The sequence below is a fragment of the Mesorhizobium sp. L-8-3 genome (genome assembly GCF_016756615.1).
Lineage (GTDB): Bacteria > Pseudomonadota > Alphaproteobacteria > Rhizobiales > Rhizobiaceae.
In genome coordinates, this window is the sequence record NZ_AP023262.1 from 2317560 (window position 1) to 2548245 (window position 230686).

The following is a 230686-nucleotide window of genomic DNA, read 5'->3' on the forward strand; positions in this document are numbered from 1 at the left end:
TCGGCCATAACCACGACCGGGTCTACGGTGATCACCGGTCTCGATGACAAGCCGCCGGGCGTGCTGCTCTGGCGATCCATCCTTCAATGGATGGGCGGACTCGGCGTGATAGCACTGGGGCTTTTTCTGCTGCCTTTTCTGAAGGTCGGCGGGGTCACCTATTTCAAGATCGAGTCGTCGGATATCGAGGACAAACCCTTCGAACGATTCGCAACCTTTGCAGCCAGCCTCCTTGGCATCTACGCAATGCTGACGGTTGCCTGCGCCATTTGCTACCTGCTTGCAGGAATGACCGGATTCGACGCGCTGAACCATGCCATGACAACGATGTCGACCGGCGGGATGTCGACCCACGATGCTTCGTTTGGGCAGTTCGCAAACTCCCCACACATACTGTGGATCGCTACCGTCTTCATGTTTGTCGGCGGGCTGCCGTTTTCGATTCTGATCCTGTTTGCTATTCGCGGGCGCTACGACGCTCTGCGTGACCCCCAGATTCGGGTCTTTGCCGGATACTGTATCGTGTTCGCCGTTGCCGTGGCCGTATATCTGCGCGTAACCGCCGAAAAGCCCTTCCTCGAGGCCCTCACGCATTCCGCGTTCAATTTCGTGTCGATCATCACCACGACTGGCTATGCCAGCAGCGACTATTCTGCATGGGGGCCGCTTGCCGTAGCCTGCTTCTTCGTGGCGACCTTTCTTGGCGGCTGTTCGGGATCCACCGCGGGCGGGATCAAGGCGTATCGTTTCCTGGTGCTTTTCGAACTGACAATGAACGGTCTGCGCAAACTGGTCTATCCCAATTCGGTAATTACGATCCGTTACGGGGACCGTGTCGTCGATGCCGACATGCAACGGGCAGTCGTACTGTTTATCTCGGCCTTCTTCGTGATCTGGGCGATAGTCGCAATCTTGCTCGGCGCGACAGGACTGGATCTCATCACAGCAGTTACGGGGTCGCTTACGGCCATGACCAATGTCGGTCCCGGTCTGGGTGATATCATCGGCCCCGCGGGCAATTTCGCGTCCTTGCCCGATTCGTCGAAGTGGTTCCTGTCGATGGCAATGCTTCTGGGCAGGCTCGAAATCCTCGTCGTGCTGGTGATTTTCACACCCACTTTCTGGAGCCGTTGAGCTTCGTTGCGCTTCTGCCGCGTCGGCTCCCGGAGCGGTGACGGCATCGATGGAATCTGTGCTGCCGCTCGATCCAGTCCAACCTTGCCAGGATATCCTCACAGAACGCCTTGTCCTGCGTAGCCTCGGCTACGAAGCGTCCTCCGCCAAGATGGCAAGGAATTCTCTACGCGAGAACCGGATCGTATAGCGATACTGCGACTGCGTATCATAGATGCCATCGGCACAAAACGACAGGGACACCCTATCGCCTTCGGATTCGATTCCGATTTGTCCGAGCGGCTGATCCAGGATGGTTCTCTCCCGACCTGGCCGCTTTGCCGGTCCAACACGAATTTGCATGGTAATTCTCCCGCCGCTGCCATGTCGCCCGGCTGCGGGAAACGCACAAGCAGCACCCACATGTACAGTCACATGAAAAGGCTCGTGCCGACGCCTCCGTTCGCATCAGGAACACAGACCCGGATGAATTTCATGGCGCGTTCGAAACGACGCCAACGTACATCTGAGATGAACCAGTGTTTTCGATCAAATAGTCTTTGTCAACAAATTCCGAAATTTCGTGAGATTTCTCTATCGATGCTCTCGAAGTGTTGTCATGGAATCTGTGAGAGTGCAGGTTGATGAAATATACAACCATACGGGGCAATGACGGAGTGTGTGAGCAACAGACTGCATCCGGCCTTCTGCGAATATCAGGTGCTCTTGGGATTGTTCTGGAGCAGGTCGGCAGGCTATCGGAGCAGGCACTGGCTGTTCCTGACGCCTGTCGTACTCGGCGGCGTTCCTTGTGGGGACGGACATCGCAAGGCGTGCTCGCGTCAGCGTCAGCGGAAGCCGCCCGGATAAACCTCAACCTTGACGTGGGCTATCGGTCGTGAGGAGCGCGCGCACGCCATCGGCAAAGGCTTGCCCAGCAAGCGTTTTCGCGAACGTGGTTAAGAAAGACGGTTAAGCCGGCCTTAACCTTTGCAACTCATTATCCAAAACCGGGTTGTAACCAACGGAGCCGGGGGACGGGTCCGTCTTCGCAAAGGTGAGAGCAATGTACAGATTTGCCAGACCAGGCCTTTTGGCCGCGCTGGTCGCCGGCATGGCGGGATCCGCATTCGCAGCAGACATCGGTGAGCCGCCGATCATCGAGGCGCCGCCGCCGGTCTATCAGGAAGTCGACTACGGCGGTTGGTACATACGTGGCGACCTCGACTATCATTGGTCGGATTTCAGCGGCGCGGACTACATTACCTATGGAAGTGTGGTGCCGGAGCCCGGGACAGGGAGTTTCGATACCGGCGACCTCAAGGGCGCCTTCTCGATCGGCGCGGGTGTCGGCTACCAGGTCAACCGATATTTCCGCACGGACCTGACGCTGGACTACTGGTTCTCGTCGGACTTCACCGGCAGTACGAGCGGCGTCTGCGGCGGCGTCGCCTGCGTTTCGACGGACAGCTCCGCCTACAGCGCGTGGCTGCTGCTTGCCAACGCCTATGTCGACCTCGGCACCTATTATGGGATCACACCCTATGTCGGCGCCGGTATAGGCGGCGCCCGGGTGCAGTGGGACGACCTGACAAACACGATCGATGGTACTACCGATATCCATTCCGGTGCGCAAAGCTGGCGTTTCGCCTACGCCCTTATGGCCGGTGCCTCCTATTGTCTGACCGACCGGCTCAAGCTCGACGCCGGATACCGCTTCAGCCACATCAACGGCGGGCGTATGTTCGAATATGCCACGCCTACGCTCGGCGGAATCGGGGCGGGGCCAGGTTACGACAACGGCTTCAACACACATGAGGTGCGCGCCGGTCTGCGTTACCAGTTCGGTGGACGCAACGAGTGCTCCGAACCGGTGGCCTACGTGCGGCCCGAGCCGGTCTATACCAAGTAGGTCTCTTTCGATCATGACCGCCCGGCCCCGGGCCCGGCGGTCCCTATCAATACGTCGTCCCGAGGACAATCAGCGCGACAGCCGTCGCCTGTTTGCCCGTACCTTTCTGCGATAGCCGCGTACCACGTCCTTGCCGCCGGCTCCGGCTGCGATCGCTCCTGCCGCCTGTGTGGCGGCGATCACTTTCTCGGTGACCATGCGCCTGGCTTCGCGTTCGCCGGCTTTGCCGCCGCGGGCCAGATGCAGCGCTCGCAGCCAGATGACCTGCTGGGCTTCCAGTCCAAGCATCATCGTGTCGAACCAAAGCCGATACATGATTGCGTCTCCCTTGTTCGGGCCGCCAGCCGCAGGCGGGTGCCCCTCCAAGAACAGTAGCGCGATTGTTCTTGTCAGGCGCGCGCCTTTTTTCGGCGAGCGCGGCCTCTCGGACCTGCGGCCGGGATGATGTCAGGGCGAACATCTTGTTTTCTAAAGACGATTTCTGGCATCAGGGTTAACCCGTACTTAACCTCTATGGTTAACAATGGCTCCATGGGCATCCGGGCGAAGCCGTCCGGTGGTATCGGGGAGTTCCTGCAGATGAGCCTCAAGACCTCTGTCGTTCTTGCCGCGGCGACGATTGCAATCCTGCCGGCGGGCTCTCTGCGGGCCGCCGACTATGAACCGCCCGTCTTCGTTGATCAGCCGGTGGAGGAATATGTGCCGGTCGAGATCGGGTCGGGCTGGTATCTGCGCGGCGACGTCGGCTACAATTTCAGTGTCAAGGCAGGTGACTTCGACTACCGAACCTTCGATGCGCTTACCGGAACCTACGATACCGCCCGGTTCGATACTGCCTCGCTCGGCAACAATGTCACGGGGGGTATCGGGTTCGGCTATAATCTTACCGACTATCTACGCGCCGACCTGACCTTCGACGTCTTCCGCACTTCGTTCGATGGAACGACGTCGGCGGCGCAGCCCTGCGCGCCATTGCTGGTGGGGACGAGCTGTCGGACTGCAGATTCGGCCGACGCAACGGCCTACAATCTCATGGCCAACGGCTATGTCGATCTCGGCACCTATGTCGGCTTCACCCCTTATGTCGGGGCGGGGCTCGGCATGACCTATGTCAATTGGGACCAGCTCAATAGCAGTGCCTATTGCGTGGGAGCTGATTGCCCGGCTGGTTTTGTCGGGTCGAGCGAATCGGACGGCGAGAAGAGCTGGCGCTTCTCCTGGGCCTTGATGGCGGGCATGGCTTACGACCTGACCAAGAACCTCAAGGTCGACCTGGGCTATCGCTACCGCAGCATCGAGGGCGGACCGATGTTCGCCTTCGACCGCGCGTCGCAACTTGCCGGAGCGTCCGGCACGCAGGGTGAGGACCCGGGCTTGCAGTCGCATGAAGTTCGCATCGGGCTGCGCTACTCGCTTTGGTAGACCAAGAGAGCGGCTCCGTCGCCCTCTTCAGTGGGCCGGGCATCGCACTTCTGGGCAAACCGAAGCTCGGATGCAGGTTCTCCTTCAGCGATCCGCCACTTCCCTGATCCGGTGCCAATGGCTGGGACCGACGAGCCGGCATCCTCCGCCTGCGCCGACAGCGCCGCCTCGATAGCCGCCAGCGCCGCAAGACGACGGGCCTGCTGGACATCGCTTACCCAGGCAGGCCGCGCCTTCACCCAACGCCGCATGGCAGCGGCCGCGCCCTCCACCGTGGCGTTCAAGCCGGAGGCGAACTCATACTGCACGACCGCGCGGAAGAGATCCGCGTCGGCTTCGTTGCGCTTGAGCTTTTCATCGAGAATATCGCGAAGAAAAAACGTCAAGCGCACCTCCCCGATGGCGTCGCACGATAGGCGTTTCCCTATCCGATAGTCAATAGGAAAATTCCTATATTATAGGAGAGACCCGCTGCCGCTGGCAGTGAACCCCTTCTGCGTTCCAGTGCGCGGGTAGATTTCCGATCCTTGATATCGCCCTTATGTTCTTGATTTGTGCCGTAGGCGGGGGTCAATGTCTTGCCGAAGCAACGGAGGGAACGAGTGCTCACCTACTTCGTCGTCCAGAGTTTCGAGCGCGGCAAGAAAGGGTCGCTCATCGCCGACCAACCTGTCGAGGCGCAGGGGCTCGATCATGCCATACGCATGGCGGAACGGCTGTCGCGGGTGAAGGCTGGGGTCGTGGCCTTTTCGAGGAGAGGCTCTCCGGCAACAGGCGACTATGAGGATGCTGTGATCGTGGCAATGTACGGCAGTTTTTGGAAGGCGAGCAGACGTTGCTGGCTGGTTAGTGCGAACCGGGCGTGCGGCTTCGCCGAACGCCCATGTTGCTGTTCTTTCCGGAGGGTCCGGCGGCCGCTCACTCCCGGGATCTCTCCGGGCCGACGGTCCGAAGCTGCTTCCCGTTTCCGATCGGGCAATCAGCGCGAGTTATATTTGCCGACGACCCGATGACAAACCGGCCAGTCGGCGCGGAACTCCTTGAAAATGTTGGCCGGCTGGTATTGCTGCAGCGTCCATTCGCGCTCGCTCATGCCGACAAGGCGCTTGATCATGGCTTCGTCCCCGCCCTTCGGCTCCGGTGGGGTATGATAGAGCACGACGTCGGTGTCGCGCTGTGCAGGGAGGCTTGGGTGGATCAGCGCAGTGTCGCCGGGCCAATAGGCGGGAACCATCGAGTCGCCCGTTATCAGCAGTCCGTATCCGCCCCTCACACTTTCCAGGATGGTCGGCATCTTCACATATTCGACCGGGTCGAAGGTGACGATGACATGGCCGTCGCCGCCGCGGGCGGCTGCATAGACCGGAAGCCGGCGGTCCCCCCTCACCAACTGCTCGCCAGGGACGAGGACCGGAGCGAAGCCTCTGCGCGGAGCGGGGCGGCTGCCAGCGCCGTCGATCACGCCCAAAATGGTCTCCACGTCGCGCTGCCGCAGTTCCTGTGGGGTGCCTCGCTCGACGAATTGCTGGACATAGGCATGGTTGCGACCGATCGCGGCCGACAGATCCTTGTAGGTCGTCAGCTTCGCATCGACCGCATCCCGGATGCGCTGGCGGATTTCGTCCATTGCCTATCAGTTCCAAAATCAATCCTATTTGTCAAATAGGAATTTTCCTCTTGCACAAGGACAAAATTCCTACTATCGATAGGGAATGTCGACGAAAGCAACACACAAGCCCGACGTCCCCGATCGTGTTGTCGGTGACGGACCACCCGGCGCGCTGGCCTGCGGAGCTCCAGGTTTGCCGAAGAGCGGTCTCGGTCCACGACAGGAAGAACTGCTGTCCTATCTGCAGGGCCTCGCGCCTGTCGGCGAGGGGTTTGTGCTCCGACGCGCCGAAGCGATGGGGGATCTGGGGTTCGCCACCCCCGTCGTCTTCCACAGGGCACTGCGCAAGCTCATCCACGCGGGATTTGTCTCGCGGGTCGAGGCTGGACGTTCGCATGTGAACGGGCGGCTCCGGGTACTGTGCCGCCTTGAAGCGTTCCATGCTGGTCGGCCCCACACGTGCCGACTGGCCGGCAGGGTCGACACGGTCCTCCGGCAGACGGCTCAGCGATCGGCAAGCGGCCGAAGCGCGGATGGCGCGACGCGCCGTCGCCAGCCGGTCGCGTGGGAGCCCGCGAGGCGAACTTCGACGTCGAGACCCGGGACACAGGAACGCGCCTGCCAGCAACGCTCGGCCGCGGAGGCGAACTCGGAACCAACATTCAACTCCATCGCATGACAAGGAAGAGACCAAGATGAAGGCCCGCAGCCAAGCCCAGAAACGTGCCGCAAGACGGGGACGGCCAACGAAGAACGTCCCGTTCCGCGAGCCGAATGGCCGTTCGTCGAGAGCCGAAGAGCCGATCGACAAGCTGGCGATGGCGATGCGCGCCAAGATGCTGGGTGTCTCCGAGGAGCGCGCCAGGGACCCGCGTGCCGGGTCGTTCCTCGGCTATCTCGCCATGCTGGGCCGCTCCGACGGGCTCTCGGGCACGCAGCATGAAGCCGCGCTGCGGTTCAAGGAGCTGCGCGACGAGTATCTCAAGGCGATCAAGGCCCCGAATGCCGTGGTCGACAATCAGTCATCCGGTCGACCAAGCGATGTCGTGACCGACGACTACATCCGATGGTGCGCCAATGCGACAGCCCGCTATGCAGCCGCGCGCAGGGCGATCCAGGAGGCGCAGGACTCCACGCGCTCGGAAAACCTGTGGGCCGCGCTCGATCTCGTTGTGGTCCAGGAGCAGCCGATCTTCAATCTGATCGGGGCGACACGCACGCTCTGCAATGCACTGGCGCTGCACTTCAAGCGGTGACCCCGTGATCGGTGCCCCGGGCATCGCAGCATCGGAGCCGGGCGATGCCGCCCGGCGCGCCTAAGGCTCTGTTCCCGGGGGGGGCAGTCTGAGTTCGTTCCCGGAGATCGCCAAAGAAAGATGTGGCTCAATGATGATTTGAAAGGCCGCGACCCGGCCCGATCAATTTTTGCCGCGAGCGGCTCTAGGAAAATCCGGGATCGCTCGCGATCTGCGGTTCCGAGGCACATGCGGCCGAGCCCTCATCACGGCTACGGCCGCACCTGGCCGGTAAGGCCGAGGGGTGAGGCCACCGTTCCTGCTCGCACGGTGACCTTTGTTGCAGCGATCTCTGGATAGAGCGACGCGACCGCTATCCGCGCCGCGAGTATTCTCCCATATTGTGAGCCGGATAAGTATTTTCGAGTGAGGAGACGGACAGACCATGATGTGCTGGTTCCGCACCCTGTTTCCCCGGGAACGGCGTTTTCCTCAATCTCTTAGCCAAGCATTCGACCCCGATCTCTGCTTCGTGTTATGCCCTGGTCCAACTGCTGTGGTGACAGCTCTGCGGCGTCCATGCGAATCGTTCGGCGGCAAATGAAGAAGAAAAAGGCGAAAGCCCAGGCGAAGAAAGGCAAGCAGATCAGGCAGGTAGCGGCGCTGCCCTTCCGGCGACGCCCGGAGGGAGGGGTGGAGTTCCTGCTGGTGACCTCGCGCGAGACGGGCCGGTTCATCGTGCCGAAAGGCTGGCCGATGAAGGGTAGATCCGACGCCAAGGCCGCAGCCGAAGAGGCGGAGCAGGAGGCCGGTGTGACGGGAAGGATCGGCGGTCGCCCGATTGGACACTACCGATACTGGAAGCGGCTCAAGGACGCTTTCGTGCCCATAACTGTGACCGTCTTCGCCCTCGAAGTAGAGGCGGAAGCCGAAGAGTTCCGTGAAAGCACGCAGCGTGTTCGCGGCTGGGTTGAGCCTGATCAGGCCGAGTTCCTGATCGATGAACCGGACCTGGGGACGCTCATTCGTGAGGCGCGCAAGACACTGGAGGGCGTGCGGGCAGAAGAGAGTGGCGGCTAGAGCGCGTCGCGATCCTTCAACTCGCTCTACGCTCTTTGGTTCCAAAACCGGCTCCCGCTTTCGAGGGGCGGCGCAAAGCGAAGCGATTATTTTCCGATGTCTCCTCAGGCGTTGAACCTCCGCGAACCTTGTACGTTCGGTTGATGTTGGAGCGTCAACAGTTTGCCACACCGGTCCTTCATCGAGTTGGTTCGACATTCTCGCGGAAGGCGTGCTCTTTTCTGTGGCGTGATCGCGAGAATCGCCTATCTCTGGGCTTTGCGCAGGATTGCTCATGAACATCGAACAACGGTCCAGAACCCTGCCGAAGTCACTGCTGGCCGCGCTGCAGAAGACGCCGGTCCGCTACTCGAAATCCGATGCGCGCGGCGCCTGCATGGCGGTCGCCTCCTACAACGTCCACAAATGCGTTGGCGTCGACAATCTGTTCGACCCGGAACGCGTCGCGTCCGTTATCCGCGAGATCGACGCCGACATCGTGGCCCTGCAGGAGGCCGACGAACGCTTTGGCCACCGAGCCGGGTTGTTGGACCTGCATCGTCTTCAGCGAGACACCGATCTCGTGCCTGTGCAGCCGCCCATGCACTCCAAGGGGCATGGCTGGCATGGAAACGTGCTTCTGGTCCGCGCGGCTGCCATACGCCATGTCGAGCATCTGAGACTGCCAGGTGTCGAGCCGCGCGGCGCGCTGGTGGTCGACGTCGAAAGGGAAGGGCTCGTCTTCCGTGTGATAGCGGCCCATCTGGGCCTGTTGCGCCGTTCGCGCGCGTTGCAGGCGGCACACCTGCTCGAACACGCCCTCGCGGGGCAGCGTCCGACCATATTGCTCGGCGATCTCAACGAATGGCGGGTCGGCCGGCGTTCCTCCCTGGAAACGCTGCTGCCGGATTTTGGGCCGATCGACGCGGCGATACCGAGCTTTCCGTCCAGGTTCCCCCTGCTTGCGCTCGATCGCATCCTGGCGAGCCCTCATGAACTGATCACCACGATAGAGATCCATGATACGCCGCTGGCGCGCATGGCATCCGATCATCTGCCGCTCAAGGCGCGGGTCGATCTCGCGCCGGCGCTGCAGCGCCTACCATGCTGATCCTTCTCACCGTCGCTGCATTCCTTATCCTCTTCGGTCTCGCCTCTCTCCTTGCCGCCTTTTCCTATGGGCTTTTCGCAGCCCACGCCAAGGGTGAGCCATCCAATGCCTTGCCTCCCGCCGAGGCCACCGAGATCGGCCGCGCCGCGATGCGGCTATCGGAGGGCAGGAAGGGCAGGACCGGCATGGCCATGCTGTCCGAGAATCTCGACGCGTTCACCGCAAGGGTGCTGACCGCGCGACATGCCGGGCAGAGCCTCGATCTGATGTACTACATCTGGCACAGCGATCTCACCGGGCGCCTCCTGGTGAACGAGGTGATCAAGGCGGCCGATCGCGGCGTGAGGGTGCGGCTTCTTCTTGACGACATCAACTCGCGCGGCAGCGACACGGCCTACCTGTCGCTCGACAGCCATCCCAACATCGCGGTGCGACTGTTCAATCCGAGCCGGGCAACAAGCGGAACATTGCGGCGTGGCCTCGAAATGACGCTGCGCGCCTTTTCAGCTACCCGGCGCATGCACAACAAGGCATGGATCGCTGACGGAACTGTGGCGATCGTGGGCGGCCGCAACATAGGCGACGAATATTTCGATGCCGCCGAGACCAATTTCCAGGACCTCGATCTCGCTCTTCTTGGACCCGCCGTACAAGAGACCGAGGCAGTCTTCGACGCGTTCTGGAACAGCGACGCGGCTATCCCGATCCGTGCGCTGGCCCGGCTGCGCAAACACAGGCTCCGCCGACTGCGGAAGTCGCTTGCACGGCTCTCCGCCGGCGATCGCGTGGCTCCCTATGCGGCGCGAGTCCACAAGCGCGCCTCGCTCAACGATATGTTCGACGGCCCGGATGTCATCCAATGGACGCAAGCCGTGGAGGTCGTATCGGATCCCCCTGAAAAGGCTGCCGGCGCCAAGAGGGAGAACTGGCTTCTGTCGCAGTTGATGCCTGCGATCACCTCCGCCGAGCACCGTGTCGAAGTCGTCTCCCCTATTTCATCCCGGGAGATGAAGGAACCGAACAACTGCTCGGCATGAGGTCACGCGGTGTCGCCGTGTCAGTGCTTACCAACTCCCTGGCGGCGACCGACGTGGCTGCGGTGCATGGCGCCTATTCCAGGTACCGGACGCGCCTGTTGGCGGGCGGCGTGCGCCTCTTTGAACTCAGGCCCCAGGTCAGCAATCTCGAGCTTCAGATGATCGGCTCAAAGGGCGCCAGCCTTCACACAAAGGCCTTCACCGTCGACGGCCGGCTGGGCTTCATCGGGTCTTTCAACTTCGACCCACGCTCGGCCTCGCTGAACACCGAGATGGGCGTGCTTTTCGAGCAATGCGACCTTGCTGCGAAGATGAGCAAAGAGTTCGACCGTCAGACCTCACCTGACGTGAGCTATCGTCTTATTCTCGACAGCGGCCGGCTGTGCTGGGTGGGTGGCGAGAACGAGTCGTTCCACCGTGATCCGGAAGCCGGGCAGGGCCGTCGCTTGCTCGCCTGGGCGATCGGACTGCTGCCCATCGAGTCGCAGTTATAGCAGCGCGATGGCGCTGTCTAAACCCGGCTGCTGCGTATGGCGGGGCCCTTTCGGTCGCGTCCAGCCGGCCCAATTGCCGGTCGACGCTCTGCATCGTGATCCCCGTTCCTTGATAGCCGGTCCTGTCTGACTTTCAGTCCCTCGGCGAGGCGATGCCGGCTTTCAATTTCTTCCACCGTGCCAGCGGCATTCTTGCCGCCTCGATTGACGAACGTCATCGGTCCATGCTGGTCACGCTCCGCCTGGTTCATGGGCGCACTCCTTCTTTCGGGGGAACCGGGCAATAAACGCATGAGCAGACGAGGTGTTCCGCTATGGGACACGGAAACTGCGACTCCACCATGGGTGTAGGCGGAGGGCTGCTTTCAGCAATCGCCATCCGTAAAAGGGACGACCCCCAGGAGAAAATAGCGACCAGCAGCCAGGCGCAGTAGGCTCGATCGGCATACAGGGCGAGCTCGGCGGCGCGGGAAACGACACCTATCGGGCCGACAATGCAGGCGATATCGTCGAGAGCGCAGCCGGCTCCGGCGGCATCGACACGGTGCGATCGTCGATCAGCTTCAGTCTCGCCAACACGATTTGGGTTAGGGGCGTGGTAAAGAACCTCACCTTGCTCGGCGCGTCGCCACTTGCCGCGACCGGCAACAGTCTTTCGAAATATGCTGATCGGCAGCGGCGGCGCCAACGTGCTGAGCGGCGCGGCGGGCAACGACACGCTGGATGGTGGCATCGGCGCAGATCGGCTGCTCGGCGGTGCGGGCTCCAACTGACCAACCTGGATTTCATCGTGATCTGAGCGCTCGGCTCCACCGCACGGCGGCCGCACCAACATGGCAGAGGACCCTGGGATTTGCGGTCGTCGATCCCCCCAGCGGTTCACATCTTGATGACCAAGTAGAACTATGATTGACTTCTCCGCGAGAACCCGATTTATTGACGGTCATTATCACTTTCGAAGAATTGTGTCCGACCCGCCCGAGAAGTTCGCGGCGGGTTTCTCCGTTGAGCGACAGGGGCGTGCGCGTCCTGTGGCAGGCGTGCATCGTCATTCTTCGAGCGACTGTCTTTGCAGGCGGATTGATCAGGGCGGAGGGGACCTGTCCGGGGCTGCGACCCGCCGGCTGATCGTGCCGGCAAATGCGGTATATGATCGTACTGGGTCGCTGGAGCGTTCACAAATTAATAACCAAGTAGAATATCGATTGACTTCTGCGGAACAATCCGATTTATTGACTACTATTCTCACTTTCGAAGAATTGTGTCTGGCCCGCCCGAACTGTTCGCGGCGGGTTATTGATTAAGCGATAGAGCCATCCGCGGCGAGATTGCGCTCGCCTTGTTTTCCCCGGGGCGACGGTCGTGTCGTCCTAGATCGACGCCGATCTCAGGCGCGGCGTTGCTGCTTCATCGACAGGAGGCCGGATGCCGGGCAGGAAGAAGACCATCGCAGGCATCGACCAAGGCCGAGAGGCACGGGCTGCAGTCGACACCGTAAGGTTGGTGAGGCGGCTGCAGCAATATGCCCTCGGCGATGCCGATGAAGACGGCGATCCCGTCGAACTGGATGCCTCGCAACTGAAGGTGATCGAGATGCTGCTCAAGAAGACGCTGCCGGATCTCGCCAATGTCTCCCTGGCCGCGCCGCCCGAGAAGGCGTTCGAGCACCCGGTGATCAAGATCGTCCGTGAAATCGTCGACCCACGGGACCCGATTTGAGGAGCGGGTGTTCGAAGGGATGGCGAGCAAGAAGGAAAGCCTGGCGCCAATTGTGTCTATCCGAAGGGCGGACGGCACGCTCTGGCTCAAGACGCAGAGAACGTTCCGGCCACTGTTGAAGCCGGCGCGCTACAACGGCGCCCATGGCGGACGCGGTTCGGGCAAGTCGCATTTCTTCGCCGGCTTACTGATCCAGGACAGCATCGCAGAGAAGGGGCTGCTGTCGCTGTGTATCCGAGAGGTGCAGAAGAGCCTACAACAGAGCGCCAAGCGCCTGCTCGAAAGGAAGCTCGCGGATTTCCGCCTTGGCGAGGCCGACGGATTCAAAGTGTTCCGGGAGGTGATCCAGACGCCGGGGGACGGGCTCGTCTCGTTCCAAGGCATGCAGGATTACACGGCCGAGTCGGTGAAGTCCTTTGAAGGTTTCAGGCGAGCCTGGGTCGAGGAGGCACAGACGTTGTCGATGACCTCGCTCAACCTTCTGCGCCCGACAATCCGGGCAGACGGTTCGGAGATCTGGGCCTCGTGGAATCCGCGACGCAAGACGGACCCGATCGATGCGTTGCTGCGTGGGCCCTCGCGGCCGACCGGCGCGATCGTGGTCAAGGCCGACTGGTCCGACAATCCATGGTTTCCGAGCGCGCTCCAACAGGAGCGACTCGATTGTCTGCGCGGCGCTCCCGACCAGTACGAACATATATGGGAGGGAGGATACGCGACCGTGCTTGCAGGCGCCTACTTCGCGGAACCGCTCGCCAACGCGCGGCAGGAAGGCCGGATCGGCGCCGTGGCGCGCGACCCGCTGATGCCGCTGAAGGCGTTCTGGGATATCGGCGTGCGGGACGCGACGTCGATCTGGGTGACCCAGTTCGTGGGGCGCGAGATGCGGATGCTGGATTATTACGAGGCAGCGGGCCAGCCGCTGGCCGCGCATCTGGAGTGGTTGCGATCGCGTGGATACGGCAATGCCCGGTGCATCCTGCCCCATGACGGCAATCGCGAAGATGCCGTGACCGCGATCCGGTTCGAGGACCATATCGCCGCGGCTGGCTTCGTGGTGGAGACCATTCCGAACCAGGGCAAGGGTGCGGCCCTGAAGAGGATAGAAGCCGCGCGTCGCCTTTTTCCGCAGATGTGGTTCAACGAGGTCACCTGTGCGGCGGGGCTCGATGCGCTTGGCTGGTACCATGAGAAGCAGGACGATGTCCGCAATATCGGCCTCGGGCCCGAACATGACTGGTCGTCGCATGCCGCCGACGCATTCGGCCTGATGTGCGTGGCCTATGAGGCGCCGCGCGACCTCAAGCTGCCGCCGCGCGACCGTCGCGGGATTCTCTAGGACTGGGCAAGGTCATGCGGCTCGGCTTTTCGAGCGCCTACCGCGTGTCCCGTGAAAAAGGATACACGCGACACGCCGCAGTGGGAGGGCACCACCGTCGACGATCTGTCCGTCGGTTGTGCGCAGAACGCCCCATCGGGTTGCAACGCGTTTCGGGAAAACATCGCATGGCTTCGAGGAATGAGCGAATGGACGACGCCCGACTGGCGGCTTTCGTGCGCAGCCAGATCAATGACGCGATCGGCTATGACCAGACCGAGCATTCTCTGCGTCGCGTGAGGGCGATCGAATACTATCGCGGCGAGCTGCGCGACCTCGACGCGAGAGACGGCTGGTCGAAGGTGACCACACGTGACTTGTCCGATCATGTCGGCTGGATACTTCCAAGCCTTATGCGCGTGTTCGCGTCCTCGGATCAGGTCGTCTGCTACGAGCCCCAGGGGCCGGAAGACGAGGGCGTGGACAAGCAGGCGTCGGACTATGTCAACTACGTCTTCTGGCGCGAGTGCAGCGGCTATCGTGTGCTTTGGGACGCCTTCCAGGATGCCCTCATGTTCGGCAATGGTGTCTTCAAATTCTGGTGGGATGCGTCGCCGAAACATGAGCTGCTGGACTATACCGGCCTCTCCGATGACGCATTCACACAACTGGTGAGCGACGACGAGGTGAGCGTTCTCCAGCATCGTCAGGAGATCAAGACGGAGAGGGTACCGGACCCGCAGACGGGCCAGCCGGTGGAGCAACCATACACCTGCCACGACGTGAAGATCCGCCGCGTTTCCGAAAGCGGCCGGCTGCGTATCATGTGTCTGGCGCCGGAGGAGTTCCTGATCGAGCGCGGCGCAACGTCGATCGAGGACGCGAAATTCGCCTGCCACCGTTCGCGAAGGACGCGGCAAAGCCTGATCGACGACGGCTACGATCGCGAGACCGTCCTGTCGATCGGCGCCGACTACGACCTGCAGTCGACCCCCGAAAGGGTCGCGCGGTGGAACCGGGTACTCTACGATCAGAACCATTTCCACTCCGACCCGCTCATGGTCGAGGTGGACGTGTTCGAGGCCTATCTGCGCGTCGACCATGACGGAGACGGCCATGCGGAATGGCGCAAGGTCGTCATCGCCGGGACGACGGGCGACGAGCGTCAGCTCCTGGCGAACGACGAATGGTCGGATGACCTGCCATTCGCCGATGTCGTCCCCAATCCGGATGCGCATATCTGGCGCGGCCGGTCCATGATGGACGAACTGGAGGACGTGCAGAAGATCAAGACGACGCTGCAGCGGCAGACGCTGGATAATCTCTACCTCTCCAACCTGCCGCAGCGCGAAGTGGTGCTTAAGAACGTCTCCAATCCGGACGAGGTGGTGAACCCGACGCCCGGCGGCGTGATCCAGGTCAGTCAGCTCGGGCAAATCCGCGAGGTGCAGACACCCTTCGTGGCGGCCGAGTCCTATCAGATGCTGGAATACCATGACATGGTGGCCGAGAAGCGGACAGGCGTCTCGCGACAGTCGATGGCGCTGGACCCCGAGGCACTGAGCAACCAGACGGCGACGGGCCAGATGCTGGCGCAGAGTGCGTCCTATTCGAAAATCGAGCTCTACGCCCGCAACATCGCCGAGATCGGGCTGAAGCGTCTGTTCCGTTGCGTATTGAAGCTGATCGTGCGCTACCAGGACCGCCCGAAGATGGTTCGGCTGCGCAACAACTGGGTGCAGATGGACCCCCGCGCCTGGAATGCGAACATGGACGCTACGGTGTCGGTGGGCCTTGGTTCCGGCTCCCGCGATCGCGACATGATGCTGCTCATGCAGATCGCCGGCAAGCAGGAGCAGATCATTGCGCAGGCCGGTCCGATGAATCCGATCTGCAACCTGGCTCAGTATGCGAACACGCTGCGCAAGATGGTGGAGGCATCGGGCCTGAAGGAACCCGACCAGTTCTTCAGTGAGGTGAGCTCCCGGACGGTTCAGCAATTCGTGCAGCAACAGGATCGGCAGGACCAGCCGCAGCCCGATCCGCGGGCCCAGGCCGAGATGGCGCGGATGCAGATCGAACAGCAGAAGTTGCAGCTCGAACAGCAAAGGGCCCAGGCCGGCGCCGAGCTGGACCGCCAGAAGGCACAGAGCCAGGTACAGGCGATGCGTGAGAAGGCCATGCTCGAATTGCAGCTCGCGCGGGAACGGTCGGCCGAAGAGATGAGGCTCGCGGAGGAGCGCGCGGAATTCGAACGCGAGCAGCGGAAGATGGACGCGATCCTCGATGCCCAGCTCCGGCGCGAGGAAATGCTGCTCGAGGCCGAACTTACCCGGGAAGCCAACCAGATGAACAGCGCAGTCACCGCACGGCCGGCCGATACCAACATCGACACTCCAGCCGAGACAGGGATGTGACATGACCTTCAGCGATATCGGGTCACATGTTGGGCCGGTTCGATCTCGCGCGTCAGGGCAGTGACGTGATGAAACCCAACGGTATTCCATCCTCCGAGCTGGAGTTTCTCGTCGGCAGCGAAGGACTGAAGTCCTCTTCGAGGAGATCGAGAGGGAGGCATTCGAGGAACTCCTGCGATTGCCCTGGTGGGCGAGCAGAAAACGCATGGCCGCGCTATTGGAGCGCGTTCGTGCCACAAGAGACGTGCAGGCCAGGATCCGGGCGTTGAAAGCCCTGCGCTCCCGCAATGCCGGGCAGCGGGCATAGGCACGACGGCGGTTTCGACCTGTGTGAAGCGGCGAGACTCGTTCGCTCAACATCGACAGGTGGATGCCGGCGTATCCACGCGATCTCAATCGCCGGTGCGGCTGTCGCGCCGACAGGTGCGGCGCGTAATCGCGCAGCCCGGCGGCCGACCTCACCGGTCGCCCTTATCATTTCAACGGCACTGGATGTCGACACATCCAGTGGGGGCGTGGGTGCTGGCGCATCCACGCGGCCTCAATCACCGGCGCGGCCACTCCGGACGCTTGGCCTTCGGCCAACGGGCGTGGGCCGCGCCGTCGCGCACTCCAACGGCCGATACCATCGACCGCTGGTACCACACAGAACCGCCTGATGGAGCATTGTCATGGAAGATGGAGTCAACCCGGACAGCGGGAACTCGGCTTTGAGCCTGGACCAGGGGGCTCATGAACTCACCACCCTTCTCGGCGGAGATCCGCTGGAGGACAGGAGCGGCACGGAGCGCGAGGCAGGCGAGCCACAGATGGCCAACGAAGCCCACGAACCGGACCATGTCCAGGAAGACGAGACAGTGGGCGATCCCTTCGGGGAAGGCCCGCCGGAAGAAGACGCAGCCCAGGAAGGCGACGGCACCGAGGAACCGACGAACGTCCGCCTCAAGGACGGAACCGAGGTCACTCTCGACGACGTCGAGGAATGGCGCAAAGGCAATTTGCGTGACGCCGACTACCGCCGGAAGACGATGGAGCTCGCAGCCACCCGCAAGGAGCTGGAGGCCAGGCTTTCGGAAATCCAGCAGAAGTCCCAGTTTTTCGACGAGAACCTCAATTTCGCCATCGAGCTTGCCGCGGCCCATCTGCCGCAAGCGCCCGATCCATCACTGCTGAACAGCGATCCCATCGGCTACATCCAGCAGAAGGTCGACTACGACACGAGGATCGACCAGTTGCGGCTACTGGCGGCTGCCAGGCAGCAGGCGGATCACGAGCGCCGCCACGAGAGCGAAGCCGTATTCGGGCAGTGGCTCCAGGGCGAGATGCACAATCTCGTCAAGGCGATGCCCGAATTGCGCGACCGCGCGAAATTGAACCAGTTCAACGCGGATCTGGCGAAAGGTATCGAAAGATACGGCTTCACCGCGCAGGATCTCGGGCAGGTCTACGACCATCGCCTGATCCTCCTGGCCAAGGACGCCATGGCCTATCAAAGGATCATGGCGAACCGGCCCAAGGCCCAGGCCAAGGCCAGGGAGGCGCTGCCGCTTCAAAGGCCCGGCCGCCGTGCCGGACCGGCGGAAGCGCAGGCCCGCGCATCCAAGGACAAATGGGACCAACTACGCCGTGACGGCTCCATCGAAAGCGGAGCCGCAGTCCTCCTCGATTTGGTCAAAGGATAATCAAATGGCCCAGATAGCCGGAACGTTTTCGTCCTACGACGCCGTAGGCAATCGTGAAGACCTGGAGAATGCGATTTATCGCATCACACCCCAGGAGACGCCGTTCATCACCATGATCGGCACGAGCAAGGTCGAGGCCGTCCGCCACGACTGGCAGACCGACGAGCTTGCAACGCCTGCGGCGAATGCGCAGATCGAAGGTGACGACTACACCTTCAGCGGCCGTGCGCCGACAAAGCGGGTCGCGAATTTCACGCAGATTTCGTGGAAGCCCATCATCGTCACCGAGACACAGGATGCGGTAAGGAAGGCGGGCCGCGACACCGAACTCGGCTACCAGCTCGCCAAGGCGAGCGTCGAACTCAAGAAAGACATCGAGTTCGCCTGTCTCGGCAATGTCGGCTCCGACGCCGGCAACGACGCCACCGCACGTGTCTCGGGAGGCTTCCCGGCATGGCTCGAGTCCAATGCGGATCGTGGTGCAGGCGGCGCCGATGGCGGCTTCAACTCGAATACGGGCCTGGTGGCTGCGGCGACCGAGGGCACCCAGCGGGCCTATACCAAGGCGCTGATGGACAACGTCATCCAGAGCACCTACCAGGCCGGCGGCAATCCGACGACCATCATGGTGTCGCCCTACAACAAGCGAACCTTCTCCACCTTCATGAGCGACGCCAATGTGGCGCCGTTCCGCCGCGAGGTGCCGGAGAAAAAGAAGCAAGGCATCATCCTTGCGGCGGCCGACGTCTACCAGTCGGATTTCGGCGAACTCGTGGTCGAGCCCAACCGTGTCATGTCGACGAGCGCGGCGCTCGCGCGCAACGTCTTCATCATCGACCCCGACAAGGTCTCGCGCGGCGTGCTTCGCCCTATGAAGCAGGACGAGCCGGCGAAGACAGGCGATGCCAACAAGCGCGTGATCAAGACGGAGTGGACGCTCGTCGTGCGCAACGAAGCCGCGCATGGCGTGATTGCCGACGTGTTCGGCCTCACCGCCGCTTCCTGATGACATCCGGCCGTCGCGAACTGCCGCGGCGGCCCGTGCCCGCAGCGGCGGATATGCGCCGCTGCCCGCCTGTGTTGTTCGCGCGCACCGGACCGAACCGTTTCTATTGCGGGTTCGTTGCCGCAGTCGAATGGAGATCATGATGGACAAGGGTTCCGAACCTGCCGGAGGCGGGCCAAGAAAGGCCAGGAAGTTTCCGGTGAAGCTGCTCACAGGCTATTGGCCGCTCGGCGGGGGCGAAAAAATGCCGGCCGGTTCGGAGGCCGAGCTTCCGGCGGACGAGGCGAAGGATCTCGTCAAACGCGGCCTGGCGGCCCGCAATGACCCCCTGTGACGTCTTCGACGGGGACTGGCGATTGTTCAGCCACGATCCGCAGACCGGCGTCACGAGCTGGTGGCTGGATCTCGGCAACGGCACGGCGGTCATCCGCACCGACACGCCCGTCGATGAACTGCTGGACGAGAACGCCGAGGCCTACAACGACAGCCTGGGCCGTCGCTTCGGCGATGGGAAGGTCGTGGCCTCCATCCCGCTCAACATCTACCACGACCAGCTTGCAGAGGCCCACCGGCAAGGTGATCGCAACTATGTCAAGCGATGGCTGAACGACGCCGATCACCAGAAATTCCGCAAGTTCAGAGGGAACGTCTAGATGGCCATCCAGACCCTTGGCGACCTCAAGGCAAGCATAGCCGACTGGATGTTCGACCGGCAGGATCTTGCCGCCGTCGCCGGCGATTTCGTCACGCTCTGCCAAGCGGATCTGAACCGGGTGCTGAGGACGCGCCGGCAGCTCACCAGCGCGACCTTGACGCTTGGCAGCGACGGAGAGGCGGACATTCCCGCCGACTATCTGCAGTTCCGCGAGGTCACGGCCATCCTCAATCCCCGCCGTGTCCTCGAATTCGTGGCACCTACCTATCGAGATTGGGCATACCCCTACAAGTTCGCCGATCTTCCCAATGTCTTCACGATCTCGGGTGCGAAACTGATCGTGCGGCCGAAGACGAGCGCCGACATCGGCTTCGAGTATTGGGCCAAGCTGCCCGAAATGGTCGACGAGACGGACAGCAACTGGCTGCTGCAGGAACATCCCGGCCTATATCTCTACGGCTGCCTGAAGCATGCCAGCATCTATATCGGCAACCAGGGGCGCGCGGACACGATGGCCAATGCGCAGGCCGGGCTTATCGATGTTCTGGTGGCTGACGACAGGCTGGGCGTGTATTCGCGCGCCAGCGCACGCATGTCGAGGCGCGGCCCATGATCCCCTTCGCCACCTACGCGCCGGATCGGTCGCCTTTCGATCCCGAGGCGACCGATTCCCTTGAAAACGTCCTGCCGATCCAGGGCGGCTATGGGCCGTTCCCGTCGTTTCGGGCGCTGTCGCAGCCTCTGCCCGAGCGTCCTCAGGGGTCGTACCTCGGCTATGTTAACAACGGCAACTACGTGCTTGTTGTCGGCACCAAGACCAAGCTTCTGATGTTCGACGGCACCACGCTGACGTGGACCGACGTTTCGAAGCCGGGCGGATATTCGACCGCCGACAGCGAGCGCTGGTCTTTCGCTCAGTATGGCTCGTGGCTGATCGCAACCAACAGCGTCGATCCGGTCCAGTACATCGACCTCAACAGTCCCGTTCAGTTCGCCGACCTGTCGGCCGATGCTCCGCGCGCAAAATTCGTCGGCACGATGGGCGATTTCGTCATGCTGTCCCACCTCAACACGAACCAGCGCATGGTGCAGTGGTCGGGGCTCAACCAGCCGCAGTTCTGGTCGCCGCGGCAGAGATCGTCGGACTTCCAGGCCTTCCCCGACGGCGGCGAGATCATGGGCTTTGCGGGCGGCGTCAATGGTTGCCTGATCTTCCACGCCGAAAGCGTCAGGGAAGGCAATCTGGCGCTGGAAACATCCATGGTCATGACCTTCAAGCAGACGCTGACCAACCACGGATGCATGGCGCCGAAATCCGTCGTGGCGACCGGCAGCGGCATCTACTACCTGTCCGATGACGGCTTCTATCGATACGGCATCCCGCCCGTCGGCATCGGGGTCGAGCGCGTCGACAACACCTTCATCGACGACATCTCCCGGCAGGAAATCTACAACGTCTACGGTTCGGAGGATCCGAACAGGAAGATCGTCTACTGGGCCTATCGCTCGATCGCGAACACCTTGGAGAACTCCTACGACAAGGTGCTGCTCTACCACTACGGCGTGGATCGATGGAGCCTGCTGAAGCCGAACAGGATCATGACCGGGCTGATCGACGCGACGACGCCTGGCTTCACGCTGGACAGCCTTTCGAGCCTCGGAATTCCGCTCGATCAGTTGCCCTATTCGCTCGACAGCCGCGCATGGAGCGGCGGCACGCCGACGATTGCTGCTTTCGATACGGACTGGCGGCTCGGCTTCTTCTCCGGCGATCCTCTGCAGGCTGTGCTGCAAACCGGGGATGTCGAGTTGACCAGCGGCAGCCGCACCATCGTGACCGGATTTCGGCCGCTCTGCGATGCTTCGTCGGTTTCCGGCCGTTCCGCTGCCAAAGACCGCGCTGGCAGCCCGCGAAACTGGAAAAATCCGGCGGACGTTTCGGCAAAGACCGGCCTCATCCCGGCGAGGACAAGCGGGCGTTTCCACCGTTTCGAGGTGACGGTGCAGGCCGATCAGCCATGGTCGGCCATCCACGGCGTTGACCCGGAGGGCCAGCCCGAGGGACAGCAATGATGTTTCGGAGAGTGAATGATGGCCGGTATTCTTGATCTTCTGAGCGAACCGATCGATGCGCCGATCGACTATTCGCCGCCCGGCAGGGCGCCTCGGAATTATGTGCCCGGTGTGTTGGAGGCATTGGCGGCGTCGCGCGGCAGAAATGCCGTTTTGAAGGCCTACGAGCCGACCAAGCGCGAGTGGATTGGAGACCGCGTCTTTGACGCCGCCAGGGCTGCGGGCTTCAGTTCTTCGAAAGCCCATGAAATGCGCAGCAACGTTGGCGCCGTGATCGATCTTGTTCCCGGAGCTGGCGCTCTATTGGCGGGCGAAGACGGCGGCCGTGCCTACAATTCCGGCGACTATCTGGGGATGGCAACGGCGGCAATCGGAGCCATACCCGGCGGCAAGCTTGTCGGCAAGCTTGCGAAGAAGGCTTCCCCGACCGTGGCCGCCAAAGTGACAAACGATGTCATCTCGGAACTGCCGATGGACGAAGCAAGCCGGATGGCGCGGGCCAAGGCCATGGGTTATTCCGACGATGTGTTCTGGCGAGGAGAGGCTAACGGGAAGCTGCCCAACGAATATCCGAGCGGCGCGCATTTCTCGCGGGACAGAGAATACGCCGCAGGGTTCGCGCAGAAGGGCGGCCAGCCTGACCCGCGTGAATTCAGGCTTGACCTCTCGAAGGCGTTCACGATCGGCAGGCCGATGACGGCGGGAGAGTACGGCCGGCTTGTCGAGAGTGCTATGGCGCATGACCCGCAACTTGCCGCGCAACTGGCCACACAGTTCGAGCGCTCGCCGGAATATATGGTCGGGTTCGGGAAGGCGAGGCCGGATCAGATGATTACAGATGCGCCGGGCGCTACCTTGACGCATGAACTTGTATCGAAAAGCCGCGCCCTTGAGAATGTGTTCAGGGACGCGGGCTTCAACGCGATCGATTCAGGCCGGGACGTTCGAAAGCTTAACGGGTTCGGGATCAGGTCTGCTCAGGCCGCTTTTGACCCCGGAAAGGCAGACAAGCGAGGAATTCTTCTATCTCTTGGGGCGTTAGCTCCAGGGCTTTTCGGGCTGGCGTCCCGCCCTGATCCCAATCAGGACTGACATCAGGCTCGAAGCCCCCCCCGTATCTTTCTGCATGTCGTTCGCAATAGTAGTCCCAGATCCATTGTGGGCCATATAGAGCGTCTTCCCGAGGACAGGTGGCCTTTTCTTCTTCCATGGCGTCAATCGCTTCCTGTAGTAGCCTCTTGTCCATCAAGAACGATGCGCGGTCTATATCGACCTTATTGCCGGAAGCCGCGAGGATGTAGGTGTGGAACACTATCTTTCTCCGAGCTGTTGCTCGCTGAAATCATATCAGATTCCGGTACAGAAAGCGATGCCAGAAACCGGCGCTACCGGACTGCTCGCGCAGCTTCTGCTGAACCAGCCAGCTCAAGACGACAGGTAGGCTCATGAGCGGCAATTTCGTCTCCTATGCCTGCCGGGCTGATCGGCGCGCATCTGACGACGACGGGCAACACGACCGTCTTCACCGCGGTCGGCTATGTGCAGGTGATCGGCATTCGTCTGGCCAATATCGCTGGATCGAACGCGGTCGCGACGGCGAGCCGGTTCAGTTCCGGGGTCAATGACCAGTATCATCTGCTGTTCCAACACGCCGTGCCGGCCAACGAACAGATGTGACTGCCGCTCGAGGCCATCGCACTCTACGAGAACGATCAAATCCGAGTGCAGGCCGAGACGAAGATCCTCTGCAAGCCGTGGTGCGACCGGGTATCGAGCTGACCAGTGGGACGCGGAGCGTCGTGACCGGGTTTCGGCCGCACCGGAGCTCGGGATCGTGCCGGCGGTCAAAGAAACTGGAAGCGGCCGCTTCCACCGCTTCGAGGTGACGATCCCGGCCGATCAGCCATGGTCGGCCATCCACGGCGTTGACCCTGAGGGCCAGCCCGAGGGGCAGCAATGATGTTTCGGAGAGTGAATGATGGCCGGTATTCTTGATCTGCTGTCCAAGCCGATCGATGCGCCGATAGACGTGTCGCCGCCCGGAAGGGCGCCTCGGAACTATGCGCCGGGCGTGCTGGAGGCATTGGCGGCGTCGCGCGGCAGAAATGCCGTTTTGAAGGCCTACGAGCCGACCAAGCGCGAGTGGATCGGAGATCGCGTCTTTGACGCCGCCAGGGCTGCGGGCTTCAGTTCTTCGAAAGCCCATGAAATGCGCAGCAACGTTGGCGCCGTGATCGATCTTGTTCCCGGAATTGGCGCTCTACTGGCGGGCGAAGACGGCGCCCGTGCCTACAATTCCGGTGATTATCCGGGCATGGCGATGGCGGTTGCCGGCGCGATACCCGGTGGAAAATTGTTCGGCGGGCTCGCGCAAAAGGCCGTCCCAGCCATGGCCGCCAAGGTGTCGAAGGACGTCATATCGGAACTGCCGATGGACGAAGCGAGCCGCATGGCGCGGGCCAAGGCCATGGGCTTCATGACCGGGCTGCCGGTATATCACGGCAGTTCGGCCAGCTTCAGCGCTTTCGATCCAGCGCAAAAAGCTCGTACGACTGGTGCAGCACCGGCACGTGAGGCAACCGCCTGGGTTGCTCTAGACCCAGAGACTGCCGGCGACTTCGCTCAGTTGGCGGAAAAAGCGAATCCAGGGTCATCCCAATAGATTTATCCCCTGCTTCATCGGGCGGATCGACCTGTGGCGGTTCAACTAGACGGAGATGAGACGAACCTGGAGGTTGCCGGGACATTGAGGGACCTTTTCGAGGCCGGTCATGACAGCGTGATGCTCAAAAACTTTACCACACCCAGTGGTGAAAAGGGAAAGAAAATCATCGCTGTACGAGATCCAAACCAACTTCGATCACGGTTCGCGAGGTTCGATCCCGCGAAGCGTTTCGTCCCCCGATCTGCTCGCCGGACTGAGCGGTTTCGGCGCCACCGGACTGCTCGGGCTCATGGTGAACCAGAACGCCCCGGTCGAAAGGCAGGAACAATGAGCGGCAATTTCGTCTCCTATGCCTGCCAGGCTGATCGACGCGCATCTGACGACGACGGGCAACGCGACCGTCTTCATCGCGGTCGGCTATGTCCAGGTGTGTGGCCAACATCGCTGGATCGGACGCGGTGGCGACGGCGAGCTGGTTCAGTTCCCGGGCCAATGACCAGCATCATCTGCTGTTCCAACACGCCGTACCGGTCAGCGAACAGATGTGACTGCCGCTCGAGGCCTTCGCACTCAACGAGAACGATCAAATCCGAGTGCAGGCCGAGACGAAGACCCTCTGCACGTGCAACCGGGATATCGAACTGACCAGTGGGACGCGGAGCGTCGTGACCGGGTTTCGGCCGCTCTGTGACGCTCCCGAGATTTTCGGCCGCACTGAAGTCCGGGATCGTGCCGGCGGTCAAAGAAACTGGAAGAACCCGGCCAACGTTTCGACAAAGACCGGCCTTCCCGGGCGGGGCAAGCGGGCGGTTTCCACCGCTTCGAGGTGACGGTGCCGGCCGATCAGCCAAGGTCGGCCATCCACGGTATCGAACCTGAGGGGGCAAGCGACGTCAAAACCCGGCGCTCCACAGGACTGCTTGCGCAGCTTCTGCTGAATCAGCCGGCTCAAGATGACAGGTAGAGTCCATGAGCGGTAACTTCGTCTCCAATGCCTGCCGGCTGATCGGCGCCCATCTGACGTCGACGGGCAACACGACCATCTTCACCGCGGTCGGCTATGTGCAGGTGATCGGCATTCGGCTGGCCAACGTCACCGGATCGAACGTGATCGCGACGGTGAACTGGTTCAATTCGGCGGCCAATGATCAGTTCAGGCTGCTGTTCCAGCACGCGGTACCGGTCAACGGCCAGGTGTGGTTGTCGTTGGAGGCATTCGCGCTCAACGAAAGCGATCAAATCCGGGTGCAGGCCGGAACGGCAAACGCACTCGACGTGATCCTGTCGATTTCCGAGATCCCTGGCCGCAGCGGGTGACCTGATGGCACTGACTATTCGTCTCTCCACGGACATGAGCGTCGCGGAGATGACACCTCTATGGCCGGATGTCATCGCTTGCCTGGAGCGTTACTGCCGCCGGTTCGGGACCTATGAGACCGTCTCGAACATCGTCCGGGAATGTGCCCAGGGCCGCCGGCAGCTCTGGCTGGTCTTCGACGAGGCGGGCCAGGTGATCCTCACGCCGATCACCGAGATCGTGACGATCGACGCGACGGGGAAGAAGCAACTGCTTCTGGCCGAGGTCGGAGGGCGGCGGTTGCGCGAATGCATGCCGCTGCTGAAGGAAATCGAGGAATGGGCCGCGCGTGAACACGGCACGACCGAATGCCAGTTGGTCGGCCGCAAGGGCTGGAAAAAACTGCTGGAGCCGCTGGGCTACGCCGAAGCGGCTGTGATCTGGCGAAAGGGACTTTGATGAGCAAAAGCACGACTTCGAAGCAGACGAACGAACCCCCGGTATGGGCGAGGCCACTGTTGGAGAAGGCCGCGTCGGAAGCAATGAACCTCTACAATTCGGGCGTCGGCCATAATGTCTACAACGGGCCGACCCAGGCGCCTCTGTCGAGCCAGACGCTGGGCGGCATGAATGCGCTGATGGCCGCCACTGGTGGAACCGGCAAGCCCATTACGAACGAATCCATCAATGCGCTGATCCCGAGCGCCGACATCAAGGCCCAGATCGAGGCCATGAAGCAGCGCAACAGCCAGCTTCCGATGTCGCTGCCCCGGCAGAATTCCGACTCGATCCCGGATTGGGTGCTGCTCGGGGCCAATTCCGACGATCTGGGCACCAGGCTCAGGGCGACCCAGTGGCTGCAGCACAACCGGCCAAAGATGGGCTACACCACCAGACAGGTCTACGGCGGCGGCAGGGGAGGTCGGTAAATGGGCAGCACCACTACGCAGGGCGGCAACAAGGGCACTGCCTCGAGCACCAACACCGGTTCCCCGGTATGGGCGCGAAGCATGGGAAAGCCGGTTCAGCCCGGTACGGCCGCCTACAACACCATGAACACGCAGCTTCAGGCCGGCCCTATTCAGGCCGCGAACGATGTCATAAGCAACCGCGGCATCGGCCAGACTGCGCAGAATGTCATCGGCGACGTCATGGGCGGTGTCGGCGCCAACAACTGGATGAACCAGGCTGCGGCTGTGTTCCAGAATCCCGGACAGATCGGGTCCGGCCAGTTCAACCAGATCTACAACAACGCGCAGAACGTCGGGCAGATCGGCACCGCCAACCTCGAGCGGTTCATGGGACAGGCCGGAAACGTGCGGCAGATCGGCCAGCAGAACCATCAGAACGTGTATGACCGCGCAGGCCAGCCGGGCGCGGCCGAGCAGTATCTGGGCGGGACGGCCGGAGGTCAGTATCTGGGCGGCTCGCCTTATCTCGACGACATCGTTGCCAAAGGCTCGCAGGATGTTGCCGACCAGACGAACCAGATGTTTGCGGCGGGCGGGCGTTATGGCTCGGCCGCGCATCAGGGTACGGTTGCAGATGCTGTCGCCAGCAACGCCAGCAACCTGCGCAACCAGAACTACCAGGCCGAGCGTGACCGGCAGGTGCAGGCGGGCGGCATGCTCGAAAATGCGCAGCAGGGCCGCCTTGGCATCCAGAGCGGCGCGGCCGGCGGCGTTGCGAACGTCCAGGATCGGAACGTCGGCAACCGGGTGCAGGGCACTCAGCTCGGGGCGAACATCGCCAACCAGATTGCCGGTGTCCAGGGCCAGAATATCGGCAACTGGCTCCAAGGCCAGAACCTCGGGCTCGGGGCGGCGCAGGGAGCGGCCAACACGCAGGGCCAGAACATCAGCAACAGGCTCAACGCGGCCGGGCAGCTCGGGGGCCTCGGCCAGCAGGCGATGGGCAACCAGTTCGACGCTGCCGGCCTCGAAAATCAGGGGATGAGCAACATGCTGAACATGATCGGCCAGTTGTCCGGCATCCAGAACAACAAGGTGTTCGATGCGAACCAGCAGATGGGCCTTGGCGGCGCGATCGACAACCGTACCCAGCAGGGCCTCAACGACCTGATCAACCAGTGGCAGCAGACCGATATGTCGCCCTGGGCGAGGATCGGGAGCCTGCTGACGACCGGCACGGGATCGGCCGGAAACTGGGGCACGCAGACATCGACACAAACCCAGCCGGTCAATTTTGGCGGCATCCTCGCGGCTTTGCTCGGCGCCATTCCGAAGGCCTCCGACCGCCGCCTGAAAGAGGATATCCGCCGGGTCGGCATGCTCGACAACGGCCTGCCGGTCTATGCCTATCGCTACAAGGGGCAGGCGACCACTGAAATCGGCCTCATGGCCGACGAGGTGGAAGAACGCCACCCCGAGGCCGTCGTCGATGCCGGCAGCGGCTTCAAGGCGGTACATTACGATCTGGCGGTGGGGTAAGTCCGCCGGCTCGCTCGATCCTGCTCGCGAACCCGATGCGCTGTTGGCTGAGCCGAGTGGCGGCAACCGGCGCACGAGCCCTCTGCGTTGTCGTGGCCGGCCCGGAGCGCGGTACGCGAAGCTTGGCGCGGCCAGAATCAACTCCACAGGCCCAGACCATGGTCCACCCGCCGCCGGACCGGCCGGCGCCACCGGTTTCCTCGGCCGGATGATGGTCGAGAAAGATGCTCGGAACCAACGATCGCAACTTCGACGAACGATGTGAGGGTGACCTCGATGCCTGATTTTCGTGACTTTCTTCCGGATCCGGGTCATCGCCCGGAACTTGTCGTGCCGCCAGTTGACGGATCAATCGGCGCGCAACCGCCCGACGCGGCCAGCGGACGGGTTGCGCAAGCCTTCGAGACGGCCCTCGGGGGCGACCTGGCCGGCCGTTTTGCACGCGATCGGGTGACCGCATTCGCGCAGAGCCTTGCGGAAGACCAGATGGCCCTGTCGCAGCCCTTGCAACCCGATCCATGGGGAGGGCTGCGCGATACGCCCGTAGCGCCGGAACACGGCGGTCCGACGCGTTTGGTGCCGGAGCAAGGCGAGGCAGCCCCGTCGCAGGATGGCGGCTGGGGATGGCGCGAACTCCTGGGAGCGTTGGCGCCGGCGATTGCGGCAGCGGATCCATGGGGACGCAACCAGGGCCTGGCGAGCACGCTCATGCAGCAACAGCAGGATCGCCGGCAGGACGTGATGGCCGCGCGAGGGCAGAACAAGACACGCGACTGGCTGATCGCCCAAGGCATGGACGCGGGAACGGCGGATCTGCTGGTGAGCGACCCGACATTGCTGCGCCAATGGTTCAGTGAGCGGCAAAGACGAGGCTAAGCAGGCTTCGGAAAAGTGTGCCACGGCTTTCCGACAAACAATTTGCGGCAAAGAGAAGCGACGACATCAGGTGATGTGCGGGCGAAGCCAAGTCGGCCGCACCTGAGGTCGTTCGCCGGGCCGCCGCACAGTCGACGCAGCGCCGTGGCCCGGATAGTCGCCCTCGAGTTCTGACCCCAACCCCTTGCCACTGTGATCTTCAGCGGCACCCATCGATCAGGAGCGCCGAATGGCTGGAAGCCTATATAGCTGGAGCCTGACGCCCGGCGACAACGACGACGCCGACGGCGATATCAATTGGCTGGAAAACCAGTTCCCCGACTCGGTGAACGACAGTGCCCGCCAGATGATGGGGCGCATCGCCGAATGGCGTGACGACATCGCCGGGGCGCTGTCAGCCGGCGGCACGGCCAATACCCGCACGCTCACCGCGCGGTCGGCCTTCGCGTCACTGGCGAACGGGCGAATGGTCACGTTCCGCTCCGGCCTCGCGAACACGGGTGCGACAACGCTCAACGTGAACGGTCTTGGCTCCAGGGCCATCCGCAAGATGGGGCTCACTGGCGATGTGGACCTGTCGGCAGGGGATCTGCTGGTCGGCGGTGTCTATGTGGCAATCTATTCGGCGTCGGCCAACAGCAATGCCGGCGGCTGGCTTCTGATGGCGCCCTACACCAACGATTTCGCGCAAATTTCGGCATCAGGCGCGACGATCGGCAACGCCGGATTCGGCAGCTATTCCGCCGCCCCGATTTCGTCATTGGTTCCGGGCACCACGTTGGGATCGCTGATCGAAGGCTGGAACGCCGGCCATCTGGTCCTAGGCATCCGGGACAACGACGCCAACGATAGCGTCTCCGTCGTCTCATTCAACGGCACCGGGAACTATTCGAAGCTGGTCGCGGCCTTCCGCGCGAACGGTGCTGCAATACTCGATGCCGTTGCCGCTTCCTCACTCGCCGTATCGGGCGCGACGACTTTCAACGGCGCCGCGACGTTCAATGCCGCGTCCACGCTTGGCGGCAACAAGGTCGATGCTTTTCCCGCTGGCACACGCATGCTGTTCCAGCAGACGGCGGCCCCTACGGGCTGGACCAAGGATACGACCTACAACGACCGCGCATTGCGCGTGGTGACCGGGTCGGTATCGGCCGGCGGCGCGGTTGCATTTTCGACCGTTTTTTCCAGCGCTCGTTCGACCACGAATGCCACGCAGAGCGGCACCGTCGGTAACACGACTCTGACCGCCGCGCAGATGCCGAATCACACCCATGGTCCGGGCACACTGACGGGCATGGCAGCTAACGCTGGCGCCCATACTCATGGGCCTGGGACGTTGGCGGGCGCGACCAACGTGGCGGGCGCCCACACTCACGATGATCTAGGGAACGGCTATTTGTTCAATACCGGAGTCGATCCCACCACCAGCACAGTTGCCGGAGCGAACACGTCGTTCGGCTCTATTCCTTCGGCCGGTGCGCACACTCACACCGTTAACGTCAGTGCCGGGACTACAGGCAGCGGCGGCGCTCACACCCACACTGTGGACATCAATTCGGGCACTACGAATTCTGCAGGTTCCGGTGGAAGCCACACCCACACCTTCACAGGCGATCCGCATTCGCACACGATGAACCTGCAGGTTCAATACGTCGATGTCATCATCTGCGAAAAGGCGGCTTGACCCATGCACCTTAGAGTCGGCGATTTCTGCCCCCTGATCGGCAAGGACTGCATCCAGCTCCAATGCAAGTTCTTCTGCAAAATCCAGGGCAAGGACATCAATACGGGCAAGGATGTGGAGGAGTGGAACTGCTCCATCGCCTTCCTGCCGCTCCTCCTGATCGAAAACAGTGGCCAGCAGCGCCAGACCGGGGCTGCCGTCGAGAGCTTCCGCAACGAGATGGTGAAGGCCAACGAGACGAGCCACCAGGTACTGCTGGCGCAGATGCGGTCCTCTACGCCAATGATCGAGGGCTAACCGATGCCCTCGATCTTCTCTGCTGACTGGCGGAACGAGGTCAATGCCGAACTGGCCGGCAAGCAGCCGCTCCTTGGGTCGAGCTCCTCTATGGCGATAGCGCAAGCCACGATCGGGACCGGAGCGTATGGCAGCTACAACGGCGCGCCCGTCTCGGCGCTGGTTCCCGGCTCGACATTTGGTGCTCTGATCGAAGGAGCAAGCGTTGGCCATCTCGTTCTTGGCATCCGGGATAATGATGTGAACGATAGCGTCTCGATCGTTTCCTGTGACGGGACCGGAGCCTATTCGCGACTGGTGGCTGCTTTCCGGGCGAGTGGTGTGGTGGTCGTTCCCAGTACTCTTATGGTCGGCACGGTGAGCACGACGGGCGCTAGCTACGGCAAGGACATTTCCGCAACTGCGATCCGCAGTTCGCGAACGGAAACTTCGACGGTCCAGCACGCGCAGTTCTACAATCCGAACGGCTTGGTCGGCAGCATCCACACCAACGCGTCTGCGACGGCCTACAATACGTCGTCGGACGATCGACTGAAGGACTTCCTGGGGACGTTCGATCCGGTCGAGGCTATGGCCGTCATCCGCGCTGATCCCACCTGCAAGTTCGCATGGAAGGTTGACGGCTCGGTTGCTGTCGGCTGGGGCGCTCAGTCGTCCTATACGATCTCACCAGACCTTGCATCGCCTGGCGTCGGAGATCCGGGCGACGACGACTACATCCCGTGGGGCATGGATCTGAGCAAACGCACCCCGTACCTCTGGGCGGTAATTCCGTGGCTGGCCGACAGACTTGAGGCCGCAGAGGCCAAGATTGCGGCCCTGGAAGCTCGAATTGCTGCCCTCGAAGCGGCCTGACCCTTGATCGCTATGCTGGAACGCGGCAGCGTCGGAGGCTCTCGTAAGCTGATCTCAGCCAACGCGTAGCCGGCCGCTCGACTAGACGATGGACGAAGACAGACGCAACGGTTGCGGCGCAAACCGTAGCCACCAGCAGAGGCCATGCCAGTGGGCCGGCATCGATGCCAGCACGACCAGCCGCCAACAAAAGCGTCCGGATGCATAGAGGATGGATGAGGTAGAGAGCGTAGGACGCGTCCCCCAGGGTGATGAACGTGTTCTGTCCAAGCCGGGGCTCAACCTTGCCGAGCGTCAGGCCGCCAACGACCATGGCCGCCGGGACCCCCCATACAAAGAGCCGGTTTTCATCGGTGATCGACGGCATGCCGGGGGAGAAGAACAACCATGCGCCAACCAGGGTGATGATAGCGCCTGCCCATTTCGGTACAGAAAACCCCGAGCGGGCAGCCATGCCGATGAGGACGCCCGCCAGGAATTCCATTATTATGGGCGTTGTCCAGAAGTGCAGTGGCGTGCCGAGATCGAATGTGTAATGCGTTAAGACGAACCCGACGAAGGCCACGGAGAGCAAGGCGAGAGCGCTGCCGCGGCTAACCAGTAGCGCTAGGGCGAACAGCACGTAGAAAAGCATTTCGTAATTGAGGCTCCACCCCTGCCCAACGATCGGTTGGACGTCCGGGCTGTCCGGCCGGACGGTGGGGATGAAGAAGAAGGATCGGGCAATATCGGCGGCGGAGTAGTTTGAAGCGAGCCCCGGCGAGACCTGTATGATGCCCAGATAGAGCGCCGTCACTAACCAATAGAGCGGCACAATTCGGATGAGGCGGCGAGCCATGAAGTCCGATGCAGCCCCGGGCTTGGCGGGAGTGTCGAAAATTTTGTGCGTGAGGCCATGATGATGGAAAGGAGAGAATCATCACATGGCTATCGAGAAAGAACTGCTGGATCAGCTGCTTGCCGGTCGTGATCCGAGGGATTTGTTTGCCAAGGACGGTCTGCTCGACGACCTGAAGAAGGCGCTTTCGGAGCGCATTCTGAACGCCGAGCTCGACGAGCACCTGGCGGACGAAGGTGCCGACGGCAACGCCAATCGCCGCAACGGGCATTCGAAGAAGACGGTGCTGACGGGGACGTCACAGATGACGCTGGCGATCCCGCGCGACCGGGCCGGCACCTTTGATCCGAAGCTGGTCGCCAAGTACCAGCGGCGGTTTCCCGACTTCGACGACAAGATCATCTCGATGTATGCGCGCGGCATGACGGTGCGCGAGATCCGCGGCCATCTGGAGGAGCTCTACGGCATCGAGGTCTCGCCGGACCTGATCTCGGCGGTCACCGACGCGGTGCTGGAGGAGGTCGCCGAATGGCAGAACCGGCCGCTGGACGCGGTCTATCCCGTCGTCTTCTTCGATGCCATTCGGGTCAAGATCCGCGACGAGGGCTTCGTGCGCAACAAGGCGGTCTACATCGCGCTCGGCATCCTGCCCGACGGCACCAAGGAGGTCATGGGCATCTGGATCGAACAGACCGAGGGCGCCAAGTTCTGGCTGCGCGTCATGAACGAGTTGAAGAACCGCGGCGTCGGCGACGTCCTGATCGCCGTCGTCGACGGGCTGAAGGGCTTTCCCGAGGCGATCAACGCCGTCTTTCCCCAGACCGTGGTGCAGACCTGCATTGTGCACCTGATCCGCCATTCCCTGGAGTTCGTGTCGTGGAAGGACCGCAAGGCGGTCGTGCCGGCGCTCAGGGCGATCTACCGGGCCATGGACGCCGAGGCCGGCCTGCAGGCCCTGGAGGCGTTCGAGGCCGGTCACTGGGGCCAGCGCTACCCGGCGATCGCCCAGAGCTGGCGGCGCAATTGGCAACAGGTCATTCCGTTCTTTGCTTTCCCTGAGGGCGTGCGCCGCATCATCTACACCACAAACGCCATCGAGGCGCTCAACTCCAAGCTGCGGCGCGCCGTCCGAACCCGGGGCCATTTCCCCAATGACGACGCCGCCATGAAGCTGCTATATCTGGTTCTGAACCACGCGGCCGAGGAATGGAAACGACCGCCGCGCGAGTGGTTCGAGGCCAAGACCCAATTCGCCATTGTCTTCGGCGAACGGTTCGTCGGTCGGTGACGAAAACGGGCCTCGCGCACAGAATTCCTGACAGTCCCGGCTTGGCGAAAGCATCGAACTGAGTCCATGCCATCACAAATCCGCTGATCACGAAGAACACGTCGACGCCGGCCGCGCCGACTACCAAGCTCGGTAGGCTGTCGCCGACCCCGAAATAGCGCTGTAAATCCTGCTGGCCATGGAAGGCGGCAACGGCGATCGCCGCCAGCGCGCGCAATTGCTGGACTGATACGATTGTCCGCTCGGGACCAGTCAAAATAGACCGATCCACGCGCCCGCGCCTCCGAAGGCCATGAGCAGCACCAGTGCCGCTACACTTGCTGCGAAAATCACAACCACCCTCTTCATTCTTGCCCTCATAAAGGAACGCAACATGGACCGCAATTTCGCGGAAGCGCTAAAACTCGTCCTGACGCACGAAGGCGGGTGGTCGGACCATCCAAAGGACCCCGGCGGCGCGACGATGAAGGGCATCGCGCTCGCGACCTTCAGGCGATATGTGAATCCCAAGGCCGGCAAGGATGATCTGCGCAACATCACCACCGTTCAGATTGCGGACATCTACCGGCGCCACTACTGGAACGCGGTGGCGGCCGACGATCTGCCCGATGGCGTCGACTATGCGGTGTTCGACTTCGCGGTGAACAGCGGTCCGGACCGGGCGGCAAAATATCTTCAGGCGGTCATCGATGTGCGGCAGGACGGCAAGATCGGTCCGCAGACACTGGCAGCAGTTGAAGCGGAGCCATCCGGCACGGTGATCCGAGAGCTGTGCGACAGGCGAATGAGCTTCCTGCGCAGTCTGAAAACGTGGCCCACATTCCGCAAGGGGTGGACAGCGCGCGTCGAAGGCGTGAGGGCCAAGGCGGTGGCGATGGCCAGGGCAGGAGGGCCGGCCGCGGAGGTCGCGTCGCCGATCCAGGAAGTGGCAACCCCCGACAGCCTGCGGTCGTCGCAACTCGAAACAATCGATATTGCCGAGCCCTCTTTGTCTCCGCGGCCCAAGGGCTGGCTATCCCTGATCCTCTCCCACTTCATATCGAAAGGAGCCTGACATGCAGACCAAGCGTTGGTGGCAGTCCGTCGCCGTGTGGGGCGGCGTGCTGTCGATTGCAACAGCCCTGGGCCTCGCCGGCATTACCTTCGACCCGGCAAGCGGCGACTTCTCGGGAAACATCTACACACTCTGGGGTTCGATCACGGCGTTTTCTGGCGGTGTCATGGCGATCGTCGGCCGGCTGCGGGCTGTCACGAGGATCGGCAAATGATCGGATTTACCGGCTATCTCTTTGCCGCCGGCGCAGCAATCGTCGCGCTGATCGGCGTTGTGGTGAAGTCGCGCATCGACGGTGCCAGGCTTGAGCGTGCCAAACACGCAGCCGAAGAACTGCGGGCCGCCGAGGATCGCCTTGAAATGGGGCGCGAAGCCACCGGCGAGGAACGCAAGGCGGCAGCCATGTCCGATGCGGAAGCCAGGCGGGAGGCTTTGAAATGGGCGCGGCACTGAAGCTGATCGCAGTTCCTCTGGTCGCGTCCTCGCTTGTCGTGGGCTGCTCCGCAACGACCAGGACGGCGAACCCCCGCGGAGTCTGGTGCGATCACAATGAGCCTCGGCGCGATGCGACGGTCGACACGCCTCGCATCGAACTCGACCAAATCAACAGCCACAATGCGAAGGGCACTCGCTGGTGCGGGTGGACACCATGAACCCGCTTGTCGACAAGACCACCACCGGCGTGGCGGCAGGAGCGGTATTCTCGCCATGGTGGCTCCCCTCATTGGCCGAGGTGTCCCATACAGCGGCGCAATTGTTGCCTATCGCAGGCCTGCTGTGGATCCTCGTGCAGTTCCTGGTGCTGATGCTGCGAAGGAAATGAGGCGCCCCAGACCTCGCCGGTCAAAACCGTCGGCTGCCCGAAAGGCTGTTTTGACGGACCGGAAAGCCCTCGGAGCATCATCTCCTCCACTAATCAGTGGATAAGTCCGGGCTTGTCTTGTCGCCGGGTAACGTTTTGCGGTGCTGCCGAGGAAAAAGTGATTCGGGGGGCTTGCAAAAGACACATTGGAAGCAGAACTTACGCCCGCTTAGGATTACTGAGGGGCAATCCGAATGCGTGATCAAATGTCGCCGGCAGATGCCGGCAGCGCGTTGGCGGATACAACGCTCATCGCAATGGAACTGCATGAGGCTCTCGGTTCGGTCGGTGCGCCGGCGCGGCTGATGTCGATCGTGGCAAGCTGGATGCTGACGCAGGACGATTCCGCAACACTGGAACTCCTGCGCCAGTTCAACGCATCCCTAACCCCGAAGCAGCCGGGCCCTTGGATCGGTCGAGCCTGAGCGTCGAAAGGGCAACGACGAGTTCACGGCGCGGCCGGGAAGCCGCAAGACAAGGATGACGAACTCGGCTATCGCAGTCGTTCAAGCGGTCGGCCGCAGATGACGTTTCGACCCTTCGTTCTTGCGTCGCTCCGATGTGCCGGGCGCTGATCGCGAGGCGACGAGCCACACGATGCAGTTCGGTGCCCTGGTGAGGCTTTCGAGGCTTCGCGTAGCTGGCAGGGTGCGCAATTCGCCTCCAACTCCGGGAGGACGAAAGCCGGATGGCCGGGTCGCCCGACCCCCGATCAGATGGGGTCAGGCGCTTGCGGACCGACGGGGATTGAAGACCGTGAAGCCCAGGGCGACACGATCCATCTTATGCGGAGCCTGAACCCGCGTCTTCTTGAAAGGCGAGCCACCGTCATTTCTTGGAATCGGATTTTCCCAAGGAAAAGAACGACCCCGACATTTCGGGTCGCTCCGGCCCGCGGCAACCCGATCGCGTCCTCCAAATGCGCCTGTTCCGCTTCTTGTCGAGCCGATCCGCCGGCGCGCCGGCCGAACCTACTCGACCAGAATGCGCGCTTCGCGCGCCGCTGCGGCAAAGGCCTCGCGCGCGATGTCGGCAGCCTTCGTACCATGCAACACGTCGAGGCAGGAATGGCGCGCCTCGACGTATTTTGCGGTGCCTTCGTCTGGCCAGTGGTGATCGAGAATGATCATCGCCTGCCTTGCGCTCGATACGTTTCTGATCTCGCCGGTAAACCCGACCGCAATGGATACCGGCTTGGCAAACCATCCTTCATTCATGACAGGACCCCGCCTCAAAGCTTGGCTCATGATGAACGCGTGTTGCGAAACGAGGTTGCATGCTCTCCCAAATGTGGCCTTGCGCAGGCCTCCTGAAGCGCTTAGCCCTTGAACAGACCCGGATGCCGGCTTGCCACGCGAAAGGCTGGCCGGATGGGAGGCGCAGCCCGAAGGAGCAGCCATGACAGTTGCGGCTCGATGTTTGCGTGGCGCGACAATGGTCGCCCTTACCCTGTTTTTGAGGCAAGGCGACGGCTTCGCCCAATCCACCGACAAAGGATGCCTGCTCGAAAGCGTTCCAGGGACATCCCGACGCGTTCTCCACTGCGATCGCGGCTTGACGATCACCGTGGAAGGCGGAGCCAGATACAGGCTGTTGGACCGAAATGGAGACGGCTCGACGGACGGTGTCGCCCTGAACCGCAAGGCAGTGTTGATCGACGCTCCGTCGAGTGCGGCCCTGCGCGGTTTCGAGGTGGTCACCCCGCAGGCCATCGCAGCGGTTCGCGGCACCCGATGGGCCGTCGATGTAGCGCGGGGCAAGACGTCGGTCTTTGTCGTGAGGGGGGCTGTCGCCGTGCGCAGGCCTTCTTCGGGAAACAGCGTCGTCCTCGGCCCGGGCGAGGGGGTCGATGTCGATACGGGAACAGTCCCTCTGGAGGTGCGGCGCTGGCCGGTTGCTCGCCGTGACGCCTTGCTCCGGCGGCTCGGCCAGTGATCGCCTGAGCGACGATAGCAGAATGGCCCGGCGGACAGTCCAGATACTGATCGCGCTGCTGCTGACCGGGCTGTGGGGTGCCGGACTCGGTTTTGTTCACTGGCGCGGTGACACATGGTTCCTGGAACGCGTCGAAGCGACGATGGCCGACTTGCGAACCTTGGCGCGCGGGAAGAAGACGCCGCCCGATCTCGTGACCATCGTGGCGATCGATGACGAGGCGGTACATCGCGAGGGCGGCTATCCGCTGGCGCGGGCTTCGCTCGCCAGGATTGTCACGGAGATTGCCCGTCACGAACCCAAGGTCATTGCCGTGGATCTGCTCCTGGTGGATGCAGGTCCCGCCGACGGCGACGAGGCGTTGGCCACCGCCCTGCGTCGCCAACCGAGCGTGATCGCCGCGGCAGCCATATTTCCATCGGTGAAACAGAGACTCACCGACAGTCGCGACGACCCTTTGGCCCGAGTCCCGATCGCCGAACGCTTCCTCTTGCCTCAGGAGAGATTCTCTAACGCGGCAGGCGTCGGCGTGGTCAACGTCGCCACGGACCGAAGCGGCACGCCCCGCGCGGTGCCCATGCTGTTCCGGGCCAGCGGTCAGGTGGAGGCTTCCTTGCCTCTGCGCGTCGCTGCCGCCGCGACCGGCGAAAGCCCCGTGATCGACACTGACAAGTTGTGGCTCGGCGACCGTGCCGTCAGAACCGACATAGGCCAGGTTCTGCCGATCGATTTCTATGGTCCGCGCGGCACGATCCGCACGGTGAGCGCAGCAACCCTGCTGGACGGGAACGTCGATCCCGAAGCGTTCAAGGACCGCATCGTGGTGATCGGAGCGACGGTCACCGGCGGCGGCGATGTGTTTCCCACGCCTTTCGACCCGATCATGCCCGGTGTCGAAATCATTTCGACGGCGATCGCGCAACTTCTCGACAGCGGAGGGATCGTTCGGGACCGCACAGTGCGGCTCGCCGATGCCGGTGTGGCAACGATCCTGCCCATGATTCTCGTCGCTTTGCTGGCCTGGCGAAGGAGTGTCATCGGGTTTGTCGCCATGCTGGGTGTCGTGCTGGTCTGGCTGGCGCTCAACTTTGCGGCCTTCTTCCACGGCACCTGGCTCAGCCTCGCTTTGCCGGCGGCCGCCGCACTGCCTCCGCTCATCCTTTTCGGGGCGGTCCAACTCTGGCTCGACCGACGTCGTGCGTCACGTTTCGCCGGACAGAGTCTGCTGCTCCAAAGGGTCCAAGGCGCCGGCCTGGAAAGATGGTTGGCGCAAGACGAAACCTTTCTCGCGGAGCCCCTTCATCTGGACGCCGCGGTCGTGTTCATCGACTTATCCGGCTTCACGGGGCTCAGCGAAACAACCGGGCCGAAGGCGACGAGCGATCTGCTCAACGGTTTTTATACGTTGGTCGACGAAGAGGCGGCACGACATCATGGCGTCGTCACCGGATTTTCCGGTGACGGCGCCATGATCGTGTTCGGCCTGCCGAAGCCGGGTATCGAGGACGCCGCATGGGCGGCCCGTTTCTGTGTCGCGTTGGCCAGCGCCATGAAGACTTGGCTAACCTTTCTGCCCGCAGCTGTCGCGGCCAGGATAAGCTTCAAGATCGGGGCGCATTTCGGGGCGATCGTGGCGTCGCGGCTCGGCGGTCAAAACCAGCAACATGTCGCGGTCACCGGCGACACGGCCAATGTCGCGAGCCGTCTGATGGAAGTCGCCGCGGCAGCCAAGGCTCAGGCGGCGCTGAGCGACGAACTGCTGCAGGCAGCCGGCCCTGAGTGTCTCGCACCGACCTCGCTCAGCGGCCCGCAGCCGACGCAGATCCGAGGTCGCAGCGGGTCGATCGACGTCTGGCTATGGCATGGAAGCGAATCTCAGGACGGTCCGCCGGCGTAGGAATGCCCCGAAGCTGCAGCGCGTAGGCTGGCGATCTGCTTCTGCCAACACCCGTAAATAGTACTTCGTTCTTCGGTCTCCTCCGGTCAAGCCGGGGCACGCTCCCAAAATCTCGATTCTGGCAGTTCGCCGGTCAGAAAGTTGCCGGCGGCCTGCCGTATCGTACGCCGTCCGGTGAGGTAACGAGACTGTCGAAGACCCCTTGTGCGCCAAGCGCGATCAGATAGCCCCAATCCTCGATTTCGACCTGGCATCGTCGGTCGCTTTCGCAGCCCTCCCGCGCCGATAGGACCGTCTCATCGGGCATGACGATCCAGACAGACATCTCAGCCGCCGAGACAGGTATCGCTGCCCAAAGGAGAGAGATCCATGTAACGAGCGCGCGCATTTCGACACCCATAGGTTGCATCTTCTTCAAGACACAGATCGAGGCGAAATAATGTCGGAAATAGTAAGGCGGTCGCTGCCGCCGATTGGCGGAAAGCCGGTGACGATGTCGGAGCGCGACGCACGAGAATATGCGAACGAGCTAGCTGTCGCCTCGGATGGCGGCGACGTGGCTATGGTGGAGGAGCCGGTAGAGGATGGCGGTCGCCACCACCGGATTCCCGAACGGGCTGCCCACTCGCCCACCGAGCGGGTCGAGGTGATCAGCATGGCTTCCCCGCTCGCAGCGACGGCTGACCAGCTGGAAGAAGAGATGCGCCGCATCAGGCTCGAACGGCAGATAGCCGAGCTCGTCGACGATCAGCAGCTTGGGTATGGACAAGTGCATGAGCCGTTCCTCCAGCCGCCCCTCGGCATGCGCCTTGGCGAGTTGGGCCACCAGCGCCGGCGCCGGCACGAACAGCACCGTATGGCCGGCCACGATCGCTTCGCGTCCGATCGCCACCGCGAGATGGGTCTTGCCCACCCCCGGCGGGCCGAGCAGCAGCAGCGCCTCGCCATGGGCGATGAAGCGGCCGGTCGCCAGTTCGCGGACCTGGCCCTTGTCGAGCGAGGAATGGGCTTCGAAGTCGAAGCCGGCGAGATCGCGCATGAAGGGGAACCGCGCCGGCCAGCATCAGGTCTCTCCTGCCAGTTCGGCGTCCAGCGCCGATGCCAGGTCGAAGAAGCGCCGGCGGACGTCATGGGCATGCGGGTTGGCGCGTTCGATGGCGTGGAAAACCTCTGCCGTATCGTGGCGGACCATGCCCACGGCCTCCATGATCAGGTCGAAGCTTCGCGTCGTCATCGCGGTCGGCAACGGCTCCATGCGCACCAGGACCTTGGCGATGAGATGGGTCAAACCCTGTGCCGCAGCGACTTCGCGGTCATGCGCCTCCGGGGTCGTGACGATGACGTCGAGGCGTAGCCGCCTTTTGAGAAAGGCGATCACGCGACGGCCTTGCCCGCCGCGGATCGGACAGACCGCGATCTTCAGCCCGGCTATGCCGTCGACAGCACTTTGAGGACCGAACAACGGGTGCGTGGCGACGACGTCGACATTATCAGGCAGGCCCTGCTTCATGATCCCGGCGGGCATCGACTTGACCGATCCGACGTCGAGAACGAGTGCGCCGGGCTGCATATGGGGCGCCATGGCCGCGACCGTTTCGCGGATGCGATCGACCGGCATGGCGAGCACGACGACCGGACTGCGTGCGACGGTCTCGAGGTCGGCGAAAGTGATATCCTCGAACCCCGCGACATCAGGGGCCGGCGGCGACGGATCATAGGCGCAGAGCCGGAAGTAGGGCCGAAGATGGCGCGCCATCAGCCGTCCGAAGGCGCCGAAACCGACGATGCCGAGGGTTGGACGTGCGTTGCTTTCCCGAAACATGCCTGACCTCTGCTGGGAGCGCGAAGCCAGGGACGGACTAAGGGAAACAACCGCTGGCGACGCAGCGGTTGAAAGATGACGAAACACCCCGCCGCTAAGGAAGCGGCGCGTAATACAGGCCCGAATGGTGGAGCGAGGTCGTCATGGCGAACTCGTAAGCCAATGCCCGCCCGGATGTCAACCGTGCTTGCTGGCGTCGATGGCAGTTGCTCCGCGTCAGGCTATTTCAGCTGCCATGCGGGAAATCAGCCGCCCGAGACGGGCGATGCCCTCGGCCGCCGCATGCTCGTCGGCGAGGGAGAAGCTCAGCCGGATGGTGTTGGCGCCCGAGCCGTCGGCGTGGAAGGCCTTGCCCGGCACGAAGGCGACCTTTTCGGTCTCGATCGCGCGGGCGAGCAGCGATGCGCCGTCCATGCCCTCGGGCAGCGTGACCCAGATGAACATGCCGCCTTCCGGTTTCGTCCAGCTCGTGCCCTGAGGCATATGCTGCGCCAGTGCGTCGAGCAGCAGGTCTCGGCGCCGGCGATAGGTGTCGCGCAACCGGGCGGTATGGGCATCATAGTGGCGTATGGCGACCTTGTGCATGACGAACTGGTTGATCGTCGGGCTGTGGAGATCGGATGCCTGCTTCATCAGCACCAGCTTGCGGATGACGGGTGCCGCAGCGCACACCCAGCCCACCCGCAGGCCGGGCGACAGGGTCTTGGAGAACGTGCCGCAATAGATGGTGCGGGTGTTGTCGATGCCGCGGCTGCGTTCGACGTCGAGCGCCAGGATGGGCGGCACCGGCTGGCCGTCGTAGCGCAGCGCCTGATAGGCTGCATCCTCGATCAGCGGTATGTCCAGGTCCGCCGTCAGGTCGAGCAGGCGCTCCCGCGCGGCGCGATCGATGGTCTCGCCCGTGGGGTTCGAGAATTCCGGTGTGAGATAGGCCAAGGCGACCCGGCCGCCGGCGTCCCTGGCGGCCTCGCGATAGGCATGCGGCGTCATGTTGTCGCCTTCGGGTGCCAGCCGGTCGTAGCGCGGCTCATAGGCGTTGAAGGCCTGGAGCGCGCCCAGATAGGTCGGTCGCGCGACGAGCGCGGTGTCGCCGGGCGAAAGGAACAGCTTGCCCAGATAGTCGAGCGCCTGCTGCGACCCGGAAACGATCAGGATGTTTTCCGGCGAGCAGGGCACGCCGAGAGCCGCCATATGGTCGACGAGCCATTCGCGCAGCGGCAGATAACCCTCGCTGACCGAATACTGCAGCGCAGCTCCCGCAGCGTCTCCGGAGAGCAGGTCTTCATATGCCTCGCTGAAGGCGCGGTTGGGAAAGAGCGTCGGGTCGGGAATGCCGCCAGCAAAGGAGATGATGTCGGGCTGGTCGAGCAGTTTCAGCAGTTCCCGGATCTCCGATGCACGCATCCGTTCGGCGCGCGCCGCGAATTTGTCTTCCCAGTTGGACACGATTTCCCTCTTTGCCTCTCAGGCGTGGTTTCCTCGCGCCGGACAGAACGCCCGGACAGGCGTTATGTCAATGATGCTGACCTAAAGAAGCGTTCCTCCAGCGCCGATCCTCATCGGCCGGCAAGCCGGGGCCCTCCCTGAAAACCGGGCAGGCGACTGGCAATCTGCCTGCCCGTGCCCCTGGTGCTTTGACCGCCATGGCCGAAGAGCGATCCAACATCCGGACCGGGATCGCGCCATTGCGGATACGCCGACGGAGTGCCGAGCAGGGGTCACTCAGCCGGTTAGGTGCATAGGTGCACATATAACCACCTGTTATTGCGAATGATTTCCAATTCCAAACATAACGTTTGCACCGGGGACGACGACCGCCTATGTCGGCCGCGTTGCTAGGCCCGCCCGGCATGGTCCGCCCAGAGTCACGAACCGGAGCGTGTGATGGACAAAGCTCTCAAGCTCGCGCTGGGCAGCATCGCCGTCGGCGGCCTCGTGCTCGGCCTGAAATATCTGGCCTATCGGCTGACGGGGAGTATCGCGCTCTACTCAGATGCGCTCGAAAGCACCGTCAATGTCGCCACCGCGGTCGCCGCCTTCTTCGCGGTGCGGCTGAGCGCGACGCCTCCGGACGCCAACCATCCCTACGGCCATCACAAGGTGGAATATCTGTCGGCCGTCGTGGAAGGCGTCCTGATCGTGATCGCGGCGTTGATGGTGCTGCGCGAGGCCTATTTCGGTCTTCTCGCCCCGAGGGAACTCCAGGCTCCGCTGAAAGGTCTGCTCGTGAATGCCGCGGCGAGCGTCATCAACGCGCTCTGGTGCTTCGTCCTGTTCCGCTTCGGGCGGCAATGGCGCTCACCGGCACTGATCGCCGACGCGCGCCATCTTTGGGCCGATGTGGTGACGTCGGTCGGCGTGGTGGTCGGCGTGGGGCTCGTCGTGGTGACGGGCTGGCAACAGCTCGATGCCGTGCTGGCCGCGCTCGTGGCCGTCAACATCCTCTGGTCCGGCTGGCGGCTGATGCGCGAATCGATCGGCGGCCTCATGGACGAAGCGGTTCCGGAAGAGACACTGACGCGCGTGAAGGAACTCATCTCGGCACATGCCGATGGCGCCATCGAGGCCCATGACCTGCGGACCCGGCAAGCCGGCCGTGTTACCTTCATCGAGTTCCATCTCGTCGTGCCGGGCACGATGAGTGTCTCGGATTCGCATGCGCTTTGCGACAGGATCGAGGCCGCCCTCCGCGGTGGCGTCGGTGGCGCCATGATCACCATCCATGTCGAGCCGGAGGAGAAAGCCAAGCATCCCGGCGGCATCCCGGTGGTCTGATACCGGCGGCACCGGATGTTGGCGCATTCAGGCCGCGCAACGCTGACGCATGCACGCGACCTCGGCGCGACCTCCCCGGGCCGCTCGACTTCGGCTACAGCGGCCGTTCGCATTCAAAACGGTTCATCGACCGTTTGGTACAAGCCCTGCCAACCGCCTCTGCGTCCCCTATTGCAGCGGCCAGACGGTGAGGAGGGCAGGGACAGCGACGATGATGACGATCAGGGAGAGCGGCAGGCCGAGCCGTGGATAGTCGGAGAACCGATAGCCGCCGGGGCCCATCACCAGCGTGTTGCACTGATGCCCGATCGGCGTCAGGAAATCGCAACCCGCGCCGATCGCCACCGCCATCAGGAAAGCCTCGGGCCGGTATCCCAGCGAGCCGGCGAAGCCCGCCGCGATGGGTGCCATCACCAGCACCGTCGCGGCGTTGTTGAGGAAGGGTGTGACGGCCATCGCCGCGACCAGGATAAGCGCCAGGGCGCCGTAGCCCGGCAATGTCGAACCGAGTTCGGCAAGCGCCGAAGCGATGATGTCGGTTGCGCCGGTCTGTCGCAAGGAATCGCTTACCGGGATCAGGGTGGCGAGCATGACGAGGATCGGCCCGTCGATCGAGGCATAGATCTCGCGGGCCGGGATGATCTTGAACAATATCATCATGGTCGCGGCGGCGAAGAAGGCGACCGACACCGGCACCAGCCCGAGGGCGGTCGTGCCCATCGCCGCGATCAGGATCAGCACCGGCAAGACGCCGCGGCGCGCGCTGCCGAGGAGCAGGGGCCTCTCCGCGAGCGGCAGAAGGCCGAAGTCGCGCAGGAATTCGGGCATGGCGGCCGGGTTGCCCTGCAGCACGACGACGTCGCCCAGTCGCAACGAGATCGCCCCCAGCCTCTGGTCCAGCCGCTCGCCCTTGCGGCTGACGGCCAGAAGGTTGACGTTGAAGCGCTCGCGCAGCAGCAGGTGCTTGGCGGACCAGCCGATGAGGCTCGAATGCTCGCCAATCACGGCTTCGATCGCGACGGGCTCGAAGCCTGCCTTGCCCTGCTCCGCCAACTCGCGGCCACCGGCGATGCTGAGCCTGGCCTGGGCGACGAGGCGATCCAGCGCCTCATGGTCCCCCTCGATCAGCAGGATGTCGTCGACCTGGAGCACGGCGTCGGGAAAAGGCGTGATCCGCACGTTGTTGGTACGCAGGATCGTGGTTATCACGGCCTCGCCGCCGGCGATCTTCAAAAGGTCGGCCACCGTCTTGCCGACGACGGTCGATCCCCGCACGACGGTTGCCTCGGCCGAATAATTGTCGATGGCGAGCGCTTCGTGGAGCGAACCGCCCTTTCGTTGGCGTTGCGGCAGGATCCAGTAAAACAGCGTGAGGAAGATGATGCCCGCTGCGGTCAGGGCGAGCCCGACCGGTGTGAAGTCGAACATGCTGAAGGCAGTGCCCGTGATTTCCGCGCGAATACGCGAGACCACGATGTTTGGCGAGGTGCCGATCTGGGTCATAAGGCCGCCGAGCAGCGAGGCGAAGGCCATCGGCATCAGAAATGTGGAGGCCGATATGCCTGAGCGCCGCGCGAACTGGAAGGCGATCGGTATCATGATCGCCAGCGCCCCGATGTTCTTGACGAAGGCCGACAGGACCGCGACCACGAAAACCAGGAGGAAAAGCTGGCCGCGCACCGACCTCAGGTTCGGCAGATGGCGCTGGATGAGCAGTTCCACGAAACCGCTGCGCGCCACGCCCGCGCTCACCAGCAGGGCGCTGCCCACGATGATGACGATGTCGTCGCTGAAGCCGGAAAATGCACGGTCGAGCGGCACGACACCAAGCGCGAGCGCCAGCAGCAGCGACAGGGCCGCGACGAGATCGTAGCGGAAGCGCCCCCAGATGAACGCCGCCATCATCAGCGCGATGACGGCGAAGGACAGGAATTGCGGGGATGTAAGCATGGGCGCCCGGTTCTGCCGTATCGGTCCGAAAATCATACTCCATTCTCGGGCCGATCGTTCAAGGTGTCGGAGCAACGCGGAAGGGAGGGATACGTTGCCTTGCCCATATCGCGTATCAGCCGGCCAGCATGACCTCAAGACGTTCCAGCAATGGGCGCTGGCCTGGAATGATCTTCAAAGTGGCGGCCGGCAGCGTAAACCATCCGGCGCGATCAACCTCGGGGAAAAGCTCCCGGCGCCCACTGCCGGGCGGCCACTCCATCTCGAAGCTGTTGCTTCGGACGGCATTCACGTCGAAAGCTCCTTCGACGGCATAGGCGACGACACGCTTCCCACCGGCCTGGACTGCCTCGCCGAGAGGAAATGGAGGGCCCGCCGGCGGCACGGCTCCGAGCTCTTCGGCGAATTCGCGAAACGCTGCTGCCTGCGCATCCTCGCCCGGACCATATTCCCCTTTCGGGATGGACCACGCCCCTTCATCACGCTTGCGCCAGAAAGGCCCTCCGGGATGGACGAGCAGCACTTCAGGGAAACCGGCTTCACGGCGAAAGACGAGCAGTCCGGCACTCGTCCTGGGCATCGGCTGTCTCCTGCAACCAGGGCCTATCCGCTCTCCGCGATCTGGCCGGACGATCGCTCGTAGAGCGTAGCGCCGGTATCGGCGTCGATGCCTGCGAGGCTCACGGTATAACCCCACAGATTGCGTATATGGCGCAATGTCGCGTCGCGGCCTTTCTCCTCCAGCATGATGTCATGCTTCACCTTGTGCTCGAGCCTCAGATGCCGGTCGCCGAGGAGATCGACGTCGACCACCTGTATGTCGGGGCGGGTTTCGCCGATATCGTAGCTCCTGGCAAGAGCGGCGCGGATCTTGCCGTAGCCGCGCTCATTGTGGATCGACGCCACTTCATAGTGCCTTTCCGACGCTACGTCGCCGAGCACGAACAAGCGCCATTTGCGGATGAGCGCCGGGCTCAGATACTGCAGGATGAAGGACTCGTCGCGATGGTTCGCCCAGGCGTCGAGCAGCGTCGCGCGCCAGTCGCCATTGCCGGCCATGTCGGGGAACCAGTCGCGATCTTCAGCCGTCGGTTCCATCGAGATGCGGCAGATATCCTGCATCATGTCGAAACCCAGCGCGTAGGGGTTGATGCGCGAATAGCGCGGATCGTCGAAGGATGGCTGGAAGACCACGTTCGAATGGTTCTGCAGCACCTCCAGCATGGCGCCGTCCCCGATCCTTCCCTGGTCGAAGAGGCTGTTCATGATCGTGTAATGCACGAAAGTGGCGCAGCCCTCGTTCATCACCTGGGTCTGCCGCTGCGGGTAGAAATATTGCGCGATCACCCGCACGATGCGCAGAATCTCGCGCTGCCAGGGCTCCAACACCAGGCTGTTCTTCTCCAGGAAATAGAGAAGGTTCTCCTCCGGCAGGTTCAGCTTCTTCTTGCGCTCCTGGGCGCTGCGCTCGATGGCGCTGGGTTCGTCCTCGTCCTTCTGTCGGGGAAGGGTGCGCCACAGGTCGCTGAAGGACCGCTCCTCATATTCCAGCCTCTCGCGGATTCCTTCGCGTTCCTTCTCGGAAGAGAGCCGCGGCGGGCGGCGGTAGCGGAAGACCGCCTGCTCCATCAACGCATGGGCCGCATCGAGGATGGCCTCGACCGCCGCAAGTCCATGCCGCTCCTCGCAGCGTGCGATGTAGCTCTTCGCGAAGTCCAGGTAGCTCAGGATCGATCCGGCGTCGGTCCATTGGCGGAACAGATAGTTGTTCTTGAAGAAATGATTGTGGCCGAAGGCGGCATGGGCAGTCACCACGGCCTGAAGCGCCATGGTGTTGCCTTCCATGAGATAGACGATGCACGGATTGGAGTTGATGACGATCTCGTAGGCCAGGCCGCGCAGGCCCTTGCGGTAGAGCTGCTCGTCGAACAGGAAATGCTTGCCGAAGGACCAGTGCCGGTACATCAGCGGCATGCCGACCGAGGAATAGGCGTCGAGCATCTGCTCGGCGGAGATGATCTCGAGCTGGTTCGGATAAGTGTCCAGGCCCAACTCGTCATGTGCGATCGACTTGATCGCGTCATAGGTGCGCGACAGCGTCGCGAAGTCCCAGTCGGACCCCGAAAACAGCAGGCGCGAGGAACTTGCACGCTTGTCCATTGCCCGCTCGTCCTCAGCCGCGCTTCGCCAGGCCGGCCTGCCTGGAGAAAAGTTCGTGGAACACGGGATAGATTTCGGACGGCCGTGCGATGCGGGTCATCTGGAAGTTCGGCCACTGCGCGTCGACCTTGCGATAGGCGCGCCACAGCGATGTGCCGTTGTCGGTCGAGCCGAAGATGTGGCTCTCGCGCTCGTCGATGATCTCGACATAGGCATAGTACTGACACAGCGGCATGACCTCCTTGTCGAGGAGCATGACGCAGCGCTCCGAATCATTGGCGAAATTGTCGCCGTCGGAGGCTTGGGCGGCATAGATGTTCCATTCCCGGCTGGGATAACGCTCCTCGACGATCCGGCGCATCTCCTCGAGTGCCGTCGAGACGACGGTGCCGCCGCTCTGCTGGCTGTAGAAGAACGTCTCTTCGTCCACTTCCTTGGCCTCGTGGGTGTGGCGGATGAAGACGATGTCGATGCGCTCGTAGCGCCGCTTGAGGAACAGGTGCAGCAGCACGAAGAACCGCTTCGCCAGATCCTTCTCCCGCTCGCCCATCGAGCCCGACACGTCCATGAGGCAGAACATGACAGCACTAGCATTGGGCACGGGCTGCGGGTCGAAGCGGTTGAAGCGGATGTCGACGGGGTCGACATAGGGGATCAGGCGGCGGCGGCGGCCCAGCCGGTCGAGTTCTTGTCTTATTTGCAGGATCCGCTCCAGCACGGCTGCCTTGGGGGCCGGTTCGGCCTCGAGCAAGGCGAGTTCGTCGGTCAAGGCGTCGAACTCCTCCTGCTTCGGCCGGTGGAGCGCGATGCGCCGCCCGTAGCTGTGGCGCATGGTGCGCCCGACATTGATGCTTGTGGGCGAGCCGGTCATGGCAAAACCGGCGCGACGCGGCTTGAAGGCGGCGATCTCCTTCAGATTGAGCTTCACCATGTCAGGGAGTTCGAGATCCTCGAAGAAGAGGTCCAGCACCTCCTCCCGCGACAGCACGAAGCGGAAATCGTCCTCGGTCTCCTGGGTCGTCGGTCCCGACGCGCCGCCGCCATCCTGCCCGCCCGGCTTGGGGATACGGTCGCCCGTCTGGAATTCCTTGTTGCCGGGCAGCACATGGTCGCGCCGTCCGCTGGCATTGGAGTTCTGGAAGGTCGGCTCGCTGGTGCCGCGCACCGGCATGGAAACCGTGTGCTGGGCATCCACGTCGGCGATCTTGCCCGTCTTGACCTGTTCCTTGATGGTGCGCTTCAACTCATCGCGCGCCCGCTTCAGGAAGCGTTGCCGGTTGCTCAGGCTCTTGTCCGGCGGATTCAACCGGCGATCGATAAAACTCGGCATGGATCGATCCGCGCCTTCCCGGCGGTCAACCCGCCTTGTTCACTCGCATGTACCAATCGACGAGGCGACGGACCTGGCGCTGCGTGTAACCGCGCTCGACCATGCGCTGCACGAACTCCGTGTGCTGCTTTTCGGTGACCGTATCCTTCTTGGAACCGAAGCTGATGACCGGAAGCAGGTCTTCGACCTGGCCGAACATGCGCTTCTCGATCACTTCGCGCAGCTTTTCGTAGCTCGTCCAGGACGGGTTGCGACCGCTGTTCTTGGCTCTGGCGCGCAGCGTGAACTTGACCACCTCGTTGCGGAAGTCCTTGGGATTGGCGATGCCGGCCGGCTTCTCGATCTGTGACAGCTCGGCGTCCAGGACCTCGCGGTTGAAAATCTGGCCGGTGTCGGGATCCTTGAAGTCCTGGTCCTCGACCCATGCATCCGCATAGGCGATATAGCGGTCGAACAGGTTCTGGCCGTATTCGCTGTAGGATTCCAGGTAAGCCTTCTGGATTTCGTGCCCGATGAACTCCGCATAGCGTGTGGCGAGCTCGGACTTGATGAAATCGAGATAGGCCGCCTCGATCTGCTTGGGGAACTGCTCCCGCCGGATCGCCTGCTCCAATATGTACATCAGATGCACCGGATCGGCCGCGACTTCCTTGGTGTCGTAGTTGAAGGTCTGCGACAGGATCTTGAAGGCGAAGCGCGTGCTCACCCCGGTCATGCCTTCGTCGACGCCGGCGGCGTCGCGATACTCCTGCACCGACTTTGCCTTCGGATCGATCTCCTTCAGGTTCTCGCCGTCATAGACGCGCATCTTGGTGTAGCGCGGCGAGTTCTCATGCTCGGCCAGGCGGGTGGAAACGGTGAAGCGGCTGAGGATCTCGAGCACCTCGGGGGCGCAGGGGTTCCTGGCCAGTTCGCTTTCCCGCAGGAGCTTTTCGTAGATCTGCTTCTCCTCGGTCACCCTCAGGCAATAGGGAACCTTGACGACGAGGATGCGGTCCAGGAACGCCTCATTGTTCTTGTTGTTCTTGAAATGCAGCCATTCCGACTCGTTGGAATGCGCCACGACAATGCCCTGATAGGGGAACGCGCCCAAATTCTCCGTGCCGTTGTAGCTGCCTTCCTGTGTCGCGGTGAGCAGGGGATGCAGTACCTTGATCGGCGCCTTGAACATCTCGACGAATTCGAGCAGGCCCTGCGTCGTACGGTTGAGGCCGCCGCTGTAGGAATAGGCGTCGGGATCGTGCTGGCTGAAATTCTCGAGCTGCCGGATGTCGACCTTGCCGACCAGGGCCGAGACGTCCTGGTTGTTCTCGTCGCCCGGCTCGGTCTTGGAGATGCCGATCTGGCGCAGCCGCGAAGGCATCAGCTTCGCTACGCTGAACTTCGAGATGTCGCCGTTGAGCTCGTCGAGGCGCTTCGCTGCCCAGGGCGATATCAGCCCATTGAGGCGCCGCCGCGCGATGCCGTATTTGTCTTCCAGAAGGTCGGCCATTCGTTCCGGATGGAAGAGGCCGAGCGGCGATTCGAATACCGGGCTGACCTGCCCGCCCACCTTGAGCGTGTAGATCGGTCGCTGCTCCATCAGCTTCTTGAGCCGCTCGGCAAGCGACGACTTGCCGCCGCCGACGGGCCCCAGCAGATAGAGGATCTGCTTGCGCTCCTCGAGGCCCTGCGAAGCGTAGCGGAAATAGCCCACGATCCGCTCGATCGTATCTTCCATACCGTAGAACTCGGCGAATGCCGGATAGATCTTGATGGTCCGGTTCGCGAATATCCGCCCGAGGCGCTCGTCGGCACTCGTGTCGATCAGCTTCGGCTCGCCGATCGCCTCGATCATCCGCTCAGGCGCCGTCGCGTAGAGAGATCGGTCGTCGCGACAGGCCAGCAGATATTCCTGGAGGCTCATCTCCTCCTGTGCCGTGCTGGTATATATCTCCGAAAACAGATCGAAGACGTCTGATTCTTTCCCGCCCATAATGCCCTCTTGCTTCAGGCCCGGGAACGCCGGGCTCGCTGTGAGTAAGCCCTGTCGAGAATCAACTATCTGATAGCTTTGTGGTTCCGTCGTGATCCCGCAATAGCTTCTTTTTACAAAGAAGTTTGCAGCCGATCACATTTAAGTGTGCGACCGCCCGGCGGGCAAGACCGGCCTTGCATCTGTGGATAAGTTCTGCACCGCCACTGCGATCTCACACGGCTGCTATCCAAACAGATGTGGCTACGGCGGTCGGTATCTGCAAGAGGGGGCGACAGGAAGTCAGGCGAGACCTCCATTCAGCACATCGCGCCAGGCCGGTCTGCTGGTGACAGCCATCAGCAAAACATCCGCCGCATGGAACTTTTCGCCTGACGGTTGTTTTCTCTGTGGACCGTTTCCTTTCCACGGTTCGAACCCGTCCAAGCGACAGTCCGCGCTTCCCCTCATGCGCGGGCTTTCGATTGAGGGACGGGCTTTGTCAGGAATTACCTGTTCGACTAAGTAAAGGAATTGATTCCTACATCCGTTGGATGTATGGTGATTCTAAATGCGCGTCGCGGCGTGGAGGGCAGTTGCATGGTGCGTGTGCTGGTGACGGCGATCATGTCGATACTCCTATACAATACGATTTCTTTTATCTACGTATTATTTAGCGACCCAAAGAGTTTGCATGAGTATTATATGAGTAGAGAGTTTCGCGAATTAAATGAAGAAATAAATTGGAGACTTTCATTGAAAAGGTCGGTGAATATTTCTGATATCTTCAATGATGCAGAAGAGGCCTGTTTAACCGATATCGACGTGGACCCGCTGGAGATCGTAGAAAAGAGAGGGATAAAAGACGTCGACTATTATTTCGGTGTCCTTGGGCCTTTTGGCTGGAATGACACGGCTACATACCTTACGGTCTTTAGAAAAGATAGTATAGCAACAATCATAGAACCTGAGTATTTTCACATAAACGATAGTTTTGGTGGATGTGCGGAGGGTAGTATAATTTTGATGGCGGACGATGAAGGGAAGTTGTACTTCTTGAATTCGGAATAAAGGGACGGATATATATGGATATGAAAGGAATTCTTGGTCACTTGGAAGCTAAATTAAGCGATGGCGTAAATGTCTCGAAAGAGTATCTGAGCAAGGGTGCGGATGTCACGAAACATGCGGCCCGCGAGCTTTCGGGCTTCAACCAAATGGCGAGAGAGGCAGATGAAATAACGCGATCGCTTGGGTTGGTGTATCGAGAGTAAAGCCCTCTACCATGGCCTAAGGATAAGAGTTATGGTGACGTACTTCCGGCGTCGAGCAATGCTATCGCCCATGCATATATGAGCGCCAAGCTCGCGCAGAAATATGGCGTGTCGCAAAGACCTTCGGTGATATGCGTGAATGGATTTTGTCTCCTGCTAAGGAGGATTTGGTCGACGATTCGTGGGATGTCTATAAGGACATGTGGAACAATGAAGTCGGCAGGCGCATAGGATTTTCTGCGGTCGATGATCAGGCTCTGATCGAGGCCATCAAGGATGCTTGGCGAAGGGGAGATTTGATTGCGATTAGGACAGATGGGAGAATTCCTAAGAACTATAGGAGTGCTTTTCTAAAGTTGGGGCGTCCCGCCCTTAGACGTTCTTCGCCCGTATGTGGCGGGCATCAGCGGCCCGTCGCCGCCGATCCGCGCAACTTTCTCCAGCCTATCGGCTCAGTTTCTGCTCACTTGCTCCCGATTTTGCCCTCGATTTCCTGATTTTGGACGCAGCCTTCCCCTCAGGCCGTGCCGGCCTTGACGAGAACGAGCGCCCGTTTGGCATTTATCGCGCAGGCGACAAGCTGCAGATGGCAGTGGTTGCGCGCCAGGCCGAGATAGCGAACCCGGGCCATGCCGTACCAGTTCTTCATCGTCGCGTTGGTCCGCTCGATGCCGGCCCGCACGCTGGCGGCGACCTTGTTCATCCACTTCTGCCAATTCGGCTGCTGCTTGCCCCGCTTGGCCTTGTAGGCAATCCGGTCCTTGATGCCTCGATCCGCCAGTTCGTCGCGCAGCGCCTGACTGTCATAGGCCTTGTCGGCGTAATAGGCCTCTTCGTCACCTTGAATGAGCACAGCGCCCATCTGGCTGTCATGCAGATCGGCCGAGCTCATCTCCGCCTGGCGTATCAGCCCGCTCTCCGCGTCGCCGGCGAGATGGGCCTTGTAGCCGAAATAGGTCTTGCCGTGCTTGTGCGTGAAGCCTGCATCCGGATCGCGCGCCGACACCTGGCCCTTCTCGTAGTCGGGCCTGGCCACCGCCGCCGAGATGATGGTGGCGTCAACCAGCGTGCCGCGCCTTACCAGAAGACCGCGCCCTTCCAACTGCCGGTTCAATTCGGCAAGCAGCTTATCTTGAAGCGCCAGTTCGACCAGCCTCTGGCGGAAGCGCCAGATCGACATGTGGTCCGGTGTCTTTTGATCGAGCGGAAACCCACAGAAGCGGCGGAACGACAGCCGGTCGGCCACCGCTTCTTCCGCCGCCGGATCGGACAGGCCGTACCATTGCTGCAAGAGCGCAATCTTGAACATTGCTATCGGCGGGTAGCCGGGCGCCCCCAGAGCATCGTTATGGATTTCCCGGAACAGCACCTCGAAAGCCGACCAATCGATCAACTTCTGCACTTCTTCCAGAAACTTGTTACCCCTGCTCACGTCACGCACCAATGCATCGGCGAGTGAAGGTTGCGCCAAGTTACGACGAGACATAGCCGAATCAATCCTAACTTTTCTCTATTGAATCATAGAGTTGGGACTTTTGAAAAGCGCTCTATAGATACACGCCGAATTCCATAAGCGAATTCGATACGAGGTCCGTCCGCATGAAATCGAGGCCCGATCCGCTAGAAAATTGGGATTTCAGGCCTCGTTGATGTGCTTCAAGCGCGCAGCAGCAACGATCGGGGGACAAATTTCGTTCCCCGACCGCTTGCACCCGAGGAAGCTTTCGCGTAATTGCCGCCGTGGGCTACCCCTCCCCACCGAGGGGCTTACTATCTGGAAGGATAGACCACGATGACCGCACTTGCGAAGCCGGACCTGCGTCCGGCCAATCCCAATTTTTCCTCAGGTCCTTGCGCAAAACGTCCCGGCTGGTCGCTTCAAGCGCTCGCTGCGGCCCCGCTCGGCCGTTCCCATCGCGCCAAGATCGGCAAGTCCAAACTCGAGCAGGCGATCGAGCTTACCCGCGAGGTTCTGCAGGTGCCGGCGGGTTACCGGATCGGCATCGTGCCGGCATCCGACACCGGCGCCGTCGAGATGGCGCTGTGGTCGCTGCTCGGCGCCCGCGGAGTCGACATGGTCGCCTGGGAGAGCTTCGGCGCTGGCTGGGTGACCGACGTCGTCAAGCAACTGAAGCTCGCCGACGTGCGCACCATCGATGCGCCTTATGGCAGGCTGCCCGATCTCTCGGCGATCGATTTCGACCGCGACGTCGTCTTCACCTGGAACGGCACCACATCGGGCGTGCGGGTTCCGCACGGCGATTTCATTCCGTCCGACCGCAAGGGCCTGACGATCTGCGACGCGACGTCGGCTGCCTTCGCCCAGCGTCTCGATTTCGAGAAGCTCGACGTAGTCACTTTCTCCTGGCAAAAGGTGCTCGGCGGCGAAGGCGCCCATGGCGTGCTCATCTTGTCGCCGCGCGCCGCCGAGCGGCTGGAGATCTACAAGCCGGCCTGGCCGCTGCCGAAGATCTTCCGCCTGACCTCGGGCGGCAAGCTCATCGAAGGGATCTTCAAGGGCGAGACCATCAACACGCCGTCCATGCTGTGCGTCGAGGACTATATCGATGCGCTGCTCTGGGCCAGGGAGATCGGTGGCCTCGACGCGCTCATCGCGCGTGCCGACCGGAACTTCGCCGTCATCGACGATTTCGTCGCGAAGTCGTCCTGGCTCGGCCACCTCGCGCTCGATCCCGCCACGCGCTCCAACACTTCGGTCTGTCTCTCGGTCGTCGATCCCGCGGTCACCGCGCTCGAAGCCGATGCCCAGGCCGCTTTCGCGAAAGCCATCGTCTCGGTGCTCGAAAAGGAAGGCGTCGCCTACGACATCGGCGCTTATCGCGACGCGCCGCCCGGCCTGCGCATCTGGGCCGGCGCCACGGTCGAAGCCGCCGACCTGGAACGGCTGATGCCCTGGCTCGACTGGGCCTTCGCAAAGGAACTGGCCACGCTGCAAGCTGCAGCCTGAGCCCCTTCCCGATCCGTCCGGCCGCCCTCCGCGTTCCGCGCCCGTCGAAAGGCGGGCGCCGGCAATCCGCCGGGGAGGGGCGGCCGCCACAACCGGTTGTTTTCCCAGAAGGACCACGCCCATGCCTCGTGTTCTCGTATCCGACAAGCTTTCCCCGACTGCCGTGCAGATCTTCAAGGATCGTGGCGTCGAGGTCGACTACCTGCCCGAACTCGGCGCCGACAAGGACAAGCTGCTCGAAGTCATCGGCGACTATGACGGCCTCGCCATCCGCTCCGCGACCAAGGTCACCGAGAAGCTGATCAACGCTGCCACCAGGCTGAAAGTGGTGGGCCGCGCCGGCATCGGCGTCGACAATGTCGACATCCCAGCCGCTTCGCGCAAGGGCATCATCGTGATGAACACGCCTTTCGGCAACTCCATCACCACGGCGGAGCATGCCGTCGCCATGATGTTCGCGCTCGCCCGCCAGCTTCCCGAGGCCAATGTGTCGACGCAGGCCGGAAAGTGGGAGAAGAACCGCTTCATGGGCGTCGAGATCACCAGCAAGACGCTGGGCGTCATCGGTTGCGGCAATATCGGCTCGATCGTGGCGACACGCGGCGTCGGGCTGAAGATGCATGTGGTCGCCTTCGACCCGTTCCTCTCGGAAGACCGCGCCATCGAGCTCGGCATCGAAAAAGTGGAACTCGACGAGCTCTTCGCCCGCGCCGACTTCATAACGCTGCATACGCCGCTCACCGAGAAGACCCGCAACATCATCAACGCCGATGCGATCGCCGCGATGAAGGACGGCGTGCGCATCATCAACTGCGCGCGCGGCGGTCTCATCGTCGAGGCCGATCTGGTCGCGGCGCTGAAGACCGGCAAGGTTGCCGGCGCCGGCATCGACGTGTTCGAGGTGGAACCGGCGAAGGAGAGCCTGTTCTTCGGTCTGGAGAACGTCGTGTGCACGCCGCATCTCGGCGCCTCGACCTCCGAGGCCCAGGAGAATGTCGCCCTGCAGGTCGCCGAGCAGATGTCGGACTATCTGATCAAGGGCGCGGTCTCCAACGCCGTCAACATGCCGTCGATCACGGCCGAGGAGGCGCCGAAGCTGCGTCCTTTCGTGAAGCTCGCCGAAGTGCTCGGGGCTTTCGTCGGCCAGGTAACCGAGGATCCGATCAAGGAGGTCGAGATCCTGTTCGACGGTGCTACCGCGACGATGAACACCAAGGCGTTGATCGCCGCCGCGCTTGCCGGGCTGATCCGGCCGCAGGTGGCCGACGTCAACATGGTGTCGGCGCCGATCATGGTGAAGGAGCGCGGCATCATCCTGTCCGAGGTCAAGCGCGACAAGTCAGGCGTCTTCGACGGCTACATCAAGCTGACGGTGACGACCGAACACATGAAGCGTTCCATCGCCGGCACCTGCTTTTCCGACCACAAGCCGCGCTTCATCCAGATCAAGGGTATCAATCTCGACGCCGAGGTCGGGCAGCATATGCTCTACACCACCAATGCCGATGCGCCCGGCATCATCGGCCTGCTGGGCACGCTCTGCGGCAACAATGGCGTCAACATCGCCAACTTCCAGCTCGGCCGCGACCGGCCGGGCGGCGATGCGATTGCGCTGCTCTATCTCGACGCGCCCTTCCCTGAGAAGGCGCTGGCAGAGCTTCGCGCCAATCCGAAGATCGACTCCGCCAAGCGGCTGCGCTTCGACGTCGCCGAGGCTTAAAGCATGTCTCCCGAACGCGGGTACCGGTTTCGGGACAAAGACATGCGTCAAATCAAAGAACCTGCAGCGTGTTGCGTGAATGCTTCTTCACGCAACGCGCTGCAGGGGCTCCGCTCTCCGTTCTGAAAGAACGATGCGGCTGGATTAGCCATTCCTGCCGCTTCGTTCACCATCTCAGACGATCCTGTAGACCTTGCCGGTGCCGGCGTCGCGATAGAGGTCCACGCGCGAGCCGTCCCAGTGATAGTCTAGGTGCCGGCCCTGGATGGGGTTTGCGGCGCAATCCGGATGGAACAACCCGACGCACTGACCGCCCTCGCGCCGGACGCTCGGATAGGCGATCCCGTTCGAACCCGCCTTGCGGAGTTGCGCGCCGAGCGCCTGGCCGGCCGCATAGTCGTTCGGATCGAGCGCCGCCCCATGGCCGCCGCCCCTGATGTCGTGCAGCCGGACATCCACGCTGAGCACGATCTCCCGGAACTGCGAGGTCCAGCCGGCGGGCTCGTTGGTCCGCGCCATGAAGCGTGCATGGTGATGGATCGTCTCGAACAGGGCGACCTCGAATTTGTCCGCCGCGTAGAGCACGCCGAAGGTCCCGTCGCTGAAGCGGCTCGGCCTGTCCGGGCTGACATGGGTGAACGGCGCCATCAGATAGCTGGCGCCAGGGCCGGCGACGCGCCGATCGGGGGGAACGAGATCGAGATTGCCGATCGTCTCCATCAGGCGCGGATTGGTCTTCATCTCCGCCGAGATGATCAGCGGCCAGTCGGCCGGATCGGCGATGTCTTCGAAGAGGTCGATTGGCGGAAAGCTGCTGCGGATGATCCGCGACGCGGCGGGCCACGCCACGTCGGATACGGGAATTGCCGATCTCACCAGGCGCCGCGCTCCGCGTCCAGATAGCGCCGCACCCGCATCAGATCGGTCAGTTCTCCGCCCAGCATGACCTCGCGCGCCGACCGTCCTGCAAAAGCCGAGTTCGGCGCGCCGATCCAGGCATAACCGCGCTGTGCTTCGCGGAAGACGATGCGAAGCGCCTTGTGGATGCCCATCAGGTTGGAAAGCCGCGCCTTGCCGTCCCGGTCGATCCGGCCGATTTCGCCTGCCTTCCAACGCCGATAGCTGCGGACCGGCAGGTCGAGCAGGGTCGCCGCTTCCTCGTCCGTCAGCTTCCACAGCCGGAACAGATTGACGGCGGCACGGAACATCGCCGCCGCTTCGTCATCCGTGATGGGGTGCGGCACGAAATCCCCGACGGTGGTGTTGACAGGTAGCAATTCGGCCATTAGTTCTCCGATTGGCATCATATAGGGGATTCGGTGCCATTTGGCAATGCCGGCGATTCGGAGGAGTGGAAGCTCAGTCGCCCTGCCGGATCGGTTCCATGCCTGCTTTCACCAATCCGTCCGATAGGTGAAGCCTGTCAGCCTCGCGCGCGTAGTGGAGCGTGGCCAGGACCTGCTCCAGGCCGAAACCGGGTTCCTGCGCCTCGATCAGAGCGAGATGCGCGGCCGCGGCTGTCCTGTCGCCGAGCCAGGCATAGGCGGCTGCGACGAAGGCATGCTGCATACAATCCATGGTCGACAGATGCATGAACGCCTCGATCGCGTCGCCATATTGTCGGGCAGCGAAACGGGCCTTGCCGAGGTGGCTCCAGAAACGCTCCGGGTGATGAGGGTTCAGTCGCATCGCCTTGCGGATCCAGTCCATTCCTTCTTCGGGTCTGCCAAGCCAGGTCAGCAGTTCGCCATATTGGACGACGACAAGGTCGTAGTTCGGATTGAGCGCTAGCGCTCGCTCCTGGTGATGGCGGGCCCGGGTCAGGTCGTTCCGGTTGATATTGATGGCGGCGAGAATCCGATGCACGTCGGCATCGTTGTCGTCGAGCGTCAAGGCCTTCTCCAGTTCGGCAATGACCTCGTTGAAAACGGCGTCCTTGTCGGCGCACCATCCATAGACCCAAGCCTGCCCGAGTATGCAGCCGCGCCATGCGTGCGCGTGAGCGTAGTCCGGGTCCAGTTCCAGCGCTCGCTCGATCAGCTTCTGAGCCTCCATATTCTCTTCGCGGCTGCTGCGATGATGTCGGCCCTTGGCGGCGAGCACGCATTCATAAGCAGCCATGTTGGCCGGCGTCTTGCGGATGAGCCGGTCCTGCTGGGCAGCCTCGACCCGGCCCGGCAACGTGGCGACAATGGCTGCCGTGACTTCATCCTGTATGGCGAAGACGTCGTCGAGTTGGCGATCGTATTTTTCGGCCCAGATATGCGCATCGTTGGCGGTGTCGATGAGCTGGACGGTGACGCGCAGCCGGTCGCCCGACTTGCGCACGCTGCCCTCGACCAGAAACTGGGCGCCGAGCTTGTGCGCCACTTCGCGCAGGTTGGCGGATTGGCCCTTGTACATGAAGGTGGACGTCCGCGAGATGACGAAGAGTTCGTGGCGTCGTGACAGCTCGGTTATGATGTCCTCGGTGAGGCCGTCGACGAAGAACTCCTGGGCCGGGTCGCCGCTCATATTGGCGAAGGGCAGAACCGCAATGGATGGTTTCGCGACGGCGCGAGCGGGGACGCCCTCGGACTTGTGGGCTTCAGCCTTCTTGGGCACCTCCGCGCGCCACACCCGTATCGGGCGCGTGATGTTCTTCAGCGTCTTCTCACCGAGATCCTCGAAGGCGATGTCCAGCCGCTCGCAGACTTGCTCGTAGACCGCCTGCGTCACGCAGAAGCCGCCGATATCAGCCAATTGCTCGAGCCTCGCGGCGATGTTGACGCCGTCACCGAAGATGTCGCCCTGGTCGAAGATGATGTCGCCCAGATTGATGCCGATGCGGAACTGGATACGTCGCTCCTCCGGAACATCGGCGTTGCGCCGTCGCATCCTTTCCTGGATTTCCGCGGCGCAGCGAACGGCGTCGGCGACGCTCTGGAATTCCACCAGCATGCCGTCGCCCGTTGTCTTGATGATGTGACCCTGGTTCTTCGCTATTGCGGGGTCGATCAGCTCGATGCGATGCGTTCGGAGCCGTGCCAGCGTTCCCTGCTCGTCTGCCTCCATCAAACGAGAATATCCGACCATGTCGGAGGCGAGCACCGCGGCAAGCTTGCGTTCCATAGGCTCTTCTCCCGTGCCGCATCTTAGCACATCCGGATAGGATGAAACGATCCTTCACCAGTCTTGCGGGATCGGATCACTTCATCTTGCGACCGCTGTGCTCCGCCAGCCAGATGCCGCCGAGCACCGCAACCAGGGCCAAGGCGTGATAGAGATGGAAGGTCTCGCCGAGGATGGCGATCGACAGCAGGGTACCGAAGATCGGCAGAAGGTTGATGAACAGGCCCGCACGGTTGGCGCCGATCAGCTCGACGCCCCTGATGTAGAAGACCTGAGCCAGGATCGACGGGAAGATCACGGTGTATGCGATGACGAGCCATCCCAAGGTATCGGGAAGGATCGCGGCGCCGAGCGCGAATTCTCCGGCGAGGAAGGGAAGCGAGCCGAGGAAGGCGGCCCCCGTCATGACGATCATCAGGCTTTGCCAGTGGACCAGCGGCTTGAAGCGCAGCGCGACCGTGTATCCGGCATAGACGATTACGGCAAGCAGCATCAGCGCGTCGCCGAAGTTCACGTCCAGTTCCAGCAGTCTCGTCAGGTCGCCGTGGCTCGCAGTGAGCGCGATGCCGACCATGGAGATGACGAGGCCGGCAAGCTGCGCTGCGGTGGCGCGCTGGCGGAACAGAACGAAATTGGCGAGGAAGATCAGCGCCGGCATGCCTGCCTGCTCGATGCTGACATTGATCGCGGAGGTGTAGACCACGGCCGAATAGAGCGCCACGTTGAAGACGGAGAAGCCCGCGGTGCCGAGCAACGCCAGGAAGACAAGGCGCTTGCGGATGATCGGCCAGTCGGCGTCCAGTTGCCGCCAGCACATGGCGACGAGCACGATGCAGGCCAGGCCCCACCGGGCGGTCGTGAGAAGCATGGGCGAGACGTGACCGACGGCGAGTTTGCCGGCGACCGCATTGCCGCCCCAGAAGAGCATGGTGGCCAGGAGCAGGACATAGGCGGGGCGGTGATGCATGAGGCGATCCGGCGGCGAGTCTCAGATATGCCGATCCCGTTCCGGGTTTACGACACGAGCCGGTCTAAAGTGCCCGGTGCCGCGCGTAAATGGGCTGCCCCGGCGACGACGGCAAGATCGTCGACTGGCTGTCGCAGAAGCAGGTCGCCTGCTCCATACGATCCAGCAATGAAGATCTCCGCTCAATCGAACATCGTTGCGCGCACCAGGTCTGGTACTAGCTGAACATTTTTCAAGGCAGTTCTGAGTTCGGCCTGTTCCTCGTCGGGGAGCGTCGAGATTTCGACGCGGTTAGAGACCGGAACGCCGGCAAGGATGTCGCGGCACTGTTGGCGCAGTATGTATTTTTGTATACGCGCATGCGCGCTGGCGACGCGCCTGAGTTCGGCAACCGGTCCTATTTTCTTCGCGGCCAGGCCGGCAAGGCGATCACGAGTCGAAAGCGCGACGATTTCATGACGGATGGACAATGCGCGCGCAAAGACAACGGCGGGAAACAGCCCGTGGCGCTTGAGGTCGATGCGGCCGTGCTCGACCCGGAAGCGGCCCAGCAACGAAAACGGATTGACTGGCGTCGCAGCGCGCTCGCCGAGGGCTTTTACGAAAGCGACCTGCCCGTGCGCGACCGCGAACGCATGCTCGTGGAGTTGCGCAGCGAGCGCGCGGTCGCCGTGAACCGCCTGCAAATCGAAGAAGATGTCGACATTGAGCAGGTCCTCGGGACGGGAGCGGCGGACCCAGCCGGCGATACGCTGTTTCCAGGTGTCAAGCGAGCCGCGCCACTCTGCATTTCTTGCCATGACGCCGCCGTTGCACAAAGCTATGCCTGAAGTGTCGAGCGTGGCAGCAATCCTCTCGCCGAGCTCTGCGAACCAGCAGTCCTCTTGGCCTTCCGGCTGCCCTTCGGCAAAGACAATCGCGTTGTCCTGGTCGGCAGCCAACAGGCTCTCGCCCCTTCCGCCGGACCCCAGAACGAGAACGGCATAGGCGCAGGGTGGCGCCCCCTTGCCGTCGGCGGCCATCGCCAGTTCCGCAAGGACTGTGGCGCGGTGCGTCATGGCGCGCAGCTCCTCGCTGATGACCTCGGCGATAAGCGGCGCTTCGACTTCTTCGGCAATCAGCGACTGAGCGACCCAGGGAAGTGAGGTCCAGGCTGCCGCCAGGTCGTCCGTCGAGGAAGCCTCTTCGATCGCATCACTCAGGTTAATTGCGGCGCTCGCCCTGAGTTTGAGCAGATCTCGAGCGGAAACCGCACCTACCAGGTGCCCTGCCTCGTCGCAAACGGCGAGATGGCGAATGTTTAGCCGCGCCATCCGGCCTATCGCGCGATAGGCGAACGCAGCCGCCCGGATGGAGATCAAGGGGCGTGATGCAATTTCTGCGACGGAAGCTGCGAATGCACTCCCCCCGCCCTCCGACAAGTGCCTCATGAGGTCGCGCTCGGTCACGATGCCATAATCTTCGCGAGCCGCACCGGGCATGCCGTTTTCGGACACGAACAATGAGCTGATGCGGCGCGACAACATCACCGCCATGGCCTCCCGCACGCTCGTCTGCGATCTTACGACCACGGGTGGCTGGCTCATCAGTTCGGAGACGTGATGACGGTAGGCATAGGGATCGACAGCGACGAACGATCTGAAGGTCTCGGGCCGCGAAGCCGGCTCCATCCAGCCGGAGCGAAGGTGGCTCTCCAATTGCCCGGTCTGGTCGAGGCATGCCCGTTCTGCTTCCGCCAGGGTGCCGATACCGCGGCGGGCCAGGTGCGGCAGCAGCGCCACAAAGATGTCAGCGGCGGCACGCGCGTCGGCCAGCGCCTGGTGCCGGACACCGATAGCTACACCAAGCCAGCTCGCGATCGTCTCCAACGAGTGGTCTGGCAGACGCGGATTGACTGCCGCTGCGAGCAATCGCACGCAGAGTGAGCGGGGCTTCCTCCAATCCAGGCCAGCGCGCGTCGCTTCACTCGCGATGATGGCGAGATCGAAGCCTATCGAGTAGCCGATCAGGATGCGGCCAGCGGCAAAACCGGCGAGCCGGCCCCAAGCGCCGACGAATGAAGGAGCATCCTCCACCATCGCATCGGTGATGTGGTGCACCGCAGTCGAGGCAGACGGGATCGGTACGCCGGGATTGACCAGTGATTCCAGGCTCATGTCCTGATCGACAGCGCCTCGCCGGATCGCAACTGCGCCGATCTGAACGATTCGATCCTTTGCCGGATCGAGCCCCGTCGTCTCGGTGTCGAATGCGATTGCGTCAAGCACTCTTAGCGGCGTCGCACCTGTTGTTATCACTAAGCACGTTCCTCCCCTGAGGTCCATGTGACCACAAAATGCGACGCCACTCCAGAAACGGAGCGAACAGGCCTCAGCCTACTACGCGCCCCTGTGGCGGCGCAGTATCTGCCATCGAGGCGGCAGGAATTTCTCCCTTCCGCTCTTCCTCGAACGCCTGTTCCCCATTCGCCAGAGCGTGCGGACCTGTAGGCCTTGAGCCTTTCGGCCATCCAGATGAGCGCGCCGAGGATGGTGGCGCGATCATCGCTGGTAGGCCCACGATGCCGGACTTGATGACAAGGCTACGGAGTTCAATGAGGCGCCCGCGGTGCTCGACGTGCCATCAGCGCAGGTCATGTCTTGCCCGCACCGCCTGGTGCCGGTTGCGCGCCGCACGGTTGCGTTTGACCGCTGCCAGTGTCGCGCTTCAGCAATACCGATCCCGTTCCGGGTTTACGACAGAGCCGACGGCAAAGTGCGCCCCGTCGCGAGTAGATGGACCGCCCCGTCGGAAATTATTGTGCCTGTGCTCGCAGTTGTAGGCAAAGAAAGGTCGCGCTCGCGAATCCTTGACGGTATAGAGGCCTGTCATTTCGGCGGCGCCGGCGCGTCGCGTCGTATGGAAGGAAGGCAAAATGGCCAATGTGGTGGTCGTCGGCTCCCAGTGGGGCGACGAAGGCAAGGGCAAGATCGTCGACTGGCTGTCGGAGCGGGCCGATGTCGTCGTGCGTTTCCAGGGCGGCCACAATGCCGGTCATACGCTGGTCGTCGACGGCAAGGTCTACAAGCTGTCGCTGCTTCCTTCCGGCGTCGTGCGCGAGGGCAAGCTTTCGATCATCGGCAATGGCGTCGTCTTCGATCCGCATGCCTTTGTGTCGGAACTGGGCAAGCTCAAGGCGCTTGGCGTCGGCATTTCGCCCGACAGCCTCAAGATTGCCGAGAACACGGCGCTTATCCTGTCCCTGCACCGCGAACTCGACGGCTTCCGCGAGGATGCCGCATCCAACTCCGGCACGAAGATCGGTACCACGCGCCGTGGGATCGGTCCGGCCTACGAGGACAAGGTCGGCCGCCGCGCGGTGAGGGTCATGGATCTGGCCGATCCGGAGACGCTGCCCGTCAAGGTCGAACGGCTCCTGACCCATCATAATGCGCTGCGCCGCGGCCTTGGCCACGCGGAGGCCGCGCATGCCGACATCATGAAGGAGCTGACGTCGGTGGCTTCCGAGATCCTTCCTTTCATGGACCGTACCTGGAAGGTCCTCGACGACAAGCGGCGCGCCGGCGCGCGAATCCTGTTCGAAGGTGCGCAGGGCACGCTGCTCGACATCGATCACGGCACCTATCCCTATGTGACGTCGTCGAACACCGTCGCCGGGCAGGCGGCGGCCGGTTCCGGCGTCGGCCCGGGCGCCATCGGCTATGTCCTGGGGATCACCAAGGCATACACCACGCGAGTGGGCGAAGGACCGTTCCCGACCGAGCAGGACAACGAGGTTGGCGAGTTCCTCGGTACGCGCGGCCATGAATTCGGCACAGTTACAGGGCGTAAGCGTCGTTGCGGGTGGTTCGATGCGGTGCTTGTTCGCCAGGCGGTGGCGGCGAACGGCATCAACGGCATCGCGCTGACCAAGCTCGACGTGCTAGACGGGCTCGACGAGATCAAGGTGTGCACGGCCTACCGGCTGGACGGGGAGATCATCGACTATCTCCCGGCGAGCCAGGGTGCGCAGGCAAGGGTCGAGCCGATCTACGAGACGTTGGAAGGCTGGAAAGGCACGACGCAAGGCGCGCGCAGCTGGAACGACCTCCCGGCACAGGCCGTGAAGTATGTGCGGCATGTCGAGGAACTGATCGGTGCGCCGGTGGCGCTGCTTTCCACCAGCCCCGAGCGGGACGACACGATACTTGTGACCGATCCGTTTCAAGACTAATTTTGCCCACCCCTAGTGCTTCGGTTTCCGCGGACCGGCGCGACAGGGTACAGGAAAGCAAGGCATGGCAGATTTCGTTGCGGTTCTGAGAAAGACGATCGACGGCCTGGGTGAGACTACGCCGGAGATGCGTCGCAGGGTCTACGAGAAGGCGCGGGCGACCGTCGCCAACAAGCTTGCGGCGTTGAACCCGCCGCCGCCGGCCGCTGTCGCGGAACGGCAGAAGAAGACCCTGGAGGATGCGATCGCAGAGATCGAGGCGAGCTTCTCTCCGCCGCCGCCTCGTGTGACCGAGCAGTCCGACCCGCTCGCCGAACTGGAGAATGTTTTCGCCTCGCTGAAGGCCAAGCCGGCCGAATCGCCGCCGCTGCCGTCGCCCAGGAAGGAACCCGACCCCAAGCCGTGGCCGATGACCACGCCCAAACCTGCTGCGGATGCACACAAACCGGCAGTCGAGCCGGCGAAGCCGGCGCCCGAAATGCCAAAGCCGTCCGCGGAGGGCACGGCGGCGGAGCCTGTCACGCCGATCGCCCAGAAGCCGACGGTCCAGACGCCGCACGCCGAGATCCCGCCGCTTGCCCGACAGGAGACCGCGCGTCCGCAGGCCGGAGAATTCGATACCGCCCCTGATGTGGACGACAGGAGCTTCGACGACGGCCAGGAGCCGGAAGACGGAGCGGAGCTGGAGGCGCCACGGCGTCGGCGCGGCTACGGCAAGCTCCTTGCCGCGGCCGTCGTGCTCACGGCACTTGCCGGCGGCGGATATGCCGCCTGGCTGAACAAGGACCGGCTCACGGATCTGGTCAAGTTCGGCCGTGACCAACTCGCTTCGACGGAGCCCGAATCCGAGCCCGGAGCGCCGCCCACGGGGACGCTGACACCGCCGGAGAAGCCGGCCTCGCAACCTTCCTCGCCATCATCGGCCGCGCCGGAAGCTCCGAAATTCACGCAGCGGCTCAATGCCGACGGCAGCGAGACCGATGCCGGTCCGGCTGGCGGCGAAGCCGGGGTCGGCGAAGGGACTTCGGTGGCGTCCGCGACGACGCCGCCTGCCGCGGGCCAGACCACCCTTGCTCCGCCTCCGGCGACGCCGGAGAACCAGGGGACGGCCGCCACCGATGACGCGATGCCGCCCGCCGGCGCGACGCCGGCGCCTGCGGATGGAGCCCAGGCGCCCGCCGATGCCGCGACCCCGCCCGTGGCCGGCGCGCCCGGCGCAACCGCGCCAGGTGCGGCCACGCCGCCGGTCGCCCAGGTGGCCGTCGGTCAGAAAGCCATCTTCTATGAGGAACGCACCAATTCCGCGCAAGGATCGGCTGAATCCGGCCAGGTCGTGTGGTCGGTGGTGCAGGAATCTCCCGGCAACGATCTCCCGCCGGAGCCGGCGATCCGGGGTGAAGCGACAATCCCGGGCAAGGACCTGCAGTTGCGCATGACGATCCGCCGCAATGCGGATCAGACCTTGCCGGCGAGCCACATTATCGAGCTGATCTTCCTGACGCCGGAAAATTTCGAAGGCGGTGGCATCGACAACATCCTGCGCTTCGCTCTCAAGGGCACGGAAGAGGCCGCCGGCAGCCCGCTGATCGGCATCCCGGCCAAGATCGCCGACGGCTTCTTCCTGGTGGCGCTCAATGATTCCAAGGCCGAGATGGACGCCAATCTCACGTTGCTGCGTCGGGAAAAGTGGATCGACGTTCCCGTCATCTACAAGTCGGGCCGCCGCGCATTGATCACCATGGAAAAGGGCATCCCCGGCGAGAAAGTGTTCGACGACGCCCTGAAGGCCTGGCAGACGGCCAGCGCTGGATAAGGGGTCATGGAAGGGTCGGATCGGCTTGGGATCCAGGCCGTTCCGCTCCGTCCGACACTCCTCGTGGACGCTCTCGAGTGCCGGCTCGAGCGGGCGCGCGGCAAGCGGTCAAGTTCAGCAGGAACTTTCAAATGAAGGCGGACGCGGGCACGTTCTCGGTGCCCCGGACCAGTCGATCCCGTCGAACGAGAACCGCGCGAAGGGCGAAAGTGTTGCTTCGTCCGAAGCTGCACCGGCTCGCGAGATGAACCGGGGACCGGATAGAATCTCCACAACTTGTACTTTCCGTCCTCGCAACCGTCGTGTTGACGCGGATGTGTTTTCAACCCTATCGTCTGCGCGGCTGGAGAACTGTCGTTGGGAGGCGAGAGGAGAGCTCCTCCCAGCAAGGTTGCCGGCGCATGGGAAGGAAACGCGATCCGGCACAGGCTTGCCGGGCTAGGGAGGACGGCAGTGCTTGACGACCTTATCGAGGAATCCAGAACACGTCGCGACATTTTCAAGGCGATCGGAGCGACCGCGCTCGCCGGTGCAATGCTGGGCGCGGCCGGTTTCGATCCGGCGATTGCGCAGGAACTGAAACCTTCGGGCAAGCCGCTCAAGGCGGCGATGGGCAATGCCGGGCTCCAGGCGACATGGTGCGCCCAGGGCAAACAGGCCGCGGAGGCCTGGGGCAAGCTGATGAATGTCGAGATCACCTGGTTCGACGGCGAATTGTCCGCCACCAAGCAGCGTGCGGCGGTGGACAACCTCGCGACCCAGAAGTGGGATTTCGTGGCGCTGCAGACCTTCGGTATCGGCACGCTCAACGATCCGATCAAGAAGGTCATCGACGCCGGAACGCCCGTCATCGCCATGGACACGATGATGGCGCCGGAAGGGCAACTCGCGCTGCACACATTCATCGCGCCCGACAATGTCATGATGGGCAGTGTCGTCACCGAGCAGATCATGAAGTCGATCGGCGGCAAGGGCACCATCGTCATGACGCAGGGCGCGCTTGGCCACACAGGCGCGCAAGGCCGGGCCAAGGGCTTCAAGCAGGTCGTCGCCAACTATCCCGACGTGAAGGTGCTGGACGAGCAGCCGGCCGACTGGGACGTGACCAAGGTCGCCCGCATCTGGGAATCGCTGCTGACCAAATATCCCGATATCACCGCCGGCTTCTTCCACAATGACGACATGGCGCTCGCCGCGCACAATGTGATGAAGGCGAAGAACCGGACCGGCATCGTGATCGGCGGTGTCGACGCCATGCCGCCGGCCGTGCATGCAGTCCTCGACGGCACCATGCTCGCGACCGTGCGTAACCCCTCCTGCCGCATTCACGGCTGGGCGGTAGCGGCGGGTGTGGCTGCCGTGGCGGGCGGCGACCAGGCCAAGGACACGCCGAAATACATGCTCGCCGACGGTCCGGTCATCACCAAGGACACAGCGCCGGGAAACCTCTGGCTGCAGAAGAACTTCCTGATGTGACCGGCAAGTTCCTTGTCTGAGACCATCCCGATCGAGGTCGAGGGCCCGGATGGGTCCTCGCCTTCCGCCACGGGCGCGCCGCTCCTCGAGATGATCGGCGTGTCCAAGACATTCGGCGGCGTGCATGCCTTGCGCGATGTCGACTTTTCGCTGGCCGAAGGCGAGATCCATGGGCTGGTCGGCGAGAACGGCGCCGGCAAGTCGACCATGATGAAGCTGATCGCCGGGGTCTATCACGGCTTCGAGGGCGAGATGCGCGTGGCAGGATCAACCGTGCATTTCCGCTCGCCGCGCGATGCTCTCGCCGCAGGCATCGGCATGGTCCATCAGGAACTGTCGATCGTTCCTGACCTGACGGTCGCCGAGAACGTGTTCCTCGGCGTGCAGCCATTGCTCGCCGGCAGTGTCGTCGACTGGGGGCGGATGAGGCGGGAAGCCAAGCGGCAGCTTGCCAGTCTCGGACTTGATATCGATCCGATGACCCGCATGGGCAGCCTGCCGGTCGGTATCCAGCAACTCATCGAACTGTCTCGCGTGCTGTTCTCCGGCGCGAAGGTGATCATCCTCGACGAGCCGACCTCGGCGCTGTCGCCGCCGGAGGTCTCGCGGCTGTTCGATGTGCTGCGGCGCCTCAGGGAGCAGGGTCGTACCATCGTCTTCATCTCGCATTTCCTCGACGACGTCCTGGCGATCTCCAACCGCGTTACCGTGTTCCGCAACGGCCGCAAGGTGATCACCGAGGAGACCGCCCGGCTGACCAAGGATGCCGTCATCTCGCATATGATCGGCCGCGGTTCGGCCGATATGCATATGGGCGAGCATGCCGAGCTCAGCGGCGACGACGCACGTCCCGTGGTACTGGAGGCCGTGGGGCTCAGCGACGGCGCGATGATCCGGGACGTCTCGCTGAAGCTGCGCGGCGGCGAGATCACCGGCATCTACGGTTTCATGGGTTGCGGCCAAGTCGAGCTGGCGCGCGTCCTGTTCGGCAAGGGGCGGCTCAGCGACGGACGGCTTGCGCTCGAGGGGCGTCCGGTCCAGTTCCGCAACACGGCCTCGGCGCGGCGCGCGGGCATCGCCTACCTGCCGGAGAACCGAAACATGATGCTGTTCCGCACGGAGCAGGTGTTCAAGAACGTCACCATCGCCATTCTGGGGCGCATCCACCGCATCCTTCTGCGCCCGCGCCGCGAACGCGTCATCACCGAAGGCCACATCAAGGACCTGCAGATCCGGCCGCCGCGCCCCGACATCGCTCTGGGAAATCTCTCGGGCGGTAACCAGCAGAAGGTCGCCCTGGCCAAGTGGCTGACCGAGTTGCCGAAGGTGCTGATCCTGTCGGAGCCGACACGCGGCATGGATGTTGGCGCCAAGGAGGACGTGATCCGCATCGTCAGATCGCTGCGCGACCGCGGCGTCGCCGTGCTGGTGCTGTCGACAGAGCCGGAGACCATCCTGACGCTGGCCGACCGCGTGACGGTGCTGAAGCGCGGCGTCGTCGCGCGCGAATTCACGCAAGGACGCATCGAAAAGGCGGATCTGCTCGATGCGGCATGATCGCTCAGCCTGGATTACTCACACTGGATGTGGCCTGCGCCGGCTCAAGAAGCCGACAGGGCAGGAGCCGTGCGACGCGCGATGCGGTGCCATCAGGCCAGCGCGGCGACGCACCCTGTCGGCTTCCCTCCGGGTTGCCTTTCGGCCGGCACCTACGGCGTCGGGAGGCTCGACCGTGTGTCTCTACACGCTGCTTCGCCCCCGGCGCCATATCTGCCTCACCGAAAAAGCAACGCAGGCTACATCGAGTGTGAGAAATTCAGGCTAGGGAGCATTGGATGAGCACGGTGACCGACACTGCCCGGCCCTTCGAGCTGAAGCGTTTCCTGGCGGAGCAGATGCGCAACATCGCGCCGGTCTTCACGCTGATCGTCCTGGTGATCTTCTTCTCGATCCAGGCGCCCAGCTTCCGCACCGTCGACAACATGATGAACATCCTGTCGCAGGCCTCGATCACCGGCATCATCGCGGTCGGTCTGACCTTCGTCATCCTGACCGCCGAGATCGACCTGTCCGTCGCCGCGATCGCCAATGCGATCGGCATCACGGTCGCCTATTTCACCCTGCAGCCGGACTATGTGAACATCGCCAATATCCCGCTCAACGGCGTGTTCGCCATCATCCTGACGCTGGCGAGTTGCCTTGCGCTCGGCCTGGTCAATGCATTCGGCGTGACGGCAGTGGGGATTCCCTCCTTCATCATGACGCTCGCCATGATGCAGATCGCCAACGGCATCTCGGCCATGCTGGTTCGCGGCCAGATCGCCTACAACTATCCCGACCTGATCACCACGCTGGGCTCGGGCACGATCTTCGGCATCAAATGGTCGATCGTGATCTGCCTGCTGTTCATGCTGGTGGCGCATCTGGTGCTGACCTACACGCGCTTCGGCCGTTACGTCTACATGGTTGGCGGCAACCGCGAGGCGGCGGAATATTCCGGCGTCAACGTCAAGATGATCATCGCCTCGGTGATGGTCATCTCCGCCATGTGCGCCGGCATCGCCGGGATGATCGGCGTCGCCTATTTCGGGTCGGCGCAGCAGAACCAGTTCGACACGTTCCTGCTCGACGCCATCGCTGCCGTCGTGGTGGGCGGCACCAGCCTGTTCGGCGGGCGCGGCGGCATCGGCAACACCATCATCGGCCTCCTGGTGCTCGGCGTGCTCAACAACGGGCTCGACCATATCGAGATCGACAGCTTCCTGAAGATCCTGATCCGCGGCCTCATCCTCTTGGCCGCGCTCGTCATCAATGTCTATGCGCAGAAACTGCGGGAAGGCGCGCGCGAGTAGAGGGGAGGAAACCCATCAGGAAGGTACTCTATGCCCCGCTCAGCCATGCGGAGGAGACGCTGAGGGGGGCCTGCCGTGGGATCGGCCGCGCGCGCATCTTCGCGGATTGCACCGTCGGCATGGACGACCCGGCATGGCTTCAAGGTGAGGGCGGGCCTTGAGCGCAAAAAGACCGCCGCTTGAAAGCGGCGGTCCGGAACACTCGACAGATATTGCCGGCTGCCGCCGGCGCTACGTGGCCGGCTGCGCCTCGATGGTGCGCAGCGCCTGGGCCTGCCGCTTGGCGGCGGCCTTCACCGCATCCTGCACCTTCTCGAACGCACGGACCTCGATCTGGCGAACACGCTCCCGGCTGATGTCGAACTCGGCCGACAGTTCCTCGAGCGTCATCGGCTCCTCGGCGAGGCGGCGCGCCTCGAAGATGCGCCGTTCGCGATCGTTGAGCACCGACATGGCGCCGGCCAGCATGGACCGGCGGTTTTCCAGTTCGTCCTGCTCGATCAGCATTTCTTCCTGGCTGTCGTGGTCGTCCACCAGCCAATCCTGCCACTCGCCTGACTCGCCCTCGGTCGCGCGGATCGGCGCATTGAGCGAGGCATCGCCCGAAAGGCGCCGGTTCATCGACACGACTTCCTCTTCGGTGACGTTGAGCCGGGTCGCGATCTCGGCGATCTGCTCGGGCTTCAGGTCGCCCTCGTCGAGCGCCTGGATCTTGCCCTTCACCTTGCGCAGGTTGAAGAACAGACGCTTCTGATTGGCGGTGGTGCCCATCTTCACGAGGCTCCACGAACGCAGGATGTATTCCTGGATCGAGGCCTTGATCCACCACATCGCATAGGTGGCCAGGCGGAAACCCCGCTCGGGCTCGAACTTCTTCACGGCCTGCATCAGTCCGACATTGCCTTCGGAGATGACCTCGCCGATCGGCAAGCCGTAGCCGCGATAACCCATCGCGATCTTGGCGACGAGCCGCAGATGGCTGGTGACCAGCTTGTGGGCCGCATTGGTGTCCTGATGCTCCTGATACCGCTTGGCGAGCATGTACTCTTCCTGCGGCTGGAGCATCGGAAAGCGGCGGATTTCCTCGAGATAGCGGGCGAGGCCGCCTTCACCGGAAACGATACTGGGCAATGACTGGGCCATAAAGCACCCTCCTTCCTCTGGGAGACTGCCCCCGAAAATCGGCGGGCATAAGGCGTGGCATGCAACGGGCATCGACCACGCCAACCGGTTCATACAGGAACAAAACGAGAAAATCCACCATTTTGTTCAACGCAAAACAGTGTGTCACGCCGAACTGAACGGTGCGAGTCAACTTTCTTCAACAAAAGTTCAGAGCTTTTGGAAGCCGGATATGAGCGCCTTGAAATCCCCTGGCAGCGGCGCCTCGAACCGCATCGTCATATGGGTTTTCGGATGCCGGAATTCAAGGAGCCAGGCATGAAGCGCCTGGCGCGGAAAGGCCTTGACCTCGCCCCGCAGCGGTTCCGGCAGGCGGTTCGCCTTGGTTCGGAAGGCCTGGCCATAGTCGCGGTCGCCGACAAGCGGATGGCCGATATGGGCCATATGCACCCGGATCTGGTGGGTGCGGCCTGTTTCCAGCCGGCATTCGACGAGAGAGGCGATCGGCTCGGGTTCCCTGCCGAAACGCTCCTTGACCTCGAAATGCGTGATCGCGTGGCGGGCACCGTCGCGGCCGGCCGGAACCACGGCGCGCCGCATTCTGTCGGCGGCGCGGCCGAGCGGCGCGTCGATCGTTCCCGTCATGCGCGCCGGAGCGCCCCAGACGAGAGCGACATAGGCGCGCTCGAGATCGCCGGTCACGCCGTGATCGGCGAAGGCTTCCGAAAGGGCACGGTGGGCCTGGTCGGTCTTGGCGGCCACCATGACGCCGGTCGTGTCCTTGTCGAGGCGGTGCACGATGCCGGGCCGCCTGACGCCGCCGATGCCCGAAAGGCTGTCGCCGCAATGGTGGATCAGCGCGTTGACGAGGGTGCCGGTCCAGTTGCCCGCGCCTGGATGGACGACAAGGCCCGCGGGCTTGCTTATGACGATGAGGGAATCGTCCTCGAAGAGAATGTCGAGCGGGATGTCCTCGGCCTGCGGTTCGGGCGCTTCCGGCTCCGGCAGGTCGATCACCACCCGCTCGCCGGCGGCGAGCTTTCGCTTCGGCTCCGTCACAAGCTTGCCGGCGACGCTGACGGCGCCTTCCCGGATCAGCGCCTGGACACGGTTTCGCGAGATGTCCGGGCCGAGCGCTGAGGCCAGCCACTGATCGAGCCGGGAAGCCGCCGCCTCCGGCCCGGTTTCCAGTACTTTCAATCGGCCGTCCTCTTCGTTATCAGGGTCTCGCATCTTTCATTTCCGGGCAAAGGGGATCATGGCCAGACCGGCATTCGACGACGAAAACGATGAGAAGCCGCTCGACCCGGCGGTCGAGCGCGTCAGGCGAAAGCTCATCCGCTTCGTCGGCATCAATCTCGGCCTGCTTTTCCTGGCCCTTATGGCGGTGGCGCTGGCGATTGTCTACAAATCGCGCACGTCAGGGCCTGCCGAGGAGGCACGGCAGCTTTCCGAGATCCCGGCGCCTGCCGGCGGCGCGGCGATCGAGGCCGACATCGTCCTTCCGGCCGGCACGAAAGTCGTGTCGCAGTCGCTCTTCGGCAACCGCATCACGCTGCTCACCGAACTGGCCGACGGCAGCCAGGCGATATTCCTCTTCGACCTCGCCGAGCGCCGCCTGATCGGCCGGCTGACGGTGAAGGCGCAGTGAACGCGGCGCCTTCACGTTCCGTCGCCACCGTTGCCGTGGTCGTGCGCGACTATGACGAGGCGATCGCCTGGTACTCGGACAAGCTGGGGTTCGTACTGGAACAGGACGTCGACCTCGGTGGCGGCAAGCGCTGGGTGACGGTGACGCCTGACGGCGCGAGCGGCGCCCGGCTTCTGCTGGCCGAGGCTGCAAACCAGCATCAGGCGTCGCGAATCGGCGATCAGACCGGCGGGCGCGTCTTCCTGTTCCTGGAGACGGACGATTTCCGCCGCGACCACCAGGCCATGCTGGCCAAGGGCGTCGCCTTCCGCGAGGAGCCTCGCGAGGAGGCCTATGGCACGGTCGCGGTTTTCCAGGATATTGCCGGCAATCTCTGGGATCTGATCGAGCCGCGGCGGTGACGGCGTCGCCGGATATCCCGGCCGCGCGACAAAGTTGCCGGAAGCCTGTTGCTTTTTGCGGAAGCCCAATCTATGAAGCGGCTCCCGCGCCCATCGTCTAGCGGTCAGGACGGCGCCCTCTCACGGCGCAAACAGGGGTTCGATTCCCCTTGGGCGTACCAATATCCTCAACAGTTACGCCGTCATAATCTCAAGTCGATCAAATTGTCGGCAAACCATCGCTACTGCGGGCTTCCGGTGAAGCCGCAATATTTCAGTAGCGGTGCGCTGAGAAATGCTGGGCCGCGATCCTAGGAAAGTGGTGCCGCCGCCAAGCCATTGCCGGGCTCGTTGCCTGACCCGCTGCAAGGAACAGCTTCGACGGCGGCACCTCGGTGGGCGGGACTTGTGCCTACCTCACCGACCTGTGTCTTTCAGATGATCTGGAAATCCGGGTAGGCCAGAGTCAGGTTCGGCGCGACAAATTGGCGATCTGCACCTGCTCGCCGGTGCAGTGCCGTCTTGCGTCAGCCAGCCGTTCCAACTCCGGAAACATGGATCTGTGTGTTACCTCAATAGTCGTTGGCCGTATTGCCGGTCACGAGGCGGCTGTCAGTCGGCTGGTGCGGAGTTGGGAAGTTCATTCCGGTCGGGATGTTCAAGCGAATATGTGCGTCGGCGAACGCCAAGATAGGCTCCTGTATTGCGACGCCGGGCCTTGCCAATGGTCAACTATCCAGTCAGTGCTGGTCTGTCTTGTTTGTACATGCCAAATAGTTGCGTTTGGCTGCCGCCAGTCGATAATAGTCTGAAACGGGGTCTGGAGGTTGAGGGGGCCGGTGACCGAGAAGGCCAAATCGCAACTCGAACGGCTGGCGGCCGCCCCGACCGCGATGGGCTTGGCCACCCGGCTGGGGGTAGACCATCTCCGACGGCTCGGGATCGATCCGGAACCCCTGCTTGATCGATGCGGCTTGTCTCGGTTCGACGTGGCTGGCGCCACGCGCATAGACGTCATCTCGCAGATGGAGTTCCTGGCGCAGGTGTCTCGCGCCACCAGGGATGACTGGGTCGGCCTCACGCTGGCTCGCGATTTTGATCTGCGTGAAGCAGGCATGCTGTACTATGTGGCGTCGTCGTCTCACCGACTCGGTGACGCACTGGCGCGGCTCCAACGATATTCTCGGATCGGCAACGAGGCGCTGGTCGTCCAGATTGAACGGGGTGTCGCCGGCTGCGTCCGCTTGTCGTACACCGGGGCCCCTCGGCATCGAGACAGCCATTTCATGGAGTTTGCGATCCTGGTGCTCCTGCGGCTGAGCCGGCACCTCGTCGGCCGAGAGCTCGTACCGACGGCCGCAAGTTTCATCCACCATCGGTCGGGCGACCTGCGTGGAACTCGGCGCGCACTGGGATGCGACGTGCAGTTTGGCGCATGTGCGGACGAGATCAGTTTCGACGCCGCGTCGTTTGACCTTCCGCTGGCAGGGGACGATCCGTTTCTGAACCGGCTCATGGTGACGATGTGCGAGGAAGCCATGGCGGCCCGCTCATCCAATCTCAGCCCCTTTCGGACAACCGTAGAGAACGCCATCGCCCCGCTTCTGCCGCATGCCGAAGCCGATTCGAAGACCGTCGCCGGCAAGGTAGGTTTGAGCGAACGGACCTTTGCTCGGCGCCTGGCTGCAGAAGGATTGAGCTTCCGTTCGATCCTGGATGACCTGAGGCGCGATCTTGCCTTGCGCTATCTCGGAGAAAACCTCCAAGCGTCGCAGATCGCATGGCTGCTGGGTTTTCATCAAGCCAGCTCTTTCAGCCATGCCTGCCGTCGATGGACCGGCAAGAGCCCATCCCAGCATCGGCGGGAAGCACGGGCCGCACCAGCCTGACCTTCTTCCCGCTGCTGGGGTTCATCGGCGTCCGCGCGTTTCCATTTGCTTTTGTGCGCCAAAGAGTTGCGCTTGGCCGCCACTGCCGTTGCCTCGGGGCATGTCACGTAAAAAGCATTCACGCGACCCGCTTTAGATACTTGATTTTGCGCATGTCCTTATCCCGAAACCGCGGCTCGCTTTTCGGGAGATATGCGTTGGACCGCGGAAGCCCCGGTCCATTGAGAACATCGAGACAGCCTGATCGTGCTCGGCCGCGGTTCGGCACGGCGGAATGCTCGATGCGACCGGCTGGCCAGGGAGATTGGAATGAGATCGCGCGATCGGGAGTACGGCCATGATGGTCGTGGTGAAGCCTGACATGGCCAAATTTACCTTCGATGCGAAGCTGAGTTCAGCTTTTTCGGTGGAAGCTCCCGACAGGTCGACAGCTGAAAAATGGCTGTACGGCGCGCTGGACGGTGCTTCGATCGAAATCCCCGGTGTGCAGAGCGGCGCTCCGATTGTTGGTGCAGTCTGTCTCGATGGAGAAATCGTATATGCCGGCGATGTCGAGGGTTGTCCTGGCCGCTGCGACCAGTTCCGTTAGAAAAGCACGGCCGGCTTCGGACAGGACCACCTTCGGCGGCCAGGCGCAAAGGCCGAAGTCGATCGGCTTCTCGCTCGTCTCACAGGCCCCGAATTAGGAGAGGGCTCGTCATGCAAATGGATGACGCGGCGGATCCGAAAGGCAAGCCACAATGTCCTGATTGAAATCGGGCAGGAGTGCAGGGTGACCGATAGCGGTCAACTTGCCAGGTCGCGCATGGCCGGGGGTTTTCATGGCCCGGCCAATCCCGGTTCGCTGCCCTGCATCGCCCAAAGATGGCTACTGCCGTTTGTCTTCCTGTGCTATCTTTCCGCCTTGTGCTTCCCTGCCAGAGGGAAAGAACAATGGAAGTTCTTGCAGCTCTCGCGCGAAATTGCAGCCTTGCAGTTCTATTTGGTTGTATCATCCTTTTACCTTCGGCTGCTGACGAGCCGGCCGACATTGCCACTGGAACACGGCTCGCGGACTTGCTCAGGTCTGCCCGAAGCGTCCTTTCAAATTACCAGTCGCTCATCAATGATCCTGCCATAGGGGACAAGCATCTCGACGGTGAGCGCTTCACGGCGGAGGCGATAACGCACTATGCCAAGGTCACCGGCCACGAACTGATGTCCGATGACCTGTCGGAACGAGACCGCAGGCTGGTTCAAGCGCAGATCGAGGCCATGCGTGAGGTCGTCGATCAGCAGCAGCAGGACATCAACCGCCCCGGCATTGGGTTCAAAGGTTTTGTCCCGGCCGTTTTCGCGCGGTTGATGAACGAGAAATTCGCCGAGAAAGTAGGGAATGAGGCTATCGTCCGTGTGACCGCGCCGGAGGTCCTGGTGCGCAACCGCAAGTCGCTCCCGGACGCGTGGGAGACACGTGTCATCGAGCAAGTGTTCACGGATCCGCAGCGACCGAAGGGAGATACCTACACGGAAACGACCGATGTGAATGGCCGCGCCGCGTTCCGGATGCTGTTTCCCGAATATTATACGGAGTCCTGCCTTTCCTGCCACGGCATGCCAAAGGGAGAAATCGACGTCACCGGCTATCCGAAAGAGGGGGGCAACGCGGGTGATCTGGGCGGTGCGATCAGCATCGTGTTGTTCGAATGAGCGCGCTCGACCGGCAGTTGCGGCCGATTGAGGCCGTTTCGGCGCCGGTCAGAAGGTTCGCCGGCCGTCTCGCAAATCTGCCGATCGCGGCACGTGTGGCAGCGCTGACCGCCGCGGGCTTGATCAGTCTTGTCCTGTCCTCCGTATTCCTCACCCAGGCGCTCTATCGCAGCGCCGACCGCATGGATGAAACCAGGGAGTTGTTCGACCGCGCCGCATCGGCAGCCGCGGCCCATGTTGCCTTCGGAGACCTGAGATACTGGCTGACGGATCTCTCCGTCAGCCTGCTGATGAATTCTCAGCGCAATGCCGGGCGGGCCCGCGAACGGCTGGAAACACAGCTTGAACACCTTGCCGAGCATTCGCCCGAGGCGGTCGAGAAGATCCGAAGAGAGGTCGACGCCTATGTCGAAACGGCGCTGCAGGCGACCGACAGCTATACCCAGGACAATCGCATCATAGGCAACACCTTGCTGGCAAGGGCACGCACCCACAGTGCCAATGTCGATGCCGATCTCAACAGGCTGGTCGAACTGGTGAAGGCTCGGGCCGAGGCTGCCCGAAACGAGGTTGTCGCGGAGACCCAGAGGACGGCCACGGCCGCAGCCGTCCTGGTAACCGCAGTGGTCTTGATCGGGTCGCTCCTGACCCTTCTCGTCCTCCACTCGATCATCGCTCCGCTGCGGCGCCTGAATCGGGTGATCGGAGAGCTGACGTCCGGCAGATACGATGTCGAGATCAATGAAGAGGGCGGCGACGAATTCGGGGCAATGGCCAGAACGCTCTCGCTCTTCAAACAGAGTGTGCTCGAAAAGAAAAGGCTCGAAGACGAAGCCGAGCGACAGAGACGCACGATCGCCGCTGCGCTCGAGGCGATATCCGACGGCTTCGTCCTCTATGATCGGGACGACAGAATCCTGATCGCCAACAGCAAATATTGCGAGATCTTCCCAAGCCGCAAGCAGGAAGCGCTGCACGGCAAGAGCTTCCGGGAGATCCTGGAGCAGGATGTGGCGAAAGGGCGGGTGGACCTCAACGGCAAATCACCGAAGGAATATATCCGCGAACGCCTGCGCCTCCACGCCGACCCCGCAGGCATGGCCGAAGAGAAGCAGTTTGGCGACAAATGGGTCCGCATCACCAAGCGCAAGCCCCCTGACGGGGGGACGGTCGCCGTCTACACCGACATTACGGAACTGAAGGAGAGGCAGGTCGAACTCGAGCAGGCCAAGAGCGACGCCGAATCCGCCAGCGCGGCCAAAAGCCGCTTCCTCGCCTCGATGAGCCACGAGTTGCGCACGCCACTCAACGCGATCATCGGATACAGCGAAATGCTGATCGAGGAGGCGCGCGACCAGGAAGATGACCAGCTTGTCCCCGATATCGAGAAGATAGCGTCCGCCGGACGGCATCTCCTGTCGCTCATCAACGACATCCTCGATCTCTCGAAGATTGAAGCGAACAAGATGGAGATCTTCCTCGAATCCTTCGACGTCGCCGAACTGCTCAGCGATGTGAAGCTCACCGTCTCGCCGCTGATGGCGAAGAACCGGAACGAGTTCGTGCAGGACCTTCAGGGTGACCTTGGGACGATGTATTCGGACCAGACCAAACTGCGCCAGAACTTGTTCAACCTGCTCAGCAATGCGGCCAAGTTCACCGAAAGCGGTCGGATAACCCTCGCGGTGCGCCGCGAAAGACGGGCGGATGGCGACTGGCTCGTCTTCCAGGTGGCCGACACGGGGATCGGCATGACGCCGGAGCAGCAGGACAGGCTTTTCAATGCCTTCACGCAGGCCGATGCTTCCACAACGCGGAACTATGGCGGGACCGGACTGGGCTTGAGCATCACCCGCAGCTTCTGCCGCATGATAGGCGGCGTCGTGACGGTCGAGAGTGAAGTCGGAAAAGGCTCGATCTTCACAATGGAAGTTCCTGCGGACGTTCCGGCGGAACGCAACGAGGAGACCGAAAACCTTCCTGCTGCCGCGCCGACGCCGATCATTCGGCCGGATCGTGCTGTCCTCATCATCGACGACGAGCCTGCCGCCCGCAGCATCATCGCGAAAGCCCTTGCGGAAGCGGGACTTGCCTCGATGGAGGCGGCAAGTGGAGCGGAGGGAATAGCTGCCGCCCGCACACATCGGCCGGCCGCGATCGTTCTCGACATCATCATGCCGCATCAGGACGGCTGGTCGGTGTTGCGAACGCTGAAGAGCGATCCCGAACTGTGCACCATTCCCGTGATCCTTGCGACGATCCTGGCCGATCGCGACCTCGGCCTCTCGCTCGGCGCGGTCGAATATCTGACCAAGCCCATTGACACCGACAAGCTGATCCGCACGATCGAGGCTTGCGGCGGAGGCAAGCGCGACGTGCTGGTCGTTGACGATGATCGCGCTTCCCGCGAGTTCCTTCGTCGCTTTCTGGTGAAGAGGAACTGGACGGTCCACGAGGCGGGCGACGGCGTGCGCGGCCTGGAACTGATGAAGCAGCTTCTTCCGCGCCTGGTCCTGCTCGATCTCCTCATGCCTGAAATGGATGGCTTCCAGACGCTCAGCCAGATACAGAGAACTCCGAAGCTGCGGAATATCCCGGTCGTGGTGGTCACGTCCAAGGATCTCTCGGCAAAAGAGCTGCGTTGGCTGCGCGATCGGGCCGTCGCCGTGGTGACGAAGGGCGCTAACAGCAGGTCCCAGCTGGTCGAAGCCCTCGAGCGCCAGATCACATCGCGTGAATCGGCCGAAGTGGCTGTCGCCGGGGACTGAAGGAATGACCGAAGGAAACCAGGAATGACGAAAATCCTTCTGGTGGAAGATAACGAGATGAACCGGGACATGCTTTCACGGCGATTGTCCCGTCGCGGCTTCGAAGTGCTGATTGCGGACAATGGAAAGGCCGGCGTGGAGCTTGCCATCTCCGAGAAGCCGGATCTGATCCTCATGGACATGAGCTTGCCTGTAATGGATGGTTGGGAAGCGACCCGGCGGATCAAGACCGATCCGGCTACATCAGCCATTCCGGTCGTCGCGCTCACCGCGCATGCGATGGCGAGCGATCGGGACATGGCGCTCGAAGCCGGTTGCGACGACTATGACAGCAAGCCGGTCGACTTGTCGCGGCTGGTCCAGAAGATCGAGCATCTGCTCGCCGCGGAACGCTGAGCGCAGCCGGGCCACAATGAGTGCCGGGAACGAATTCCAGCGCAATGCCATCGCCGCCCACGTGGCGCAGCGGCTGGCCGGCCCCGCGCGAGCAATCCTCGGGTTCCAGGAATTGCTCACCGAGCAGGCGCGGGATTTCGGTCTGACCCACATGCTGACCGACCTCGAGCGGATCGGGGAAGCTGCCAGGCAGCTGAACGGGCTTGTGGATCACTTGGTCGACGGCAAGGTCGAAAGGCAGGAGGGAGAGGGAGCCGAAGCGGAGGCGAGGATTCGGCACGATCTGCGCACGCCACTCAATGCCATCATCGGCTATTCGGAAATGATGCTCGAGGACGCGGGTGACCGGCACACGCTGAAGGAGGATCTCTGCGAGATGCTCGCGGCGGCCGCCGAGCTTCTGAAACATGTCGACGCCATCGCGGGACTCTCGCGAGGGGAGGCCATCGAGACGATTCAGCCCACAGATCAGACCAGGATAGATGCCGCGCAACTCGAACGGGTACTATTCAGGTCCGAGCACCAGGCTATGCCCGAACGGGGCGGCAGGATTCTGGTCGTCGATGACGTCGCCAGCAATCGGGATATTCTCTCCCGCCGGCTGCGGCGCGAAGGCCACCGGACCGCCACCGCAGATTCCGGCATCTCCGCGCTCGCGCGGCTGGCTGAGGACGAGTTCGACCTGATCCTGCTCGACATATTGATGCCCGACATCAACGGCATCGAACTGCTCTCGCGGCTCAAGGCGGACAGTCGATGGCGGCACATTCCGGTGATCATGATTTCGGGCCTGAGCGAGGTCGCGGCGGTGGCCCGCTGCATCGAGGCGGGGGCCGACGACTACCTGACGAAACCGTTCAATCCCGTCCTGCTTCGCGCCCGCATCAACTCCACCCTCGAAAAGAAGCGCTGGCTCGACCGCGAACGCCGCTACCTGCTGCAGATCGAAGCGGAGAAACGACGTGCCGACTTGCTTCTTCACGCGATCCTGCCAGGCCAGGTCGTCAGCCGCTTACAGGACGGCGAGGAGGTCATCGCCGATCGCTTCGAGGAGGTTTCGATCCTGTTTGCCGATATCGTAGGCTTCTCGGCCATCGCGGCGAGATTGCAACCATCCGAGCTGGTCGACCGCCTGGATGGCATGTTCAGCAAGTTTGACCTGCTCGCGCAGGAACATCGCGTGGAGAAGATCAAGACGATCGGGGATGCCTATATGGCCGCCTGCGGAGTCCCCGAGCCCGCATCGGACCACGCCGACAGGATCGTGGCACTTGGCAAATCCATGCTGGATTCGTTGCGGAACATGCCGCCCGATGTCGAACCTTTTCGGATCCGCGTCGGCATCCATTCGGGACCTGTCGTGGCGGGGCTGATCGGCCGGCATCGTTTCGTTTACGACGTGTGGGGAGAGACCGTGAATATTGCGAGCCGCCTCGAATCGCAGGGTGTCGCCGGTCGCATGCAGATCTCGGAATCGACCAGGCGCGCCCTTCAAAGCCCCTGGGCACTGGAGCCGCGGTGCTCGCTCGATCTGCGTGGCATCGGTGCGGTGGGGGCCTATCTTGTGCGATAGGGCGTCGTACCCCTGCGTCGGCAGGGCATGACGCCGGCCGCTCCCGCTACGGATGGGAGCACCCGTGCCGCTGCAGGGTCGCGCGACCATTCCTGCACGCAAAGGACACCCTAACGTTTCCGAAATCGATTCCGATTTCCGGGCCCATGCGCCAATGCCAGCACCCTGCTGCGAGCAATCGTGCATGCATTCCTTGGAGGGATCAGTCTGGAATCGGGGCGGTCGCGACCTTGTCCGAACTCGCTGCGGCTGGGAAGCTGGACACGTCCTGCGTCTCGCACGTGCCGCGACCAACCCTTCTCTGGTCTTGCCGAAGCCATTCTTGATGGGCGGCAGCCGCCGACGATGCAACTCCAACCGCTGATGCGCTGGCCTCCGGCAGAGTGGAGCTCCCAGGCCCGGCTCATTTGAACGGCGGCACCAGGATGCATGCGGGGCTAATGCACCGACTGATTCGAGGGACCCAGAGCTTGCGTGCGGGTATCTATCCGGGCCCTCCTTTGTCTGATCAGACCGAACCATTGACGTTCCCCGGTCTGATTTCCCACGGCCTCCGCTTCGTCGAGCCAGCGCGTAGCCGAGCGGATGTTGCCTTTCCTGACCTCGATATCTGACAGCTGCACGAGTTGCATGGTGCGGTGGATCATCACGCCCATGGCGTTGTATGCCTCGATGGACTTCAGGATTTTGTCTCGGCCTTCGTCGAATTTTCCTTTCTCAGCCAGCGCCGCGCCTTCGAAGATTTCGGCATAGGCCAGCCAAAAGGGAAAGCGGCGATCCTTTGAAATCGCTCGCAACGCTTCGGTGTGCTCGATCAGCCCCTCGAAGTCCGCGGTCAGGAGCTTCAGCCCGCCTGCCATGGAATGCGACAACGCCATGCTATAGGGATGTTTCATGTCATAGGCTCGTACCAGCCCGACCGCAACTTCAGAGGCACCTTCCTCTTTGCTGCCCTCCAGCCACATCGCGTAGCCGCCCAGGACGTGCGCGACCACACGCGGGCAGACTGCGAACCGGTCGGCAAGCTCCCTAGTATCCATATCCTGGGTAAGAGCCTTGACTTGCCCAAAGTGGTATCGGGTCCGTCCGAACTCTCCCATGATCCAACAACTGCTTCCCGCGCAGCGATGTGCCAAGATTCTCCTTTCGGGTGCCGAATCGTTTTCCGAAAGGTTGAGCATTTCCTCTGCAAAGCGCTGCGACAGATCCAGATAGCCCGCCATCCACCGGTGCCCCCAAAGCCCAAACAGCGCACGAAACCGGGCCTGATCGTCACCCAACTCGACCGAGATTTCTTCGGCCCTTTCGAAGGCCCGAATGGTCTCCCTGGATGTGTAGCCTTCAACAGAAATAAGCGGTGTACCGATGGCACTTTCTATCTCGAGCTCGAGCGCCAGAGCCTCCGGCGTCGCCATGTTCATCTTGCCGCGTGTCAGATCGCGGGCATGCTGGAGGTGTTTGAGTGCCTCGATATTCGCTGAGCGGTGGGTTGCCTTTACTCCTGCGTCTATCAGATAGCGGACTGCTTTCTCGATCCGTCGGCATTCCTCGCAATGGCGCGCCAGAACCTCGGGCAACTGATTGCAGGTTTCTTTGTAGTCGCGTTCGAGCGCCCCGACGATTTTCGCGTGAATATCACGACGATCCTTGCGCAGCAAAAGCTGATAGGCCACGTCCTGAATCAAAGCGTGGCCGAACACCAGAGGATCGTCTTTCGTCTCCGGAAAGGACCGGATCACGCGAGCCTGTGCCAGTTCGGAAACAGCGGCCTGGAATCTGTCCGGCGCATATCCCGAAACGCGTTGCAGCAAATCCTGCGGGACCTCGTGTCCGATGGCAGCGGCGATTTGCGCAAGGTGTTTTGCGCTTGGTAGGGCGTCGAGCCGCGCCGAAAGCGAATCCACCAGGCTGTCGGGAACGAGATGGTCGTCCTTGGTTGCCTCTTCAGACTCGAACTCGCGGCTGATCAGGCGTTCGACCACCGATTTGGTCAGTTCCTCAATGAATAGCGGAACGCCTTCTCCCCGCCGCGCGATCGTGCGCACCGTTTCAGGAGGTATCTCATACGGGTGCGCCACATTTCGTACCAGATCCATGACGACCGGATCAGGCAACCGGTCCAGCCGTATCTCGAGCGGCAAATCCAGCGGCGGCGGGCCATGCTCAGCGCCGGACCGAGACGTGGCAATCAGCATGACTGACTCGCCCGTCAATTTCTTGCGATACAGATCGACGAGGCGCAGAGTGGTTGGGTCAGCCCAATGCATGTCTTCAAACAGAAGCAGCAGCGGCCGCTGCTGCGCCATGGCAATTGAGTGGCTAACCAGCAGTAGAAGCGTCTCTTCCATCTGCTGACGTGGGGTCATGTCGAGTGTCACCGCCCGCTCTGCGGCGTCTATCGACAAGAGCGCGGTCAGGAGCGCCAGACCTTTCGCGTCCGGGTCTTCTTTGGGCCCGAGCCAAGCCGATGCTGCATCCAGCAAGCTCGGTTCACCAGTTGCAACCAGGGCCTCGAGTTCCCGGGTCAACCGCGTCACCACAGGGCGGAGCGGCGTTCCCGTGTGATGTGGGGAACACTGAAAGGTCAGGACGTCCTTACTTTCGGTCCGGATCGCATCGAGAAACGCGCTCGACAACCGCGACTTGCCAATTCCGGCAGGACCGGCAATCAGGATTGCCTGACCGGAGCCTGCCTTGGTCCGCGCCCAGCAGTCGAGCAGACGTTCAAGTTCGTCGCTCCGGCCTATCAGCGGTGCAAGTGATCTCCTGTTGCGCAACTCGAAGCGCGTCTTGGTCTTGATTTCTCGACGCACCCGGTACGGCGTAATCAGCTCGGGTATTCCCTTCAGGATACGTGGCTCCAGCGCCTCGTATTCAAACCGCTCTCCTGCAAGTTTTTGGATTTGAGGGCTGACGAGGATTTCGCCCGGAGCTGCCACCGATTGCAGCAGCTGTGCAATATTGGGAGCGTCGCCCACAATATCATTGCTACGCGTGCCGGCGTCGAGCGCGCCGACGACAGCCAGCCCGGAATGCAGGCCGATGCGGACTTGAACCTCGATTCGATCGCCCGTTTCCGTCCGGATCGGCGCGTTCCTGTTGGCCTTCAAGCAATCAAGGGCCGCCAGCACCGCGCGTTCGACGTCGTCTTCGTGTGCGCTTGGATAGCCGAACAGGGCGAGAACGCCGTCCCCCATGACCTTTGCGACATGACCTCCAAAGCGCTCGATCGCTGCCTTGGTCCGTAGGGTATACGCTCTAATGACATCGGCGAAATCCTCGGGATCGAGGCGCTTCGACAGCGCAGTAGATCCCACCATGTCACAGAACAGGATCGTCAGGTGCCGCCGTTCGGCTAGCAAGCCTTCAAAGTCCGACTGAAGGTAGCCGATGGCCGGTCCCGGGAGTTTGCTGGCAGCAAAAAGCAGCTTGCGCCGATCTCCGACCGGCAAGCCCAGCTCCTTTAGATCGCCTTCCGTCAGGAGGCCCAAGCTGTCCAGATCGACGCCGGTTTCCGAAAGCACTCCCGCGTGGCGATCCAATCGGTGCCGTTTGAGAAATGCCAGCAGGTCGCCTTTGCGTTTGGACAACTGCGGCGCCTCCCAGTTTGGTCCGCCGATTTTATGTCATGGGGCTCAAAGCGTCCAGAAGAGGATCCCCGCGCCGAGGGCGGAATTGGCGGCAATAGATTCCCCAATTGCGCATCGTTATGTTCGTTCCTCAATGCCCTTCGGCAGGTTGGCGCACGTTTCGCGATCTTTGCCAGACCGGCAGCGTGGCATTGCCCGATGCCGGGTGTCGGAAGAGAACGCTGCGGGTCAACGCGAAAATACGAGCACGGTCGCGCTTGTAGCCTCGCAGCTTCCGCGCAAGTGCCGACCGGGGGCCGGTTCGATCGATGAGGTCTTCCCAGCCGTGGGCGTTGTGGGCGCAAGCAATCTCTACTCGGGCGCGCGCGAAATCCCGAGGGCTGCCCGACAGATGGAGTTCTTCGGCCAGCAATCTTGACCGGCTAAATGCCGTGAAGCGCATCAACAATGCTCCGAGTTCGGCGGACGGTGCCTGGAGGTCGACGTTCTGAACGAATTCAGAGATATGACCGTGTCGGAGCGCAGCAGAAAGTCCGCCCGCATCGGCGATCGCATCACTCTGGCCCGACAGCCAAAGCCACTCGAAGAAGGCGGGCAGAATCGTGCCTGGGTCCATACCGTCCAGCGGATCCCAAGTGCGCTCACGGTCTTTCGAAATGGTTTCGAAAGGCCGGCTCCGGTCCTGCCTCGGTGCCGCCACGATTGCGCCAACACGGAGCTGCCGCGCTGCCCAACGACAGCAGGCAAGCGCATCCTCGCGTTTGACATCGCAGGACTTGAGCGAGGCAAGCTGGCTCCGCGAGAGCCGAACCCGTGCGCTTTCTGCGACCGTGGTCCAGTCACGGCGCTCATATGGCAAGAGCTCGGCTGCCTGTACCATCGCCTCCGCTTCGGTCCGGTCCAGGAGTCCGGAACGGCAGGCTCGGCGCAAGGCGAAGCGCATGTTGACGAGCGACTGGGAAAGCGCTGGATAGGGCGCCTCCGGCCGAAACATGACTGCCACCTCGTCCTCGGAAGTCAGCAGTCGGCGACGGAACATGCGGTAGACGCGCCCATGGCCTGCCGCGCCCGCCGGCCCACAATCGACGGCCCGCAGCGCCCCCATGCTTGAAGCGCCGATGACCGCCGCCCCGTCCTGCAGCACGTCCACCACTTCGCGCGGCGACACTGCCAACAGATTTGTAAACACCCCGTCCAGAATTACGAAAACTGAGAAATCGAGGAGCCGAAGCCGATACAAGTCGCCACGCCGCACTGGCGGAGCAATGACGGAGTCCGGCAGTACGGCGCAGATCAGATCGTGCGGGCAAGATGGACCGACAAAAACAACCGTTTGCAACCCCGCAGAAGGCATTGGTCAGATTACAGAATGTGGCGCATGCAGCGCCATCCGACCCGGCAACGGTCGACCATGAACATGGCAAGGCCGGGGACCCGGACCCGCACCACCGGCACACCCAGACTGGGATCCGACATGTCCACGACGACCGCCTGATCGACCCCCGTGGAGCGCAGACGGTCGACAATCAGTTCGACGTCTTCCGCGATGCTGTCGGACAAGCCGTCGGCAACGGTTAAAGTCTCCTCGGGCGCGTCCTTTAGAATGGTGCCTCGCATTTGCCGAGTGAAGTCCCGGTCACTGCCCTGGATCAGATTGAATGAATCACGCGTGCCCTGGATCGTGCCGATCCGCGATTGATGCGCCTCGGTCAGAGCACGGTTCAATGCGTGTTCGGGGCTCGGATCGCATCCCCAGCCGCCGAAAATCACCCGCGTTGTTCCTGTCGCGGCCGGATAGGCTGCGTCAATCAAATAACAGGCCATGACCGGGATGCCGATATCGGTGGTGATTTCCTCCAGGACGACACTGACACGGTCTGTTTCGACCCGGCTGACGAGTTCGGCGCAAGTCGTTGGCAACAGCCTGCGGCTGATCCGCTTTCGCGTTGGCCCGCACAGGTGGCCTGTCCCAAACAATTCGAAGAACAGCTGCTGACTGCTCGCATCCCGCTCGATCACCTCCAAAAGTGCGTGGCGGATCGCCTCGCCAAAACTTGCACCGGCTGCGAGGCCATTGGTGTCGACCTGGTCCAGGACACATTGACCGGGTGGCGAGACACATAGGTCGGTAGGAACCTGGATCTCGCATTTCCCGATCAGGTCCCAGCCCGATACCCAATCGATCGGCAGATCCGGGCGGTAGGCCGTCGTTGGCGGAAGGTCGAACCGCTCAGGATCGACGCATTTGAGCCCCTGTTCCATCAGTTGCGAATAGCTGGCGCGCCGAACATCGCCACGTACGGTTTCCGCTGAAATCCGTTCTATGGCTTCCATGATCGCACTGACACGGGCGGCACGTACGGTCAAACCTTTGCCCATATGCGTGGTCAAATCGCGGGCAAGGGGAGTAATCGCGGCCATCACCGGTGCCGGCGACAACTCCAGCCGAGAAATATCGGACACCCGTGTGACTGGAATCGCGTCGAGTAGTCTCCCCACACGCCGCTCGGTCTCCTCTAGCGCTGTGACGCGACCAGACGCCTCGCTGACCTTGACGAAGCATTCGCCGCGGGTCAGCGGACAATCGCTCAGGTACAACGTCGCAGAGGTCCGTTCAGAGTCCCATCGCGATAACGTTGTTGTTCGCGTCGTGCACGAACAGATGTGCCTTGGCTGTTTTTGCCAGTCTGACCAGCGTCTCCAATTCCGATGGGGTCAGATCGTTGATAGCCTGCTTGATACTGTCACCCAGGTGATCAGGATCCGTTTGAGGAATTGCACCTTGGTCGATTAAGAACTGGAGATTGCTTTGAAAATTCGGGAGATTGGCCATCTGCGCCCTCCATTACCCGTACACCGAGTTCGATGTAAGTAAGTATCACAATATAGGCTATCATTGGTCCGCGACCGAGTCCACGAAAGACCTATCCCGAACGGCGGCTGTGCATCTTTGATCGGTCTTGCGACCAGATGCAGCACGTTATTATCCTGCGGCGTAGAGATTTTCAGTCAGCGAGTCACTGCGGGAATTCGGTAATCCTGGTCAAAAATAATCGTCGCCGCAGAATTTGGGAGATCGTTCAATGACAGATCCCGCGGCACCCAGAGCGAGCGAGGTTCTGCGCGCAAGAATGACAATGTGCACAGGACCGCTGGATGCGGTCTTTTCCCGCTTATGGGTCAATGAAAACCCGAGGGAAATTGTTCCGGCATTTCTGATCATGCTGCATCAGATCATGCGCGCCTCAGTGCCGGTGATGGAGGCAGCGATCCGCCGACTGAATGAAATCGGGCCGGCCGATCCACTCGTACCGCCGCTGATCGAGTACTACAAACATCACCTCAAAGAAGAGCGGGACCACGACGTTTGGGCACTGGAGGACCTGGAGGCCGCTGGTTTCGATCCTGCGGCGGTTCTGCGACAGATGCCACCGCCGCCGGTGGCGCGGTTGGCCGGCGCCCAGCGCTACTGGGTCGAGCATTACCATCCGATCACTCTCCTCGGCTGCATCATGGTGCTCGAATCCTTCCCGCCGAGCACCGATGTTATTGACCGTATTCGCGACACATCGGGCTTGCCCGAAGTGGCGTTCCGGACTTTCCGGCTACACGGTCGGGTCGACCCCTACCACAGCGCGGAAGTCCGCGACGTCATAGATCGACTGCCGCTGACGCGGCCTGACGTGGAGACGATCGCTACGAGCTTGATGGCCTGTATGGAGTCGTTGACGGAGTGCATTTCAGAACTGCAACCGATTCGATTTGACCGAATAGCGGTTTTGGGTCCCGAACGCGACTTTGTCAGCTCCAAGAGACATTAGCATCTACGGATTGTGCTATTCTTTGGTTGGCGGAGCAACCTGTCCTCTCCGCCAGAGCCGGGCAGCAGGTGCTGGCGGGTCGTATTCGTCACGACCCCGTCACATTGAAGGAACCCGCTCGCGCGGGAGGGCGCGGCGTCGATGAGGCTTCAAGTGATCAGAGAGGTGACCGGCGGGCGTCTCCGAGCGTAAAGCGTCAACCTTCTGCTTGAGAGGAGTATCCGACGACAAGGTACCCTTCGCATCGGCCCGGCAGCACGCAGCCTGAGCGCATGATCGAAGCGGGCAATGTATGGATGTGCTGGCACCGCGTCGCTCCGACCGGGAATGCTGTCGCTTCGCCACACAAAAATGAGGCAGAATCCAATTTCAGCTGTCGGTGATGCCCTTGCTGTGAAGGCAGCGCTGAAACCTGATTTGTTTCAGCCGGACAGCGAACTGGCACTTTTTTTCCTTGAAGGCGCCCGCGTTGGCGGTGTGTCCAGTCCGACCTCGCGGATCGATGCCGACGATCGCTTCATCTACAAAGCGGGCTCCAGATCGCTCTACTGCGACCAGGACGGAAACGGCGCGGCGGCCAAGGCGTTGGTGGCGGCGCTCGACAAGCCCCATGCGCTTGCTGCTGCGGACATGATCCTCTTCTGAATGAAGAGCGTCTGCGCGCGGTGCGGGAACAAGATACGCGCTGCGCGCATATGGTTAGTCGATCGTTAATGCTTCTCCGGCAAATTCCTGCTCCGAACCAGGCTCGACCGATGGGGGCTCTGCCGGTGGCATTGCGGGATGGGCAAGGCGCGCTGGGCGACATGTCGTCCAGGCCCGCGTCCGGAGAAAATATCGTGCAGGACGGAGCCGTGCGCCTGGCCGGTGCCGACGGCTGTGCGTCGCGCGACATCGCCGTGGCGGAATTGGCGTCCCTGCTGGGGGCCGGCGGCGTCTGGTTCTGGGAAACCGACGCGGATCATCACTTCGCCTGGCTCTCGCGGGATCTGCAGCGGCTGACCGGCGTCGACGCGGCGGCATTGCGCGGCCGGTCGCTTTTCGACGTGATGGGCAGCGGAGCGGGGGAAGGCGTGGACCTGAGGGCCGACGTTTGCGCACGCCGCCCCTTCCGGGACTTCTGCTTCGAGCTGCGTGCCGCCGACGGACACTGCCGACGGGTGTCGATGTCCGGCGAGCCGCGATTCGATGCTTGTGGCCGGTTCCTCGGCTATCGCGGGATCGGTCGCGACATGGCGCCGCCGGCCGAAACCGAGGAGGGCGGCGGCGCTCTTCTCTCCGACCGTCAGCGCACGCTCGACGCCATGACGATGGGCATCGTCCTGATCGACAGGGACCTGACTGTCCGCATCATCAACAAGGCCTTCTACCGGCTCTGGAGGCTGACGCCGGGCGACGTCGATGTCGGCTCTCCGTTCCGGGCGCTGATGGATATCAACCGGCACAACGGCATCTACGACGTCGCCGACGAAGGTTGGGAGGACTACGTCACCTGGCGGATCGAGGAGATCAAGGCGGGCGACGTCCCGCCCCGCGAGTTCCAGCGCGCCGACGGCCGAACCATGATCTATTCGGTGACTGCCCTGACGGGTGGCAAACGGCTGGTCTGCTACTACGACATCTCCGACATCAAGGAGCGCGAGGCGCAACTGGCCGACGCCCTGGAAAAGGCCAGGCTTGCAGGAGCCGTCCTCGACGGCTTGCAGGAGCCGGTCTTCGTCAAGGACAGCGAACTGCGTTTCGTCATCGTAAACGCCGCCTTCGCGCGGATGTTCGGTCTCGAGCCCGAGGCCATGGTCGGCAGGAAGGACGAGGACTTCTTCTCCCCTGCGAAAGCCCACGCCTCCGCAAGCGTCGAGCGCGCCGTGCTGGCGACGGGCGAGGCGCAGGAATTCGAGGAGGATTCCGATTTTTCGGGACCCGGGCGAACGAGGTGGGTGCGCAAGGACAGGGTGCGCACCGAAAGCGGCAGGGACTACCTCGCCTGCTTCCTGTTCGACATCACCGATGTGAAACGCCGCAGCCGGGAGGCCGAGCAGGCTCGACAGCATCTGGCCGACGTGCTGGATTCGCTGCCGGCCGGCGTCATCATCTATGATCGCGACGACCGTTTCGTGCTCGCCAACAAGGAGGTTCGGCGCACGCTCCCCGATCTGGAACCGGTCTGGCAGCCCGGCAACTCGTTCCGGGAGGCGATCGAGTACGGCCGTTCGATCGGGTATTTCCGAGCCAGCGGCGACGCCGCCCTGGACGCTCTCTACGACACCGACCGGCAGGCCTGGCTGGACGGCTATATGACCCGGCATCGTTTGCCCCATGCGGCCTTCGAGCGCCAGAATGCCGACGGGCGCTGGTATCAGGTCTTCGACGGCTGGACCGACGAGGGCACCTTCGTGGGCGTACGGGTCGACATCACCGAGCTCAAGCAGCGCGAGCGCCAACTCCGGGAAAGCCTGCGCGCCAACGAGCTCTATCAGAGCCTCATCGACAACGTCCCCGTCTCGATCTATGCCAAGCGCCCGGATCTCCGGCTCGTCTATGTCAACAGGAGCTGGTGCGACCTGACCGGCCATTCCAGGCAGGAGGCGATCGGCCGGACCGACGTCGAGATCTTCGGGCTCGAGGGCGAGGCCTTCATGGAGGGCGATCGCGCGGTCCTGGCGACCGGCGAGAACCAGGAGGTTGAAGAGACCGTCACCGAGCCCGACGGCAGCTGTCGCTGGCAGATCGCCCGCAAGGGCACGATGGTCGCGTCGGACGGCTCGCTTTATCTGATCGGCTCGACCACCGACATCACCGAACTCAAGCGTCGCGAGCACGAGCTGCGCGAGGCTCAGCGCCGTGCCGTGCTGGCCGACCGCGCCAAGTCGGAATTCCTGGCCAATATGAGCCACGAGATCCGGACGCCGATGAATGGTGTGCTCGGCATGGCCGAGCTCCTCGCGAAATCCGATCTCGATGCCAAGCAGAGAACCTTCACCGACGTCATCGTGAAATCGGGCAATGCCCTGCTCACCATCATCAACGACATTCTCGACTTCTCCAAGATCGATGCCGGCCAGCTCGTGCTCGACCCCGCGCCCTTCAATCTCGCCGAGGCCGTCGAGGATGTCGCGACGCTGGTCGCGGCGCGCGCCAAGGAAAAGGACCTCGAGCTGATCGTCAGGATCGAGCCCAAGCTGCACGGCCTTTATGTCGGCGACGTCGGCCGCATCCGTCAGATCATCACCAATCTGGTCGGCAACGCCGTGAAGTTCACCGAGGCGGGGCACATATTGGTCGAGGTGACCGGCCGGAGCGTGGCCCGCGAGACCTGTCTGACGATCCGCGTCACCGATACAGGCATCGGCATCCCGCAGGACAAGCTCGACCTCGTCTTCGAGAAATTCAGCCAGGTCGACGGCTCTTCGACCCGGCGCCACGAGGGGACGGGCCTGGGCCTTGCGATCACCTCGCGTCTCGTCGCCCTGATGGAGGGCCGCATCGGCGTCGAGAGCACCGAAGGGGTCGGCTCGACCTTCTGGTTCACGCTGACCTTGCCGAACGGCGACAGGCAGGCGCCGACCCCGGTGACACCGGTCGATGTCACCGGCGCCCGCATCCTGATCGTCGACGACAATCAGGTGAACCGCGCCATCCTCAGCGAGCAGATGGTTTCGTGGGGGTTCGATTCCTGTGCGGCCGAGGACGGCCCCGAGGGGCTGAGGGTGCTCGACGCGGCGGCGCGTCTGGGCCTCGCCGTCGACTGCGTCATCCTCGATTATCAGATGCCTGTCATGTCGGGCGCCGAAGTCGCCCGTCTGATACGGTCGAAGCCCGTGGTCGCGGGAACTCCGATCATCCTGCTGACCTCGGTCGACCAGTCCCTGTCGAACGCTGCCTATCGCGATCTCGGCATCGACGCCCATCTGATCAAGCCCGCACGCTCTTCCATCCTGCTGGAGACGCTGGTGGGGATCATACAGAAGCGCCGGGCCGGCACGGTTTGCGGTAAGCAGGCAGTGCCGGCGCCTCCGCCGGCTCCGGTGGCCGCACCGGTCCCTGCGATCGACCCGGGAGATGCGCATGGCCTCGATATCCTCGTCGCCGAGGACAACGAGGTGAATCAACTGGTCTTCACCCAGATCCTGGCAGAGACAGGCATGAGCTTCGAGATCGTCGGCAACGGACGGCGCGCTGTAGAATTCTGGCGCGAAAAGAGCCCCCGCATGATCCTGATGGATGTCTCGATGCCCGAGATGAGCGGACTGCAAGCGACCGGTGCCATCCGCGAGGCGGAGGCGTCGGTTGGCGGACGCGTGCCGATCATCGGCGTCACCGCCCATGCGCTGAAGGGCGACCGCGAGCGTTGCCTGGAGGCCGGCATGGATGACTATCTCGCCAAGCCGATCAGCCCGCGCGCGCTGCTGGAGAAGATCGAGCACTGGTCCGTCCTGTCATCCCGAAAATCTTGTGCGAGCTAAAACATGTCGCCTGAAGGCATGCGGCGTTTTCGGGACAAAGACAGTGCGCCGCAGAAGCGCGATGCATGGGGTCGCAATCGCTGAGTTTCTTCGAGGGGTCCAGGCGGGGCGCATTGAAGCGCTTGCGCGCCCATGATCCCGATAGGCAAATAATCCCTTAGCCGGTTACGTTTCTGTCGCCCTGCGGGGTCGAAATATGGCCGGCGAAACACCTTCTGCGCGAGTCCCGGCAGGCTTTACCGCATCGACACAAATCTGTCATCGAACTGTTACACAGGGGCTTTAAGGCCATGCCGGACGCTCAAGACTGGCGTCAGCAAGAAATTCCGGACAGGAGTAGGCCAGATGAAGAAATTCCTCCTTACGGCGTCGGCAGGCGCGCTTGCGCTCGCCGCGTCCGCCGGTTACGCCGCCGCGCGCGACCAGATCCAGATCGTGGGGTCGTCCACCGTATTTCCGTTCACCACTGCCGTCGCCGAGAAGCTCGGCCAGACCGGCAAGTTCAAGACGCCCGTCGTGGAATCGACCGGCACCGGCGGCGGCATGAAGCTGTTCTGCGGCGGCGTCGGCGAGAATACGCCCGACTTCACCAATGCTTCGCGCGCCATCAAGGAAAAGGAGCTTGAGACCTGCAAGGCCAACGGCGTGACGCCGGTGGAGATCAAGGTCGGCTTCGACGGCATCGTGCTCGCCAACTCCAAGGCCGGCGCGACGGTTGACCTCACGAAGGAGCAGGTGTTCAAGGCGCTGGCCAAGAACGTCGCGGTCGACGGCAAGGTCGTCCCCAATCCCTACATGAACTGGTCGGACATCGATGCCTCGCTGCCGGCGACCAAGATCGAGGTGCTCGGCCCTCCGCCGACCTCCGGCACGCGCGACGCCTTCGTCGAACTGGTGATGGATGCGGCCTGTCAGGAAGAGGTCAAGGCTGCGAACGAGAAAGGCTGCGGCGAGCTCCGCGAGGACGGCGCCTATGTGGAAGCCGGCGAGAACGACAATCTGATCGTGCAGAAACTCGAAGCCAATCCGAACGCTTTCGGGATCTTCGGCTTCTCCTTCCTCGACCAGAACGCCGACAAGCTGCAGGGCCACAAGGTCGACGGCGTCGATCCGACCTTCGAGAACATCGCATCGGGCGACTACGGGGTGTCGCGTTCGCTCTTCATCTATGCCAAGAAGGAACATGTCGGCGTCATTCCCGGCATGGAAGAGTTCATCGCCGAATACACTTCCGAGGGCGCGTGGGGACCTGAAGGCTATCTCGCCGACAAAGGCCTGATCCCGCTGCCGGACGCGGATCGCGCCAAGCAGGCCGAGGATGCCAAGGCCCTCAAGGGCATGGGGTCCTGACCGTCGGTTCTTGACCATCCGGCCCGGGCTTAGACCTGCCTGGGCCGGATTCCTCCGCCTGTTGCGCGGGGAAGCCGGCATATGTCCGGCATGCGTTGCGCCAGGCTGTGCGTCCCGCGAAACAGTGGTCTGGATAATGGATCAGGGCTCCTGAACATGATCGGTTACCTCGTCTTTGCGCTCGCCGCTCTCTTCGTAATCGCATATTTCGCCGGACGATCCCGTGCCATTGCCGCCGTCGACGGTGACGTCGCACGGCTGCATTCTCTCCCCGGCCAGCACGGCATGTATCTGGCATTGGCAGCCGCCGGTCCGGCGCTTATTGCCATCATCCTTTGGGGCATCATCACGCCCGGCATCGAATCTTCGATCGTCAAGGCTCGTTTCGCCAGCGAGCTATCCGGCCTCGGCGTGCCGCAGACCGAAGCGTTCATCCGTGACGCCCGGGCGATCGCCTTCGGCGGCGTCGCCGGCTTCAGCGACGCGACCAAGGAGGCGGCGGCGGCGGTGTACAGGTCGGCCCATGCCACCAGCAGCTGGATCATCGTCGCGCTTTCGGTCCTGCTTGCGGCCGCAGGTTTCTTTCTTGCGTATTCCCGGATCGTGCCGGCTTTCCGCGCCCGGCACGTCGTGGAACGCGTTGTCCGTATCGCGCTGATCGCCTGTTCGGCTGTCGCAATCCTGACGACGATCGGGATCATTCTCTCCCTGATCTTCGAATCCTTCCGCTTCTTCGAGCAGGTGCCGTTCTACAAGTTCCTTTTTGGCACCCACTGGAGCCCGCAGAGCGCGTTCACCGGTGCCGGGGCGGAGGCAGGAGAGGCCAACGCCGAAATTTTCGGCATGGTTCCCCTGTTCGTCGGCACGCTGCTCATCACCTTCATCGCCATGCTGGTCGCGGCGCCCATCGGGCTGATGGCAGCGATCTATCTCTCCGACTATGCGTCGAAGCAAGTTCGTGCCGTCGCCAAGCCCGTCCTGGAAATCCTGGCGGGTATCCCGACCGTCGTCTACGGCTTCTTTGCAGCCTTGACGGTTGCGCCGTTCTTCCGCGGGCTAGGCGAAAGCATCGGCCTTGGCGTGGCCTCCGAATCGGCACTCGCCGCCGGTGTCGTCATGGGGATCATGATCATCCCCTTCGTTTCGTCGCTTTCGGACGACGTCATCAATGCGGTGCCCCAGTCGCTTCGCGACGGTTCGGCCGGGCTCGGCGCGACCAAGTCGGAGACGATCCGCAAGGTGGTGCTGCCGGCCGCGCTTCCCGGCATCGTCTCGGCCATGCTGCTCGCCGTAAGCCGTGCGATCGGCGAGACGATGATCGTGGTCATGGCCGCCGGTCTTGCTGCCAATCTCACCATCAATCCGCTCGAAGCCGTCACGACCGTCACCGTGCAGATCGTCACGCTCCTGGTCGGCGACCAGGAATTCGACAGCGCCAAGACGCTTGCCGCTTTCGCGCTCGGCCTTGTGCTGTTCTGCATCACGCTTGCCCTCAACATCGTCGCCCTCCGCGTCGTCCAAAAGTACCGAGAGCAATATGACTGATACGACCGTTTTACCCGGCGCCGTCGCCCGTCCGACCAGCATCCACACCGACGATGCGGCGAAGGCTCGTCTGAAGAGGCGTTACGCTACCGAGCAGCGCTTCAAGTGGATGGGCGCCGGCGCGGTAGGGCTCGCGGCTTTCTTTCTCGTCCTGCTTCTGTCGACGATCGTCATCCAGGCGCTCCCGGCGCTGCGGATGAATTATCTCGTCCTGCCGCTGGATCTGTCGGCGGCCAAGGTCGACCCTGCCAAGCTCGGCGAGGTCAACTACGACGGCATCATCCATGATGCGCTCGAAGCCAAGATCCCCGACGCGACAAGCCGCCAGGACCGCAGGCTGATGCGGGGCCTGGCCTCGACCGGCGCCGGAGTATTCCTGCGCCAGGACATTGCCGCCGATCCGTCGATGCTTGGCAAGACCGTCGACTTCGCCGTGCCGCTCGACGATTTCGCCGATCTCTATCTCAAGGGCCTGCTCGCCGCGAAGGGCAGCATCGACCCCTTGGCGGGTGACGTCACCCCGTCGGCCGACAGCGGCGACATCGACCTGGCGTTTTCGAGCGATGCCATCCTGTCGATCGCCCGCAGCGCCGGAGCGACCGAAGGAGAAGGCAACACGCTTCGACTGACCAGCGGCGCGTCGTCGCTGCTCGTCGGGCTCAATGGCGGCACTGTGAAGCTCGAGAGCCTCGCCAAGGGCGCGGCCGGCGGCGCCACCGCCAAGGGCCTGGTTCTGCGCAAGCTTTCCAGTACGGCGCCTGCGTCGAACGGCGCAGCGTCGCTTCGTGTCATCGACATGCCCGAAAGCTCCCGCAAGATCTCGGACAAGGAGATCGTCTGGCTCGACGCGCTGAAGGCCGAGAACCTCGTCGAAAGCCGGTTCAACTCCGTCTTCTTCTTCACCGGAGCCAGCCGCGAGCCTGAGCTTGCCGGCGTCTGGGGCGCGATCGTCGGCTCGTTTCTCACCATGGTGGTGACCCTGGCGATCTCGTTCCCGATCGGCGTCGCCGCGGCGATCTATCTGGAAGAATTCGCGCCGAAGAACCGCTGGACGCATTTCATCGAGGTCAACATCAACAATCTCGCCGCCGTGCCGTCGATCGTCTACGGTCTGCTCGGCCTCGCCGTGTTCCTGAATTTCTTCGGCCTCCCGCGTTCGGCGCCGCTGGTCGGCGGCATGGTGCTGGCTCTGATGACGCTGCCGATCATCATCATCGCCTCGCGCGCCTCGATCCGCGCCGTGCCACCGTCGATCCGCGAGGCGGCGCTCGGCATCGGCGCCTCCAAGGTCCAGACGGTTTTCCACCATGTGCTGCCGCTGGCGATGCCCGGCATCATGACCGGGACGATCCTCGGCATGGCGCATGCGCTCGGCGAGACAGCACCGCTCCTGATGATCGGCATGGTCGCTTTCATCGTCGACATCCCGGGCGGCTTCACCGATCCGGCGACGATCCTGCCCGTGCAGATCTTCATGTGGGCCGATTTCCCCGAGCCGGGTTTCCAGCAAAAAACCTCAGCCGCGATCCTGATCCTGCTGGGCTTCCTGGTTATCATGAACGCAGTGGCCGTGATCCTGCGCAAACGCTTCGAACGCCGCTGGTAAGGGAGTAGTGAGATGAACATCTTGACCGAGGCAGCCGTGGAAAAGAAGCTGACGCAGGGTGCCGATGCGCCCGCCGTGAAGATGAAGGGCGACAAGGTTTCCGTCCACTACGGCGAGAAACGGGCGCTCTTCGACGTGGATCTCGACATCCGCCGCAATGAGGTGACCGCTCTGATCGGGCCGTCGGGCTGCGGCAAGTCGACCTTCCTGCGCTGCCTCAACCGCATGAACGACACTATCCCCATCGCCCGCGTCAGCGGCAAGATCACGCTCGACGATGAGGACATCTACGATCCCAGGATCGACGTCGTCGAACTGCGGGCGCGGGTGGGCATGGTGTTCCAGAAGCCCAATCCGTTTCCGAAGTCGATCTACGAGAACGTCGCCTACGGACCGCGCATCCATGGTCTCGCCAAGAACAAGGCCGACCTCGACGGCATTGTCGAGCGGAGCCTGCAGAAGGCTGCGATCTGGAACGAGGTCAAGGACCGGCTCGGCGAGCCCGGAACCGGCCTTTCCGGCGGCCAGCAGCAGCGTCTGTGCATCGCGCGCGCCATAGCGGTGTCGCCCGAGGTGATCCTCATGGACGAGCCGTGCTCGGCGCTCGATCCGATCGCCACCGCCAAGGTGGAAGAGCTGATCGACGAACTGCGCGAGAACTATACGATCGTCATCGTCACGCACTCGATGCAGCAGGCCGCCCGCGTCTCGCAGCGCACGGCCATGTTCCATCTCGGCTATCTGGTCGAGGAGGGCCCCACCGACAAGATGTTCACCAACCCCGACGACAAGCGCACGCAAGACTACATCACCGGCCGCTTCGGGTAAGCGGCGGGCGGAAGGACAACGAGGACAGGATCATGGGTGAACATACCGTCACGTCTTTCGACGACGAACTCGATCATGTCGACCGGCTGATCCGCGACATGGGGGACCTTGCGGGGTCGATGGTGCAGGGCTCCACCAGGGCGCTGCTCAACTCCGACACGGCGCTGGCACAGCGTGTGATCTCCGACGACGCCGTGATGGACGCAAAGCAGCGTGAGCTCGACGATCGTGCCATCACGCTGATCGCCAAGCGCCAGCCCATGGCGCAGGACCTCCGTGCGGTGGTCGGCGCGATCCGCATGGCCGCCGACCTTGAACGCATCGGCGATCTCGCCAAGAACATCGCCAAGCGGGTGGGCGCAGTCGGCCAGAGCGTCGCGCCGCGCGGCCTGTCGCATTCGATCGAGGCTATGTCGGGCATGGTGTTGGGTCAGGTCAACGGTGTCGTCGACCACTATGTCGCCGACGACGCCCAGGCCTTGATGAAGCTGCGGGCAGACGACGAGAAGATCGACGTCCAGTACACTGCCGTGTTCCGCGAGCTCCTCACCTATATGATGGAAGATCCGCGCAACATCACGGCCTGCACGCATCTCCTGTTCTGCGCCAAGAACCTCGAGCGCATCGGCGACCATGTCACCAATATCGCCGAGAACGCCTATTTCGTCATGACGGGAGAGCAGCTTCCGGTGCAGCGGCCGAAACACGACGAAACCTCGACGACAGTCGCCGAATGAGAAAGGCTTGACCGCAAGAATACCGAGGAGATCCGACCCGCATGATTGCCCCCAAGATCATGGTCGTGGAAGACGAGGAGCCGCTATGCGTGCTCCTGCGCTACAACCTGGAAGCCGAAGGCTATCAGGTCGAGGTCATCAATCGCGGCGATGAAGCCGAGCTCCGGCTGCAGGAAAACGTACCCGACCTTCTGGTCCTCGACTGGATGATCCCCGCCGTGTCGGGCATCGAGCTCTGCCGGCGATTGAGGATGCGTCCGGAGACCGAGCGGTTGCCGATCATCATGCTGACGGCGCGCGGCGAGGAGAGCGACCGGGTGCGTGGCCTTTCGACCGGGGCCGACGACTATCTGGTGAAGCCGTTCTCGACGCCGGAATTCGTCGCCCGGGTTCGTGCTTTGCTGCGCAGGGCCAAGCCCGAAGTGCTGTCGACGGTGCTCAAGGTTGGCGACATCGTGCTCGACCGCGAAGCGCACCGGGTCTATCGCAAGAAGAGCGAGATCAAGCTCGGCCCGACCGAGTTCCGCCTGCTCGAGTTCATGATGCAGCATCCCGGGCGCGTCTTCTCGCGCAGCCAGTTGCTCGACAATGTCTGGGGCGAAACGATCTATATCGACGAGCGCACCGTCGACGTGCATGTCGGCCGCCTGCGCAAAGCGGTCAATACGGCCCGCATGCCCGATGTGATCCGCACCATCCGCGGCGCCGGCTACGCCATCAACGAGGCGTGACGTCCCCGCTGGAGCAATTGCAGCAAGAGTGCGCAGCGGTCTTGCGTCCGGAATTGCGTGACAACAATGAGTCAGGACGTCTCGGCTTTTCGAAGAAAGGCGGAAATGCTGCTCCAGCGCGGGCCGGCGATTGCCGTCGGGCCCGCGTCAGGGCGCCCCACCGGCCGGGCGTGACACCGAACGCCTTCTTGAACTGACGGTTCAGGTGGCTCTGGTCGGCAAAGCCGGTCCTGGCCGCGATATCGGCCAGGTTCTCTCCAGCCTGGATGAGGGCGGTTGCCCGCGCCAGCCGCCGCATCAGCAGGTAGCGGTGCGGGCTGGTCCCGAAAAAGGCGCGGAACTGCCGCGCCAGACTGAACCGGTCGAGTCCGGTCACGCCCTCCAGCGCGTCGGAGCGCACGACACGGTCGAGATTGGCTTCCAGATAGTCGCGTGCCATCTCCAGCCGGGGGACATCGAGGGTGATCCTGGAAGGGGCGGGTCCATCGGCATGGCGCGACAGGCCGTCCGCCAACTCGGTGACGAGTTGGACGACGGCCAATTCGTCGAGTTCGCCCTCGATATCGGAGAGGCAGGGCAGCAGCGTCTCGCGCAGCCGCCGATCGGTGACGACGGGGTCGCGGACGAAAGGCAGCGGGGCATAGCTCGCTGCCAGGCTTCGCCGCAACAGGGCGGGCTCGAGATAGAGTATGCGATAGTGAAGTCCGGCATCGGTCGCGGCGCCGCCGTCATGCATCTCGTCGGGATGCAGCACGATCACCTGGCCCGGCAGGCTGTTTCGGACCTCGCCCCGGTAGCGGAATGTCTGAACGCCGTGCAAGGTCACGCCGATCGCATAGGTGTCGTGGCGATGAGGCTCGAAGGCGTTGCCGAAGAACCTGGCGTCGATGCGCTCCAGGCCGGGGAAGGGCGGTGCCGGCACGATGCCGCCCTCGTCGGTGCGCCCGCACAAACGTTCAAGACCGGATTGTTCGTTCCAGCCTAGATCGGGAGACATCTTGCCATCTTCCCAGCGGTGATACGATCCATGTTCCAGACCAAAGTCGCCATCGTCCTGCGCAGTGACCTTGCCGTGTGGCAGAAGCTGAACGTCACGGCCTTCCTCACCAGCGGCCTTTCCTTCCGAGCTCCCGAGATGATCGGCGAGGAATATGTGGATCGCGATGGCAATCGCTACAACCCCATGTCCGTCCAGCCGGTTATCGTTCTGTCCGCCGATGCGGCGACCATGAGCCAGATCCACCGTCGTTCGCTGGAGCGGGGGATCACGACCTCCCTCTATGTCGACGCAATGTTCGCCACCGGCCACGATGCCGCCAACCGCGCCGTCTTTGCAACTTTCGGGCCCGACGATGCCAAGGTGGCAGGCATTGCCCTTCGCGCCGACAAGAAGATCGTCGACAAGATCACCAAGGGCGCAAGCATGCACGCCTAAGCCAGGCCGTTGCCTCGAATCCGCTCAAGTGCGCGGCAGCACCCGGAACATGGCGACGATGATGTTGCCGGCGCCAGGCACTGAGACCGGCACGATGAAACATAAAAGACTGCCGATGACATCATTGGGTTACAGTTCCGTTTTATGGTTCCGGTGATCTAAGCAGATGGAGCAGCACGATGCATCAGCGCGAGCCCACGCTCGACGAACTGCTCAACGAGCCGATCATTCGGCAGGTCATGATCGCCGACGGCCATGAGCCGGACGACATTCGCCTCCTCATGCGCAAGGTTGGCGGCGGCCTGGACCGCAGGGCTTCAGGTCAAGCGAAGCTGGCGGCGGGCATCATGCAGAGCCGCGGCATTTCAGGTGGCGCGGGCGGTTGTTGCGGGGCCGGAGCCTGACAGTCGTTCCTATGGCAACGGTCGATGATATCGACCGTTGAACCGCGTGGCCGCGCCCGCTTGGAGGGCCGCGCCAGCGATCGAGGTCAGGTGGATGCTGAGCATCCGCCGGGGATTGATGCGTGAGCGCCCAACCGGATGCGTCGACATCCAGTGCCGTTGGTATCAGTTCTCCGGTGGATACCAGTATCTGGCCGCATTCGCGCCACGGCCGACAATGACGAAATTGTTGGCGAAGACGCGGTATGGCGGGCTCCACTCGCCGTCCGGCCATTTGACGCGGATCTCGGCGCGCTCCGCAGCGCCGACCCCGACATGCAGGAAGCCGGCATGGCCCGATGCATGGCCTCCGCCGACCTGTACGCTGCGCGTCACCGTGCGCGTGCCATATTTCACATGGTCGAGCGCGCCGACTGCATTCTGGTTGGCGCCGGGTTGCGGCGAGGCGAACGTACCAGGCAATTGACCGAAGCTGACGTCGGGCATGGCGCGTCAGGGCCCTGCCGTGGGGCGCGGTACCACGCCTGTCTTTGCTCTTCCATCATCTCCTTCTCAGGCCTTTGTGACCAACGGTCTCGGCTTCGTTCGGCCCGAGCTGTGCATGATTCGATTATCCGGGCCGATTGGTGCTACAATGCATTGCCGACTGCGCGGCTGGCGGTGTCCGGGACCATGACCAAAGTAACCGCTCTACCTGACCAGACGGATATCGAGGTGGGCGCCGACGAGACCTTGCTCGAGGCGGCTCTCAGGTCGGGTGTGCCGTTTGCCCACGCGTGCGGCGGGCGCGCGAAATGCTCGACCTGCCGTGTATGGGTTCTCGATGGCCTCGAGGCTTGCCCGCACCGAAATGCAAATGAGACTTCGATGGCGGACCGCTTGAGACTGGCGGACGAGGTTCGGCTGGCCTGTCAGCTCAGGCCGCAAGGCGAGCTTCGCGTCCGGCGCCTGGTGCTGGACGAAACCGACCTGATGATGACCAGCCAGCTTTGCGATTCCGCCGCGACGCGATCCGGCGAGTCGAAACGTGTTGCGATCTTCTTCAGCGACATCGTCGGATTCACGTCGCTGTCGGAGCGGCTTTCGCCTTATGACGTGATGTATCTGCTCAATCGCTACTTCGCGCAGGTCGGCGAGATTATCGAGCAGAATGACGGTTTCATCGACAACTTCATCGGCGATGGGCTGATGGCGATATTCGGTGTCGACGACCAGCCCGACGCTCCGCTTCGCGCCGTGAATGCGGCTCTTCAAACCCTTGCGACGGTCGATCGTTTGAAGCCGTTCTTTGCCTCGATGTATGGCATCGATTTCGATATTCGCATCGGCCTCAACTATGGCGAAGCCGTCATCGGCACACTGGGTTTCGTCGGACACGAACGCCTGACGGCAATCGGTGACGTCGTGAACCTGGCCAGCCGTGTCGAAGCCGCAAACAAGGATGCCGGTACTCGACTGCTGATATCCGAGGCGCTTCACGACCAGATCGCCGACAAGGTCGAGGTCGCCGACTATGTCAGGGTACGCCTTCGGGGTACCGGCGAGCGCACGAGCCTGTTCGAAGTCATCGGGCTGAAGCCCGAAATCGACGCCGAGCTGAACGCCAGGCATCCCCGCGAGACCGTCCGTCATGCCGGTAGGAGGTGGGTTCGGGCATTTGCCGAAGACGAGCTTCAGCCGCACGAACGCCGGATTCTCACCTTTGAGGATTTCGACATTGTCGTCGTTCGCGGACCTGACACCTACTGCGCCTTCAACAATGCCTGCCCGCATCTTCATCTGCCGCTCTACGAACGCCGGAATCCCGCTGAGGTCGAAACGCTGAATCTCCCACACACCGGGAGCACCATCACCAGCGATCTGGGCCTGGTTTGCCGTTGGCATCAGAGCTGTTTTGACCTGCTTACGGGCGAAGTGAGGAACTGGGCCAAGTTGCAGCCGGATGGTACTTCGCCCGGCTTTGAGTTCGTGGGCGACATTTCGAAGAACCGCACCAGTTTGACCGTCTACCCTTGCCGAACACAGGACGGCTATGTGTGGATCGGGCTCGAGTGACAGCGACGGTCGGATATTTCCGTCGGCGTATTCGGCCAATATTCTGAAGATTGAGACTTCCGAAAGTTGAGAATTTGGCAAAGAACTTTTGATGTTGTGAACGACAAAGCAATTGTCCGCCTTCTCGCGAAGCACGCAGGATGGCTTCAAAAAGATGACTAGGCGCTCGAGCCTTTAGAAGGGACGATGGTTTGGTGCGCAACTTTAAGCGCCACGAATGTCCATCGTCTGCTCCTCACTGATCGCTCAACCCTCCGGCGGATACCAGTATTTTGCCGCCTTGGCGCCGCGTCCGACAATGACGAAATTGTTGGCGAAGACGCGGTAGGGCGGGCTCCACTCGCCGTCCGGCCATTTGACGCGGATCTCGGCGCGCTCCGCAGTGCCGACGCCGACATGCAGGAAGCCGGCATGGCCCGATGCATGGCCACCGCCGACCTGCACGCTGCGCGTCACCGTGCGCGTGCCGTATTTGACATAGACGAGCGCGCCGACCGCATTCTGGTTGGCGCCGGGTTGCTGCAACTCGATCTCGACGAAATTGCCCATCGGCCGTGACCCGTCGCCGGTGACGGCACCGCAGTTCCTGAACAGGCTCGCCTTCTGGCCGCGATTGACGACGAGCAGATCGAGCATGCCGTCCATGTTGAAGTCCTCCACGATCGCGCCGCGTCCCTTGGTCGGCAGCGCGATGCCGGCGATGTCGCCGCCCTCGGCAAAACCGCCGTCCCATTGGCCGACGAGGAGGTTGTCGGGGTCGAAGGCGGCGAAATCGGGCATCTGCTCGACATTGCCCTTGGCAACGTAGAGGTCCAGCAGGCCGTCATTGTTGAAGTCGGCGAATTCGGAGTGCCAGCCGGTCGAAGGCTTCAGGTCGCCGCCGGCATAGGGACGATGCGCGGTTGCGCCCTTCTCGAAGGCCACGTCGCTATAGATCGGCCGGTCCTCCTCGGCCTCGTCGTCGAGCTTCTGCAGCTTGGTGTCGCCCATCGAGGTCAGCGCATATTCCGGATAGCCGTCGCCTTCGAGGTCGCCTTCGGCGATACCCATGCCCCAGATGGTCAAATGCTGCCATCCGTCGGCGCGGCCATAGAGCCTCGGCGGCGCGCCGGGCTCCACCTTCCAGAGCTGCTCCTCGCCGCCGCGGTAATATTGCCGGTCGTTGGTGATGCGCAGCGCAGGAATGCCGGAACGGTTCCAGTCCGTGAACAGCATGGACAGCGCGCAGTGACCCGGCGACAGCCTTGTGACCTGCGAATAGTCTGGCTTCTCGCCGGGCTGCGGCCGGAACAGACCATTGTCCTCGCAGGTACCCCATGGCGAGCCGGGTGCGGTGCGGTCGACATAGTTGCCGAAGGCGAGCGTCGGATGTCTCTGGCCCTCTTCCCAGGTCGCGGCGAAGGCGGTCGTCCAGGCTTTGCCGCCGTCGAAGGAGAACTGCCGGTTGGCCTTCTCGAAGCTGCAGTCGGCTCCGCCGCGCAATATGATGTCCTCGCCGAGCCTCAGCAGCACGAGATCGCGATGGCCGTCGCCGTCGATGTCGAGCGCATAGGCGCCGAGCACCTTCTCCAGATCGCGCGGTTCCAGGCGGAGCGACTCCTCCCTGAACTTCAGCACGCCGCCGGCCGCGCTCTCATTGACGTAGAGCGTCGAGCGTCCCTTGCCCCCGGCCAGGAAGACGTCGGGCCTGCGGTCACCGTTGCAGTCGAGCGCGGCGCCGCCGCCGCCCACGAAGAACTCCCAGGGGCCGCCATAGTCGTGGTCGATCCCGGCGGCGAGCGCCTCCTCATGCATCCTGGGAACATCGTTGACCGGCTTGCGTGCCTCGCCGTCGGCGCTCCTCGATGTGGCGGTGGAAAGGAGGATCGCTGCAAGACAGGCGATGAAGCGGGTCATTTCGTCGCCTCGTCGGGTTCGATCACCAGCGTCTTGAGGAAGGCTATGATGTCGTCGCGCTCCGCGTCGGAAAGGGCGACATAGCGGTCGCGCGCCTCGCGTCCCTCGCCACCATGGGCCCGAATGACCGCGTCGAGCGTGGCGAGATCGTTGCGGTGGCCGTAGGGATCGGTCGAGCCGACGCCCCAGAGCTCCCCGGTCATGAAGACGTTGCGTTCGACGAAGCGCTGCGCCATCAGTTCGTTGCCCAGCGTGGCCACCTGCTGGTCTGCTATCGTATGGCGCTTGAGGTCGCCGTAAAGCGGCACCATCACCTCGCCCTTGTCGTTGCGGGGCAGTTTGCGCGCCCAGTCGTAGAGGGCGAGATCGTAGACCGCGGGCTCGGCGACTTCCGCGGCGCGCAGCGTTCCCGCCATGTCGGACGGCCCCGGATCGGAGAAGGCGAGGGATGCCAGGGGCAGCGCCGGCTTGTGGCAGGCCGTGCAGCCGACCGCGTCGAAACGTATCCGGCCGCGCGCCGCCGCCGCCTGCCATGCGGCGTCGTCCGGCTCCATCACCGTCGGCGGCGCCAGTGTCGCCTGCCATGCGACCATGGCGGACACGTCGCCTTCGACGATCTCGTCGTCATGCCGGTCGCCGTCATGGTCGCGCTCCCCCGTCCAGCGTACGCCGAAACGCTCGACGGGCTGCATGCCGTGATGATGGTTGAGCGCGTTCACCGTGAACTGGCGCAGCGACGTCATCACCCCCTTCTGGCTGAACCGGCGGATGACGAGGTCGGCGTCGACACCCTCGATGCCGGAAAGATCGAGCACGCCGTCGGGCTCTGCGGTGATCGTGCCGTATTCGACCCCCTTGGCCGAGAGTCTCGATGTCGCAGTCTGGCCGGTCCTGCGCGCTTCGGCGATCGTCGCCTTGCGGATCTCCTTCAGCTCGGCGGTCATCTCGCGCGCCAGCAGCTCGATGAGGCCGGCGCCGAACAGGTGGTTCGATCCGCGCTCGTTGGAGAATTGCGGGTCGAGGCTATCGAAATCCGCGCTCTCGAACCCTTCCGAAACGAAGACATTGGTGACGAAGTCGCCCGCCCCGCCAAGCCTAGGCTGATTATGACATCCAGAACAGGCATTCGCGTCGAGGCCGGCCGTGCGGAAGAAGCCGCTTTCGGGCGCGCGCTTGCGTTTGGTCGGGATGATGGCCTGGGTGGCGAACGGGCGGCCGACGCCGTCCAGTTCGGTGAAACGACCGTCGAACAGTTTTTCGCCCTTGTTGCGAAGCGCCTCCAGTGCCTCGAAGTCCAGCCGGCCGGTGAGGCTGGACTGGTCGACATGCTCGGTGACGACACGTTCGGACCAGGGATTGGCGAACGCCGCGACGGAAGCCGGCAGGCAAATGGCTGCCAGGGTCAGGGCAAGGCGACGAGATTTCATGCGACGTCCTTTCCTGCGGTCTGCGGCACTGGCCCCGGCGCGAAGACCTCCCGGTCGACGAAGGTCAGGGCGCGCATGGCGCAGCCCTCGCGGATCAGCGGCATCTCGTTGGGCTCAACGGCGAAGGAAATCGATCTGGAGTGCTGGCCGCCGGCAGTCTGTGCGATCGCCTCGCGCAACGGCGGCTCGACGAGGTCGAAGGCCAGCGCGCCGTGACCGACGATCGCCACAGGCGCGGGGTCGATCAGGGCGAACAGGCTGCCCAGCCCGTAGCCGATGGCGCGGCCGGCTTTGCGGAAGGCGTCCCGCTCGGGTCCGTCGCCGGCGCGTGCCGCCTCGGCGAGAGCAGCCATTTCCGCCTCTCCGATGTCGGCCGCTGGGGCGGCGTTCTCGTCGCCCTGGTGGACATTGCGCCAGATCGCGTAGCTTCCGGCATAGGCCTCCACGCAGCCGCGCCGTCCGCACCGGCAGAGCGCGCCGTCGGGCTGGTGGACCATATGGCCGAATTCCGCGCCGGAGGAGTGAGTCCCGGTAAACAGTTCACCCTTCAGCATCAGCCCCATGCCGATGCCATGAGAGAGCAGGATGGCGATGAAGTCGTCCCGGTAGCGTTCCGGATCGCGCCAGCGCAAGGCGACCGCGATCATGCTGCAGTCGTTCTCGATCGTCGCGGGGATGCCGATCGCGTTCTCGATCAGGTCGGCAAACGGGATGTCGCTGTGTATGGTGATGGGTGACCACAGCATCTCGCGTGCTGCCGCATCTGTCGTCCCCTGTACCGCCATAACGATGCGCAGCACCCGCCGTCCGGCCCGCCCCCGATGGGCGATGAGCCGGCGCACGATCGCCACCGTCTCGGCCAGCAGCGCCTCGCGGCTCATTGTGAGCGTTGGCAGCCGCCGGTGATCCTCGGCGATCACCGTGCCGGCATAGTCGATGAGTGCCGCGGTGAGCGAATTGAGCGACAGCACGACGGTGACCACCGTGGCCGCTCTGGCGTCGAGGCCGATGGCGACCTGAGGGCGGCCGCGCTTCATGGCAGGGGTCTCGCCGCCCTTGATCTCGGCAAGCACACCTTCGGCGATCAGGTCGGAGGAGATGGCCGATATCGTGGAGTGGCTGAGACCGGTGGTGCCGGCGATTTCGGTGCGCGAAGGCTGGCCCGCGCGGCGCACGGCGGCGATGACCAGCGCGCGATTACGCCCGCGCAGGTTGTCGTGACGGATTGCGGCCGACATCGCTTGCATTCCTCCCGACCTGTTCCCGCCCCTTTTTCTGCGGGGCCCTTGAAACATGTCGTGAAGGATATTGACACAGTTCATCTGGCGAGTCATTATTTTTTTCGAAGCTCGAAAAAAAGCTTCTATTGCCAGTCTGAAGCGTCATTCGGATCGCTCCAGCGGAGCGAAAGGGAGGAAATCATGAAGAGATTCACAGCCGCCATTCTGGCGGGCGTCGCCATGTCGTTCGCGCTCGGCACGGTCGCCGAAGCCAAGGACAAGATCATCGGCGTTTCCTGGTCGAATTTCCAGGAGGAGCGGTGGAAGACCGACGAGGCGGCGATGAAGGCCGCGATCGAGGCAGCCGGCGACAAATACATCTCAGCGGATGCGCAGTCCTCGGCGGCCAAGCAGCTCACCGATGTGGAGAGCCTGATCAGCCAGGGCGCCAATGCGCTCATCATCCTGTCGCAGGACGCCTCGGCGATCGGCCCGGCCGTCGAGAAGGCCCTCGCCGAGGGCATCCCGGTGGTCGGCTACGACCGCCTGATCGAGAACAAGGACGTCTTTTACCTGACCTTCGACAATAAGGAGGTCGGCCGCATGCAGGCGCGCGAGGTGTTCAAGGTCAAGCCGGAAGGCAATTACGCCTTCATCAAGGGTTCTTCGGCCGATCCGAACGCGGACTTCCTGTTCTCCGGGCAGATGGAGGTGCTCAAGGAAGCGGTCGACGCGGGCAAGATCAAGAATGTCGGCGAGGCCTATACGGATGGCTGGCTGCCGGCCAACGCCCAGAAGAACATGGAACAGATCCTGACCACCAACAGCAACAAGGTGGACGCGGTCGTGGCTTCAAATGACGGCACCGCCGGCGGTGCCATCGCCGCGCTCGCCGCGCAGGGCCTCGCCGGCTCGGTTCCGGTCTCCGGCCAGGACGGCGACCATGCGGCGCTCAACCGCGTCGCTCTCGGAACCCAGACCGTCTCGGTATGGAAGGATGCACGCGAGCTCGGCAAGGCCGCGGCCGAGATCGCCTCACAACTCGCCGACGGCAAGCAGATGAGCGAAATCTCAGGCGTCGTCGATTTCACCACTCCGGGCGGCAATATGACGAAGTCGGTGTTCCTCACGCCGATCCCGATCACCAAAGACAATCTGAACCTCGTCATCGATGCCGGCTGGGTCACGAAGGACGTGGTCTGCGCCGGGGTCGCGGCCGGCTCGGTCGAGGCCTGCAAATAACCCTGCACCCGAGCGCCGCGGCTTGACGAAGGCCGCGGCGCATTCCTGGAGCGTTGAGCGTCCGCTTGGACGCGCAAGGGACTCCCTGCCACAACCAAATGACGCATCGCGCCGTCCGAAAAACGAGTACGATTTTCGGGCCGATGCGTTAGGATGCAACTGTTCCGGCACCCGCGCCAGACGGAAGGCCGGCGGGAGGTATGCATGACCGACGCGACCACGAATGCGTCCGTCGACCGGGCGCGCGCCGCTGAGCTGGGTCCTGTCCAGCGCTTTCTGAAAGCGACCGAAATCGACACCCGCATGCTCGGCATGGTGGGGGCACTCCTCATCATCTGGATCGGCTTCCACATTCTGTCGAACGGCCTTTTTCTTACGCCGCGCAATCTGTGGAACCTGTCGGTACAGTCATCCTCGATCGCGGTGATGGCCACCGGCATGGTGCTCGTCATCGTCACCCGCAACATCGACCTGTCGGTCGGATCGCTGCTCGGCTTCGTCGGCATGATCATGGGCGTGACCCAGGCGGAGTTCCTGCCGAGGGTGATGGGCATACCGCTCGGCGATCCCTCGATCTGGGTGATCGCCCTCGCCGCCGGCCTTGTCGTCGGGGCCGCGATCGGCGCCTTCCAGGGCTTCCTGATAGCCTATCTGACCATCCCCGCCTTCATCGTAACGCTGGGCGGGCTGCTCGTCTGGCGCGGCGCGGCCTGGTGGGTGACGAGTGGCCGGACCGTGGCGCCGATGGATGCAACCTTCCGTCTGATGGGCGGCGGACCCGTGGGCTCGATCGGAGCGACGGCGAGCTGGGCCCTCGGCGTCGTCGCCTGCATCGCCGCCGTCCTGCTGCTCCTCAACGGCCGGCGCCAGCGCAAGCGTTTCAAGTTTCCCCTGCGGCCTGTCTGGGCGGAATACTTCCTGGGTATCGTCACCTCGGCGGCGATCCTCGGCGCCGTCTTGATCGCCAACTCCTATCCCTGGCCGGTTGGCATCGTGCGGAGATATTACGAGGACCGGGGCCTGCCCGTGCCTGAAGGGGCCTTCATCGCCCACGGCATCGCCATTCCCGTGCTGATCGCCATAGCGGCCGGCGTCGTCATGACCTTCGTCGCCACGCGCACCCGTTTCGGCCGCTATGTCTTCGCCATCGGCGGCAACCCCGAGGCCGCCGAGCTCGCCGGCATCAACACGCGCTGGGTTATCATGAAGATCTTCATGGTCATGGGTTTCCTCGCCGCGGTCAGTGCCGCCATCTCGACCGCGCGCCTCAATGCGGCGACCAACGCGCAAGGCACGCTCGATGAATTGCTGGTCATCGCCGCGGCCGTCATCGGCGGCACGTCGCTCGCCGGCGGCTCGGGGACGGTGGCGGGCGCGATGCTCGGCGCGCTGCTCATGCAGTCGCTGCAGTCGGGCATGGTGCTTCTCGGCGTTGACACGCCGCTCCAGAACATCGTGGTCGGCGTTGTGCTGGTCGTCGCGGTCTGGCTCGACACGCTCTACCGCAAGCGCATCCACTAGGAGACACGGCAATGGAACAGACGGATCGCGCGCCGCTCGTCGACATGAGGAACATTTCCATCGCCTTCGGCGGCATCCGCGCCGTCGACGATGCTTCCGTCGATCTCTTCCCGGGCGAGGTGGTGGCCCTGCTCGGCCACAACGGCGCCGGCAAGTCGACGCTTATCAAGATCCTGTCGGGCGCCTATAAGCGCGACGCCGGGACCATCCTGGTGAATGGCGAGGAAGCCTCGATCGGCAATCCGCGCGACGCCAAGAAGTACGGGATCGAAACGATCTATCAGACGCTCGCGCTGGCTGACAATGTCGACGCCGCGGCCAACCTCTTCCTGGGGCGCGAGCTGCGCACGCCGTGGGGTACGCTCGACGATGTCGCCATGGAAGCGGAAGCGCGCAAGGTGATGGGCAGGCTCAATCCGCGCTTCCAGCGATTCAAGGATCCGGTCATCAAGCTGTCCGGCGGCCAGAGGCAGTCGGTGGCGATCGCCCGTGCCATCCTGTTCAACGCCCGCATCCTGATCATGGACGAGCCGACCGCGGCGCTCGGCCCGCAGGAGACGGCACAGGTCGGCGAACTGGTGCGCCAGTTGAAAGCCGACGGCATAGGCATCTTCCTCATCAGCCACGATATCCATGACGTGTTCGATCTGGCGGATCGGGTCTGCGTCATGAAGAACGGCCAGGTGGTGGGCACCGCCCGCACAAGCGACGTCACCAAGGACGAAGTGCTGGGGATGATCATCCTCGGGAAATGTCCACCCGGTGCCATGCCGGGACCCGGCGCGGTCAAGATGGCCGCCTGAGACCACGGGCCCCGCCTATATCAGGCAGAACGCTGGCCGCGGCTCTTCGCCTTGGCCCTTTCCTCCGTCGACGCTTTCGATTGCATTGAATTGCATGGTCGCCGATAAGTGCGTGAAAGCAGATGCGGGATAGTGCCTTTTGAGACGGTTTCTCCCAGCCGCGGCGTTCCTTTCGGTCGCCCTGGCGAGCCTCGTGATGGCCGGCTACGCCTATTTTGCCGTCCACGAAGCGGCGCGGATCAAATTCGAGGGGACGGCGGACGAAGCCCTGAACCGCATCGAGGGACGTCTGGAAATCCATCTTGCGCTGCTCGATGCCACCCACGCCCTCTTCCAGGCACGTGACGGCCAGGTGTCGCGCATGGCCTTCAAGACGTTCTTCGACGCGCTCGATGTCGAGAAAAGTTTCACCGGCCTGCGCGGTATAGGCTTCCTGCGGCTCGTCAAGACGGGCGACGAGGCTGTCGTCGTGCGGGATATGGAGCGCGACCACGGCCGGATCCTGCCGATCCAGCCCGACACCGACCAGGCCTGGCGTACGCCGGTGACCCTGTTCCAACCTCGCGAGAATATCGCCGGTATCGGCTACGACATGTTCACCGATCCCGCGCGCCGCGCCGCGATCGAGAAGGCGATGGGCGACGAAGGCACGTGGGCGACAGGCCTCGTCCAGATCGGCGAGGCGATGGGCGGCCCGGGTGTCCCCGGCTTCCTGGTCTTCAAGCGGCTGAATGTCGGCAGCGCGCCGTCGGGCACGGCGCCGCCCGGGGCCGCGACCATCGGGCTGCTCTTCGCGTCCTTCCGCTCGGCCGAACTCTTCAACAGCGCACTCGGTCGTGCCCCGCTGCTTCCGGTCGCGGCGGAAATCTTTGTCGGGACACCCGAAGACGGAAATCTGCTGTTCCGCACGGAGGCGCCGCCCGGAACCGTACACGGTGCCGATCTCCCGGTGACACGTCAGACGGTCGTCGGCGGCCGGCAATGGACTGTCGTGTTCCGTCCGACATCGGCCTTCGAACCGCCGACGTCGCTTGCCGTCCCGCTTATGCTCGGCACCTTCGGCCTCTTGCTCGCGACGGCCATAGCCGCGGCCGCCCGGCTCCAGGCCAAGGCCTATGAGGCGGCCCGCGCCTTGCAGCAGGCCACTGAAAAGTCGCTCCTGGAAAAGGACATGATGCTCCAGGAGATGAAACATCGGATCAAGAACTCGATCACGCGGATCATGGCGATCGCGCGTCAGACGGCGGCTGGCGCGTCCGACATCGGCCAGTTCACCACGACGTTCGGCGCGCGGTTGCAGGCGATGGCCGCCTCGCAGGACGTCCTCACCCGAGCGCGGTGGCAGAAGGCCGATCTCGTCGATCTCCTTACGATCGAGCTCGGCCTGGCCTTCGGCAATGAACTGCCGCCCGGCCTGATGTCCGGCCCGTCGGTTCGGCTGGACGAGGCGACCACCCAGGCGCTCGGGCTGACGTTCCACGAACTCGCGACCAATACGTTGAAATATGCCGACGTATCGGGATTGAGAGTGACCTGGGAGGTATTGAGGAACGGCAGGAACCGGCATCTGCATCTGAGATGGTCGGAAAGCGGGGTCCCCGATGTGAGCGAGCCGGAAAGGACCGGCTTCGGCACGAAGCTCATCGACATGACCATCACGCGTGAACTCCACGGAACGATTCAGCGGCATTATCGCCCGGACGGCCTGCAGATCGAGATCGCCGTGCCGCTCGGTAAAGCCAAATCCTGAGCGTTGGACCTGCTGCATCGGGCGCAAATCCGCGTGGCCTGGCTTAAGGGCGAGCGACAGTCGCAGTCAGGTCGGGACGGGCAAGCCCAAGGATCGGCTCTGGCCAAGGGACGACGGGAGTCGGCGGGGATTGTTTCGGAACCCGGCATGAAACCTCCCGCCCCATGGCTTGCCACGGGGTCGGGAGCAAATAGAGAGAATCAGCACAGATCGACGTATTCGCGGCCGGTAGAGCGGTCGCGATAGCGGCAATAACCCGGACGGTCGGCAACCCGGCCAAGCAGATAACCACCCACGGCACCAGCCGCTGCGCCGACGGCGGCGCCCTCGATTGTGCCGCTCGCAATGCCGCCGATTGCCGCGCCTACGGCAGCGCCGCCGACTGCCGTCTTTTCGGCCGTCGTGCACCCGGCGAGGGCCGCCGCCGCAACGAGTGCGATAATCAATTTTTTCATATAACCGCTCCTAGCAAGGGGTGTCCCCGTATGAAAGCCGGGAACGGTCATCAACTGCCGTTTCAGTCCCGTCCGGCGTACCCTTGCTCCGTGCGATGCGAATTTGTCGCAACCATGACGCTGGTGCTTCCGATCGAGGCGATCAGTGTGCCGTCCGGCCGAACATCCCAGGTCAGTTCCGCATCCTCTTCTTCCATGGCGGGGTCCACGGGCAGGCATTTCGCGAAAATCTGCGGCTGGTTCCCGGTGAAGAGAGAAAGCGCGCCTGGTACTTCGCTTTCGCACTCCTCCACCGTCTCGAACACTGTGACCGGCGCCGGAAGTTCACTGCATTGCGCCAGATCGTCCGAGCAGCCGATGATGAGCAACAAGGCGGCAATGTGTTCCATCACAAAACTCCTCTTGCCCATAGTAACGGAGTTTCGCGGGGAGGAGTTCCATGCCTTTGGTATTGTATTTTTACTACGTTGGATTCCGGCTGCGCCCGACCTCCTGCACGAAGACGAGCCGATATCATCCCAATGTACGGGGCCTCGTCTCCGATCGTCGAGCGCCGGGCCTCCTTCGGATCCCTTTTCGCGGTTATTCGATCTCGAAGCTGCCTTCGGGCACCAGGAGGCTGTATTCCAGCACTTCGGGACCGACCTTGAGGCTGGCCATCCCATCGAGAGAGGCCGGCACCACGCGTTCGAGTGCGACGCTGCCGAAGCGCTTGTTCCTGAGATTGCCGCCATTGGGCGGAATGTCTTCGTTCCAGATCAGGGACAGCGCTCTGTCGCCGGGGAGGTCGTTTTCGTCGGCCGGCACGATCCGTGCCGTCAACGTCACCTGGCCGTCCGGGCGCGACAGCGCGCCGTAGCTCACTGAATTGACCGCCAGTTCGTGCAGGGCCAGGCCGATATGCAGCGCCGCATTCGGATTGAGGAAGGGATTGGCCCCTTTGATCCTAACACTGTTTTGCGGATCGGCCGTGTAGCGGCTCACCTGACCGGCGACCAGTTCATGCAGGTCGGCGCCGCGCCAGTTCGAGGAGGTGACGAGGTCCTGCGACGAGGCGAGCGACTGCAATCGTCCTCGAAACCGGGTCAGGAAGCCGTCGATCGTGCCGGAATAGCGGCCGGTCTGGGTCGCCACGCTCTGTATGATGGCGAGCAGGTTCTTCGACCGGTGGCTCACCTCCCGCAGCAAGGTGCGCAGCGTCTGCTCACGGCGCTTCTGTTCGGTGATATCGACTGCGGTCGTGACAACGCCGCCGACACGTCCGTCGTTGCGGTCTGCATCGATCCAGATGTTGAACCAGTTGGCGCCGCCGTCTGCCGGGACGCTGATCTCGAGGCTTTGCGGGTGACCCGATTCTAGCACCGCCTTTTTTGCCCCGATCAGGCGCTGCGCCTCGGAGGCGGGAAGGAACTGGTCGTCCGTCGCGCCGAACAGGTCGCCGGTCGACCATGACGGCGGAACGTTGCGCGCCCAAAGCACCCGGAGTTCCGGGTCCTGGTAGACGACGGATATGCCGGTGTTGTTGAGCGCGCGGAGCAGGCTTCGGCCCAGTTCGACGCTCGATTCGGGATGATGTACGTTCACGAACCCGCTCCCGCCCTGTTTTTTTCCTTCTTTTCCTCCGACTTCAGGGCTCATGCAAGTGCGGGCCTCAGTATCCCTCGAGCCTGTCCGTTGCAGGCGTCGGGCGAGGGTTGGTTCGACGAATGTCGAAATCCGTTGAGCGCGGACTCCGAAATCCCGTCGACAGCTGGATCACCCGGCTCGTCGGAACAGTCCCGCAATCAGGGAAAGCACGAGGAAAGCCAGGAAAATGAAGAACAGGATCTGCGCGATACCGGCGGAGGTGCCGGCTATGCCGCCGAAGCCCAGTGCGCCGGCGATAATGGCGACGACAAGGAAGACCAGGGCCCAGTATAGCATCGACCTTCTCCTATGTTGTTTCGTGACGGCAGAACGTGTCGCGTCGATATTCGTTCCGGTGTGAACAGTGGCGGGGGGCGATGCCGGTGCATTGCGCGGCCGCCATAGACCAGTGTGTTGTCAGGCCGCGGCCTTGGCTTGTCTGTCGAAGAACAGGGCCTGGCTGATCAGGGCTTTCACCATCTCGGGGTTGAACGGCTTGGTGACGAGGAAGGCCGGCTCGGGCCGCTCGCCGGTGAGCAGGCGCTCGGGAAAGGCGGTGATGAAGATCACGGGAACAGGTGTCGATGACAGGATTTCGTTGACTGCGTCTATGCCGGAGCTGCCGTCGGCCAGCTGGATGTCGGCGAGCACCATTTTCGGACTGGTCTTCTGGAACAGGGTGATGGCCTCGGAGTGGGTTCGCGCCGTGCCGACGACGCGGTGGCCCAGGCTCTCGACCATCTCCTCGATGTCCATGGCGATCAACGGCTCGTCCTCGATCACCAATATGTCGGTCGCGACCTGACGCGAGATTTCGTTGCTCGCCTGATTGATCAATGCGGTGAACTCGCGTTCCGACACGTCGAGGACTTCGGCCGCTTCCTTGTCCGAAAAACCTTCCACGGCGACGAGCAGAAAGGCCTGGCGCGGGCGTGGCGCCAGGGCCGCGAGATTGGTGACGGCGCGTTGCTCCCAGGCCGATGCCGGGGTCTCCTGCGGCACCTGGATGGAAATGGACGAAAACAGCCGAGTGAAGATCTTGTAGAGTGCGATCCGGTCGCTCGACGCTTCGGGGAAGATGCCGACATCGGCGATGATCGCCTCCAGCATCGCTGCGACCAGCGCGTCCCCACTGGTTTGCGATCCCGACACCGCGCGCGAGAAGCGGCGCAGAAATGGCAGATGTGGGGCGATCGTCGCTGACAACGTCATGATCGGTGGTCTCCCTCGGTGCCGTTGAGGCCGGTAGGAATTGTCGCTTTCTCGGGCTCGAATACGACGTGCTCAACGTCGGCCACAACAAAAAGTTCCAGGGCACAGGAACGAATCCACCGGCCGGACGTTGTCGCGGTCAGATCGGCGGCTTTCAACACAGGGCGCCGGCCGTTGGTTGTGCGCAATTCGGGGGGACGGGATATGACAAACCAGGGCGAATGGACGGCATGACAAAAGCAGCTGGCGCGCGGCAGACGAGGCCGAAACCGAATGGGCCCGAACATCTTCTGGGGGCGAATTCGGAAATAGCCCGGAAATTGGACGAATACTACAAGAGCCTTCTCTCAGACGAAGTGCCTGACCATCTCACCCAGCTGCTGGCTCGGCTGGAAAGGGCGGAATCCGAACAGAAGAAGGGTTGATCGCTCATGGCCGTATCGCAGGGATTCAAGGACGATCTGCTCGGCGCGATACCTAGCCTGCGCGCTTTCGCGGTCTCGTTGTCGCAGAATGTCGACCGGGCCGACGATCTGGTGCAGGAAACGTTGGTCAAGGCGTGGGACAAGCATATGAGCTTCCACCCCGGCACCAATATGAAGGCCTGGCTGTTCACCATCCTGCGCAACGAGTTCTATTCTCAGATGCGCAAGCGCGGTCGCGAGGTTCAGGACAGCGAGGGCGTCATGACCGGCCGCCTGGCGGTCCATCCCAGCCAGCATGGCGCGCTCGACCTGGAGGATTTCCGCTCCGCGCTCGCACAATTGCCGGAGGATCAGCGTGAATCGATCATCCTGATCGGCGCTTCGGGCTTCTCCTACGAGGAGGCCGCCGAGATCTGCGGCTGCGCGGTGGGAACGATCAAGAGCCGGGTCAGCCGGGCGCGCGCGAAGCTGCAGGAAATCCTCGAGATCTCCGGCGAGGCCGACTATGGTCCGGATGCGATTTCTGCGCAGGTCCTGGGATCAAATGCGGCGTGACCCGGCGAGCGCGGCGATGACAACGTCCATGAGGACGGTGCCGCTATAGGGCTTGCTGACGACGGGCGCCCCCGGAACGGCCTTGTGAAGCTCTTCCAGGTCGCCATATCCGGACGCGATCACGAACGGCACGCCGAGATGCAGAAGTTCCCGGGCGAAGCCGACAGTCGACTGGCCTTCGAGCATGAGGTCAAGGACCGCGACGTCGAAGCGTTTGGCAACAGCCTCGGCGCCCCCGGTCTCTTCGAGGCTTTTCAGGATCACGATGTCGTCCGCGCCGCATTCGCGGCACAACTGCTCGACATCCATGGCGATCAGGAACTCGTCTTCCAGCACCAGGATGCGCTTGCCCGAGAGCGCGTCTGCAGCCAAGTCTCCAACCTCCGGATCCGGCAAGCCGTTACAAAATGAACACATGGACGAGTTGCCACGGGGTGTCATTTAAAAAAGACATGACGGAACCGTTTCGTTTCGTGAGGCGTTGCCCGGCGCCGGTCCTATCGCGCGAGCCGCCGCGTCGCGCGATTGCGAAGCAGATCCGACACGAGGGAAGAAGATGGGACCGCAAGCCATTCCGACTCTTCAATATCCGTGTGAACACTGCCCTTTGCGTCCGCTGAAGGTTTTCAGGAATTTCGAAGAGCAGGAACTGGCCTTCGTCGCCACCTTCAAGAAGGGCGAACTGGCGGTGGAAAAGGGCGTTACGGTGCTGCTCGAAGGCAGTCACAGTGCTCATCTATACACCGTGCTGTCCGGTTGGGGCTTCCGCTACAAGCTGCTTTCCGACGGACGCCGGCAGATCCTCAACTACGTCATGCCCGGAGACCTGATCGGCCTCCAGGGCAGCCTCACGGGCGAGATGCAGCATTCCGTCGAGGCGTTGTCACCGATGCTGCTTTGCGTCTTCGAACGGGATCGACTGATGGAACTCTATCGCAACCATCCGGGCCTGGCCTACGACATCACCTGGATCGCCTCCAGGGAAGAGCAGATGCTCGATGAAAATCTTCTAAGCGTGGGCCGTCGGACGGCGCTCGAGCGGGCAGCCTACTTGATTGCCTTCCTCCTGGAGCGCGCCAGGGGCGTCAGCCTGATCAGCGCCGGATCGGCGGAGATCCCCATCACCCAGCAGCATGTCGCCGACACGCTCGGGCTGTCGCTCGTCCACACCAACAAGACGCTGCGAAAGTTGGCGAGCCGCAAGCTTATAGCGTGGAACGGGGGCTGCACGGTTCTCGACGGCGAGGGGTTGAAGAGGGTGGCGCGTTGGGAAGGGCTGTCGATGCAAGGTCGGCCGCTTGTATGATCGGGGCACTCGACCATGAGGAATGCGGACTGGACTTCCGCAGCGAAACCCATTTTCATGACCCAGCGGTTCCCCGACCGTGGAACATCGGTCCCGGCGGTGCGTTTGGCGTCGTGTAAACAAGGAGTTGAACCATGCCGAGTGCTGCAGAAAAAGGCGGGAAATCCGACAATGGATCTCGGGTGATCTCGCAGGATCTCGAAGCCGATATTGCCCAGCTGAAGAGCGATCTGGCGAAGCTCGCCAAACAGCTCCAGTCGACGGGCGGGCATTCCTATGGAGCGGCCCGGCGTGCTGCGTCCGAAGGCGTCGACCAGTTGAAGGCGCAAGGCGAAGCGGCGATCGAAAGGGTGCGCTCGGGCGCAAGCGACCTGGAGACGCGGCTCGAGGAGGCTATTCGCGAGAAGCCGCTGACCTCACTTGGCGTCGCGATTGGAGTGGGCTTCATGCTCGCATTGCTGACGCGCCGCTGAATGCTCGGCTCGGTCATCGCCGCATTCATTTCCGGTGAGGCTTCCAACATGGCGCGACGGGCTCGCCGCGCCATGATTGTTTATGTCCTGGCGGGTCTGGCCGGGCTCGTCGGGATCGGTTTTCTGGTGGCGGCGGGCTATATCGCCGCCGCCGAGCGCTTCGGCGCTATCGAAACGGCTGCGGGATTCGGCGTCGGTTTCCTGCTCGTCGCCGGGCTGATCATCGGAATATCCGGGTTGTCGGCCCGCCGCCGATCGCGAAGGGAGGCGGACCGCCGGTCGTTCGACATCGCCTCGATAGCGGCGGCGGCAGCCATATCCCTGCTGCCGTCGATGCTGCGGGGGCGGGCCGGAATTGCGGCCGTGGTCTGGCCGGTGCTTGCCCTGCTCGCTTATGCGATCTACCGCGAAAACACCACGCCGGACAAAGGAGACGAGCCGTCCGAGTGATCCTGGGTTCTTCCCTACGGCGTGGCCGCGAGCACCGGCCCATTCTGCCTTGCCCTTGAGGCAGGCCTTCCTCTCGTCGTCTCGATGGCCCCGGAACGTCGGACCGGCCGGCTGCCTCAGCAGCGGGCGAAAGCGATTCGAGCAATCCACGTCACGAAGAGTCGCGCCGCGCTCGCGAAAGAAATAGCTCTCCGTCCGCGCCCAGAGCCGGAACCGGTCACATTCCAGGCGATCGGCAGCGTTGTCATCCCTGGCGGGCAAATGTCCGTGAATGCAACCGGAACCGGACCGGAGTCACGACGTTTGGTGATTGTGACGCCGCGCCGGTTCTCCCTTGCGACAGATCGATCAGGCGCGGCGGTGCAAGACCTTTCGCACAAGGAGAATGTATCATGAACCGTCATCTTTTCGCTACGACCGCCGTCGCCGTCCTGCTTGCCACTGGCGCCTATGCCCAGGACGCGACCCAGCCAGCGCCGACCCAGGCGCCGGCCGAGATCCAACCGGCCGATCCTGCCATGCCCGCCGCCACGGTGAAGGCGGATGGCCAGATCGCGACCAATATCATCGGCGAGACCGTATATGACGGTACCGGCGACGACGCCCAGAATATCGGCGACGTGAACGATATCGTCATCGGCCAGGACGGGAAGGCCGAGGCAGTAGTGATCGGCGTGGGCGGCTTTCTGGGCATCGGCGAGAAAAACGTCGCCTGGGACTATTCGGACATGGATTGGGCCGAAAAGGACGGCGACCGCTGGATAGTGATCACGGCCACCAAGGAGGAACTGGAGGCTCTGCCGGCCTTCGACCGCAAGGCCTATGACCCGGCAGCGGCTCCGTCCACTGCGGGCGACACGACCGCACCGGCGGGCGACACGACCGCGATGGCGCCGTCCGCCGACGCGCCTTCGACGACAGCGCCGGCCGATGAGGCGATGAAGCCTGCGCCTGCTCAGGACGCGCAGGCTCCGTCGACGCAGACCGACATGACGACGACGGCTGCCGTCGACAAGTCGCAACTGAAGGAGGTGCAGCCCGGTGATCTGAGCGCCGAGAAGGACCTCGTGGGCACCACCGTCTACGGCGCCGAGGACGCCAATGTGGGCGAGATCGGTGACGTGGTGCTGACGCAGGACGGCAAGGTGGACGCCGTGATCGTCGATGTCGGAGGCTTCCTGGGTGTCGGAGAGAAGCCGGTGGCGATCGGCATGGACAATCTGGTGTTCATGACCGATGCCGACGGCAACAAATATCTCTACACCAATTTCACCGAGGAGCAGCTGAACGCGGCCCCTGCCTATGACGAGAGCACATGGGCCGAGAAGCGTGACGACCAGCGCATGACGGTCACCCGGTAACGGTGACGCTCGTCCGCAACGAGGAGCTCGTCGGTCGACGGGTTCCTCGAGCTTTCCATGGATATCGCCGGACATAGCGAGTGATCCATGCGGTGAACGATGTCTGTCAGATTGTTCATAAATTGAGAACGGTTCATCCTGAGAACGCTCTCTTTCATTTGCCGTTCCGCTCCCGACATAGTGCGGCATGAGACGACGCCGGAGCGTCGGACACGAAGGAGAGCAGGATGCTGAACCAGATCAAGGGCCTCCACCACGTCACGTCGATGGCGAAGGATGCAAGGCAGAACAACGAATTCTTCACCGGGAAGCTAGGCCTGCGCCGGGTCAAGAAGACGGTGAACTTCGACGCCCCTGACGTCTATCATCTCTACTACGCGGATGAATTCGGTACGCCGGGATCGGTCATGACCTATTTTCCGTTCCCGAATATCGGCAAGGGTCGCCCCGGCACGGGAGAAGTCGGCACGACCGTCTTTTCCGTTCCTGAAGGAACACTCGGCTACTGGGAGACGCATCTCGCCGGCCAGGGCGTCACCGGTCTCAGGCGCGAGGAGAGTTTCGGCCAGAAGCGGCTCGCCTTCGACGGGCCCGACGGCGATGGTTTCGCTCTCGTGGAAGACAAGGGCGATGAACGTGCTCCCTGGGCGAAGGGCGGCGTGCCGTCCGACGAGGCGATCCGTGGCTTCCACTCGGTTTCGATGCGGCTGCGCGATGCGGGCCGGACCGCCGAACTGCTGAAGTTCATGGGCTATCAGGAGGTAGATGCCTCCGGCGATGTCAGGCGTTTCGCCGTGGAGAACGGCAACGGCGCGGACATCGTCGACATCGAGACCCTACCCGGCGCGCCGCTCGCCGATCTCGGCGCGGGCTCGGTGCATCACGTCGCCTTCGCGGTGGAAAACCGAGCCAGTCAGCTCGAGGTGCGCAAGGCGCTGATGGACACGGGCTACCAGGTGACGCCTGTCATCGACCGCGACTACTTCTGGGCGATCTATTTCCGGACCCCCGGCGGCGTGTTGTTCGAGGTCGCCACCAACGAGCCCGGCTTCGACAGGGACGAGGATACCGCGCATCTCGGCGAGACATTGAAGTTGCCGTCGCAGCATGCGCATCTGAGGCCCTATCTCGAACAGCACCTCCAGCCGCTGGAGTGAAAAGCGCATGGAAAACGACAGCTACATCCACACCGTGCTGCCCGGAAAACCGGGCAGTCCGCTGCTCTTCGTCTTTCACGGGACGGGCGGCGACGAGCGCCAACTCGTCTCGCTGGGCAGGGATCTGATGCCCGGCGCGACCATCGTGTCGCCGCGAGGCGACGTCTCCGAGATGGGCGCTGCGCGCTTCTTCCGGCGCACAGGCGAGGGCGTCTACGACATGGACGACCTCGCCCGGGCCACCGACAAGATGAAGGCCTTCGTACATAAGCAGATCGAGGCCGGGAAACCTTCCGCGGTGCTCGGCCTCGGCTATTCGAACGGCGCCAACATCCTGGCATCCGTCGTCTTTGCCGCGCCTGACCTGTTCGACGGCGCGGTGCTGATGCATCCCCTGATCCCGTTCGATCCCAAGGTCGCGGGCAGCCTGAGCGGCAAGGCCATGCTGGTGACGGCCGGTCGGCGTGATCCGATCTGTCCGCCGCAGATGACGTCCCGGCTGGAATCCTATTTGCGCGCGAGCGGGGCTGATGTCACAGTTGAATGGCATGAGGGCGGTCATGAGTTGCGCCCTGCCGAAATCGAGGCGGCCAGGCAGTTGCTTGGCCGCTGGACCGACGGGAAAGGAAGAGGAACGGCATGACCGAGCAGGCGTCTGAGATACAGGTCGAGGACCGTGGTACGAAGGGTCGGTATTTCGTCACGGGGCCTGACGGCTCGGTGGCCGAAATGACCTTCACCAAGGCTGGCGACCATCAGCTCATCATCGACCACACCGAGGTGCCCGACGCGTTTCGCGGCCAGGGCATCGGCCTGAAGCTCGTGACGCGGGCGGTGGAAGACGCCCGCGCCGCGGCCAAGACCATCATCCCGCTCTGCCCCTTCGCCAATGCCCAGTTCCGGCGCCACCCGGAATGGGCCGACGTGCTGAAGCATTGACCATGGCCGACATCGCATCGACCTTCCAGTTCGAGGAGACGGCGAAAGGCGGCCGCTATTTCCTTTTCATGCCCAATGGCGAGGAATCGCGGCTGACCTTCGTCAAGGCGGCCTCCGGCCACATCATCGCCGATCACACCTTCGTCCCGGTGCCCTATCGGGGCGATGGGGTCGCGGAAGCCCTGGTCGAGCGGCTGGTGGCGGATGCACGGGCGGCGGGCAACAAGATAACGCCGACCTGCTGGTTCGTGGCCGACGAGTTCAAGCGTCACAGTCCGGCGTGGGACGACGTGCTGAAGGCTTGACCTTCCGGTTCTACCCCTTGAACAAATCCTTGTAGCGTTCGCGCAGCACGTTCTTCTGCACCTTGCCCATCGTGTTGCGCGGCAGTTCGTCGAGCAGCGCGATCCGTGGCGGCCGCGCCCCTCGTCAAGACAAAGATCGGGAACCGGTTTGCGCAAACCGCCGGGCATGCCTAAAAGATTGCGTCCCGCCGTTGTCCGGCACCCGTCCAAACAAACCCAGGTCGATCCCATGACAGACAAGATCCCCGTCTTCGACGGCCACAACGATGTGCTGCTCCGGCTGTTGAATGCCGGTTCGGCCAAGGCCGAAACCTCGGGTTCGGCTAAGGCCGAGACCTCGTTTATCGAGGGCAGGACGGGCGGGCATATCGACCTGCCGCGCGCCAGGGAGGGCGGTTTCGCCGGCGGCATGTTCGCGATGTTCCCGCCGCCGGTGAAGAATGTCGACCTCGATGCCAGCATGAAGGCCAAAAGCTACGACATGCCGCTGCCGCCCGAGCTCGACCGCAGCGACGCGCTTTCCTCCACGCTGGCGATGGCTTCGATCCTTTTCAGGCTCGAGCGGGCCGGCGCGCTTTCCGTCTGCCGCAGCGCCGGAGAGATTCGCGATGCGATGGCGCGCGGATCGCTGGCTGCGGTGTTCCATATCGAAGGCGTCGAGGCGATCGACACCGATCTCGTCCTGCTTGATGTGCTCCACGCGGCAGGCCTGCGCTCGCTCGGCATCGTGTGGAGCCGGCCGAACGCCTTCGGCCACGGCGTGCCTTTCCGCTTTCCTGCCTCGCCGGATACGGGGCCCGGACTGACGGAGGCCGGCAAGGCCCTCGTCCGAGCCTGCAACCGTCTGAAGATCCTGATCGATCTTTCGCATCTCAACGAGAAGGGCTTTCGTGACGTCGCGGCGATCAGCGACGCGCCGCTCGTCGCCACGCATTCAAACGTGCATGCGATCTGCGAGCATGCGCGCAACCTGACGGCCTGGCAGCTCGGGGCCATCCGCGAGAGCCGAGGTATGGTCGGGCTCAATTTCGCCACCGGCTTCCTCCGTCCCGACGGCCGGATGGATGCCAACACCGATCTCGACATCATGGTGCGCCATGTCGATGCCATGCTCGAGGCGCTGGGCGAGGACGGCGTCGGCCTTGGTTCCGACTTCGACGGCGCCCTCATCCCTTCGGTCATCGGCGACGTCGCGGGTCTGCCCCGGCTTCTCCAAGCCTTCGCCGCCCGCGGCTATGGCCGCGAGCTGATCGAGAAGATCGCGTGGCGGAACTGGCTGAGCGTTCTGGAAAGGACGATTGGATAAGCGAATAGCGAGTAGCGAATAGCGAATAGGGTAAAAATGAGTGGTGGGGCCGGGGCCGTCGCCCCCCGCCTCTTTCTTCCCCTATTCGCTACTCGCTATTCGCTACTCGCTCCCTTCATTCTCTCCAACCACCTCGCCCCCACGCCCCGATCCCGCATGATCGCCAACGGATCTTCCCGATCGAGACGAGAGCAGATGCGATAGACCTCCAGCGTCTCCGCATCCATCTCGCCTCTCTTGTGGAAGAACATGGCGGCCGCGTAGCGGGCGCGACCCGACCAGGGTTCGCCGAGCGGCGTATTGACCAGCGCCCATTGTTCGGCGACTTCCGTGTCCTCGTCCATGCCTCGTCTATCGTTCCGCGGGCGGGTTTGCGGTGCGCCTGCCGAGCTTGACGAAGGGACGCGGCACGACCTTGGCGCGTTTCATCAGCTTCTGGTACTGCAGTTCGCGCATCGCATAGATCTCGACCCAGAGGTCGCCGACGATCACGTCGCCGTAGGGGCGGGTCAGGCTGGCAAGAGCGATGTTGCGCTTCGCCGTCGGCGACCAGATGGCGGCGCTCACCAGTCCGACCTCGCGCGTCTTGCGGTGATAGACGATCGCATGTTCGGCCGGGACATTGCCCTCGATTTCCAGCCCGACCAGGATATGCCGCATCGTCTTTCGGGCGCGTGCCGTCTCGATTGCCCGCCGGCCGTTGAAATAACCCTTGTTGGAATCGATCATGAAGCCCAGCCCGATCTCGTCGGGCATGCGCAGCCGGTCGGCACGGATCGCATGTTCGGCGGTGACGAAGTCGCTGTTGGCGACGATCAGCCCCGCCTCGATGCGCGCCCGGTTGAGCGCCTTGTAGCCTATGGCGCGGATGCCGTGCAGTTGTCCCGCCTCGAACAGCCGATCCCAGAGGCTGAGCGCCCGTTCGGCCGGCACGAACAGTTCGTAGCCCAGATCGCCGGTGAAGCCCGTCCGCGAGATCGTCACCGTTCCAGCATCATGGGCGAAATCGGCCAGGTCGAAGAGCTTGAGTTTCTCGACACCGGCGAAGCCGGCGTCGCGCAGCACGGCATAGGAGGTCGGACCCTGCAACGCCAGGGCCGCGATCGCTTCGGTCTCCTCCGCGATCGCCACGTCGAAGCCGATCGCGCTGTCGAGGAGCCAGGGAAGATGCCGCTCCTGGCAGCAGAGCCGGAACCGTTCCGCGGAAAGCCGGAACAGCGTGCCGTCGTCGAGCACATGGCCCTGGTCGTCGCACCACGCCGTGTAGTGGACCCGTCCCGGCGCGAGGCGGGTCACGTCGCGCAAGGCCAGGCGGTCGCAGAAGGCTTCGGCGTCGGGTCCCTCGATCCGGTACTTCACCATCGGCGAGATGTCGAAGACGGCTGCCTGGCTGCGGATGGCGAAATATTCGAGTTCCTCGTCCCACAGCGAGCCGGGCGCCTTGTAGCCGGCCCAGTTGTACCAGTCTTCCTGCTTGCCGAGTGCCTCCAGCCTGGGCTGGAACGGGGAGGGCAGCCGCAGTGTGCGGAAGTGGTCCTGCCTGGCGAGGCGCATTGCTAGCGCCCCGTTGCGGGCTGGCATGGCGGAGAGCTTCTTGCGCAGCTGATGCACCTTAACCTCCCGCCTGGACGACGCGTCGCGCCGCGTTGAGCCCCGGAGCGCCGGAGACGCCGCCGCCGGGATGCGAGCCGGCTCCGCAGAGGAACAGCCCGTCGATCGGCGTGTCGTAGCGGCCGAGGCCGGAGACCGGCCGGGACATGAGCATCTGATCGGCCTGCAACTCGCCATGATGCCAATGGCCGCCCGGCATGCGGTAGCGCGCCTCGATATCGTCGGGCGTCAGCAATTCGGCATGAAGCACCGATTGCCTCAGTCCGGGAGCATGCGCCTCGATCTCCGTCAGCACCGCGTCGAGCAGCTTCGGTTTGCCGGCTTCCCAACCTTCCTTCAGGCGATACGGGGAATATTGGATCACGGCCGACAATACGCATGCGCCGCCGGGCGCGAGCGACGGATCGGACAGGCTCGGCAAGATGATCTCCATCACCGGCTCCGGCGAGAAGGCGCCATATTTCGAAGGGTTGAAGGCGTTCTCCACATGATCGGCGGATCGAGCGACGACCATCCTGCCGCGCGCCGCGGCGTCGTCGACGCCGGCGAAACGTGGCACCTTGTCGAGCGCGAGATTGAGCTTCGCCACATTGCCATCCATGCGGATGTTGCTCACCTTTCGCACCAGGCCGGTATCGAGCATGCGCGGACCGACCAGTTCGAGAAGCGTCGTCCTGGGATTGATCGCCGACATGACTGTTTTGGTGCGGATTTCCTCGCCCGATTGAAGGGTGACACCGGCGGCGCGGCCCTTCTCGACACGGATCTTCGCCACCGGGCTGCCAACGCGCGCCGTTACGCCAGCCGCCGCCGCGGCGCTGGCGACCGCCTTCACGACCGCGCCCATGCCGCCCTTCGGCAGAAGCTGCGCGCCCGACGTTCCGCCCGCTTCGCCGGTGAGCCTGTAGTAGAGACCGAGCAGCGAGGTCGGCGAGCGGGGGCCGAGATGGGACCCAAGAACGGCGTCGAAGGCGAGCAGTCCGCGCAGCCGATCATCCGTCAGGTGCTCGTCCAGCGCGTCGGTGACGTTCATGAGCAGCATGCGCAGGAAGTCGCGCATGTCCTCCTTTCCGAGCCGGCGAAGAGCCAGGCCGGTGCGGGCGAGCGCGGCCGTCTCGGTCAGCGGCATGCCCGCGAAATCAGGCGCGGCGCGGGAGAGGAACGGTTTCAGTACGCCGGCATAGCGGAGCAGTTGCGCGCGAAGTTCCCGCCACGCCACGGCTTCGGCAGCCGTTGCGCCGTCGAGGCTCTCGCCATAGGCGCCGTTCAGCACCAGCGTGTCGCCTTGCCTGGAAAGCACGGTGGTCGGAGCGCCGCCGTTCCGGTCGATCGCGAGGCCGTGCCTTTCCAGGTCGAGGGCCGCAACGACGTCGGGATGGAGCCGGTTCAGGATGTGAGCGAGCGAGGAGACACGGAAGCCCGGCGCGAAAGTCTCCGTACGCGCTGCGCCGCCGACCTCGCCGGCGGCCTCCAGCACCAGCACCTTGCGACCCGTCTTGGCGAGCACCGCCGCCGCGACGAGGCCGTTGTGGCCCCCGCCGATCACCACCACATCCCAGTTTCCTGCCGCCTCAGAAGACGTCATGGGCGGGGCTCATATGGTGGGTCGGCCGGGCGAGATCCCGCAGGATCTCCGAGGCGGCGTTGCGGCCGGGAGCGCCCATGACGCCTCCGCCCGGATGGGTGGACGAGCCGCACATATAGAGACCGCCGATTGGCGACCTGTACTGAGCGTAGCCTGGAACCGGCCTGTTGAAGAGCAACTGGTCGAAGGTCAGTTCGCCCTGGAAGATATTGCCTTCCGTCAACCCGACCTCGGCCTCGATCTCGCGCGGCGTGCGCACTTCCATGTGGACGATGCGGTCGCGGAAACCAGGCGAATAATCCGCGATCTGCGCGATCACGCTTTCGGCGAAGCCGTCGCGATCCGCGTCGGTCCAGTCGCGCCCCTCGACCTTGGGCGGAGCATATTGGACGAAGCAGCTCATGAAGTGTTTGCCCGGTGGCGCCATGGTTGGGTCGAGCGTGGTCGGGATCACGACGTCGAGGAAAGGGTCGTTCGACCAGCGCCCGGCCTTCCAGTCGTCATAGGCGCGCTCCATGCGTTCCACCGTATCGGTGAAATGCAGATCGGCCTGGACGCAGGGCGACCCTTCCGGCAGGGCCGGGAATTCGGGCATGGAATCCAGCGCGATGTTGACCTTGCCGGAGGAGCCTCGGATCTTGAAGTTCCTCACCCGCCGCAGGAAGACATCGGGAAGCTCCCGCGTCTCGACCAGCTTCAGGAAGGTGCGCTTCACATCCGCATTGGAGACGACGAGCTTGCCCGGCACCTCTTCGCCGCCGGCCAGCACCACGCCGCGCGCCTTGCCGCCGGCGACGAGGACGTGGTCGACCTCGGCCTCGGTGCGGATCGTCCCGCCGGCGGCCCGGAAGGAATCGGCGAGCGCCTTCGTCACCGCGCCCATGCCGCCGCGCGCAAAACCCCAGGCGCCCACCGATCCGTCGACCTCGCCCATATAGTGGTGCAGCAGCACATAGGCCGTGCCCGGCGACATCGGGCCGAGCGCGGTGCCGATGATGCCCGACAGCGCCAGATTGGCCTTGATGACGTCGGTCTCGAAATATTCGTCGAGGAAATCCGAGATCGACATCGTCCAGAAACGCAGGGTAAGCGCCATCTCCTCGGCGCTCAGCCCGGAGAATTTCCGGCCGAGATAGATCAGTTCGCCGATGTCGCGGGGGCGCAGGCTGGTCGGGTCGGGCGCGGTGCGCATCAGAAGCGGCTGGATGAAACGGCATTGCCGCGTGACGTCGCGGGCGTAGCGGTCGTAAGCCTCGGCGTCCCGCGCGGAGAAGCGCGCGAATTCCCTGCGATGAGCGTCGTGGTCCCGATAGTTGGCGAGATAGTCGCCGTCCTGTGTGAATACCGCACCACCCTCATAGGGGATCACCTGCAGCCCGAAACGGGGCAGCTCGAGATCGCGCATGATCTCGGGACGGAACAGCGAGCACACATAGGAGCAGTTCGAATAGAGGAAGCCAGGCGACAACTCGCGGCTGGTCGCCGCGCCGCCGACCCAGGGGTTCTTCTCCACGACCAGCACGTCGAGCCCCGCCCGCTGCAGATAGCAGGCATTGACCAGGCCGTTATGTCCTGCGCCGATGACGATGGCGTCCCAGCTCTTCATGGCCGCGTCCGCTCCGCCTCCATTTCCCTCGTCTTCGAACTTGGCACGGGGTCGGCGTCGCTGTCCAGTTATTTTGAATGAATGTTCAACAAATAATGTTGCATTTATCCTTTGATACGCTAGGCTTTCGGTTAGATTCCGACGTTCGGAGCTCGGGCTGAATGGTTCAGACGGAAGATGCCGCCGCCGAGTATGACGACATTGCGATCCGCTTCCTGGAGGCGCTCTGGGGAGAGGGTTATCTGTCCCCCGGCGGCCCGGACGAGGTGGATCGCGTGCTCGACGGGCTGACGCTTCAGGGCAAGTCCGTTCTGGATATCGGCTGCGGTTCGGGCGGCATCACGCTGCATCTGGTCGAAAGCCATGGATGCGCCCATGCGGTCGGCTTCGATGTCGAGCGGCCGGTGGTCGAGGCGGCGCGGGCGCGCGCCGCGCGGCAAGGGCTGTCGGATCGGGTCGATTTCGTCCATGCCGCTCCGGGGCGGCTGCCTTTCGCGGACGGCGCATTCGACGTCGTGTTTTCCAAGGACGCCCTGCTCCATGTCGCCGACAAGGAGGCATTGTTCCGTGACGTCTTCCGGGTTCTGAGGCCGGGCGGTGTCTTCGCCGCCAGCGACTGGATGATCTCGCATGACGGCGAGCCGTCGGACGAGATGAAGGCCTATGTCGAGGCCGAAGGCCTTTCCTTCAACATGGCCTCGCCGGCCCGCTACGTGAAAGCCATGACATCGGCCGGCTTCCGCGACGTCGTCGCGACCGACCGCAACGGCTGGTATCGAGAGGTGGCCCGCGGTGAACTCGCGCGCCTGGCCGGGCCTCTCTACGGCAGGGTGGCTGCCGTCGTTGGCAAGGAATATGTCGACAAGAACCTGCGCACCTGGGAAGCCATGCAGAAGGTGCTTGACAGCGGCGAGCACCGGCCCACTCATCTGCGCGGTTGGAAGCCGGACGGAGGTCGTTAGCCGTCCATGTGGAGATCGGACCTGACGATGAAGACGGCGCTGCAGCGGGCGGACAGGACAATGGACGGCGCCGACTTCGACCGGAGGTCCGACGGCGAGAAGAAGGGGCGCAAGGCGTCGAAGGAGACGCGCCGCCAGCAGCTTATCGAGGCGACCATCGATTCGCTCGCGCGGCGCGGTTATTCCGAGACGACCATGGCGGACGTGGCTGATGGGGCGGGCCTTTCGCGCGGCATCGTCAATTTCCATTTCGAGAGCAAGGAGAAGCTGCTCGTCGCCACGCTGCAGCATATGGCGGACGAGTATTCCGCCCATTGGCGCGCCGCCCTCGCCAAGGCGGGAGACGATCCGGCGCGGCAGCTCCATGCCTTGGTCGCTGCCGATTTCGACCGGTCGATCTGCAACAAGCGCAAGCTTGCGGCATGGTTTGCCTTCTGGGGCGAGGCGAAGTCCCGCCCGACCTACCAGGCGCTCTGCGGCGCGCGCGACGAAGCCTACCAGCAGGTGTTCATCGACCTCTGCCGGAAGCTCAAGGATGAGGGCGGCTATGATTACGACGTCTGGGGAACGGCGCTGGCGCTGTCGGCCATGCTGGAGGGGCTGTGGTGGCGCCTCATGTTGGGAACCGAGAACGTGACGCGGGAGACGGCGCTTTCCGCGGCGAGAGGGTTTCTCGCCGCTTATTTCCCGAAGCATTTCGGAGGTGCTCGCGCCGGCACGCTTGCGTGATCGCCAGGACCAGCAGCCAGAGGACGGAGCAAGAACATGAGAAGGACAGCACGAAGCGCAATCGCCGTGGTTTTCGCTGCCGCGGCCCTCACCTCGACGACGGCCCTGCCCGTCGTCGCCGACGACAGCCTCACCATATTCGACTGGTCGGGATATGAGATTCCGGAATTCCATCTCGGCTATGTCGAGAAGCACGGCGCTTCGCCTGCCTTCACCTTCTTCGGTGACGAAGACGAAGCGTTCGAGAAACTCCGTTCGGGCTTCAAGGCGGATCTCGCGCATCCCTGCTCGCAGAGCGTTGTCAAGTGGCGCGATGCCGGCCTGCTCCAGCCGCTCGACACGTCCCGGATCGCGGCATGGAAGGACCTCGATCCGGGCATCATGGCGATGAAGGATCTGGCGACCACGCCCGACGGGACCGCCTGGTTCATGCCCTGGGAGTGGGGCAATTCCATCCTGACCTTCAATTCCGAGAAGATCGACGAGAAGGACATCCAGTCGCTCAAGGCGCTTGCCGACCCCAGATTCAAGGACCGCGTTTCGATCCCCGACAATGTCGACGACGCCTATGCGCTGGCCGCGCTGGCGATCGGTCTCAAGGACTGGACGAAGATGACCGACGAGCAGTTCAAGCAGGCTTCGGACTTCCTGCGCGAAGTGCACAAGAACGTCCGCGTCTACTGGACCGACAATACCGACATCGTGCAGGCGATGACCGGCGGCGAGATCGACCTCGCCTGGGCCTGGACAGACGCAAGCGCCCAGGCGGTCCTGGCCGGCGCGCCCATCAAGACGAAGGCGGACACCGCGGAGGGCCTGTCCACCTGGGTCTGCGGTTATGTGCTTCTGAAAGATGCGCCCGGCAGTGCCGACAAGGCCTATGACTATCTCAATTCGATCAACTCGCCCGATGTCGCCAAGTTCCTCCTGACCGATTGGGGATATGGCCATGCGGACGCCAAGGCCATGGCCTCCCTTGACCCCAAGGTCCTGGCGGAGAAGGGCTATGACGATGTCGAGAAATTCATCGACAAGACGCTGTTCCAGTCGCCGCTGCCGGCGGAACTCAAGCTCAGGATGATCGCCGAGTTCGAGAAGATCAAAGCGGGCTACTAAGCGTGGCCCGAGCCGATGTGATCCGTGCCGATGTGATCGTGGTGGGGGCCGGCTTTGCCGGCCTCTCGGCCGCAGGGGAATTGTCGGCGGCGGGGCTCGACGTGCTTGTCCTCGAGGCGAGAGACCGCGCCGGCGGTCGCGTGGAATCGCTCCGTGCCTCCGACGGTCGGCGCATCGACACAGGAGGCCAGTTCCTGTGCGACGAGATGCCGGAGCTGCTGGCGCTCGCGCGGCGGTTCGGCAAGACGCTGGTGGAGACCCCGCTCGACGGAGCTTTCGTCGCCCAGCCGCCGATGACGGAAGAGGAGGCCGAAGCGACCTATTCCGCCTCGATGGCGATCCGGGAGCGAATGAACGCGATCGATCCGGACAATCCCGATATCGCCGGGCTGAGCGTCGCCGCATGGGTCGAGCGGCAAGCCGACGAACCGGGGGCCAGGAACGCCTTCCGCTCCATGGTCGAGGGGCTCTGGTGCCAGCCGCTCGAGCGGCTTCCGCTCTGGCATCTGATAGACAATGACCGCCGCATCACGAACGAGAACTATGAACTGCAATATTTCCTCGGCGAAACCATGCATGCGTTGGCCGACGATCTCGCTGCCGCGCTGGGCGATCGGCTGCGGTTCGGGGCCGCAGTCGAGCGGATCGAGCACGGGCAGCGGGGCGTGCGCGTGGCGAGCGCATCCGGCCGCTTCGAGGCGGCGGAAGTCGTGGTCGCGGTACCGCCGGTCATGGCGTCGCGGATCGCCTTTGACCCGCCTTTGCCGGCCTGCCTTTCGCGGGCGTTGTCCGTCTGGGAAAGCGGCGCGGTCATCAAGGTGTTCGTCCGTTATGAAGAGGCGTTCTGGCGCGAGGCCGGCCTGAGCGGCACGGTGATGTGGCGCGACGAGCATGGCCTGTTTGCCTGCGAGGTCAGTCCCGATCCCGGTCATGCGGCGCTGGTGGTGTTCATGGGCGGGCCCAGCGCTCGCTCCTGGCGGTCCCTCGACGAGGCGGCCTTTCGAGAAACCCTGCTGGCGAAGCTCGCGGCCGCGCTCGGCCCGCTGGCGATGTCGCCCCTGGAGATCCTGGCGCGCGACTGGACAAACGATCGCTGGAGCGGCGGTGGCTACAGCGACCTCATCGTCGACATGCGGGCGCGCGACGCAGAGGCGGTCCTGCGCGCGGGGCATCCTCCGGTGCATTTCGCCTCGTCCGAGCTTTCCCCGTCCTTCCCCGGCTATGTCGAAGGCGCGATCGTGGCGGGACGGGACGTGGCGAAGAAGGTGGCGGCCCGGCTCGGCAAGGGAGGCGGGCGAACCCCATAGCCTCCCTTCGCCGTTCGAATTCGATCCGTCCTGCGGCCTACTCGGCGGGCGCCGGCAGCGGCGGAGCGTCGTTGTCGCGCCGTTCGATGGCATATGACACAAGCGCGACCGCCGTCGCGACGACCATGGCGCTCGCGCCGATCAGCGGCAGGATGCGGTAGCCGTAACCCGCGCCGAGCACGGCGGCACCGAGCGAAGCAGCAAGCGCGATGCCGACATTGAAGCCCGCGGGAATGAGCGACGAGGCAAGGTTCGACGCATCCGCAGTCCAGGTCAGGATACGGGTCTGGATCGGCGTGCCGATGGCGAAGTTCAGGCCGCCCCACACGACGACCGCGGCGATCATCGCCAGGGGGTAGGGACTGACGGCATAGATCACGGCGAGCATTGCCGACTGGAGTGCGAGCATCGAGATCAGCGCCGGCATCAGCTTCCAGTCGGCGAGACGGCCGCCGAGGAAGACGCCGATCGTCGCGCCGAGGCCGTTGGCCAGGAGCACGAAGGGCACCCAGCTCTCGTCGAGCCCGGTGACCTCCTGCAGCAGCGGCGCGATGTAGGTGAAGGGGCCGAATTGGCCGATCATCAGCATCAGCATCAGGATGAGCGACGTCCACACCTGCTGGCGGCCGAGCACCCGGACTTCCTTCGCAAAGCCCGCCGGCCGACGTGCGGGCCCTGCCTTGGAAGGCAGGAGAGCTACCATGGCCGCGATCGAGGCGACGCCGATGATGCACATGACCCAGAAGGTCGCGCGCCATCCCCAGAGATTGCCGATCGCCGTGCCGACAGGCACGCCGATGACGTTGGAGACGGTCAGGCCGGACAGGATCAGCGCGACCGCCATGCCGCGCTGCTCCTCGCGAACGAGGCTGACCGCGACGACCATCGCTACGCCGAAGAAGGTGCCGTGGGCCACGGCCACTGCGACCCGTAGAAACAGCATCGACGCAAAATCCGGCGCCATCGCACAGGCAGCCTGGCCGATGGTGAAGGCAACGGCGAGGCCGATGAGCAGGGTCTTTCGGGAAAGGCCCGGCGTGAGCAAAGTCAGCAGCGGGCCACCCACGGCGATACCGAGGGCGTAGCCGGAGACGAGATAGCCGGCGGTGGGGACAGAGACGTCGAGGCCTTCCGCCACCTGCGGCAGCACCCCGGCAATGACGAACTCGGTCGTGCCGAAGGCGAATGCGGCGATGAACAGGGCAAAGAGGGGAAGCGGCATGATGGTGCGGATTCTCTTGCAGAAGCGCGTCAAAGCACGGATGGCCCGGTGCCGGCAATCCAGAAACTCTGGGTTGGGCTTTAGCTTTTCTTCACCCACCGAGCTGCGACTGTATGGGATGACGGCTTGGAGCGTCGCTTTCCACCCGGAATTTGCCCGTGAATATGACGAGATGGCAGCCGACGTACAGGATGAGCTGGCCGCTTTGCTCATCTATCTGGTCGGGCGGGCCTCGGGGCGGCCACTCAGCCACGTGGATACCGCCGGGCAGCGGGAAACGTGTGACGCGACAGATGAGAATCCGCAAAGGTCGGCGGGATAGTGATTGACGACGGAAACATGTGCCGCCATCGTACCCGATGTTCGACTTCCCAGCGCTTGGCAAGCCCTGTCGGCAACGACTAATCGTCCCGCCAGACGGCGCGGAATTTGATGCGCCCGAACTGCATGCCGTATTCAAGCACTTCCTCGATCGCAACGTTCCGGAGTTCAGCTACGTCGTCTCGGTGCAAGGCCCGTTTCGTGACGATTCCTTCATAGTAGTGCCAGTCCTCCGCGTTCCCGCTGATACAGCCTCAAGAATGGCGAAGGCGCCGCCGCCCGAGCGTCTGGCGGATATCGGCAAATTGCTGTTCCTGGCCTTCGTGGGTCGACCCGGGTCGACAATCCATCAAGGCGCCTGGCTTGGGCGAGACTGACGAGACGCATCGGCGGGCCAGACGTGGCGTTGAAACAACCATAAGCGACAGGTTGACTCTATCAGCCGAAAATCGAACCCTACGACAATTGCCGTAGGGGGGCAGCATGGATTCACAATATGCCACGTTAGCGGCTGTATTCGCCATTTTGGCGGCAGCAATTTTCGCGCCGGTCGTTACCATTATGTGGTGGCGCGAGAGACGAAAACGCGCTGGGCTTGAAGAAGACCTATCGCGAGCAAGAAACGCTGGCGAGAAGGCTGTGGAGATAGGCCGGCAGCTCCTTGTTCAGAAGAATGAGCTCGCGGCGAAGGTCGAGCACATGGAGCGGCGCTTTCAACCGGTCCTCGACCTCGATGCGGAATGCGATGCGCTGAAAGAGAGGATTGCTCACTGGACCTCGGAAATCGAGCAGCTTCGCGCCTCATACAACGAAAAGAAGGCTATCTATGACCGCCTCCTAAAGGAAGTCTCGGTCTTTGATGAAAAGCTCGCATTTGCTGCAATGGGGGTCTACGAACCCCACTTCGATTTCACCGACAGCGAAGAGTATAAACGAAACATCGCCGCCTCGCGGGAAGCCCAGAAGGTCATGGTTTCGGCCAAGACCGCTGTTATCTGCACCAAGAGTTGGACCGTGGACGGCAGCGCCGCGAAGGGTCAAACCATGACGAACCGCAACATTCGCTTGACGTTGCGTGCTTTCAACAGCGAATGCGACGCGGCAATCGCAAATGCGCGGTGGAACAATGTGAACGCGATGGAAAAGCGCATCCTCAACGCGCACGCGCAGATAGACAAACACAATGCGTCCAATTTCATCTTCATCACAAACGAATACCTGAAGCTGAAATTGCAGGAGCTTTACCTCACGCACGAGTATCGGGAGAAACTGAAGGCGGAGCGGGAGGAGCGGGCCGAAGCAGCGAGATTGCAGCGCGAGGAACAAAAGCTCATCCGCGACATGGAGCGCGCGGAGGAAGAAGAAGCCCGATATCAGCGGCTACTCGACAAGGCGAAGGCGGAAGCTCAGAGCGTTGTCGGGCCGAAGCTGGACGCATTCCAAGAGCAAATCCAGATCCTCGAAAAAGATCTTGCTGAAGCTCATGCCAAATTCGAGCGCGCCCAGGCAATGGCGGAGCGAACCCGCTCCGGGTACGTCTACATTATCTCGAATGTCGGCTCTTTCGGTGAGGATGTGGTGAAGATTGGGCTCACCCGCCGGCTCGATCCTGCGGATAGGGTAAGGGAGTTGGGTGACGCGAGCGTGCCGTTTCTTTTTGACACTCACGCCATCATCTACAGCGACGATGCTCCCGCGCTAGAGCGCGCGCTTCACGCAGAGTTCGAGCCTGTCCGCATAAATGCGCAAAACTACCGCAAGGAGTTTTTCAAAGCGAAGCTTGACGATGTCGAGGCTGCAGTATCGCGCCTCGCGCCGGACGCTCCATTCTTCAAGGACGTGGAAGCGCAAGAATATCGCGAGACGGTGGCAAAACGAAATGCCGCCCTATTGGCTATGGAAATACAGTCGGCTCACAACTTTCCTGATGCCATATGATTGCCGCTGATGCCCCCCCCTTCTTCCTGCGATAAATATCGGCGGAGGACCACTTGGCAAGGCTGCTGACAATTCCCTTCAGGAGAGTAGGAGCTTCAGCGACTTTGGGCTTGCCGGCGGAAGCTTGAGAGTCAGTCTGAAAGGTGGTTGGATGTGCCCGCTTTAGGGGTGAGGGATGATAAAGACGGCCGTGGAGTTCGCGGGATCATGGTTGGGGCGTTTCCGACCAGTACGCCCTGACAATCGCTCAGGGAGTCGTGCTCGGCATGATTGTTGTCGCGGTCTGCTATATTGTCCTTATTCTCGCGGCTGCCGTCGTAGGTGTTGTCCTGAGAGATTGAGATTAGGGGTAGCCGAAGATACATGAATGACAAGATCGCAGAAGCCTTAGCCGCCGGCACCGGAGGGGCTGTGTACCAATTTGGAGAGGGACCGATAGCGGACGCCTATTTTGGCTTTACCGGCGACATCACCGCTCACAACGCTAGCCGATTGGCCGCGAACCTAAACGACGCCGTTTTCCGGCGAGGCGCGAAACGAATTTTCCTGCACATGAACAGCCTGGGAGGCAATTCCGCAGATGGGTTCTTCCTTTACAACCACATCCGGGCGCTTCCTGCTTTAGTTTGCATCCATAACGTTGGGAACTGCGCATCAGCAGCGCTCATCGTTTTCCTTGCCGGCCGCGTTAGAAGGGCTGCTCCTACGGCTCTTTTCATGGCTCACCCGACTCTCGCAGCAACGGGCCAAGGCCCTCAAAATACCGGGCTCATGAGCGCGGCCAAGGCTGAGGGCGTTCTGGACAGCGGCAGGACTGACGATGCCCGAGTCCAGCATGTCTTGCGGACTGAAACCAAGATGCCTGAGGATTTGCTCCAGAAGTGCGGGCACATAGACGTCTACATCAATGCGGAAAACGCTCGCGCATATGGCATAGTGGATGAAGTGGCTGAACTAAGATTTCCGGCCGGCAGCGAGGTCGTCCAATTATGTTTGTGAAGCCTCATTCCGGGGCGGAAATCAAGGTCTAGATCGCCTTTATCAGCCCACTTCGAGACGGACGATTCCTGGCTTAACGCCCCGCCTTTGAAAGGTAGGGGCCTCGGCGAGCAGTCAGGATCCGACCAGCGCCACCCATACCTTTTTGCCGAATGTGGCGATGAGGCCGCCCACCGAAGCGGCCGCCAGGCTGATCAGCATGATGGCGCCGATGCCCCGCTCTCGCCAGCGCAAGAACAATTCATTTCACAAGCCCGAAGGCCTCAGCTACTTGGCGAACCATCGCACAATGGGCAGCCTTCTCGCTTTCGGAGAGGGTGGCGAGATGCTTCGACGTGGCGTCTGCTGACCTGTTCACGCGACCCACGAAGTCCGGAGAAACATTGGCTGCGATCTGGCGTGGGAGTGTCGAAAATTTTGTGCGTGAGGCCATGATGATGGAAAGGAGAGAATCATCACATGGCTATCGAGAAAGAACTGCTGGATCAGCTGCTTGCCGGTCGTGATCCGAGGGATTTGTTTGCCAAGGATGGTCTGCTCGACGACCTGAAGAAGGCGCTTTCGGAGCGCATTCTGAAAGCCGAGCTCGACGAGCACCTGGCGGACGAAGGTGCCGACGGCAACGCCAATCGCCGCAACGGGCATTCGAAGAAGACGGTGCTGACGGGGACGTCACAGATGACGCTGGCGATCCCGCGCGACCGGGCCGGCACCTTTGATCCGAAGCTGGTCGCCAAGTACCAGCGGCGGTTTCCCGACTTCGACGACAAGATCATCTCGATGTATGCGCGCGGCATGACGGTGCGCGAGATCCGCGGCCATCTGGAGGAGCTCTACGGCATCGAGGTCTCGCCGGACCTGATCTCGGCGGTCACCGACGCGGTGCTGGAGGAGGTCGCCGAATGGCAGAACCGGCCGCTGGACGCGGTCTATCCCGTCGTCTTCTTCGATGCCATTCGGGTCAAGATCCGCGACGAGGGCTTCGTGCGCAACAAGGCGGTCTACATCGCGCTCGGCATCCTGCCCGACGGCACCAAGGAGGTCATGGGCATCTGGATCGAACAGACCGAGGGCGCCAAGTTCTGGCTGCGCGTCATGAACGAGTTGAAGAACCGCGGCGTCGGCGACGTCCTGATCGCCGTCGTCGACGGGCTGAAGGGCTTTCCCGAGGCGATCAACGCCGTCTTTCCCCAGACCGTGGTGCAGACCTGCATTGTGCACCTGATCCGCCATTCCCTGGAGTTCGTGTCGTGGAAGGACCGCAAGGCGGTCGTGCCGGCGCTCAGGGCGATCTACCGGGCCATGGACGCCGAGGCCGGCCTGCAGGCCCTGGAGGCGTTCGAGGCCGGTCACTGGGGCCAGCGCTACCCGGCGATCGCCCAGAGCTGGCGGCGCAATTGGCAACAGGTCATTCCGTTCTTTGCTTTCCCTGAGGGCGTGCGCCGCATCATCTACACCACAAACGCCATCGAGGCGCTCAACTCCAAGCTGCGGCGCGCCGTCCGAACCCGGGGCCATTTCCCCAATGACGACGCCGCCATGAAGCTGCTATATCTGGTTCTGAACCACGCGGCCGAGGAATGGAAACGACCGCCGCGCGAGTGGTTCGAGGCCAAGACCCAATTCGCCATTGTCTTCGGCGAACGGTTCGTCGGTCGGTGACGAAAACGGGCCTCGCGCACAGAATTCCTGACAGTCCCATCTGGCGTTTGACTGCATCCTTGTCGAAGGCGAACCCGCAGCCCTCCTCCGAGCCGATGATCGTGCCCCAATCCATTTCGACGAGCACGTCTTGGTCAGCCCGCACCTGTCCATTCAGAGCCACGATCAACGCCACCACTGCGATCAGTCGCATCTGCCGCCCCCTCAGACCAGCATGTCTTATTGGCGTGTTCAAAGGCGAGCGCAAGCGAACGTTTCCGGCAGTCCATTCGGCCGGAGGCGGCCGCAGCTTCCTGACGATGAGCGGTACGGGAAAACTTCGCCATCATTTTCGGGATTGCTGCAGCCGTTTGGCGGCTTGGCTGGCGACGGAGCGGGATAGCCTAAGGCCGACAGCTATCGAGCGCCTCATTGATCGCCTTGAGCGTAGACGGTCCCATCAGCCCATGCATAGGGCCAGAGTTCAAACCAAGCTACGATAGCCGCTGGAGAGTCAGTACGTTCGTCATGAGAGATCAGGAGTGTCTCAGGCGAGGGCTGGACGCACAGAGATCGCCATACCCTTCGAGGGTAGCCATGGTTCGAAACACAGTAACATGAAATAACTCCGCTTCTCTGCCGATGGTGGGGTCTGGTGTGTCGCCTTTGCGTTCGATCCGGCCCGGCGGGCGATCGTGCTTGTCGGCGGTGATAAATCCGGCGGTAGCCAGGGTCGATTCTACAGGAAGTTGATTGCGACCGCCGACAGCCGGTTTGACGAACATCTGAAGAGCATGGAGACGAAGCGATGACGGAGCCGTATCGTGCCATACCCCTACGGGATGTGCTCAACCGAATGCCTCGTGAACGGCAGCGGCGAATCGACAAGCGTGCCAAGGAATTGAAGGATGAGATCGAAGGGCTGCAGGCATTGCGGTCGCTCGCGGAGCGCAGCCAGGAACAGATCGCTCAGAGCCTGGGAATCAAGCAACCGTCGGTGCATAAGATGGAGAAGCAGGCTGACCTCTACATTTCCACGCTGAGACGGTTCGTAGAGGCCGCTGGCGGCAAGCTCGAATTGCATGTGGAACTCCCGGGCAAGGGGACTTTTCGGCTGACGGGGCTGGGAGATCTGCGCCCCGACCGATAGAGCCGTCAATCGGCCAACGCGACCAGCGCTTCAGGATCGTAGGCCAGCCGGATCGGAGCGCCGACCGGAATGTCGTCGGCGCCGAAATTGTTGGTCTCGGAGACCGACAGCGGTTTTTCCAGACCCGGAACCTCGACGATCAGATGGGTGATCTCGCCGAAATAGTGCCGGTCGACGACCGTACCCGCCACTTCGAATTTCGCCCTGGCGTCGTCCCACAGCACACGCAGCCGCTCCGGCCGGATGCCGAGCGTGGCGCCGCTGCCGTTGCGGACGAAAGCCTTTGGTTTTTCCGTCGTAACCCGCCCGAAGGCCATGGTGTCGACGGTCAGCGAGCCACTGTCGTCATCGACGATCTCGGCCTGGATGAAATTCATGCCGCCGAGGAAATCCGCGACCTGGCGGTTCGTCGGCTGCTGGTAGATCTCCTTGGGCGCCGCGACCTGGGCGATGCGGCCGCCGAACATCACCGCGATGCGGTCGGACATGGCAAGCGCCTCGTACTGGTCGTGCGTGACCAGCACGAAAGTGATGCCCACGGTGCGCTGCAGGTGACGCAACTCCACCTGCATCTGCTCGCGCAGCTTCTTGTCGAGCGCCGACAGCGGCTCGTCGAGCAGGAGCACCTTGGGGCGCATCACCAGCGCGCGCGCAAGCGCCACCCGCTGCCGCTGGCCGCCGGAAAGCTCCGTCGCTCCGCGCTTGCCGAGGCCGGCCAGCGACACCTGCGCCAGCGCCTCGTCGACCCGGCGCTTTTCTTCCCGGGCATCGAGGCGCAGGCGCTTCAGGCCGTAGGCGACATTCTGTTCGACATTGAGATGGGGAAATATCGCGTAGCTCTGGAAGACCATGTTGGTCGGCCGCCGGTTCGGCGGAATGCCGTCCATGGGCTGGCCGTCGATCAGGATCCGGCCTGATGTCGGCGTATCGAAGCCGGCGATCATCCTGAGCAGCGTGGTCTTGCCGCAGCCGGAAGGGCCCAGCAGCGAAAAGAACTCGCCCTCGCGGATCGTGAGCGAAGCGCTGTCGAGTGCCTTGAACGCGCCGTAGCTGCGGGTGACGTCGGCGATCTCGATCATCGTCTTGTCAGGCAAGGGCAACTCCCGCGGACTTGATGCGCGTCTCGGCGCGGCGGCGCAGCATTTCGGCTGCCGTGAGCAGCACGAAGGAACCGACCAGCAGCAGCGTGCCGAGCGCCAGCACGCCGGGCAGCTTCGCGGCGAAACGCAACTGGCCCCAGATATAGACGGGCAGCGTCGTTTCCGTGCCGGCGAGGAAATAGGCCATGATGAACTCGTCGAGCGAGATGGTGAAGGAGACGAGCAGCGACGAGATGATGGCCGGCGCGACCATGGGCAGCGTCACGCGCCAGAACGTGCCGAAGGCGGTTTCGCCGAGGTCGGCCGAGGCCTCCTCCAGGCTCCGGTCGAAACCTTCGAAACCCGACGTGAGCACGGTCACCGAGTAGGGCACGCAGATCAGCACGTGGCCGAGCACGACAGTGAGGAGGGAAAGCTCGAGCCCGAGCGACAAAAGCACCAGCAGCATGGCGATGGCGACGATGATCTCCGGCAGCACCAGCGGCGCCATGATCAGCCCGTTGATCGAGCGCCGACCGGCGAAACGGTAGCGCGTCAGCGCGCGGGCCGCGCATATGCCGAGAACCGTCGCGAGCAGGGCGGCAGAAACGGCCACGACGAGACTGTTGCGGGCTGCGTCGAGCAGTGCGGGCGTGTGCGGCAAGCCGGCATACCATTTGAGCGTCACGCCCTGCAGCGGGAATTTCGGCGTCGCCGCGGTGTTGACCGAGAAGATCGGCAGGAACAGCACGGGCAGATAGAGGAAGCCCAGATAGAGGAAGGCATAGACGGGCAGCCAGTTGCCGAGAAAGCGGCGCGTCGGGGTCATCGCGCGAGCCTCGCGGCCGAGCGGATCAGGAAGACGGTCGCCGCGGCCATCGCCGTGACGGCTGCCATGGTGGCCACGGACAAGGCGGCGCCCAACGGCCAGTTCGCGCCCTTCAGGAACTGCGTCTGGATCGCGGTGGAGATCATGACGCCGTCCTTGCCGCCCACCAGCTTCGGCGTGACATAGTCGCCGACCGTCGGGATCATGACGATGAGCATCGCCGCGACCACGCCCGGAATGGAGAGCGGCAGCGTCACGCGCAGGAAACGCAGGATCGGCCCGTCTCCCAGATCGGTCGCGGTCTCGAGCAAGGTGCGGTCGACTTTCTCCAGCGACACGAAGATCGGCAGGATCGCGAAGGCGGCCCAGGCATGGGTCAGGGTGATGATGACGGCGCTGGTATTGTAGAGCAGCGCGGTGGACGGCTCGTCGATGAGGCCTAGCCCGAGCAGGCCGGAGTTGAGCACGCCGTTGTAACCCAGGATGACCTTCCACGACATCACCCGCAGCAGGTAGCTGGTCCAGAACGGGATGGTGATCAGGAAGAGCCACAGGTTCTTGTGGCTGCCGCCGTGGAAGGAGATGAAGTAGGCGATCGGATAGGCGAGCACGACGGTCAGGGCGCTGACCACGAGCGAGACATAGAGCGATCGGAACAGCAGGTCGCGATAGATCGGCTCGGTCAGCGCGACGCGGTAGTTCTCCAGCGTGAAGTTGCGATCGACCGTCAGATAGTCCTGGGTCCAGAAGCTGTAGGCGATCACCAGAAGGATCGGCAGGCCGAGCAGGATCAGCGCGTAGAGGAAGGTCGGGCTCACCAGGGCCAGCCCCTTGGCCTGTTCCGACTGCAGAAGGGATCGCCGTCCTGCGCGAGGCGCCGGCAACGGGGACGACCCTTCCGCAGCCACCGTCATTGGAGGGCTCCGGGCGCGGGCTCGGGTCTTTCGGCTTCCGCCATTATGTGTCCCATCGAACAGGCCGGTCCAGCGCGTTCCCTTGCACGGCCGGCTTTTCCAGCATCATGCGCATCCCTCGGTCGAAATCAAGCGTCATTCCTTGATTTTGATTGAACGGACATTCAAAATAGTGCACATGTTCCCTTGTTTTCCGAGGCTTGGACGAGTGGTCTTCATGCTTGGACCCGTCCCACATGGAGGATGATGCGAGATGGCTGCCCTGAAGGACCTGGACAAGACGGTGCGCGGGGAAAGCGATGCGGTCGAAGCCGCGAAACGGCATCTCGTGCAGCCCTGGCCATATGCCGGCTCGATCGGCACGGAAGCACGCAGCCTCATCGGCAGCGGGGAGGGCATCTACATTATGGACGGCGACGGCAAGCGGCTGATCGACGGTCCGGCCGGCATGTGGTGCGTCAATGTCGGGCACCGCCGCAAGGAGCTTGCCGAGGTGATGTACGCGCAGGCCATGGAGCTATCCTACAACACGCCCTGGTACACGATGAACGAGCCCTCGGCCGTGCTGGCCGAGCGCATTGCCGGGCACGCGCCGGGTGATCTCGACCATGTGTTCCTCACCACGGGCGGTTCCTCGGCCGTGGAAAGCGCACTGCGTTTCATGCAGTTCTACAACAATGTGCGCGGCAGGCCGGAAAAGAAGCTGATCCTGTCGCGCGGCGGCGCCTATCACGGCTCGACCTATCTCTCGGGTTCGCTGAACGGGCGACCGCGCGACCGCGACTGGATGGACGGCGCCGACGATCTCGTCGTGAAGCTGTCGGCGCCCAATCCGTTCCGCCGACCCGCCGGCGTCTCGGTTGAGGTCTTTGCCGACCGGCTCGTATCCGAATTCGAGGCAACGGTCGGTCGCCTCGGCGCCGATCGCATCGGCGCCTTCATTGGCGAGCCCATCCAGGCTTCCGGCGGCGTCATCGTGCCGCCCGGTGGCTATCTGAAGCGCATCCGTGAGATATGCCGCTACTACGACATCCTATACGTGTCGGACGAGGTGGTGACCGGCTTCGGCCGGCTGGGGCACGTCTTCGCCTCCGGCGAGGTCTTCGGGATCGAACCCGACATCATCACTTTCGCCAAGGGCGTGACATCGGGTTATTTTCCGCTCGGCGGCATGGTGGTCTCGGCGCGCCTGATGGATGAACTGCGCAGGTCCAATCACCCCGATGCGATGTTCGGCCACGGGCTGACCTACACCAGCCATCCCGTCGGTTGCGCGGTGGCGCTGAAGAATCTCGATCTGCTCGAGGACGGTATCCTCGACCATGCCCGGGCCATGGGCCCCTATTTCCAGGAGCGGCTGAAGACGCTCGAGGAACTGCCGCTGGTCGGCGAGGTGCGGGGGATGGGCCTCATGGGCTGCGTCGAATGCGTCGCCGACAAGGAGAGCCGGGATCCGCTGCAACTCGACAAGGATGTCGGTCGGCGCATCGACGCCCACTGCCATGAACTGGGGCTCCTGGTGCGGCCGCTGATCAATATGTGCGTGATGTCGCCGCCGCTCGTCATCACCCGCGATCAGATCGACGACATGGTCGCGATCCTGCGCGAGGGCATCTCGCGGACGATGGACGATCTGAGGCGGGAAGGGGTGTGGAACGAATAGAAGGCAACGAATAGCCAACAGAGAATACTGAAGCCGATGAGCATAACGCGCGATGTTCGCAAAGCTCTATTTTCGATACTTGCTGCCGTTCCTATTCTGAGACCTACGATAACTTTTGACCTATTGCAGACCTTGCTTGGTCGAGTGTGGTTGGAGCGTTTGACCCGTGAGGCGACACCCAGAGAATGTCCGCTTTCGTGAGGTCTGATGGAACCTGATCTCGTCGGCGAGCGCTATGCGTGAAGTGCTCGAATCCAGTCATCGAACCCTTGGCCTTCGCTTGGCCTGACGGGAGAGATTTCGGCGCCGGCTTCCGCATACTGGGTCGTCAAAGCGCGTATGTCTCGTGCGGATTGCCCGTACTGCTGCTTGAATGCGCGGGCAAAATGATCGCTGCGTAGAAACCCGAACTCCGCAGCAACTTCGGAAATACGCCTGGTTTCTCTCGAATCAGACAGGACTGTCTTTATGCGCTCAAGCCGCCTGCTCTGGATGTAGCGCAGCACACCTCCCTCCTGATCGAACAATCGGTAGAGCGTTCTTCGGGACACGCCTACGGCATTGCAGATCGCATCGGTGCTCAACTTGGCGGAATGGAGGTGTGCCTCGACAAAACGCTTCGCCCGACGCTGCAGGACCAGTTCGAGACCCGGACGCGCCGCTTCAAGATTGGCAAGGGAGGGGGCGAGGCACGCCGTCAGCATCTCGCATGTCGCTCGGCTGAGCGCCTGTTCGTCACCCGCCGGCAACGTGGGCAGCCGCCGCGCTAGCAGACCCAGGTATTCGGCCAGGAGGGCCGCGTAAGGACCGGACGGCGCACCCCCATGAAGAGCGCCTAGGTTGGGGAGGCGATCCTCAACCAGCGACCTTGGCAAGAACAACGCCACGAGACTGCAATTCGGTTCGTCGCTGACCAATTCGCAAGAAAGATCAAGCACTGAAACCTGGCCGGCCCTCCCTTCGAACTCACCCCGTGGCGTCTGGGCTCTCCAGCCGCCCGTGCGATACAGATTGAGGACAAAGTGATCCATGCCGTCTCGGCGCACCCGCGCCGACGATCTGACATATCGCTGCCCGCCAAGATCAGCGTTGGTGACGACCATGTCGCCGAGTTGGAAGGCATCGACGCTCGCGTTGAATGTCGTTTCGGCGTCGCCAGAAAGTCGCTCGACGTCGAAAACAACTGCGATACTCTCTCGCCAGATATCGAATTGCTGGGTCGAGAAACGGCTGCTGGGAATAGTCGAAGGATTCACAGTCCCTCCCCTTTGCCTCATCAGGTGTCGCCTTAGATTGGCACGCTGAGTCAAGTTTTGGCACGGATGTGGTCTTGAGACCAGTCGCAGCGAGCCTATCCTCGCGTTCGAACTTCTTGCCCTGGGAAACATCGAGCCGCTTCACCTCACGGAGGAGTGCCTATGCCCATCCAGTTCGATTCCGTGCGGTCGCTGGAGCGCATCGAAGCCTGGGTTGCTCGGAACCATCCAGATCGCCTGCCGTTCGTTCGACCAGGCGCAGATGCCTGCACCCTTCAACGGATCGAGGCCAAATTCGGGAAAGCGCTGCCTTCCGAGATTCGGCTTCTCTACGCCGCCCATGACGGCCAGCCGGAGGGGGCGCCCGCCCTCTACCTTAATCAGCGATGGCTACCGCTTGATCTCGTGGCTGTGGCTTGGGAGGATCTTTGTCTCCGGTACGGCGCCGGTGACGAACTGCATCTGGCCGCACTGACAGGCGGCCAGCCTCTCCCGCACGCTGCGATTTGGTCGGCAAGTTGGCTGCCTCTCTTCGGCAGTCCGCGCGGTGATCACTATTGCATTGATCTGCGGCCAGAGCGCCCTGATCGGGACGGCCAAGTCATCTGGTTTCTCTACGATCAGAGAGACCGCACCGTCGTTGCCCAAAGCATCGGCGAACTCCTTTTGCGGGTTGCCGATGGTCTCGACGCCGGAAAGTGGCATCTGGACGATGGATACGATGGACTGAGCGACTAAGCATCACTTTAGGCGAGGCTGATCTGGCCTTGAGCGGCCAGAATATAGGAGGTGAAAATGTATAGGTCAGTATTTCTGGCTGCAACGATAACGTCGATGCTGTCAGCGTCCTCGGTCCTGGCCCAGGAGGTGACTGCTCCGCCCCTTGTCGAGCAGATAAACAACGGCAACTGGCTGCCGCAGGCCGAAGCCGAGGCCCTGCGTGACGAGCTGTTCTATCAGCGCGCCATCCACGCCTACATGACCATGCTGCCGGCGCTGAACACGATCGGCATGCGCGACGGCTCCGAGGCGGCGTTCGGCAAGGGCTATAACGTCCTTCCCATCTGGAAGGACCGGATGGATTCGCGCGCCTGGATCCCGACGCCCAATGGCGACGTCATCTACTCTTTGACCTTTCTCGACCTGAAAGAGACCGGCCCGCTGGTCGTCGCTGCGCCGCGCGATGTCATCGGCATGTTCACCGATTTATTCCAGCGCACCATCACCGACGTCGGCCTGATCGGCCCGGACCGCGCGCGCGGCGGCCTCTATCTGCTGCTGCCGCCGGACTATGACGGCGAGATCCCGCAGGGTTATTTTTCGTTCAAGTCGAAGACCTACAACGTCATGCTGTTCTTCCGCACCGTGATGGGGAAGGGCGCGACCGCCCCAGACCCGAAGCAGGCCGTCGCGCTGGCGGAGCAGACGCGCATCTACCCGCTGTGGGCTTCGGAAAAAGACACCAAGCCGATGGAGTTTCCGAACGGCAGCGGCAAGCGCATCCAGATGATGTATCCGGTCGACAATGAGTTCTGGGCGAAGCTGAAGGCGTTTGTGGACTACGAGCCGGTCTCGGCCATCGATCCCGAATTGCGCGGCGTGCTGGCCTCGATCGGCATCGTCAAGGGCCAGCCTTTTGAGCCGACCGCAAAGCAGCAGGAGCTGCTGAAAAAAGCGGTCGAGACGGCGCCCCGGATGATCCTGGCGACACGGCAGCTCGGCCGCCCGGACGGGCGCGAACTCTACTACAAGGACCGACAGTACGTGAACCAATGGGCCGGGGCCACGTCCGAATGGCTGCAGAACGGCTATCTCGATGTCGACCAGCGGGCCGGCTTCTTCCAGATCGCCTTTTCGTCGGCGCCAGCCATGGTCATGCACACGCTGGGAGCGGGATCGAAATATCCGAACACGGTCAGGGACTCCAACGGCGAGTTCCTGAACGGCTCGAACACCTACAAGCTGCACTTGCCACCCAATGCGCCGGCCGCGCTGTTCTGGGCCGTCACCCTCTACAACGTCACCGACGGTACGATGGTGGAAACACCGCAACTAATGCCGTCGATCAACAGTTTGAATGAAGCCGTGGCGAAAAACGCAGACGGCTCGATCGACTTGTGGTTCGGTCCGTCCAAGCCCGCGGATGCACCGGACACGAATTTCATCCAGACCGTCAACGCGCGGAATTTCATCGCGGCCTTGCGGCTCTACGGCACGGGTGTCGAGTTCTTCGATCAGACCTGGAAGCCGGACGACGTCGTCAAACTCAATTAACCACCAACAACGTCCGCTCGGCGGCTGACATTGCCGGGCCTTTCAACCGACGGAGAAGGAGCGATCCGATGAAGAATGTCGACAAACTGGTCACCACGCGGCGCGATGCGATGAAGAGCGGCATCGGCGCAGCAGCACTCGCCACGCTTGGCAGGGGGGCCGCTGTTGTCCCTGCGGCGCTGTCAACCGCTTCGGTCGTTGCTGCGGCCGATTTGGCCCAAGCACAGGACGCCGCTGCGGCGTCCATGCCCACCCAGCCGGCCACGGGCATCATCATGCAGCCAGGATATGCCCGGACCATAGCGCAAATGGCCTATGTCTGGGGCTGGCCGATCGTCAACATGATCAACCGCAAGGCCAGGATCACACAGGCCCCGCATGCGGGTCGCCTCAATGGTGTGCTGCCCGCGGCTCCACAGGGGCAGATCGGTATGCTCGCCGACTACATCGAGCCGTCGCAGACCTTCATCGCCTGCCCCAATCAAGATGTCGTCTACGGTCTCGGCTTTTTCTCGCTCGACGAGGAGCCGGTGGTCATCCAGGTGCCCGATTTCGGAGACCGCCTCTGGGTCTATGCGCTCTACGATGCGCGCACCGACCAGGTCGGTCAGCTCGGCAAGCCATACGGTTCGAAGCCGGGTTTCTATCTCCTGGTCGGTCCCCGGTGGAAAGGCCTGAAGCCGGCCGGAATCACGGACGTCATCCGTTACTCCACCTCGCTGGGTAACGCGATTCCCCGCATATTCCAGGACGACACGCCCGAGGACAAGAAGGCGATCCAGCCTCTGATCAACCAGGTTGTCGCCTATCCGCTGAAGGACTTCACCGGTCAGATGAAGTCGGTCGACTGGATGAAGGCGCCGGACATTGTAGGCCCGAAAGATTCCGGCAGCGGCGCCGAGACGAGATGGGTCGTCCCGGAGAAATTCTTCGATCAGTTCGGCGAGGCGCTCAACATCGTCGATCCCTTGCCCGGCGAGGAAGCGCTGTATGGGCAGTTCCGCCTGCTGCTTGATGCGGCCAAGGACCCCGAACTGAAGAAGGTGATCGTCGCAGCAGCCATCGAGACGGAAGAGAAGGTCATCCAACCGTTCCACCAGTGGATCCACAACGGACGACCTGCCGGGAACGGCTGGAACCGCTCGACCAACAATGCAGAGTGGGGTGTCGACTACTTCAATCGGACAGGCACATCCAAATCGAACATGTTCGACAATCGCCCGAACGAGACGCAGTATTTCTACACCGACTTCGATGGCGCCGGCGGTGAGCTCAACGGCAGCGGCAGCTACAAGATTACCTTTGCGGCCGGGCAGGAGCCGCCGGTCAACGGGTTCTGGTCGCTGACGCTCTATAACGAGCATCACTTCTTCCATCCCAATGATCTTAAGCGTTATTCGCTCGGGACCAAGAACAAGAACCTTCAGCGCAACGCGGATGGCTCACTTACGCTCTATGCAGGCGCGAAGTCACCGGGGGGAGACAAGGAGTCGAACTGGCTGCCGGCACCTGAGGGGACGTTCTCGCTCTACATTCGCGCATATTGGGGCAAGGAGCCGATCCTGGACGGCTCATGGCAGCCGCCGAAGATCGAGCTGGTTCAGTAGCCGACCGTCGTAAGTACGCTATTGTCGGTGAAGTCCGCATTCGCCTGCGAACGCTTGGACAGTTCGCAGGCGGGCATCCGGGCAGGCGAGACGGATTACTTGGCCTAAGAGCCATCTCGAATGACCGCTCGCGTTGAAACGCGACATTCCCGTTCGCGAGCGCGAAGGTCGCGGAGCAGCGCTTATTGCGCGCTCCCGATCCCCGAGGTAATTCGGCGCTCTCTATCATTGTCAGGGGGCAGGAAATCCCCTGCCAATCAAACAGTTGAATGGTGACTGATGGTATAGCTACCCAATTCCGGAAGAAGGAGATGGCACGACGCGGCTCAGGACTGGCTTCTCGTTCATATCCCCGATAGCAGAGCCTGATTCAACCCCCGCATATCCTTCTCCTCGGGCGCGGTTTCCAGTCCAAGCACAGGCAGGACCCCGCGCAGATGGTCGTGGTGGGTGCGCACGCCATATTCGAGGTCGGAGAGGTAGAAGCCGCCGAAGGCTTCCGACAGCATGGATTCGTTCGACCACACCGAAAGCTGCACGTCCTCCGCCATTGTGTCGCGATCGATGCGATAGGAAAGGTAGCGTGCAGCCGCCTGCTCGCGGCTTTCGTCGGCATAGCGGTAGATCGCGCCGCGCAGCAGGGTCTCGCCGGCCGACAGAGGGAACTCCTGGTAGAACTGCACGGATTCCGGCATCAGCGCGATCACATTGTTGGGAAAGATTCCGTAATAGATCCAGGCTTGCCTCAGATGCTCGGGCAGGCGCGAGGGCTTCGGAGCGAATTTGATGTAGTTCCTGACGCTCCAGCGGCGGCCGGCGTGCGGATTGTATGTGGCGAAGGAACGCGACACTCCGTTGACGAAGGGCTCGTCGAAATAGGTCGATCCGTAGAGATCCTGGAGCGCCGGATGCGCCATGGCGACATGGTAACCCTCATTGTCGACGTCGCGCACCGATTTCCAGTTGACGGGCGATTTTTGCGTCCAGATGCCCCAGGAGGGCACCATGTCGGCAACCTGGTAATGGGCGATCTCGGTTTCGACCGCCTTCATCAGCTCGGCCACGGCGGGCTGCGGGCCCTTGCGGAACCGGATGAAGATGAGACCCATCCAGATTTCGAGGTCGAGCGGCATGAGGCCGAATTCGTGCTTGTCGAGCTCGGGGAAGGAGCGCGGCCTGGCAGCACCTCGCAGCGTGCCGTCGAGATTGTAGACCCAGCCGTGGAAGGGGCAGACGAGCGCGTTGCGGCAATTGCCCTTGTCGTCGGCGACGACACGCGAGCCGCGGTGCCTGCAGATGTTGTGGAAGCCGCGCACCACGCCGTCCTTGCCGCGCAGGATGATGGCGCGCTCGCCCACGACGTCCATGGCGAGATAGTCGCCGGGATTGGGAACGTCGCTGACATGGCCGGCGATCTGCCAGTGGTTTCGGAAGACATGCTCCTTCTCGAGCTCGAGAAGGGCCGGGCTGTGATAGCTCCAGCCCGGCAGCCCGCGCCGGTCCCAGTCGTTGGGGACGGCGACGCCGTAGAGGTGATGTTTCATATCCATGGGATCATTCTTATTGAATGTTCATTCAATAAGAGCATATTTATGATTTAATTGCAACAGCTTATACAAATGCGATTGTTGGATCTCTGCCGCAGTGCGGCGGCGGGAGGCGTGCCGGGTCGTTGTTCCGCCTGGAAAACTCCGATTTTTCCGGGAGTTAATCTCGTCCCTGCGACCCTGTCGGATAGGAATGCGCCGTTGTCCGCGCGCCTACGCACGAAATCCGGATGCGGGTGCCTGGACCCTTGTCGAACGAAGGCGCGGCTTTGGGCGAATTCAAAGCGAGCGGATCAGACGGGAGATCTGACCGGGCGCGTCCGTGGTGATCTGGCGCACCTTGGCCCCGACGAGCGCCGCAAGCGCGGGCGCATCGATCCCCCGACCGGGATTGACCGTCCAGGCGTCCGTCTCGATGCCGAGGTCGAGCAGGCGAGCGACGAGCGGAAACCGCCGCCTCTGCGCGGCAACAATGGCATCGAACCTGAGATAGGCGATGCTCACGCCGGCCTTGCGGCGCTCGATGTGGCGCAGCAGCCGCTCAGGATCGCGCAAGCCAGGCTGGCGCGATACCGCCAGCATCGGGTCGTAGCCGAGCCGGGCTCCGGGAATGACCGAAACGAAGCGGCGCGCATCCTCGAGATGATGCGACCCGACGACGATGGCGTCGCCCAATCCGCGAACTGCTGCCGCCGCGTCGCCGATCGCCGAATCCGGGAGCCGGCGTCCGTTGAGAAGCTTGAGGTCGAGCTGAAGGTTGGCCGATGGCGCTCTCGGCAGTATTCGAAGCGGGGCCACCAGCTCGGCGAGCGGCAGGACCGGCGCATCGGGGTCGGCGGCGCCATCGGCGTCGCGGTGAAAGAGCCCCCGGATCGAGGCAATCGGCGTGGACGGGACGCGCCCGCGTCCGGTCGTCGATGGGCCCAGCGTCGGATCGTGCAGAACCGCGAAGCGGTCGTCTGCGGTGGCCAGGATATCGACCTCGAGGCTCGCTCCGAGCCGCCATCCAAGGGCGAGGTTCGAACGCCTGAAAGGCGCTTCGGCGAGATATCTTCGCAGCTTGTGCCACTTCAGGCGAATAGGCCCGTGCGGGCCCTCGACAGCAATCGGCGTGTCCGACGCCTCGCCGCTGACTTCCTGAGCAACCTGCTTCAGCGGCGCCACCACGTGCCCCTCCCCACCCATCTCGAAGAACTGGACAAGTCGGCGGCCGCCGACCCGTCAAGTCGGGGCGCGAACATGCGCGCCTGCGACGAGCTTCTGCTCGGCCGTCTCGAACACCAGTGAATTCTCCGGCGCAAAGCCGATCTTCACCTCTTCTCCGGGCGAGTGGGCGGCAGATGAGCCCTGCACGAGCACGCGAACGGTGCCGACTCCGGTGTCGACGACATAGAGGATCTCGCGCCCCATCGGTTCGATCTGCATGATGCGGCCGGGAAAGCCGCTGCCACCGAATCGCAGATGTTCCGGCCTCAGTCCGACGGTCAGCGCTCCTGATGCCCCTTCGATCGGGAATTGGGTGCCGTTGGCGCTGACCTTGCCGCCCTCGGCTTTGCCCGCAATCAGGTTGATGGGTGGCGAGCCGATGAAGCCGGCGACGAACAGGCTGGATGGCCTGAGATAGAGATCATCCGGCGTCCCGACCTGCTCGATGCGGCCGGCGCGCATGCAGATGATGCGGTCGGCCATCGTGGTGGCCTCGATCTGGTCGTGCGTGACCAGCACGGTTGTCACCCCGAGGTGCTCCTGCAGGGACTTGATCTCCGTGCGCATCGAGAGCCGAAGGGTCGCGTCGAGGTTGGAAAGCGGCTCGTCGAGCAGCAGCAGCTGTGGCTCCTTCACTAGGGCACGCGCCAGTGCAACCCGCTGCTGCTGGCCGCCGGAAAGCTCGCCGGGACGGCGTTCGAGCAGTTCTGCGACCCGGACAAGTTCGGCGGCGGCCTTCACCCGGCCGAGAGCTTCGTCGCGCGGCGTCTTCTTGAAGCGCAGCGGGAACAGGATGTTGTCGCGCACGCTCATATGCGGATAAAGGGCATAGGACTGAAAGACGATGCCGACATTGCGGTCCCGCGCCTCCACCTCGTTCACGACATGGCCGTCGAAGAGCAACTCGCCGCCGGTCGGCACGTAGATCCCGGCGAGCATGAAGAGGCTCGTCGACTTGCCGCAGCCGGAGGGGCCGAGCAGCGCGACGAACTCGCCGTCCTCGATCACAAGGTTCATGCCGGGGATCACCTCGACGTCGCCGAAGCGCTTCGACACGTTGCGGAACTCGATCTTGGCCATACCAGTCAGCCCTTCACGCCACCGATCGACATCTGCATCAGATAGCGCTGGGCGGCCAGATAGAGGATCAGGCTTGGAACGAGGTAGAAGACGCCCACTGCCGAGACCACTCCGTAGTCGACGCCCATGACGTCGTCCCGCACCCAGTACATGTAGAGGCTCATGGTCCAGTTGGTGTTTCTCACCAGGAAGGTGAAGACGAAGATGTACTCCTCCCAGCCCCGGATGAAGGTGAAGACCGCTATTGCGAGGATGCCGTTCCTGACTTGCGGCAGCACGACGCTGACGAATGCCTGCCGCCGTGACGCGCCGTCGGTCAGCGCGCTCATCTCGATGTCCCATGGCACCGCGTCGAAGAAGCCCTTCATGATGAAGATCGCAAAGGGCAACTCAAAGGCGACGAGCACCAGGATCACGCCGGCAAGCGTGTCGAGCAGCCCGATCCAGTAGAGCATCAGGAACATCGGCACGATCAGCGTCATCACCGGGAAGGCGTGCAGCACCAGCAGCGAGCGCAGCATCGCCGAGCGCCCGGGGAACTGGAAACGCGACAGGTAATAGGCCGCCAGCGAGGCAACCGTGACGACAATGGCCGTTTGCGCGCCGGCAATCAGGACCGAGTTGCCGAAGGCGTGCCAGACATTGGGGAACTGTACCGCACCTTTCACCTCTCCGACCCGCGATCGCACCACGGAAGCGAAGTCCGGTTCCCACAGGAAGATGAAATTGCCGACATGGAGGTCTCGGCCGACGAAAAGGACGATGGCAAGGACGGCGATCGCAGTGATGACCGCCATGCCGATCCACATCTGGCGACGGTCCTGCGTGAACGCGGCTGCGAGCCACAGGGCTACCACTGTCGGCACGACCACCGCCGTCGACCGCCAGAGCACCGCCGTCTCGGCAACGCCGGTCCTGGCCGAGAAGGCGATCGTGACCAGCCAGAAATAGGGCAGGATGATCGGCAGCGAGACGGCGATCAGGAAGGAGTAAAGGACGACCGCCTTGGTGCGGCGCAAATTGCGCGCCCGTGCCGCCAGCCTGTCCCAATCGACCAGTGGCTCGTGCGTTGCCGCGGATGTTGTTGGGATCGCCTCGACCGCCATCTCAATGCACCTCGATGCGCGGGCGTTGCAGCAGGCGCTCCATGTCGAAGAAGCGCCAGCCGATAAGCGCTACGACCACGCCGATTACGATCAGGAACAGCGCCAGCGCGGCGCCATAGGCATACTGGCCGTTCTCGAAGGCTCGCCGGTATACGTAGAGCGCATAGACCGTCGTGTCATAGAACGGACCACCCCTCGTGAGCAGCAGGATGTACTCGAAGCTCACCAGAAGCGAGAGCGTCTGGTAGATCGTCACGAAGCTGATCGGCCAGCGCAGGGCCGGCAAGGTGATGAAGCGGATCTGCGCGAAGGTCCCGGCGCCGTCCACCGCGGCGGCGTGGAACAGGTGCTCGGGAATCCCGCGGATCGCGGCGGTGAAGATGATCATGCCCATCGAGGCGCCGATGAAGCCGTTGGAGATGATGATGAGCGCAACCGGAGCGGAGGTCAGCAGGTCGAGCGGCGCATCGAGGCCGAAGCCCTGCATCAGGACCTGGTTGACGAGACCGGCTTCGGTCGGGCTCACCGCCCACAGCCAGAGCAGAATGTAGAGCACCGACGGGCTCATCCGCGGCAGGAGCCACACGCCGCGGAAGAAACCGCCGGAAACGTTCCGGAGCGACGTGGTGGTGATGGCGAGAATCAGGCCGAAGGTCACGTTGAAGATCGCCAGCGTGCCGAAGACGTAGATGAAGGTGAGCCCGATGACCGGCGTCAGCCGGCGGTCGCCGCGGAAGATCTTCTCGAATTGCTCGATGGTGAACCCGGTGATGCGAAGCGACCGGTTGAGGTCGGTGAACGAGACTGCGATGTCGATGAGAACCGGGACGATGAAAAACAGGACCGTGAGAATGATTGCCGGGCCAAGCAGGATCACGAAGTTCGCGCGCCGGCGGGTCGCAGACCGGGCATGGCCGCGGTGCTCGATCATGAGTTCGTCTAAAGTCGTCATTGCCTGACACGCTCGTCGCGACGGTCGATGCGGTGCGTAACTCGACCGTCGCAAGGCCGATCGGAGCTATTTGACGACGACGTCTTCGAGGCTCGCCGACGCCTCGTCGATCACGAATTCCGCCGCATCGTCCGCCGACAGCCGTCCCGACTCTATGCCCTGGATCGCCGCATAGATGATGCCGTTGAGCTCGCCGAACTGCGCATTGTTGGGAAGGAATTTCGTGATCTTGAGCAGGTCGGTCGCACGGGCGAGTGGCCAGGCTTCCGCATAGCGCGGATCCTCGAGCTGCTCGGGCTTGATGCCGAGATGGGTCGTGGTAACCGCATGATCGGTGTTGAGGTCGGCCGCCGAGGCGTGGCCAAGCAGGCGGACAGCGAGTTCCGGCTCCTTGGTGCTGGCGGAGATCACGTAGACGATCGGATGGGTCAGGCTGACCGGCGAGCCGCCCTTGGCGGGTGCCGGCCCGGCGATCCAGCCCCAATCCGCGAAGAAGGCTTTTTCATCCTGTGGCAGGCCGTAGGTCGGGAAGGCCACGCTGCCGAGATCCCAGATCCCGTACATCCAGAAGGCCGCGTTGCCGGTATAGAACTCCTTGCGCAGCGCGTCGAATTCCATCGCGGTGTTGTTGGCGGGGATGACGCCTTCCTTCACCCCGCGCTCGAACCAGCCGAATGCCGCGGCGAGCTTGTCACGCTCAAGGAGCAACTTGCCGCTCGCCGGATCGATGAAGTCATTGCCGTAGGCATTGAAGACCATGATGTAGTCGGGGCCCTTGTTCGGCCGGTGAAGGACGCCGTACTGGGCTTTCGTCTTGTCGACCACCTGCTTGGCGATATCCAGGACCTCGTCCATTGTCAGGTCGCCCGACAGTGCCCGCTGGGGCAAAGCGTCGACGAAAGCGGCGTCATAGCCGGCCTCGCGGAGGAGTTTCTTGTTGTAGAAGAACATCCTCGCCTCCGCATCCTGCGGGATGGCGTAGGTGCCGTCGGGGCACCTGGTCGATGACCAGAGCTCCGGGAAGATCGTCCCGAAGTGCTGCGGGTATTTGGCGATATAGTCGTCGAGCTTGAGGGCGAAGCCGTCCTGCTGGAAGGCGCAGACCCATTCATGCGCAGCGATGAACATGTCCGGCCCCTGGCCGATGCCGAACACTTTCAGGAGCTGCAGAGCGTCGTCGTCAAAACCCTTGGCAGGGCTCTCGCGCACCGCGACCTCGATACGCTTGGGTGAACCTTCGGCCTCGAGTTCCTTGTTGAGCCGCTCTGCAGCCTTGACCACATTGCCCGGACGCAATGGTCCGGAAGGATCCTGACGCGACCACAGCTCGAATTTCACGGTCTCCTGGGCGAAAACCGGCATTGCCGTGAAGACGGCTGCCAAGCCACCCGCAAGTACTGCACTCAGGAGTGCGGCGGCAGTTCCACTCTTCCAGTGAATCATCTTTCCATCCTCCCTGCTGCGGCACGCTTCACCGCGCCGTCATGTTGTTGCAATGCTGTGCAACAGGATTATGAATGCACTTGGGAGAATGTCCAGTGGGAGGGGTCGAACCGTGACCGACGGCAGAGACAATGGCCAGGGTCGTTTCGTGAGCGCCCAGGCCGTCGCCGAACGGGCGGGCGTGTCCCGCTCCGCGGTCTCGCGAGCCTTCACCCCTGGCGCAAGCATAGCGCCGGCAACCCTGGCCAGGGTGCACGAGGCGGCCGCCGCCCTCGGCTACCAGGTCAACGATCTCGCCCGGGGCCTTCTCGCCAATCGCAGCCGGTTGGTCGGGCTGGTGACCTCTGACGCCGACACACCGTTCCGCGCCCAGATGATCGCCGCGCTGTCGCAGGCCTTGATCGAGCGTGGCAACATGCCGGCGATCATCAACATCGGCACCACCACGGAAGACATTGCGAATGCCAGCCGGCAGTTGCTGCGTTACCGGGCGGAGGCGACCGTCTTCCTGTCAGGCTCGCCGCCGGAGAGCCTGGTCGAGCTGACGCGCCGCAACGGACAGCCGCTGATCCTGATCAACCGAGCCGAGACGGGCCTCGACAGCGTTCATTGCGACGACAGGGACGGTGCGCAGCAGGCCTTCGGGATCCTGTCCATGACCGGAGCCCGCCGCTTCGCCGTGATCAACAAGGAGGATCCGAGCCCGAGCCTTGCCGTTCGCGAGCGCGCCTTCGCCGAGTTCGCAGCCGCGTCGGGATTCAAGCCGACGATCGTGAGGGCCGGTCACTCCGACTATGACGGCGGACGGGAGGCGGCGCGGCAATTGCTGGCGCGAGGACCGGCACCTGACGCGATCTTCTGCGTCAACGACCTGATGGCGTTCGGGACGCTCGATCATTTGCGCGGCGCGGGCCTGCGTGTACCAGACAACGTGTCGGTCATCGGCTTCGACGACGTTCCCATTGCCGCGTGGGCCTCCTACAGGCTGACCACGCTGCGGCAGGACCCCCGGCGCATCGCCCGCGAGGTCGTGTCGATCCTCGACCGGCGCCTCTCCGATCCGGACCTGCCGCCGATGTCGGTCCATATCCCGGTCGAGCTCGTAGTTCGCGAAACCGTCAAGACCCGCCGGCAGGAGGCGCGTCTTCGCAAATAGGGAGACCAGCCGGGTATGTCCTTCAGCTTCCTGGCCCGCGAGGCGGGGCATGTCCATGTCTGCGGCCACCGCGGCTACAGCCTCTGTTATCCGGAGAACACGCTGCCGGCGCTCGAGGCGGCCCGGACGGCAGGCGCGACCACGGTCGAGATCGACGTCGTACTGACTGCAGACGGCGAGCCGATCGTCCTGCACGATCTGACCGTCGACCGGACAACGGACGGGCATGGCTTCGCAGCCGACCTCGACCTTGAGCAGATCCGCCGACTGGATGCCGGCGTCCGGTTCGATCCCGCCTTCGCCGGTACGAAGATTCCGACCGTCGCGGAGACGCTCGACTGGGCCAAAGCGGCGGATATGGGGATCGTACTGGAGATCAAGGAGGCGGAGCGGCCGGAGCTCGCCGCCGATCGCGTAGCGGCATTGCTCAGAGCAACGGGGACGCTCGACCGCGTCATCGTGATCGGCTTTGACCATGCGGTTCTGAAGCGCGCCGTAGAGCGCCATCCGGGACTCAAGACCGAAGCAATCACCCATGCCCGCCATGCGGACCTCATCGGGGTACTGCAGGCTTGCGGCGCGGCTTCGGTCTCGATCGAGCTCGACATGTTCCACCCCGACGATGCGAGGGCATTGCATGAAGCGGGTCTTGGCAATCGTCTCAGCATGCCTCGCCCGGACAAACTCGCCGAATACTGGCAAGGCGGCCGCGACCCGCTGCCGAAAATCGTGCAGTGGATCGCCGATGGGCTGGTCGACTCGATTTCCGGCGACGATGTGCCGTTCATCGCTCGCCTCGTCAAACAAGCCGGCCACGCCAGTTGAGAAGATCGCCATGGCTCGGATGCAACCGGATGTTCTCGATAACCGCCTGGGGGCGGCGGAAGCCGTGGTCCGCGAAGCAGGCCGGCTCGCCGCCGACCATTTTGCCCGGCGCGAGCTTTTGAGTATCGACCGCAAGGGTGCGCAGGACCTGGTGAGCGAGGCCGACCGCGAATGCGAAGACCTCATCGTCACCGGTCTCGGCCGCCTGTTTCCCGAGGACGGCTTTCTCGGCGAGGAGCGCGGCTCCCGCAACCCGAAGGCGCCTGCCGTCTGGGTGATCGACCCGATCGACGGTACGCATAATTTCCTGACCGGCATTCCGTTCTGGTGCGTCTCCGTCGGCATGGTCGTCGACGGTGCGTTGGCGCTCGGGATCATCTACGCCCCGCTCGCAGCGGAGCTGTTTTCGGCGAGGAAGGACGGCGGCGCCTTCCTCAACGGCCGGCCGATCAAGGTGAGCGGCGAAGCCGACCCGACGCGTGCCCGTGTCGCGGTCGGCTTCAGCTACCGTCGGCCGGTCAAGGAGCATGTCCGCGCGGTCGATGCGCTGCTTTCGGCGGGGTGCGAGTATCTCAGGCTCGGGTCCGGGGCGCTCGGCCTTGCCTATACGGCAGCGGGGCGCTTCGACGGCTACTGGGAGCGCCATATGAATTCGTGGGACGCCGTGGCGGGCTTGCTGCTGGTCCGCGAAGCCGGCGGCTGGACGAATGACTTCGCGGCCGAACACCTGGCGCATGGGAGTGAAATCCTGGCCGCTACGCCGGCGCTGGCCGACATGGTCAAACGGCATGTGAGGTTCGGCAGCCCCGAAAGGTAGCCGGCCGTCCGGATCGAAGCCAACTTCGTTCCTTTCGCTTTGCTCGTCCGCCATGCTTTCGCTCCATACGGCGACATGTGGGTGCGAGCGCGAATTTCGCCCGCCCCTGCCAAGCGTATCGCACCCGCCGCCGTGCGCAGTCGTGACCAACCTTGACTGATTTTGACCGAAATATGCCCGAACCGCTTGTTTCAAACCTGTTACAGAGGCGAGTTCGGACAGCATCGGGCAGAAACACGGTTGGCCTATTGTCCCTTCAACAGGGAACAACAAGGCGACGACAATGGCCGGCAAGAGAACCACATCAGTCGGGAACGGGCACGGACCGGTGCGCGGCTTCGATTTCCCCAGGATCGCGTTGCGCCAGCGCACGCAGGATCATCCGATGGCAATGTTCGCGGTGGCCGCTGCCGCCTGCTTTCTCGCCATGGCGCTCATTCCCACATCCGGACCGGCCTTCGCGGCCATCGGCGGAGCGCCGCGCAAGATCGCGGACGACGTCCGCACCACGCAGAAGACGGCACGCCTGCCCATGTCGGAGACCGAGCGGGCCTGTCAGGGACAGGCCTGGGGCAACGAGTCGCTCGATTGCCTGCTCGTGATCGCCCGGGAGGCCGGTGACAGGAAGGCTCGTACGATCCGCATGATCGCCAATGCCGAGCCGAACCGGCAGACCCCAAACGTGTTCTGAAGCTTTCAGCCCTCCAGCCTCTGGCTCCCTGCCGACCCCTCCGGCAGGGGGCCTTTTTTTGTTGCGGAGCAGGCTGTTCCTGTTCCCGGCATGCCCAGCCGGGTCGATTTTCCGCCGTTGCTACTTCGTCAGCGTGATCTGGTCGCCGACCGCGGCGAGCACGCCGCGCACGTCGAGCGTGCTGAACGGCTTTTCCAGGATGAGAGGGCGCAGATGCGGCGCCAGCGCCTCCACCTCGGCACGGGCGCCGATCATGTCGCCGGTGACGAGCACGAAGCGCCGGCTGAGATCGGCGCGATGGTCGATGATGTCGCGATAGATGCCGATGCCGCTGGAGCCCGGCATGCGCAGGTCGCTGAACACGATGTCGGGCGCGACATCGGGCAGGATCTCGCCGGCCGAGGTCCAGGCCGACAGCATCACCGACTTGATGCCCATGAGTTCGAGGATATCGGCCAGGGATTCGGCAACGTCGGGTTCGTCGTCGACGATGAGCGCGCGGCGCAGGCTGGTCGATTGGGCGTGTCCAGTGCCGGCACTATTCTGCGCGCCTGCCGTGGCCGGCAGTTCCACCACGAAACGCGCGCCGCTCGGCTCGGTCGCCTCGAACCAGACCTTGCCGTTGTGGCGCTCGACGATCGAACGGGAGATCGACAGGCCGATGCCGGTGCCGACCCCCACGGGCTTGGTCGTGAAGTAGGATTCGAAGATGCGGGAGCGGATTTCCTCCGGAATGCCCGGCCCGTTGTCCTCGACCGAGAACCCGACGGTGCCGTTCGGGTTCCGGAACGTACGCACCTTGATGCGGCGGTCGCGCGGGCTCGATGCCAGCGCATGCTGGCTGTTGACGAGGAAGTTGGCGGCGACCTGGGTGAGGTGGTCGGCATCGGCCATCACCAGCACCGCGCCTTCGGCAAATTCGGCGTCGACCCCGATGCCGCTGGTGCGCGCGCCGTAGGCGGTGACTTCGAGCGCCGAGCGCAACACATGGTTGAGGTCGGTTTCGGCCTGCGCCGTGGGCTGGAGCCGCACCATGCCAAGGAAGCTCTTGACGATGCGGCCGCATCGCTCGGCGGCGGCGCGGACCTTCTCGGCGCGGGCCTTGGTCTGGGGGTCGACGGCGAATTCATGCAGCAAGGTCGACTGCGCCACCACCACGGCGAGCGGATTGTTGAGCTCATGCGACACGCCGGCCAGCAGCGAGCCCATCGCCGCGACCTTCTCGTTCTGATGCAGCTTCTCCCGCTGGCGATTGATCTCGTCCTCGGCATAGCGCTTCTCGCGCAGGTCCCGGATCGATCCGAGAAACAGCCGGCGGTCGGCGATCTTGACCTCCGACGCGGTCAGCTCGATCGGGAAGATCTCGCCCGATGCATGCTGCGAAACCGTCTCGAGCCGGCGGCCGAGCATGGGTGCGCCGCGCCCGGCCATGTATTCTCCGCCATTGGCGTGGCCGGCCCGGTAATATTCGGGGATGATCGTGTCGAGTATGTCCTGGCCGACGATGTCGATGCGCCGATAGCCGAACATCCTTTCGGCGGCCGGGTTGAATTCGACGATCTTGCCCGTTTCGTCGATGATGATGACGGCGTCCAGCGACGCCTGCAGCATGGCCGCGCGCATGATCTCCGCGACATGCGCATCCGACTGGGAGCGCTCGATGGCGTCGCTGATGGCGATGGCCACGATCTCGGCCGCCGCCTTCTCCTCGTCGGTCCACTTGCGTTCTCTCAGGCAGTCGTTGATGGCCAGCGATCCCGCTGCCTGGCCGTTGACGAAATAGGGGATCGACAGGAACGATTTGATGTTCTGGTTTTCGAAGTCCCGCCTGAGGAAGCCGCCGATCTCGCTCGTCAGCCCGGTAAACATCTTGCCCTGCCTGCCTTCCCGGGCGATGCGACCGAGCAGCTCATCGGAGTGGATGACCGATTGCGGGATGACCGTCGGCATGCCGGAGATGCCCTCGATCTTGTCGTCGACCCAGAATCCGGCCACGGACTGGATAAGCCCATGGTCGGGCGCTTCGCGCAGACGGAACAGGATCGTGCGATGCGCCGACATCGAACGGCCGATGAGTTCCAGTGCCCAGCCGAGTTCCTGGCGCCAGTCCTCTGCCTGCCGCAGCCTTCGCACGATGCGGGCGGCCGCGACGGAAACGCCGGGCTCGACGATGTCCATGTCCATGCTGGGCGGGATCGTCTCGATCATGCGGCCGGTTCCATTGTTCAACCCGGTGCGTCAGCCGGCGTCGCCGGCGGGCAGCGAGAAGATGTAGCCCTCGCCGCGAACGGTGCGCAGGAATTTCGGGCTGGAGGGATCCTCCTCGATCTTCTTGCGGAGCCGCATGATCCTGATGTCGACGGCGCGCGAGGAATCGGAATCCTCCTCCACGCCGATCGCTTCGGAGATCGCCGCCCGCGTCAGCAGCCGGTTGGGCCGGCTGAGGAATATCTCCAGCACGTCGAACTCGCTCTTGGAGAGGTCGACGATGGAACCGTCGGGCGCGGTCACCAGGCGCCCCTCGAAATCGGCGGTGTAGCCGCCGAAGGCCATTGTCCGCCGGGGCGCCTCGCTCTCCGATTTCGCCTGCGCCGGTTCCATTTGCTGCGGAACGCGCCTAAGCACGCTGCGCACCCGCGCCAGCAGCTCGCGCAGCTCGTAGGGTTTCACGATGTAGTCGTCGGCCCCGATCTCGAGCCCGACGATGCGGTCGATCGCCGTGCCCGCGGCGGAAGCGAAGATGATCCCGGCTGACATGGTCGAGCGGATCCAGCGGCCGAGCGACAGGCCGTCCTCGCCAGGCATGGCGATGTCGAGAATGGCGAGATGAAAGGGACCCTCGGCGGCAAGCGCCCGCATCTCGGCGGCATCGGCGGCCGTCGCGACATCGTAGCCGTTCGCGCCGAGATATTCCGCGACGGCTTCGCGCAGATCCGGCTCGTCCTCGACGATTACGATGCGTGCTCGCAGTGCTATCTCGCCTCCGCTTTCAGCGGACAGTAGATTGGGTATAAACATCTTGTCTAGTTACATCCTCGAACTTGAGACCGGGACTTTTCATGGCGAGGCCAGTCGTTGCGTTGATCGGTTTTTCCGCTGATGCCGCCACCGAGCTCGACGACTATCTCCAGCGGCGCGGATATGTCGTGCGCCTTGCGGCGGACGGCTGGCAAGGCGATGCGCTGATCGGCGAGGGCGGTGTCGATGTCGCGGTCGTCGAACTGGCGCTCGAAGACGGCGCCGGTCTCGACCTGCTCCGACGCCACGCCGCCGGCGGCACGCTTTTCATGATGGTGAATGGACGGTCCGACCTGATCGACAAGATCCTGGCCCTGGAACTCGGCGCAGCCGACGCTGTCGAGCGTCCTGTCAATCCGCGCGAGATCGCGGCGAGGATCGGCGGGCTGATCGCCCGGCGAGGCCGGCGCGGCAGCGAGTTGCTGGTCCTCGAGAACGCGACGGTCGACCTGAAGGCCGCTCTGGTGATGCACCGGTCGGGGGGAGAGGACGCCCTGTCTCCCGGGCAGATCGCGCTGCTTCGGCTGTTTGCCGCCAATCCCCGCACGGTGCTTACCCGCGACGATATCATCGCCGCTGCGCCGGCCGAGGCAACTGACGCCTTCGACCGGTCGATCGATTCGCGCATCGTGCGGCTTCGCCGCAAGCTCGATACCGAAACGATCACCACGGTGCGCGGCACCGGCTACCGCTTCGACCCGCCGTCGGGCGGTTGAGCAGGCAACCCGGCACCGATTTCGGCCGGCCCCGGCGATGGGCGTTCTTATCAGGCGATGCAAGATCGGGTCACCGCGCCTGCTGATGCGACGCGACCTGAACTGCGCCGATGCCGGATCCGGCATGCCCGGCATCGGCGGGCGACTTCAGCAGCACCGCCGCCACCGCGGCAATGCCGAGCAGTCCCTGGGCATAAAGAAGCGCGGAAAGAACCGCAGCGCCCTTGTTGGCCTTCATGGTCGGATCCTCCGGGAGCGTGCCGGGTGCGGGGCTTCTGTGGGAGCGGTCCAGAGATGGCCGGCCGGGCTCCCCGCGAGCGAGGGTACACCCGTCGCCACGCCTTTCCCGACCAGCTCGATCGTCCTGCCGCATTCCATGTCCCGTCCAGACATCCGTGTTTCTATGCGCACAGAATGACAGGGCCCTGTTTCAGGACGATGCCGCGCCGCCCGGCCCCTGTTGCAGGATGGTTTCCGGGCGCAACCGAATTGCCGGGCGCGAGGTCAAGCGCGGGACGCTCATATTGCCTGATATGAAACAATTACGAAACATAATTGCGTTTCAGCGAAATCAATTCGAAACAGCGCGTGCGCATATTGCTCCCATCGAAACGGACCAGTCATCTTTCGGGGGAACACATGACCACCAACTTCGCCAATCGTCTCATAAACCTTGCGACATGCACCATGATCGGCTTCGGCGCCTTGCTCGGCTGGGGAGCCGACACCGCAGTCGCGGCCAACAAGATCGTGGCGCGCGTATCGATTTCGCAGCAGACGATGCGGGTCATGATCGACGGACGGGAAACGTTCCAATGGAAGGTGTCGACCGCGGGCAAGGGCTATGTCACGCCGACCGGTTCGTTCACGCCGACCCGCATGCACGAAATGTGGTATTCGAGGAAGTACGACAATGCGCCGATGCCGCATTCGATCTTCTTCCACGGCGGCTATGCCGTGCATGCCACGCCGCATGTCAAACGCCTCGGCCGCCCGGCCTCGCATGGCTGCATCCGGCTCCATCCCGACAATGCCGCAGATTTCTACGAGCTGGTCCAGGCCTTCGGCCCGTCCAACACCCGTATCGTCATCGTTAAATAGCCGGCGCGCGACTTTCGCCGGGCCTTTATGTGGCGGGGTCCCCGCCACCCGCTCAGGCCACCGTGAACCGCACGATGTGGAAGAAGACAGGCGCGGCGAAGACCAGGCTGTCGGCGCGATCGAGCATGCCGCCATGGCCCTCGATCAGGTGACCCCAGTCCTTCACGCCCTGGTCGCGCTTGATGGCGGAGGCCACGAGCCCGCCGAGAAATCCCATCAGGCAGGCAAGCAGCGCGATGCCTGCCGCCTGAAGCGGCGAGAATGGGGTCAGCCACCACAGGGCGCCGCCGAGCAGGCTGGCGCCGGCGAGGCCGCCGATCAGGCCTTCCCAGGTCTTGGACGGCGACACGTTGGGCGAGACGCGACGTCTGCCGAACAGCTTGCCGAAGACATATTGCAGCACGTCGCTGCCCTGCACCGTGATGATCAGGAAGGCGATGAGAAGCAGCTTGCGATCGTCGAAGCCGGGGATCGGCAGCGTCAGCAGCGCCGGCACATGGCTGACGCAATAGACGGCCAGCATCAGCCCCCATTGCTGCTCCGCCACGCGCTCCAGGAAGCGCGCGGTGTCGCCGCGCAGGGCGGTCAGCGCCGGCATGGCCAGGAAGCAGTAGACCGGAATGAAGATGGTGTAGAGCCCGTACCATTCGAGCCAGACCAGCAGATACTGGGCCGGGATCGCCACGCCGAACATGCCGAGCAGGATCCAGTGGTCGCTGCGGCGCGAATAGGTCAGCGTCACGAATTCGCGCAGCGCGGCGAACGAGACGAAGGCAAAAAGCAGGATCACGCCGCCCTTGCCGAACAGGAAGGCCGCCGCGATCGCCGCCACCATCACCCACCAGGCCTTGATGCGCTGATTGAGGTTGAGGAGCACGGGATCGCGCGGATCGGCCGCGCGCCATGTCAGCGCCGCGGAAACCGTGCTTGCGGCCAGCAGGACGCCGAGCAGGCCGGCGGCGAGATAGAACGTCTCGGTCATGGCTTGCCGTCCCTCCTCGGCCTCGGGTCCAGTGCAAGGAGCGCATCGCGGGCGCGATCCAGGAAGGCGCGCCTCTCCTCGTCCTGCGTCGGCGCGATCGGTGCGCCGAAGACGACGCGGCACAGGAGCGGAACCGGCAGGAACTCACCCTTCGGCAGCACCCGCGACATGTTCTCGATCCAGCATGGGACAAGTTCCACGTCGGGCCGCGTGACGGCGAGGTTGTAGAGGCCGGACCGAAATCGCAGCAGCGGCTCCTCGGTCATGTTGCGCGTGCCTTCGGGGAAGAAGATCAGCGAGTCGCCCTGGTCCAGGGTCTTCAGCATGACGGCGAGCGGATCGACTGTGCGCTCCACCCAGTTGCGCTCGACGAGGACCGAGGAAAGCATGTCCTCGGCGATGAAGCGGCGCAGCTTCGACTTGCCCCAATAGTCCGCCCCGGCGACAGCGCGTGTGCGCATGCGCTCACGCGGCGGCAGGCAGGCCGACAGGAGAATGAAGTCGCCATGGCTGGCGTGGTTGGCGAAATAGATGCGCTGCCTGTCGGATGGTCCGGTGCCGGCCCAGATCGGCCGAACGCCGGTGATGGCCCGTGCGAATGCCGCCAGGGTCGCGGAGGTCGCGGTCCGAAGCGCTGTGCAGGCCAGTGTCCTGATCTCCCGCATTGCCCCTCCGACTAGACCCGTTCCGCGACCGATACGGTGAAGATGCCCCAGCGGTCGATGCGCTGGTCGAGCTTGCGGAAGCCGGCCTTCTCGACGAGCTGGTCCATCTCGGCCTGGCTGCGGCGGCGCATCACCCATGGCCTGCCGTCGCGATGCGAGGTCAGGCAACGGGCGATCATCTCGAGCTGCGGGTGCCAGGGCTGGTTGGTGTAGATCAAAAGGCTGCCCGGCGTCATCGCGCGGGCGAGGCCGTCGAGAGAACGCGCCACGAGCGTGTTGCCGGAAAAGAGCTCGTAGAGACCGGAGACGATGGCGAGGTCGGGTGCCGGCGACTGTGCCGCCAGGGACGCGGCGTCGAAAGCGTCGCCGTTGCGGAAGACAACCGTATCCGGCAGCCCGCGCCGGCGGATGAGGCTCGATCCTGCCACGACATTGATGTCGGAATAGTCCCGCAATGTCACACTCGCCGGCTGCCGCGGGCAGAGCGCGATCGCGTCGAGCACGTAGCGGCCATGGCCGGCGGCGATGTCGAGCACGTCGACGCTTCGTCCCTGGGCCTGAAGCCGTGCCACTGCGGCAGGGATCAGTTCCTCCAGATGTGCCTTGCGCTGGCGGATGCCGCGCCAGCCGACCGCGTCGAGGAAGAAGCGGTCGATCAGCCTGCCGCCGGGGCCTATGCCCCGCGCCCGGTTCTCATAGACGTAGTCTAGTGTCGAGCCGGAATCGAAACCGGTCCGGATGCCCGTCGATAGCCCTTGGGAAAAGGCGGCTCCGACGCGGATCATGAAGCGGTTGAACGCCCACCACGCCCCTTTGGCCGAAAAGGTCTCCAGCGGCGTCGCCAGACGGTCGGCCTCGTCGCGGGTATGGCCCGCCCGATCGGCGGTCGTCAGGTCGGGCCGGGGCGCCGGCCGGCGGCGCTGCTCGCCGATGAAACGCCTGACCTCGGCGAGCGCCACGGCGCGATCCTTCTCGCCCAGAGTATCGTGGAAGAAACCCGCCAGCACATGCCGCTCCTTCACCGGGCTGCCCAGCCTGACGAAGAATTCGTGCTGCGGAGCCTGCCGCACCACGAAGTCGCTGCCCGAGATCAGGAGCTGGGTCGGCGCGGTGATGGCGCCGGCGTCGGCGACGATGCGCTCCGCGTGATCGTAGAGTTCGAGCAGCATGTTGGAGGCGATCGGCCGTGTGATCAGCGGATCGTTCTCGAAAGACGCGATGCGCTCGCGGTCATGGGTGAGAAAGCGCGCCTTCACATAGGAATTGACGAAGAACGGCCCGGCGAGCTTCTGCCACAGCGCGATGCCCTGGCGGGCGAACGGCACATAAAGCTTGACGTCGAAAGCCGGGGCGGCCAGCACCAGGGCACGCAGCCTGGGCGCATAGTCATGCACCCAGCCGGCGGCCAGCACGGCGCCGACGGACTGCGCGATCACCGTGATGTCCTCGACGGCGATTCCGTCGCGTGCGGTGATCTCCTTCACGAGACAATCGATGTCGCGGACGGATGCCGCGAAGGAGGGCGAATGGCCGCGTTCCCCGGAAGAGCGTCCATGGCCTCGCGCGTCCCAGGCATAAACCGCATGGTCGTCCAGGCCAAGTTCGTCGACCAGATGCGCCATGCGCCCGCCATGTTCATGGCCGCGATGGAAGAGGACCACGGCGCCGCGCGTGCGGGGGCTGCGCGCCGGCCAGCAGCGATAGAAGATCTGCGCGCCGTCATGGCTCCGGAAGCTTCGTTCGAGCGCGACGGAGGAGCGGGGAGCGTCGATCTTTGCGACCAGCACTTCATGTTTCATGGGAGACCTCGATGATGCTCAGGCGGCGAGCCCGGCACGGATGCGGTTGACGATGGTGACGGCCGAGAGCGCGGCCAGGAAAGGAAACAGCCAGGAAGCGAATACGGGTAGCGTGACGCCCGATGCGATCAGCGCGCCGAGCGCGCCGAGCACGAGGGCCCGGTCGCTCTTGCCGAGCGGGCCGGCATAGATGCGCACCGCACCCGCGGCGGTGCCGATGATGCCGGCGCATTCCGACAGCAGCGCCATGATGGCGAATGAGACAACGCCCCAGGGCTGGAAGGGCGCGACCAGCACGAATGGCAGCGTGAGCGCCAGATCGGAGACGAGATCTCCGAGTTCGTTGAGATAGACGCCGAGCCGCGATGCCTGGCCGTGCTCGCGCGCCAGCATGCCGTCGACTGCATTCATGGCCATGCGCACGAAGAGCACGACAGGAAACAGCCAGAAGACAGCAGTTCGGTCGGGGAAAAAGGCGATGAGGGCGCCGGTCGCGATCGAGAGCACGGATGCGGCGACCGTCACCTGGTTCGCGGTCACGCCGACGTGCGCCAGCCATGCGACGAAAGGCCTGAGCCGGGCCTGGAAAGCCGGTTTCAGTGCATAGAGCGTCGGCATGGCCTGCCTCCTTTGCTGCCCAAGGCGAAATCGCCTTTGCTGCCCAAGGCGAAATCGCCTTTGCTGCCCAAGGCGAAATCGCCTTTGCTGCCCAAGGCGAAATCGCCTTCGCCGCCCATGGCGAAATCGCCTTCGCCTTGACTTCACTCCAGTCCATGCCATCTAGTGTCATGAACACTGTTCACGATCATTGTGAACAGTGTTCAAATTGTGGCGAATCCCAAAAAAGCGGCAAACAGGAAACCGATCATGGCGAGCAAGACCGAGGAGCGCCGCGAACAGCTGAGGCAGAAGCTGATTGCGATCGCTGAAAGCCGGATCGCGAATGATGGCTACGCCGCGCTCACCGCGCGCGACGTTGCCGGCGAGGCGGGCTGCGCCCTGGGCGCGATCTACAACATCTTCAAGGACATGGATGCCCTGGTCACGGCGGTGAACGCGCGCACCCTGGTTGGGTTGGAGGCGGCGGTCGCGCGCGCCTTCTCGGACGAAGGCGTCAGACGTGACCCCAAGCGCGGACTGGTGACCCTCGGCCTCACCTATTTCCACTTCGTCACGGCGCATCCCAAACTGTGGTCGGCGATCTTCGAACTCGGCTTCCGCGCGGGCAAGGAACTGCCGCAATGGCAGATCGACGAGCATGTCCGTCTGATCGGCCACATCGTGAAGCCGCTGCGCGTTCTTCTGCCCGGCGCTTCGGAGCAGCGGCTGGATCTTCTCGCCCGGTCGCTGTTCTCCGCTGTGCACGGCATTGTCAGCCTCGGCCTCGCCCGGCGTTTCATGGCGGTTCCGCCGGCCGAGATCGCGGCACAGATCACCTTCATCGTCGAGGCATTCTGCGACGGCGTGGTGGCGCGCGGCGCCCGCCGGCCGTAGGCTAGCGGAGGTCGAACGTGACCGGCAGCGCCAGGGGTATGCTGGCCTTGGCGAGTTCCTTGGGCGGCGCCGGCACCGGCGAGGCGCGGCGCAGCATATCGAGCGCGGCCTTGTCGAGTTCCGGATTGCCGGAGGAGCGCGTCACCCGCGACGAGGTTACGCGGCCGCCGGGGTCGACTGTAAAGGCAACCCGCACGGTGCCCTGTTCGCCCCTGGCCTTGGCACGGCTCGGATAACGCTGGTGGCGCTTCAGCCAGGCAACGACGCGCGAATGCCATTTGGCGGGACTGACGCGGGGCGACGAAACGCCTTGCGTACTCTTCTGCGCCGCCGCCCTCGGTGCGGTCGGCGCCTCGACTTTCGCCGCCATCGTCGGCTTGGCCGCCGGTTCCTTCTTCTCCGCCTTTTCCTTCTTCTGCGGACGCGGCTTCTCGACCGGCTTCTCTGCCTTCTCTTCCTCGATCACCGGGCGCGGCTCGGGCAGGGGAACGGCGACCTCAGGGGTTTCCGCCTCGACCACGTCGGGAATGACCTCGTCGAGCGGCTCCTGCTGTTCCACCGGCTCGACCTTCGCCAGTTCGACCTCTTCGACGGCCTCGGCAGGCTTTTCCTGCACCTCTTCGACGGGCTCGGTCTCTTCGATCGGCTCCGGCTCGAGTTCCGACACCTCCTGCGTCTCCTCGACCGGGTCAGCCTGCTCGGCAGGCACCTGGTCGGGTACGAAGGCATCTTCCTGGACCGCCGGCGCGACCGGAAGCGGGGCAAGCTCGATCATCAAAGCGGGCGGCGGGCCGCCGTCGGAGTCGGCCGGCCGCAGCATATGCGCGCCGAAACCGATCGCGATATGGATCGCCAGCACCATCGCGCCCGCCGCGCCCCACAGCATGGCATCGCGCCGGGTGAGGCGCATGAGCTGTGTGCTGGGCGCGGAGGCCGCGATGCTCATTGGGCCGCTCCCGGCAGCGGCGCAGCGGTTGGTACGCCCGGCGTCATCGTCTCCAACCCGACCAGCGCGATCTTGAGGTAGCCGGCGCCGCGCAGGAGATTCATGACCTCCATCAGGTCGCCGTAGCCCACCGCCTTGTCGGCGCGCAGGAAGATACGGGTTTCCTTGTTGCCGCTGGTGCGGCCGTCAAGGGTGGTGGCGAAGGATGCCCGCTCCACCGTGTCGTTGCCCAGGGCGAGACTGAGATCGCTCTTCAGCGTGAGGAACAAGGGCTGCTCGGGCCGGGGGGAAGGGTTGGCGGTCGAGCCGGGAAGGTCGACATTGACGTCGACGGTCGCCAGCGGCGCCGCCACCATGAAGATGATGAGCAGCACAAGCATCACGTCGATGAAGGGCGTGACGTTGATCTCGTGGTTCTCCTCGAGATCGTCGCCGGCATTCTCGCGGATTCTGCTCGCCATGTCGGGGCCGTCCCGTTACTCGGCCGCGAGCGGTTGCCGGCGCGCGGCGTGCGCGACCGCGCTGATGTCGAGATCCCGGCTCACGAGCCGCTCGACGCCGGCCGATGCGTCCGCCAGGACCTGGCGATAGCCGGTGATGGAGCGCGCGAAGACGTTATAGATCACGACGGCCGGGATGGCGGCGACCAGGCCGATGGCGGTGGCGAGCAGCGCCTCGGCGATGCCGGGCGCCACCACGGCGAGATTGGTGGTCTGCGCCTTGCTGATGCCGATGAAGGAATTCATGATTCCCCAGACGGTGCCGAACAGGCCGACGAAGGGCGCCGTCGAGCCGATGGTGGCGAGCACGCCCGTGCCGCGCGACATGCGTCGCCCGGCGGCTGCCTCGATCCTGGCAAGGCGCGAGGCGACGCGTTCCTTGAGGCCGTCGCCCTTGCCGGAAATGCCCTCCGACATCGCGACCTCTTCACCTGCGGCCCGCACGAGCAGCGCGCCCGGACCGCCGGCATTGCCGAGCGCCTTGCCGGCGTCGGCGAGGCTGGCGGCTTCGGAAATCGCGCGGACGGCGCGCTGCGCGCGGACCTTCGCTCCGGCTAGCTCAAGCGACTTCGCCAGCCAGACGGTCCAGGTGACGAGGGACGCAAAGGCAAGGCCGATCATCACCGCCTTCACGACCACGTCGGCGGCCATGAACATGCCCCAGGGCGAAAGGTCGTGCGGCAGCGTCGTTTCCGGCATGGGCGCCGGGGCGATCGGGGCAGGCGCGGAGCCGCTCGGCGCGACCGGCTGCAATTCGAGCGGAGCAGGGTTGCCTTCGGGGGCGGAGTTGCCGTCGGGGAGATGGGCCGGTGCTGTCGTGGTGGGCGCCGCCGTGGTCGGCGTTGGCGTCGCGGGTGCTGCCATCGTCGGCGCGCTGCCCTGTTGGGCAGCGGCGGGCGGGGCTTGTTCCTGTGCAGGGGCGATGGTGGCGAGGGCACACAATCCCAGCAGCCCGACCAGTCCTGCAAGCCGCCTTGTTCTCAACATCGGTCATCCTCTCCGGGATCGTTGCCTTCGGCAATCGTCGGCCGGCCGTTCAGATAGGCCAGGGTGATAGAACCGTGCTTTAGGCCGGGTGACCTGCACGGGCAAGAGTTTTCATGACTTTTTTTGTCATGAATTTGGCGGCGCGCTGCAGAGGCAAGGACGTCATGGCACCTCCGACCGAGGCTGGGTCTCGTCCATCCGCGGGCTGCGGATGCCGACATGGCTCGGCTGCGCCATTCGTTGCAGCGTATAAATGCCGCCGGACTGTCGCTCTGACGGCTCCGAGATTCAGCGTGCGTCGCCCACGGAGGACACCAGTGAATCGATGGAATCGCGCTGTGCCGCGGAGCATTGCTGTGTCTTCATGCTCTCCACCATTTGGCCCTGCCCGTAGCCATGAAGAAGGGTGAGCATCGTCACGATGCGTGGCTCCAGCCGGTCGACATTCCGGTACGAGTCGATCAAGGGCTGGAACACCCGGCCTTGCCAGTCCAGACCGCACCATTCCGCAAGTCCGGAGATGAAGCCGGCCCGGATCGCTCCGCGCGCCTGCTCGACCGATACCGGCGGGGTCGCGATTTCCTCCGGCGATGCCGGAGCGCAGGCCTGGCCAGGCGCGCATTGCGCGGATGGTAAGGTGGCGAGCATGCCATCAAGCGCCGTCTTCACGGTTTTGTCGGTCAAAAGCTCCGAGAAAATGTCACGCTCGGCTTCCTCAGCTTGAGTTTGATGGCTTGCCAGGAAAATCGAGGCGAGCACCGTTACGAGGAGCAGCAGGCGCTGGAAGGCCCTGCCTTTCCGAGCACATCCGTACGGTACCGCAAGAAGACGGCGCATCGTCTTTGATCCGCCAGATTCCATCGTGCACCTCGAGCCGCAACGGTTTTCGGGAATGATGTGGTTGTATCTGCGGAGTTATTCCCGTGCAAGCTGTTCTTGTGATGCCACGTGGCACCAGCGCTTTCGTTTCAACCCTTGACCTTCCAGTTGCCGGAAGCCCTATCTCCAGGCTGAACAGAAGAACCGAGCAGGGACCAAACCATGCCCGATCATGAGAAACATGCCCATCACGATCATGCGGACCATGCCCGTCACGGCCACGGCGCCGGCCAGGCGGCGGACGTCGGGCAGATCGTCCGCGACCCGGTTTGCGGCATGACGGTCGATCCGGCCGCCGGCAAGCCGACAGTCACCCATGGCGGGCATATCTATCATTTCTGCAGCGCATCCTGCCGCGAGAAGTTCGTGAAGGAACCGGACGCCTATCTGCAGGCGACCGACCCGGTCTGCGGCATGAAGGTGGATCGCGCCGGCGCGCGTTACTTCCTGCGCCACGAGGGCAAGGGCCAGTATTTCTGCTCGCCGTCCTGCCAGGGAAAGTTCGAGGCCGATCCGCAGAAATATAGCGGCGAACGCTCTGCACCCGCAACCATGCCGAAGGGCACGCAATATACCTGCCCGATGCATCCCGAGATCATCCGGGACAAGCCCGGAGCCTGCCCGATCTGCGGCATGGCACTGGAGCCGATGGGCGTGCCAAGCGGGGACGAGGGCCCGAACCCCGAACTGGTCGACTTCACCCGTCGTTTCCGGGTGAGCGCGGTCCTTTCCATTCCGCTGCTCGTCATCGCCATGGGGCCTATGTTCGGCCTGCCGGTCCGCGACTGGATCGGCGAGCGCGTGGCGGCATGGATCGAACTCGTCCTGGCCACGCCGGTCGTGTTGTGGGCCGCCACGCCGTTCTTCCGGCGCGGCTGGGATTCCATCCTCAACCGCAGCCCGAATATGTGGACGCTCATCTCGCTCGGCGTCGGCGCAGCCTATGTCTACAGCGTGGTCGCGACTATTTTTCCCGACATCTTCCCGCATTCCTTCCGTGGTCATGGCGGCTCGGTGCCGGTCTATTTCGAGGCGGCCGCGGTCATCGTGGCGCTGGTCTTCCTGGGCCAGGTGCTGGAACTGAGGGCGCGCGAGCGCACCGGCTCGGCGATCCGAGCGCTCCTCGATCTCGCGCCGAAGACGGCGCGCCTGATCGCCGCCGACGGTTCGGAGGCCGACGTTCCGCTCGATGCCGTGAAGCAAGGAGACAGGCTGCGCGTGCGGCCCGGCGACGGCATTCCCGTCGACGGCGTCGTCGCGGAGGGACGGTCCTCGGTCGACGAATCCATGATCACGGGCGAGCCGTTGCCGGTCGAGAAGAGTGTCGGCGACAAGGTCACGGGCGGCACGCTCAACAAGAACGGCACGCTGGTCATGACCGCCGAGCGTGTCGGCGCCGAGACGATGCTGTCGCAGATCGTCGAGATGGTCGCCAGGGCGCAACGCAGCCGCGCGCCCATCCAGGGACTGGCCGACCGGGTGTCCTTCTATTTCGTGCCGACCGTGGTGCTCATTGCGATCGTCTCATTCCTCGTCTGGGCGCTCGCCGGGCCGGAGCCGAGCATGATCTTCGCCATCGTCTCGGCTGTCTCGGTGCTCATCATCGCCTGCCCTTGCGCGCTCGGCCTCGCCACGCCCATGTCGATCATGACCGCGACCGGGCGCGGCGCGCAGGCCGGCGTTCTCATCAAGGATGCCGAAGCGCTGGAGCGTTTCGCCAAGGTCGACACGCTGATCGTGGACAAGACCGGTACCTTGACCGAAGGCAGGCCGAAACTGACCGATGTCGTCGCTCTCGAAGGCATCGACGAGGCCGGTCTGCTGGCCTTGGCCGCATCGCTCGAAAAGGGCTCGGAACACCCGCTGGCCGAGGCGATCGTGGAAGGCGCGAAGGAGCGTGGCGTTGCGCTCGCCGATGCCGAAGGCTTCGAGGCCGTCACCGGCAAGGGTGTCTCCGGCACGATTTCAGGCCGCTCCGTCGCGCTCGGCAACCGGGCGATGATGGAGGAACTGGGTCTCGACGCGAAGCAGGCCGCCGCCCGCGCCGACGAGTTGCGCGCCGAAGGCAGGACCGCGATGTTCGTCGCCGTCGACGGCAGGCTTGCAGGCATCGTTGCTGTTGCCGACCCGGTCAAGCCTACGACGGCCGAGGCGATCCGCGTGCTGCATGAAACCGGACTGCGCATCATCATGGCGACCGGCGACAACGAGAAGACGGCGCGCGCCGTCGCGCAGAAGCTAGGCATCGACGAGATCCGCGCCGACATGCTGCCGGAGGGCAAGAAGGCGCTGATCGAAGAGCTGCACGCCAGGGGCGCGAAGGTGGCCATGGCCGGCGACGGCGTCAACGATGCGCCGGCTCTCGCCGTCGCCGAAGTGGGCATCGCCATGGGCACCGGCGCCGATGTCGCCGTGGAGAGCGCCGGCATCACCCTTGTGAAGGGCGACCTCAACGGCATCGTCCGGGCTCGCAGGCTGGCCGAGGCGACCATCGGTAACATCAAGCAGAACCTGTTCTTCGCCTTCGCCTACAATGCGCTCGGTGTGCCCGTGGCGGCTGGAGTGCTCTATCCGCTGACGGGCATGCTGCTGTCGCCGATGATCGCGGCGGCCGCGATGAGCCTGTCCTCGGTCTCCGTCGTCGGCAACGCTCTGCGGCTGAGGGCGCTGAAGCTTTAGCCGCGCCGGATCGTCGCATGGCCTATGAAAAGCTGTCTGCCGGACGGCCGTCTCGACGCATCGCCATTTGCCCTTGTGACAAGCGCCGCTTTTTCGATGCAGCGTGGCGCTTGTCCGGCTTTCGATCGAAATCATTGCGGGTCATAGTTCCCGCCGGAACCAGAAGACCTCGCCCGCGGGAGGAAACGGCATGAACAATCACCTGAACTTCTACATCGACGGAAAGTGGGTCGCGCCGGTAGTGCCGGCGAAGCTCCCGGTGATCGATCCGTCGAATGAGGAAGCCTATACGGAGATCTCGATCGGCTCGAAGGCCGATGTCGACAAGGCCGTGGCGGCGGCACGCGCGGCTTTCGACAGCTTTTCCCGCACGTCGCATGCCGAGCGCCTCGCTCTGCTGAAGCGCATGCTCGCCGCCTACAACGATCGCTACGAGGACATCGCCCAGGCCGTGTCGCAGGAGATGGGCGCGCCGATCGGCTGGGCACGCGGCGCCCAGGCCTGGGCCGGCCAGGCCCATTTCGAAGCGACGATCAAGGCCTTCGAGACCTACGAATTCAGCCACCAGCGCGGCTCGACCATGGTCGTCAAGGAACCGATCGGCGTCTGTGCGCTGATCACGCCCTGGAACTGGCCGCTCAACCAGATCGTCTGCAAGGTGGCGCCGGCAATCGCCGCCGGCTGCACGGTGGTGCTCAAGCCGAGCGAGATCGCGCCGATCAGCGGCATCATCTTCGCCGAGGCCATGGACGCGGCCGGCGTGCCCAGGGGCGTGTTCAACCTGGTCAACGGCACCGGTCCCGATGTCGGCCAGGTAATGGCCGGCCACCCGGATGTCGACATGGTCTCCTTCACCGGCTCGACCCGGGCGGGCATCATCGTCGCCAAGACGGCGGCCGACAAGGTGAAGCGGGTCGCGCAGGAACTCGGCGGCAAGTCCGCCAACATCATCCTGCCCGACGCCGAGTTCGCCACCGCCGTCACCAAGGGCGTCGAAGGCTGCTTCGGCAACAGCGGCCAGTCCTGCGACGCGCCGACCCGGATGCTGGTGCCGGCCGCCCGCCATGACGAGGCCCTGGCGATCGCCAAGGTGGCCGCCGAAGCGCACAAGGTCGGCAACCCCCATGGCGAAGGCACGGTGCTCGGGCCGGTCGTCAGCCAGATCCAATATGACAAGATCCAGCGTTTGATCGAGGCTGGGATTTCCGAAGGCGCCACGCTGGTGACCGGCGGCCCCGGCCGGCCGGAAGGTCTGAACCGGGGCTACTATGTCAGGCCGACCGTGTTCGGCCATGTCTCGCCAGACATGACGATCGCCCGCGAGGAGATTTTCGGTCCGGTGCTGTCGGTGATCTCATACAAGGACGAGGAAGACGCGGTCCGTATCGCCAACGACACGGTCTATGGACTTGCTGCCTATGTGCAGTCCCGGGATATCGGCCACGCGCGCGACGTCGCCAGCCGCCTGCGCGCCGGCCAGGTGTCCATCAACTATCCCGACTGGGACACTTTCGCGCCTTTTGGTGGCTACAAACAGTCGGGCAACGGCCGCGAATATGCCGACTGGGGCATCCACGACTTTATCGAGATCAAGGGCATCGTGGGTTACGGGGTCTAGCTGCCCGACGCCTTCCCGCGCGAGACTATGCGCGCCCTTCCGTCGCCAGAAGCACCAGGGTGCGCAGCGCCTCGGTGGCGGGAACGGGAATGCCGAGCACGCCTGCCTGCCGCACCACGGCGCCGGCAATCGCGTCGATCTCGGTTCTCCGTCCCGCGAGCACGTCCTGCAGCATGGACGGCTTGTGGTCGAGATGCGTGTCGAGCGCATGGTCGACGAGGTCGTGAACGGCTTTGGCGTCCGCTGGTATGCCGGCTGCATTGGCCACGATCACCACTTCGCCGGCAATCCTGTGGGCAAGCTTGCGTGCCTCCGGAAGGCGGCCGATCTGGCCGACCGTGGCATGCGTGACCGCGGCGATGGAGTTGAGCGCGGCGTTGAACGCGACCTTCTCCCAGATGGCGACCTGGACCGTGTCGTCGGTGAGGCAGTCGAGCCCCCCGGCGAGGAAGGCCGCCGCGATCGTACCGAGTTGAGGCGCATCGGAGCCGTCGCTCGTCCAGAAGCGTATCTTGCCGTCGCCATGCGAGCCGACATGGCCGGGGCCGATCATGTCGGCGGGATAGGACGTCATGCCGATCAAGACGCGGGACGCCTCGGCGAAGCCGAGCAGGATCTCTTTATTGCCGAGCCCGTTCTGAAGGCTGAGCAGCACGGTCTCCGGTCCGATCAGATGCATGGCGCCGGTGAGTGCGCTACGCGTGTGCATCGTCTTGGTGAATACCAGCAGCACGTCGAACTGATCGTGCACCGCATCGGGCGTGGCGGCGGGAAGCCATGCGATCTCGGTGCCCGCATCCGTGTCGACGCGCAGCCCGTTCGCCGTGACGGCGTCGATATGCTGCCGGTTCACGTCGATCAGCGTGACCGCGGCGCCGCCGGATTTCAGGCGGGCGCCGAAGAACGATCCCATGGCGCCGGCGCCCAGGACCGCGATGCGAAGCGGTTCGGCGGTCATTGCAGCAGCTTCGGAAGGAACAGCGTGATTGCGGGAAAGGCGACGAGCAGGGCGATGCGGAATACTTCGGCGCCGAAGAACGGCATCACGCCCTTGAAGGTCTGCCGCATCGGCACGTCGGGCGCCTGCGCGTTGATTATGAAGACGTTGAGCCCGATCGGCGGCGTGATCAGTCCGAGCTCGACGACGATCAGTATGACGATGCCGAACCAGATCTTGAGGTCACCGGGATCGAGGCCGTAGTCCAGCCCGGCCACGACCGGCCAGAAGAAGGGCACAGTCAGGATCACCATGGACAGGCTGTCCATCAGACAGCCAAGGATCAGATAGAGTATGATGACGAGGATCAATATGGCCATCGGCGACAGGCCGCTGCCCTGCAGCAGCTCGGCGGCGGCCTGCGGGACGCCGGCGCGGGCCATGAAGATCTTGAGCAACTCGGCGCCAAGCAGGATCAGGAAGATCATGCCGCTCGTTCGTGCCGTCTCGAGCAACGCGTCGCCCATGCCCGCGAGGGTCAGCCGGCGCATGACGAGGCCATAGGCGGTGACCAGGAACACGCCGATTGCCGCGGCTGCGGTCGGATTGTAGATACCGGCATAGATGCCGCCGATGACGATGCCGAATACGACGGCGACCGGGATCACCGCGAGCGTTGCGGCAAGCAGTTCGTCCCGCGTCACGGCTTTCCCTTCCGGGCCCGAACCCGGCACCAGCCGCACATAGATCGCCACCGTCAGCATGAACAGCAGCGTCGCCAGTATGCCGGGGATCAGGGCGGCGGCGAACATCGTCACGACATTCGCCTCGACTATGATGGCATAGACGATGAGCACCACCGAGGGCGGTATCAGGATGCCGAGCGTGCCTCCCGCGGCGATCGTGCCGGTGGCGAGCGCGGGGGAGTAATTGTAGCGCTTGAGTTCCGGCAGGGCGACCTGGCCCATCGTCGAGGCCGTCGCCGTGGACGAACCGCACACCGCGCCGAAGCCGCCGCAGGCCGCGACCGCCGCCATGGCGACGCCGCCACGGAAGCGGCCGAGCCAGGCATTGGCGCCGCGAAAGAGGTCGCGCGACAGGCCGCAGCGCGAGGCGAGGCCGCCCATCAGGATGAACATCGGCAGGACGGAGAGATCGTAGTTCGAGAACTGCGAATAAGCGAGGTCCTTGAGCTGGTTCATCAGCACGGTCGGACCGGATTGCAGGATGATCCCGACAAAGCCCACAAGGATCATCGTGTAGGCGATCGGTACCCTGACGGCGATCAGGGCCAGGAGGCAAATGAGGCCGGCAATGCCGATGGCGAAGGCGTCGAACATCGGGGCCTACTCGTTGGGAACGGGGTTGGACGGCCGGCCGGAACGGATGCCCCGCCAGCCTTCAAGCAGCGTGATGAGCGCGGCGGCGGCGAGCAGCGCCAGCGACACCAGGATGGGCGGAAAAGCGGTCCACAAGGGCAGCTTCAGCACGGGCGTCACTTCGGGAAAGCGCAGATAGCTGAAGAAGCCCAGATACATCTGCCGCAGCATCAGCAGCGAGAAGGCGAGCGCGAACAGCGACGAGAAGGCGGCCATGGCCGACTTGCCGCGCTCGCTCATCCCTTCGGTGAAGATGTCGACGGTGACGTTCGAGCCGGTCAGTTGGCAGTAGGGCAGGAACATGAAGATGGCTATGGCGATGAAATGCTTCACCAACTCGTGGTCGGGCGAGAACGGCCTGGCGAAGAAGATGTTGGAGAGCGCCGAAAGCGCCGTCATCACCGAGAGGGCCAGGGTGATCACCCCGCCGAGCAGCGCCCAGATACGGATGGTGGCCGCGAGCAGAGCGATCCATGGCGCCCGGTCGGCAGGTGGAGGGGGCTCGTTGCCCCCTCCCGCAGGATGAACCGTGGCGCTCACGACTTGCGGGCCGCGATCGCCTTCTTCGCCGCGTCGGCGAGTGCCGCCGCATCGAAGCCGCCGCTGGCGTGCTCGGCAACCCAGCGGTCGACCACCGGTGCCAGCACCTGATTGAAGGCGTCCATTTCGGTCTCGGTCAGGACGATGTGCTCATTGCCGGCATCGACGGCCATCTTGATCCCGAAATCGTCGGAGGCGCGCCAGATACTGGCGACTTCCTTCACCCATTCCTCGCCGCTGTGCTTGTCGAAGACCGCCTTGAGATCGTCGGGCAGGGCATCCCAGCGCGCCTTGTTCATCGACACCTGGAAGGTGGTAGTGCCGAAACGCGTCATGTCAGGGCCTTCGATCTGGTATTTGGTCGACTCCTGCAGTTGCAGCGCGGGAATGATCTCCCATGGGATGAGGGCCCCGTCGACGGCGTTTGTGCTCAGCGCCTGCGGCAGGTCCGGCACCGGCATCGTGACCGGTGTCGCGCCCATGGCCTCGACCACGGCGTTTCCGGTCGGACCGGGCACACGGATCTTCTTGCCCTTGACGTCGTCGGGCGAGCGGACCGGAATGTTGGCCATGTGGAATGCCTGGCCGGCGTGGACGTGCATGAAAAGCACATGGACATCCTGGTACTCGGGCGCGAGCTGGCTTTCGAAGAGATCGCGCATGGCCAGGTTGGTGGCCGTGATGTCGTTGGTGAAGATGGTGGGGAGCTCGAAGATCTCCGAGCGCGGAAAGAGACCGGGCGTATAGCCGTTGACCGTCCACACGATGTCGACAACGCCGTCGACCACCTGGCGGAAGAGCTGGGGCGGCGATCCGCCGAGGGACATGGAGGGATAGAGCTCGATCTTGACGCGCCCGCCAGCGTCCTTCTCGATCGCCTCGGCCCAGGGCTGCAGCATCTTGGTGTGCGCGGGCGCCTTGGGGCCCAGGAAGTGATGCAGCTTCAACGTGACTTCAGGCGTCTGGGCGAAGGCACTGCGCATAAGGGCAGGCGCGGCGACCACCGCGCCGGCGGCCTTCAGGAACTGTCTGCGTTTCAACATGGTCTTTCTCCTCCTGCGATCCCTGCCGTGCCGTGTCTGGTCCGGCGGCGGCCATATTTTCTGCTCTCGGCTTCCCTGGCCGAGGTATCCCTGTCGCCAGAGATTAGACGCTCATGCCTCCGTCGACCATCAGCATTGTGCCGGTCGTGAAGCTGCTCATGTCGGATGCGAGATAAAGGACGGACATTGCGACCTCCTCCGCCGTGCCGTGGCGGCCGAGCGGGATGATCTCGTCGAAGAACTGTGTTCCGTCGCGGCCGATGATCCTGCCGAGATCGTCCTCGACCGATTTCTGGAAGGAATTGTCGATCGGACCGGGATGGATGCTGTTCACCCTGATGCCGCGCGGCGCCAGTTCCTTCGCCAGGCAACGCATGATGCCGATCTGGGCGTGCTTGGCGGTGATGTAGCCATAAACGCCTGGGTCGCCGCGCGTGCCAGCGACGCTCGAGGTGATCACGATCGAGCCGCCGTTCCTGATATGCGGCACCGCATGTTTCGCTGCGAGGAATGTGCCCTTCACATGGACGGCCTGGACAGCGTCGAACACCTCCTCCGGGTAGGCCTCGATCGGCGCCACCGTGCCGAAATTGCCGGCGTTGCAGAACAGGACGTCGATCGCGCCGAAGCGCGTTACCGCGGCGGCCACATAGCGCTCGGCATCGGCAGCCTTGCTGACGTCGGCCTCGACCGTCACGACACGATCCCGTTCTTTTTCGAAGCCGGCCGGTGCCGCGATATCGACGAGCACGACATTGGCGCCATGCTCGAGGAACAGCCGGGCGGTGGCGCGGCCGATGCTGCCGCCTCCGCCGGTTATGATGCAGTTCTTGCCTTCCAGCAGCTTCACGCGCGGCTCTCCTCCCCGTCGGCCTGCCTTGAAACTAGTTTGCAATCAAACATCTTTCGAGCAGTCGCACAAGAGGCTGATCGGATCCCCTGCGCTGCCCGGTTCCAGCGTCAGAAATGCGGCAGCCACACGTCCAGAACGGCCGCGCGTTTGCAGCTGCGCACGACTTCGAAAGCCTCGGCGACGGCGCTTTCGAGCTCTTCGATCTTCTCGACCCTGCGCGCGAAGGCGCCGCCCGAGGCAGCCGCGATTGACGAATAGTCCGGCGGCGGATCGAAGGCGATGTCGAGATCGTTGGCGCGGCTGGCATAGCCGTCCGGATGTACGGCGAGAGCGGAGAAGCGCGGCGCCTTCCAGCCGCGATTGTTGAACACCACCTGCAGGAACGGCGTTTCGTATTTGCCCGCCATCCAATGGACCGAGGACGGCACCGAGAACATGTAGGAGCCGTCGCCCGTCATGGCCACGATCGTCTTGTCGGGCGCGGCCAGCTTGGCGCCGATCGCGGCCCCGCCGTTCCAGCCCAGCGAGCCGCCGCCGCTGGTGAAGATCGATCCCGGCCGCGTCATCGCCAGGTGATTGAAGATCACGGGATAGTTGGTGATGCCTTCGTTGAGCACGATGGTGTCGTCGTCGACATGCCGGCGCACGCAGGCAGTCACATATTCCGGCGTGATCAGCCCGGCGGATGCCCTCTCCAGGGCTTCCAGGCCGCGCCGCCGCTTGTCGCTTTCGCCGGCATGGTGACGCCTGCGGCGCGCCACCGCTTCCGCATCGATGGCCCTCGCGCTGAGCGCCGCATTGAGCTGGGCGAGCGCTGTCGCGCCGTCGCCGCGCATCACCTGCCGAGCGGGGATGTACCAGAGCGGCATGTTCTCCTTCAGCGGGTCGACGTCGATGTGGAAGATGGCCGCATCGTCGTCGGGGCGGCTGACCGTCGGTATCCAGGGAACGTCGCTGTCGATGACCAGGATGCAGTCGGCCTCCGCGAGAGCGGCGTTCTGGCGCGGCTCATTCCATTGATTGCCGCGATAGAGCGGATGGTCATGGGGGAAGTTCATGGCGTTGGGAACGGATTCCAGCACGCCGACGCCGAGCGCCTCGCAGAACCGGACGAGTTCGCCGACGGCCAGCGGATTGCGTCCGAGATAGGAGGTCACCACCAACGGGCGGTCCGCTGCTTCGAAGGCGCCGAGCAGGCGCTCGACCGCGGCCTGCGTCAGGGCGACGGGTTCGACCGCCGGCCACTCGGCCATGTCGATCGCCACGGCTTCGGAAAGCTCCTCCTCCATCACCTCGCGCGCGCCCATAAGATAGACCGGCCCCTTGGGCGCGCTGTTGGCGAATTGCAGGGCGCGATGCACCATCTGCTTGATGTTCTTGCCCGTACGCAACTCGTTGTCGTATTTCATGTAGCCGCGCACGATGCCGCGCTGGTCCGGTACATCCTGGATCCACTGGATGAACTCGTTGCGGCTGCCGCGCATCTCGCCCCCCTGGGTGAAGGGCGAGGAACCGGCGAAGACGAGCATCGGCACGCGGCCCTTGGCGGCATTGTGGACGGCGCCGGCCAGGGCCTGAGTGCCGCATTCGACATGGACGACGACGGCTTGGGGGATGCCGCTGACCTGCGCGAAGCCGTGTGCCGCGCTCATGCCCACCATCTCGTTCGGGCATGTGATGACGGCCGGTATCTCGCGGCCCTTGGCACGCGCCTCGGCGATCGCCTCGAACAAGGCGGGGTGGTCGCTGCCGAAATTGGCGAAGATATAGGTAACGCCCGCCTCGGTGAGCGCTTCGAGAAAGGCCGTGCTTGCGGTGTACATGGAAACACTCCCGCCGATCAGTCGAGCAGCGCCGAAATGCGCTTGAGCAGGCGGATCAGCTCTTCCTTCTTGTCGCCGACGATCTCGTCCAGGGTGCGGTCATGGGCCGCCGCGTGCTCGGCAAGCATGGCGAGCTTGTCCTTGCCGAGCCGGGTGAGCGACAGCGTGTAGCTGCGCTTGTCGTTCTCCACCGTCTCCCGCGCGATCAGCTTCAGGCGCAGGAGGTCGCGCAGCACCGGCGTCAGGGTCGACTTGTCGCGGCCGCTCGCCTTGCTGAGCGCCATCGGCGTGATGCCGGGATTATCATGGATGAGGCTCAATACCGCGAACCAGCCCGGCCGCAGTTCGGCGTCGCCGGTGTGGCGCTTGAAGGCCTTGAACGATGCGTTCTGGGCGAGCCGCAGGTTGAAGCCGATATAGGAGTCCAGCTTGCCGAGCTTCACCGGCTCGACCTTCTCGGCCGCCGCCTTGGCGCTCTTCGCCTTTCGGGTCGTCGTCTCGCTCATGATACTCCGGATCGCTGTCTTCGTGCTCGTATTGCGAACACCATAGACAACGCAGCCGAGCGCGGCAAGTTAGTTTTGTCTCAAACTATTTTCGGTTGCGGGTTGATTTCGATGGAACTCGGCGGCTAGTCTTTCCGCGGGAGGACGAGCATGGAGCTGCAGGCGGTCGGCGGGCTGTTCAGGCCCCGGTGGGAGACCCAGCCCCTGGAGGCGTGGGCCAGCCAGTTGCAGGCGGTCTGCGGCAACTATCATCCTGTTCCGGCCGAAGGCCGCAAGGCGATCACCGGGGCGGTCGAAGCGCTTTATGCCGGTGGCATCGATTTTGCCCATGTCACCAAGGACCTTTCAGCGGTCGAGCGCCATACTGCCGATATTCGCAGGGATGACCAGGAACACCTCTTCCTCATCATACAGCTCACAGGGGCCTGCGGCATAGAACAGTCCGGCCGCCAGGCGGTGCTGCAGCAAGGCGACTGCATCCTGGTCGATTCGACCAGGCCGTCGCGCTTCGTCTTTTCCGGCCGGTTTTCGAACCAGATCTCGGTGCACCTGCCATGCCAGACCATGTATGCGCACCGTTCGGTGCGCTTCGAAGTGGCGAGCCGGCTCGACAGGTCGGACCCGATGGCCACCACGCTGCGCTCCCTGGTCGCCAAGATGCTGAGCGGCGATACCGGCGGCTCCAAGGGCGACCATCTGAAGTCGCTGCTTTACGACGCGACCCGGCTCTCCTTTATGGGCGACGACGTCGTCGAACTGATGGCGACCGTTTCCGGCGCCGGCCAGCGTGTCGAACTGGTGCTCGAACTGATCGACCGTCATCTGACGGAGCCCGAGCTGGGGCCGAAATGGCTGGCGCAACGCCTCTCGGTTTCGTTGCGCACCCTGCAGGAGGATTTCCAGTCGACCGGCGCCACCTGTACCGCGATGATCCGCGACAAAAGGCTGAAGCTTGCCGCAGAGTTCCTGGAGCGCGAACGTTCGGCCGGCAAGGGCCGTTCGATCGCCGACATCGCCTTCGCTTGCGGCTTCAACGACATCTCCTATTTCAACCGCTCCTTCCGGGAGAAATTCGGCAGCGCGCCGTCCGGCTATCTGCGAGGGACTAGCGGGCCGGCCGTCCAGTAACGCGCTTTTCTCCAAAGACCGGCGCGCGCGTCTCCAAGACGAACCTGTCCGATCGACCCTAGTCTTCGGCAGAGCTGGAGGAGCCGGGCAATGGAACGATACGATCTCATCATCGACGGCAAACGCGTCGCCGCCGAGCATCATGCCGAGGTGCGCAATCCTTCGAACGGAGAGGTCGTAGGGCTGATGCCGCTCGCTTCATCAGCCCATCTCGACGCCGCGGTGGAGGCGGCCCGAAGGGCTTTCGCGACCTGGAGCATGGCGGGCGACGAGGATCGCAAGGCCGCCTGTCATGCCATCGGCGCCAAAATCGCCGAGCATGCCGAAGAGCTCGCCAGATTGCTGACGCTCGAGCAGGGGAAGCCGCTCAACGGACTGGGCTCGCGCTTCGAACTGGGCGGCGCGCAGGCCTGGACGCATCATACGGCCGATCTCGACCTGCCGATGGAAATCCTGCAGGCCAACAACGAAGGACGCGTTGAGCTCCACCGCAAGGCGATCGGCGTGGTCGGATCGATCACGCCCTGGAACTGGCCGGTCATGATCGCCTGCTGGCACATCATCCCGGCGGTCCGCACCGGCAATACGGTCGTCATCAAGCCGTCGCCCAACACGCCGCTCTCGACCATCCGGCTGGTCGGGCTGATGAACGAGGTGCTGCCGGCCGGCGTGGTCAATGTCGTGACCGGCGAGAATTCGATCGGAGCGGCGATGTCGGCGCATCCCGGCATCTCCAAGATGGTGTTCACGGGCTCGACCGCGACCGGCCGCAAGGTCATGGCCTCGGCCGCCGAGACGTTGAAGCGGCTCACCCTCGAACTCGGCGGCAACGATGCCGGCATCGTGCTGCCCGACGTCGACCCGCAGCAGGTAGCCGAAGGCCTGTTCTGGGGCGCTTTCATCAATGGCGGCCAGACCTGCGCGGCGCTGAAGCGGCTCTATGTCCATGACAGCATCTATGACGAGGTCTGCGACGCGCTGGTCGAATTCGCGCGCAAGATCCCGGTCGGGGACGGGCTCGACGAGGCGAGCATCCTCGGGCCGGTGCAGAACGAGATGCAGTTCCGGAAGGTCTGCGACCTCGTCGAGGATGCCAGGGCCAATGGGGCCAGGATCCTGCTCGGCGGCGAGCCGTCGGCAGGGGCGGGCTATTATTATCCGCCGACCATCGTCGCCGACGTCAGCGACGGCGTCCGCCTCGTCGACGAGGAGCAGTTCGGACCGGTCCTGCCTGTCATCCGCTACGCCGATATCGAGGAGGTCATCGCCCGCGCCAACGACAACCCGAACGGGCTCGGCGGCTCGGTCTGGTCGAAGGACATCGAGGCGGCCAAACGTTACGCGCTGCGGCTCGAATGCGGCTCGGCCTGGGTCAACAAGCACGGCGCCATCCAGCCCAACGCGCCGTTCGGCGGCGTGAAGAACTCCGGCGTCGGCCTGCAATTCGCTGCCGACGGCCTCAAGGAGTACACCACCGCACAGACGCTCTTCTGCTGACGCCGCGGAGCCGGGGGAGGGAACCATGGCGGATTACGACTACATCGTCGTCGGCGGCGGGTCGGCGGGCTGCGTGCTCGCGGCGCGGTTGTCGGAAGAGGTGAGCAGCAAGGTCCTGCTGATCGAGTCGGGCGGCCGCGACACCGACCGCTACATCCATATTCCCGCGACCTTCTTCAAGGTCCTGGAGAAGGGCAGGGACGTCCACCCCTACGCGTCGGAACCCGAGGCAGGGCTCAACGGCCGCCCGTCGATCGTGCCGCAGGGCAATGTGATCGGCGGCGGTTCCTCGCTCAACGCCATGATCTATATCCGCGGCCAGCAGGCAGATTACGACAGCTGGGCACAGATGGGCTGCCGCAACTGGTCCTTCGACAAGGTCCTGCCGGTATTCCGCGCGCTGGAGGCCAACCAGCGGCTGAGCAACGACTATCACGGGGCGGATGGACCGTTGAAAGTGTCCGACAAGCGCTTCGGCCATCCGCTGAGCTGGGCCTTCATCCGCGCCGCCCAGGAGGTGGGGCTGCCCTACAACGAGGATTTCAACGGCGCGACGCAGGCCGGCGTCGGCTTCTACCAGACCACGACCCATGAGGGACAGCGCTGGAGCTCGGCGCGGGCTTTCCTGAGGGACGCCGAGACGCGCGGCAATCTCCATGTGATGACCAATGCCCGTGTCGCGCGCGTGCGGTTCGAGGGACGCAGGGCGATCGGCGTCGAACTCGAAGACGGCCGCACCATCGTTGCGTCGCGTGAGATCGCCTTGACCGCCGGAGCGCTCGCCAGCCCGAAGATCCTCCAGCTGTCCGGCATCGGCGAGGCGGCGCATCTCAGGAGCCACGGCATCGAGGTGGTGGCCGACCTGCCGGGGGTCGGCGAGAACTACCAGGATCACCTGGAATGCACCGTTCAGGGAGAGACGAAGGAGCCGATTTCGATCCTCGGCGAGGACAAGGGTCTCGCCGCCGCGCGCCACATGCTGCAATACATGACGTCGCGCACCGGCCTCCTGACCTCGACGGTCGTCGAATGCGGCGGCTTCGCCGACACCGCGGGGACCGGCCAGCCCGACGTGCAGTTCCATGTGCTTCCGGTGCTGATCGGCTTCGTCGACCGGGCGCCGGAGCCCGGTCACGGCATCAGCATCGGACCGTGCTTCCTGAGGCCGCAGTCGCGCGGCACCGTCAAGCTCAGATCGGCGAACCCGAGGGACACGGCGCTGTTCAAGGCGAACGCGCTGTCGGTGCAGGCCGATGTCGATACGCTGGTGCGCGGCGTCGAGCTTGGCATCAGGATATTGGAGGCGCCGTCATTGGCGCGGCTCGTGAAACGGCGTGTCCTTCCCAAGCCCGGCGTGGAGAAGGATCGCAGCGCCCTGGAGGACTATGTGAGGCAGGTTTCGAAGACGGTGTTCCACCCCTCCGGCACCTGCAGGATGGGGCCGGACGGCGACCCCATGTCCGTGGTCGGCGAGGACCTGAAGGTGCGCGGCGTCGAGGGCCTGAGGGTCTGTGACAATTCCATCATGCCGACGCTGGTCTCGGGCAACACCAATGCGCCTGCCATGATGATCGGCGAGCGCGCCGCCCGCTTCATGACAGGGAAGGACGTCGCCGCCTGAGGCTTCGACCGGTGTCGGTCTTCGTGCCTTGTCTCATGAGACCGCGCATCTTGATGGACGCGTGACGCTCAGCGTCAGTGCGACTCGTCCCGCGCCTTCTTTCTGCGCCGCGCCATCATGTTCAGCCCTTCGACCAGGGCCGAGAAGCCCATGGCGGCGTAGATGTAGCCCTTCGGGACATGGAAGCCGAAGCCGTCGGCGATGAGGGTCATGCCGATCATCAGCAGGAAGCCGAGCGCCAGCATCACGATGGTCGGGTTCTTGGCGATGAAATTGGCGAGCGGCGTGGCGGCCATCAGCATCACCGAGACCGCGACGATGACGGCGACATACATGATGGCGATCTCGTCGGTCATGCCGACCGCCGTGATGATGGAATCGATCGAGAAGACGAGATCGAGCAGCAGGATCTGGAAGATCGCGCCCGCAAGCGTGAGCTGCAGCGTGCCGACCATGGAATCCTTGTGATCCTCGGGGTCGACCGTGTGGTGGATTTCCTTTGTCGCCTTCCAGACGAGGAACAGGCCGCCGGCGATCAGGATGAGGTCGCGCCAGGAGAAGCCGTGGCCGAAGGCGGTGAAGATCGGCGTGGTGAGCTTGACGATGAAGGAAATGGTGGCGAGCAGCAGAAGCCGCATGATCAGCGCTGCGCCGATGCCGAGACGCCGGGCCGGCACCTGCTGCTCGGGCGGCAGCTTGTTGGTCAGGATCGAGATGAAGATCAGGTTGTCGATGCCGAGCACGACTTCCAGCACGACCAGCGTGACCAGCGCCACCCATGCGGTCGGATCGTTGAGCCAGGCGAAATGCGGCACAAGGAATTCGATCATCTCAGTGGGTGCCCGTGGAAAGCCGAATGGAAGGTCCAGCAGAGTTAGGGTTTGTATGAGGCGGCGTCAATCGGCAGAGGTGTTTCTGCCGGCTTGGAATTCGGCCCGATCTTGCCCGAACGCTCGCCTGTTGCGCTAGCGCCAGAAGGACGGCACCGCCTCCTCGAGCCGCGGCCCGAGCCTCAACGGCGCGATCTTCTCGGCGAGCCCGGTCCGATCCGAAATCTCGAGGCCGACGCCGCAGATCGTCGCCGGTCCGCTCGCCGCCTCGAAACGACCCTTGGGCACTTTCGACAGGAAGCGGTTGAGCGGCTCCTCCTTGTCCATGCCGAGGGAGGAATCATAGTCGCCGCACATGCCGGCGTCCGTGATATAGGCCGTGCCGGCATTGAGGATCTGATGGTCGGCGGTCGGCTGATGCGTATGGGTGCCGACGACGAGGCTGGCGCGCCCGTCGACGAAATGCGCGAAGCACATCTTTTCGCTCGTCGCCTCGGCGTGGAAATCGATCACCACCGCGTCGGCCTGCTCGCCCAGCGGGCAGGCCGCCAGCTCGCGTTCGGCGGCCTGGAAAGGGTCGTCGAGGTCGGGCTGCATGAAGATGCGCCCCATGATGTTGGCGACCAGCACGCGCGCCCCGTTCTTCGCGACATAGACGCCCGAGCCCCGGCCCGGCGTACCTTTCGGGAAGTTGGCGGGGCGCAGGAACCGCTCCTCGCGGGGGGCGAAGACCAGCGCCTCGCGCTGGTCCCAGACATGGTTGCCTGTCGTCACCACGTCGGCGCCGGCGGCAAGCGTCTCGCGGAATATCTCCTCGGTGATGCCGAAGCCGCCGGCCGCGTTCTCGCCATTGACGATCACGAAGTCCAGCCGGAAGTCGGAGATCAGATCAGGCAATCTTTCCCAGACCGCGGTGCGTCCGGTACGTCCAACCATGTCGCCGAGAAAGAGAAGTCTCATCAGAAGCCACGTCAGGAGAAAAGGCACGGCTTCGCCGGAAGTCGTGCGAGAGCAAACTATCCCTTCTAGCCAGCCCCGGCAAAGCTGCGCAACCCGCTTTCGGTCAGGATCTCGCCGATAACAACGTCATGAGGCTCGTCCGGCACGTTGGCGACCTCCTGACAGTCGAAGGCTATGCCGATGAGCCGCTGGGCGTGGCCGTTCGCCTGCAGCCGCGCGATCGCCCGGTCGTAATAGCCTGCGCCGTATCCGATCCTGTGGCCGCGCCGGTCGAAAGCGGCGAGCGGTACCAGCATGATCGACGGGTCGAGCATTTCGGCCTCTTCGCCTGGTCCGGACGTGCCGAACCCCATATCGACCAGCCGGCCCTCGCGCGTCAGTTCGCGAAAGACGATCGTCGTCTTGTCGAGAATGGCCGGCAGGGCAAGGCGCGCGCCCTTTTCGCGCAGCGCAAACATCATCGGGCGGACATCGACCTCGGAGCGCATCGGCCAGAAGCCCGATACGATGCTGCCGTGTTCGAACGCGATACGGTCTCGCGCTGCGTCGGCCATGCGCAGCGCCGCCTCGATGCGCCATGACGGGTCGAGCGCGTCGCGCCGGGCAAGCGCCTCCTGACGAAGGGCTCTTTTGAGGGCTCTTGGTTCGGTCATGGCGCAAGTCATAGCCCAGCCGTCATCGGCAAGCCATGAGCGAAACGCCATCTACGGGCTCATTGGAGACGTAGGTTCTGAGGCGGCCGTCCGACCGATCGCGCGAATGTCCGCGCGTGCCTCCCCCAGGGGCGGTTCGTCCTGCCGGCGCAGTGATGGACGGGAGCGAAAGCAAAGCGGCGATCCAGGCGGACCGGTGGAGAAGTCGATCCCGGGAACCTACAAAGTAGGTGGGCGCCATATGAAAGGACCCACGGGCCCAATCAGGGATAGCTCCCTTCGAGATCGATAAGGCCCCGGGGAAATGTTACTCCTGCCGAGAGGCCCAGATCGCCATTGCGCAATATAGTGGAGCCGCTGCCGCTGCGCCAGTTCCATATGGAAGGAATCCCCTGTTCGGCAACCGCGTCGGGCCCCGGGGCACGGGCTGCGGCAACGCCCGGGCTTGCGCGGCCGGCTAACGGTCCGTAGGGTCTGGCCAACTCAACGGCAGGATTTTTCGTATGCGATTTGAAGGTACGTCGGCCTATGTCGCCGACAAGGATCTGATGGTGGCCGTCAATGCCGCGATCGCCCTGGAGCGTCCGCTCCTGGTCAAGGGCGAGCCCGGCACCGGCAAGACGGAACTGGCCAGGCAGGTGGCCGCCGCGCTCGGCCTCGATCTCATCGAATGGCACGTCAAGTCGACGACCAGGGCGCAGCAAGGCCTCTACGAATATGACGCCGTGTCGCGGCTGCGCGATTCCCAGCTCGGCGATGCCAGGTTCAATGACATCCGCAACTACATCAAGCGCGGCAAGCTGTGGGATGCGTTTTCCGCGGACAGGAAGGTCGTGCTCCTGATCGACGAGATCGACAAGGCCGACATCGAGTTCCCGAACGACCTTCTGCAGGAACTCGACAGAAACGAGTTCTTTGTCTACGAGACCGGCGAGACGATCCGCGCGAGCGTCCGGCCGATCGTCATCATCACCTCCAACAACGAGAAGGAATTGCCGGACGCTTTCCTGCGCCGCTGCTTCTTCCACTATATCCGCTTCCCCGATGCCGAGACGCTTCACCGCATCGTCGACGTCCATTATCCGGGGATCAAGCAGAGCCTGGTGCGCGCGGCGCTGACCCAGTTCTACGAGGTGCGCGAGGTTGCCGGGCTGAAGAAGAAGCCGTCGACATCGGAGGCGCTCGACTGGATTCGCCTGCTGGTGGCCGACGACATCCAGCCGGAGGACCTGCGCGCCGACGCCAAGAACGCGTTGCCGCGGTTGCATGGCGCGCTCTTGAAGAACGAGCAGGACGTTCACCTCTTCGAAAGGCTGGCCTTCATGGCGCGGCGGCAGCAGGGCTAAGCAGATTCCGGAAAAGTGTCCCACGGTTTTCCGACAAGAATCTGCGACAAGACAAAGGCCTAAGCAGACCATTCGTTGGGTTGCCAGCGAATGTGTGCTTAGGGAAATTTCGCTCGTGGACTCTTGCTGCGGAGCGGGCGGCATGGAATGCCGGTTCGAACGATACCGCGATCTCGCCGCCGAAGGCGGCAGGCGCGACTGACCGGGAGAGGAAGACCATGTCCGAGATTATCGTCCGTCCGCTCGAGCAGGCCGACCACGAGGCGTGGCGCCGGTTGTGGACCGACTATCTCACCTTCTACGAAACGCGCCTGCCCGAGGAGGTCTACGCCTCGACCTGGCAACGGCTCTTCACGCCGGACGAGTTCGAGCCGAAGGGCCTTCTGGCACTGGCCGACGCCAAGCCCGTCGGGCTGGTGCATTATCTCTTCCACCGCAGTTGCTGGTCCCTCGTCAACAATTGCTACCTGCAGGACCTGTTCGCCGATGCCGCCATTCGGGGCAATGGCGTGGGCGCGGCGCTGATCCAGGCCGTCAAGGACGAGGCGGCCAAGGCCGGCGTGACGAATGTCTACTGGATGACCCACGAAACCAACACGACGGCGCGGCGCCTCTATGACCACGTCGCGCGGCGAACCGGCTTCATCGAATATGACCTGTTGAGCTGACCGATGTTCATCCCGTTCTTCCTCGAGCTCAAGGCCGCCCGCGTCCCGGTATCGCTGCGCGAATATCTGACCTTGCTGGAGGGGATGGAGGCGGATCTCGTCACCTACGACGTCGAGGGTTTCTATTATCTGGCGCGCGCCGCCCTGGTGAAGGACGAGCGCCATATCGATCGCTTCGACCAGGTATTCTCCCATGTGTTCAAGGGCGTCGAGGCCATCTCGGGCGAGGGGGCGATCGATGTCGCGAACATTCCCGAGGAATGGCTGCGCCGTCTCGCCGAGAAGCATCTGAGCGAGGAGGAGAAGCGGCTGGTCGAGGCGCTCGGCGGCTTCGAAAAGCTGATGGAGACGCTGAAGAAGCGGCTGGAGGAGCAGAAGGGCCGTCATCAGGGCGGCTCGAAATGGATCGGCACCGCCGGCACCTCACCCTTCGGCGCCTATGGCTACAATCCCGAAGGCGTGCGCATCGGCCAGCACGAGAGCCGCCACCGTCGCGCCGTGAAGGTCTGGGACAAGCGCGAGTTCAGGAATTTCGACGATTCCGTCGAACTCGGCACGCGCAACATCAAGATCGCCTTGAAGCGCCTGCGCCGCTGGGTCCGCGAGGGCGCGCAGGAGGAACTCGACCTGCCCGGCACGATCCACGCCACCGCCGAGCACGGCTATCTCGACGTGCAGACCCGCCCGGAGCGGCGCAACGCGGTCAAGCTTTTGATGTTCTTCGACGTCGGCGGCTCGATGGACGATCACATCCGGATCGTCCAGGAACTGTTCTCGGCGGCCCGGGCCGAGTTCCGCCAGCTCGAATATTTCTACTTCCACAACTGCCTCTATGAAGGCGTCTGGAAAGACAATCGCCGCCGTCACCAGGAGGTGATCCCGACCTTTGACGTGCTGCACAAATATGGCCACGACTACAAGGTCGTGTTCGTCGGGGACGCGTCGATGAGCCCCTACGAGATCGCCTATGCCGGAGGATCGGTCGAACACTGGAACGCCGAGCCAGGCATCACCTGGCTGCAGCGGGTGCTTGCGCAATGGCCGAATGCGGTCTGGCTCAATCCGGTGCGGGAGAAGCACTGGAGCTACACCCATTCGATCGGCATGATCCGCGACATCTTCGGTCAGCGCATGTATCCCCTGACGCTCGCCGGCCTCGAGGCCGCGACGAAGGAACTGTCCCGCAAGCACTAGGCGCAACGCGCCCTTGGGGCGGATGCGTAGCGCGCATCTTCCGCAACACGCGGTGCGACCCTACATTGGGCAGACCAACCCGGAGATCACGATGGACGAGCACCGCTATCCAGTCACCCGAACCGACGCCGAATGGCGAGCCTTGCTGACGCCGGAACAATATGCCGTCATGCGCCAGCACGGCACGGAGAGGCCTGGAAGCTGCGCGCTGCTTCATGAGAAGCGCGCTGGGACGTTCAAATGCGCCGGCTGCGAGCAGCCGCTGTTCGAATCCAGCCTCAAATTCGAGAGCGGCACCGGCTGGCCGAGCTTCAACGATCCGGTGCCGGGTTCGGTGGAGACCACGGTCGACCGCAGCTACGGCATGGTGCGCACGGAAGTCCATTGCTCGCGCTGCGGCAGCCATCTCGGCCATGTGTTCGAGGATGGCCCGCCGCCGACCCATCTGCGTTATTGCATCAACGGTGTGGCGCTGAACTTCGAGCCGGACTGAGCGCTGCGCGCCGAAAGGCGCAGGTCAGGAGATGGGCCAGGACGTTCCTTGAGGAAAGAGCCAAGTCGCCGTGCTCACATCCGCTGCCCCGTCACCGGGACAAAATCTACTTTAAGTTGAGATTTGATGGCGCGGTTGCTGTTGCGTCAAAGGCACAGTAAGCGGGACGATTTCATAGTATAGATATCTCCATGGGTGGAGCAGTGGGGCCTTGGGGGTTTCGGAACCTGGAGGTCAACGTGCGTTCAAGCTACTTCCTATTCGCGTCGGCGCTGGCGGTTCTTGCCGCCACAGGAGCGAAGGCCGCCGATGCCGTGATCGAGCCGCCGCCGGTCGTCATCGAAACCCCGACATTCACCTGGACGGGACCATATATCGGTCTCCAGGGCGGATATGCCTGGTCCAATGCCCGTTTCTCCGACCCCTTCGTGTCCGTCAAGGACAATTTCGACGGTGGCCTTCTGGGCGGTTACGTCGGCTACCAATGGCAATACGGATCCTTCGTGTTCGGTGGTGAAGCCGATATCAATGCGTTGTGGAACGACCAGACTTTCGACGTCGGCGGACTGGCCGTTGATGTCGGCGCCGACTGGCTGGCTTCGATCCGCGCTCGAGCGGGTTATGCCATCGATCGGGCCTTGATCTTCGGTACCGGCGGTGTTGCCTTTACCGGCGTTTCCGCCGACACGACGATCGGCGGGCTCGATATCAGCGCGAGCGAAACCTATACCGGCTGGACCCTCGGCGGTGGTGTCGACTACGCCTTCACCGACAACTGGATCGGCCGGCTCGAATATCGCTATTACGACTTCGGCGACTCCGATGTCTTCGACAACGGCAACCTGGACATCCAGTACAACACCGTGACGGTCGGCGTCGCCTACAAGTGGTGATATAGAGACCGACGCCGTTGCCTGTCGACGGCTTCGCGCCAACGGCTCGGAGGTCGATAGCGATTTCCGAGCCGCCGATGGAATTGATTTTCTGGAGCAACATCTCGCGCAATGATAGGCGCGGCATCTTGCTCGATGCTTGGCAATGAGATGTAAGGGCACGTTCCTGCTCCAACGTCGACTGTTTCGCAGGTGACCGACGCCTCAAGCGGCATGTTCCCGTAGAATGGGGACTGCCGCTTTATTTTTCGTCACGATCGGTTCCATTCCTGCTCCTCACAGCATCGTTGCAAGGATTACCCAGGCTGCCGCGCCCAACTGCGCGATCCAGGCGATTTTCGGCGTGGTTTTCTCGGCGGTACGCCAAACGGCCAGGAACAGAAACAGATTGTAGGGCAGCGCAAGGAGATGGACGGCGAGCGCGAGCGCGACCGGCACCTTCATCCCAAGGACCATCAGCGCTGCGATCGTGGTTGCCACATTGATTGCGCTGCCGACCACGACCATGTCCCACCAGAACAGCCGCGACATCGTCACCTGCCCGCGCCAGCGCGCGACCAGGAACCCCGGTTCAGGCTCCGTCCTTGCCGGTATCTTTGCGGCCGCACCTTCACCCATGGTCCCGACCTTTTGCGGAGATGCTCGACCGCCGGTGGAGCGAGTTCGACATTCGCACTCCGTCTGATGTGACATGTGCGAGGTCGAATTCGAAGCGCCACATTCGCTTGGGGCCTGTTCCGGAGGATGCGTCAGGACCACTACAGCATCGGCTCGGGAATCGGAATCGATTTTCGGAACGCACGACCCTCCTGGACGTGACCGTCGATCGATGGATGGTTTCGAAGAGAGGCCCGTTGGCGTATGATCTGCCTTCGCCGCGACGCGCCCTCCCCGCAATCATGGCCGCTTGAACGGCCGGAGGCGCAGCCGGCTGCGATGCTCTTCCGGGCCCGCCGCGCCCGATGGATGCACACCTCTGAAATACGCCTTCTGCCATTTGTCCTGAGCGGCTTTCGACGCCGGGTCGGCCAGTGACGAGTTGAAATTGTTCCGGCTCTCTGACCACTGCCTGTATTCGAGATCCAGTTCGGGGTTCTCGGAGAGGTTGCGGATTTCCGGCGTCACCTCCTCGACACCGCCGCGCCTGAGTGGAAAGATCAGGCAGAAGGGTTCGTCGATCTCGAAGTGGACTCTCTGGTTCGAGCGCGTGAACTTCCAGTTCATGGTGAAGGTATAGGGCGCCCAGTCGGTCTCGACGATGCCTGACAGCGCAGCGATCGAGTCTTTGGGCCGATTGAGTGGCCCGGTCACGAACAGATCGACGCCTTGATCTGTCCGGAAAAGGCAAGGGATATGGAATGTGAGGACTCCACTCCCGAAATGACTGATTGCGGGCGGCACGGTTCCGGGTTTTGCTTTGATACGGATCGCGTCGAGGCTATCGCGGCCGTCCCAGACGGCGGAAAATCCCGTGGCGCACAGAATCTCCCAGCCATGCGCATTGGCGATGTTCAGCGGCAGGCAGCGGTAGGCGTAGCGCTGATCGGTATCGTCCATCCATTGGCGCTCTACGGGTGCCGGCCGAATGCGCAGTTCATGTCCGTCGATGACGTAGGCGGTAAGCTGGCTCATGCAATGGAGTCTATCGTGTTGCGTTTCGGCATTGTCGATGCCGAACCCGTTTTCGCCCTGCTGCAGCCGGACGGAAGGTTGATATCATACCAGGCGGCGGCAGCACTGCCGTCCGGCCGCATCGATGACGCCGCCGTCGTGCCGCTGAGATATCGCCTGCGGCGGCCTTCTACCACCTCAGCTTGACGCCGATCTGGCCACCGAAGGCGTTGTGATCGGCGCCGTCCACATCGAAGGCGTAGCTCACGTCGCCGAAGGCGGACAGGTTGTCGTTGATCTGGAAGGCCGCGCCGCCATTCACCTCCAGCCAGGTGCCGCCTGTGTCGATCACCAGCGGAGTCGTGTTGAATGTGACGGTCGGCTCCGCCGAGAAACCATGCCACAGGTTGACACCGAGATGCGCCAGATGCGCCCCAAGGCTGCGTTCGAGGCGCGCACCGACCCGCCCGGTCCAGGCGTCGAACCTGTCATGGATGATCTCGGAGAACCGGTCGCGGCTATCTTCGAAGTCGATGCCCTGCCAGATCAGTTGTGCCTGCGGTTCGATCGCCCACCCATCGGAAATGACGAAGGGCCGACCGGTCTCGATCGAGGCGGCGAAGCTGGTGCCCTCGATGTTGGCGCCGATGCCGCGTCTCGACGTGCTCGCGCCGTTGAGCCAGCCATATTTGACGACGGTATCGACATACCAGCCGCTCGGCGTCGTGCGAGTCCAGTAGCCGGCGATGCTGTCCTCGGACAGATCGAGACTCCCGGCCTGAAGGTTCAGGCCGCCCAATATGTTGCCGCTGATGTCACCGGACGTCTCGGCATGGGTATAGAAGAGTCCGAAGCGATCGACATGGCCATTTTCGTGCTCGATGCCGACGATGTCACTGCCGGCCTGTAGCCCCCAATAGGTGCCATCGAAGGCCGGGGCGAGTTCGTACCCGGCGACGCTCAGCGTCGCATTGGCGCTGAGGTCGCTGTCGGCGCCGAACACCCGGCCCCACACAATGGGCGGCGGACGGACACCGTCATACGGCACGTCGGCGCCCTGCGGCTCGGGAAGCGAATAAAGCAAGGCGCCGTCGCCGATCAGAAGCGATTGGTCGCCACGCCGTTGATGGAACGTGCCGAGAGACAACAGCCCGAGCCGTTGGGCTGCGAGCGGCGCAATCACATGTCCGGGCACCTCCGGACGCACGTTCGGGAGCGGCGGCGGCGCAGGAGGTGGTGGCGGCGGCGCAGGAGGTGGTGGCGGCGGCGCAGGAGGTGGCGGCGGCGGCGCGGGAGGTGGTGGCGGCGGCGCGGGGAGGCGGTGGCGGCGGCGCGGGGAGGTGGTGGCGGCGGCGCGGGGAGGTGGTGGCGGCGGCGCGGGGAGGCGGCGGCGGCGGCGCGGGAGGTGGCGGCGGCGGCGCGGGGGGCGGCGGCGGCGGCGCGGGAGGTGGTGGCGGCGGCGGTGGCGGCGGAGGCGGCGGAGGCGGCGCCGGGGGTGCCGGCGGAGGCGGCGGAGGAGAGGCCCTGCTGCTGCGCAGGAACCAATCGTTGTCGGTCTCGGATCCCGGCGTTACGCCACCGCGAAACAGCAAATATTCGAACGGTCCGGCGGCAACGGGATTGCCGAGCGCAAACGCACCTGCGGTGGTCGTCGCGCCGTTCAGTGCATCGACCACAAGTATGCCGTTGGCGACTGTCAGTTGCCCCGGTCCGTCCACGTTTGTCACCAGAATGCTTGTCGCGCCGCTCCCCTGGCCGCCGTCGATGACCAGTCGATCGGAGGGAGAAACGTCGGTGCCGAGGAAGGTCTGCAGGTTGAGGCTGCCACCCTGACCTATATAGTCGCCCTGGACAACGAACCTGTCGGTAGCGTTCGGATTGTTGTTCGTTAGGTCTATCGTGCCCCAATTGTGGACGGCGATGAACTGACCGCTGGCGAACGGCGCGACCGTATGGGTGCCGTTGCCCGCGAACACCGTGCTCGTTTCGTCGATGGCAAGCGTTCCGGTGCCGGTGCCCGAATCGCCGAGTTTCAACGTAGCATAGTTGTCGAACGTCAACTCGGAGCTGTCCGTAAGCTCGAACTGCTCCCAGTTCGTATAGCGGGCGACGTCGCCCCCGACCGTATTTGTCCACAGCAGCACGTCGTCCGACCCCAACCCGCCATTGACGGGAAGTCCGGTCTTCAGATTGGTTGGCGTGAGGCCGATGAAATGGGCAAAATCGGTGTCGGCTCCCGTGTCGAGGCCGATGATCTCACCGCCGGTCCAGACGACGTGGTCGTCCCCGTCCTGGCCTTGCACGGTGTTCGTGATTGTCCCGTTTCGAATGAGTGCCTGGTCCTCGCCAGAGCCCAGGAGCACATTTCCGTTGACCGTGCCGTCCGCCATGTCGAACACATCGTCGCCGTCGCCCATGTCGATGACGTTGGACACGAGGTTGCGATTGATGAGGACGTCGTCGCCATCGCCCAGCGTGACGGCCTGGTTGATGCGCCCGTCATTGAAGAAGAAGTCGCTCGCCGAGCCGTTGCTGATGATGCCCTGCATCACCCCGGCCTGGCGGTTGACGACAAGGTTTAACCCGTCACCGGTCAGCGTGATGCCGCTGTTGAACGTGCCGAAATTGTCGATGAAGTTGCGGGGACCGGTGAGGCTGAAGGTGCCGCTCACCGCAGCGCCTGCGCGGATGATCACCGAGTTGAGCTCCGTGCCGGTCATCGTCAGCCCGGCGTTGAAGGTTCCCTGGCTGTCGACGAAATTCCTGGCGCCTGCAATGTCCGCCAGCCCGTTGACGGTCTTGCCGGCAAAAATGTTGAGTCTATTCTCGCCGTTGCCGGTGATCGTTATGCCACCGCTGTTGATCACCCCGTTATGATTGATGACGATGATGCCGTCGCCTCTGCCGACGATTCCGTTCTGAAGAGTGCCGTTGTTGTTGAGCGTGAAAAGGTCATTGTCCACGGCGAACAGGCCGTTGTTCAGCGTGCCGTCATTGTTCAGCGTGCTCGTTCCCGGTCCCGTGATGGAGACGTCGGCATTGAAGACCGCATTGGGGTGAGCGGTGACCGTGACCGACTCCCCCGTCGAGTTGAAGCCTTCATTGATCTGCCCTTCGCAGTCGAAGGTTCCGGAGCCGGGAGGCGTTTCATGGCAGGCGGCAAACGCCTGCGCATCGCTCAAGCACAGAAGAGCGATCGAGGCGACGGATTGAAGAAGCACGTTGCGAAGGATTGGACGGCGTCGTCGTTGCCCGATATCGCTCAGGTTCGGCAGACGCATCGACATGGCTGGGGAGGTTGCCGTTCCGCGCCTTTCGGCCTGATGCCTCAAGGCGCTGTTTCCGGCAGCGGTCGCGCTTGAACGGGCACTAAGGGGCGGCAAGCGGCGAATCATCGATCGTTCCATCACAGTCGACGACACCCCCAGGTTGAAGGTTTGGTGGACGGCTCGTCCTTGTCAATCTCAAGAACGGCCAGCCCCGCCGAATTGGCGAGCGGGTGTGGTATGCGCGCAACAGGAAAAACCGCCGAAAAATTCACTTTGCGCGCACGATGCACTCGACGTGCCGACCGGCTGCGCCATGCGCGCAGCGGGCCGATATCGCCGGCAGTAGTTGGGTGCACGTAGATGCGAGCCGCCCCTGGTGACCTTGCGTGGAACCTTCATGTCGGGCTGGCTCGGATCGAGGCGCCCTTCGCGCGTGCCGCCGATCTGAAGCTGTTCGGCCCATTGTGCTGACTTTGATCCCTCGCTTCCCGACGCACCATCAGCTTCATAAGCCCGATCGTGCGCTCCCCTCTTTGGCGTCGAAATCTCTCATGGAGAGCAAACACCACGATAGTTGGACCAAAGGTCTAGATCGACAAAGGCGGGGCGCTGCTCTGAATGCCGGACGGTTCTCGACGATTTGCGCGGGAAACGACTGATGCCTGAGCATCTCTAGCGAGAGCATCCCGCGGCAGGAAAAAGGTCAATATGAAAAAGCCCATCTTGGGGTCCGCTTCATTGGATCGTCATCAAATGGACAGCCGTTGACCGCCTTTGTCGTAAGGATGAAGGCCGCGGTCAAATAAGTGAAGCGACGCGATGACAAGCGCATCGGAAGGGCGGGTGCGTTTCTGCTTCGCGCAGCGTCAGAGACCAAACAGTTTGGCAGGGATGTCTGGAGGCAACGCGAGTCGCGCCGACATGCCTATCGAGCGTTTCGCCGCCCGCGTCATTGAACATGGTCCAATAGGCTACCCTTTTCTGGCGTCGGGGCCGCCTCCCGAAGCTTGCGTGCATCCTGTGTCGACGAGATGCCGGGGCGAGTGGCCAGCAAAACCGACCGCCTCGCAGGAAGGGAATTGTCCGGGAGGATCCGGTGCACGACGTCAAGCTGTCGGCGCAGTCTCGCGCACTTCCTGGCGCTGGTACAATGCAGGTGGCAATGGGCGCGTCCAGCCCATCGCCTGCCGTTTAGGGGTGGCCGTTGGGTTACTCCATGCCGAGGGCGGCTTTGTAGAGGTCGAGGATCGATTCCTCCTCCTGCCGTTCGGCCTGGTCCTGCTTCCTGAGCCGGATGATGGTCCGGATCGCCTTGGTGTCGAAACCGGTGCCCTTGGCTTCGGCATAGACGTCCTTGATGTCGTCGGCGATCGTCTTCTTTTCCTCTTCAAGCCGCTCGATGCGCTCGATAATCGAGCGGAGCTGGCCCGCGGCAACGGTCTGGCTGGTTTCGGTGATGTCCTCGGCCATCATTGTCTCCTGCAAAGTCATGGGGAAGGCGACTGCCGAGTCGGAGCCGCCCAAGATCGGGCGTTTCGATGCCCGATGAAGGCATAAGGGTCAAGACGAAAGGGATGCCCCGCGGGCAAGGCGTCGCGATCGGCGTTCAACGGGACCGGAAGAGAGGCGTTTCTGCAACGGGTCGCGACTACAGCGTGTTGCGTGTGAACGGACTCACGCAACACGCCGTGGGTCTTTGATTTGACGCATGTCTTTGTCCCGAAACCGGTACCCACTTTCGGGAGACATGCTTTAGCGGTCCGTGACGATCTTGACCTTCTGGCCGGCCGAGACGCTGGCGCCGGGGCCGAGCGCGTTGAGCACGCGGAAGAGGTCGAGCTTGCGGTCGACGCCGACCATGGATGCCGCCAGCGAGCCGACCGTGTCGCCCGGTCGCACCGTCACGATGCGGATGCGCAACGGCTTGAGGGCCGCTTTCTCGGCCGGGGTCAGCAGCTTGAAGCTGCCGCTGACCGATCGCGCGATGCCGTCGAGCGCCGTGCTCGCGGCCGGAGCGGCGGTGAGCAGCCGGTAGACCTGACCGCCGGCCCTTATGACGACGATGTCGAACTGCCATCCGTCGGCGCGGGCGCGCGCCACCGCGGCCTCGTTGCCGTTGATGGTCTCGGCGCGCACGCTGCTCGGATCGAGGCCCGCCACCCATCCGCTGCGGACGTAGTCGACGAGTTGCACCTTCGGATCGAGGGCGACGCCGTCGAAGCGGATCGCGGTCTCGCCCGGGCCGGTCGCGGTGACCGCCGCGGCCGAGTTGTCGATCACGAAGCCCGACGGAACCGAGAAGGAGAGGCCGAGGCGCGAATGCAGAAAGGTGTTGCCGCGCACATAACCTTCGTCGGCGGTGTCGCCGAACAACAGTCCGTCGATGCCGGCGAGGAAGGAATCGCGGTCCCGCGCCCCGACGCCGGGTGCGCCGAACTGCCGTGCATGACCCTGGGCCAGTTCGATGCGCTGCGGCGCGTTCGGGTGGCTGGCCAGGAAGTCGAGGCTGGCGTCGGCGGCGCCGGTCACGCTGCGAAGGTCGCTGTAGGCGGCCATGGATTGCAGGAAACGCGACGCTGCATAGGGGTCGTAGCCGGAGCGCGAGCTGTGGCGAATGCCGATCGCGTCGGCCTCGAGCTCCTGATTGCGCGAGAACTGGGCAAGGCGCAGCTTGCCGCGCACGAGAGCGGCCTTCGCTGCCTGGCTGTCGCCGAGCACGTCGGAAACAACCTTGGTCGCCAGTACCTCCTCGGCCTCCTTCTGCTGGCGCTGCAGGCCGTGATTGGCGGTTACGTGGCCCATCTCATGGGCGATGACGGCGGCGAGTTCGGCGGAATCGTTGGCGAGCGCCAGCAGGCCGCGCGTGACATAGAGATAGCCGCCGGGCAGGGCAAAGGCGTTGACGTTGGGCGAATTCAGAATGGTGATGCGGTAGGCCTGGTTCGGATTGTCCGATTCCGCCGTCAGATTGCCGACGACCTTTGCGACCATGCGCTCCAGCTTGGGGTCGGAGTATTCGCCGCCATAGGTGGCCAGGATGCGCGGATGCTGGCCCCTGGCGAGCTCCGCCAGCCGGTCGTTGCGCGATACCGTGTCGACGGTGACCGGGTTGTTCGACGGCTGGAACGCGTTTTCGCTGAGCGAGTCCGCGGCATTGAACATGCAACCCGACAGCACCGCCATCATCGCGACGGCGGCGGCCAGGCGCAGATGGCGCAGGCGCAGCGGCACGGGGCGGTTCGGAGCCAGAGTCAGGTTCCCATCCTTTCGATTCGTCGACCTGCCCACAGGAGCCGGTCGTAGGCACGACGGACCAGCTTTACGCGACCTAAGCCACAGTCTTCGGCAACATACAAGGATTCGCCGGTGTCCGCGTAAGGACCCTTGGCTGCAAATTATGTCCGCTTCCGGGCAATCCCGCTCGCACGCCTTGTCTGCCCAATATAACGCAGGAAGGCTTCCGGACCAGAGTCTGCGAAGAATTCGGCTGTGGTGCCGGCCGCGGCGATCTTGCCGTCCTCGACGAAGACGACCCGTTCGGCAATCCGCTCGGAATCCCCGGGATGGTGTGTGACGAGCAGTACGGTCGGCCTGCGTTCGGCATGAAGGGCCATGAGGAGGTCCAGCATCTCCTCGCGCAAGGCCGGGCCGAGCGAGGCGAAAGGCTCGTCGAGCAAGAGCACCGGGCGATCCCTGACCAGCACGCGGGCGAGCGCAACCCGTTGACGCTCCCCTCCGGAAAGCTGCCGCGGCAGCCGTTTACCCTTGCCGGCCAATCCGGTGCGCTCCAGAGCCTGGGCGATCGTCGCGCGGTTTTCGGCCGAGAGGCGCAGCGACGGCGACAGGCCGAGACCGACATTGGCCTCCACGGAGAGATGGGCGAAGAGGTTGTTCTCCTGGAAGACCATCGACACCGGGCGCGCCGAGGGCGGCAGGCCCGTGACGTCATGGCCGTCGATGACGATGCGGCCCGAGGCGGGCGTCTCGAAACCCGCAATCAGGTTGAGCAAGGTCGACTTGCCGGATCCGCTCGGCCCCATGACGGCCGCGAACGCGCCCCGGGGCAGCCCGACGTCGAAATGCAACGATGTCTCGCCATAGCTGAAGCTGATATCGTCGAGCGTGACGCCGCCGATCGTTTCCACATTCATGCCGGCTTCCTTCCCAGCCGATCGGCCGCGAGCATGAGGACGAGGCAGAGCCCCCCGAGCAACAGCGCCAATCCGGCCGCGTCGGCCGTCCGATAGCTGCCCAGGCGCTGGTAAAGCAGATAGGGCAGGGTCTGGACGGCATCGCTGCCGAACAGGGCGATCACGCCGAGATCGCCGAGCGACAAGGCCATGGCGAAAGCGAAGCCGGTCAGCAGCGGCCGGCGCAGCACAGGCAGTTCGACAAGACGCAGCCGGTTCCAGCCGGCGAGACCGAGTTGCGCGCACAATCTCTCATGGCGTTCGCTGGCTGCGTCATAGGCCGGGCGAATGGCGCGCACCGCGAAGGGCATCGCCATCACCGCGTTGACGGAAACGACCATGACAGGCGCGAACAGCAGGACGTCGCCGATATGGCGCAGTAGGATGAACCAGCCCGCGCCGACGACGAGCGGCGGCACGACGAGCACGAAGCCGGCGCCGGTGTCGGCCAGGCGCTCCAGCAGGGAAGGCCTTTCACCCCGGCGGCGGCCGAGCTCCAGCGCCCGGCGCGCGGACACCAGGGAAAGGGCTGTCGTCACCGAGATCAATGCGGACAGGAAGGCGAATGCGAGGCTGGTGGTTGCGGCCTTGCGCACGGATGCCTCGCCCACCAGCCGGAGGAGATCGGCTTCGAGACCGCCGATGACCGTCGCGGCCATGGGGCTCACGACGAGCAGGGCTGCGAGCACGATCAGCATCGCATTCAGCACGGTCTCGGCGGCGCCGGCCGCGACGAGGCGTGGCCGCGACACGGGGAGGCCCGTATCGCTTGCGGACGGTGCTCCGATGCGGGCGAGCAGGGCGACGACAGCCATGGCGAGGGCGATCTGCAGCATCGTCAGGGCGGCCGCCCGTGCCGGGTCGAAGTCGAACCGCAGCGCCTGGTAGATCGCCACCTCCAGCGTCGTGGCGCCGGGCCCGCCGCCCAGCGTCAGCACCAGCGTGAACGATGTGATGCACAGCATGAAGACCAGACCGGCGACACCGGGCAGGCTCGCTCGCAGAACCGGCCACTCGATCAGCCGGAAGCTTGCCGTCGCGCCCATGCCGAGCTGGCTCGCCAGCCGCCATTGGTCGGGGGGCACGGTATCGAGCGCTTCGAGGAACAGACGGGTGGCGAGCGGCAGGTTGAAAAAAACATGGGCGATGAGGATGCCCGCGAGGCCGTAGATGCCGGGCCAGCCGTCGGCGCCGAGAAGCGTGAACAGACCGGAGACGTAGCCGGCCCGGCCGAGCAGGGCCAGAATGCCGAGGGCGGCGACGATTGCCGGCAGGCCGAGCGGTACCGCGAACAGGCCGACGAGCCAGCCGCGACCGGGGAAAACGGGATGGCGCGACAGGGCCCGTGCGACTGACATCGCCGGGGCCACCGAAAGCAAGGTCGACAGCAACGCCTGCCAGAGCGTGAAGCGCACGACACGGGCCATATAGGGGTCGAAGGCGGAGATCGCTCCCGACGGGTCGGCCGCTCCCTCCATGGCGAGACCGGCGAAGGCTCCGCCGACGAGCACGCCGATTGCCGCAAGCGCCGTCGCGCCGGCGGCGACGCGGGCGTCGGTGCGCCGGCGAGTGTGTGGGGTCACGGCGATATCCCTCAACCGGAGTTCCTCCGGTGGGGAGCGACGTGCGCGGGGAGAGAGGATTGCCCTGGGAGGTTTGCGCCACCCCGCCTGCCGGCACCTTCTTCTCCCCGCATACGGCTAGGGCATGCGCATATTTTCTGCGGGCCAAGACGTTTCTTATGGCCACCGAGTCGCCTACTTAGCCGTGCCTTGTGGCCTTTGCACCCGGGCGACCCCTCATCCGACCTCGCTTCGCGAGGCCACCTTCTCCCACAAGGGGAGAAGGTCGGAGCCTGGCTTTGGCTGCTCTGCCAATCGTCAACGTCAACGATTGGCCGGAACGCTTCTGCAACTCTTACCTTCTCCCCTTGTGGGAGAAGGTGGCCTCGCGAAGCGAGGTCGGATGAGGGGTATTCCACGAGGTATGCATGTCCTAGCCGCAAGCGGGGAGAAGACTGCCTGCCGCGATGACGGCACCTGGTCCTGCAGCCTCGACGATTGGCGAAATCGCAGAGGACATCGGTCTTCTCCCCGCTCGCGGGGAGAAGGTGCCGGCAGGCGGATGAGGGGCGGCGCCAAGACTGCAGGTACGCAGAGGATCGCGGCAGGGGGAAGGAGGGCGACATTGTCTGTCGACCGCCTCCTACTTGCTGATCGCCGCCAGCCATTCGTCGATCCAGGCCTTGCGGTTCTTCGCCACCTCCTCGGCGCTGAACAGCAGGGACTTGCCCGGCTGGACGAGCTTGCCGAAGGCCGGGTCGAGCGGCTTGTCAGTCTTTCCGGCGGGCAGCATCCAGTTGGTTTCCGGGATGACGTCCTGGAAGGCGGGGCCGGTCATGAAGGCGAGGAACCTCTGCGACAGCGGGTTCTTCGCGCCGTTGACGGTCGCGCCCGCGACCTCGATCTGCAGATAGTGCCCCTCTTCGAAGGCGGCCGCCTTATAGCGTTCGCTGTTTTCGGCGATCATGTGGTAGGCGGGCGAGGTGGTATAGGAGAGCACCATCGGCGCCTCGCCATTGGTGAGCAGGCCATAGGCCTCGCTCCAGCCGGGCGTGACGGTGAGCACGCGCGGCTTCAGCTTCGCCCAGGCTTCGCCGGCCTTGTCGCCATAGACGGATTTCACCCAGAGCAGCAGCCCGAGGCCGGGCGTCGATGTGCGCGGGTCCTGGATGACGATCTTCTCTCGCGGGTCGCCTTCGACCAGTTCCTCCAGGCTTTTCGGCGGGTTTGCGACCTTGTCGCTGTCATAGACCACGGCGAAGTAGCCGTAGTCGTAGGGGACGAAGACGTCGTCGTTCCAGCCGCCCGGCACGGCGAGCGGGGCAAGGCCGGCGCCGTGCGGCGCGAACAGGCCCGTCGCTTTGGCCTCGGCCGTCAGGTTGGTGTCGAGACCGAGCACGATGTCGGCCCTGGTGGCTCCGCCTTCGAGCTTGACCCGGTTGAGCAGGGCGACGCCATCGGCCACCGAAACGAATTGCAGGTCGCATGCGCATTCTGCTTCGAAGGCTTTCTCCACCTGCGGCCCGGGGCCCCAATCGGCGGTGAAACTCTCATAGGTATAGACGGTAAGCTTGCCTTCGGCCGCCGCCGGCCAGGCCAGCGGCACGAGGGCTGCGGTAAGGATCGACAGGAACTTCACGCGCATCGGCACCTCCTTGCGTCGCGTTGACAGGGAAAAGGCGTCGGATGAGCGAACGCATCTAATCCCTCCGCCGGTACAAGCCGGATCAGGTTCAGCGGGTTGGCAGGGGATTTCGCCCTTTGCCTCTCAGCCGGCTCGCGACCCTTGCGCGACCGGCACCCCGTTAGAGCAAGTCCAGACATAGAGCCGGCGAGGGGACACGGCAAGCGGTTGTTTCAAGTGCTCCGGCGTCACGCCTTTCCCTTTTGCCCGACCCCTGATAGAGGCGGGCGCCATGAGCATCTTCACCATTCTGCTCGGCGGCGACCTGATCCGCACGCCCCGCCTCGACGCCCAAACGGCGGGGGCGCGCGTGATCGCTGCCGATTCCGGCATCCGCCACGCCGACACGCTCGACTTGGCCCCGGAACTCTGGGTGGGCGATTTCGATTCCGTTTCCCTGGCGATGGCGGCAAGCTATCCCGAGGTGCCGCGCAAGGTCTTTCCGTCGGGCAAGGACAAGACCGATGGCGAACTCGCGATCGACGCCGCGCTGTCGCGCGGGGCAACGTCGCTGGTGATCGCCGGGGCTTTCGGCGGCCCCCGCGCCGATCATGCCCAGTTGCATCTGGCGCTCGCCATCCGTCTGGCGGAAGCGGGCGTGCCGGTGCTTCTGACCAGCGGCGCGCAGGAAGGCGTGCCGCTGTTGCCCGGCCGCTCCGCCTTCGACTACGAACCCGGCACGCTGTTCAGCGTGCTGGGGTTCAGCGATCTCTCCGGCCTGACGGTACGCGGCGCGCGCTGGCCCCTCAAGGCGGTCGAGGTGCCGTTCGGCTCGTCGCTGACCGTCTCGAACGAGGTCACAGGTGAGCTCTCGGTCGAACTCGGCTCGGGCCGTGCGCTGCTGCTTGCCCATCCCTTCCCGGATACGAACGCATTCTGACCATGGCGCCACCGCTTCTCCGCCTCGACGATATCAGGCTCACATTCGGCGGCACGCCGCTGCTCGACGGCGCAGCACTCTCGGCCTCGGCCGGTGACAAGATCGCGCTCGTCGGCCGCAACGGCTCCGGCAAGTCGACGCTGCTCAAGATCGCCGCCGGGCTGGCCGAGCCGCAGGATGGCGAGGTCTTCCGCCAGCCTTCCGCGACCGTGCGCTACCTGCCGCAGGCCCCCGACATGGATGGTTTCGCGACGGTCCGCGCCTATGTGGAGGCCGGGCTTGGGCCTGCCGACGATCCGCATCGCGTCACCTATCTGCTCGATCATCTCGGGCTCACCGGCGACGAGCGTCCCGACGACCTGTCCGGCGGCGAGGCAAGGCGGGCCGCGCTCGCCAAGGTGATGGCGCCTGAGCCCGACATATTGCTGCTCGACGAGCCGACCAACCATCTCGACCTGCAGGTGATCGAATGGCTGGAGGAGGAACTCATCCGCTCTTCCTCCGCACTGATCGTCATCTCCCACGACCGGCGCTTCCTGGAGAGGGTGTCGCGCGCCACGGTCTGGCTCGACCGCGGCCAGACGCGGCGCCTCTACAAGGGTTTCGGCCATTTCGAGGAGTGGCGCGACATCATTCTCGAAGAGGAAGAGCGCGAGCAGCACAAGCTCGGCCGCCAGATCGTCCGCGAGGAGCACTGGCTGCGCTACGGCGTCACAGCGCGCAGGAAGCGCAACATGCGCCGGCTGGGCGAACTGCAGGCGATGCGGCAGCGGTTCCGCAGCCATCGCGGCGCCGAAGGCCTGGCCAACATGGTCGCCAGCGAGGCGGCAGAATCGGGCAAGCTGGTGATCGAGGCCAAGGGCATTTCGAAAAGCTTCGGCGATCTCGTCGTGGTGCGGGATTTCTCGACCCGCATCCAGCGCGGCGATCGCGTCGGTCTTGTCGGCCCCAACGGCGCCGGCAAGACGACGCTGCTCAAGATGCTCACCGGCGCGCTGGCGCCCGATACCGGTACGGTCCGGCTCGGCACCAATATCGAGATCGCCACGCTCGACCAGAAGCGCGAAGCGGTCGACCCCGAGGAGACGCTGGCGCACTACCTGACCGACGGGCGCGGCGAGACGGTCGTGGTCAACGGCGAGGAACGTCATGTCGTCTCCTGGATGAAGGACTTCCTGTTCAAGCCCGAACAGGCCCGCACGCCGGTACGCGAACTCTCCGGCGGCGAGCGGGCGCGGCTGATCCTGGCACGGGTGCTCGCCCGCCCGGCCAATCTGCTTGTTCTCGACGAGCCGACCAACGATCTCGACATGGAGACGCTGGAACTGCTGCAGGAACTGGTTGCGGGCTATCCCGGAACGGTGATCCTCGTCAGCCACGACCGCGACTTCCTCGACCGCACCGTCACCAGTACCATCGCGCCCGACGGTGCCGGCCGCTGGATCGAATATGCGGGCGGCTATTCCGACATGCTCGCCCAGCGCGGCGGGACCAGGCTCGATGACCGCAAGGCGGCGCGCGCGAAGAACGGTGCCACGAGCAACGGCTCCGCCGCAAAGGAGGTGCCAGAGGCGCCGAAGGGACCGGCGAAAAAACTCTCCTACAAGCAGAAATTCGCGCTCGAGACCTTGCCGAAGAAGATGGAGGAAGCCTCTGGTGTCATCGCCAGGCTCGAGGAGAAGCTAGCCGACCCGGTTCTCTTCTCGCGCGATCCCGCGACCTTCAACAAGACGGTCGCCGCGCTCGACAAGGAACGCGCCAGCCTCGCCGCCATGGAAGAGGAGTGGCTCGAGCTGGAGATGCTGCGCGAAGAGATCGAGGGCGCCTGAGCGGAGCAGCGTCCGAGCCATCCTCGTCTGCACCAGGAAGTGGCCGATCCGGATGCTTGCCGGCCGGGGGCCGGACCGGCATCATGCCAGCATGACCAATGTCCTTTTGCGACCGGCGCGAGACGGCGAATGTGGCGAGATCAGCGCGCTCTGCCTGCGCTCGAAGGCGGTGTGGGGTTATGATGCGGCCTTCCTGGAGGCCTGCCGCGCGGAACTGTCGATCCAGCCGGCCGATCTCGATCCCGGGCTGCTGCGCGTCGCCGAGGTCGACGGCAAGCTCGTTGGGGTCGTCCAGATCGCGCCGGAAGGGGCGGACCTCCATCTCGACAAGCTCTTCATCGATCCCGGGATCCTGCGCACCGGCATCGGCAGGCGGCTCCTGGATTGGGCGGTGGGCCGGGCAGCGGAGCTCGGCGCGGCGCGGCTGGTCATCGATGCCGATCCGGGGGCGGCCGATTTCTATCGCAGGATGGGAGCGACCGATGCCGGCGTCGTTGCCTCGGGCTCGATACCGGGGCGGTTCCTTCCAAGGCTTGAACTGCTGTTGGCAGACCCGGCGGGGCGATAGACCGGATCTTGTCGCGGGCACGCCACGAGGCGATACGATGTTGCACTGCATCATCCGGCGCTGATATCCTTGCGTTGGGGGAGCACGCCGGCCGGAACGCGAATGTCGTCCAAAGGGTGCCGCATTGTGGTCGTAGGTGCCTCGGCAACTGGACCCTGGACCTCGATCGTCCGCGCCACGTGGCACGGCTTCAAGCCAGGGCATTGCGAGGCTCGTCGAGCAGGGGCGGCGACAATACGGAAGGCGATCCGAGCCCAGATGCGGCAAATTCGAGACATAACGTTGGCAAGCATGGCGGCGTCCTGCGGCGTGCTTGATGCTTTGTCGGTGTGACAATGTCGCGTCTGGTGCCTCCAGCGTTCCCGATGATGAAAAAAGCGCTCGGCTCCCGGTCGCGCATGCTGCCGGCAGTGGTGCTCCTCGGCCTAGTCGGCGCCGGACTTGAAGGCATAGGCATCGGCCTCGTCATCCCCCTGCTGGGCATCATCACCGGCGGCGCGGCGTCTGCTCAAATGAGCGGCCTTTCGGCGATCTTCCAGAGTTTCGGCCAGACGCTGAGCGACGACGTCCGCCTGATGGTGATCGCCGGCTTCATTCTTGCCCTGATCATCCTCAAGAACGTCGTTGCCTACGCCAACACGGTGCTCACCGCTTTCATCTATGGCAAGGCCGGCCATTCGATCCGAAGCGCCTTGTCGGAGCAGTTGCTGCGCGTGGGCTATTCCTTCTTCCTGCAGCAAAGTCCCGGGCGGCTGCTCAACATCATTTCGAACGAGTCCTGGCGCGCCTCGGACGCGATCCAGACCGGACTTGCGATCCTCGTGAATGCTTCGGCGGCGGTCATCCTCTTGGCTTTCCTCCTGCTCCTGTCGTGGAAGATGACCTTGCTCGTCGCACTCGGCCTGTTCGCGGTCCAGGCCGTGCATGCCCTGCTTTCGGCCAGCCTCAAGGTGCCGAGCCGCCGTGTCACCGCGCTTAACAGCGAGCTTGCCTCGCGCATGCTGCATCTCGTCCACGCAGGGCGTCTGACGCGGATCTTCGGCCAGGAGGTAAGGGAAAAGGCGGTTTTCGACACGGCTTCCGATGCGGTGCGGCGCGCGGCCTTCTCGCTGCAGGTCCGGCAAGGGTCGTTGCCGCTTCTTTCCGAGACCCTCCACGCCGCGCTGTTCCTCGGGGTGATCGTCGGCGCCGCCCTGGGCGGTGTGAGCTTTCCCCTGATCGCCGCCTTCGTGATCCTGCTTTATCGCCTTCAGCCGCATGTCCGGGCCCTGCAGTTCGCCTGGAGCCAGTTCCAGGGCTGGAGCGGATCGCTCGAGGAAGTGACGTGGCTGCTGGATTCGTCCGACAAGCCCAGGGCACCGCATGGCAATCTGCCCTATGACGGACTGAGCCGACACGTCCAGTTCGACGAAGTGTCGTTCACCTATGCCGGCGCGGAAACCCGCGCCGTGGTCCTGCAGTCGGCCAGTTTCGAGATCCGCGCAGGACGGTCGACGGCGCTGGTCGGCCGGTCGGGTGCCGGCAAGACGACCATCGTCAATCTGCTGTGCCGGTTCGTCGATCCCGACGACGGTGCGATCCTCGTCGATGGCATCCCCCTCGACCAGATCGATCCCGTGCAGTGGCGACGGCAGATCGCGTTGGCCAGCCAGGATCTGGAACTGGTGGACGGGACGATACTGGATAACATCGTCTACGGGCAGGAGCGGGCCACGGCTGCCGATGCCGAGCGCGCGGCGAAACTCGCCGAGGCGCATGCCTTCATCGAGGAACTGCCGCAGCGCTACGACACGATCGTCGGCTATCGAGGCGCGAACCTTTCGGCCGGTCAGCGGCAACGCATCGCGCTGGCGCGGGCCCTGGTGCGCGACCCAGACATATTGATCCTCGACGAAGCGACCAATGCCCTCGACGGCCTCTCCGAGGCAGCGATCATCGAGACGCTCAAATCGAGGGCGGGCAAACGCACGACGATCGTCATCAGCCATCATCGCAGTACGATCTCGTTTTGCGACGACATCGTGGTGCTGAGCGAGGGCCGCGTGAAAGGGCAGGGACCATTGGCCGCGCTGGGGCCGCTCGAGATGGATGCGCTTTACGAATATGAGGCGGCGAATTGAGGTGGCCTTCTCCTCAACTGCGTCGGTCGAATTCCATAATCACCACCTCGCCCGCGCCCGCGTCCGGGTCAATTGCGCTTTTCGAGGAAGTGCTCCTGTCCTTTGTTCTGCGCAACTCCGGGCGCGAGTCTCTTGCGCGCCCTTGCCGGAATTGCCCCAGCCTGTTTCCTGCCATGCGCCCCAGCAGTGCCAGGGCCATGAACTTGAGCACTCCGGCCAGGTTCATCGCAACCATCGGCCAGTAGGACAGACGCAGCCCCTCATCGAAGCAAGGTCCTCCGAGACTCTCTCTCCAGGCCGAACGCCCGGTCCAATACAGGTGACGCAAAAGCCAGGGGGCGCTGCGGCAGTGCTTTGCATAGAGGCCGCCGTTTCCAATGTTGTAGTTGGCATAGATCGAGCGGATCGCTCGCCGCGTCCGCCGCCCGTGGTGATGGAACACGGTCATGTCGGGCACATATTCGACCGGGATGCCCAATAGGTGGGCGCGCAGCAGAAAGTCTGTGTCCTCTGCCGCGTGGAGGGCGGCACCTGCGCCGAAACGCTCGTCGAACGAGCCGACGAGCGCCCCGACTTCGCGGTGCATCGTCATGTTGCAGCCCTGGATGAAGCCGCCGGGATGGGTCGCGCGCACGAAACGCTCGGTCGCGGGCGAGGTCTTTATGGTGAAAGGGAGGTCTGCAGGATCGCCCAGTTCGACACGGCCGCCGCGGATAATGCAGCCGTCCCCTTCTGCATAGTGTCGCTCCAGATCATCGAGATAGTGGCGACTCAACCGGATGTCGTCATCGACGAACACGAGGATATTGCCCCGCGCACGCGCCATACCGGCGTTGCGTGCCGCGGCCAGCCCCCGTCGCGCCTCCGAAACAATCGTCATCGGCAATTCCGACGAATCGGCCAGTCGCGGGAGCAGCTGCGCCGTGCCGTCGGTCGAGCCGTTGTCGACCACCACGACTTCGACATGGCATTGAGGACGGGCCTTCGATGCATCTCCGATTGACCGCAAGCAGGCTTCCAGCGCAGCGGCGCGGTTGCGCGTGCACACAATGAAACTTGCCCGGAGCGGATGGTCCCGGTCGGCATGGGCGTGCCGTGGCATGCCTTCGCGCGGGTCGCATTGCGCCGCGACCGGATTCGAACGGCCGCTCATTCCTGCCAATGCCCGGCAGGTGGAAGTATGGATGAGGCGGGCACCGAACTCATGTAGCGGATCGCCTCGCCCAGGCGCTTGTTCGCCGCCAGGGAAAGAAGGCTGAGCCCCGGTGCGAGTGAACCGACCTGCCAGGCGTATCTCTCACGCCGCCTGATGAGTCCCCATTTGCCGGTCTCGTCCAGGAACTGTCGTGTCAACTCCGGCCGCTTCTCGTCGGCGATCATCGTGTAGATGAAATAGAAGAGATTGAGCCAGCCGGCTTCGTAGCTCGTGCGCGACGGCGCCGAGGTCGCCGCGACCGCCGTCTCGAGCCGAAGCACATAGTCGGCGGCGGCGCGCACCGATTCGGGTGTTGCCTCTTTGGCGATCGAGCGAAGCAGTCGGTGATCGGGCATTAGACCTTCTTGCCGAAGATTTTCGCCGACGATGTCGAGATGCGTCGCACGCATGCGCTTCTTGTGCCGGCTGGTCACGCTGCCGTCATGCGTGCGATAGGCGATCAGGCTCTCTTCCATCATCACCGCCGGGAAATGCGCGGTTATCCGCCTGAACAGGTCAAAATCCTCGGCATGGGGGTAACGCGCGTCGTAGTGCAGGAGCGCGTCCGGGAGCACGTCTCGGTTGTAGACCACGGTCGAATGGATGAAGATCGTGAAGAACAGCGACAGGATACGCAGATCCCCGGTTGCGAAGATCGGGTCCCCGATTCCGCGGAACAGGCGGCTGCCGACGAGGCTGTCCACGCCGCCGCCGCAGATCGCGACCGCCGGGTCCCGCTGTAACACCGCCACCTGGCGCGACAGACGGAACGGATAGGCGATGTCGTCGGCATCCATTCTCGCGACGAGCTCGCCGCCGGCCAGTTCCAGTCCTTCGTTCAATGACGCGATCAGTCCCCTGTTCTCGCGCGATACGATGCGGATGCGGCTGTCGGCCCTGCGGAACTTCTCCAGAATCCGAAGCGAGGCGTCCGTCGAACCATCGTCGATCGCGATGACCTCGATCCGCCTGTAATCCTGCCGAAGAATGCTGCCGAGCGCCGCGTCGAGATAGGCGCCGCCGTTGTAGACCGGCAGGAGGACCGAGACGAGGGGCATACCTCTTCCCTGGCGGCGGGCCGTCGTCGCCGGTCGCGCTTCGACCATTGGTGGCGGGGGTGGGATCACGCGGCCTCCATCGCGGGATGGCCAGTCCCGGCCCTGGTCTTTGGGGGCCGATCGACCTCCGTCCCGGGCGCGACCAATGGTGTGAGGGGGAAGTAACGCTTGAAGCCGTTGATCGGCTTTTCCAGAAGCAGCCATGAAAGGCAGGCAACCGCCAGGGTCGCCGCGCCGCCCACAGTCAGCCAGCCCAGCCCGTAGTCGGACATATCCATCGGGATCCATGGCTGGGCCTTGATCACCAGCGCCAGCACGACGATGTGGTAGAGATAGAGGCCGTAGCTGATGCGGCCGAGCGCTCGCAGCGGCGACCACTCCATGAACCTGCCGACTGCGCCCTTGAACCCTGTCGATGCGAGGCCCACGAGAACGACGAGCGGCGCAAGAGGAAGTACTTCCCTCGCGATCCACAGCAGCCACTGGAGAAGCGGGCCGGTCGGCCTGGGATCGAGCCAGGACAAGACGATAAAGGCGCCGCCCAGGATCAGCGCCGCGGGTTTCAGTCCGCGCGGCCAGGCTGCCGTCCCGGCGCGGCAGACCGCCAGAAGGCCCCCGGCGGCAAGCGCGTCCATGGAGGCCGGAGGAAGCAGGTCGCGGGCGATGGTCGGCGTGCCGGTGAGCGGCCAACAGAGGCGGTAGGCGAGCGACAATGCGATGAAGGCGATGCAGATGCGCCCGAGGAAACGCATGGGCGCTGTGAGCATGATCAGCGGCCAGACGAGATAGAACTGCTCCTCGATGCTGAGCGTCCAGCTATGCACCAGCACCCAGGGCATCCATTCGCCGCGGACCGCATACCAGAAGTTCGAGAGGAACAGCGCCTGCCACGCCAGCCCGTCCCGGGCCTGCTCCAGATCGATCGCTCCGACAAATGCCAGCATGGCGAAATAGGCTGGGAAAATCCGAAGCACGCGCCGCGCATAGAAGAACTTCAGCGCATGTCGCAGGTCGAAATCCGGGCCTCCGCGTGCCTGCAGCAGGATGCGGGTGATCAGGAAACCGCTGAGAACGAAGAAGAGACGGACACCCAGATGTCCAAGGTTGGAGCCCGGCACTGCAAAATGCGCATAAAGGACCAGGAGAACGGCGAGGGCCCTGACACTATCGAGCTGTCTATCGTACAAGTTGAATCCCCGCATTCGGTTCGAGAGTGAACCGTGCAGATCGTTACGCTCCCCATTCTAGACTGTTAGTGGTGTTGATATTGCGGCGCAAGAAATTGAGTGTTGCACTGCGATACAGGATGTGATCGCAGTCTCTACTTTGCCGCTGGCTGCCTTGTCGGCTTGCAATTCGGCGACAGTTTCGGATGCGTCCGCGTGGCTCCAAGGGAGCGCACGATCCGTTCCGGGAATTTGCGTCCAGGAAGGCGAATGGGCTCGAGGCGGCTCAGGTCCGCTTTGCCGTCAGCTTCGCGGCCAGGGCTTCCATCCGGTCGGACAGGCCGCCGAGCGCGCCGGTCAGGGCGGCGTCGTTCTTGTCGGCCTTGATCAGAGCGTCGTCGCGGGTCTTGCGGAGCGTGACGATCTCGCTCTCCATGCCCTTCACGCGCTTCTGCAGTTCCGACAGCTCGTCCATGACCATGATCCCGGCCATGACTGTCAGCCTCTGGTCGCCGATCTCGCCGAAGGAATCCTTGAGATGGGAGACATAGCGGTCGAAATGTTGGGCAAGGCCGATCAGGTGCTCTTCCTGGCCTTCGTCGCAGGCCATCCGATACTGCTTGCCGTCGATCGTCACGGTCACTTGCGGCATGGCGTCACCTGTCGAGCACGGCGCGAATGGTTTCCATGGCGGTCACGAGCCGGCGGGAGACTTCCTTGTTGGCTTCCTCGAGACGCTCGGCGCGCGCCTCGGAATTGTCCAGCTCCTGCGCGAGCCGCGCCCTGTCGGCGTTCATGCGCTGCACTTCGGCTTCGGCCTCGGAGTAGTCCTGGTCCTGCTCCAGTCGCGCGGCCACGGCATTTTCCAACGCCTCGATCGCCTTGCCGAGCCGTCCGATGACCTCCTTGAGTGTTGCTTCTCCGGTCATGGCTCCTGTTCCAAGCCCGCCCAGCATCGAATCGCACGCATTCCAAACGCGTTGCCCGGGAAAGCTTATGCGGGGCGCGAAGCGGGCGTCAACAAAGCTCTTGGCGCTTTCCCCTCCATTTGTGCCGGCGAGCCGGGTGTGGCGGCCCTACCCGCCGGCAAGGCTCGTCCGGGCCACTCGGCTTTGGTGCAAGCTGGCGGTCTGATCGACCATAGGTGCTTGTTAAATCGTTTTAGGCGTGACGCGGCGACGCTACCCGATTTATTGACTCCGTACGGCCAACTGCTATGTGTCCCCCAGCCTTGGAAGGGGCCAGGCCAATCGCCCCCGAAACCCTCCGAACCCTGCGAGCGATCATGAGCAACCGCGAAAAACACGACCGGATGGCGAATGCGATCCGCTTCCTTTCCATGGACGCCGTCGAGAAGGCCAATTCGGGGCACCCCGGCCTGCCGATGGGCGCGGCCGACATCGCGACGGTGCTGTTCACGCGCTTCCTGAAATATGATCCGAAAAACCCGCACTGGCCCGATCGCGACCGCTTCGTGCTGTCGGCGGGCCACGGGTCGATGCTGCTCTACTCGCTGCTCTATCTGACCGGCTACGAAGACGTCACGATCGACGAGATCAAGAGTTTCCGCCAGCTCGGATCGCGCACGGCCGGCCATCCCGAATACGGCCACGCCGCCGGCATCGAGACGACCACCGGTCCGCTCGGCCAGGGCCTGGCCAATTCCGTGGGCATGGCGCTCGCCGAGCGCATCCTCAACGCCAGGTTCGGCGACGACCTCGTCGACCACTATACCTATGTGCTGGTCGGCGACGGCTGCCTGATGGAGGGCATCTCGCAGGAGGCCCTGGCGCTGGCCGGCCATCTGCAGCTCAGCAAGCTGATCGTCATCTGGGACCACAACAACATCTCCATCGACGGCCCCGTGTCGCTCGCGGACAATACGGACCAGCTCGCGCGCTTCGCGGCGTCCGGCTGGAATACGCTCGCATGCGACGGCCACGACCCCGACCAGATCGCCGACGCGCTGGAGCGCGCCCGCGGTTCCAACCGGCCGACGCTGATCGCGGCCAAGACCACGATCGGTTTCGGTGCGCCGACCAAGGCCGGCACCAACAAGGTGCATGGCTCGCCGCTGGGCGCCGATGAAGTCGCGGCCGCCCGCAAGACGCTCGGCTGGGACGCCGCACCCTTCGAGGTCCCCTCCGACATCCTCGACGCCTGGCGCCTGGCCGGCCTCAATGCCGGAAAGAAGCGGGCGCCATGGGAGAAGCGGCTCGCGGTCGCCGACGCCGAGGTCCGCGCCGAGTTCGAGCGGCGCATGCGCGGGGAGCTTCCGGGCGGACTCGACGCCGCGATCGCCGACTACAAGCAGAAGCTGGCCGCCGACAGGCCGAAGGTCGCGACCCGCAAATCCTCCGAGATGGCGCTCGAAGTCATCAACGGCATCGTGCCCGAGACGATCGGCGGCTCGGCCGACCTGACCGGTTCCAACAACACCAAGACCAGCCAGACCAAGGCGATCGCCGCGGGCGACTACGGCAACCGCTACGTCCATTACGGCATCCGCGAGCACGGCATGGCCGCGGCCATGAACGGCATGACGCTGCATGGCGGCGTCATCCCCTATGGCGGCACCTTCCTGTGCTTCTCCGACTATGCGCGTCCGGCGATGCGTCTCGCCTCGCTGATGGGCATCCGGACGATCTTCGTGATGACCCACGATTCCATCGGCCTCGGCGAGGACGGCCCGACCCACCAGCCCGTCGAGCACCTGGCCGCGCTGCGCGCCATCCCGAACCACACCGTGTTCCGCCCGGCCGACGCGACCGAGGCGGCGGAATGCTGGCAGATCGCGCTCGAGACGCCAAAGACGCCGTCGACGCTGGCCCTGACGCGCCAGAATCTGCCTGCCGTGCGCACCGAATACACGGAAGAGAACCTGTGCCGCTACGGCGCCTACGAACTGGCCAGGGCCGACGGCACGGCTGCGGTCACCATCTTCGCCTCCGGGTCGGAAGTGGAGATCGCGATGGCCGCCCGCAGCCTGCTGCAGGCGCAGGGCCATGCGACACGCGTCGTTTCCGTTCCCGCCTTCGAGCTGTTCGAGAAGCAGGCCGACAGCTACAAGGCCGCCATCCTCGGTGATGCTCCCGTCAGGGTCGCGATCGAGGCGGGCATCCGGCAGGGCTGGGACCGCTTCATCGGCACCGACGGCATCTTCATCGGCATGACCGGCTTCGGCGCGAGCGGCACGATCGAGCAGCTCTACGCGCATTTCGGCATCACGGCGGACGCGACCGTCAAGGCTGTCGAGGCGCGTCTGGCCAGGCGTTGAGGCCTCGGACCTTGGCCGAACCGGCTTGATCAGGGCCGCACGGCGGGGCGCGACAAAAACCCGCTCCGCCGTGGATTCCGTTCAAACGATTTGACCGTCGGCAGCCGCTGGATTCTTGGCGCGGCCGTGGTTAAGAAGCGGCGGGCACGTTTCAACCCGCTTTCACGCTCCCCGGGAGAAAGATATGACCGTCAGAGTTGCCATCAACGGATTTGGCCGCATCGGCCGCAACATCGTGCGCGCCATCTACGAATCCGGCCGCAAGGATATCGACGTCGTCGCCGTCAACGATCTCGGCCCGGTCGAGACCAACGCCCATCTGCTGCGCTTCGACAGCGTGCATGGCAGGTTCCCGCGCGAGGTCGACGTCCATGGCGACACGATCAGCATCGGCAGCGACAAGTTCAAGGTCACCGCGATCAAGGATCCGTCGCAGCTTCCCTGGAAGGATCTCGGCGTCGATATCGCGCTCGAATGCACGGGGATCTTCACCGCGCGCGACAAGGCGGCCGCCCATCTGACGGCCGGCGCCAAGCGCGTCATCGTCTCGGCTCCGTCGGACGGCGCCGACCTGACCGTGGTCTACGGCATCAACCACGACCAGTTGACCAAGGACCATGTCGTCGTCTCCAACGCGTCATGCACCACCAATTGCCTGGCGCCGCTCGCCAAGGTTCTGAACGACGCGGTCGGCATCGAAAAGGGCATGATGACCACCATCCACTCCTACACCGGCGACCAGCCGACGCTGGACACGATGCACAAGGATCTCTACCGGGGCCGCGCCGCCGCGCTCTCGCAGATCCCGACGTCGACGGGTGCCGCCAAGGCGATCGGCCTCGTCCTGCCCGAGCTGAAGGGCAAGCTCGACGGCGTGTCGATCCGCGTGCCGACCCCGAACGTGTCGGTCGTCGACCTGAAGTTCGTGGCGAGCCGGAACACCACCGTCGAGGAAATCAACGAGGCGGTCATCGCCGCCTCCAAGGGCAAGCTCAAGGGCATCCTCGGCGTCACGCATCACCCGAACGTGTCGATCGATTTCAACCACGATCCGCATTCCTCGACCCTGGCGCTCGACCAGACCAAGGTCATGGGCGGCAACTTCGTGTCGGTGCTGTCCTGGTACGACAATGAATGGGGCTTCTCGAACCGCATGGCCGACACCGCCGTGGCCCTCGGCCAGACCATCGCCTGATCGCGGCTTCGAGCATCGGACAAGGACGCGGGCTCCGGCTGAAAGGCCGGGGCCCGTTTCGCATCCGGAGAAGCAAGCCTGCCGTCGCTTTCCGGACCGCGTGGCTTTTGAAGCGGTTGGATTTTCCGATCATCTGCTGCGGCCATCTGACTGTGACGATCGAGGCGTTTTCCCCTGTAGACAACAGGAAATCTGCAGGACAACACCTGTTTCTTCGCCGGCTCGGAACGAGCGTCAAGAAATTGGATATTTCAGTCATCAGGCCAGATTGCAGACGCTCTTCAGCGGAGGCGGCTGCCCCGGACTTTGACGGTCTGGCGCCGCCCCTCATCCGCCTGCCAGCGTCGGGCGCCATCCTGGATGAAAAGTGCCGCGTGTCTTCGCACCCCTCTCTGTCCACCTGATATCTCCCCCACAAGGGGGGAGACTGGCTGTCATCGATGACGGCACTCGTCCTGCGACGTCGACGATTGGCGAAATCCAAGCGGCCGGCCAGTCTCCCCCCTTGTGGGGAGATGTCCGGCAGGACAGAGAGGGGTATCTGGCAAAGCCTTATACGACTGAAATCAAAAGGCTTTCCACCCCACTTCCATGGCAGGGGCGACGCATGCGGTCGAGGTTTGCAAAGCGAGCACTGGAAGGCGACAGCGATGAACCGGCGCAGCTTCCCATCGTGAAATCGCCGGTCAAGAATTCCATCGCCGTGGAGCCGAAGTCAACGCGGAAACGGCGTGGGTCATCAAGAAGTGACCAGGCCGACGCCGAGCACCGGCTCTTGCGGCGAATTTCCCGATCAGGGGACCGTCGGCCGAAGCGCGCTCACTTCATGTCGAGCAATCGTTCCAGATATTCCCGCTCGAGTTGCGGGCTCAGCGCATTGCCAAGCCGCTCGCGGATCGCATCGAGAATCCGGCGGGCGCGCTGGACGTCTATCTCGTCGGGCACCTCGACCGAATCGCCGAAATCGGGGCCCGTCGTCGCGCGCGGCCGGCCGAGCGGGTCGCGGTCGGAGCTCTGCTGACGGCCGCCTTCCTGGCCGCCGCCATCCTCGCCCTGCATGGCCTGCATCATCTGGTTCATCATGTCCTGGGCGCCGCGCCGCAGCGCTTCCAGCGCGCGGCCCTGCTCGCCCGTGGCGCGCTCGCCTTCGCCCTGGCCGAGCGCTCCCTCGGCCTCGCCCATGGCCTCGCCGGCCTCCCCGAAACCCTCGCCGGGCTGGATGCCGAGGCCCTCCAGTCCCTTCATGAGAGCTTCAAGGTCCTTGCGGAGCTGGCCCTGGCCCTCCTGCAACTGCTTCAGCGCTTCGGCGAACTCCTCCGGAGACATCCCGCCCTGGCCCTGCTCGCCGGGCTGGCCCTGCTGGCCTTCCTGTTGCTCGCCCTGCTGGCCCTGACCGCGCTGGCGCTGGCCGCGCTGCATCTGGTCCATGCGGAAGGTTTCGTTCATCATCTCCTGCTGGCGGCGCATGATGTTGCCCAGCTCGTCCATGCGCTGGCGCATCTCGCTGTTTTCCTGGCCGCTCTGTCCGCGCCGCTGCTGGCGTCCCGCCTGCAGATTGTTCATCATGTCCTGCAGCTGCGACAGCAGCTCCTGCGCCTTGTCCCGGCTGCCCGACTTGGCGAGGTTCTCGATCTGGTCGAGCATGCGATCGAGGTCGCTCTGGCGAAGCTCCTGGCCGGGCTGCGGCATCTGGTCGGCGAGATTGGGATTCTGCTGGGCCCGTTCGGCGAACTCCCTGAGGAATTCGTTCATCGCCTCGCGCAGCTCCTTCATCAGCCGGTCGATCTCCTCGTCGCTGGCGCCGTTTTCCAGCGCCTGCCTGAGGGCCTCCTGGGCCTGGGCGAGCCGCTTCTCGGCTGCCGACAGGTCGCCGTCCTCGATGCCGAGCGCGATCTGCCAGAAATAGTCCGCGACGTCGCGCAGCTGATCGTCGGTCGAGGCCACCTTGAGGCGCGTCCTGGCGCTCATCAATGCGAGATAATGCGACAGCTCGGGGATCGTGTCCTCCGGTCGCAGCGTTATGGCGTCGAGAAGCTCCAGCACCCGCGCCTTGCGGTTGGCGTCCAGCGCCAGGATGCGCCGCTGTTCGACCACCGCCCTGGCCAGCGGGTTGCTGAAGGGGCGCTGCGGCATGACGATCGTCTTGGTTTCGCTCGACGCTTCCTGTTTCGCGGCATCCACGGCTTTGAGGGTCACCTTGACCCGCTCTCCCGCCCAGGCATGCTCGGTGAGATCGCGCGTCGTCCTGGCGGCCGGCCCTTTGGCGCCGCGACGCGGCAACGCAAGCGACATTTCGGGCGCTTCGTAGAGCGGGCGCGCATCCGGCGCCTGCGGATCGGCGAGTTCGAACTCCGCCTTGGCCGAGGCGACGCCGTAGTCGTCCTCGACTTCGTAGTTGAGCTCCAGCGTGCCGTTCAGGGCGCGTTTCGGCTCGCCGGAGAAGCGGACGGCCGGCGGCTTGTCCGGGATGACGGCGAAGTTCCAGCTGTTCAGCGCTGACGCGCCGGACTTCAAGCTGAGCACGCCGTCGGCTTCCAGCTTTCCCGCGAACTGACGCGTGGCGCCGGCCCCGACCGGCTGCGCCGCATCGGCGGGCGCCTTGGGAGCGATTTCGCGGCTGTTTCCCGCGGCATCGGTGTAGGCGAGGGTTTCCTCGCCCGTGCCGCCGGCGACGCGCAGCGCGACCTCGCTGCCCGTCGGCACGGTGAAGACCGCCGTATTCTGGTTGGCATCGCTGGTCAGGAAAATCGGCGGCTTGCCGGTGTAGGCCGGCGGGGTCACCCAGGCGTCGATGCGAGGCGGCAGCACGTCGCGGCCGGCATGGGCGCGGAAGGCGTCGTCAGGGCTGCCGCCGAAGGGGCCGAAGGAAAAGGCGAAGGCGGTGACGAGCAGAAGGGCTGCCAATGCGCGCAGCCCCCAAGGGTCACGCTCGGGGACATGGGGCCTCGGAAGGTCGCTCCCGAGGTCGTCGAGCCGCGCGGCCATACGCCTGCGGTGCTCCCGCCACAGTGCTTCGGCGAACAGGCCGCCCTTGCCGCTCAACCGATCCGTCTGGACCGACACCGGCGAGTGCAAAAGCGCATTGGCCCGCTCGATACGGCGATCGACCTCCCGGGCCGTGGGCATCCGGAAGAAACGCAGCGGATAAAGCGCGGCGAGAGCCGCAAGCGCGAAGCAGGCGGCGAGGGCCAGCCTCGGCGTGTCGGGCATCAGCCGGAACAGGCCGAACCAGGAAACGGTGAGGAACAGGCTGACGACGACGAGAAGGGGCAGGATGAGCGGCCAGATCCGCTCAAGGACCATGGCGGCCCGCGTGGTGATGCGTGTGCGGGTGAGCCGTCCGCCAGACATCCCGCTCTCGCTTCCGTGTTCCGCCATCGGCCTTTCCGCTGGAACGCGCCTTCATGGCGCGGATCCTCTCAAACAAAGCATAACATCGATCGCGGCAAAGACGAGGCAAGTTGCGAAATCGTGATCGAGCCGGGTGCGGGTGCTCCGAGACCACACTGGGCCGCCGCTCAAGGCCCGAAACCATGAAACGCATCGCAAGGCGAAGGATGAAGAAGACCGCCCAGCCGCCTTGCAGGCCCGAAATCCGTCATGAGAAGCGCGGACATCAATCCTTGCCTGCCGTGCTCTCAGGCGATGGATACCGGAAAAACAACCTTTCGTCGTCTGTGCGCGGCCGTCTCTTCTGCGGTACAATGAAGCGTCGAGCCCTCCCGCCGGATGTGCCGCCGTGCCAGACGAAGCGACGTCCGCTCCCCAAGCAAGTGCCGAAGGCCGACCCGCCGGCACGGCAGCGGAACTCGCGGCCAATGCCGAGCGCAGCATCGTCACCATCCTCGTCGCGGACACGATCGATTCCACGGACCATATAGCGGGGGTCGACCCAGACGAGGCCGAGCAATTCCTCGATCCGATATTCCGCCATGTCGGCGGCGCCGTGCGGCAGGCCGGCGGCATGCTCGTCAGCTTCTCGGGCGACGGCGGCGTCGCCGTGTTCGGATGGCCGGACTCGCAGGAAGATCATGCCGACAGGGCATGCGAGGCCGCCTGGCTGATCCAGCAGCCGGCGCTCGACGCCGCGCCGCTGCGCGACGCCGACGGTCGTCCCATCCGCCTTCGCGTCGGGGTCCATTCAGGGCTGGTCGGGCTTCGGCAGCTGGACATCGGCTTCGGCAGTCGCCTCGACACCGTCGGCGGCACGGTGCATATCGCGGCCGCGCTCCAAAAACGCGCGCCGCCCGACGGCATCCTCATCAGCTCGCGGACGCAGGAGCTGTGCCGATCGGAACTCGTCCTGCAGCCCCATGAAGACCTTCCCGCCCTGCAAAAGGTCAAGGCGCGCGTTTTCCGTCTTCTGAGCCGCCCCGGACGACCGGCGGCGCATGACATATTGCGCAGCTACCAGCTTCCCCTGATCGGCCGCAGCGCGGAGCGGGAAGTCCTGCGCAAGGCTCAGTCCGAGCCGGCAGGCGCAAAGCGAACCGTCGCAATCATCGGCGAGCCCGGCATCGGCAAGTCCAGACTGGCTGCCGCAGCCATCGAGGACGCGCAGGCAAGCGGCATGCTCGTCCTCATCTTCCATTGCGACAGCCGCAAAAGAACGACGCCCTATGCAGCCATACGTTCGCTCATCCTGGGAGCACTGTTCCTGGGCGACACGGCATCGGACGAAGAAATCGCCGCGGCACTTGGAAAGGCAGGCGCGGAAAAAGCAGGCGACGCGCTCGGAGCGGTCCTTTACTTCGGGCGGGCCGACGGGGGTGATCACGCCAGCCCGATGACGCCGACCCAGGTCGCCCGCAAGCTGGTGGAGACCCTGACCAGGATCCTGGCGAGCAAGGCTCCCGCCCTGATCGTGGTGGAAGACATCCATCACCTCGATCTCGAGAGCATGAATTGCCTGAAGCTGCTCGCCGGCGCTTCGGCAACATGCTCGTTGCTGCTTACGGGGCGACCCGAGACGTCGACCGAGCTGGACGATGTCGT

Annotated in this window: 208 protein-coding genes, 1 tRNA gene, 1 other RNA gene, 4 pseudogenes and 1 riboswitch (2 of these 215 only partly in view); of the genes and pseudogenes, 124 read left to right on the top strand and 90 right to left on the bottom strand. The window is 63.6% G+C overall.

Annotated features, from left to right (window positions below; genetic code table 11):
- Together JN302_RS11000 and JN302_RS11005 are read left to right on the top strand one after the other, a co-directional pair.
- On the top strand, positions 1–1134 hold the 3' portion of the coding sequence (locus JN302_RS11000; RefSeq protein ID WP_202332876.1) for a TrkH family potassium uptake protein. Its footprint begins 324 nt before the window's first position; the window shows 1134 of its 1458 coding nt (coding positions 325–1458); its start codon lies off the left edge, out of view; it ends in the stop codon at positions 1132–1134.
- A 1045-nt stretch (positions 1135–2179) separates the two neighbouring features.
- Positions 2180–3025 carry an outer membrane protein gene (locus JN302_RS11005; protein WP_202332877.1) on the top strand — a complete coding sequence of 282 codons (846 nt, stop codon included), beginning with the start codon at positions 2180–2182 and terminating at the stop codon, positions 3023–3025.
- Between the two features lie 69 nt (positions 3026–3094).
- Here the strand turns inward: JN302_RS11005 and JN302_RS11010 are convergent, their stop codons facing one another.
- Positions 3095–3340 carry a hypothetical protein gene (locus JN302_RS11010; RefSeq protein WP_202312087.1) on the bottom strand — a complete coding sequence of 82 codons (246 nt, stop codon included), beginning with the start codon at positions 3338–3340 and terminating at the stop codon, positions 3095–3097.
- Between the two features lie 264 nt (positions 3341–3604).
- Here JN302_RS11010 and JN302_RS11015 point away from each other — a divergent pair, with 264 nt between their 5' ends.
- Positions 3605–4447: an outer membrane protein gene (locus JN302_RS11015; RefSeq protein WP_202332878.1), complete on the top strand. Its 843-nt coding sequence runs from the start codon at positions 3605–3607 to the stop codon at positions 4445–4447.
- Here the strand turns inward: JN302_RS11015 and JN302_RS11020 are convergent.
- Together JN302_RS11020 and JN302_RS11025 are read right to left on the bottom strand one after the other, a co-directional pair.
- A complete protein-coding gene (locus tag JN302_RS11020; RefSeq protein WP_202332879.1) occupies positions 4432–4833 on the bottom strand; it encodes a hypothetical protein in 402 nt (133 codons plus the stop codon). The genes JN302_RS11015 and JN302_RS11020 overlap by 16 nt on opposite strands.
- Before the next feature lie 593 nt (positions 4834–5426).
- Positions 5427–6074, bottom strand: coding sequence for a S24 family peptidase (locus tag JN302_RS11025; RefSeq protein ID WP_202332880.1), 648 nt, complete (start codon positions 6072–6074; stop codon positions 5427–5429).
- 677 nt (positions 6075–6751) lie between these two features.
- On the opposite strand from JN302_RS11025, the gene JN302_RS11030 reads away from it, so the two are divergent.
- From JN302_RS11030 to JN302_RS11150, 27 genes are all read left to right on the top strand, one after another.
- Positions 6752–7312 carry a hypothetical protein gene (locus tag JN302_RS11030; protein ID WP_202332881.1) on the top strand — a complete coding sequence of 187 codons (561 nt, stop codon included), beginning with the start codon at positions 6752–6754 and terminating at the stop codon, positions 7310–7312.
- A 579-nt stretch (positions 7313–7891) separates the two neighbouring features.
- Complete coding sequence (locus JN302_RS11035) at positions 7892–8371, top strand: NUDIX hydrolase (protein WP_202312097.1); 480 nt, start codon at positions 7892–7894, stop codon at positions 8369–8371.
- A 274-nt stretch (positions 8372–8645) separates the two neighbouring features.
- On the top strand, positions 8646–9461 hold the full coding sequence (locus tag JN302_RS11040) for an endonuclease/exonuclease/phosphatase family protein (RefSeq protein WP_202332882.1): 816 nt from the start codon (positions 8646–8648) through the stop codon (positions 9459–9461).
- A complete protein-coding gene (locus JN302_RS11045) occupies positions 9455–10498 on the top strand; it encodes a phospholipase D family protein (protein ID WP_342215935.1) in 1044 nt (347 codons plus the stop codon). Before JN302_RS11040 ends, JN302_RS11045 begins: the two co-directional genes overlap by 7 nt.
- Positions 10495–10992: a phospholipase D-like domain-containing protein gene (locus JN302_RS39785; protein WP_342215937.1), complete on the top strand. Its 498-nt coding sequence runs from the start codon at positions 10495–10497 to the stop codon at positions 10990–10992. Before JN302_RS11045 ends, JN302_RS39785 begins: the two co-directional genes overlap by 4 nt.
- Before the next feature lie 662 nt (positions 10993–11654).
- Positions 11655–11765, top strand: a complete 111-nt coding sequence (locus JN302_RS11050) for a hypothetical protein (RefSeq protein ID WP_202312103.1) — start codon at positions 11655–11657, stop codon at positions 11763–11765.
- 652 nt (positions 11766–12417) lie between these two features.
- Positions 12418–12711, top strand: coding sequence for a hypothetical protein (locus JN302_RS11055; RefSeq protein WP_202312105.1), 294 nt, complete (start codon positions 12418–12420; stop codon positions 12709–12711).
- A gap of 19 nt (positions 12712–12730) precedes the next feature.
- Positions 12731–14050 carry a phage terminase large subunit gene (locus tag JN302_RS11060; RefSeq protein WP_202332883.1) on the top strand — a complete coding sequence of 440 codons (1320 nt, stop codon included), beginning with the start codon at positions 12731–12733 and terminating at the stop codon, positions 14048–14050.
- A 188-nt stretch (positions 14051–14238) separates the two neighbouring features.
- Entirely contained in the window at positions 14239–16446 is a 2208-nt protein-coding gene (locus tag JN302_RS11065) for a portal protein (protein ID WP_202332884.1), read from the top strand.
- Between the two features lie 671 nt (positions 16447–17117).
- Complete coding sequence (locus JN302_RS11070; protein WP_202332885.1) at positions 17118–18128, top strand: hypothetical protein; 1011 nt, start codon at positions 17118–17120, stop codon at positions 18126–18128.
- Between the two features lie 4 nt (positions 18129–18132).
- Positions 18133–19134 carry a DUF5309 domain-containing protein gene (locus JN302_RS11075; RefSeq protein WP_202312115.1) on the top strand — a complete coding sequence of 334 codons (1002 nt, stop codon included), beginning with the start codon at positions 18133–18135 and terminating at the stop codon, positions 19132–19134.
- A 199-nt stretch (positions 19135–19333) separates the two neighbouring features.
- Positions 19334–19468, top strand: a complete 135-nt coding sequence (locus tag JN302_RS39620; protein WP_274609263.1) for a hypothetical protein — start codon at positions 19334–19336, stop codon at positions 19466–19468.
- A complete protein-coding gene (locus tag JN302_RS11080) occupies positions 19455–19787 on the top strand; it encodes a hypothetical protein (protein WP_202332886.1) in 333 nt (110 codons plus the stop codon). Before JN302_RS39620 ends, JN302_RS11080 begins: the two co-directional genes overlap by 14 nt.
- Positions 19788–20402, top strand: coding sequence for a phage adaptor protein (locus JN302_RS11085; protein ID WP_202332887.1), 615 nt, complete (start codon positions 19788–19790; stop codon positions 20400–20402).
- A complete protein-coding gene (locus JN302_RS11090) occupies positions 20399–21862 on the top strand; it encodes a hypothetical protein (RefSeq protein WP_202332888.1) in 1464 nt (487 codons plus the stop codon). Before JN302_RS11085 ends, JN302_RS11090 begins: the two co-directional genes overlap by 4 nt.
- Before the next feature lie 15 nt (positions 21863–21877).
- Positions 21878–22954 carry a hypothetical protein gene (locus JN302_RS11095; RefSeq protein ID WP_202332889.1) on the top strand — a complete coding sequence of 359 codons (1077 nt, stop codon included), beginning with the start codon at positions 21878–21880 and terminating at the stop codon, positions 22952–22954.
- A 375-nt stretch (positions 22955–23329) separates the two neighbouring features.
- Entirely contained in the window at positions 23330–23539 is a 210-nt protein-coding gene (locus JN302_RS11100) for a hypothetical protein (RefSeq protein ID WP_202312124.1), read from the top strand.
- 298 nt (positions 23540–23837) lie between these two features.
- Entirely contained in the window at positions 23838–24524 is a 687-nt protein-coding gene (locus JN302_RS11105; protein WP_202332890.1) for a hypothetical protein, read from the top strand.
- A gap of 352 nt (positions 24525–24876) precedes the next feature.
- The gene (locus tag JN302_RS11110) at positions 24877–25023 is read left to right on the top strand and encodes a hypothetical protein (protein WP_202332891.1); all 147 of its coding nucleotides are present in this window, start codon (positions 24877–24879) and stop codon (positions 25021–25023) included.
- 473 nt (positions 25024–25496) lie between these two features.
- Positions 25497–25844 (top strand): hypothetical protein, encoded by a 348-nt coding sequence (locus JN302_RS11115; RefSeq protein ID WP_202332892.1) that lies wholly within the window; start codon positions 25497–25499, stop codon positions 25842–25844.
- A gap of 4 nt (positions 25845–25848) precedes the next feature.
- Positions 25849–26283 carry a hypothetical protein gene (locus JN302_RS11120; protein ID WP_202332893.1) on the top strand — a complete coding sequence of 145 codons (435 nt, stop codon included), beginning with the start codon at positions 25849–25851 and terminating at the stop codon, positions 26281–26283.
- An 83-nt stretch (positions 26284–26366) separates the two neighbouring features.
- Positions 26367–26753 (top strand): hypothetical protein, encoded by a 387-nt coding sequence (locus JN302_RS11125; RefSeq protein ID WP_202332894.1) that lies wholly within the window; start codon positions 26367–26369, stop codon positions 26751–26753.
- Positions 26754–28274 (top strand): tail fiber domain-containing protein, encoded by a 1521-nt coding sequence (locus tag JN302_RS11130; RefSeq protein WP_202332895.1) that lies wholly within the window; start codon positions 26754–26756, stop codon positions 28272–28274. It abuts the gene before it with no gap.
- A 330-nt stretch (positions 28275–28604) separates the two neighbouring features.
- Complete coding sequence (locus tag JN302_RS11135) at positions 28605–29150, top strand: hypothetical protein (protein WP_202332896.1); 546 nt, start codon at positions 28605–28607, stop codon at positions 29148–29150.
- Positions 29151–29379: 229 nt separating this feature from the next.
- Positions 29380–30834, top strand: coding sequence for a hypothetical protein (locus JN302_RS11140; protein WP_202332897.1), 1455 nt, complete (start codon positions 29380–29382; stop codon positions 30832–30834).
- Positions 30835–30837: 3 nt separating this feature from the next.
- On the top strand, positions 30838–31131 hold the full coding sequence (locus tag JN302_RS11145) for a hypothetical protein (RefSeq protein ID WP_202332898.1): 294 nt from the start codon (positions 30838–30840) through the stop codon (positions 31129–31131).
- A 3-nt stretch (positions 31132–31134) separates the two neighbouring features.
- Positions 31135–31986 (top strand): ABC transporter C-terminal domain-containing protein, encoded by an 852-nt coding sequence (locus JN302_RS11150; protein ID WP_202332899.1) that lies wholly within the window; start codon positions 31135–31137, stop codon positions 31984–31986.
- A gap of 10 nt (positions 31987–31996) precedes the next feature.
- Here the strand turns inward: JN302_RS11150 and JN302_RS11155 are convergent, their stop codons facing one another.
- Positions 31997–32866: an acyltransferase family protein gene (locus JN302_RS11155; protein WP_274609281.1), complete on the bottom strand. Its 870-nt coding sequence runs from the start codon at positions 32864–32866 to the stop codon at positions 31997–31999.
- A 43-nt stretch (positions 32867–32909) separates the two neighbouring features.
- Here JN302_RS11155 and JN302_RS11160 point away from each other — a divergent pair, with 43 nt between their 5' ends.
- Positions 32910–34112 (top strand): IS256 family transposase, encoded by a 1203-nt coding sequence (locus tag JN302_RS11160; RefSeq protein ID WP_202310163.1) that lies wholly within the window; start codon positions 32910–32912, stop codon positions 34110–34112.
- A gap of 64 nt (positions 34113–34176) precedes the next feature.
- Here the strand turns inward: JN302_RS11160 and JN302_RS39790 are convergent.
- Positions 34177–34383 (bottom strand): annotated as a pseudogene (locus tag JN302_RS39790) (acyltransferase family protein); the annotation flags it as partial.
- Between the two features lie 102 nt (positions 34384–34485).
- On the opposite strand from JN302_RS39790, the gene JN302_RS11165 reads away from it, so the two are divergent.
- The 5 genes from JN302_RS11165 to JN302_RS11185 all read left to right on the top strand — a co-directional run bounded on the left by JN302_RS11165 (position 34486) and on the right by JN302_RS11185 (position 36453).
- A complete protein-coding gene (locus tag JN302_RS11165) occupies positions 34486–35166 on the top strand; it encodes a glycoside hydrolase family 108 protein (protein WP_202332901.1) in 681 nt (226 codons plus the stop codon).
- A 1-nt stretch (position 35167) separates the two neighbouring features.
- The gene (locus JN302_RS11170) at positions 35168–35380 is read left to right on the top strand and encodes a hypothetical protein (RefSeq protein ID WP_202332902.1); all 213 of its coding nucleotides are present in this window, start codon (positions 35168–35170) and stop codon (positions 35378–35380) included.
- A complete protein-coding gene (locus JN302_RS11175; protein ID WP_202332903.1) occupies positions 35377–35619 on the top strand; it encodes a hypothetical protein in 243 nt (80 codons plus the stop codon). The genes JN302_RS11170 and JN302_RS11175 overlap by 4 nt, the downstream gene beginning before the upstream one ends.
- Before the next feature lie 196 nt (positions 35620–35815).
- The gene (locus JN302_RS11180; RefSeq protein WP_202312144.1) at positions 35816–35989 is read left to right on the top strand and encodes a hypothetical protein; all 174 of its coding nucleotides are present in this window, start codon (positions 35816–35818) and stop codon (positions 35987–35989) included.
- Between the two features lie 233 nt (positions 35990–36222).
- A complete protein-coding gene (locus JN302_RS11185; RefSeq protein WP_202312147.1) occupies positions 36223–36453 on the top strand; it encodes a hypothetical protein in 231 nt (76 codons plus the stop codon).
- 546 nt (positions 36454–36999) lie between these two features.
- Here the strand turns inward: JN302_RS11185 and JN302_RS11190 are convergent.
- Complete coding sequence (locus tag JN302_RS11190; protein WP_202332904.1) at positions 37000–37428, bottom strand: DUF982 domain-containing protein; 429 nt, start codon at positions 37426–37428, stop codon at positions 37000–37002.
- Between JN302_RS11190 and JN302_RS11195 the strand changes: the two genes are divergently transcribed.
- Both JN302_RS11195 and JN302_RS11200 read left to right on the top strand, forming a co-directional pair.
- The gene (locus tag JN302_RS11195; RefSeq protein WP_202332905.1) at positions 37427–37963 is read left to right on the top strand and encodes a FecR domain-containing protein; all 537 of its coding nucleotides are present in this window, start codon (positions 37427–37429) and stop codon (positions 37961–37963) included. The two genes, JN302_RS11190 and JN302_RS11195, sit on opposite strands and share 2 nt — an antisense overlap.
- A gap of 22 nt (positions 37964–37985) precedes the next feature.
- Entirely contained in the window at positions 37986–39860 is a 1875-nt protein-coding gene (locus JN302_RS11200; protein WP_202332906.1) for a CHASE2 domain-containing protein, read from the top strand.
- Between the two features lie 133 nt (positions 39861–39993).
- Here the strand turns inward: JN302_RS11200 and JN302_RS11205 are convergent, their stop codons facing one another.
- The 4 genes and pseudogenes from JN302_RS11205 to JN302_RS11220 all read right to left on the bottom strand — a co-directional run bounded on the left by JN302_RS11205 (position 39994) and on the right by JN302_RS11220 (position 43128).
- Complete coding sequence (locus JN302_RS11205; protein WP_202332907.1) at positions 39994–40185, bottom strand: hypothetical protein; 192 nt, start codon at positions 40183–40185, stop codon at positions 39994–39996.
- Positions 40186–40389: 204 nt separating this feature from the next.
- Positions 40390–40902 (bottom strand): annotated as a pseudogene (locus tag JN302_RS11210) (ATP-binding protein); the annotation flags it as partial.
- Positions 40903–40923: 21 nt separating this feature from the next.
- Entirely contained in the window at positions 40924–41682 is a 759-nt protein-coding gene (locus JN302_RS11215) for a prephenate dehydrogenase (protein WP_202332908.1), read from the bottom strand.
- A gap of 216 nt (positions 41683–41898) precedes the next feature.
- Positions 41899–43128 (bottom strand): aminotransferase-like domain-containing protein, encoded by a 1230-nt coding sequence (locus tag JN302_RS11220; RefSeq protein ID WP_202332909.1) that lies wholly within the window; start codon positions 43126–43128, stop codon positions 41899–41901.
- A 438-nt stretch (positions 43129–43566) separates the two neighbouring features.
- On the opposite strand from JN302_RS11220, the gene JN302_RS11225 reads away from it, so the two are divergent.
- Positions 43567–44457: a cation diffusion facilitator family transporter gene (locus tag JN302_RS11225; protein ID WP_202312161.1), complete on the top strand. Its 891-nt coding sequence runs from the start codon at positions 43567–43569 to the stop codon at positions 44455–44457.
- A 168-nt stretch (positions 44458–44625) separates the two neighbouring features.
- On the opposite strand, the gene JN302_RS11230 is transcribed toward JN302_RS11225, so the two are convergent.
- From JN302_RS11230 to JN302_RS11250, 5 genes are all read right to left on the bottom strand, one after another.
- Positions 44626–46407 (bottom strand): SLC13 family permease, encoded by a 1782-nt coding sequence (locus tag JN302_RS11230; RefSeq protein ID WP_202314686.1) that lies wholly within the window; start codon positions 46405–46407, stop codon positions 44626–44628.
- 115 nt (positions 46408–46522) lie between these two features.
- Positions 46523–46987, bottom strand: coding sequence for an NUDIX domain-containing protein (locus tag JN302_RS11235; RefSeq protein WP_202312162.1), 465 nt, complete (start codon positions 46985–46987; stop codon positions 46523–46525).
- Positions 46988–47010: 23 nt separating this feature from the next.
- Positions 47011–48567 carry a SpoVR family protein gene (locus tag JN302_RS11240; protein WP_202312165.1) on the bottom strand — a complete coding sequence of 519 codons (1557 nt, stop codon included), beginning with the start codon at positions 48565–48567 and terminating at the stop codon, positions 47011–47013.
- A gap of 13 nt (positions 48568–48580) precedes the next feature.
- On the bottom strand, positions 48581–49897 hold the full coding sequence (locus JN302_RS11245; RefSeq protein ID WP_202332910.1) for a YeaH/YhbH family protein: 1317 nt from the start codon (positions 49895–49897) through the stop codon (positions 48581–48583).
- Positions 49898–49922: 25 nt separating this feature from the next.
- On the bottom strand, positions 49923–51872 hold the full coding sequence (locus tag JN302_RS11250) for a PrkA family serine protein kinase (protein WP_202312169.1): 1950 nt from the start codon (positions 51870–51872) through the stop codon (positions 49923–49925).
- Positions 51873–52451: 579 nt separating this feature from the next.
- Between JN302_RS11250 and JN302_RS11255 the strand changes: the two genes are divergently transcribed.
- Positions 52452–52922 (top strand): hypothetical protein, encoded by a 471-nt coding sequence (locus tag JN302_RS11255; RefSeq protein WP_202332911.1) that lies wholly within the window; start codon positions 52452–52454, stop codon positions 52920–52922.
- Positions 52923–52936: 14 nt separating this feature from the next.
- Positions 52937–53125 carry a hypothetical protein gene (locus JN302_RS11260; RefSeq protein ID WP_202332912.1) on the top strand — a complete coding sequence of 63 codons (189 nt, stop codon included), beginning with the start codon at positions 52937–52939 and terminating at the stop codon, positions 53123–53125.
- A gap of 517 nt (positions 53126–53642) precedes the next feature.
- Here JN302_RS11260 and JN302_RS11265 read toward each other — a convergent pair.
- Positions 53643–54611 carry an IS5 family transposase gene (locus JN302_RS11265; RefSeq protein ID WP_202328731.1) on the bottom strand — a complete coding sequence of 323 codons (969 nt, stop codon included), beginning with the start codon at positions 54609–54611 and terminating at the stop codon, positions 53643–53645.
- Positions 54612–54917: 306 nt separating this feature from the next.
- Between JN302_RS11265 and JN302_RS11270 the strand changes: the two genes are divergently transcribed.
- Positions 54918–56093, top strand: a complete 1176-nt coding sequence (locus JN302_RS11270; RefSeq protein ID WP_202332913.1) for a phosphoserine transaminase — start codon at positions 54918–54920, stop codon at positions 56091–56093.
- 121 nt (positions 56094–56214) lie between these two features.
- Positions 56215–57813: a phosphoglycerate dehydrogenase gene (gene serA / locus JN302_RS11275; RefSeq protein ID WP_202332914.1), complete on the top strand. Its 1599-nt coding sequence runs from the start codon at positions 56215–56217 to the stop codon at positions 57811–57813.
- 174 nt (positions 57814–57987) lie between these two features.
- Here serA and JN302_RS11280 read toward each other — a convergent pair whose 3' ends face one another.
- The 5 genes from JN302_RS11280 to JN302_RS11300 all read right to left on the bottom strand — a co-directional run bounded on the left by JN302_RS11280 (position 57988) and on the right by JN302_RS11300 (position 64158).
- Positions 57988–58689, bottom strand: a complete 702-nt coding sequence (locus tag JN302_RS11280; RefSeq protein WP_244743207.1) for an RES family NAD+ phosphorylase — start codon at positions 58687–58689, stop codon at positions 57988–57990.
- Positions 58686–59099 (bottom strand): MbcA/ParS/Xre antitoxin family protein, encoded by a 414-nt coding sequence (locus tag JN302_RS11285; protein WP_202312174.1) that lies wholly within the window; start codon positions 59097–59099, stop codon positions 58686–58688. Before JN302_RS11285 ends, JN302_RS11280 begins: the two co-directional genes overlap by 4 nt.
- Before the next feature lie 73 nt (positions 59100–59172).
- Complete coding sequence (locus tag JN302_RS11290) at positions 59173–60924, bottom strand: adenylate/guanylate cyclase domain-containing protein (protein WP_202312175.1); 1752 nt, start codon at positions 60922–60924, stop codon at positions 59173–59175.
- Between the two features lie 76 nt (positions 60925–61000).
- Positions 61001–61891, bottom strand: a complete 891-nt coding sequence (locus JN302_RS11295) for a DMT family transporter (RefSeq protein WP_202312176.1) — start codon at positions 61889–61891, stop codon at positions 61001–61003.
- A 182-nt stretch (positions 61892–62073) separates the two neighbouring features.
- Positions 62074–64158, bottom strand: coding sequence for a DUF294 nucleotidyltransferase-like domain-containing protein (locus tag JN302_RS11300; RefSeq protein ID WP_244846289.1), 2085 nt, complete (start codon positions 64156–64158; stop codon positions 62074–62076).
- Between the two features lie 647 nt (positions 64159–64805).
- On the opposite strand from JN302_RS11300, the gene JN302_RS11310 reads away from it, so the two are divergent.
- From JN302_RS11310 to JN302_RS11330, 5 genes are all read left to right on the top strand, one after another.
- A complete protein-coding gene (locus JN302_RS11310; protein WP_202312180.1) occupies positions 64806–66104 on the top strand; it encodes an adenylosuccinate synthase in 1299 nt (432 codons plus the stop codon).
- 64 nt (positions 66105–66168) lie between these two features.
- On the top strand, positions 66169–67917 hold the full coding sequence (locus JN302_RS11315; RefSeq protein WP_202332916.1) for a hypothetical protein: 1749 nt from the start codon (positions 66169–66171) through the stop codon (positions 67915–67917).
- Between the two features lie 453 nt (positions 67918–68370).
- On the top strand, positions 68371–69393 hold the full coding sequence (locus JN302_RS11320) for a sugar ABC transporter substrate-binding protein (protein ID WP_244743213.1): 1023 nt from the start codon (positions 68371–68373) through the stop codon (positions 69391–69393).
- A 90-nt stretch (positions 69394–69483) separates the two neighbouring features.
- A complete protein-coding gene (locus tag JN302_RS11325; protein WP_202334257.1) occupies positions 69484–70950 on the top strand; it encodes a sugar ABC transporter ATP-binding protein in 1467 nt (488 codons plus the stop codon).
- 278 nt (positions 70951–71228) lie between these two features.
- Positions 71229–72245, top strand: coding sequence for an ABC transporter permease (locus tag JN302_RS11330; protein WP_202332917.1), 1017 nt, complete (start codon positions 71229–71231; stop codon positions 72243–72245).
- 231 nt (positions 72246–72476) lie between these two features.
- On the opposite strand, the gene rpoH is transcribed toward JN302_RS11330, so the two are convergent.
- Positions 72477–73388: an RNA polymerase sigma factor RpoH gene (gene rpoH / locus JN302_RS11335; RefSeq protein WP_202332918.1), complete on the bottom strand. Its 912-nt coding sequence runs from the start codon at positions 73386–73388 to the stop codon at positions 72477–72479.
- A gap of 189 nt (positions 73389–73577) precedes the next feature.
- A complete protein-coding gene (locus tag JN302_RS11340) occupies positions 73578–74600 on the bottom strand; it encodes an RluA family pseudouridine synthase (protein WP_202312188.1) in 1023 nt (340 codons plus the stop codon).
- A 25-nt stretch (positions 74601–74625) separates the two neighbouring features.
- Between JN302_RS11340 and JN302_RS11345 the strand changes: the two genes are divergently transcribed.
- From JN302_RS11345 to JN302_RS11385, 9 genes are all read left to right on the top strand, one after another.
- A complete protein-coding gene (locus JN302_RS11345; RefSeq protein ID WP_202312190.1) occupies positions 74626–75018 on the top strand; it encodes a fimbrial protein in 393 nt (130 codons plus the stop codon).
- Positions 75015–75419: a VOC family protein gene (locus tag JN302_RS11350; RefSeq protein ID WP_202312192.1), complete on the top strand. Its 405-nt coding sequence runs from the start codon at positions 75015–75017 to the stop codon at positions 75417–75419. Before JN302_RS11345 ends, JN302_RS11350 begins: the two co-directional genes overlap by 4 nt.
- Positions 75420–75505: 86 nt before the next feature.
- Positions 75506–75580 (top strand) — tRNA-Glu (locus tag JN302_RS11355).
- A gap of 657 nt (positions 75581–76237) precedes the next feature.
- Positions 76238–77287, top strand: a complete 1050-nt coding sequence (locus JN302_RS11360; protein ID WP_202312194.1) for an AraC family transcriptional regulator — start codon at positions 76238–76240, stop codon at positions 77285–77287.
- A 337-nt stretch (positions 77288–77624) separates the two neighbouring features.
- Positions 77625–77876 carry a hypothetical protein gene (locus JN302_RS11365; RefSeq protein WP_202332919.1) on the top strand — a complete coding sequence of 84 codons (252 nt, stop codon included), beginning with the start codon at positions 77625–77627 and terminating at the stop codon, positions 77874–77876.
- Between the two features lie 344 nt (positions 77877–78220).
- Positions 78221–78976, top strand: a complete 756-nt coding sequence (locus JN302_RS11370; protein ID WP_202332920.1) for a Tll0287-like domain-containing protein — start codon at positions 78221–78223, stop codon at positions 78974–78976.
- A complete protein-coding gene (locus JN302_RS11375; protein ID WP_202332921.1) occupies positions 78973–81744 on the top strand; it encodes a response regulator in 2772 nt (923 codons plus the stop codon). Before JN302_RS11370 ends, JN302_RS11375 begins: the two co-directional genes overlap by 4 nt.
- A gap of 24 nt (positions 81745–81768) precedes the next feature.
- Entirely contained in the window at positions 81769–82140 is a 372-nt protein-coding gene (locus tag JN302_RS11380) for a response regulator (RefSeq protein ID WP_202312202.1), read from the top strand.
- Positions 82141–82156: 16 nt separating this feature from the next.
- Complete coding sequence (locus JN302_RS11385; protein WP_202312204.1) at positions 82157–83713, top strand: adenylate/guanylate cyclase domain-containing protein; 1557 nt, start codon at positions 82157–82159, stop codon at positions 83711–83713.
- 437 nt (positions 83714–84150) lie between these two features.
- Here JN302_RS11385 and JN302_RS11390 read toward each other — a convergent pair whose 3' ends face one another.
- The 4 genes from JN302_RS11390 to JN302_RS11405 form a co-directional block, all read right to left on the bottom strand.
- Positions 84151–87303 carry an AAA family ATPase gene (locus JN302_RS11390; RefSeq protein ID WP_202332922.1) on the bottom strand — a complete coding sequence of 1051 codons (3153 nt, stop codon included), beginning with the start codon at positions 87301–87303 and terminating at the stop codon, positions 84151–84153.
- A 130-nt stretch (positions 87304–87433) separates the two neighbouring features.
- Complete coding sequence (locus JN302_RS11395) at positions 87434–88543, bottom strand: TfuA-like protein (RefSeq protein ID WP_202332923.1); 1110 nt, start codon at positions 88541–88543, stop codon at positions 87434–87436.
- A 122-nt stretch (positions 88544–88665) separates the two neighbouring features.
- A complete protein-coding gene (locus JN302_RS11400; RefSeq protein ID WP_202332924.1) occupies positions 88666–89901 on the bottom strand; it encodes a YcaO-like family protein in 1236 nt (411 codons plus the stop codon).
- Positions 89902–89917: 16 nt separating this feature from the next.
- The gene (locus tag JN302_RS11405) at positions 89918–90136 is read right to left on the bottom strand and encodes a hypothetical protein (RefSeq protein WP_202312212.1); all 219 of its coding nucleotides are present in this window, start codon (positions 90134–90136) and stop codon (positions 89918–89920) included.
- A 250-nt stretch (positions 90137–90386) separates the two neighbouring features.
- Between JN302_RS11405 and JN302_RS11410 the strand changes: the two genes are divergently transcribed.
- The 9 genes from JN302_RS11410 to phoB all read left to right on the top strand — a co-directional run bounded on the left by JN302_RS11410 (position 90387) and on the right by phoB (position 102384).
- Positions 90387–91124 (top strand): iron-containing redox enzyme family protein, encoded by a 738-nt coding sequence (locus tag JN302_RS11410; RefSeq protein WP_202332925.1) that lies wholly within the window; start codon positions 90387–90389, stop codon positions 91122–91124.
- 327 nt (positions 91125–91451) lie between these two features.
- Positions 91452–91769, top strand: a complete 318-nt coding sequence (locus tag JN302_RS11415) for a hypothetical protein (protein WP_202332926.1) — start codon at positions 91452–91454, stop codon at positions 91767–91769.
- Positions 91770–91930: 161 nt separating this feature from the next.
- Positions 91931–95587 carry a response regulator gene (locus JN302_RS11420; protein ID WP_446720749.1) on the top strand — a complete coding sequence of 1219 codons (3657 nt, stop codon included), beginning with the start codon at positions 91931–91933 and terminating at the stop codon, positions 95585–95587.
- 345 nt (positions 95588–95932) lie between these two features.
- The gene (locus JN302_RS11425; RefSeq protein ID WP_202312218.1) at positions 95933–96937 is read left to right on the top strand and encodes a PstS family phosphate ABC transporter substrate-binding protein; all 1005 of its coding nucleotides are present in this window, start codon (positions 95933–95935) and stop codon (positions 96935–96937) included.
- A 156-nt stretch (positions 96938–97093) separates the two neighbouring features.
- Positions 97094–98482 (top strand): phosphate ABC transporter permease subunit PstC, encoded by a 1389-nt coding sequence (pstC, locus tag JN302_RS11430; RefSeq protein WP_202332928.1) that lies wholly within the window; start codon positions 97094–97096, stop codon positions 98480–98482.
- On the top strand, positions 98475–100088 hold the full coding sequence (pstA, locus tag JN302_RS11435; RefSeq protein ID WP_202312220.1) for a phosphate ABC transporter permease PstA: 1614 nt from the start codon (positions 98475–98477) through the stop codon (positions 100086–100088). Before pstC ends, pstA begins: the two co-directional genes overlap by 8 nt.
- 12 nt (positions 100089–100100) lie before the next feature.
- Complete coding sequence (pstB, locus tag JN302_RS11440) at positions 100101–100916, top strand: phosphate ABC transporter ATP-binding protein PstB (RefSeq protein ID WP_202312221.1); 816 nt, start codon at positions 100101–100103, stop codon at positions 100914–100916.
- Between the two features lie 32 nt (positions 100917–100948).
- Positions 100949–101653 (top strand): phosphate signaling complex protein PhoU, encoded by a 705-nt coding sequence (phoU, locus tag JN302_RS11445; protein ID WP_202312222.1) that lies wholly within the window; start codon positions 100949–100951, stop codon positions 101651–101653.
- Positions 101654–101694: 41 nt separating this feature from the next.
- Positions 101695–102384, top strand: coding sequence for a phosphate regulon transcriptional regulator PhoB (gene phoB / locus JN302_RS11450; protein WP_202312223.1), 690 nt, complete (start codon positions 101695–101697; stop codon positions 102382–102384).
- On the opposite strand, the gene JN302_RS11455 is transcribed toward phoB, so the two are convergent.
- The gene (locus JN302_RS11455; protein WP_244846291.1) at positions 102371–103381 is read right to left on the bottom strand and encodes an AraC family transcriptional regulator; all 1011 of its coding nucleotides are present in this window, start codon (positions 103379–103381) and stop codon (positions 102371–102373) included. The genes phoB and JN302_RS11455 overlap by 14 nt on opposite strands.
- A gap of 30 nt (positions 103382–103411) precedes the next feature.
- Between JN302_RS11455 and JN302_RS11460 the strand changes: the two genes are divergently transcribed.
- Both JN302_RS11460 and JN302_RS11465 read left to right on the top strand, forming a co-directional pair.
- On the top strand, positions 103412–103819 hold the full coding sequence (locus JN302_RS11460; RefSeq protein ID WP_202332929.1) for a DUF2000 family protein: 408 nt from the start codon (positions 103412–103414) through the stop codon (positions 103817–103819).
- Between the two features lie 179 nt (positions 103820–103998).
- The gene (locus tag JN302_RS11465; RefSeq protein ID WP_202332930.1) at positions 103999–104223 is read left to right on the top strand and encodes a hypothetical protein; all 225 of its coding nucleotides are present in this window, start codon (positions 103999–104001) and stop codon (positions 104221–104223) included.
- 165 nt (positions 104224–104388) lie between these two features.
- On the opposite strand, the gene JN302_RS11470 is transcribed toward JN302_RS11465, so the two are convergent.
- On the bottom strand, positions 104389–104598 hold the full coding sequence (locus tag JN302_RS11470; protein ID WP_244846292.1) for an ASPIC/UnbV domain-containing protein: 210 nt from the start codon (positions 104596–104598) through the stop codon (positions 104389–104391).
- Between the two features lie 21 nt (positions 104599–104619).
- Here JN302_RS11470 and JN302_RS11475 point away from each other — a divergent pair, with 21 nt between their 5' ends.
- A complete protein-coding gene (locus JN302_RS11475; protein WP_202332932.1) occupies positions 104620–106278 on the top strand; it encodes an adenylate/guanylate cyclase domain-containing protein in 1659 nt (552 codons plus the stop codon).
- Between the two features lie 246 nt (positions 106279–106524).
- Here the strand turns inward: JN302_RS11475 and JN302_RS11480 are convergent, their stop codons facing one another.
- From JN302_RS11480 to JN302_RS11490, 3 genes are read right to left on the bottom strand one after another with little or no spacing between them, the layout of a single operon-like run.
- The gene (locus JN302_RS11480; protein WP_202332933.1) at positions 106525–108174 is read right to left on the bottom strand and encodes a CRTAC1 family protein; all 1650 of its coding nucleotides are present in this window, start codon (positions 108172–108174) and stop codon (positions 106525–106527) included.
- Entirely contained in the window at positions 108171–109601 is a 1431-nt protein-coding gene (locus tag JN302_RS11485; protein ID WP_202332934.1) for a di-heme oxidoredictase family protein, read from the bottom strand. Before JN302_RS11485 ends, JN302_RS11480 begins: the two co-directional genes overlap by 4 nt.
- The gene (locus JN302_RS11490) at positions 109598–110839 is read right to left on the bottom strand and encodes an ROK family protein (RefSeq protein WP_202312232.1); all 1242 of its coding nucleotides are present in this window, start codon (positions 110837–110839) and stop codon (positions 109598–109600) included. The genes JN302_RS11485 and JN302_RS11490 overlap by 4 nt, the downstream gene beginning before the upstream one ends.
- A gap of 183 nt (positions 110840–111022) precedes the next feature.
- Between JN302_RS11490 and xylF the strand changes: the two genes are divergently transcribed.
- The 4 genes from xylF (at position 111023) to JN302_RS11510 (ending at position 116137) form a co-directional block, all read left to right on the top strand.
- On the top strand, positions 111023–112063 hold the full coding sequence (xylF, locus tag JN302_RS11495; RefSeq protein ID WP_202312234.1) for a D-xylose ABC transporter substrate-binding protein: 1041 nt from the start codon (positions 111023–111025) through the stop codon (positions 112061–112063).
- A gap of 204 nt (positions 112064–112267) precedes the next feature.
- Positions 112268–113584: a sugar ABC transporter permease gene (locus JN302_RS11500; protein ID WP_202312236.1), complete on the top strand. Its 1317-nt coding sequence runs from the start codon at positions 112268–112270 to the stop codon at positions 113582–113584.
- A gap of 11 nt (positions 113585–113595) precedes the next feature.
- Positions 113596–114387: an ATP-binding cassette domain-containing protein gene (locus JN302_RS11505; RefSeq protein ID WP_202332935.1), complete on the top strand. Its 792-nt coding sequence runs from the start codon at positions 113596–113598 to the stop codon at positions 114385–114387.
- A gap of 139 nt (positions 114388–114526) precedes the next feature.
- Positions 114527–116137 (top strand): CHASE domain-containing protein, encoded by a 1611-nt coding sequence (locus JN302_RS11510; RefSeq protein WP_202332936.1) that lies wholly within the window; start codon positions 114527–114529, stop codon positions 116135–116137.
- Between the two features lie 200 nt (positions 116138–116337).
- Here the strand turns inward: JN302_RS11510 and JN302_RS11515 are convergent, their stop codons facing one another.
- From JN302_RS11515 to JN302_RS11535, 5 genes are all read right to left on the bottom strand, one after another.
- On the bottom strand, positions 116338–116592 hold the full coding sequence (locus JN302_RS11515) for a glycine zipper domain-containing protein (protein ID WP_202332937.1): 255 nt from the start codon (positions 116590–116592) through the stop codon (positions 116338–116340).
- A 62-nt stretch (positions 116593–116654) separates the two neighbouring features.
- On the bottom strand, positions 116655–116981 hold the full coding sequence (locus JN302_RS11520) for a hypothetical protein (protein WP_202332938.1): 327 nt from the start codon (positions 116979–116981) through the stop codon (positions 116655–116657).
- Between the two features lie 193 nt (positions 116982–117174).
- Entirely contained in the window at positions 117175–118230 is a 1056-nt protein-coding gene (locus JN302_RS11525) for a PAS domain-containing sensor histidine kinase (RefSeq protein WP_202312246.1), read from the bottom strand.
- A 117-nt stretch (positions 118231–118347) separates the two neighbouring features.
- Positions 118348–118515 carry a DUF1328 domain-containing protein gene (locus tag JN302_RS11530; protein ID WP_202312248.1) on the bottom strand — a complete coding sequence of 56 codons (168 nt, stop codon included), beginning with the start codon at positions 118513–118515 and terminating at the stop codon, positions 118348–118350.
- 120 nt (positions 118516–118635) lie between these two features.
- Positions 118636–119430, bottom strand: a complete 795-nt coding sequence (locus JN302_RS11535; RefSeq protein WP_202332939.1) for a response regulator — start codon at positions 119428–119430, stop codon at positions 118636–118638.
- 230 nt (positions 119431–119660) lie between these two features.
- Here JN302_RS11535 and JN302_RS11540 point away from each other — a divergent pair, with 230 nt between their 5' ends.
- Together JN302_RS11540 and JN302_RS11545 are read left to right on the top strand one after the other, a co-directional pair.
- On the top strand, positions 119661–119855 hold the full coding sequence (locus JN302_RS11540) for a NepR family anti-sigma factor (RefSeq protein ID WP_202314690.1): 195 nt from the start codon (positions 119661–119663) through the stop codon (positions 119853–119855).
- Between the two features lie 6 nt (positions 119856–119861).
- Positions 119862–120410 (top strand): sigma-70 family RNA polymerase sigma factor, encoded by a 549-nt coding sequence (locus JN302_RS11545; RefSeq protein ID WP_202312251.1) that lies wholly within the window; start codon positions 119862–119864, stop codon positions 120408–120410.
- Here JN302_RS11545 and JN302_RS11550 read toward each other — a convergent pair.
- Positions 120396–120782, bottom strand: a complete 387-nt coding sequence (locus tag JN302_RS11550) for a response regulator (protein ID WP_244743226.1) — start codon at positions 120780–120782, stop codon at positions 120396–120398. The two genes, JN302_RS11545 and JN302_RS11550, sit on opposite strands and share 15 nt — an antisense overlap.
- Before the next feature lie 184 nt (positions 120783–120966).
- Between JN302_RS11550 and JN302_RS11555 the strand changes: the two genes are divergently transcribed.
- The 9 genes from JN302_RS11555 to JN302_RS11595 all read left to right on the top strand — a co-directional run bounded on the left by JN302_RS11555 (position 120967) and on the right by JN302_RS11595 (position 127707).
- Positions 120967–121716, top strand: a complete 750-nt coding sequence (locus JN302_RS11555; RefSeq protein ID WP_202312253.1) for a Crp/Fnr family transcriptional regulator — start codon at positions 120967–120969, stop codon at positions 121714–121716.
- 134 nt (positions 121717–121850) lie between these two features.
- Complete coding sequence (locus JN302_RS11560) at positions 121851–122189, top strand: DUF883 family protein (protein ID WP_202312255.1); 339 nt, start codon at positions 121851–121853, stop codon at positions 122187–122189.
- On the top strand, positions 122190–122639 hold the full coding sequence (locus JN302_RS11565; protein WP_202332940.1) for a hypothetical protein: 450 nt from the start codon (positions 122190–122192) through the stop codon (positions 122637–122639). It abuts the gene before it with no gap.
- A 392-nt stretch (positions 122640–123031) separates the two neighbouring features.
- Positions 123032–124000 (top strand): PRC-barrel domain-containing protein, encoded by a 969-nt coding sequence (locus JN302_RS11570; RefSeq protein ID WP_202332941.1) that lies wholly within the window; start codon positions 123032–123034, stop codon positions 123998–124000.
- 227 nt (positions 124001–124227) lie between these two features.
- A complete protein-coding gene (locus JN302_RS11575) occupies positions 124228–125157 on the top strand; it encodes a VOC family protein (RefSeq protein WP_202312260.1) in 930 nt (309 codons plus the stop codon).
- A gap of 7 nt (positions 125158–125164) precedes the next feature.
- On the top strand, positions 125165–125800 hold the full coding sequence (locus JN302_RS11580; protein ID WP_202332942.1) for an alpha/beta hydrolase: 636 nt from the start codon (positions 125165–125167) through the stop codon (positions 125798–125800).
- Positions 125797–126096: a GNAT family N-acetyltransferase gene (locus JN302_RS11585; protein WP_202312262.1), complete on the top strand. Its 300-nt coding sequence runs from the start codon at positions 125797–125799 to the stop codon at positions 126094–126096. Before JN302_RS11580 ends, JN302_RS11585 begins: the two co-directional genes overlap by 4 nt.
- Positions 126097–126098: 2 nt before the next feature.
- Positions 126099–126401 (top strand): GNAT family N-acetyltransferase, encoded by a 303-nt coding sequence (locus JN302_RS11590; protein ID WP_202332943.1) that lies wholly within the window; start codon positions 126099–126101, stop codon positions 126399–126401.
- A gap of 229 nt (positions 126402–126630) precedes the next feature.
- Positions 126631–127707, top strand: a complete 1077-nt coding sequence (locus JN302_RS11595) for a dipeptidase (RefSeq protein ID WP_202332944.1) — start codon at positions 126631–126633, stop codon at positions 127705–127707.
- A 95-nt stretch (positions 127708–127802) separates the two neighbouring features.
- Here JN302_RS11595 and JN302_RS11600 read toward each other — a convergent pair whose 3' ends face one another.
- The 4 genes from JN302_RS11600 to JN302_RS11615 are packed head-to-tail and all read right to left on the bottom strand — an operon-like array spanning position 127803 to position 132509.
- A complete protein-coding gene (locus JN302_RS11600; RefSeq protein ID WP_202332945.1) occupies positions 127803–128051 on the bottom strand; it encodes a hypothetical protein in 249 nt (82 codons plus the stop codon).
- 7 nt (positions 128052–128058) lie between these two features.
- Complete coding sequence (locus JN302_RS11605) at positions 128059–129261, bottom strand: aminomethyltransferase family protein (RefSeq protein WP_446720750.1); 1203 nt, start codon at positions 129259–129261, stop codon at positions 128059–128061.
- A gap of 58 nt (positions 129262–129319) precedes the next feature.
- A complete protein-coding gene (locus JN302_RS11610; protein ID WP_202332946.1) occupies positions 129320–130903 on the bottom strand; it encodes a phytoene desaturase family protein in 1584 nt (527 codons plus the stop codon).
- Entirely contained in the window at positions 130890–132509 is a 1620-nt protein-coding gene (locus JN302_RS11615) for a phytoene desaturase family protein (RefSeq protein WP_202332947.1), read from the bottom strand. Before JN302_RS11615 ends, JN302_RS11610 begins: the two co-directional genes overlap by 14 nt.
- Before the next feature lie 161 nt (positions 132510–132670).
- On the opposite strand from JN302_RS11615, the gene JN302_RS11620 reads away from it, so the two are divergent.
- From JN302_RS11620 to JN302_RS11635, 4 genes are read left to right on the top strand one after another with little or no spacing between them, the layout of a single operon-like run.
- Entirely contained in the window at positions 132671–133471 is an 801-nt protein-coding gene (locus JN302_RS11620) for a methyltransferase domain-containing protein (RefSeq protein WP_202312270.1), read from the top strand.
- Positions 133472–133531: 60 nt separating this feature from the next.
- On the top strand, positions 133532–134200 hold the full coding sequence (betI, locus tag JN302_RS11625; RefSeq protein WP_446720751.1) for a transcriptional regulator BetI: 669 nt from the start codon (positions 133532–133534) through the stop codon (positions 134198–134200).
- A 36-nt stretch (positions 134201–134236) separates the two neighbouring features.
- Positions 134237–135316, top strand: a complete 1080-nt coding sequence (locus tag JN302_RS11630; protein WP_202332948.1) for an extracellular solute-binding protein — start codon at positions 134237–134239, stop codon at positions 135314–135316.
- Between the two features lie 2 nt (positions 135317–135318).
- A complete protein-coding gene (locus tag JN302_RS11635) occupies positions 135319–136623 on the top strand; it encodes a flavin monoamine oxidase family protein (RefSeq protein WP_202332949.1) in 1305 nt (434 codons plus the stop codon).
- 37 nt (positions 136624–136660) lie between these two features.
- Here JN302_RS11635 and JN302_RS11640 read toward each other — a convergent pair whose 3' ends face one another.
- Positions 136661–137845, bottom strand: a complete 1185-nt coding sequence (locus tag JN302_RS11640) for an MFS transporter (protein WP_202332950.1) — start codon at positions 137843–137845, stop codon at positions 136661–136663.
- Here JN302_RS11640 and JN302_RS11645 point away from each other — a divergent pair.
- The 6 genes and pseudogenes from JN302_RS11645 (at position 137844) to JN302_RS11670 (ending at position 143894) form a co-directional block, all read left to right on the top strand.
- Positions 137844–138167 (top strand): hypothetical protein, encoded by a 324-nt coding sequence (locus tag JN302_RS11645; RefSeq protein WP_202332951.1) that lies wholly within the window; start codon positions 137844–137846, stop codon positions 138165–138167. The two genes, JN302_RS11640 and JN302_RS11645, sit on opposite strands and share 2 nt — an antisense overlap.
- A 482-nt stretch (positions 138168–138649) precedes the next feature.
- On the top strand, positions 138650–140104 hold the full coding sequence (locus JN302_RS11650; RefSeq protein ID WP_244846293.1) for a DUF4041 domain-containing protein: 1455 nt from the start codon (positions 138650–138652) through the stop codon (positions 140102–140104).
- A 363-nt stretch (positions 140105–140467) separates the two neighbouring features.
- Entirely contained in the window at positions 140468–141103 is a 636-nt protein-coding gene (locus JN302_RS11655; protein ID WP_202332952.1) for an ATP-dependent Clp protease proteolytic subunit, read from the top strand.
- A 459-nt stretch (positions 141104–141562) separates the two neighbouring features.
- On the top strand, positions 141563–142765 hold the full coding sequence (locus JN302_RS11660; protein ID WP_202332953.1) for an IS256 family transposase: 1203 nt from the start codon (positions 141563–141565) through the stop codon (positions 142763–142765).
- Between the two features lie 617 nt (positions 142766–143382).
- Positions 143383–143556 (top strand): annotated as a pseudogene (locus JN302_RS11665) (type II toxin-antitoxin system RelE/ParE family toxin); the annotation flags it as partial.
- Entirely contained in the window at positions 143553–143894 is a 342-nt protein-coding gene (locus JN302_RS11670) for an XRE family transcriptional regulator (protein ID WP_244846294.1), read from the top strand. The pseudogene JN302_RS11665 and the gene JN302_RS11670, both read left to right, overlap by 4 nt.
- A 5-nt stretch (positions 143895–143899) precedes the next feature.
- Here JN302_RS11670 and JN302_RS11675 read toward each other — a convergent pair whose 3' ends face one another.
- The 3 genes from JN302_RS11675 to JN302_RS11685 are packed head-to-tail and all read right to left on the bottom strand — an operon-like array spanning position 143900 to position 146716.
- Positions 143900–144973 (bottom strand): ABC transporter ATP-binding protein, encoded by a 1074-nt coding sequence (locus JN302_RS11675; protein WP_202334261.1) that lies wholly within the window; start codon positions 144971–144973, stop codon positions 143900–143902.
- A gap of 7 nt (positions 144974–144980) precedes the next feature.
- Positions 144981–145802 carry an ABC transporter permease gene (locus tag JN302_RS11680; protein ID WP_202332954.1) on the bottom strand — a complete coding sequence of 274 codons (822 nt, stop codon included), beginning with the start codon at positions 145800–145802 and terminating at the stop codon, positions 144981–144983.
- Positions 145799–146716 (bottom strand): ABC transporter permease, encoded by a 918-nt coding sequence (locus JN302_RS11685; RefSeq protein WP_202332955.1) that lies wholly within the window; start codon positions 146714–146716, stop codon positions 145799–145801. Before JN302_RS11685 ends, JN302_RS11680 begins: the two co-directional genes overlap by 4 nt.
- Positions 146717–146969: 253 nt before the next feature.
- On the opposite strand from JN302_RS11685, the gene JN302_RS11690 reads away from it, so the two are divergent.
- The gene (locus JN302_RS11690) at positions 146970–148379 is read left to right on the top strand and encodes an aminotransferase (protein ID WP_202332956.1); all 1410 of its coding nucleotides are present in this window, start codon (positions 146970–146972) and stop codon (positions 148377–148379) included.
- Positions 148380–148612: 233 nt separating this feature from the next.
- On the opposite strand, the gene JN302_RS11695 is transcribed toward JN302_RS11690, so the two are convergent.
- Positions 148613–149635 (bottom strand): helix-turn-helix domain-containing protein, encoded by a 1023-nt coding sequence (locus JN302_RS11695; RefSeq protein WP_202332957.1) that lies wholly within the window; start codon positions 149633–149635, stop codon positions 148613–148615.
- Between the two features lie 162 nt (positions 149636–149797).
- On the opposite strand from JN302_RS11695, the gene JN302_RS11700 reads away from it, so the two are divergent.
- The 3 genes from JN302_RS11700 (at position 149798) to JN302_RS11710 (ending at position 153516) form a co-directional block, all read left to right on the top strand.
- The gene (locus tag JN302_RS11700) at positions 149798–150373 is read left to right on the top strand and encodes an SMI1/KNR4 family protein (protein ID WP_202332958.1); all 576 of its coding nucleotides are present in this window, start codon (positions 149798–149800) and stop codon (positions 150371–150373) included.
- Between the two features lie 57 nt (positions 150374–150430).
- Entirely contained in the window at positions 150431–151909 is a 1479-nt protein-coding gene (locus JN302_RS11705) for a DUF1254 domain-containing protein (RefSeq protein ID WP_202332959.1), read from the top strand.
- Positions 151910–151977: 68 nt separating this feature from the next.
- Entirely contained in the window at positions 151978–153516 is a 1539-nt protein-coding gene (locus JN302_RS11710; protein ID WP_202332960.1) for a DUF1254 domain-containing protein, read from the top strand.
- A gap of 344 nt (positions 153517–153860) precedes the next feature.
- On the opposite strand, the gene JN302_RS11715 is transcribed toward JN302_RS11710, so the two are convergent.
- From JN302_RS11715 to JN302_RS11740, 6 genes are all read right to left on the bottom strand, one after another.
- On the bottom strand, positions 153861–155060 hold the full coding sequence (locus tag JN302_RS11715; RefSeq protein ID WP_202334262.1) for an aromatic ring-hydroxylating oxygenase subunit alpha: 1200 nt from the start codon (positions 155058–155060) through the stop codon (positions 153861–153863).
- A 282-nt stretch (positions 155061–155342) separates the two neighbouring features.
- Positions 155343–156230 (bottom strand): glycerophosphodiester phosphodiesterase, encoded by an 888-nt coding sequence (locus JN302_RS11720; protein ID WP_244846295.1) that lies wholly within the window; start codon positions 156228–156230, stop codon positions 155343–155345.
- Between the two features lie 54 nt (positions 156231–156284).
- Positions 156285–157349: an ABC transporter ATP-binding protein gene (locus tag JN302_RS11725; protein ID WP_202332962.1), complete on the bottom strand. Its 1065-nt coding sequence runs from the start codon at positions 157347–157349 to the stop codon at positions 156285–156287.
- Positions 157350–157354: 5 nt separating this feature from the next.
- Entirely contained in the window at positions 157355–158455 is a 1101-nt protein-coding gene (locus JN302_RS11730; protein ID WP_202312290.1) for a carbohydrate ABC transporter permease, read from the bottom strand.
- A 1-nt stretch (position 158456) separates the two neighbouring features.
- Entirely contained in the window at positions 158457–159407 is a 951-nt protein-coding gene (locus tag JN302_RS11735) for a carbohydrate ABC transporter permease (RefSeq protein WP_202312292.1), read from the bottom strand.
- Positions 159408–159473: 66 nt separating this feature from the next.
- The gene (locus JN302_RS11740) at positions 159474–160850 is read right to left on the bottom strand and encodes an ABC transporter substrate-binding protein (protein ID WP_202312294.1); all 1377 of its coding nucleotides are present in this window, start codon (positions 160848–160850) and stop codon (positions 159474–159476) included.
- A gap of 112 nt (positions 160851–160962) precedes the next feature.
- On the opposite strand from JN302_RS11740, the gene JN302_RS11745 reads away from it, so the two are divergent.
- From JN302_RS11745 to JN302_RS11760, 4 genes are all read left to right on the top strand, one after another.
- Entirely contained in the window at positions 160963–162006 is a 1044-nt protein-coding gene (locus tag JN302_RS11745) for a LacI family DNA-binding transcriptional regulator (RefSeq protein ID WP_244846296.1), read from the top strand.
- 15 nt (positions 162007–162021) lie between these two features.
- Positions 162022–162831 (top strand): glycerophosphodiester phosphodiesterase, encoded by an 810-nt coding sequence (locus JN302_RS11750; protein WP_202332964.1) that lies wholly within the window; start codon positions 162022–162024, stop codon positions 162829–162831.
- 10 nt (positions 162832–162841) lie between these two features.
- Entirely contained in the window at positions 162842–163648 is an 807-nt protein-coding gene (locus JN302_RS11755) for an inositol monophosphatase family protein (protein WP_244846297.1), read from the top strand.
- 283 nt (positions 163649–163931) lie between these two features.
- Positions 163932–164339 (top strand): hypothetical protein, encoded by a 408-nt coding sequence (locus JN302_RS11760; RefSeq protein WP_202332965.1) that lies wholly within the window; start codon positions 163932–163934, stop codon positions 164337–164339.
- Between the two features lie 120 nt (positions 164340–164459).
- Here JN302_RS11760 and JN302_RS11765 read toward each other — a convergent pair whose 3' ends face one another.
- Both JN302_RS11765 and JN302_RS11770 read right to left on the bottom strand, forming a co-directional pair.
- Positions 164460–166547 carry a hybrid sensor histidine kinase/response regulator gene (locus tag JN302_RS11765; protein ID WP_202332966.1) on the bottom strand — a complete coding sequence of 696 codons (2088 nt, stop codon included), beginning with the start codon at positions 166545–166547 and terminating at the stop codon, positions 164460–164462.
- A 30-nt stretch (positions 166548–166577) separates the two neighbouring features.
- A complete protein-coding gene (locus tag JN302_RS11770) occupies positions 166578–167357 on the bottom strand; it encodes a response regulator transcription factor (RefSeq protein WP_202312302.1) in 780 nt (259 codons plus the stop codon).
- Positions 167358–167398: 41 nt separating this feature from the next.
- On the opposite strand from JN302_RS11770, the gene JN302_RS11775 reads away from it, so the two are divergent.
- Positions 167399–168073 (top strand): response regulator transcription factor, encoded by a 675-nt coding sequence (locus JN302_RS11775; protein ID WP_202332967.1) that lies wholly within the window; start codon positions 167399–167401, stop codon positions 168071–168073.
- Positions 168074–168143: 70 nt separating this feature from the next.
- Here JN302_RS11775 and JN302_RS11780 read toward each other — a convergent pair whose 3' ends face one another.
- Positions 168144–168311: a hypothetical protein gene (locus JN302_RS11780; RefSeq protein WP_202332968.1), complete on the bottom strand. Its 168-nt coding sequence runs from the start codon at positions 168309–168311 to the stop codon at positions 168144–168146.
- 401 nt (positions 168312–168712) lie between these two features.
- Between JN302_RS11780 and JN302_RS11785 the strand changes: the two genes are divergently transcribed.
- The gene (locus JN302_RS11785) at positions 168713–169174 is read left to right on the top strand and encodes a L,D-transpeptidase (protein ID WP_202312305.1); all 462 of its coding nucleotides are present in this window, start codon (positions 168713–168715) and stop codon (positions 169172–169174) included.
- A gap of 52 nt (positions 169175–169226) precedes the next feature.
- Here JN302_RS11785 and JN302_RS11790 read toward each other — a convergent pair whose 3' ends face one another.
- Genes JN302_RS11790 through JN302_RS11805 form a run of 4 tightly spaced genes read right to left on the bottom strand, consistent with a single transcriptional unit; the run spans position 169227 to position 173238 of the window.
- A complete protein-coding gene (locus JN302_RS11790; RefSeq protein ID WP_202332969.1) occupies positions 169227–170156 on the bottom strand; it encodes a phosphatidate cytidylyltransferase in 930 nt (309 codons plus the stop codon).
- Complete coding sequence (locus JN302_RS11795) at positions 170153–170821, bottom strand: lysophospholipid acyltransferase family protein (protein ID WP_202332970.1); 669 nt, start codon at positions 170819–170821, stop codon at positions 170153–170155. The genes JN302_RS11790 and JN302_RS11795 overlap by 4 nt, the downstream gene beginning before the upstream one ends.
- A gap of 11 nt (positions 170822–170832) precedes the next feature.
- The gene (locus tag JN302_RS11800) at positions 170833–172620 is read right to left on the bottom strand and encodes a bifunctional alpha/beta hydrolase/class I SAM-dependent methyltransferase (RefSeq protein ID WP_202332971.1); all 1788 of its coding nucleotides are present in this window, start codon (positions 172618–172620) and stop codon (positions 170833–170835) included.
- Positions 172621–172638: 18 nt separating this feature from the next.
- Complete coding sequence (locus JN302_RS11805) at positions 172639–173238, bottom strand: CDP-alcohol phosphatidyltransferase family protein (protein WP_202332972.1); 600 nt, start codon at positions 173236–173238, stop codon at positions 172639–172641.
- On the opposite strand from JN302_RS11805, the gene JN302_RS11810 reads away from it, so the two are divergent.
- Positions 173220–173549, top strand: a complete 330-nt coding sequence (locus tag JN302_RS11810) for a hypothetical protein (protein WP_202332973.1) — start codon at positions 173220–173222, stop codon at positions 173547–173549. The two genes, JN302_RS11805 and JN302_RS11810, sit on opposite strands and share 19 nt — an antisense overlap.
- A complete protein-coding gene (locus tag JN302_RS11815) occupies positions 173488–174114 on the top strand; it encodes a TetR/AcrR family transcriptional regulator (protein WP_202332974.1) in 627 nt (208 codons plus the stop codon). The genes JN302_RS11810 and JN302_RS11815 overlap by 62 nt, the downstream gene beginning before the upstream one ends.
- Position 174115: 1 nt before the next feature.
- On the opposite strand, the gene JN302_RS11820 is transcribed toward JN302_RS11815, so the two are convergent.
- The 4 genes from JN302_RS11820 to JN302_RS11835 form a co-directional block, all read right to left on the bottom strand.
- A complete protein-coding gene (locus tag JN302_RS11820) occupies positions 174116–175060 on the bottom strand; it encodes an energy transducer TonB family protein (RefSeq protein ID WP_202332975.1) in 945 nt (314 codons plus the stop codon).
- Positions 175057–175521, bottom strand: a complete 465-nt coding sequence (gene exbD, locus JN302_RS11825; protein ID WP_202332976.1) for a TonB system transport protein ExbD — start codon at positions 175519–175521, stop codon at positions 175057–175059. The genes JN302_RS11820 and exbD overlap by 4 nt, the downstream gene beginning before the upstream one ends.
- 15 nt (positions 175522–175536) lie before the next feature.
- The gene (gene exbB, locus JN302_RS11830; protein ID WP_202332977.1) at positions 175537–176547 is read right to left on the bottom strand and encodes a tonB-system energizer ExbB; all 1011 of its coding nucleotides are present in this window, start codon (positions 176545–176547) and stop codon (positions 175537–175539) included.
- Between the two features lie 288 nt (positions 176548–176835).
- On the bottom strand, positions 176836–177384 hold the full coding sequence (locus tag JN302_RS11835; RefSeq protein WP_202332978.1) for a hypothetical protein: 549 nt from the start codon (positions 177382–177384) through the stop codon (positions 176836–176838).
- Positions 177385–177588: 204 nt separating this feature from the next.
- Here JN302_RS11835 and JN302_RS11840 point away from each other — a divergent pair, with 204 nt between their 5' ends.
- Together JN302_RS11840 and JN302_RS11845 are read left to right on the top strand one after the other, a co-directional pair.
- Entirely contained in the window at positions 177589–180105 is a 2517-nt protein-coding gene (locus tag JN302_RS11840; protein WP_202332979.1) for a heavy metal translocating P-type ATPase, read from the top strand.
- A 190-nt stretch (positions 180106–180295) separates the two neighbouring features.
- Positions 180296–181723 (top strand): aldehyde dehydrogenase family protein, encoded by a 1428-nt coding sequence (locus JN302_RS11845; RefSeq protein ID WP_202332980.1) that lies wholly within the window; start codon positions 180296–180298, stop codon positions 181721–181723.
- A 25-nt stretch (positions 181724–181748) separates the two neighbouring features.
- On the opposite strand, the gene JN302_RS11850 is transcribed toward JN302_RS11845, so the two are convergent.
- The 7 genes from JN302_RS11850 to JN302_RS11880 form a co-directional block, all read right to left on the bottom strand.
- Complete coding sequence (locus JN302_RS11850; protein ID WP_202332981.1) at positions 181749–182681, bottom strand: ketopantoate reductase family protein; 933 nt, start codon at positions 182679–182681, stop codon at positions 181749–181751.
- On the bottom strand, positions 182678–184000 hold the full coding sequence (locus JN302_RS11855; RefSeq protein ID WP_202312323.1) for a TRAP transporter large permease: 1323 nt from the start codon (positions 183998–184000) through the stop codon (positions 182678–182680). The genes JN302_RS11850 and JN302_RS11855 overlap by 4 nt, the downstream gene beginning before the upstream one ends.
- A 6-nt stretch (positions 184001–184006) precedes the next feature.
- Positions 184007–184579, bottom strand: coding sequence for a TRAP transporter small permease (locus JN302_RS11860; RefSeq protein WP_244846298.1), 573 nt, complete (start codon positions 184577–184579; stop codon positions 184007–184009).
- Positions 184576–185622 carry a TRAP transporter substrate-binding protein gene (locus JN302_RS11865; protein ID WP_202312324.1) on the bottom strand — a complete coding sequence of 349 codons (1047 nt, stop codon included), beginning with the start codon at positions 185620–185622 and terminating at the stop codon, positions 184576–184578. The genes JN302_RS11860 and JN302_RS11865 overlap by 4 nt, the downstream gene beginning before the upstream one ends.
- A 103-nt stretch (positions 185623–185725) precedes the next feature.
- Positions 185726–186472 carry an SDR family NAD(P)-dependent oxidoreductase gene (locus tag JN302_RS11870; protein WP_202312325.1) on the bottom strand — a complete coding sequence of 249 codons (747 nt, stop codon included), beginning with the start codon at positions 186470–186472 and terminating at the stop codon, positions 185726–185728.
- 110 nt (positions 186473–186582) lie between these two features.
- Positions 186583–188298, bottom strand: coding sequence for a thiamine pyrophosphate-requiring protein (locus JN302_RS11875; protein WP_202332982.1), 1716 nt, complete (start codon positions 188296–188298; stop codon positions 186583–186585).
- 17 nt (positions 188299–188315) lie between these two features.
- On the bottom strand, positions 188316–188804 hold the full coding sequence (locus JN302_RS11880) for a MarR family winged helix-turn-helix transcriptional regulator (RefSeq protein ID WP_202312327.1): 489 nt from the start codon (positions 188802–188804) through the stop codon (positions 188316–188318).
- A 150-nt stretch (positions 188805–188954) separates the two neighbouring features.
- Between JN302_RS11880 and JN302_RS11885 the strand changes: the two genes are divergently transcribed.
- From JN302_RS11885 to JN302_RS11895, 3 genes are all read left to right on the top strand, one after another.
- Positions 188955–189932: a helix-turn-helix domain-containing protein gene (locus JN302_RS11885; protein ID WP_202332983.1), complete on the top strand. Its 978-nt coding sequence runs from the start codon at positions 188955–188957 to the stop codon at positions 189930–189932.
- 90 nt (positions 189933–190022) lie between these two features.
- Positions 190023–191429 carry an aldehyde dehydrogenase family protein gene (locus JN302_RS11890; protein ID WP_202332984.1) on the top strand — a complete coding sequence of 469 codons (1407 nt, stop codon included), beginning with the start codon at positions 190023–190025 and terminating at the stop codon, positions 191427–191429.
- Between the two features lie 25 nt (positions 191430–191454).
- Positions 191455–193050, top strand: coding sequence for a GMC family oxidoreductase (locus JN302_RS11895; protein WP_202332985.1), 1596 nt, complete (start codon positions 191455–191457; stop codon positions 193048–193050).
- 74 nt (positions 193051–193124) lie between these two features.
- Here JN302_RS11895 and JN302_RS11900 read toward each other — a convergent pair whose 3' ends face one another.
- The 4 genes from JN302_RS11900 to ssrS all read right to left on the bottom strand — a co-directional run bounded on the left by JN302_RS11900 (position 193125) and on the right by ssrS (position 195828).
- On the bottom strand, positions 193125–193880 hold the full coding sequence (locus JN302_RS11900; protein ID WP_202332986.1) for a TerC family protein: 756 nt from the start codon (positions 193878–193880) through the stop codon (positions 193125–193127).
- 135 nt (positions 193881–194015) lie between these two features.
- Positions 194016–194840 carry a TIGR00282 family metallophosphoesterase gene (locus tag JN302_RS11905; protein ID WP_202332987.1) on the bottom strand — a complete coding sequence of 275 codons (825 nt, stop codon included), beginning with the start codon at positions 194838–194840 and terminating at the stop codon, positions 194016–194018.
- A gap of 65 nt (positions 194841–194905) precedes the next feature.
- Positions 194906–195493 carry a 5-formyltetrahydrofolate cyclo-ligase gene (locus JN302_RS11910; protein WP_202332988.1) on the bottom strand — a complete coding sequence of 196 codons (588 nt, stop codon included), beginning with the start codon at positions 195491–195493 and terminating at the stop codon, positions 194906–194908.
- A 177-nt stretch (positions 195494–195670) separates the two neighbouring features.
- Positions 195671–195828: non-coding RNA, 6S RNA (gene ssrS / locus JN302_RS11915), on the bottom strand.
- A gap of 168 nt (positions 195829–195996) precedes the next feature.
- Here ssrS and JN302_RS11920 point away from each other — a divergent pair.
- The 5 genes from JN302_RS11920 (at position 195997) to JN302_RS11940 (ending at position 200087) form a co-directional block, all read left to right on the top strand.
- The gene (locus JN302_RS11920; RefSeq protein ID WP_202312342.1) at positions 195997–196839 is read left to right on the top strand and encodes an AAA family ATPase; all 843 of its coding nucleotides are present in this window, start codon (positions 195997–195999) and stop codon (positions 196837–196839) included.
- Between the two features lie 218 nt (positions 196840–197057).
- Positions 197058–197507 carry a GNAT family N-acetyltransferase gene (locus JN302_RS11925; protein WP_202332989.1) on the top strand — a complete coding sequence of 150 codons (450 nt, stop codon included), beginning with the start codon at positions 197058–197060 and terminating at the stop codon, positions 197505–197507.
- Between the two features lie 3 nt (positions 197508–197510).
- Complete coding sequence (locus tag JN302_RS11930; RefSeq protein ID WP_202332990.1) at positions 197511–198701, top strand: vWA domain-containing protein; 1191 nt, start codon at positions 197511–197513, stop codon at positions 198699–198701.
- 91 nt (positions 198702–198792) lie between these two features.
- The gene (msrB, locus tag JN302_RS11935) at positions 198793–199194 is read left to right on the top strand and encodes a peptide-methionine (R)-S-oxide reductase MsrB (RefSeq protein WP_202312348.1); all 402 of its coding nucleotides are present in this window, start codon (positions 198793–198795) and stop codon (positions 199192–199194) included.
- A gap of 239 nt (positions 199195–199433) precedes the next feature.
- Positions 199434–200087: an outer membrane protein gene (locus tag JN302_RS11940; RefSeq protein WP_244743243.1), complete on the top strand. Its 654-nt coding sequence runs from the start codon at positions 199434–199436 to the stop codon at positions 200085–200087.
- A gap of 276 nt (positions 200088–200363) precedes the next feature.
- Here the strand turns inward: JN302_RS11940 and JN302_RS11945 are convergent, their stop codons facing one another.
- Together JN302_RS11945 and JN302_RS11950 are read right to left on the bottom strand one after the other, a co-directional pair.
- Positions 200364–200705, bottom strand: coding sequence for a hypothetical protein (locus JN302_RS11945; RefSeq protein ID WP_202312350.1), 342 nt, complete (start codon positions 200703–200705; stop codon positions 200364–200366).
- A gap of 279 nt (positions 200706–200984) precedes the next feature.
- Complete coding sequence (locus tag JN302_RS11950) at positions 200985–201719, bottom strand: DUF6065 family protein (protein WP_202332991.1); 735 nt, start codon at positions 201717–201719, stop codon at positions 200985–200987.
- A 15-nt stretch (positions 201720–201734) separates the two neighbouring features.
- Here JN302_RS11950 and JN302_RS11955 point away from each other — a divergent pair, with 15 nt between their 5' ends.
- A complete protein-coding gene (locus tag JN302_RS11955) occupies positions 201735–201905 on the top strand; it encodes a hypothetical protein (protein WP_202332992.1) in 171 nt (56 codons plus the stop codon).
- Here JN302_RS11955 and JN302_RS11960 read toward each other — a convergent pair.
- From JN302_RS11960 to thiB, 7 genes and pseudogenes are all read right to left on the bottom strand, one after another.
- Positions 201889–202905 carry an autotransporter family protein gene (locus JN302_RS11960; RefSeq protein WP_342215940.1) on the bottom strand — a complete coding sequence of 339 codons (1017 nt, stop codon included), beginning with the start codon at positions 202903–202905 and terminating at the stop codon, positions 201889–201891. The genes JN302_RS11955 and JN302_RS11960 overlap by 17 nt on opposite strands.
- Before the next feature lie 391 nt (positions 202906–203296).
- A pseudogene (locus JN302_RS39795) lies at positions 203297–205105 on the bottom strand (hypothetical protein); the annotation flags it as partial.
- 1071 nt (positions 205106–206176) lie between these two features.
- On the bottom strand, positions 206177–206437 hold the full coding sequence (locus JN302_RS11965; protein WP_202312353.1) for a DUF2312 domain-containing protein: 261 nt from the start codon (positions 206435–206437) through the stop codon (positions 206177–206179).
- A 282-nt stretch (positions 206438–206719) separates the two neighbouring features.
- Positions 206720–208153 carry a M48 family metalloprotease gene (locus tag JN302_RS11970; protein WP_202334265.1) on the bottom strand — a complete coding sequence of 478 codons (1434 nt, stop codon included), beginning with the start codon at positions 208151–208153 and terminating at the stop codon, positions 206720–206722.
- Positions 208154–208362: 209 nt separating this feature from the next.
- Positions 208363–209118: a thiamine ABC transporter ATP-binding protein gene (gene thiQ / locus JN302_RS11975; protein WP_202332993.1), complete on the bottom strand. Its 756-nt coding sequence runs from the start codon at positions 209116–209118 to the stop codon at positions 208363–208365.
- Positions 209115–210740 carry a thiamine/thiamine pyrophosphate ABC transporter permease gene (gene thiP, locus JN302_RS11980; RefSeq protein ID WP_202332994.1) on the bottom strand — a complete coding sequence of 542 codons (1626 nt, stop codon included), beginning with the start codon at positions 210738–210740 and terminating at the stop codon, positions 209115–209117. The genes thiQ and thiP overlap by 4 nt, the downstream gene beginning before the upstream one ends.
- Positions 210741–211362: 622 nt before the next feature.
- Complete coding sequence (thiB, locus tag JN302_RS11985) at positions 211363–212364, bottom strand: thiamine ABC transporter substrate binding subunit (RefSeq protein ID WP_202312356.1); 1002 nt, start codon at positions 212362–212364, stop codon at positions 211363–211365.
- A 42-nt stretch (positions 212365–212406) separates the two neighbouring features.
- Positions 212407–212534, bottom strand: a riboswitch (TPP riboswitch).
- Between the two features lie 101 nt (positions 212535–212635).
- On the opposite strand from thiB, the gene JN302_RS11990 reads away from it, so the two are divergent.
- The 4 genes from JN302_RS11990 to JN302_RS12005 all read left to right on the top strand — a co-directional run bounded on the left by JN302_RS11990 (position 212636) and on the right by JN302_RS12005 (position 217800).
- A complete protein-coding gene (locus tag JN302_RS11990) occupies positions 212636–213283 on the top strand; it encodes a thiamine diphosphokinase (RefSeq protein WP_202332995.1) in 648 nt (215 codons plus the stop codon).
- Between the two features lie 2 nt (positions 213284–213285).
- Positions 213286–215112, top strand: a complete 1827-nt coding sequence (locus JN302_RS11995; protein WP_202332996.1) for an ABC-F family ATP-binding cassette domain-containing protein — start codon at positions 213286–213288, stop codon at positions 215110–215112.
- A gap of 91 nt (positions 215113–215203) precedes the next feature.
- Positions 215204–215680: a GNAT family N-acetyltransferase gene (locus JN302_RS12000; RefSeq protein ID WP_202332997.1), complete on the top strand. Its 477-nt coding sequence runs from the start codon at positions 215204–215206 to the stop codon at positions 215678–215680.
- A 365-nt stretch (positions 215681–216045) separates the two neighbouring features.
- Complete coding sequence (locus JN302_RS12005; RefSeq protein ID WP_446720721.1) at positions 216046–217800, top strand: ABC transporter ATP-binding protein; 1755 nt, start codon at positions 216046–216048, stop codon at positions 217798–217800.
- A gap of 13 nt (positions 217801–217813) precedes the next feature.
- Here the strand turns inward: JN302_RS12005 and JN302_RS12010 are convergent, their stop codons facing one another.
- The 5 genes from JN302_RS12010 to JN302_RS12030 form a co-directional block, all read right to left on the bottom strand.
- Entirely contained in the window at positions 217814–218902 is a 1089-nt protein-coding gene (locus JN302_RS12010; protein ID WP_244846635.1) for a glycosyltransferase family 2 protein, read from the bottom strand.
- 47 nt (positions 218903–218949) lie between these two features.
- Positions 218950–220053 (bottom strand): glycosyltransferase family 2 protein, encoded by a 1104-nt coding sequence (locus tag JN302_RS12015; protein ID WP_202333000.1) that lies wholly within the window; start codon positions 220051–220053, stop codon positions 218950–218952.
- Between the two features lie 65 nt (positions 220054–220118).
- Entirely contained in the window at positions 220119–221255 is a 1137-nt protein-coding gene (locus JN302_RS12020; protein WP_202333001.1) for an acyltransferase family protein, read from the bottom strand.
- A 250-nt stretch (positions 221256–221505) separates the two neighbouring features.
- The gene (locus tag JN302_RS12025) at positions 221506–221871 is read right to left on the bottom strand and encodes a cell division protein ZapA (RefSeq protein ID WP_202312374.1); all 366 of its coding nucleotides are present in this window, start codon (positions 221869–221871) and stop codon (positions 221506–221508) included.
- A 4-nt stretch (positions 221872–221875) separates the two neighbouring features.
- Positions 221876–222148, bottom strand: coding sequence for a DUF4164 domain-containing protein (locus JN302_RS12030; protein WP_202333002.1), 273 nt, complete (start codon positions 222146–222148; stop codon positions 221876–221878).
- A gap of 356 nt (positions 222149–222504) precedes the next feature.
- Between JN302_RS12030 and tkt the strand changes: the two genes are divergently transcribed.
- Both tkt and gap read left to right on the top strand, forming a co-directional pair.
- On the top strand, positions 222505–224496 hold the full coding sequence (tkt, locus tag JN302_RS12035; RefSeq protein WP_202333003.1) for a transketolase: 1992 nt from the start codon (positions 222505–222507) through the stop codon (positions 224494–224496).
- A gap of 184 nt (positions 224497–224680) precedes the next feature.
- Entirely contained in the window at positions 224681–225691 is a 1011-nt protein-coding gene (gene gap, locus JN302_RS12040; RefSeq protein ID WP_202333004.1) for a type I glyceraldehyde-3-phosphate dehydrogenase, read from the top strand.
- An 819-nt stretch (positions 225692–226510) separates the two neighbouring features.
- Here the strand turns inward: gap and JN302_RS12045 are convergent.
- Positions 226511–229069, bottom strand: coding sequence for a TIGR02302 family protein (locus tag JN302_RS12045; RefSeq protein ID WP_202333005.1), 2559 nt, complete (start codon positions 229067–229069; stop codon positions 226511–226513).
- Between the two features lie 361 nt (positions 229070–229430).
- On the opposite strand from JN302_RS12045, the gene JN302_RS12050 reads away from it, so the two are divergent.
- Positions 229431–230686, top strand: partial view of an ATP-binding protein gene (locus tag JN302_RS12050; protein ID WP_202312386.1) — the 5' end (the start) only. Its footprint extends 1693 nt past the window's final position; 1256 of the gene's 2949 nt are visible here — the first part of the coding sequence; its start codon is at positions 229431–229433; the stop codon falls past the right edge of the window.

Bases quoted from the DNA above. Each gene is read 5' to 3' on its own strand.
- JN302_RS11465 (WP_202332930.1), top strand. From the start codon at position 103,999: ATGCATCAGCGCGAGCCCACGCTCGACGAACTGCTCAACGAGCCGATC.
- JN302_RS11080 (WP_202332886.1), top strand. From the start codon at position 19,455: ATGACCCCCTGTGACGTCTTCGACGGGGACTGGCGATTGTTCAGCCAC.
- JN302_RS11025 (WP_202332880.1), bottom strand. From the start codon at position 6,074: ATGGACGAAATCCGCCAGCGCATCCGGGATGCGGTCGATGCGAAGCTG.
- JN302_RS11750 (WP_202332964.1), top strand. From the start codon at position 162,022: ATGTCCTTCAGCTTCCTGGCCCGCGAGGCGGGGCATGTCCATGTCTGC.
- JN302_RS11805 (WP_202332972.1), bottom strand. From the start codon at position 173,238: ATGCCGACGCTCTATGCACTGAAACCGGCTTTCCAGGCCCGGCTCAGG.
- JN302_RS11820 (WP_202332975.1), bottom strand. From the start codon at position 175,060: ATGAGCATCGCGGCCTCCGCGCCCAGCACACAGCTCATGCGCCTCACC.
- JN302_RS11885 (WP_202332983.1), top strand. From the start codon at position 188,955: ATGGAGCTGCAGGCGGTCGGCGGGCTGTTCAGGCCCCGGTGGGAGACC.
- JN302_RS12000 (WP_202332997.1), top strand. From the start codon at position 215,204: ATGACCAATGTCCTTTTGCGACCGGCGCGAGACGGCGAATGTGGCGAG.
- JN302_RS11090 (WP_202332888.1), top strand. From the start codon at position 20,399: ATGATCCCCTTCGCCACCTACGCGCCGGATCGGTCGCCTTTCGATCCC.
- JN302_RS11640 (WP_202332950.1), bottom strand. From the start codon at position 137,845: ATGCCGCTTCCCCTCTTTGCCCTGTTCATCGCCGCATTCGCCTTCGGC.
- JN302_RS11710 (WP_202332960.1), top strand. From the start codon at position 151,978: ATGAAGAATGTCGACAAACTGGTCACCACGCGGCGCGATGCGATGAAG.
- JN302_RS11250 (WP_202312169.1), bottom strand. From the start codon at position 51,872: ATGGGCGGGAAAGAATCAGACGTCTTCGATCTGTTTTCGGAGATATAT.
- JN302_RS11410 (WP_202332925.1), top strand. From the start codon at position 90,387: ATGACAGATCCCGCGGCACCCAGAGCGAGCGAGGTTCTGCGCGCAAGA.
- JN302_RS11050 (WP_202312103.1), top strand. From the start codon at position 11,655: ATGCTGATCGGCAGCGGCGGCGCCAACGTGCTGAGCGGCGCGGCGGGC.
- JN302_RS11735 (WP_202312292.1), bottom strand. From the start codon at position 159,407: ATGACGACTTTAGACGAACTCATGATCGAGCACCGCGGCCATGCCCGG.
- JN302_RS11730 (WP_202312290.1), bottom strand. From the start codon at position 158,455: ATGGCGGTCGAGGCGATCCCAACAACATCCGCGGCAACGCACGAGCCA.
- JN302_RS11780 (WP_202332968.1), bottom strand. From the start codon at position 168,311: ATGAAGGCCAACAAGGGCGCTGCGGTTCTTTCCGCGCTTCTTTATGCC.
- JN302_RS11240 (WP_202312165.1), bottom strand. From the start codon at position 48,567: ATGGACAAGCGTGCAAGTTCCTCGCGCCTGCTGTTTTCGGGGTCCGAC.
- JN302_RS11910 (WP_202332988.1), bottom strand. From the start codon at position 195,493: ATGACCGAACCAAGAGCCCTCAAAAGAGCCCTTCGTCAGGAGGCGCTT.
- JN302_RS11775 (WP_202332967.1), top strand. From the start codon at position 167,399: ATGGCGAGGCCAGTCGTTGCGTTGATCGGTTTTTCCGCTGATGCCGCC.
- JN302_RS11190 (WP_202332904.1), bottom strand. From the start codon at position 37,428: ATGGCTGCTCCTTCGGGCTGCGCCTCCCATCCGGCCAGCCTTTCGCGT.
- JN302_RS11035 (WP_202312097.1), top strand. From the start codon at position 7,892: ATGAAGAAGAAAAAGGCGAAAGCCCAGGCGAAGAAAGGCAAGCAGATC.
- JN302_RS11180 (WP_202312144.1), top strand. From the start codon at position 35,816: ATGAACCCGCTTGTCGACAAGACCACCACCGGCGTGGCGGCAGGAGCG.
- JN302_RS11165 (WP_202332901.1), top strand. From the start codon at position 34,486: ATGGACCGCAATTTCGCGGAAGCGCTAAAACTCGTCCTGACGCACGAA.
- JN302_RS11945 (WP_202312350.1), bottom strand. From the start codon at position 200,705: ATGGGTGAAGGTGCGGCCGCAAAGATACCGGCAAGGACGGAGCCTGAA.
- pstC (WP_202332928.1), top strand. From the start codon at position 97,094: ATGATCGGTTACCTCGTCTTTGCGCTCGCCGCTCTCTTCGTAATCGCA.
- JN302_RS11315 (WP_202332916.1), top strand. From the start codon at position 66,169: ATGGCAGATTTCGTTGCGGTTCTGAGAAAGACGATCGACGGCCTGGGT.
- JN302_RS11835 (WP_202332978.1), bottom strand. From the start codon at position 177,384: ATGCGCCGTCTTCTTGCGGTACCGTACGGATGTGCTCGGAAAGGCAGG.
- JN302_RS11620 (WP_202312270.1), top strand. From the start codon at position 132,671: ATGGTTCAGACGGAAGATGCCGCCGCCGAGTATGACGACATTGCGATC.
- JN302_RS11295 (WP_202312176.1), bottom strand. From the start codon at position 61,891: ATGCATCACCGCCCCGCCTATGTCCTGCTCCTGGCCACCATGCTCTTC.
- JN302_RS11580 (WP_202332942.1), top strand. From the start codon at position 125,165: ATGGAAAACGACAGCTACATCCACACCGTGCTGCCCGGAAAACCGGGC.
- JN302_RS11015 (WP_202332878.1), top strand. From the start codon at position 3,605: ATGAGCCTCAAGACCTCTGTCGTTCTTGCCGCGGCGACGATTGCAATC.
- JN302_RS11845 (WP_202332980.1), top strand. From the start codon at position 180,296: ATGAACAATCACCTGAACTTCTACATCGACGGAAAGTGGGTCGCGCCG.
- JN302_RS12010 (WP_244846635.1), bottom strand. From the start codon at position 218,902: ATGCCACGGCACGCCCATGCCGACCGGGACCATCCGCTCCGGGCAAGT.
- JN302_RS11770 (WP_202312302.1), bottom strand. From the start codon at position 167,357: ATGTTTATACCCAATCTACTGTCCGCTGAAAGCGGAGGCGAGATAGCA.
- JN302_RS11170 (WP_202332902.1), top strand. From the start codon at position 35,168: ATGCAGACCAAGCGTTGGTGGCAGTCCGTCGCCGTGTGGGGCGGCGTG.
- JN302_RS11505 (WP_202332935.1), top strand. From the start codon at position 113,596: ATGGAACAGACGGATCGCGCGCCGCTCGTCGACATGAGGAACATTTCC.
- JN302_RS11540 (WP_202314690.1), top strand. From the start codon at position 119,661: ATGACAAAAGCAGCTGGCGCGCGGCAGACGAGGCCGAAACCGAATGGG.
- JN302_RS11125 (WP_202332894.1), top strand. From the start codon at position 26,367: ATGAACCTCTACAATTCGGGCGTCGGCCATAATGTCTACAACGGGCCG.
- JN302_RS11065 (WP_202332884.1), top strand. From the start codon at position 14,239: ATGGACGACGCCCGACTGGCGGCTTTCGTGCGCAGCCAGATCAATGAC.
- JN302_RS11255 (WP_202332911.1), top strand. From the start codon at position 52,452: ATGGTGCGTGTGCTGGTGACGGCGATCATGTCGATACTCCTATACAAT.
- JN302_RS11925 (WP_202332989.1), top strand. From the start codon at position 197,058: ATGTCCGAGATTATCGTCCGTCCGCTCGAGCAGGCCGACCACGAGGCG.
- xylF (WP_202312234.1), top strand. From the start codon at position 111,023: ATGAAGAGATTCACAGCCGCCATTCTGGCGGGCGTCGCCATGTCGTTC.
- JN302_RS11475 (WP_202332932.1), top strand. From the start codon at position 104,620: ATGGTCGAGCGCGCCGACTGCATTCTGGTTGGCGCCGGGTTGCGGCGA.
- JN302_RS11325 (WP_202334257.1), top strand. From the start codon at position 69,484: ATGATCGGCGTGTCCAAGACATTCGGCGGCGTGCATGCCTTGCGCGAT.
- JN302_RS11520 (WP_202332938.1), bottom strand. From the start codon at position 116,981: ATGGAACACATTGCCGCCTTGTTGCTCATCATCGGCTGCTCGGACGAT.
- JN302_RS11875 (WP_202332982.1), bottom strand. From the start codon at position 188,298: ATGTACACCGCAAGCACGGCCTTTCTCGAAGCGCTCACCGAGGCGGGC.
- rpoH (WP_202332918.1), bottom strand. From the start codon at position 73,388: ATGGCCCAGTCATTGCCCAGTATCGTTTCCGGTGAAGGCGGCCTCGCC.
- JN302_RS11605 (WP_446720750.1), bottom strand. From the start codon at position 129,261: ATGCGCCTCGCCAGGCAGGACCACTTCCGCACACTGCGGCTGCCCTCC.
- JN302_RS11650 (WP_244846293.1), top strand. From the start codon at position 138,650: ATGGATTCACAATATGCCACGTTAGCGGCTGTATTCGCCATTTTGGCG.
- JN302_RS11850 (WP_202332981.1), bottom strand. From the start codon at position 182,681: ATGACCGCCGAACCGCTTCGCATCGCGGTCCTGGGCGCCGGCGCCATG.
- JN302_RS11225 (WP_202312161.1), top strand. From the start codon at position 43,567: ATGGACAAAGCTCTCAAGCTCGCGCTGGGCAGCATCGCCGTCGGCGGC.
- JN302_RS11990 (WP_202332995.1), top strand. From the start codon at position 212,636: ATGAGCATCTTCACCATTCTGCTCGGCGGCGACCTGATCCGCACGCCC.
- JN302_RS11655 (WP_202332952.1), top strand. From the start codon at position 140,468: ATGAATGACAAGATCGCAGAAGCCTTAGCCGCCGGCACCGGAGGGGCT.
- JN302_RS11660 (WP_202332953.1), top strand. From the start codon at position 141,563: ATGGCTATCGAGAAAGAACTGCTGGATCAGCTGCTTGCCGGTCGTGAT.
- JN302_RS12015 (WP_202333000.1), bottom strand. From the start codon at position 220,053: ATGCCCCTCGTCTCGGTCCTCCTGCCGGTCTACAACGGCGGCGCCTAT.
- JN302_RS11055 (WP_202312105.1), top strand. From the start codon at position 12,418: ATGCCGGGCAGGAAGAAGACCATCGCAGGCATCGACCAAGGCCGAGAG.
- msrB (WP_202312348.1), top strand. From the start codon at position 198,793: ATGGACGAGCACCGCTATCCAGTCACCCGAACCGACGCCGAATGGCGA.
- JN302_RS11140 (WP_202332897.1), top strand. From the start codon at position 29,380: ATGGCTGGAAGCCTATATAGCTGGAGCCTGACGCCCGGCGACAACGAC.
- JN302_RS11675 (WP_202334261.1), bottom strand. From the start codon at position 144,973: ATGATCGAGATCGCCGACGTCACCCGCAGCTACGGCGCGTTCAAGGCA.
- JN302_RS11570 (WP_202332941.1), top strand. From the start codon at position 123,032: ATGAACCGTCATCTTTTCGCTACGACCGCCGTCGCCGTCCTGCTTGCC.
- JN302_RS11535 (WP_202332939.1), bottom strand. From the start codon at position 119,430: ATGACGTTGTCAGCGACGATCGCCCCACATCTGCCATTTCTGCGCCGC.
- JN302_RS11555 (WP_202312253.1), top strand. From the start codon at position 120,967: ATGGGACCGCAAGCCATTCCGACTCTTCAATATCCGTGTGAACACTGC.
- JN302_RS11530 (WP_202312248.1), bottom strand. From the start codon at position 118,515: ATGCTATACTGGGCCCTGGTCTTCCTTGTCGTCGCCATTATCGCCGGC.
- JN302_RS11375 (WP_202332921.1), top strand. From the start codon at position 78,973: ATGAGCGCGCTCGACCGGCAGTTGCGGCCGATTGAGGCCGTTTCGGCG.
- JN302_RS12005 (WP_446720721.1), top strand. From the start codon at position 216,046: ATGATGAAAAAAGCGCTCGGCTCCCGGTCGCGCATGCTGCCGGCAGTG.
- JN302_RS11420 (WP_446720749.1), top strand. From the start codon at position 91,931: ATGTCGTCCAGGCCCGCGTCCGGAGAAAATATCGTGCAGGACGGAGCC.
- JN302_RS11245 (WP_202332910.1), bottom strand. From the start codon at position 49,897: ATGCCGAGTTTTATCGATCGCCGGTTGAATCCGCCGGACAAGAGCCTG.
- JN302_RS11950 (WP_202332991.1), bottom strand. From the start codon at position 201,719: ATGAGCCAGCTTACCGCCTACGTCATCGACGGACATGAACTGCGCATT.
- thiB (WP_202312356.1), bottom strand. From the start codon at position 212,364: ATGCGCGTGAAGTTCCTGTCGATCCTTACCGCAGCCCTCGTGCCGCTG.
- JN302_RS11565 (WP_202332940.1), top strand. From the start codon at position 122,190: ATGCTCGGCTCGGTCATCGCCGCATTCATTTCCGGTGAGGCTTCCAAC.
- JN302_RS11370 (WP_202332920.1), top strand. From the start codon at position 78,221: ATGGAAGTTCTTGCAGCTCTCGCGCGAAATTGCAGCCTTGCAGTTCTA.
- JN302_RS11045 (WP_342215935.1), top strand. From the start codon at position 9,455: ATGCTGATCCTTCTCACCGTCGCTGCATTCCTTATCCTCTTCGGTCTC.
- JN302_RS11205 (WP_202332907.1), bottom strand. From the start codon at position 40,185: ATGTCTGTCTGGATCGTCATGCCCGATGAGACGGTCCTATCGGCGCGG.
- JN302_RS11030 (WP_202332881.1), top strand. From the start codon at position 6,752: ATGAAGGCCCGCAGCCAAGCCCAGAAACGTGCCGCAAGACGGGGACGG.
- JN302_RS11595 (WP_202332944.1), top strand. From the start codon at position 126,631: ATGACAGACAAGATCCCCGTCTTCGACGGCCACAACGATGTGCTGCTC.
- JN302_RS11110 (WP_202332891.1), top strand. From the start codon at position 24,877: ATGCCTGCCAGGCTGATCGACGCGCATCTGACGACGACGGGCAACGCG.
- JN302_RS11145 (WP_202332898.1), top strand. From the start codon at position 30,838: ATGCACCTTAGAGTCGGCGATTTCTGCCCCCTGATCGGCAAGGACTGC.
- JN302_RS11075 (WP_202312115.1), top strand. From the start codon at position 18,133: ATGGCCCAGATAGCCGGAACGTTTTCGTCCTACGACGCCGTAGGCAAT.
- tkt (WP_202333003.1), top strand. From the start codon at position 222,505: ATGAGCAACCGCGAAAAACACGACCGGATGGCGAATGCGATCCGCTTC.
- JN302_RS11380 (WP_202312202.1), top strand. From the start codon at position 81,769: ATGACGAAAATCCTTCTGGTGGAAGATAACGAGATGAACCGGGACATG.
- JN302_RS11715 (WP_202334262.1), bottom strand. From the start codon at position 155,060: ATGAAACATCACCTCTACGGCGTCGCCGTCCCCAACGACTGGGACCGG.
- JN302_RS12020 (WP_202333001.1), bottom strand. From the start codon at position 221,255: ATGCGGGGATTCAACTTGTACGATAGACAGCTCGATAGTGTCAGGGCC.
- JN302_RS39785 (WP_342215937.1), top strand. From the start codon at position 10,495: ATGAGGTCACGCGGTGTCGCCGTGTCAGTGCTTACCAACTCCCTGGCG.
- JN302_RS11130 (WP_202332895.1), top strand. From the start codon at position 26,754: ATGGGCAGCACCACTACGCAGGGCGGCAACAAGGGCACTGCCTCGAGC.
- JN302_RS11965 (WP_202312353.1), bottom strand. From the start codon at position 206,437: ATGGCCGAGGACATCACCGAAACCAGCCAGACCGTTGCCGCGGGCCAG.
- JN302_RS11920 (WP_202312342.1), top strand. From the start codon at position 195,997: ATGCGATTTGAAGGTACGTCGGCCTATGTCGCCGACAAGGATCTGATG.
- JN302_RS11480 (WP_202332933.1), bottom strand. From the start codon at position 108,174: ATGACCCGCTTCATCGCCTGTCTTGCAGCGATCCTCCTTTCCACCGCC.
- JN302_RS11150 (WP_202332899.1), top strand. From the start codon at position 31,135: ATGCCCTCGATCTTCTCTGCTGACTGGCGGAACGAGGTCAATGCCGAA.
- JN302_RS11930 (WP_202332990.1), top strand. From the start codon at position 197,511: ATGTTCATCCCGTTCTTCCTCGAGCTCAAGGCCGCCCGCGTCCCGGTA.
- JN302_RS11970 (WP_202334265.1), bottom strand. From the start codon at position 208,153: ATGATGGCGGTGCTGTCGGGTTGCATGTTCAATGCCGCGGACTCGCTC.
- JN302_RS11200 (WP_202332906.1), top strand. From the start codon at position 37,986: ATGGCCCGGCGGACAGTCCAGATACTGATCGCGCTGCTGCTGACCGGG.
- JN302_RS11615 (WP_202332947.1), bottom strand. From the start codon at position 132,509: ATGAAGAGCTGGGACGCCATCGTCATCGGCGCAGGACATAACGGCCTG.
- JN302_RS11330 (WP_202332917.1), top strand. From the start codon at position 71,229: ATGAGCACGGTGACCGACACTGCCCGGCCCTTCGAGCTGAAGCGTTTC.
- JN302_RS11645 (WP_202332951.1), top strand. From the start codon at position 137,844: ATGATGGTGCGGATTCTCTTGCAGAAGCGCGTCAAAGCACGGATGGCC.
- JN302_RS11900 (WP_202332986.1), bottom strand. From the start codon at position 193,880: ATGATCGAATTCCTTGTGCCGCATTTCGCCTGGCTCAACGATCCGACC.
- JN302_RS11585 (WP_202312262.1), top strand. From the start codon at position 125,797: ATGACCGAGCAGGCGTCTGAGATACAGGTCGAGGACCGTGGTACGAAG.
- JN302_RS11740 (WP_202312294.1), bottom strand. From the start codon at position 160,850: ATGATTCACTGGAAGAGTGGAACTGCCGCCGCACTCCTGAGTGCAGTA.
- JN302_RS11215 (WP_202332908.1), bottom strand. From the start codon at position 41,682: ATGTTTCGGGAAAGCAACGCACGTCCAACCCTCGGCATCGTCGGTTTC.
- JN302_RS11115 (WP_202332892.1), top strand. From the start codon at position 25,497: ATGAGCGGTAACTTCGTCTCCAATGCCTGCCGGCTGATCGGCGCCCAT.
- JN302_RS11755 (WP_244846297.1), top strand. From the start codon at position 162,842: ATGGCTCGGATGCAACCGGATGTTCTCGATAACCGCCTGGGGGCGGCG.
- JN302_RS11085 (WP_202332887.1), top strand. From the start codon at position 19,788: ATGGCCATCCAGACCCTTGGCGACCTCAAGGCAAGCATAGCCGACTGG.
- JN302_RS11855 (WP_202312323.1), bottom strand. From the start codon at position 184,000: ATGTTCGACGCCTTCGCCATCGGCATTGCCGGCCTCATTTGCCTCCTG.
- JN302_RS11230 (WP_202314686.1), bottom strand. From the start codon at position 46,407: ATGCTTACATCCCCGCAATTCCTGTCCTTCGCCGTCATCGCGCTGATG.
- betI (WP_446720751.1), top strand. From the start codon at position 133,532: ATGGACGGCGCCGACTTCGACCGGAGGTCCGACGGCGAGAAGAAGGGG.
- JN302_RS11310 (WP_202312180.1), top strand. From the start codon at position 64,806: ATGGCCAATGTGGTGGTCGTCGGCTCCCAGTGGGGCGACGAAGGCAAG.
- JN302_RS11800 (WP_202332971.1), bottom strand. From the start codon at position 172,620: ATGAAACATGAAGTGCTGGTCGCAAAGATCGACGCTCCCCGCTCCTCC.
- JN302_RS11485 (WP_202332934.1), bottom strand. From the start codon at position 109,601: ATGAAATCTCGTCGCCTTGCCCTGACCCTGGCAGCCATTTGCCTGCCG.
- JN302_RS11415 (WP_202332926.1), top strand. From the start codon at position 91,452: ATGCTGTCGCTTCGCCACACAAAAATGAGGCAGAATCCAATTTCAGCT.
- JN302_RS11790 (WP_202332969.1), bottom strand. From the start codon at position 170,156: ATGACCGAGACGTTCTATCTCGCCGCCGGCCTGCTCGGCGTCCTGCTG.
- JN302_RS11100 (WP_202312124.1), top strand. From the start codon at position 23,330: ATGCCTGCCGGGCTGATCGGCGCGCATCTGACGACGACGGGCAACACG.
- phoB (WP_202312223.1), top strand. From the start codon at position 101,695: ATGATTGCCCCCAAGATCATGGTCGTGGAAGACGAGGAGCCGCTATGC.
- JN302_RS12030 (WP_202333002.1), bottom strand. From the start codon at position 222,148: ATGACCGGAGAAGCAACACTCAAGGAGGTCATCGGACGGCTCGGCAAG.
- JN302_RS11815 (WP_202332974.1), top strand. From the start codon at position 173,488: ATGGCGAGCAAGACCGAGGAGCGCCGCGAACAGCTGAGGCAGAAGCTG.
- JN302_RS11560 (WP_202312255.1), top strand. From the start codon at position 121,851: ATGCCGAGTGCTGCAGAAAAAGGCGGGAAATCCGACAATGGATCTCGG.
- JN302_RS11590 (WP_202332943.1), top strand. From the start codon at position 126,099: ATGGCCGACATCGCATCGACCTTCCAGTTCGAGGAGACGGCGAAAGGC.
- JN302_RS11685 (WP_202332955.1), bottom strand. From the start codon at position 146,716: ATGACGGTGGCTGCGGAAGGGTCGTCCCCGTTGCCGGCGCCTCGCGCA.
- JN302_RS11725 (WP_202332962.1), bottom strand. From the start codon at position 157,349: ATGGCCAAGATCGAGTTCCGCAACGTGTCGAAGCGCTTCGGCGACGTC.
- JN302_RS11700 (WP_202332958.1), top strand. From the start codon at position 149,798: ATGCCCATCCAGTTCGATTCCGTGCGGTCGCTGGAGCGCATCGAAGCC.
- JN302_RS11160 (WP_202310163.1), top strand. From the start codon at position 32,910: ATGGCTATCGAGAAAGAACTGCTGGATCAGCTGCTTGCCGGTCGTGAT.
- JN302_RS11630 (WP_202332948.1), top strand. From the start codon at position 134,237: ATGAGAAGGACAGCACGAAGCGCAATCGCCGTGGTTTTCGCTGCCGCG.
- JN302_RS11670 (WP_244846294.1), top strand. From the start codon at position 143,553: ATGACGGAGCCGTATCGTGCCATACCCCTACGGGATGTGCTCAACCGA.
- JN302_RS11610 (WP_202332946.1), bottom strand. From the start codon at position 130,903: ATGACGTCTTCTGAGGCGGCAGGAAACTGGGATGTGGTGGTGATCGGC.
- JN302_RS11235 (WP_202312162.1), bottom strand. From the start codon at position 46,987: ATGCCCAGGACGAGTGCCGGACTGCTCGTCTTTCGCCGTGAAGCCGGT.
- JN302_RS11260 (WP_202332912.1), top strand. From the start codon at position 52,937: ATGGATATGAAAGGAATTCTTGGTCACTTGGAAGCTAAATTAAGCGAT.
- JN302_RS11270 (WP_202332913.1), top strand. From the start codon at position 54,918: ATGACCGCACTTGCGAAGCCGGACCTGCGTCCGGCCAATCCCAATTTT.
- JN302_RS11995 (WP_202332996.1), top strand. From the start codon at position 213,286: ATGGCGCCACCGCTTCTCCGCCTCGACGATATCAGGCTCACATTCGGC.
- JN302_RS11285 (WP_202312174.1), bottom strand. From the start codon at position 59,099: ATGGCCGAATTGCTACCTGTCAACACCACCGTCGGGGATTTCGTGCCG.
- thiQ (WP_202332993.1), bottom strand. From the start codon at position 209,118: ATGAATGTGGAAACGATCGGCGGCGTCACGCTCGACGATATCAGCTTC.
- JN302_RS11500 (WP_202312236.1), top strand. From the start codon at position 112,268: ATGACCGACGCGACCACGAATGCGTCCGTCGACCGGGCGCGCGCCGCT.
- JN302_RS11690 (WP_202332956.1), top strand. From the start codon at position 146,970: ATGGCTGCCCTGAAGGACCTGGACAAGACGGTGCGCGGGGAAAGCGAT.
- JN302_RS11760 (WP_202332965.1), top strand. From the start codon at position 163,932: ATGGCCGGCAAGAGAACCACATCAGTCGGGAACGGGCACGGACCGGTG.
- JN302_RS11765 (WP_202332966.1), bottom strand. From the start codon at position 166,547: ATGATCGAGACGATCCCGCCCAGCATGGACATGGACATCGTCGAGCCC.
- JN302_RS11340 (WP_202312188.1), bottom strand. From the start codon at position 74,600: ATGCGAGACCCTGATAACGAAGAGGACGGCCGATTGAAAGTACTGGAA.
- JN302_RS11195 (WP_202332905.1), top strand. From the start codon at position 37,427: ATGACAGTTGCGGCTCGATGTTTGCGTGGCGCGACAATGGTCGCCCTT.
- JN302_RS11545 (WP_202312251.1), top strand. From the start codon at position 119,862: ATGGCCGTATCGCAGGGATTCAAGGACGATCTGCTCGGCGCGATACCT.
- JN302_RS12025 (WP_202312374.1), bottom strand. From the start codon at position 221,871: ATGCCGCAAGTGACCGTGACGATCGACGGCAAGCAGTATCGGATGGCC.
- JN302_RS11120 (WP_202332893.1), top strand. From the start codon at position 25,849: ATGGCACTGACTATTCGTCTCTCCACGGACATGAGCGTCGCGGAGATG.
- JN302_RS11105 (WP_202332890.1), top strand. From the start codon at position 23,838: ATGATGGCCGGTATTCTTGATCTGCTGTCCAAGCCGATCGATGCGCCG.
- JN302_RS11265 (WP_202328731.1), bottom strand. From the start codon at position 54,611: ATGTCTCGTCGTAACTTGGCGCAACCTTCACTCGCCGATGCATTGGTG.
- JN302_RS11795 (WP_202332970.1), bottom strand. From the start codon at position 170,821: ATGCGGGAGATCAGGACACTGGCCTGCACAGCGCTTCGGACCGCGACC.
- JN302_RS11010 (WP_202312087.1), bottom strand. From the start codon at position 3,340: ATGTATCGGCTTTGGTTCGACACGATGATGCTTGGACTGGAAGCCCAG.
- exbB (WP_202332977.1), bottom strand. From the start codon at position 176,547: ATGTTGAGAACAAGGCGGCTTGCAGGACTGGTCGGGCTGCTGGGATTG.
- JN302_RS11515 (WP_202332937.1), bottom strand. From the start codon at position 116,592: ATGAAAAAATTGATTATCGCACTCGTTGCGGCGGCGGCCCTCGCCGGG.
- JN302_RS11785 (WP_202312305.1), top strand. From the start codon at position 168,713: ATGACCACCAACTTCGCCAATCGTCTCATAAACCTTGCGACATGCACC.
- JN302_RS11680 (WP_202332954.1), bottom strand. From the start codon at position 145,802: ATGACCCCGACGCGCCGCTTTCTCGGCAACTGGCTGCCCGTCTATGCC.
- JN302_RS11095 (WP_202332889.1), top strand. From the start codon at position 21,878: ATGATGGCCGGTATTCTTGATCTTCTGAGCGAACCGATCGATGCGCCG.
- JN302_RS12045 (WP_202333005.1), bottom strand. From the start codon at position 229,069: ATGGCGGAACACGGAAGCGAGAGCGGGATGTCTGGCGGACGGCTCACC.
- JN302_RS11880 (WP_202312327.1), bottom strand. From the start codon at position 188,804: ATGAGCGAGACGACGACCCGAAAGGCGAAGAGCGCCAAGGCGGCGGCC.
- gap (WP_202333004.1), top strand. From the start codon at position 224,681: ATGACCGTCAGAGTTGCCATCAACGGATTTGGCCGCATCGGCCGCAAC.
- JN302_RS11425 (WP_202312218.1), top strand. From the start codon at position 95,933: ATGAAGAAATTCCTCCTTACGGCGTCGGCAGGCGCGCTTGCGCTCGCC.
- JN302_RS11575 (WP_202312260.1), top strand. From the start codon at position 124,228: ATGCTGAACCAGATCAAGGGCCTCCACCACGTCACGTCGATGGCGAAG.
- JN302_RS11905 (WP_202332987.1), bottom strand. From the start codon at position 194,840: ATGAGACTTCTCTTTCTCGGCGACATGGTTGGACGTACCGGACGCACC.
- JN302_RS11705 (WP_202332959.1), top strand. From the start codon at position 150,431: ATGTATAGGTCAGTATTTCTGGCTGCAACGATAACGTCGATGCTGTCA.
- JN302_RS11005 (WP_202332877.1), top strand. From the start codon at position 2,180: ATGTACAGATTTGCCAGACCAGGCCTTTTGGCCGCGCTGGTCGCCGGC.
- JN302_RS11840 (WP_202332979.1), top strand. From the start codon at position 177,589: ATGCCCGATCATGAGAAACATGCCCATCACGATCATGCGGACCATGCC.
- phoU (WP_202312222.1), top strand. From the start codon at position 100,949: ATGGGTGAACATACCGTCACGTCTTTCGACGACGAACTCGATCATGTC.
- JN302_RS11890 (WP_202332984.1), top strand. From the start codon at position 190,023: ATGGAACGATACGATCTCATCATCGACGGCAAACGCGTCGCCGCCGAG.
- JN302_RS11460 (WP_202332929.1), top strand. From the start codon at position 103,412: ATGTTCCAGACCAAAGTCGCCATCGTCCTGCGCAGTGACCTTGCCGTG.
- JN302_RS11490 (WP_202312232.1), bottom strand. From the start codon at position 110,839: ATGTCGGCCGCAATCCGTCACGACAACCTGCGCGGGCGTAATCGCGCG.
- JN302_RS11525 (WP_202312246.1), bottom strand. From the start codon at position 118,230: ATGAGCCCTGAAGTCGGAGGAAAAGAAGGAAAAAAACAGGGCGGGAGC.
- pstA (WP_202312220.1), top strand. From the start codon at position 98,475: ATGACTGATACGACCGTTTTACCCGGCGCCGTCGCCCGTCCGACCAGC.
- JN302_RS11865 (WP_202312324.1), bottom strand. From the start codon at position 185,622: ATGTTGAAACGCAGACAGTTCCTGAAGGCCGCCGGCGCGGTGGTCGCC.
- JN302_RS11060 (WP_202332883.1), top strand. From the start codon at position 12,731: ATGGCGAGCAAGAAGGAAAGCCTGGCGCCAATTGTGTCTATCCGAAGG.
- JN302_RS11175 (WP_202332903.1), top strand. From the start codon at position 35,377: ATGATCGGATTTACCGGCTATCTCTTTGCCGCCGGCGCAGCAATCGTC.
- JN302_RS11895 (WP_202332985.1), top strand. From the start codon at position 191,455: ATGGCGGATTACGACTACATCGTCGTCGGCGGCGGGTCGGCGGGCTGC.
- JN302_RS11405 (WP_202312212.1), bottom strand. From the start codon at position 90,136: ATGGCCAATCTCCCGAATTTTCAAAGCAATCTCCAGTTCTTAATCGAC.
- JN302_RS11040 (WP_202332882.1), top strand. From the start codon at position 8,646: ATGAACATCGAACAACGGTCCAGAACCCTGCCGAAGTCACTGCTGGCC.
- JN302_RS11385 (WP_202312204.1), top strand. From the start codon at position 82,157: ATGAGTGCCGGGAACGAATTCCAGCGCAATGCCATCGCCGCCCACGTG.
- JN302_RS11290 (WP_202312175.1), bottom strand. From the start codon at position 60,924: ATGGAACGCAAGCTTGCCGCGGTGCTCGCCTCCGACATGGTCGGATAT.
- exbD (WP_202332976.1), bottom strand. From the start codon at position 175,521: ATGGCGAGCAGAATCCGCGAGAATGCCGGCGACGATCTCGAGGAGAAC.
- JN302_RS11345 (WP_202312190.1), top strand. From the start codon at position 74,626: ATGGCCAGACCGGCATTCGACGACGAAAACGATGAGAAGCCGCTCGAC.
- serA (WP_202332914.1), top strand. From the start codon at position 56,215: ATGCCTCGTGTTCTCGTATCCGACAAGCTTTCCCCGACTGCCGTGCAG.
- JN302_RS11365 (WP_202332919.1), top strand. From the start codon at position 77,625: ATGATGGTCGTGGTGAAGCCTGACATGGCCAAATTTACCTTCGATGCG.
- JN302_RS11455 (WP_244846291.1), bottom strand. From the start codon at position 103,381: ATGTCTCCCGATCTAGGCTGGAACGAACAATCCGGTCTTGAACGTTTG.
- JN302_RS11070 (WP_202332885.1), top strand. From the start codon at position 17,118: ATGGAAGATGGAGTCAACCCGGACAGCGGGAACTCGGCTTTGAGCCTG.
- JN302_RS11185 (WP_202312147.1), top strand. From the start codon at position 36,223: ATGCGTGATCAAATGTCGCCGGCAGATGCCGGCAGCGCGTTGGCGGAT.
- JN302_RS11600 (WP_202332945.1), bottom strand. From the start codon at position 128,051: ATGGACGAGGACACGGAAGTCGCCGAACAATGGGCGCTGGTCAATACG.
- pstB (WP_202312221.1), top strand. From the start codon at position 100,101: ATGAACATCTTGACCGAGGCAGCCGTGGAAAAGAAGCTGACGCAGGGT.